The 230,686-nt window shown below is 57.0% G+C and carries 202 protein-coding genes, 1 tRNA gene and 1 other RNA gene (1 of these 204 running past the window's edge); 137 read left to right on the top strand and 67 right to left on the bottom strand.

The features are described 5' to 3' along the window. Positions 1-212 precede the first annotated feature (212 nt). Positions 213-1,445 (top strand): tRNA (adenosine(37)-N6)-threonylcarbamoyltransferase complex dimerization subunit type 1 TsaB, encoded by a 1,233-nt coding sequence (tsaB, locus tag D0C27_RS18470; protein WP_137431428.1) that lies wholly within the window; start codon positions 213-215, stop codon positions 1,443-1,445. Further along, complete coding sequence (locus D0C27_RS18465) at positions 1,442-2,365, top strand: uracil-DNA glycosylase (protein WP_137431427.1); 924 nt, start codon at positions 1,442-1,444, stop codon at positions 2,363-2,365. Before tsaB ends, D0C27_RS18465 begins: the two co-directional genes overlap by 4 nt. A 124-nt stretch (positions 2,366-2,489) precedes the next feature. Here the strand turns inward: D0C27_RS18465 and lplT are convergent, their stop codons facing one another. Continuing rightward, positions 2,490-3,800, bottom strand: coding sequence for a lysophospholipid transporter LplT (gene lplT / locus D0C27_RS18460; protein WP_060186478.1), 1,311 nt, complete (start codon positions 3,798-3,800; stop codon positions 2,490-2,492). Between the two features lie 500 nt (positions 3,801-4,300). Between lplT and smc the strand changes: the two genes are divergently transcribed. From smc to ligA, 3 genes are read left to right on the top strand one after another with little or no spacing between them, the layout of a single operon-like run. Continuing rightward, complete coding sequence (smc, locus tag D0C27_RS18455) at positions 4,301-7,825, top strand: chromosome segregation protein SMC (RefSeq protein WP_137431426.1); 3,525 nt, start codon at positions 4,301-4,303, stop codon at positions 7,823-7,825. Between the two features lie 45 nt (positions 7,826-7,870). Then, positions 7,871-8,893, top strand: a complete 1,023-nt coding sequence (locus D0C27_RS18450) for a cell division protein ZipA C-terminal FtsZ-binding domain-containing protein (RefSeq protein ID WP_035272478.1) — start codon at positions 7,871-7,873, stop codon at positions 8,891-8,893. Then, positions 8,890-10,977: an NAD-dependent DNA ligase LigA gene (gene ligA, locus D0C27_RS18445; RefSeq protein ID WP_035272480.1), complete on the top strand. Its 2,088-nt coding sequence runs from the start codon at positions 8,890-8,892 to the stop codon at positions 10,975-10,977. Before D0C27_RS18450 ends, ligA begins: the two co-directional genes overlap by 4 nt. Before the next feature lie 301 nt (positions 10,978-11,278). Here the strand turns inward: ligA and D0C27_RS18440 are convergent, their stop codons facing one another. The 4 genes from D0C27_RS18440 to msrB are packed head-to-tail and all read right to left on the bottom strand — an operon-like array spanning position 11,279 to position 13,293. Beyond that, the gene (locus D0C27_RS18440; RefSeq protein ID WP_026483124.1) at positions 11,279-12,055 is read right to left on the bottom strand and encodes a peptidylprolyl isomerase; all 777 of its coding nucleotides are present in this window, start codon (positions 12,053-12,055) and stop codon (positions 11,279-11,281) included. 8 nt (positions 12,056-12,063) lie between these two features. After that, positions 12,064-12,327, bottom strand: coding sequence for a BolA family protein (locus tag D0C27_RS18435; RefSeq protein ID WP_009456641.1), 264 nt, complete (start codon positions 12,325-12,327; stop codon positions 12,064-12,066). 7 nt (positions 12,328-12,334) lie between these two features. After that, positions 12,335-12,901: a septation protein A gene (locus tag D0C27_RS18430; protein WP_009456639.1), complete on the bottom strand. Its 567-nt coding sequence runs from the start codon at positions 12,899-12,901 to the stop codon at positions 12,335-12,337. Further along, positions 12,898-13,293: a peptide-methionine (R)-S-oxide reductase MsrB gene (gene msrB / locus D0C27_RS18425; RefSeq protein WP_009456637.1), complete on the bottom strand. Its 396-nt coding sequence runs from the start codon at positions 13,291-13,293 to the stop codon at positions 12,898-12,900. Before msrB ends, D0C27_RS18430 begins: the two co-directional genes overlap by 4 nt. Before the next feature lie 339 nt (positions 13,294-13,632). On the opposite strand from msrB, the gene D0C27_RS18420 reads away from it, so the two are divergent. From D0C27_RS18420 to D0C27_RS18405, 4 genes are all read left to right on the top strand, one after another. Then, entirely contained in the window at positions 13,633-14,802 is a 1,170-nt protein-coding gene (locus D0C27_RS18420) for an ABC transporter substrate-binding protein (protein WP_009456635.1), read from the top strand. Between the two features lie 138 nt (positions 14,803-14,940). Next, positions 14,941-15,978: a branched-chain amino acid ABC transporter permease gene (locus D0C27_RS18415; protein ID WP_035272757.1), complete on the top strand. Its 1,038-nt coding sequence runs from the start codon at positions 14,941-14,943 to the stop codon at positions 15,976-15,978. 5 nt (positions 15,979-15,983) lie between these two features. After that, the gene (locus tag D0C27_RS18410; RefSeq protein WP_137431425.1) at positions 15,984-17,816 is read left to right on the top strand and encodes a branched-chain amino acid ABC transporter ATP-binding protein/permease; all 1,833 of its coding nucleotides are present in this window, start codon (positions 15,984-15,986) and stop codon (positions 17,814-17,816) included. Further along, a complete protein-coding gene (locus D0C27_RS18405) occupies positions 17,813-18,595 on the top strand; it encodes an ABC transporter ATP-binding protein (protein WP_026483121.1) in 783 nt (260 codons plus the stop codon). The genes D0C27_RS18410 and D0C27_RS18405 overlap by 4 nt, the downstream gene beginning before the upstream one ends. Here the strand turns inward: D0C27_RS18405 and D0C27_RS18400 are convergent. The 6 genes from D0C27_RS18400 to fdxA all read right to left on the bottom strand — a co-directional run bounded on the left by D0C27_RS18400 (position 18,592) and on the right by fdxA (position 23,607). Continuing rightward, on the bottom strand, positions 18,592-19,233 hold the full coding sequence (locus D0C27_RS18400; protein WP_009456629.1) for an OmpW/AlkL family protein: 642 nt from the start codon (positions 19,231-19,233) through the stop codon (positions 18,592-18,594). The two genes, D0C27_RS18405 and D0C27_RS18400, sit on opposite strands and share 4 nt — an antisense overlap. Positions 19,234-19,561: 328 nt before the next feature. Beyond that, positions 19,562-20,275, bottom strand: a complete 714-nt coding sequence (locus D0C27_RS18395) for an ATP-binding cassette domain-containing protein (protein ID WP_035272484.1) — start codon at positions 20,273-20,275, stop codon at positions 19,562-19,564. Between the two features lie 244 nt (positions 20,276-20,519). Further along, a complete protein-coding gene (nth, locus tag D0C27_RS18390; protein ID WP_026483118.1) occupies positions 20,520-21,158 on the bottom strand; it encodes an endonuclease III in 639 nt (212 codons plus the stop codon). Beyond that, complete coding sequence (locus D0C27_RS18385; protein ID WP_009456623.1) at positions 21,155-21,796, bottom strand: RnfABCDGE type electron transport complex subunit B; 642 nt, start codon at positions 21,794-21,796, stop codon at positions 21,155-21,157. Before D0C27_RS18385 ends, nth begins: the two co-directional genes overlap by 4 nt. Before the next feature lie 52 nt (positions 21,797-21,848). Next, entirely contained in the window at positions 21,849-23,072 is a 1,224-nt protein-coding gene (locus D0C27_RS18380; protein ID WP_009456621.1) for a polyhydroxyalkanoate depolymerase, read from the bottom strand. Positions 23,073-23,283: 211 nt separating this feature from the next. After that, the gene (fdxA, locus tag D0C27_RS18375; RefSeq protein WP_009456619.1) at positions 23,284-23,607 is read right to left on the bottom strand and encodes a ferredoxin FdxA; all 324 of its coding nucleotides are present in this window, start codon (positions 23,605-23,607) and stop codon (positions 23,284-23,286) included. Positions 23,608-23,847: 240 nt separating this feature from the next. On the opposite strand from fdxA, the gene pncB reads away from it, so the two are divergent. Further along, a complete protein-coding gene (gene pncB / locus D0C27_RS18370) occupies positions 23,848-25,023 on the top strand; it encodes a nicotinate phosphoribosyltransferase (protein WP_035272486.1) in 1,176 nt (391 codons plus the stop codon). A gap of 181 nt (positions 25,024-25,204) precedes the next feature. Here the strand turns inward: pncB and D0C27_RS18365 are convergent, their stop codons facing one another. Next, the gene (locus D0C27_RS18365) at positions 25,205-25,723 is read right to left on the bottom strand and encodes a flavodoxin family protein (protein ID WP_021446876.1); all 519 of its coding nucleotides are present in this window, start codon (positions 25,721-25,723) and stop codon (positions 25,205-25,207) included. A gap of 83 nt (positions 25,724-25,806) precedes the next feature. On the opposite strand from D0C27_RS18365, the gene D0C27_RS18360 reads away from it, so the two are divergent. The 4 genes from D0C27_RS18360 (at position 25,807) to accD (ending at position 31,222) form a co-directional block, all read left to right on the top strand. Beyond that, entirely contained in the window at positions 25,807-28,101 is a 2,295-nt protein-coding gene (locus tag D0C27_RS18360) for a RelA/SpoT family protein (RefSeq protein ID WP_115633918.1), read from the top strand. 75 nt (positions 28,102-28,176) lie between these two features. After that, positions 28,177-29,376: a tryptophan synthase subunit beta gene (trpB, locus tag D0C27_RS18355; RefSeq protein ID WP_009456612.1), complete on the top strand. Its 1,200-nt coding sequence runs from the start codon at positions 28,177-28,179 to the stop codon at positions 29,374-29,376. A 16-nt stretch (positions 29,377-29,392) separates the two neighbouring features. Then, the gene (gene trpA, locus D0C27_RS18350; protein WP_009456611.1) at positions 29,393-30,226 is read left to right on the top strand and encodes a tryptophan synthase subunit alpha; all 834 of its coding nucleotides are present in this window, start codon (positions 29,393-29,395) and stop codon (positions 30,224-30,226) included. A gap of 117 nt (positions 30,227-30,343) precedes the next feature. After that, positions 30,344-31,222 (top strand): acetyl-CoA carboxylase, carboxyltransferase subunit beta, encoded by an 879-nt coding sequence (gene accD, locus D0C27_RS18345; protein ID WP_035272491.1) that lies wholly within the window; start codon positions 30,344-30,346, stop codon positions 31,220-31,222. A 487-nt stretch (positions 31,223-31,709) separates the two neighbouring features. Here the strand turns inward: accD and D0C27_RS18340 are convergent, their stop codons facing one another. Beyond that, a complete protein-coding gene (locus D0C27_RS18340; protein WP_137431424.1) occupies positions 31,710-35,054 on the bottom strand; it encodes an Rne/Rng family ribonuclease in 3,345 nt (1,114 codons plus the stop codon). A 488-nt stretch (positions 35,055-35,542) separates the two neighbouring features. On the opposite strand from D0C27_RS18340, the gene D0C27_RS18335 reads away from it, so the two are divergent. From D0C27_RS18335 to D0C27_RS18320, 4 genes are read left to right on the top strand one after another with little or no spacing between them, the layout of a single operon-like run. After that, a complete protein-coding gene (locus D0C27_RS18335) occupies positions 35,543-36,505 on the top strand; it encodes an RluA family pseudouridine synthase (RefSeq protein WP_264180248.1) in 963 nt (320 codons plus the stop codon). Positions 36,506-36,507: 2 nt separating this feature from the next. Further along, positions 36,508-37,161 carry an HAD family hydrolase gene (locus tag D0C27_RS18330; RefSeq protein WP_009456607.1) on the top strand — a complete coding sequence of 218 codons (654 nt, stop codon included), beginning with the start codon at positions 36,508-36,510 and terminating at the stop codon, positions 37,159-37,161. Positions 37,162-37,215: 54 nt separating this feature from the next. Next, positions 37,216-38,169 (top strand): protein-methionine-sulfoxide reductase catalytic subunit MsrP, encoded by a 954-nt coding sequence (msrP, locus tag D0C27_RS18325; protein WP_026483107.1) that lies wholly within the window; start codon positions 37,216-37,218, stop codon positions 38,167-38,169. Further along, positions 38,169-38,777 carry a sulfite oxidase heme-binding subunit YedZ gene (locus D0C27_RS18320; protein WP_115633916.1) on the top strand — a complete coding sequence of 203 codons (609 nt, stop codon included), beginning with the start codon at positions 38,169-38,171 and terminating at the stop codon, positions 38,775-38,777. Before msrP ends, D0C27_RS18320 begins: the two co-directional genes overlap by 1 nt. 42 nt (positions 38,778-38,819) lie before the next feature. Here D0C27_RS18320 and D0C27_RS18315 read toward each other — a convergent pair whose 3' ends face one another. The 3 genes from D0C27_RS18315 to D0C27_RS18305 are packed head-to-tail and all read right to left on the bottom strand — an operon-like array spanning position 38,820 to position 40,920. Beyond that, the gene (locus D0C27_RS18315) at positions 38,820-39,629 is read right to left on the bottom strand and encodes a peptidoglycan recognition protein family protein (RefSeq protein ID WP_137431423.1); all 810 of its coding nucleotides are present in this window, start codon (positions 39,627-39,629) and stop codon (positions 38,820-38,822) included. 1 nt (position 39,630) lies between these two features. After that, positions 39,631-40,353, bottom strand: a complete 723-nt coding sequence (locus tag D0C27_RS18310; RefSeq protein WP_137431422.1) for an SAM-dependent methyltransferase — start codon at positions 40,351-40,353, stop codon at positions 39,631-39,633. Between the two features lie 12 nt (positions 40,354-40,365). After that, positions 40,366-40,920, bottom strand: coding sequence for a Maf family protein (locus tag D0C27_RS18305; protein WP_240688277.1), 555 nt, complete (start codon positions 40,918-40,920; stop codon positions 40,366-40,368). Between the two features lie 339 nt (positions 40,921-41,259). On the opposite strand from D0C27_RS18305, the gene D0C27_RS18300 reads away from it, so the two are divergent. From D0C27_RS18300 to rarD, 20 genes are all read left to right on the top strand, one after another. Beyond that, complete coding sequence (locus D0C27_RS18300; protein WP_009456592.1) at positions 41,260-41,781, top strand: YceD family protein; 522 nt, start codon at positions 41,260-41,262, stop codon at positions 41,779-41,781. A 74-nt stretch (positions 41,782-41,855) separates the two neighbouring features. After that, complete coding sequence (gene rpmF / locus D0C27_RS18295) at positions 41,856-42,038, top strand: 50S ribosomal protein L32 (RefSeq protein WP_003800968.1); 183 nt, start codon at positions 41,856-41,858, stop codon at positions 42,036-42,038. A gap of 41 nt (positions 42,039-42,079) precedes the next feature. After that, positions 42,080-43,168 carry a phosphate acyltransferase PlsX gene (plsX, locus tag D0C27_RS18290; RefSeq protein WP_009456590.1) on the top strand — a complete coding sequence of 363 codons (1,089 nt, stop codon included), beginning with the start codon at positions 42,080-42,082 and terminating at the stop codon, positions 43,166-43,168. Between the two features lie 25 nt (positions 43,169-43,193). After that, positions 43,194-44,171: a beta-ketoacyl-ACP synthase III gene (locus D0C27_RS18285; protein WP_009456588.1), complete on the top strand. Its 978-nt coding sequence runs from the start codon at positions 43,194-43,196 to the stop codon at positions 44,169-44,171. A gap of 46 nt (positions 44,172-44,217) precedes the next feature. Then, a complete protein-coding gene (gene fabD / locus D0C27_RS18280; RefSeq protein ID WP_109088252.1) occupies positions 44,218-45,156 on the top strand; it encodes an ACP S-malonyltransferase in 939 nt (312 codons plus the stop codon). After that, entirely contained in the window at positions 45,157-45,900 is a 744-nt protein-coding gene (gene fabG, locus D0C27_RS18275; protein ID WP_042482415.1) for a 3-oxoacyl-ACP reductase FabG, read from the top strand. 184 nt (positions 45,901-46,084) lie between these two features. Continuing rightward, positions 46,085-46,324 (top strand): acyl carrier protein, encoded by a 240-nt coding sequence (acpP, locus tag D0C27_RS18270; RefSeq protein WP_003800961.1) that lies wholly within the window; start codon positions 46,085-46,087, stop codon positions 46,322-46,324. Between the two features lie 140 nt (positions 46,325-46,464). Further along, positions 46,465-47,697 carry a beta-ketoacyl-ACP synthase II gene (gene fabF / locus D0C27_RS18265; RefSeq protein WP_021446869.1) on the top strand — a complete coding sequence of 411 codons (1,233 nt, stop codon included), beginning with the start codon at positions 46,465-46,467 and terminating at the stop codon, positions 47,695-47,697. A 274-nt stretch (positions 47,698-47,971) separates the two neighbouring features. Then, the gene (locus D0C27_RS19560) at positions 47,972-48,157 is read left to right on the top strand and encodes a hypothetical protein (protein WP_226349219.1); all 186 of its coding nucleotides are present in this window, start codon (positions 47,972-47,974) and stop codon (positions 48,155-48,157) included. Next, complete coding sequence (gene rpoE / locus D0C27_RS18255; protein ID WP_009456579.1) at positions 48,157-48,759, top strand: RNA polymerase sigma factor RpoE; 603 nt, start codon at positions 48,157-48,159, stop codon at positions 48,757-48,759. Before D0C27_RS19560 ends, rpoE begins: the two co-directional genes overlap by 1 nt. 6 nt (positions 48,760-48,765) lie before the next feature. Beyond that, a complete protein-coding gene (locus D0C27_RS18250; RefSeq protein ID WP_009456577.1) occupies positions 48,766-49,263 on the top strand; it encodes a sigma-E factor negative regulatory protein in 498 nt (165 codons plus the stop codon). Then, complete coding sequence (locus D0C27_RS18245) at positions 49,260-50,285, top strand: MucB/RseB C-terminal domain-containing protein (protein ID WP_230940648.1); 1,026 nt, start codon at positions 49,260-49,262, stop codon at positions 50,283-50,285. The genes D0C27_RS18250 and D0C27_RS18245 overlap by 4 nt, the downstream gene beginning before the upstream one ends. A 24-nt stretch (positions 50,286-50,309) precedes the next feature. Then, positions 50,310-51,818 carry a DegQ family serine endoprotease gene (locus D0C27_RS18240; protein WP_009456573.1) on the top strand — a complete coding sequence of 503 codons (1,509 nt, stop codon included), beginning with the start codon at positions 50,310-50,312 and terminating at the stop codon, positions 51,816-51,818. Positions 51,819-52,061: 243 nt separating this feature from the next. Next, entirely contained in the window at positions 52,062-53,855 is a 1,794-nt protein-coding gene (lepA, locus tag D0C27_RS18235; RefSeq protein WP_026483097.1) for a translation elongation factor 4, read from the top strand. Positions 53,856-53,919: 64 nt separating this feature from the next. After that, a complete protein-coding gene (gene lepB, locus D0C27_RS18230; RefSeq protein ID WP_009456564.1) occupies positions 53,920-54,804 on the top strand; it encodes a signal peptidase I in 885 nt (294 codons plus the stop codon). Continuing rightward, positions 54,804-55,562, top strand: coding sequence for a ribonuclease III (gene rnc / locus D0C27_RS18225; protein ID WP_009456563.1), 759 nt, complete (start codon positions 54,804-54,806; stop codon positions 55,560-55,562). Before lepB ends, rnc begins: the two co-directional genes overlap by 1 nt. Continuing rightward, positions 55,559-56,449 (top strand): GTPase Era, encoded by an 891-nt coding sequence (era, locus tag D0C27_RS18220; RefSeq protein ID WP_026483096.1) that lies wholly within the window; start codon positions 55,559-55,561, stop codon positions 56,447-56,449. The genes rnc and era overlap by 4 nt, the downstream gene beginning before the upstream one ends. Further along, positions 56,442-57,032, top strand: coding sequence for a DNA repair protein RecO (gene recO / locus D0C27_RS18215; RefSeq protein WP_026483095.1), 591 nt, complete (start codon positions 56,442-56,444; stop codon positions 57,030-57,032). The genes era and recO overlap by 8 nt, the downstream gene beginning before the upstream one ends. Position 57,033: 1 nt before the next feature. Continuing rightward, entirely contained in the window at positions 57,034-57,639 is a 606-nt protein-coding gene (locus D0C27_RS18210) for a PIN domain-containing protein (RefSeq protein WP_035272512.1), read from the top strand. After that, positions 57,636-58,541 (top strand): EamA family transporter RarD, encoded by a 906-nt coding sequence (gene rarD, locus D0C27_RS18205; protein ID WP_035272513.1) that lies wholly within the window; start codon positions 57,636-57,638, stop codon positions 58,539-58,541. Before D0C27_RS18210 ends, rarD begins: the two co-directional genes overlap by 4 nt. 245 nt (positions 58,542-58,786) lie before the next feature. On the opposite strand, the gene epsC is transcribed toward rarD, so the two are convergent. The 4 genes from epsC to D0C27_RS18185 form a co-directional block, all read right to left on the bottom strand. Beyond that, positions 58,787-59,716: a serine O-acetyltransferase EpsC gene (gene epsC / locus D0C27_RS18200; RefSeq protein WP_035272518.1), complete on the bottom strand. Its 930-nt coding sequence runs from the start codon at positions 59,714-59,716 to the stop codon at positions 58,787-58,789. Between the two features lie 266 nt (positions 59,717-59,982). After that, complete coding sequence (locus tag D0C27_RS18195) at positions 59,983-60,693, bottom strand: Bax inhibitor-1/YccA family protein (RefSeq protein ID WP_009456559.1); 711 nt, start codon at positions 60,691-60,693, stop codon at positions 59,983-59,985. An 81-nt stretch (positions 60,694-60,774) separates the two neighbouring features. Then, on the bottom strand, positions 60,775-61,197 hold the full coding sequence (locus D0C27_RS18190; RefSeq protein ID WP_009456558.1) for a DNA polymerase III subunit chi: 423 nt from the start codon (positions 61,195-61,197) through the stop codon (positions 60,775-60,777). Positions 61,198-61,199: 2 nt separating this feature from the next. Then, entirely contained in the window at positions 61,200-62,693 is a 1,494-nt protein-coding gene (locus D0C27_RS18185) for a leucyl aminopeptidase (RefSeq protein WP_009456557.1), read from the bottom strand. A 56-nt stretch (positions 62,694-62,749) separates the two neighbouring features. Here D0C27_RS18185 and lptF point away from each other — a divergent pair, with 56 nt between their 5' ends. Continuing rightward, entirely contained in the window at positions 62,750-63,859 is a 1,110-nt protein-coding gene (gene lptF / locus D0C27_RS18180) for an LPS export ABC transporter permease LptF (protein ID WP_035272521.1), read from the top strand. A gap of 61 nt (positions 63,860-63,920) precedes the next feature. On the opposite strand, the gene D0C27_RS18175 is transcribed toward lptF, so the two are convergent. Then, complete coding sequence (locus tag D0C27_RS18175; protein ID WP_035272524.1) at positions 63,921-64,814, bottom strand: LysR family transcriptional regulator; 894 nt, start codon at positions 64,812-64,814, stop codon at positions 63,921-63,923. 165 nt (positions 64,815-64,979) lie between these two features. Here D0C27_RS18175 and D0C27_RS18170 point away from each other — a divergent pair, with 165 nt between their 5' ends. The 3 genes from D0C27_RS18170 (at position 64,980) to D0C27_RS18160 (ending at position 68,052) form a co-directional block, all read left to right on the top strand. Further along, the gene (locus D0C27_RS18170; protein WP_009456555.1) at positions 64,980-66,473 is read left to right on the top strand and encodes a CoA-acylating methylmalonate-semialdehyde dehydrogenase; all 1,494 of its coding nucleotides are present in this window, start codon (positions 64,980-64,982) and stop codon (positions 66,471-66,473) included. Between the two features lie 86 nt (positions 66,474-66,559). Beyond that, positions 66,560-67,510, top strand: a complete 951-nt coding sequence (locus D0C27_RS18165) for a CysB family HTH-type transcriptional regulator (protein ID WP_009456554.1) — start codon at positions 66,560-66,562, stop codon at positions 67,508-67,510. Between the two features lie 206 nt (positions 67,511-67,716). After that, complete coding sequence (locus D0C27_RS18160; protein ID WP_009456553.1) at positions 67,717-68,052, top strand: DUF2325 domain-containing protein; 336 nt, start codon at positions 67,717-67,719, stop codon at positions 68,050-68,052. Positions 68,053-68,164: 112 nt separating this feature from the next. Here the strand turns inward: D0C27_RS18160 and D0C27_RS18155 are convergent, their stop codons facing one another. Further along, complete coding sequence (locus tag D0C27_RS18155; protein WP_374697264.1) at positions 68,165-68,884, bottom strand: C40 family peptidase; 720 nt, start codon at positions 68,882-68,884, stop codon at positions 68,165-68,167. Positions 68,885-69,230: 346 nt separating this feature from the next. Here D0C27_RS18155 and D0C27_RS18150 point away from each other — a divergent pair, with 346 nt between their 5' ends. From D0C27_RS18150 to D0C27_RS18140, 3 genes are all read left to right on the top strand, one after another. Next, positions 69,231-70,535 carry an MFS transporter gene (locus tag D0C27_RS18150; protein ID WP_026483086.1) on the top strand — a complete coding sequence of 435 codons (1,305 nt, stop codon included), beginning with the start codon at positions 69,231-69,233 and terminating at the stop codon, positions 70,533-70,535. 97 nt (positions 70,536-70,632) lie between these two features. Further along, positions 70,633-72,618: an acetate--CoA ligase gene (acs, locus tag D0C27_RS18145; protein WP_026483085.1), complete on the top strand. Its 1,986-nt coding sequence runs from the start codon at positions 70,633-70,635 to the stop codon at positions 72,616-72,618. Positions 72,619-72,782: 164 nt separating this feature from the next. Continuing rightward, on the top strand, positions 72,783-73,670 hold the full coding sequence (locus D0C27_RS18140; protein WP_031232600.1) for a DMT family transporter: 888 nt from the start codon (positions 72,783-72,785) through the stop codon (positions 73,668-73,670). A gap of 85 nt (positions 73,671-73,755) precedes the next feature. Here D0C27_RS18140 and D0C27_RS18135 read toward each other — a convergent pair whose 3' ends face one another. Then, positions 73,756-75,402: an electron transfer flavoprotein-ubiquinone oxidoreductase gene (locus tag D0C27_RS18135; RefSeq protein WP_035272529.1), complete on the bottom strand. Its 1,647-nt coding sequence runs from the start codon at positions 75,400-75,402 to the stop codon at positions 73,756-73,758. Positions 75,403-75,584: 182 nt separating this feature from the next. Between D0C27_RS18135 and D0C27_RS18130 the strand changes: the two genes are divergently transcribed. From D0C27_RS18130 to D0C27_RS18095, 8 genes are all read left to right on the top strand, one after another. After that, complete coding sequence (locus D0C27_RS18130; RefSeq protein ID WP_009456536.1) at positions 75,585-76,007, top strand: acyl-CoA thioesterase; 423 nt, start codon at positions 75,585-75,587, stop codon at positions 76,005-76,007. A gap of 122 nt (positions 76,008-76,129) precedes the next feature. Continuing rightward, positions 76,130-76,828, top strand: a complete 699-nt coding sequence (locus D0C27_RS18125; RefSeq protein WP_009456533.1) for a CoA transferase subunit A — start codon at positions 76,130-76,132, stop codon at positions 76,826-76,828. A gap of 19 nt (positions 76,829-76,847) precedes the next feature. Next, complete coding sequence (locus D0C27_RS18120) at positions 76,848-77,501, top strand: CoA transferase subunit B (RefSeq protein ID WP_009456529.1); 654 nt, start codon at positions 76,848-76,850, stop codon at positions 77,499-77,501. Positions 77,502-77,594: 93 nt separating this feature from the next. Beyond that, positions 77,595-79,373 carry an aminopeptidase P family protein gene (locus D0C27_RS18115; RefSeq protein WP_060186498.1) on the top strand — a complete coding sequence of 593 codons (1,779 nt, stop codon included), beginning with the start codon at positions 77,595-77,597 and terminating at the stop codon, positions 79,371-79,373. Positions 79,374-79,521: 148 nt separating this feature from the next. After that, a complete protein-coding gene (locus D0C27_RS18110) occupies positions 79,522-81,168 on the top strand; it encodes a CTP synthase (RefSeq protein WP_009456525.1) in 1,647 nt (548 codons plus the stop codon). An 88-nt stretch (positions 81,169-81,256) separates the two neighbouring features. Next, entirely contained in the window at positions 81,257-81,637 is a 381-nt protein-coding gene (locus tag D0C27_RS18105; RefSeq protein ID WP_060186499.1) for a VOC family protein, read from the top strand. A 76-nt stretch (positions 81,638-81,713) separates the two neighbouring features. Then, positions 81,714-82,565, top strand: a complete 852-nt coding sequence (gene kdsA, locus D0C27_RS18100; protein ID WP_009456521.1) for a 3-deoxy-8-phosphooctulonate synthase — start codon at positions 81,714-81,716, stop codon at positions 82,563-82,565. Between the two features lie 18 nt (positions 82,566-82,583). Next, positions 82,584-82,868 carry a DUF1330 domain-containing protein gene (locus tag D0C27_RS18095; protein ID WP_009456520.1) on the top strand — a complete coding sequence of 95 codons (285 nt, stop codon included), beginning with the start codon at positions 82,584-82,586 and terminating at the stop codon, positions 82,866-82,868. 124 nt (positions 82,869-82,992) lie between these two features. Here D0C27_RS18095 and D0C27_RS18090 read toward each other — a convergent pair whose 3' ends face one another. Then, on the bottom strand, positions 82,993-83,718 hold the full coding sequence (locus D0C27_RS18090) for an SDR family NAD(P)-dependent oxidoreductase (RefSeq protein ID WP_035272535.1): 726 nt from the start codon (positions 83,716-83,718) through the stop codon (positions 82,993-82,995). 157 nt (positions 83,719-83,875) lie between these two features. Between D0C27_RS18090 and D0C27_RS18085 the strand changes: the two genes are divergently transcribed. The 4 genes from D0C27_RS18085 (at position 83,876) to ftsB (ending at position 87,891) form a co-directional block, all read left to right on the top strand. Further along, entirely contained in the window at positions 83,876-85,450 is a 1,575-nt protein-coding gene (locus D0C27_RS18085; protein WP_137431420.1) for an MFS transporter, read from the top strand. A gap of 2 nt (positions 85,451-85,452) precedes the next feature. Further along, positions 85,453-85,899, top strand: coding sequence for a MarR family winged helix-turn-helix transcriptional regulator (locus D0C27_RS18080; protein ID WP_052159446.1), 447 nt, complete (start codon positions 85,453-85,455; stop codon positions 85,897-85,899). A gap of 354 nt (positions 85,900-86,253) precedes the next feature. Next, positions 86,254-87,540, top strand: coding sequence for a phosphopyruvate hydratase (gene eno, locus D0C27_RS18075; RefSeq protein ID WP_009456510.1), 1,287 nt, complete (start codon positions 86,254-86,256; stop codon positions 87,538-87,540). 45 nt (positions 87,541-87,585) lie between these two features. Next, the gene (gene ftsB, locus D0C27_RS18070; RefSeq protein WP_026483075.1) at positions 87,586-87,891 is read left to right on the top strand and encodes a cell division protein FtsB; all 306 of its coding nucleotides are present in this window, start codon (positions 87,586-87,588) and stop codon (positions 87,889-87,891) included. Between the two features lie 203 nt (positions 87,892-88,094). Here the strand turns inward: ftsB and D0C27_RS18065 are convergent, their stop codons facing one another. The 9 genes from D0C27_RS18065 to queA all read right to left on the bottom strand — a co-directional run bounded on the left by D0C27_RS18065 (position 88,095) and on the right by queA (position 98,598). Continuing rightward, on the bottom strand, positions 88,095-88,922 hold the full coding sequence (locus tag D0C27_RS18065) for a hypothetical protein (protein ID WP_240688276.1): 828 nt from the start codon (positions 88,920-88,922) through the stop codon (positions 88,095-88,097). Between the two features lie 79 nt (positions 88,923-89,001). After that, complete coding sequence (gene hslO / locus D0C27_RS18060) at positions 89,002-89,913, bottom strand: Hsp33 family molecular chaperone HslO (RefSeq protein ID WP_009456504.1); 912 nt, start codon at positions 89,911-89,913, stop codon at positions 89,002-89,004. A gap of 43 nt (positions 89,914-89,956) precedes the next feature. Beyond that, on the bottom strand, positions 89,957-90,475 hold the full coding sequence (locus D0C27_RS18055; RefSeq protein ID WP_026483072.1) for an RDD family protein: 519 nt from the start codon (positions 90,473-90,475) through the stop codon (positions 89,957-89,959). Positions 90,476-90,689: 214 nt separating this feature from the next. Next, positions 90,690-92,039 (bottom strand): THUMP domain-containing class I SAM-dependent RNA methyltransferase, encoded by a 1,350-nt coding sequence (locus tag D0C27_RS19335; RefSeq protein WP_235332513.1) that lies wholly within the window; start codon positions 92,037-92,039, stop codon positions 90,690-90,692. A gap of 1,004 nt (positions 92,040-93,043) precedes the next feature. Continuing rightward, positions 93,044-93,982 (bottom strand): protein translocase subunit SecF, encoded by a 939-nt coding sequence (gene secF, locus D0C27_RS18045; protein ID WP_009463846.1) that lies wholly within the window; start codon positions 93,980-93,982, stop codon positions 93,044-93,046. Positions 93,983-94,034: 52 nt separating this feature from the next. Then, positions 94,035-95,906: a protein translocase subunit SecD gene (secD, locus tag D0C27_RS18040; RefSeq protein WP_022983425.1), complete on the bottom strand. Its 1,872-nt coding sequence runs from the start codon at positions 95,904-95,906 to the stop codon at positions 94,035-94,037. A 60-nt stretch (positions 95,907-95,966) separates the two neighbouring features. Then, positions 95,967-96,311 (bottom strand): preprotein translocase subunit YajC, encoded by a 345-nt coding sequence (yajC, locus tag D0C27_RS18035; RefSeq protein WP_003803689.1) that lies wholly within the window; start codon positions 96,309-96,311, stop codon positions 95,967-95,969. An 89-nt stretch (positions 96,312-96,400) separates the two neighbouring features. After that, positions 96,401-97,537: a tRNA guanosine(34) transglycosylase Tgt gene (gene tgt, locus D0C27_RS18030; protein ID WP_115634229.1), complete on the bottom strand. Its 1,137-nt coding sequence runs from the start codon at positions 97,535-97,537 to the stop codon at positions 96,401-96,403. Then, positions 97,534-98,598 carry a tRNA preQ1(34) S-adenosylmethionine ribosyltransferase-isomerase QueA gene (gene queA, locus D0C27_RS18025; protein WP_137431419.1) on the bottom strand — a complete coding sequence of 355 codons (1,065 nt, stop codon included), beginning with the start codon at positions 98,596-98,598 and terminating at the stop codon, positions 97,534-97,536. The genes tgt and queA overlap by 4 nt, the downstream gene beginning before the upstream one ends. A 158-nt stretch (positions 98,599-98,756) precedes the next feature. Between queA and dacB the strand changes: the two genes are divergently transcribed. The 13 genes from dacB to D0C27_RS17960 all read left to right on the top strand — a co-directional run bounded on the left by dacB (position 98,757) and on the right by D0C27_RS17960 (position 110,955). Beyond that, positions 98,757-100,205, top strand: a complete 1,449-nt coding sequence (dacB, locus tag D0C27_RS18020; protein ID WP_052159346.1) for a D-alanyl-D-alanine carboxypeptidase/D-alanyl-D-alanine endopeptidase — start codon at positions 98,757-98,759, stop codon at positions 100,203-100,205. Positions 100,206-100,275: 70 nt separating this feature from the next. Further along, positions 100,276-100,926, top strand: a complete 651-nt coding sequence (gene upp, locus D0C27_RS18015) for a uracil phosphoribosyltransferase (protein WP_009455167.1) — start codon at positions 100,276-100,278, stop codon at positions 100,924-100,926. A 101-nt stretch (positions 100,927-101,027) separates the two neighbouring features. Continuing rightward, positions 101,028-101,750 (top strand): hypothetical protein, encoded by a 723-nt coding sequence (locus tag D0C27_RS18010; protein WP_009455166.1) that lies wholly within the window; start codon positions 101,028-101,030, stop codon positions 101,748-101,750. 145 nt (positions 101,751-101,895) lie between these two features. After that, the gene (locus tag D0C27_RS18005; RefSeq protein WP_009455165.1) at positions 101,896-102,213 is read left to right on the top strand and encodes a DUF883 family protein; all 318 of its coding nucleotides are present in this window, start codon (positions 101,896-101,898) and stop codon (positions 102,211-102,213) included. A 158-nt stretch (positions 102,214-102,371) separates the two neighbouring features. Then, entirely contained in the window at positions 102,372-102,761 is a 390-nt protein-coding gene (locus D0C27_RS18000; protein WP_009455164.1) for a phage holin family protein, read from the top strand. After that, positions 102,758-103,147 (top strand): hypothetical protein, encoded by a 390-nt coding sequence (locus D0C27_RS17995; protein WP_035271170.1) that lies wholly within the window; start codon positions 102,758-102,760, stop codon positions 103,145-103,147. Before D0C27_RS18000 ends, D0C27_RS17995 begins: the two co-directional genes overlap by 4 nt. Before the next feature lie 158 nt (positions 103,148-103,305). Beyond that, complete coding sequence (locus D0C27_RS17990; RefSeq protein ID WP_137431418.1) at positions 103,306-104,184, top strand: LysR substrate-binding domain-containing protein; 879 nt, start codon at positions 103,306-103,308, stop codon at positions 104,182-104,184. Between the two features lie 541 nt (positions 104,185-104,725). Then, positions 104,726-105,949: an aromatic ring-hydroxylating oxygenase subunit alpha gene (locus D0C27_RS17985; RefSeq protein WP_137431417.1), complete on the top strand. Its 1,224-nt coding sequence runs from the start codon at positions 104,726-104,728 to the stop codon at positions 105,947-105,949. 18 nt (positions 105,950-105,967) lie between these two features. Next, a complete protein-coding gene (locus D0C27_RS17980; RefSeq protein WP_088451094.1) occupies positions 105,968-106,933 on the top strand; it encodes a PDR/VanB family oxidoreductase in 966 nt (321 codons plus the stop codon). Between the two features lie 20 nt (positions 106,934-106,953). Next, the gene (locus tag D0C27_RS17975; protein WP_035271165.1) at positions 106,954-107,826 is read left to right on the top strand and encodes an NAD-dependent epimerase/dehydratase family protein; all 873 of its coding nucleotides are present in this window, start codon (positions 106,954-106,956) and stop codon (positions 107,824-107,826) included. A gap of 47 nt (positions 107,827-107,873) precedes the next feature. Then, positions 107,874-108,488, top strand: coding sequence for an NAD-dependent dehydratase (locus D0C27_RS17970; RefSeq protein ID WP_115634331.1), 615 nt, complete (start codon positions 107,874-107,876; stop codon positions 108,486-108,488). Between the two features lie 9 nt (positions 108,489-108,497). Beyond that, positions 108,498-109,664: a DUF1116 domain-containing protein gene (locus D0C27_RS17965; protein ID WP_035271162.1), complete on the top strand. Its 1,167-nt coding sequence runs from the start codon at positions 108,498-108,500 to the stop codon at positions 109,662-109,664. Continuing rightward, a complete protein-coding gene (locus D0C27_RS17960; protein ID WP_137431416.1) occupies positions 109,645-110,955 on the top strand; it encodes an amidase in 1,311 nt (436 codons plus the stop codon). Before D0C27_RS17965 ends, D0C27_RS17960 begins: the two co-directional genes overlap by 20 nt. A 58-nt stretch (positions 110,956-111,013) precedes the next feature. Here the strand turns inward: D0C27_RS17960 and D0C27_RS17955 are convergent, their stop codons facing one another. Both D0C27_RS17955 and D0C27_RS17950 read right to left on the bottom strand, forming a co-directional pair. Continuing rightward, positions 111,014-111,448 (bottom strand): hypothetical protein, encoded by a 435-nt coding sequence (locus D0C27_RS17955; RefSeq protein ID WP_035271159.1) that lies wholly within the window; start codon positions 111,446-111,448, stop codon positions 111,014-111,016. 246 nt (positions 111,449-111,694) lie between these two features. Continuing rightward, entirely contained in the window at positions 111,695-113,074 is a 1,380-nt protein-coding gene (locus D0C27_RS17950; RefSeq protein WP_137431415.1) for an MFS transporter, read from the bottom strand. Between the two features lie 306 nt (positions 113,075-113,380). Between D0C27_RS17950 and D0C27_RS17945 the strand changes: the two genes are divergently transcribed. Together D0C27_RS17945 and gloA (D0C27_RS17940) are read left to right on the top strand one after the other, a co-directional pair. After that, positions 113,381-114,304, top strand: a complete 924-nt coding sequence (locus D0C27_RS17945; protein ID WP_230940579.1) for a LysR family transcriptional regulator — start codon at positions 113,381-113,383, stop codon at positions 114,302-114,304. A gap of 94 nt (positions 114,305-114,398) precedes the next feature. After that, a complete protein-coding gene (gene gloA, locus D0C27_RS17940; RefSeq protein ID WP_137431414.1) occupies positions 114,399-114,815 on the top strand; it encodes a lactoylglutathione lyase in 417 nt (138 codons plus the stop codon). Between the two features lie 125 nt (positions 114,816-114,940). Here the strand turns inward: gloA (D0C27_RS17940) and D0C27_RS17935 are convergent, their stop codons facing one another. Then, on the bottom strand, positions 114,941-116,485 hold the full coding sequence (locus D0C27_RS17935; protein WP_035271470.1) for a UbiD family decarboxylase: 1,545 nt from the start codon (positions 116,483-116,485) through the stop codon (positions 114,941-114,943). Positions 116,486-116,581: 96 nt separating this feature from the next. On the opposite strand from D0C27_RS17935, the gene D0C27_RS17930 reads away from it, so the two are divergent. Beyond that, a complete protein-coding gene (locus D0C27_RS17930) occupies positions 116,582-117,421 on the top strand; it encodes a lytic transglycosylase domain-containing protein (protein ID WP_035271154.1) in 840 nt (279 codons plus the stop codon). 96 nt (positions 117,422-117,517) lie between these two features. On the opposite strand, the gene D0C27_RS17925 is transcribed toward D0C27_RS17930, so the two are convergent. Then, a complete protein-coding gene (locus D0C27_RS17925; RefSeq protein ID WP_137431413.1) occupies positions 117,518-118,678 on the bottom strand; it encodes a pyridoxal phosphate-dependent aminotransferase in 1,161 nt (386 codons plus the stop codon). A 142-nt stretch (positions 118,679-118,820) separates the two neighbouring features. Between D0C27_RS17925 and D0C27_RS17920 the strand changes: the two genes are divergently transcribed. The 4 genes from D0C27_RS17920 (at position 118,821) to D0C27_RS17905 (ending at position 123,903) form a co-directional block, all read left to right on the top strand. Beyond that, positions 118,821-119,720 (top strand): hypothetical protein, encoded by a 900-nt coding sequence (locus D0C27_RS17920; RefSeq protein WP_137431412.1) that lies wholly within the window; start codon positions 118,821-118,823, stop codon positions 119,718-119,720. A gap of 216 nt (positions 119,721-119,936) precedes the next feature. Continuing rightward, positions 119,937-122,231 carry an NADP-dependent malic enzyme gene (locus tag D0C27_RS17915; protein WP_115634224.1) on the top strand — a complete coding sequence of 765 codons (2,295 nt, stop codon included), beginning with the start codon at positions 119,937-119,939 and terminating at the stop codon, positions 122,229-122,231. An 8-nt stretch (positions 122,232-122,239) separates the two neighbouring features. Continuing rightward, entirely contained in the window at positions 122,240-123,436 is a 1,197-nt protein-coding gene (locus tag D0C27_RS17910) for a patatin-like phospholipase family protein (protein ID WP_035271147.1), read from the top strand. Next, positions 123,436-123,903 (top strand): barstar family protein, encoded by a 468-nt coding sequence (locus D0C27_RS17905; protein WP_009455142.1) that lies wholly within the window; start codon positions 123,436-123,438, stop codon positions 123,901-123,903. Before D0C27_RS17910 ends, D0C27_RS17905 begins: the two co-directional genes overlap by 1 nt. 3 nt (positions 123,904-123,906) lie before the next feature. Here the strand turns inward: D0C27_RS17905 and D0C27_RS17900 are convergent, their stop codons facing one another. Further along, positions 123,907-124,635 carry a 16S rRNA (uracil(1498)-N(3))-methyltransferase gene (locus D0C27_RS17900; RefSeq protein ID WP_137431411.1) on the bottom strand — a complete coding sequence of 243 codons (729 nt, stop codon included), beginning with the start codon at positions 124,633-124,635 and terminating at the stop codon, positions 123,907-123,909. A 194-nt stretch (positions 124,636-124,829) separates the two neighbouring features. Between D0C27_RS17900 and tkt the strand changes: the two genes are divergently transcribed. From tkt to D0C27_RS17885, 3 genes are all read left to right on the top strand, one after another. Beyond that, positions 124,830-126,875 (top strand): transketolase, encoded by a 2,046-nt coding sequence (gene tkt, locus D0C27_RS17895; protein ID WP_088451076.1) that lies wholly within the window; start codon positions 124,830-124,832, stop codon positions 126,873-126,875. A 12-nt stretch (positions 126,876-126,887) separates the two neighbouring features. Then, positions 126,888-127,901, top strand: a complete 1,014-nt coding sequence (gap, locus tag D0C27_RS17890) for a type I glyceraldehyde-3-phosphate dehydrogenase (RefSeq protein ID WP_009455139.1) — start codon at positions 126,888-126,890, stop codon at positions 127,899-127,901. 62 nt (positions 127,902-127,963) lie between these two features. Beyond that, the gene (locus tag D0C27_RS17885) at positions 127,964-129,154 is read left to right on the top strand and encodes a phosphoglycerate kinase (RefSeq protein ID WP_022983435.1); all 1,191 of its coding nucleotides are present in this window, start codon (positions 127,964-127,966) and stop codon (positions 129,152-129,154) included. A 64-nt stretch (positions 129,155-129,218) separates the two neighbouring features. Here D0C27_RS17885 and D0C27_RS17880 read toward each other — a convergent pair whose 3' ends face one another. Then, a complete protein-coding gene (locus D0C27_RS17880) occupies positions 129,219-129,470 on the bottom strand; it encodes a type II toxin-antitoxin system HicB family antitoxin (RefSeq protein ID WP_115634328.1) in 252 nt (83 codons plus the stop codon). Between the two features lie 10 nt (positions 129,471-129,480). Continuing rightward, positions 129,481-130,323: an NAD-dependent epimerase/dehydratase family protein gene (locus D0C27_RS17875; RefSeq protein WP_022983436.1), complete on the bottom strand. Its 843-nt coding sequence runs from the start codon at positions 130,321-130,323 to the stop codon at positions 129,481-129,483. A gap of 75 nt (positions 130,324-130,398) precedes the next feature. Here D0C27_RS17875 and D0C27_RS17870 point away from each other — a divergent pair, with 75 nt between their 5' ends. From D0C27_RS17870 to D0C27_RS17835, 8 genes are all read left to right on the top strand, one after another. Next, positions 130,399-131,841: an aldehyde dehydrogenase family protein gene (locus D0C27_RS17870; RefSeq protein WP_137431410.1), complete on the top strand. Its 1,443-nt coding sequence runs from the start codon at positions 130,399-130,401 to the stop codon at positions 131,839-131,841. Positions 131,842-131,977: 136 nt separating this feature from the next. Next, entirely contained in the window at positions 131,978-132,736 is a 759-nt protein-coding gene (locus D0C27_RS17865) for an SDR family oxidoreductase (RefSeq protein WP_009455130.1), read from the top strand. Between the two features lie 80 nt (positions 132,737-132,816). Next, entirely contained in the window at positions 132,817-133,446 is a 630-nt protein-coding gene (gene mog, locus D0C27_RS17860; protein WP_052159344.1) for a molybdopterin adenylyltransferase, read from the top strand. Between the two features lie 81 nt (positions 133,447-133,527). Beyond that, positions 133,528-134,592, top strand: coding sequence for a class II fructose-bisphosphate aldolase (gene fba, locus D0C27_RS17855; protein WP_009455128.1), 1,065 nt, complete (start codon positions 133,528-133,530; stop codon positions 134,590-134,592). 139 nt (positions 134,593-134,731) lie between these two features. Beyond that, a complete protein-coding gene (locus D0C27_RS17850) occupies positions 134,732-135,613 on the top strand; it encodes a phosphoribosylaminoimidazolesuccinocarboxamide synthase (RefSeq protein ID WP_009455127.1) in 882 nt (293 codons plus the stop codon). A 242-nt stretch (positions 135,614-135,855) separates the two neighbouring features. Then, a complete protein-coding gene (gene purE / locus D0C27_RS17845; RefSeq protein WP_009455126.1) occupies positions 135,856-136,368 on the top strand; it encodes a 5-(carboxyamino)imidazole ribonucleotide mutase in 513 nt (170 codons plus the stop codon). A 15-nt stretch (positions 136,369-136,383) separates the two neighbouring features. After that, positions 136,384-137,565: a 5-(carboxyamino)imidazole ribonucleotide synthase gene (locus D0C27_RS17840; RefSeq protein ID WP_035271464.1), complete on the top strand. Its 1,182-nt coding sequence runs from the start codon at positions 136,384-136,386 to the stop codon at positions 137,563-137,565. Further along, positions 137,558-138,583, top strand: a complete 1,026-nt coding sequence (locus D0C27_RS17835; RefSeq protein WP_060185595.1) for an L-threonylcarbamoyladenylate synthase — start codon at positions 137,558-137,560, stop codon at positions 138,581-138,583. The genes D0C27_RS17840 and D0C27_RS17835 overlap by 8 nt, the downstream gene beginning before the upstream one ends. 65 nt (positions 138,584-138,648) lie before the next feature. On the opposite strand, the gene D0C27_RS17830 is transcribed toward D0C27_RS17835, so the two are convergent. Beyond that, a complete protein-coding gene (locus tag D0C27_RS17830; protein WP_060185596.1) occupies positions 138,649-139,464 on the bottom strand; it encodes an alpha/beta fold hydrolase in 816 nt (271 codons plus the stop codon). Between the two features lie 374 nt (positions 139,465-139,838). Here D0C27_RS17830 and D0C27_RS17825 point away from each other — a divergent pair, with 374 nt between their 5' ends. Further along, on the top strand, positions 139,839-140,285 hold the full coding sequence (locus tag D0C27_RS17825; RefSeq protein WP_035271462.1) for a MaoC family dehydratase: 447 nt from the start codon (positions 139,839-139,841) through the stop codon (positions 140,283-140,285). A gap of 263 nt (positions 140,286-140,548) precedes the next feature. Here the strand turns inward: D0C27_RS17825 and D0C27_RS17820 are convergent, their stop codons facing one another. Then, entirely contained in the window at positions 140,549-141,742 is a 1,194-nt protein-coding gene (locus tag D0C27_RS17820; RefSeq protein WP_022983442.1) for an acyl-CoA dehydrogenase, read from the bottom strand. Positions 141,743-142,032: 290 nt separating this feature from the next. On the opposite strand from D0C27_RS17820, the gene D0C27_RS17815 reads away from it, so the two are divergent. Together D0C27_RS17815 and ggt are read left to right on the top strand one after the other, a co-directional pair. Then, positions 142,033-142,914: a LysR substrate-binding domain-containing protein gene (locus D0C27_RS17815; protein ID WP_088451068.1), complete on the top strand. Its 882-nt coding sequence runs from the start codon at positions 142,033-142,035 to the stop codon at positions 142,912-142,914. Beyond that, the gene (ggt, locus tag D0C27_RS17810) at positions 142,911-144,656 is read left to right on the top strand and encodes a gamma-glutamyltransferase (RefSeq protein WP_137431408.1); all 1,746 of its coding nucleotides are present in this window, start codon (positions 142,911-142,913) and stop codon (positions 144,654-144,656) included. The genes D0C27_RS17815 and ggt overlap by 4 nt, the downstream gene beginning before the upstream one ends. Before the next feature lie 320 nt (positions 144,657-144,976). Here ggt and purU read toward each other — a convergent pair whose 3' ends face one another. The 5 genes from purU to D0C27_RS17785 all read right to left on the bottom strand — a co-directional run bounded on the left by purU (position 144,977) and on the right by D0C27_RS17785 (position 148,926). Beyond that, positions 144,977-145,831, bottom strand: a complete 855-nt coding sequence (purU, locus tag D0C27_RS17805) for a formyltetrahydrofolate deformylase (RefSeq protein WP_164837966.1) — start codon at positions 145,829-145,831, stop codon at positions 144,977-144,979. A gap of 25 nt (positions 145,832-145,856) precedes the next feature. Further along, positions 145,857-146,972 carry an NAD(P)/FAD-dependent oxidoreductase gene (locus D0C27_RS17800; RefSeq protein ID WP_137431407.1) on the bottom strand — a complete coding sequence of 372 codons (1,116 nt, stop codon included), beginning with the start codon at positions 146,970-146,972 and terminating at the stop codon, positions 145,857-145,859. Between the two features lie 88 nt (positions 146,973-147,060). After that, a complete protein-coding gene (locus D0C27_RS17795; protein WP_009455106.1) occupies positions 147,061-147,573 on the bottom strand; it encodes a flavin reductase family protein in 513 nt (170 codons plus the stop codon). 39 nt (positions 147,574-147,612) lie between these two features. After that, a complete protein-coding gene (pdxH, locus tag D0C27_RS17790) occupies positions 147,613-148,245 on the bottom strand; it encodes a pyridoxamine 5'-phosphate oxidase (RefSeq protein ID WP_035271119.1) in 633 nt (210 codons plus the stop codon). A 9-nt stretch (positions 148,246-148,254) separates the two neighbouring features. Further along, entirely contained in the window at positions 148,255-148,926 is a 672-nt protein-coding gene (locus D0C27_RS17785; protein WP_009455103.1) for a gamma-glutamylcyclotransferase, read from the bottom strand. A 252-nt stretch (positions 148,927-149,178) separates the two neighbouring features. Between D0C27_RS17785 and D0C27_RS17780 the strand changes: the two genes are divergently transcribed. Next, complete coding sequence (locus tag D0C27_RS17780; protein ID WP_035271118.1) at positions 149,179-149,979, top strand: tRNA threonylcarbamoyladenosine dehydratase; 801 nt, start codon at positions 149,179-149,181, stop codon at positions 149,977-149,979. On the opposite strand, the gene D0C27_RS17775 is transcribed toward D0C27_RS17780, so the two are convergent. The 3 genes from D0C27_RS17775 to uvrA are packed head-to-tail and all read right to left on the bottom strand — an operon-like array spanning position 149,956 to position 157,404. Further along, positions 149,956-150,606, bottom strand: coding sequence for an aminotransferase class IV (locus D0C27_RS17775; RefSeq protein ID WP_035271115.1), 651 nt, complete (start codon positions 150,604-150,606; stop codon positions 149,956-149,958). The genes D0C27_RS17780 and D0C27_RS17775 overlap by 24 nt on opposite strands. A gap of 10 nt (positions 150,607-150,616) precedes the next feature. Beyond that, on the bottom strand, positions 150,617-151,729 hold the full coding sequence (gene pabB / locus D0C27_RS17770; RefSeq protein ID WP_137431406.1) for an aminodeoxychorismate synthase component I: 1,113 nt from the start codon (positions 151,727-151,729) through the stop codon (positions 150,617-150,619). Further along, positions 151,702-157,404 carry an excinuclease ABC subunit UvrA gene (gene uvrA / locus D0C27_RS17765; protein WP_137431405.1) on the bottom strand — a complete coding sequence of 1,901 codons (5,703 nt, stop codon included), beginning with the start codon at positions 157,402-157,404 and terminating at the stop codon, positions 151,702-151,704. The genes pabB and uvrA overlap by 28 nt, the downstream gene beginning before the upstream one ends. A 225-nt stretch (positions 157,405-157,629) precedes the next feature. On the opposite strand from uvrA, the gene D0C27_RS19635 reads away from it, so the two are divergent. Beyond that, entirely contained in the window at positions 157,630-157,758 is a 129-nt protein-coding gene (locus D0C27_RS19635; protein ID WP_003803595.1) for a hypothetical protein, read from the top strand. Positions 157,759-158,009: 251 nt separating this feature from the next. After that, complete coding sequence (locus tag D0C27_RS17760) at positions 158,010-158,933, top strand: glycosyltransferase family 2 protein (protein ID WP_137431404.1); 924 nt, start codon at positions 158,010-158,012, stop codon at positions 158,931-158,933. A 6-nt stretch (positions 158,934-158,939) separates the two neighbouring features. Here D0C27_RS17760 and D0C27_RS17755 read toward each other — a convergent pair whose 3' ends face one another. Further along, positions 158,940-159,440 carry a hypothetical protein gene (locus tag D0C27_RS17755; RefSeq protein ID WP_088451053.1) on the bottom strand — a complete coding sequence of 167 codons (501 nt, stop codon included), beginning with the start codon at positions 159,438-159,440 and terminating at the stop codon, positions 158,940-158,942. Between the two features lie 162 nt (positions 159,441-159,602). On the opposite strand from D0C27_RS17755, the gene ettA reads away from it, so the two are divergent. The 3 genes from ettA (at position 159,603) to D0C27_RS17740 (ending at position 162,176) form a co-directional block, all read left to right on the top strand. Further along, positions 159,603-161,276, top strand: coding sequence for an energy-dependent translational throttle protein EttA (ettA, locus tag D0C27_RS17750; protein ID WP_009455087.1), 1,674 nt, complete (start codon positions 159,603-159,605; stop codon positions 161,274-161,276). Positions 161,277-161,286: 10 nt separating this feature from the next. Beyond that, positions 161,287-161,823 (top strand): isochorismatase family protein, encoded by a 537-nt coding sequence (locus D0C27_RS17745; RefSeq protein WP_009455085.1) that lies wholly within the window; start codon positions 161,287-161,289, stop codon positions 161,821-161,823. Between the two features lie 125 nt (positions 161,824-161,948). Then, positions 161,949-162,176 carry a glycine zipper 2TM domain-containing protein gene (locus tag D0C27_RS17740; RefSeq protein ID WP_035271107.1) on the top strand — a complete coding sequence of 76 codons (228 nt, stop codon included), beginning with the start codon at positions 161,949-161,951 and terminating at the stop codon, positions 162,174-162,176. A gap of 122 nt (positions 162,177-162,298) precedes the next feature. Here D0C27_RS17740 and D0C27_RS17735 read toward each other — a convergent pair whose 3' ends face one another. From D0C27_RS17735 to D0C27_RS17715, 5 genes are all read right to left on the bottom strand, one after another. Beyond that, positions 162,299-163,447 carry an aromatic ring-hydroxylating oxygenase subunit alpha gene (locus D0C27_RS17735; protein WP_009455081.1) on the bottom strand — a complete coding sequence of 383 codons (1,149 nt, stop codon included), beginning with the start codon at positions 163,445-163,447 and terminating at the stop codon, positions 162,299-162,301. Positions 163,448-163,704: 257 nt separating this feature from the next. After that, a complete protein-coding gene (gene minE / locus D0C27_RS17730) occupies positions 163,705-163,983 on the bottom strand; it encodes a cell division topological specificity factor MinE (protein WP_009455079.1) in 279 nt (92 codons plus the stop codon). A gap of 1 nt (position 163,984) precedes the next feature. Further along, the gene (gene minD / locus D0C27_RS17725; RefSeq protein ID WP_009455077.1) at positions 163,985-164,800 is read right to left on the bottom strand and encodes a septum site-determining protein MinD; all 816 of its coding nucleotides are present in this window, start codon (positions 164,798-164,800) and stop codon (positions 163,985-163,987) included. Between the two features lie 223 nt (positions 164,801-165,023). Further along, positions 165,024-165,794, bottom strand: a complete 771-nt coding sequence (gene minC / locus D0C27_RS17720; RefSeq protein ID WP_026485162.1) for a septum site-determining protein MinC — start codon at positions 165,792-165,794, stop codon at positions 165,024-165,026. A gap of 10 nt (positions 165,795-165,804) precedes the next feature. Beyond that, entirely contained in the window at positions 165,805-167,562 is a 1,758-nt protein-coding gene (locus D0C27_RS17715; RefSeq protein ID WP_035271102.1) for a glutamine--tRNA ligase/YqeY domain fusion protein, read from the bottom strand. Between the two features lie 161 nt (positions 167,563-167,723). Between D0C27_RS17715 and D0C27_RS17710 the strand changes: the two genes are divergently transcribed. The 8 genes from D0C27_RS17710 to yfaE all read left to right on the top strand — a co-directional run bounded on the left by D0C27_RS17710 (position 167,724) and on the right by yfaE (position 178,823). Further along, positions 167,724-169,064, top strand: a complete 1,341-nt coding sequence (locus D0C27_RS17710) for a cytochrome ubiquinol oxidase subunit I (RefSeq protein WP_081055354.1) — start codon at positions 167,724-167,726, stop codon at positions 169,062-169,064. Next, entirely contained in the window at positions 169,061-170,110 is a 1,050-nt protein-coding gene (locus tag D0C27_RS17705) for a cytochrome d ubiquinol oxidase subunit II (RefSeq protein ID WP_137431403.1), read from the top strand. The genes D0C27_RS17710 and D0C27_RS17705 overlap by 4 nt, the downstream gene beginning before the upstream one ends. A gap of 8 nt (positions 170,111-170,118) precedes the next feature. Then, positions 170,119-171,891, top strand: a complete 1,773-nt coding sequence (locus D0C27_RS17700; RefSeq protein WP_083054112.1) for a ClcB-like voltage-gated chloride channel protein — start codon at positions 170,119-170,121, stop codon at positions 171,889-171,891. A 21-nt stretch (positions 171,892-171,912) separates the two neighbouring features. Next, a complete protein-coding gene (locus D0C27_RS17695) occupies positions 171,913-173,049 on the top strand; it encodes a hypothetical protein (protein ID WP_009455065.1) in 1,137 nt (378 codons plus the stop codon). A 9-nt stretch (positions 173,050-173,058) separates the two neighbouring features. Continuing rightward, positions 173,059-174,885, top strand: coding sequence for a DNA helicase RecQ (gene recQ, locus D0C27_RS17690; RefSeq protein WP_137431402.1), 1,827 nt, complete (start codon positions 173,059-173,061; stop codon positions 174,883-174,885). Between the two features lie 198 nt (positions 174,886-175,083). Further along, positions 175,084-177,363, top strand: coding sequence for a class 1a ribonucleoside-diphosphate reductase subunit alpha (gene nrdA, locus D0C27_RS17685; RefSeq protein ID WP_035271093.1), 2,280 nt, complete (start codon positions 175,084-175,086; stop codon positions 177,361-177,363). 18 nt (positions 177,364-177,381) lie between these two features. Beyond that, entirely contained in the window at positions 177,382-178,518 is a 1,137-nt protein-coding gene (nrdB, locus tag D0C27_RS17680) for a class Ia ribonucleoside-diphosphate reductase subunit beta (protein ID WP_026485169.1), read from the top strand. After that, entirely contained in the window at positions 178,515-178,823 is a 309-nt protein-coding gene (gene yfaE, locus D0C27_RS17675; RefSeq protein ID WP_009455057.1) for a class I ribonucleotide reductase maintenance protein YfaE, read from the top strand. Before nrdB ends, yfaE begins: the two co-directional genes overlap by 4 nt. A gap of 15 nt (positions 178,824-178,838) precedes the next feature. Here yfaE and D0C27_RS17670 read toward each other — a convergent pair whose 3' ends face one another. Beyond that, positions 178,839-180,653, bottom strand: coding sequence for an ATP-binding cassette domain-containing protein (locus tag D0C27_RS17670; RefSeq protein ID WP_083054110.1), 1,815 nt, complete (start codon positions 180,651-180,653; stop codon positions 178,839-178,841). Positions 180,654-180,718: 65 nt separating this feature from the next. Here D0C27_RS17670 and rnpB point away from each other — a divergent pair. The 16 genes from rnpB (at position 180,719) to lpxC (ending at position 199,543) form a co-directional block, all read left to right on the top strand. Continuing rightward, positions 180,719-181,125: RNase P RNA component class A (gene rnpB / locus D0C27_RS17665), an RNA gene on the top strand. Positions 181,126-181,414: 289 nt separating this feature from the next. After that, positions 181,415-181,843 carry a division/cell wall cluster transcriptional repressor MraZ gene (gene mraZ, locus D0C27_RS17660; protein ID WP_009455053.1) on the top strand — a complete coding sequence of 143 codons (429 nt, stop codon included), beginning with the start codon at positions 181,415-181,417 and terminating at the stop codon, positions 181,841-181,843. Between the two features lie 7 nt (positions 181,844-181,850). After that, entirely contained in the window at positions 181,851-182,921 is a 1,071-nt protein-coding gene (rsmH, locus tag D0C27_RS17655) for a 16S rRNA (cytosine(1402)-N(4))-methyltransferase RsmH (protein ID WP_009455051.1), read from the top strand. Further along, a complete protein-coding gene (ftsL, locus tag D0C27_RS17650; RefSeq protein ID WP_137431401.1) occupies positions 182,918-183,220 on the top strand; it encodes a cell division protein FtsL in 303 nt (100 codons plus the stop codon). Before rsmH ends, ftsL begins: the two co-directional genes overlap by 4 nt. Next, entirely contained in the window at positions 183,217-184,956 is a 1,740-nt protein-coding gene (locus tag D0C27_RS17645) for a peptidoglycan D,D-transpeptidase FtsI family protein (protein ID WP_035271088.1), read from the top strand. The genes ftsL and D0C27_RS17645 overlap by 4 nt, the downstream gene beginning before the upstream one ends. After that, positions 184,953-187,730 carry a bifunctional UDP-N-acetylmuramoyl-L-alanyl-D-glutamate--2,6-diaminopimelate ligase MurE/UDP-N-acetylmuramoyl-tripeptide--D-alanyl-D-alanine ligase MurF gene (gene murF / locus D0C27_RS17640; protein ID WP_137431400.1) on the top strand — a complete coding sequence of 926 codons (2,778 nt, stop codon included), beginning with the start codon at positions 184,953-184,955 and terminating at the stop codon, positions 187,728-187,730. Before D0C27_RS17645 ends, murF begins: the two co-directional genes overlap by 4 nt. Further along, complete coding sequence (gene mraY, locus D0C27_RS17635; protein ID WP_035271084.1) at positions 187,720-188,892, top strand: phospho-N-acetylmuramoyl-pentapeptide-transferase; 1,173 nt, start codon at positions 187,720-187,722, stop codon at positions 188,890-188,892. The genes murF and mraY overlap by 11 nt, the downstream gene beginning before the upstream one ends. Further along, positions 188,889-190,418: a UDP-N-acetylmuramoyl-L-alanine--D-glutamate ligase gene (murD, locus tag D0C27_RS17630; protein ID WP_137431399.1), complete on the top strand. Its 1,530-nt coding sequence runs from the start codon at positions 188,889-188,891 to the stop codon at positions 190,416-190,418. The genes mraY and murD overlap by 4 nt, the downstream gene beginning before the upstream one ends. Beyond that, positions 190,415-191,608: a putative lipid II flippase FtsW gene (ftsW, locus tag D0C27_RS17625; RefSeq protein WP_022983452.1), complete on the top strand. Its 1,194-nt coding sequence runs from the start codon at positions 190,415-190,417 to the stop codon at positions 191,606-191,608. Before murD ends, ftsW begins: the two co-directional genes overlap by 4 nt. After that, positions 191,605-192,678 (top strand): undecaprenyldiphospho-muramoylpentapeptide beta-N-acetylglucosaminyltransferase, encoded by a 1,074-nt coding sequence (gene murG / locus D0C27_RS17620; protein WP_115634206.1) that lies wholly within the window; start codon positions 191,605-191,607, stop codon positions 192,676-192,678. Before ftsW ends, murG begins: the two co-directional genes overlap by 4 nt. Next, the gene (murC, locus tag D0C27_RS17615) at positions 192,675-194,081 is read left to right on the top strand and encodes a UDP-N-acetylmuramate--L-alanine ligase (protein ID WP_137431398.1); all 1,407 of its coding nucleotides are present in this window, start codon (positions 192,675-192,677) and stop codon (positions 194,079-194,081) included. Before murG ends, murC begins: the two co-directional genes overlap by 4 nt. Further along, on the top strand, positions 194,078-195,028 hold the full coding sequence (locus D0C27_RS17610) for a D-alanine--D-alanine ligase (protein ID WP_035271076.1): 951 nt from the start codon (positions 194,078-194,080) through the stop codon (positions 195,026-195,028). The genes murC and D0C27_RS17610 overlap by 4 nt, the downstream gene beginning before the upstream one ends. A gap of 17 nt (positions 195,029-195,045) precedes the next feature. Then, on the top strand, positions 195,046-195,837 hold the full coding sequence (locus D0C27_RS17605) for a cell division protein FtsQ/DivIB (protein ID WP_009455041.1): 792 nt from the start codon (positions 195,046-195,048) through the stop codon (positions 195,835-195,837). Positions 195,838-195,844: 7 nt separating this feature from the next. Beyond that, positions 195,845-197,071: a cell division protein FtsA gene (gene ftsA / locus D0C27_RS17600; RefSeq protein ID WP_009455039.1), complete on the top strand. Its 1,227-nt coding sequence runs from the start codon at positions 195,845-195,847 to the stop codon at positions 197,069-197,071. Between the two features lie 171 nt (positions 197,072-197,242). Further along, entirely contained in the window at positions 197,243-198,409 is a 1,167-nt protein-coding gene (gene ftsZ, locus D0C27_RS17595) for a cell division protein FtsZ (RefSeq protein WP_035271073.1), read from the top strand. 210 nt (positions 198,410-198,619) lie between these two features. After that, on the top strand, positions 198,620-199,543 hold the full coding sequence (lpxC, locus tag D0C27_RS17590) for a UDP-3-O-acyl-N-acetylglucosamine deacetylase (protein ID WP_026485180.1): 924 nt from the start codon (positions 198,620-198,622) through the stop codon (positions 199,541-199,543). A 33-nt stretch (positions 199,544-199,576) separates the two neighbouring features. On the opposite strand, the gene D0C27_RS17585 is transcribed toward lpxC, so the two are convergent. Next, positions 199,577-200,059: a DciA family protein gene (locus tag D0C27_RS17585; protein ID WP_115634326.1), complete on the bottom strand. Its 483-nt coding sequence runs from the start codon at positions 200,057-200,059 to the stop codon at positions 199,577-199,579. Between the two features lie 18 nt (positions 200,060-200,077). Here D0C27_RS17585 and D0C27_RS17580 point away from each other — a divergent pair, with 18 nt between their 5' ends. From D0C27_RS17580 to D0C27_RS17570, 3 genes are all read left to right on the top strand, one after another. After that, the gene (locus tag D0C27_RS17580) at positions 200,078-201,010 is read left to right on the top strand and encodes a M23 family metallopeptidase (protein WP_009455033.1); all 933 of its coding nucleotides are present in this window, start codon (positions 200,078-200,080) and stop codon (positions 201,008-201,010) included. A 119-nt stretch (positions 201,011-201,129) separates the two neighbouring features. Then, on the top strand, positions 201,130-203,856 hold the full coding sequence (gene secA, locus D0C27_RS17575; protein WP_009455031.1) for a preprotein translocase subunit SecA: 2,727 nt from the start codon (positions 201,130-201,132) through the stop codon (positions 203,854-203,856). 212 nt (positions 203,857-204,068) lie between these two features. Next, positions 204,069-204,962, top strand: a complete 894-nt coding sequence (locus D0C27_RS17570; RefSeq protein ID WP_170978597.1) for a DUF1932 domain-containing protein — start codon at positions 204,069-204,071, stop codon at positions 204,960-204,962. 290 nt (positions 204,963-205,252) lie between these two features. Here the strand turns inward: D0C27_RS17570 and mgtE are convergent, their stop codons facing one another. From mgtE to D0C27_RS17555, 3 genes are all read right to left on the bottom strand, one after another. Further along, positions 205,253-206,734: a magnesium transporter gene (gene mgtE / locus D0C27_RS17565; RefSeq protein WP_109088800.1), complete on the bottom strand. Its 1,482-nt coding sequence runs from the start codon at positions 206,732-206,734 to the stop codon at positions 205,253-205,255. Positions 206,735-206,755: 21 nt separating this feature from the next. Next, entirely contained in the window at positions 206,756-207,100 is a 345-nt protein-coding gene (locus D0C27_RS17560; RefSeq protein ID WP_003803527.1) for an acyl-CoA thioesterase, read from the bottom strand. A 185-nt stretch (positions 207,101-207,285) separates the two neighbouring features. Beyond that, positions 207,286-208,485, bottom strand: coding sequence for a M20 aminoacylase family protein (locus D0C27_RS17555; RefSeq protein ID WP_088451031.1), 1,200 nt, complete (start codon positions 208,483-208,485; stop codon positions 207,286-207,288). A gap of 80 nt (positions 208,486-208,565) precedes the next feature. On the opposite strand from D0C27_RS17555, the gene D0C27_RS17550 reads away from it, so the two are divergent. Continuing rightward, positions 208,566-210,263 carry an AMP-binding protein gene (locus D0C27_RS17550; RefSeq protein ID WP_137431396.1) on the top strand — a complete coding sequence of 566 codons (1,698 nt, stop codon included), beginning with the start codon at positions 208,566-208,568 and terminating at the stop codon, positions 210,261-210,263. Positions 210,264-210,422: 159 nt separating this feature from the next. Here the strand turns inward: D0C27_RS17550 and D0C27_RS17545 are convergent, their stop codons facing one another. Beyond that, positions 210,423-211,286: an inositol monophosphatase family protein gene (locus D0C27_RS17545; protein ID WP_137431395.1), complete on the bottom strand. Its 864-nt coding sequence runs from the start codon at positions 211,284-211,286 to the stop codon at positions 210,423-210,425. A 132-nt stretch (positions 211,287-211,418) separates the two neighbouring features. On the opposite strand from D0C27_RS17545, the gene mnmC reads away from it, so the two are divergent. The 9 genes from mnmC (at position 211,419) to glnQ (ending at position 221,337) form a co-directional block, all read left to right on the top strand. Next, positions 211,419-213,284: an FAD-dependent 5-carboxymethylaminomethyl-2-thiouridine(34) oxidoreductase MnmC gene (gene mnmC, locus D0C27_RS17540; RefSeq protein WP_137431394.1), complete on the top strand. Its 1,866-nt coding sequence runs from the start codon at positions 211,419-211,421 to the stop codon at positions 213,282-213,284. Between the two features lie 151 nt (positions 213,285-213,435). Then, positions 213,436-215,604, top strand: coding sequence for a glycoside hydrolase family 31 protein (locus D0C27_RS17535; RefSeq protein WP_115634325.1), 2,169 nt, complete (start codon positions 213,436-213,438; stop codon positions 215,602-215,604). A gap of 265 nt (positions 215,605-215,869) precedes the next feature. Next, positions 215,870-215,945 (top strand) — tRNA-Lys (locus tag D0C27_RS17530). Between the two features lie 246 nt (positions 215,946-216,191). Then, the gene (locus D0C27_RS17525) at positions 216,192-217,202 is read left to right on the top strand and encodes a methionine ABC transporter ATP-binding protein (protein ID WP_009455014.1); all 1,011 of its coding nucleotides are present in this window, start codon (positions 216,192-216,194) and stop codon (positions 217,200-217,202) included. Next, a complete protein-coding gene (locus D0C27_RS17520) occupies positions 217,199-217,858 on the top strand; it encodes a methionine ABC transporter permease (RefSeq protein ID WP_022983463.1) in 660 nt (219 codons plus the stop codon). Before D0C27_RS17525 ends, D0C27_RS17520 begins: the two co-directional genes overlap by 4 nt. 50 nt (positions 217,859-217,908) lie before the next feature. Further along, on the top strand, positions 217,909-218,700 hold the full coding sequence (locus D0C27_RS17515) for a MetQ/NlpA family ABC transporter substrate-binding protein (protein ID WP_009455007.1): 792 nt from the start codon (positions 217,909-217,911) through the stop codon (positions 218,698-218,700). A gap of 227 nt (positions 218,701-218,927) precedes the next feature. Beyond that, on the top strand, positions 218,928-219,659 hold the full coding sequence (glnH, locus tag D0C27_RS17510) for a glutamine ABC transporter substrate-binding protein GlnH (RefSeq protein ID WP_373568170.1): 732 nt from the start codon (positions 218,928-218,930) through the stop codon (positions 219,657-219,659). 173 nt (positions 219,660-219,832) lie between these two features. Further along, positions 219,833-220,612 carry an ABC transporter permease subunit gene (locus tag D0C27_RS17505; RefSeq protein ID WP_137431393.1) on the top strand — a complete coding sequence of 260 codons (780 nt, stop codon included), beginning with the start codon at positions 219,833-219,835 and terminating at the stop codon, positions 220,610-220,612. After that, on the top strand, positions 220,609-221,337 hold the full coding sequence (gene glnQ, locus D0C27_RS17500; protein WP_009454997.1) for a glutamine ABC transporter ATP-binding protein GlnQ: 729 nt from the start codon (positions 220,609-220,611) through the stop codon (positions 221,335-221,337). The genes D0C27_RS17505 and glnQ overlap by 4 nt, the downstream gene beginning before the upstream one ends. Positions 221,338-221,447: 110 nt before the next feature. Here glnQ and D0C27_RS17495 read toward each other — a convergent pair whose 3' ends face one another. The 3 genes from D0C27_RS17495 to D0C27_RS17485 form a co-directional block, all read right to left on the bottom strand. Beyond that, entirely contained in the window at positions 221,448-222,155 is a 708-nt protein-coding gene (locus tag D0C27_RS17495; RefSeq protein ID WP_009454993.1) for a hypothetical protein, read from the bottom strand. Positions 222,156-222,318: 163 nt separating this feature from the next. Then, positions 222,319-223,029 (bottom strand): N-acetylmuramate alpha-1-phosphate uridylyltransferase MurU, encoded by a 711-nt coding sequence (gene murU, locus D0C27_RS17490; RefSeq protein ID WP_137431392.1) that lies wholly within the window; start codon positions 223,027-223,029, stop codon positions 222,319-222,321. Continuing rightward, positions 223,029-224,075 carry an aminoglycoside phosphotransferase family protein gene (locus tag D0C27_RS17485; protein ID WP_083054100.1) on the bottom strand — a complete coding sequence of 349 codons (1,047 nt, stop codon included), beginning with the start codon at positions 224,073-224,075 and terminating at the stop codon, positions 223,029-223,031. Before D0C27_RS17485 ends, murU begins: the two co-directional genes overlap by 1 nt. A 123-nt stretch (positions 224,076-224,198) precedes the next feature. Between D0C27_RS17485 and D0C27_RS17480 the strand changes: the two genes are divergently transcribed. Genes D0C27_RS17480 through rsmA form a run of 3 tightly spaced genes read left to right on the top strand, consistent with a single transcriptional unit; the run spans position 224,199 to position 228,836 of the window. Continuing rightward, positions 224,199-226,592, top strand: a complete 2,394-nt coding sequence (locus D0C27_RS17480) for an LPS-assembly protein LptD (RefSeq protein WP_238441690.1) — start codon at positions 224,199-224,201, stop codon at positions 226,590-226,592. Continuing rightward, positions 226,585-228,036: a peptidylprolyl isomerase gene (locus D0C27_RS17475; protein WP_083054099.1), complete on the top strand. Its 1,452-nt coding sequence runs from the start codon at positions 226,585-226,587 to the stop codon at positions 228,034-228,036. Before D0C27_RS17480 ends, D0C27_RS17475 begins: the two co-directional genes overlap by 8 nt. Before the next feature lie 8 nt (positions 228,037-228,044). Continuing rightward, positions 228,045-228,836, top strand: coding sequence for a 16S rRNA (adenine(1518)-N(6)/adenine(1519)-N(6))-dimethyltransferase RsmA (gene rsmA, locus D0C27_RS17470; RefSeq protein ID WP_137431391.1), 792 nt, complete (start codon positions 228,045-228,047; stop codon positions 228,834-228,836). 167 nt (positions 228,837-229,003) lie between these two features. On the opposite strand, the gene D0C27_RS17465 is transcribed toward rsmA, so the two are convergent. Then, the gene (locus D0C27_RS17465; protein ID WP_083054098.1) at positions 229,004-230,233 is read right to left on the bottom strand and encodes a nucleoside recognition domain-containing protein; all 1,230 of its coding nucleotides are present in this window, start codon (positions 230,231-230,233) and stop codon (positions 229,004-229,006) included. 192 nt (positions 230,234-230,425) lie between these two features. Further along, a protein-coding gene (gloA, locus tag D0C27_RS17460) for a lactoylglutathione lyase (protein WP_035271035.1) crosses the window boundary here: on the bottom strand, positions 230,426-230,686 show its 3' portion. Its footprint extends 135 nt past the window's final position; the window shows 261 of its 396 coding nt (coding positions 136-396); its start codon lies off the right edge, out of view; it ends in the stop codon at positions 230,426-230,428.

Here is a 230,686-nt window from a genome sequence, read left to right as displayed (position 1 = left end):
CGTTTTGTACTATTTATGCGCCTTGCAGCGGATTTGGACTGGCTTCACAGAAGATTATATGGTGGCAAATAGTTTGACAGCCCGGCTTGAGTCAGGTCAAAAAAAGAGCGGCCAGAGGGCAAATACACCCGAAACTCCATGATGGACTGCTTTGTCCTTGTCCGATCCCAGGGAGCTGCCTATTTTGAGTCTGCTTAAACTAAAATAGCGCGATGGATGCACATATTCTTGCCCTGGAGACTTCCTCCAATCTCTGTGAACTGACCTTGTTGTCTCGCACCCAAGCGGGTATTTCGCTGGTGGAGCTGAGCCACGAGGGGACTGGCGATCATGCCGAACGCCTTTTGCCCATGGCTGAGCAACTGCTGGAGCAGGCCGGTCTGGATAGGCACGCTCTGACGGCGATTGCTTTCGGCCAAGGCCCTGGCGGTTTTACCGGCCTGCGCGTGGCCTGTGGTGTAGCTCAAGGTATGGCTTTTGCCTTGGACTTGCCGGTGCTGCCGGTCTCGTCCTTATTGGCGGCTGCTGCTTGCGGTACGCCTGTAGAGGGCACAGCCTATGTGGTGGCACAGGATGCGCGCATGCAAGAGGTCTACGCGGCTGTGTACTGCTGGACAGCTGAGAAGTCCTGGTCTGTGCTGCAAAGCCCGGTCTTGCTGGATGCCGCGCAGGTCACTACCTGGATCGCCCGTTTGCAGGCTGAGGGTTTGATCGCAGAGCAGCAGCCTATTCAAGTCGTCGGTGACGCATTGGAGCAGTTTCCTGATCTGGCCCCAGCTGTGCTCGCACAGGGTTGGGAAGTGGGCCAGACATGGCGTGCAACAGGTGCCAGCGTGGCGCATTTGGCTCTGCATGATCTGGATGAAGGACGGGGGATCTCCCCGGATCTGGCCATGCCGCTGTATGTGCGCGAGAAAGTCGCCTACACCATCCAGGAGCGTGAGCAGGGCCTGGGCGGAAACCCTGCGGCTCTGGATCAACCTCTGCAAATTGAAGCCATGCAGGCCGGGCATGTGTCCGCTGTGCTGGATATTGAGCGTCGTGTGGAAAGCCATCCCTGGACGGCAGGCAACTTCACGGATGCCCTGGGCAATAGCGCGTACTGCTCCCGAATCATTCACAAACAAGGCCTGGTGCAAGGCTATGCCATCTGGCTGCAAGCCCCCGATATGATCGAACTCTTGCTGATTGGGGTGGCCCCCGAACAGCAGCGGCGCGGTCTGGCTTGGCAATTGCTGGATGACGGCCTGCAGTGGGCTCGTCAGCATCAATTGGAGCGCGTGGTTCTGGAAGTGCGGGCCTCGAATGCGCCAGCTATTGGTCTGTATCAGAAGTACGGTTTCAAGGCGGATGGTCTGCGTAAAAACTACTATCCGCTGGGCGATGGACAGCGTGAAGACGCGGTCTTGATGAGTCTGAACCTGGCCAGCAGGGCTGGGGCATGATCGATTTTCAGCCTATCTCTCCTTTGCAGCGCACCTGGCTTTTGGAGTTGGGGCTGGAGCGTGCTTTTCTGGCGCGTCTGCCGCAGCCACAACCTCTGGTGCAATCCGCCGCCAATACCGCAGCCCCTGCGCAAGAGGCCGCAGCGTCACCGCAGACGGCTCAGTTGGCAGGCCGAAATCTGGATGATGCAGGCAGCCCTGCGCCTGTTTCAGCTCCCGCAGCGGCTACTGATGCCATGTCGGCGCGTGATCAGGCGCTGGCGGTCTTGCGTAAATCCGGCGCTCGACCTGTTGCAGCGGCTCCTGTGGAGGAGGTCGTGCAGCGGCCTGCTGTACTGATTCAGCCCGAAAAAGCCCAGGATATGGCCAGCTTGCTGGAGCAGGTACAGGCTTGTCAGGAATGCGGTTTGCATACGGGCCGCGCTCAAGTGGTATTTGGTTCAGAACTCTTGTCTGAACCGGACTGGATGATTATTGGTGAAGCGCCGGGCACCAGTGATGATCGCAGCGCCCAGCCTTTTGACGGCAAAGCCGGGCTGCTTTTGCAAGCCATGCTCAATAGCGCGATTCCTGATGCTTCGGTCTATAAAACGCATCTGGTGAAATGCCGCCCCTTGGGCAACCGTCCACCTACCCAAGAGGAGCTGGCCGCGTGTCGGGCCTTTCTGGATGCGCAGATTCGCTTGGTACAGCCACGTCGCTTGCTGGCCGTTGGCCATTTGGCGGCGGTGGCATTAAGTGGTCGTGATGAAGATCTGGAGGCTTTGCGGGGCCAGGCCCTGACGTATACCGATGCCCAGGGTCGTAGCCTGCCTTTGGTGGTGACTTACCATCCTGCCTCGCTGTTGCTGCGCCCGCAGCACAAAGCCAATGCCTGGCGGGATTTGTCCTTGCTGCGCGAGTTGCAGGGCCAGTCCTGATCTCAGTTCTTGCAGGTGGCTTTTAGCGCTTAGTTGCCTCGTCAGACGTCATCATGGAAAAACACCCCAAAGATTGGATTCAAGTCCAACTTTTGGGGTGTAGTGCCTTTTTCGGGGCTGTCCCTTACTTGGCCGTCAAGGCCTGTCCATGACCTTCCTGGCCTATGCAGGCTTCCAGCTCGGGGTGCGCGCGCAGATTGGCGTTTTTCCAGATGATGAATACCGTCATCAAGGACGCTACCATCAGGCCAAAGAACACAATGATGTAGTTGATGGGCAAACGCAGCCATAACAGCAGGCTGTACAGCGCCAGCATGAACAGAATGTTCAGCTGTTCATTGAAGTTCTGCACGGCAATGGAATGACCGGCCGACAACATGACGTGCCCGCGATGTTGGAGCAGGGCATTCATGGGAACGACGAAAAAGCCGGACAAGCCGCCAATGCCCATCAGTAGGGTGTAGACCGCCCATTTCTCGTGCACCAAGGGCATGAGCAGAACCACAAAGCCCATTGCCACGCCCACTGGCAGAACGGCCAGTGATTTCTTCAGGGGGACGCGGGCCGCAAAAACGGCGCCAAAGACCGTACCCAATGCGGCTACGCCCATCAGCACCGAGGCCTGGTCCAGACGGTAGCCCAGATGTTGAGCGCCCCATTCGATCACAATGAATTGCAGTGTGGCACCGGCCCCCCAGAATAAAGTGGTTACCGCCAGCGAGATCTGGCCCAGCTTGTCACGCCACAGAATATGTACGTAGGTACGGAATTCCTTGAGCAGCAGAATGGGGTTCTTTTGTTGGGGCGGGTAGTCGATATTGGTGCGGGGAATCAGCAGGTTGCACAGCGCTGCCGACAGGTAGATAAAGGAAATCAGCAAGATAGCGACTTCGGCACGCGTCTGGGCCAAAGGTGCAATCAGGGGGTGTTCGGCCAGCGAACTGGCGATCGACGGGTTGATCAGAATGCCGCCCAGCACGGTGCCGCCGATGATGGACAGAACGGTCAGCCCTTCAATCCAGCTATTGCCCTTGACCAACTGTTCGGGCTTGAGCATTTCGGTGACGATGCCGTATTTGGCGGGAGAGTAGGCAGCAGCACCGATACCTACCAGGGTGTAGGAGACAAAGACCAGAACCAGCTGCTGGGAGTCGTTCATGCCAAAGTACTGGTGGCAGAACATCAACATACAGCCTATCAGCTTGATGGCATTGGTGGCGAACATCACCCGGCCCTTGGGATACGAGTCGGCAAAGGCCCCTACAAAAGCGGCCAATAGCACGTAGGACAGCGCAAACCACCATTTCATCATGGGGACCATCCAGATAGGTCCGTGCAGGTCAGCGATCAGGGCGATGGCGGCAATCAGCAAGGCATTGTCGGCAACTGACGACAATGCCTGCGCGGCCATGACCAGATAAAATCCTTTATTCAAAATACATCCCGAATACGTGTGCCCATAGGTGCAGTCTCGAGACTGCAGAGCACGAATCAAAGCCAGGTGTCAGGCCTGGGGAGCTTTTTCAAGGCGGCTCCTCATGGTTTTTCTGACCAAGCCTGAGCCGGTGTGAAATTTACGAAGAGAGATGGGGAGCAAGAATAACAGGGACTGCGGGGGCAGTGGTATCAGAAATTCATTGCGGCTATCTGTCTGCGCGGATTTTCTGGCCGGGCGGGCGCTGGCAAAGCGCTATTGTAAATGCCCTGTCTGACACTCTTGTCCTGCTTGCCAAGCAGGGTAAACAGGACTTGACGGCAAGGGGGAGTTTACTGCCTTATCATCCCAGCAGCCGTGCCGTGGTTTTCATTTGTTTTTTGGCGTGTTTTGCTGTGGGTGGCAGGTGCTGCGGTATCATACGACTCGCGGTGCCGGGCAGATCAAGATGCGCCTGTGCGCCTGTTCAAATTGGTCTTTTCTGAGCTGACTTCTACCCTGTGCGTCTAACCCAGATCAAACTAGCTGGTTTCAAATCCTTTGTGGACCCGACCTCCATCCCAACTCCCAGTCAGTTGGTTGGCGTTGTCGGGCCCAACGGCTGTGGAAAATCCAACATCATCGATGCGGTGCGCTGGGTGCTGGGCGAGAGCAAAGCCTCCGAGCTGCGTGGCGAGTCCATGCAGGACGTGATTTTCAATGGCTCCTCGCAACGCAAACCGGCGGGCCGCGCATCGGTTGAGCTGGTTTTCGATAATTCTGAAGGGCGGGCCTCGGGTCAGTGGAGCACCTATGCCGAGATCTCGGTACGGCGTGTCCTGAGCCGCGACGGGACCAGCAGCTACTTTCTGAACAATCAGGCTGTTCGCCGGCGTGATATTCACGACATCTTCCTGGGTACGGGCTTGGGGGCGCGGGGTTACGCCATCATCGGGCAGGGCATGATCAACCGCCTGATTGAAGCCAAGCCGGAAGAACTGCGTGTGTTTCTGGAAGAAGCCGCAGGCGTGTCGCGCTACAAGGAGCGTCGTCGCGAAACAGAAAGCCGCTTGCGCGATACCCGTGAAAACCTGCTGCGAGTGGAAGACATTCAAAGAGAACTGGATGCGCAGTTGGAGAAATTGCAGGCGCAGGCCGAAGTGGCACGCCAGTATCGTGACTTGCAGCAAGACGGTGAGCTCAAGCAAAACCTGCTGTGGCTGCTGAAAGAGTCCAATGCACAGAGCGATCAAAAAGCCCGTTTCCTGGCGATTGAACAGGCTCAGACCAAGCTGGAAGAATCCATTGCCGGTTTGCGGCATGCCGAATCCACGTTGGAGTCGCAGCGACAAGCTCATTTACAGGCTGGCGATGCTTTGCATCTGGCGCAAAGCCAGTTGTATGAGGCGGGCTCTCAAGTGTCCAGCCTGGAAGCAGAAATTCGCCACGTGCTGGATTCGCGCAGCCGTATGGCGCAGCGCCGCGAGCAGCTGGAACAACAGCAGCACGACTGGATTGAGCAGCAGGAGCATTGCCAGCTGGAGCTGGAAAACAGCGAACAGCAACGCGAGGAAGCAGCAGTCAAGCTGGAAGAATTACAGATTTTGTTGGAAGAGGCTCAAGGAGCCTTGCCCGATCTGGAGCTGCGTGTACGCGAACAGGCCCAGCGTCGGGACGAAATGCGCATGGCTTTGGCGCGTCTGGAACAGAGCTTGGCCCTGGCTGCGCAATCACAGCGTGATGCCGACCGCCAGATTCAAGGCGTGGAGCAGCGTCAGGAGCGCTTGAAGCAGGAATTGCGCGAACTCAATGCCCCGGACCCGGACAATCTGGAGCGCCTGCAAGGCGATCTGAACATGCTGCAAAATCAGCTGCAGCAAGCTCAGGAACATATGCAGCATCTGGAGGCCCAGCTTCCTCGACTGGAAGAGGAGCGCAAGAAGGCGCAGGAGCAAGCCTTGCAAGGCGGGCAGGATATGGCCCGTCTGGAAGCACGTCATCTGGCCTTGAGTCGTTTGCAGGAGGATGTGGCGCGCAAGGGAACTCTGGAACCCTGGCTGGCCAAGCATGGACTGGAGAACATGAAGCGTCTATGGCAAAGCCTGGACGTGGAAAAAGGCTGGGAAACCGCGCTGGAGGCTGTGCTGCGCGAGCGCATGACGGCCTTGGAGCTGCGCCGCCTGGATATGGCCGCAGCTTTCGCCAGTGATGCACCACCGGCCCGTTTAAGTTTTTATCAGTTGCCCGAGGCGGGAGCGCCGGCCAAGCCTGCCCTGGATTTACCCTTGTTGACTTCGGTGCTGCGTCAGCAAGAGGGCGGCTTGCGCAGCTTGCTGGATAATTGGTTGCACCAGGTTTATGTCTGTCAGGACTTGAAGCAGGCCCTGAGCTTGCGCGATCAACTGACAGATCAAATGGCAATCGTGGTGCGTGACGGCCATTTGGTGGATAAGTACAGCATTCGCTTTTATGCACCCGACTCCGAACAAGCCGGGATGCTGGCACGTCAGCAGGAAATTGCTCATCTGGAGCGCGAGCTGCGCGGCGCTCAACTGATTGTCGATGAACTGGGCCATACCAGCACCCAGGCCGAAATGGCCTTGCAGCAAGTGCGTAACGGCCTGGTTCCGGCCCGGGCCCGCGTGGGCGAGCTGACAGCTCGGATGCACGATGTGCAGCTGGAGCACTCCAAGTTGGCCCAACAGGCGCAGCAGTCGCAAGAGCGTGGTAGTCGCATCAACGAAGAGCTGGAAGAACTGGCAGTACAGCGCGAAGAGCTGCAGGCGAACCGCGAGGAGTTCGAGGCCCGCTTTGAAACGCTGGATGAAGAGCTGGCCGAACATCAGGGCGTGTTTGCCGAAGCGCAGATGGAAGGCGAGAAGGGCGCCGAACAGGCAGAACAGGCCCGTCGTACCGTACACGAGCGTGAGCGCGCGGTGCATGATGCCCAATTTGCCGAGCGTGCTTTGGTGCAGCGCATGGCCGAACTGCAGCGCAATCTGGCCCTGGCGCAGGAGCAGGCACAACGCACGGCCGGTCAGCTGGAAGGTTTGCAAGGCGAACTGCTGGATCTGGATGCTTCTGCTGCACAAGCCGGTTTACAAGATGCCCTGGAGTTGCGTGCCGAACGTGAAGAAGCCGTTCGTCTGGCAAAAATTCAACTCGATACGCTGGCTGCCCAATTGCGTGAGCATGAACAGGCCCGTGCCGAGAACGAAAAGAATCTGGCACCCTTGCGCGAGCAAGTCACTGAATTGCAGTTGCAGGAACAAGCGTCGCGTCTGGCGGTCGAACAGTTTGCTGAACAGCTGGACAGCAGAAAGGTAAACCGTTCCGAACTGTGGAGCTTGTTACAGGAAAAGACACCGGAATGGCAGCGTGTGGGCTGGTTGCAGTCTGAAGTGCAGCGCATCTCGCGCCAGATTGAAGGCCTGGGTCCGGTGAACCTGGCGGCCCTTGAGGAGCTGACTACGGCCCAGGAACGCAAGACCTATCTGGATGCTCAGCATAAAGATTTGAGTGATGCCATCGAGACTCTGGAAGATGCGATTCGCAAGATTGACCGCGAGACCCGCCAGTTGCTCATGGAAACATTCAACATCGTTAATCAGCACTTTGGCGAGCTTTTCCCAAGGCTATTTGGTGGTGGAGAGGCTAAACTGACGATGGTGGGCGATGAAGTGCTGGAAGCTGGGGTGCAGGTCATGGCTCAGCCACCAGGCAAGCGCAATAGCACGATTCATTTGCTCTCTGGTGGTGAAAAGGCATTGACAGCGACAGCGCTGGTTTTTGCCTTCTTCAAGCTCAATCCCGCACCCTTTTGTTTGCTGGACGAGGTGGATGCGCCACTGGATGATGCGAATACCGAACGCTATGCCAATCTGGTGGCCAGCATGAGTGACCAAACCCAGTTTTTATTTATTTCTCACAATAAAATTGCCATGCAGATGGCCAAACAACTGATCGGGGTCACCATGCAAGAGCAAGGTGTATCCCGAATTGTGGCAGTGGACGTAGACGCTGCCATGCAAATGAGCAGTGTGTAAGCCTGTTTTTTTTAATCCGCTAGTGTTGATTCGACGGAACTGACAATGAGTGATTTGCAAATCGCACTGATTTTATTGGGCATTTTGCTCATCTTGCTCGTGGTGGTCTTTAACTGGTGGCAAGACCGCCGAGTGCGCCAGCAGATGCAAAGCCAATTTCCGGATGGGGATACCGATCCCTTGATGAGCCAGCTCACCGAGCTGGAACGCCGCGAGCCCAGCATGACGCGTGGCGGCGATTCTGCGTCTGCTGACGGTGAGCACGATGCGGCCGAGGCCGACTGCACGACCGAGGCCGTTATCGATATCAGTTTCAGCCAGCCCGTGGATGCTCAGGATCTGGCTCAGGCCTTGCAATCGGTATCGCGTACCGGTGCCAAGCCTGTGCGTTATTTCGCGGAATGCGAAGGGGGCGGTCATCGTGCTCGCCTGCGTTCGGGCGAGTCCTACGCCAGCATGCAGATTGCCGTTTTGCTGGCCAACCGTAGTGGCCCCTTGTCGGCGATCGAGTGGTCGCAGGTCTGGATGGCTGCGCAAGCGCTGGCACAGCAGTTTGATGGTTCGGTAGAAGGTCCGGAACAGGATGATGTGCTGCGTCGTGCGGCTGCCCTGGATAATACCTGCGCTGATCTGGATGCCCTGGTGGGCGTGTCGGTGCGCTTGCCTGGCCCCATGCCTGCCTCGTCCGTGATTCAAATGGTCAAGGATGCCGGCTTTCTGCCCTTTGGCCAGCAACTGGCCTGGTTGGCAGATTCGGGACAGCCCCGTTTCACCGCCATGTTCGATGGTGCTCAGCCCAAAGATATTCAGTCGGCCAGCATTGAGCGTATCGACTTGCTGCTGGATTTGCCCAACAGTCCGGCGGACGATCATGCCTTCAGCCGCATGGCAACGGTGGCCCGTGATCTGGCCAGCCGTCTGGACGGCGTGGTGCTGGATGATCAAGGTCGCCCCTTGCCCGAGAGCACCGACCAAAACATTGATGAACAACTAAGTAATCTGTACGAACGCCTGGAGCAGGCTGGCTTTACAGCAGGCCAGGAACGTACAGGCAGGATTTTTTCGTGAGCTTGAAGCGAGTACAGCAGTTACATGAAGAACTGGCCCAGCATAACTGGGCCTATTACGTTCAGGATGCGCCCAGCATTTCGGACGCGCAATACGACGCATTGATGAACGAGCTGCTGGCGCTGGAAGCCGAGCACCCGGAATGGATTACTCCGGACTCGCCCACACAGCGTGTGGGTGCAGCGCCTCTGGACGGTTTTGATACGGTTCAGCACGCTGTCCCCATGCTGTCCTTGGGTAATGCCTTTGATGCTGAAGAAGTTCAGGCCTTTGACAAGCGTGTCGCCGATACCCTGGTCGAGGCAGGTGTGGTGGGACTGGACCGTCGGGTAGATTATCTGGCCGAATACAAGTTTGACGGCCTGGCGATCAGCTTGCGCTATGAGCAAGGTCTGTTGGTACAGGCATCGACTCGCGGTGATGGCACCACGGGCGAGGACGTCACCAGCAATATTCGCACCATCAAGTCCATTCCTCTGCGCTTGCGTGGCGATGCGGCACAATTGCCTGCCGTGCTGGAGGTGCGAGGCGAGGTTCTGATGAACCGGGCGGACTTTGAGCGCCTGAACGAGAACCAGACCAAGCGTGGCGAGAAAGTATTTGTGAATCCGCGCAATGCGGCCGCAGGCAGCTTGCGTCAGCTGGACCCGAAAATAACCGCTAAACGGCCTTTGCGCTTTTTCGCCTATGGTTGGGGTGAAGTCAGCCCCATGCCTGCCGCGAATCAGCCACAAAGTGCCTTGTTTGCGGAACCCGCTGGCGAGGCACTGCCTCGTGATACCCAATCGGGCATGATGGACTGGCTGGAAAGCCTGGGTATGCCGTTGAGCCGCGACCGTAAAGTCGTGAAGGGCGTGCAGGGCCTGCTGGATTTCTATGGTGAAACCCAGCAACGTCGTCCCGGTTTGCCCTTTGAAATTGACGGTGTGGTCTACAAGGTCAACTCCTTGGCTGCGCAGCGTGTTCTGGGCTATGTGGCCCGTGCGCCGCGCTTTGCCGTTGCTCATAAATTCCCCGCCCAAGAAGAAATGACGCGTGTGGAGAGTATCGAGTTTCAAGTGGGCCGTACCGGGGTTGTCACACCCGTCGCGCGTTTGAAGCCGGTGTTTGTGGGCGGTGTCACAGTCACAAATGCCACGCTGCATAACGAAGACGAAGTGCGTCGCAAAGATGTGCGAGCGGGCGATACCGTCGTGGTACGCCGTGCCGGTGATGTGATCCCTGAAGTGGTTGCTGTGGTGTTGGAGCAGCGTCCCGAGAGCAGCGTGCCTTTCGAGATGGTCAAGGAGTGTCCCGCTTGTCAGTCGGCACTGGAGCGTCTGGAAGGAGAGTCTGCCTGGCGTTGTACTGGTGGTCTGATTTGTCCTGCCCAGCGCAAGCAAACCCTGATTCACGCCGCCAGCCGTAAAGCGCTGGATATTGAAGGCTTGGGTGAAAAGCTGGTGGATCAGTTGGTGGAAACCGGGCTGGTGCATACCTTGGCCGATATCTTCAAGCTGCAAGTCGAAAAGTTGGTGCTACTGGAGCGTATGGGACGCAAGTCGGCCGAGAATCTGATCGAGGCGATTGATAAAGTGCGCGAACCGGCCTTGAATCGTCTGATTTACGCCTTGGGCATCCGCCATGTGGGTGAGACCACGGCGCGCGATCTGGCACAGCATTTTGGCTCCTTGCAGGCATTGGAGCAGGCTGATGAAGAAGCGCTGCTGCAAGTCAATGAGGTGGGCCCGGTTGTAGCAGCTTCCGTACGGCACTTTTTCCAGGAGCCGCATAATCGTGAGGCCCTGGATGCGCTGCTGGCGGCTGGGGTGACTCCTCAACAGGCGCAAGCCCGCGCCAATAGCGCTAATCTGCCGCTGGCGGGCAAAACGGTGGTCATTACAGGTACGCTACCCAGCATGAGCCGCGACGAAGCTACACGCCGTGTATTGGAAGCAGGGGGCAAGGCCAGTGGCTCGGTCTCCAAAAAGACGGCCTATGTGCTGGCAGGCGCAGAGGCGGGTTCCAAGCTGACCAAGGCGCAGGAGTTGGGCGTGACTATTCTGGACGAAGCCCAGTTCCTGGCTTTACTGGCGGGTGAATAGCGCAGGGGGAAGAAGTGAAGTTCTGCCACCTTGCAGGCTTAGCTTTTTTGCCAAGAGTCTATGAGTCAGCAGGATATTTGCTCTGGTAGCTATTTTTCGACTTTTAGGCAGTGCGCTAAGCACGCACTGCCTTTTGTTTTAATGCGCGTTGAATAGTCCTGGTGGTGGTTCAGCAGTGATCTGGGCTTTTAATTACCGCATGAACGACCTGCACAACAAACAAATATGGCGCCATTGAGGCGCCATATTTGTTTTTCCTGCAAGCCGCCTTATCGGGATGATAAAGCGGCCTGCAAAGCCATTACTTGATGTTGGCTTCTTTCAGGATTTTCTGCTGGTACTCAGCCAGCTTGCGCTGACGCATCATTTCTTCCAGCTGAGGCTTCACTTCGGCCATGGCGGGGAAGGTCACAGGGCGAGCATCGTCCACCTGGATGATGTGCCAGCCAAACTGCGACTGCACAGGCGCAGCGCTCAGCTCGCCTTTTTTCATCTTCTCTACAGCCTGAGCGAACTCGGGCACGTAGGTGGAGCTAGGAGCCCAGCCCAGATCGCCGCCTTGCTGGCCGCTGCCGGTGTCGATGGAGTCTTTCTTGGCGGCATCAGCAAAGCTGATTTTCTTGGACTTGATCTTGGCCAGCAAATCTTTGGCGGCAGCCTCGTCCTTGACCAGAATGTGGCGCACCTTGTATTCCTGCTGACCTTCTTCCATCGCCTTGATGGTGTTGTATTCCTTGGTCAGGTCGGCGTCGGTGACGGGGTTCTTTTTCAGGTAGTCAGCCATCAGGGCACGGACCAGAATGCTCTGGCGGGCCAGTTCCAGCTCTTGCTGAACCTGGTTGGTCTTGTCGATACCGGCTTTTTCAGCGGCTTGCACCACAGCCAGACGGTTGACCATTTCCTGTTTGACTTGCTCACGCAGCTCGGGCGAGTCCTTGGCGCCTTGCTCGACCAGAACGGCGACGAACTGATCCAAGTCTTTTTGCGTGAGGTTTTTGCCGTTTACGGTGGCAATCGTCTGTGCATAGACGGGAGCAGCCATAGCGCAGGTCAGGGCAAATGCGGCAATACGTTTCATGAGCATCCTTAAGCGGTGGTTTTGGCTTGAATAGCCAATGCGTGAATCGGGAAAGGCATTAGATCGTGGACGCGATCATACACAAGTCTGTGTCGTGCCAGTGTTGAAATTCCATCAAATTGTTTCGAGGCGATGATCACCCGAAAGTGGCTTGCACCACCTTGTGCACCGGCGTGGCCAGCGTGCAGATGGGACTCATTGATGATGTCCAGTTCCGACGGCTCCAGTGCCTGGAGCCGTTCGTGAATCAGGGAAGCAAGTGCGTCTGTCATGGCGAAATCAGGATTTTGGGGGAGTGGAGTTGTCGGAAGAGTCTTGCAGGTAGCGGCCCAGCCACAAGGATTGGGCAACGACAAACACCAGCATCAAACCCAGCAGGCCGAAGGCCTTGAAGTTGACCCATTGGGATTCGGTAAAGTGGCCCGAGAAGGCAACGTACAGATTGACCAGGCCCATGGCGACAAAAAAGCTTGCCCAGACCAGGTTTAATTTGTCCCAGACATGGCCGGGCAAGACCAGATGGGTGCCCATGAATTTTTGCATCAGATTGCGATGCATCAGGTAACGTCCGCCCAGCAGTACCAGAGCAAAGATCCAGTACAGCACCGTGGGTTTCCAGCGGATGAAGACATCATTGTGGAAAAACAGGGTGGCACCGCCAAAGACCACAATGACGGCCAGATTGATCCAGTGCGAGGTCTCGATCGCCTTGCTGGTGAGCTTCAGCCACAGTATCTGCAGGACCGAGGCGGCCATGGCCACGCCGGTGGCGACATAAATGTCGGAGAAGCGAAACGCCAGAAAGAACAGTACGAGCGGGAATAGATCAAATAAGAGTTTCTTCATGCTTCGGGTTCAAAAGTCATGGATAGAGAGTTAATGCAATATCGTAGCCCAGTGGGTGGGGGACCGTCTTCAAAGACGTGCCCCAAATGAGCATCGCAGACATTGCAAAGCACTTCGGTACGGCGCATGCCGTGACTGGTATCCAGCTCCTCGCGCACATTGTCCGGGTTCAGGGGCGTGAAGTAGCTGGGCCAGCCGCAACCGGCATCAAACTTCGTGTCCGAGGCAAACAGGGGCGTGCCGCAGCCGACGCAGCGGTAGATGCCGGGCGTGGTGGTGTCCCAGTAGCGGCCGGTAAAGGGGCGCTCCGTCCCTTTCTGACGGGTGACATAGAATTCTTCGGGGCTGAGCTGGGCGCGCCACTCAGCGTCTGTTTTACGTACTTTTTCCACGTGTGCTGCCTTATGAAAAACAGTTCAATGCCTACAGGAGGTGCAGTCCTACATAGTAATCGACAATTAGAGTGCGTTTGGAACAGAGGGTTCCAAAGTGCAGATCTTCCTGACCTCCAGTGGGCTCTCCAGTAAAGAAAATCGCGGTACAGGGCACTTAATTAGTGAGCTATCACTTTAGTTAGTGCACTATTTAAACTTTTAATATTTAAGGTAAACACCAATATCTGAAATTCTCGTGACTTGATACGTTTCTGGTATGTGCTGGTGATTATCTGTATTACGATTTTTTGACCGTTAAATCGGTCCACAACAATGAACAAAATTTGGGAGAAAAGGATGAACTGCATTACTACTGGTCGCCTGACGACATTGGCTGCAGCCCTGGCCTTGAGCCTGCCCGTGGCCGTGTCCGCGCAGATCAAGGTGGGTGTGACGGTGGCAGCGACAGGACCGGCGGCCTCACTGGGCATTCCTGAGCGCAATACAGTCAGCCTGCTGCCTACTGAAGTGGCCGGCCAGAAAATCGAGTACATCGTTCTGGACGATGCTACCGATACCACCGTGGCCGTACGCAATATGCGCAAGCTGATTACCGACGACAAGGTCGACGTGGTGATCGGTACCTCCGTGACGCCTGGCTCCCTGGCCATGGTGGACGTTGCCGGCGAAACCAAGACTCCCATGATCAGTGTGGCCGCCAACGCCAAGATTGTTGATCCTGTGGAAGGCGCCCGTACCTGGGTGTTCAAGACCCCTCAGAATGACCAGTTGATGGCCGGTGCTCTGGCCGATGCCATGGTCAAGCAGAACGTCAAAACCCTGGGCTTTATCGGCTACAACGACGCCTACGGTGACGGCTGGCTGAACGTGATTACCGAAGCCGCTCAAGCCAAAGGCATCAAAGTGCTGGGCGCCGAGCGCTATGGCCGTAACGACACCAGCGTGACCGGTCAGGTTCTGAAGCTGCTGGGCACCAAGCCTGATGCCGTTCTGATCGCCGGTTCCGGCACCCCTGTTGCCTTGCCCCAGCGCGAACTGAAAGGTCGCGGCTACGCTGGCATCATTTACCAGACACACGGTGCCGCCAACAGCGACGTGCTGCGTGTGTGTGGCAAAGACTGTAACGACATGATCTTGCCAGCCGGTCCATTGCTGGTTGCCGAACAACTGCCTGACAGCAGCTCGGTGAAAAAGACCGCCATGGACTACAAGGAAAAATACGAAGCCAAATACGGCGCTGGCTCCATCAATACCTTTGGTGGTCACATGTGGGATGCCGGTCTGCTCGTGACCGAAGCCATTCCGGAAGCCCTGAAGTCCGGCGCCAAGCCAGGTACCCCCGAGTTCCGCGCAGCCCTGCGTGATGCTCTGGAGCAAACCAAGGAACTGGCTGCTTCCCAAGGTGTGTTCAATATGTCTGCAACGGACCACGCCGGTCTGGACAAGCGTGCCCACGTGATTGTGAAAGTGGTCGACGGTAAATGGACGTATCAGCCTGATCTGTAATATCTGACAGGCAAAAACCGGCTCAAGAGCCGGTTTTTTCCAAGGCGGGTGCTGGCTGATCCTGGCACCCGTTCCCGCTACAGGCCTGCGTTTGCCGTAAGCCCTTTGCCCTTTTTGTTGTACAGGATGTTGTCCGACATGGATACCACCATCGCTTTAATTTTGTTGCAGGATGGCATATTGAATGGCGCCATCTATGCCTTGCTCGGGCTCGCCCTGGTTCTGGTTTTCCTGGTTACCCGCGTTATCTTTATCCCGCAAGGTGAGTTCGTCACCTTTGGCGCCTTGACCCTGGCCTTTGTGGTCAATGGCCGCATGCCGGGAACCGTTATTTTGCTATTGATCGCTGGTGCGCTGGTGTTCTTGCTGGAGTTGCTCTCTGCCTTGCGCAGCCGCAGCCTGGCCGGCATGCCCCGCAAGTTTCTGGTCAATATCGTGATCCCCGTCGCGGTTTACTTTGCCGCTCCCGCCATTGTCAGCTCGGAGCTGCCATTGTGGGTGGCCGTGCTGTTCTCGCTGGCGGTGGTGATTCCTCTGGGCCCTATGGTCTACCGCCTGGTATACCAGCCTATCGCCGAAGCCAGTGTGCTGGTGCTGCTGATTACCTCGGTCGCCGTGCACTTCGCGCTGACGGGTCTGGGCCTGGTGTTCTTCGGTCCGGAAGGCTGGCGCACGCCTCCCTTCATGGAAGGTGAAGTGTCCCTGGGTGCAGTGAGCTGGTCTGCTCAAACCTTCTTTGTGATGGGCGCCTGCGTGGTCCTGATTCTGGCCTTGTGGGGCTTTTTTGGTAAGACTCTTTACGGTCGCGCCCTGCGTGCCACGGCGGTGAACCGTCGTGGTGCCCGTCTGGTGGGTATCAGTACCAATATGTCCGGATCCCTGACCTTCACTCTGGCTGCGGCCATCGGTGCCTTGTCAGGCATGCTGATTGCGCCTGTAACGACCATCTACTACGACACGGGCTTTTTGATTGGTCTTAAAGGCTTTGTGGCTGCAATCTTTGGCGGCCTGATCAGCTACCCCGTCACCCTCTTGGGTGCCTTGTTCCTGGGGGTTCTGGAAGCGTTTTCCTCTTTCTGGGCCAGTGCCTACAAAGAAGTTATTGTATTTACCATGGTGATACCGGTGTTGTTGTGGCGCTCCTTCGGTAGCAAGCACGTGGATGATGAGGAGTAAATCACATGAGACACTGGCTGACGCTATTATTTATTGCGGTTCTATTGGTTTTGCCGCAGCTGGGCGCAACGCCCGAATTCTGGATTACCCAGCTTAACTATATTGGCTTGACCAGCTTGGTCGTGCTGGGTCTGGTGTTGTTGACTGGCGTGGGTGGTCTGACTTCTTTTGGTCAGGCTGCATTTGTGGGCCTGGGTGCATACACTACGGCGTACCTGACGGCTCGCCTGGGCTGGTCGCCCTGGTTCAATCTGCTGATTGGCATGGCCATTACCATGATGGTGGCCTACATTCTGGGCGCGATCACACTACGCTTGTCCGGTCACTTCCTGCCCCTGTGTACCTTGGCCTGGGGCCTGGCCTTGTACTACCTGTTCGGTAACCTGGAGTTCCTGGGGCAGTACGATGGTATTTCCGGTATTGCTCCTTTGGAGTTCTTCGGTATTTCCCTGTCCTCCGGTCGGGATATTTACTACCTGATCTGGGCCTTTGCCTTGCTGGCCATGTGGGGTACGCGTAACTTGCTGAACTCCCGTCCCGGACGTGCTATTCGCGCTCTGAAGCACGGCAGCGGCATGGCCGAGTCCTTTGGTGTGAACATGGCCAATTACAAGGTCATCGTGTTCGTTTACGCCGCTTTGCTGGCTTGTGTGTCCGGTTGGCTCTACGCGCACTACCAGCGCGCCGTCTCGCCCAGCCCCTTCGGTTTGAACTACGGTATTGAATACCTGTTCATGGCCGTGTTGGGCGGAGCAGGCAGTGTCTGGGGTGCCGTTCTGGGTTCGGCCCTGGTGCTGAGCCTGAAAGACCAGTTGCAGAACTGGTTGCCCAAGCTGCTCAATACCGACATCAACTTCGAGCTGATCGTTTTCGGTATCTTGATGGTTCTGATCTTGCAGTACGCGCGCGACGGTTTGTGGCCCATCCTGCACAAGGCCTGGGAACAGGTTTTCGGTGCACAGAAGCGTCGTCAGGCTGCTCCCCCACAAGCCGAGGCTTTGCCTCAGCGTGAGCGTCCGCAGGCCGGTTCGCTGGTTCTGGAAGTGAATAAGATTCGCAAGGAGTTCGGTGGTCTGGTGGCTGTGAATGACATCAGCTTCACCTTGAATGCAGGTCAGATCATGGGCCTGATCGGTCCTAACGGTGCGGGCAAGAGCACGACCTTTAACCTGATTACCGGCGTGCTGTCGGCCACCAGTGGTCAGGTCAGCTTTCTGGGGCAGCGGATTGATGGCAAACCTGCACGCGAGATTTCTCGTCTGGGCGTGGGCCGTACCTTCCAGCACGTGCAATTGCTGCCTACCATGACGGTTCTGGAGAACGTGGCACTGGGCGCTCACTTGCGTCGGAATGTCGGTGTGGTGTCCGCCGTCCTGCATACCGAGCGTCGCAGCGAAGCCGAGCTGTTGCACGAAGCGGCTGTTCAGCTGCAGCGTGTGGGTCTGGGTGACTACCTGTACGAAGAGGCGGGCAATCTGGCCCTGGGCCAACAGCGTATTCTGGAAATTGCCCGTGCTCTGGCTTCTGATCCGCTGCTTTTGCTGCTGGACGAACCGGCTGCCGGCTTGCGCTACAAGGAAAAGCAGGAACTGGCCAAAGTGCTGGATCAGCTGCGTAGCGAAGGCATGAGCATTCTGCTGGTGGAGCATGACATGGACTTTGTCATGAATTTGACGGACAAGCTGGTGGTCATGGACTTTGGCACCAAGCTGGCCGAAGGTTTGCCCAAGGAAATTCAGGAAAATCCAGCCGTGCTGGAAGCCTACCTGGGTGGTATTGATGACGACCTGGATCTGGATCAGGTCAATGAGCCCGCCTCGGCAGGAGCAGCGCTATGAGTTCGGCACAATCGAAAGACATTATTCTGAAGGTAGACAATCTGGCGGCTCAATACGGCAAAGTCAGTGCCGTGATGGGTGCCAGCCTGGACGTGCGTGCCGGCAGCATTGTGACCGTGATTGGTGCCAACGGCGCCGGTAAGTCCACTTTGCTCAATTCCATGATGGGTTCTTTGCCCAGCGTGGGCCGCAGCACAGGCTCGGTGCAGTACGAAGGGCAGGAGATCAGCCATTGGGAAGTGGAGCGTCGTGTTGCGGCCGGTATTTCCCTGGTGCCAGAGCGCCGCGAGCTGTTTGGCAGCATGACGGTAGAAGACAATCTGCTGCTGGGTGGTTTTCGCCTGTATCGTGCCCGCCATCCCGGTTGGCGCGACACCATGGACAAGGTCTACACCTTGTTTCCCCGCTTGAAAGAGCGTCGTACACAGCTGGCAGGGACTTTGTCAGGCGGGGAGCGGCAGATGCTGGCCGTAGGCCGTGCCTTGATGGCGCAACCCAAAGTGCTGATGCTGGATGAACCCAGTCTGGGCCTGGCGCCGCGTGTGGTGCGGGAGATCTTCATGATCATTGCCCGACTGCGCAGTACCGGCGTGGCCATCTTGCTGGTCGAGCAAAATGCGCGTGCCGCTTTGCAAGTGGCTGACTACGGTTATGTTCTGGAGACGGGCGATGTGGTGCTGCAAGGGCCCGCGTCTGACCTGGCTCATAATCCCCGAGTGATAGAAAGCTATCTGGGCTTGGGGCAGGGCAAACGCGAGCAGGAAGAGGCGACAGCTTAGAAGCGGTAGCCGACCCCGATGGTGGCAACCACGGGGTCCAGCTTGGCTTTGCCAATGGACTGGCCGTTCAGCTTCACGTCTGGGCGGATGCTGATGTAACGCACGTCAGCATTCAGGAACCAGTTCTTGTCCAGCTTGTAATCCACACCGACCTGGGCTGCAAAACCCCAGCTGTTTTTCAGCTTCAGGTCGGAACCCGCCAGAGCACCGCGCGACTCGGTGTCAAAGAACATGGTGTAGTTCACACCCACACCCACATAGGGCTGGAAGTCGCTGTCAGGCAGGAAGTGGTATTGCAGGCTCAGGGTTGGGGGCAAGTGCTTGGTCTTGCCGATACGACCCAGATTGCTGTCGATATTGTGCTGGAAGGGGAAAGCGCCCAGCAGCTCAATACCAATATTGCGGGTGGCCATGTAGGTCAGCGAGAAGCTGGGGCGAGCATTATTGCCTACGTCCAGCTTGACGGTGCCGTCAGCCACAGAGCCGTTATTGGATTTTGGGGATACCCAGGTCACGCCACCTTTGAGCAAGAAATCACCCGCTTCGTGTGTTTGGCCTTGAGGCGCGTACAAAACAGCGGCCAGTCCAACAGCAAGCAAGGACAGGTGCAGACCTGGAATCAAGTGGCGGGATTTCATAGGAGCTCCGTAGGTGTGTGTAAAGCCTACAGAGTGCATGAGGGCTGGGCCTGCGGATTTGATCCAAAGCAAGCTTCAGAGGTAGTTGGCCGCCTGACCTTGTTGTAGATCAAGTAAGCAGAATTCATGCGGGGCCAATTTGGCCGCTATGTCTGTTTTTAGCATCACCTGGTAACAGCCCGGAAATGGAAAGCCTTGGAACCCGTCCGGTTATTTCTGGGCATTTTTCCACTTTTTGGGATGCCTGTTTATTGGGATCCTGTACCTGCCTTCCAGGCAAGGACAAGCAGGGGGAAGACGCAGGTTTGGAGCTTGGCGAATCAAGTGCTCATACATTCAGGAGTGCGTGCAGGGCTTCGTATTTATGGCTTAATTCGTTGCGGCTGAATCGCTCGATAATTTGCCCTTGTTCCAGCACATGAAACTGATCGCTGAACTCTGCCGAGAACTGCGGGCATTGTTCGGCCAGCACAATGGTGTAGCCCTCATTGCGCAGCGTGCAGATCAACTTGCTCAGTGTCTGGGCCTGCACCGGGGCCAAGCCCTCGGATACCTTGTCCAGAAGCAGCAGATTCACACCCGTGCGCAGCAAGCGCGCAATCGCCAGTATCTTTTGTTCCCCAGTAGACAGGTGGGTAGCCATATGGTGGCGACGCTGCTCCAGACTGGGCAATAGTTCATAGATTTGTACCAGCGACATTCCACCACCCAGGGCTGTGCCTATGGCAGGTGGCAGCAGGAGATTTTCCTCGCAGCTCAAGCCGGTAAAAATACTTTGTTCGTAGGGGCTGTAGCCCACGCCCAGATCTGCCAGCTGATGCTGGTTCAGGTGAATGGCTTCGGTGCCTTGGATACGGATGGAGCCGCGGCGGCTATCCGTTAAACCCACGATGGCGCGTAGCATGGCGCTGCGGCCGGCCCGGTTGCGGCTCAAGACAGTGCAGATTTCGCCGGAAGCGACCTGCAAATTCAAACCGCGCAAGAGCGGGAACTCTCGGTGCCAGGCGTACAGATTCTCAATATCCAGGGCAGCCCGTGTCATGAGAACGCTCCTTGTCGTGAGTCGTCAATATGGGCCTGTACGTTGGCTGGTCGGCGCAGGAACCCGTTACGCGTCCTTTGCCTCTTACCGCGGTGATTCCATCGCCAGCAAACTATAGGCAGAGTCCTTCATGCGTTTCAGTATGGAAGCGCCGACGAAGCAAAACTATGCGGGTTTGTCATAGGATGGTCCGGTTTAATGCACTGTTTGGTAAACAAATGTTGTTAAACCGGGTATGTGTTACTTAAGTGTTAACGGTTTTCGGTTTGAAGTCGCATAAATCCGAGATGCCGCACTGGGGGCACTTGGGCTTGCGGGCTACACAAATGTAGCGGCCATGCAAAATCAGCCAGTGGTGGGCGTCCAGCAAAAAAGGCTTGGGTATGACTTTCTCCAGCTTCTTTTCCACTTCGACCACGTTCTTGCCGGGCGCAATGCCGGTGCGGTTCGCTACACGGAAAATATGTGTGTCTACCGCAATGGTGGGCAGGCCAAACGCGGTGTTCAAGACCACGTTGGCAGTTTTACGACCTACACCGGGAAGCGCTTCCAGAGCGGCGCGATCACAGGGAACCTTGCCTTGATGCAAGTCCAGCAGCATCTGACAGGTCTTGATGACATTGGCGGCCTTGGTCTTGTACAGACCGATGGTCTTGATGGCCTCGCGCAAGCCTTCTTCACCCATGGCCAGAATTCCTTCGGGCGTGCCATGCTCGGGAAAGAATCGGGCTGTGGCCAGGTTCACGGAGCGATCAGTGGCCTGGGCCGACAAAATCACGGCAATCAGCAGCTGAAAGGTGTCAGCGTATTCCAGTTCGGTGGTGGGTTTGGGGTTGGCAGCCTGAAAACGACTGAAAATCTCGTAGCGCTTGGCAGCGTTCATGGTGTGGTTCCGCTTGCAGTCTTGCTGGCACGGCGGGCACGGGCGCGAGCCAGGGCAGAGGCGATGGATGCCTCGCGTTTATCAGCCTGATCGGCATCATTGGCCAGAACGGGTTTATTGGCCAGGGTACGGGCCGCCAGGTCCGAGCTTTCCTTGTGGCGATTCAGCAGGCGCTCCCGGCGCTGTTCGGTATCCAGGCGTGCTTGAGCGGCCTGTTCGGCGCTCCAGTCGTCGGTGGGCACCATGCTGATGCAGTCCACCGGACAGGGTGGTACACAGAGCTCACAGCCCGTGCAGCGATCGGCCAGCACGGTATGCATCAGCTTGTTGGCGCCAATAATGGCGTCCACCGGACAGGCCTGGATGCACAAGGTGCAACCAATACAGTGTTCTTCGATAATCACCGCCCGACTGGGGCCGGTGAATTCGCCACAGGACGGATCCAGGGGCAGGGCCTCACGACCCAGCAGCTCGGCCAGGGCTTGTACGCCTTCCTGCCCGCCTGGCGGGCAGCGGTTGATGGCCTCGCCCTCAAGCGCGATGGCTTGGGCATAGGGCAGACAGGCGTCGTAACCACAGCGGGTGCACTGGGTTTGAGGGAGCAGGGCGTCAATGCGCCGTATTAAGGTGTCGGACATGAATGCAAAAACGGGGCCATCTGGCCCCGTCAGAAACGGCCTAAGCCAAATATCAGTTGTGCTGACGGATGAAGTCCCTGATTTTAGGACAGATCAGCGTGCGCCAGCGACTTCCGGAGAAAATCCCGTAATGCCCACAGTTGGGTGCGGTGAATTGTTGCTTGAGTTCAGGGGCAATTTTTGCGCACAGCGCTTGAGCCGAATGGGTCTGGCCCTGGCCGGAAATATCGTCCAGTTCGCCTTCAATGGTGAACAAGGCTACGCCATCAATATCTTGTGGACGAACCTGTTCGCCATGCACGTGCCATTGGCCCTTGGGCAGGCGGTGCTCCTGGAACACAATGCGGATCGTGTCCAGATAGAACTCGGCGGGCATATCCAGCACGGCATTGTATTCGTCGTAGAAACGGCGGTGTGCTTGTGCGTCGTCATCATCACCCTTGATCAGGTGCTGATAAAAATCGTAGTGCGAGCTGACGTGACGATCCGGATTCATGGCCACAAAGCCGGCATGCTGCAAAAAGCCGGGGTACACGCGACGGTGAGCACCGGGGTACTTGGTGGGCACGCGATGAATCAGGTTGTTTTCAAACCAGGAGTAGGACTTGGTCGTGGCCAGACGGTTCACTTCCGTAGGCGACTGACGCGTGTCGATGGGACCACCCATCATGATCATGCTGCGCGGCATCACGGCCGAGCGGCGGGTTGCCATTAGCGAGACGGCAGCCAGTACTGGCACTGTGGGTTGGCAAACCGACATGACGTGCACCTTCGAGCCCAGCGCCTGGATGAACTCCTGTACATACAGAACGTAATCGTCCAGATGGAAGGGGCCGGCCGAACGGGGCACCATGCGGGCATCAATCCAGTCGGTGACATAGACGGAGTGATCGGGCAACAGCGCACGTACGGTTTCACGCAGCAAGGTGGCGTGGTGGCCGGACAAAGGGGCTACCAGCAAAATTGTGGGGTCCTGAGCGGCTTTGGGGTGATCACGCTCGAAGTGGATCAACTTGCAGAAGGGCTTGCTCAGGTGTTCGACCTCGCGCACGGCAACGGTCTGGCCGTCGATCCGGGTTTCGTTCAGCCCCCAGGCTGGCTTTTCGTAATCCTTGCCGATACGGTGTACCAGTTCAGAGGCCGCCGCCAGTTGGCGCGACAGGGGCGTGTAGGCCAGTGGACTGTATGGGTTGGAGAACCATTGGGAGCTGGTGCCGGTAAAGGCAGCCAGCGGGGCCAGAAAGGACCGCTGAAGTTCGTGCAGATCGTAAAGCATAATGTGCGCCTTGGTGTTGCCTAATTTGATACAGAGGAATGTATATGCTTATTCCTGTGGGAAACAATACGACGTTTACCGTTCCTCTGTACTTGGGATTTTCCCTTGCTGCAGTGCGGCAAGTTTTTTATCAAAAGGCGAGATTGGGCGCAAGAGTGGCTGGATAGGAACGCAGCCACCGGGTCGGACTTCTATAGAGCGAGCGAAGGGCTTAGCGCTCCAGATACTGTAGTTTGTTCTCCACACCGTTCCAGTCGTCCGCATCTTCCAGCGGTTTCTTGGAGCGGTTGATGCTGGCAAAAATAGGCGTCAGTTCTGCGTTCAGTTCGATGAAGGGAACTTGATCCTGCGGCACATCTTCTTCAGCAAAAATGGCATTGGCCGGGCATTCGGGAATACAGACGGCGCAGTCAATGCACTCGTCCGGGTCAATCACCAGAAAGTTCGGGCCTTCACGAAAACAGTCGACGGGGCACACATCCACACAATCGGTGAATTTGCACTTGATACAGTTTTCGGTGACGACGTGGGTCATTTCAGTAACACTCCTGCGGTATCGCTAAGGCGGTCAGTCACGGCAAAGGGCCGTGGATGGGGTGCGCGACAACGCACAGGGCCTGAACGATAAAAATGGGATTTAAATCGAATCTTTCGATTTTAACGAATATTCAGCTTCTTGCTTATTGAGATGGCGCAATAGCTCACCTGCTAGATAGCTGTACGCAAGAACTGGCGCCCGTGCTATGGTTGCGCAATCAAAATCGGTAGGTTTGTGATGATCATTACCTCTTTACTTGATACTGACCTGTACAAGTTTTCCATGATGCAGGTTGTTTTGCATCATTTCCCGGCTGCGCACGTGGAGTATCGCTATAAGTGCCGTACTCCCAATATTAATTTGAGCCAGTACCTGGACGAGATTCGGGCGGAAATTCACGCACTGTGCCAGTTGCGTTTTTCAGACGCCGAGCTGGATTATTTGCGTAGCCTGCGCTTTATCAAAAGCGACTTCGTCGATTTTCTGGGCCTGTTCCACCTGCCCGAGCGCTGCATTCAGGTGCAGGCCGGTGATGTGCCCGGCGAGATCGAAATTTCGGTTCAGGGGCCCTGGCTGCACACGATCCTGTTCGAGATCCCGGTGCTGGCCATTGTGAACGAGGTTTACTTTCGCAACGAATGTCCGCAGCCGCCATGGGCAGAAGGGCGCGAGCGTCTGCAGTCCAAGATGCGGCTGGTGGTGGATGATCCGGCCCTGAGCGACTTTCGTGTGGCTGACTACGGTACGCGCCGCCGCTTTTCCAAGCAGTGGCACGAAGAAGTGGTCACTACCATGATCGAGCAGATGAAGCCGCACTTTGCGGGCACCAGTAACGTCTGGCTGGCCATGAAGTATGGGGTGACGCCGCTGGGCACGATGGGGCACGAATACTTGCAGGCTTGTCAGGCTCTGGGCCCCCGTTTGCGTGACTCGCAGATTTTTGCTCTGGAAGTGTGGGCCAAAGAGTATCGCGGTGACTTGGGTATTGCCTTGTCGGATGTCTACGGCATGGATGCCTTCCTGCGCGACTTTGACATGTACTTCTGCAAGCTGTTTGACGGTGCTCGCCATGACTCGGGTGACCCATTCATTTGGGGCGAGCGCTTGCTGGCGCACTATCAGGCCAACCGTACCGATCCACGTACCAAGACCTTGGTGTTCTCTGACGGTTTGACCATACCCAAAGCCATTGAGCTGGCCCTGCGTTTTGCAGGCCGCTGCAAGGTGTCTTTCGGGATAGGCACCAACCTGACCAATGACCTGGGCCATGAGCCCTTGCAGATTGTCATGAAGATGGTGCGTTGCAATGGCCAGCCCGTGGCGAAAGTCTCGGATGCGCCTGAAAAGACCATGTGTGATGATCCGGCGTATCTGGCTTACTTGCGGCAGGTTTTTCAGCTGCCTCCGGCTTAGAGCTTGAGGCTTCCCTTCTTGAGGTCCTTGCTGCTTGAGGCAAATGCTGCTTGGGTAGGGGAGCTAAGGGCATCGTAGTCAGTGATGCTCGTGATTTCAGACGGGCGGCATCGTTTTAAAGCGATAAAGCTATAGCACTAAAAGTTTGAATCAAAGCCCTTTGCACACGCAAAGGGCTTTTTCATAGACACAGCAGTGCCGCCAGATGCCCACCGGCTTCCCGAGCCTGGGCAATTTGCTCTTCACTCAAGGTCTTGGGAGCCAGAATGGCTTCTGGCGTCTGGGCGTGAAAATTGAAGATACGGATGGGGGCGGCCAGCTCCAGCCGCCAGCCCGTACAAATCCGCTCCAGTTGCCGTTGCGCACCTTGTCCGTCGCTACCCGCACTGATCAGGGCGGAATAAGGACGCCCGTTGAGTTGATCCAGCACCTCGTAATAGTTCCGGTCCAGACATTCTTTCATGGCACCGCTCAGACTGCCCAGATTCTCGGGCGCGCAGAACAAATAGGCGTGGGAATCGCGCAAATCCTGTGCTTGCACCTGATCACAATGCAAGCGTTTGATACAGACCTGCTCTGTCTCGCCCAGTTCTTTGAGGACCTGCAGCGCGCCTTCCTCGGCCTGTTCGGCCAGTTGACGGGCGGCGCCGGTACGGGAGTGCCAAATCAACAGAAGCTGGCGGCATGTGTTCAGACTCATAAGCTCTTACTCGCGGTGATAGACTAGCGTCTACAGTATAGAGAGCCACTTCAGCGCTGAGTGGCCACATCGACGTAATCCACATGAATCACACCGCTTCTCCCCCTATGGCCGAGTCGGCCTTCAATCCTCAATGGTTCGCGCAAGCCAGCCACGGACTGGATGAAGCAGGGCGTACGCTATTGCAGGCGGCTGCCGACTGGGCGGGGCCTATTTTGCTGGATCTGGCCGGAAGTACCGGCGAACCCTTGGACAGCCATTGCGCTCAGGTCGCGCTTATTTTGGCTGGCTTGGGTGTGGACGCTCAAACCCGTGCCAGCGCCTTGCTGGCCGTCACTCCTGCTCCTGGGCCGGAGGTCAAGCAGGACCCGGTTCAGAAAGCCTTTGGTGCCGAAGTCATGACGCTGGTACGTGGCTCACGCGCCTTGTACCGTCTGGGCTCGTTGACAGGTCAGGCCAAGGAGCAGACAGGCGGGGGCGATCAAAAGGAAATGAAGCGCAAGATGCTGCTGGCGATGGCCGCTGACTTGCGCATTGTGATGATGCGTCTGGCGTCGCGCCTGCAGTCCTTGCGCTGGTATCGGCAGTCCAAGACCGTCTGCCCGGTCGAGTTTGCGCGTGAAACGCTGGAGCTTTATACGCCCTTGGCGAATCGTTTGGGGATTTGGCAGATCAAGTGGGAAATGGAAGATCTGGCCTTTCGCTTTCTGAATCCCGAGGTCTACAAGAATATTGCCAGTAAGCTGGAAGACAAGCGCGTAGAGCGCGAAACCCTGATCAGTCAGGTGCGCGACCAACTGCTGGCAGCCTTGAAACGCGAGCATATCGTGGCTGAGGTTTCAGGCCGGCCCAAGCATATCTTCAGTATCTGGAACAAGATGCGCAACAAGCATCTGGATTTCGATCAGTTGTTTGATCTGCGCGCCTTGCGTGTCATTGTTGATGACGAGCGCAGCTGCTACCACACCCTGGCGGTGGTGCATTCGCTGTGGACGCCGGTGCCCGAGGAGTTTGACGATTACATCTCCCGGCCCAAGCCCAATGGCTACCGCTCCCTGCATACCGTTATTGCGGATGCACAGGGGCGCTGCTATGAAATTCAGATCCGCACGCGCGACATGCACCAGTTCGCGGAATACGGGATGGCTGCCCACTGGCGCTACAAGGAGGCTGGAGCCCAAGGCGGACAGCAGGTGGCCGATGGTGAGGACGATAGAAAGATCGCCTGGATGCGTCAATTGCTGGCCTGGGACAGGGAGGCGTCCACCTCGAACGCTACCGAGCCTGGCCTGCAAGCAGACAGCAGCAAAGATTCGGCTTCCGAAAAGGTAGTAGAGCCCGTTGCCAGCAAGAAACCGGCTGTTGGCAGGCCTTTGAAGGCTCAGGAAGACGAACATATTTATGTGCTGACGCCGCAGGCTCGGGTTATCGAGCTGCCTGTGGGGGCGACGCCGGTGGACTTTGCCTACTACCTGCATACCGATCTGGGCCATCGTTGCCGGGGTGCGCGGGTTGATGGGCAGATGGTGCCTTTGTCCACGCGCTTGTCGACTGGTCAGACGGTAGAGATTGTGGCGGCTAAATCCGGCGGTCCATCGCGTGACTGGCTGAACGTGCAGTTGGGCTTTTTGGCCAGCCCACGCTCGCGCTCCAAGGTGCGCGCCTGGTTCAACGCGATTGAATTGCAGCAGCGCATCTCCCAAGGCCAGAGCATGGTCGAAAAAGAGTTGCAACGGCTGGGTCGTACGGCTGTGAACCTGGAGCAGATGGCGCAACAGCTTGGCTTTGCCAAGGCAGATGACCTGTATGTTGCCGTGGCCAAGGATGAATTCAGCCTGCGCCAGGTGGATGCCTTGTTCCGTGAAGATGTGCAGGAGGAAGAGCCCGTACAGCGTGTGTTTGATGCGGCCCGGGAAAGTGTTTCCAAGACCGGGAAAAGCGGCGTGCTGGTGGTGGGTGTGGATTCGCTAATGACGCAACTGGCCCGTTGCTGCCGTCCCGCACCCCCTGATCTGATCGCCGGTTTTGTGACTCGTGGCCGGGGAGTGTCCATACACCGTGCCGACTGCAAGTCCTACCAGGAACTGGCTGATCGACAACCTGAAAGGGCTATTAGCGTCGATTGGGGCGATACGGGGGATACTCAGTATCCCGTGGATCTGGCCATTGAGGCTCAGGAGCATCCCAGCCTCTTGCGTGATCTCTCTGAGGTGTTTGCCCGCCTGCGTTTGAACGTAACGGGTATCAACACCTTGAGTCGCCGCTCGTTGACGCGCATGATATTTACTATTGAAGTGCGTGATGGCGAGCAAATTCAAAAGGCTTTAGCGGCCTTGAACGAGTTATCGGGCGTCAGCGCCCGCCGCTACTCGTCCTGAACTGCTAAAATCGGTAAACCTAAACCTCGCGGGCGTTGTGCCCGCGATTGTTCTTGTCAATCAAGAGAGCGAGCTTTGAAAACCTATACCTTGCCCGACCCGGATGGACATTTTGGTCAGTTTGGTGGTTCGTTTGTCGCTGAAACGCTGGTCCACGCCCTGGACGAGTTGAAAGCAGCCTACGAACAGTATCGGAACGATCCTGAGTTTCTGCGCGAGTTTCACTACGAACTCAAGCATTTTGTCGGTCGTCCCAGCCCCGTGTACCATGCCCGTCGATGGTCGGAGCAACTAGGTGGAGCTCAGATCTGGTTCAAGCGCGAAGATCTCAATCACACTGGCGCACACAAGATCAACAACTGTATCGGTCAGATTCTGCTGGCTCGCCGCATGGGCAAGCCCCGTATTATTGCTGAAACCGGTGCAGGCCAGCACGGCGTGGCAACGGCTACGGTCGCCGCCCGCTATGGTCTGGAGTGTGTGGTCTACATGGGTAGCGAAGACGTACGCCGTCAGGCTTCCAATGTGTACCGTATGAAGTTGCTGGGTGCGACGGTCGTTCCTGTGGAATCCGGTTCGCGCACGCTGAAAGATGCGCTGAACGAAGCCATGCGCGACTGGGTCACCAATATCAGCAATACCTTCTACATTATTGGTACGGTGGCTGGACCTCATCCTTACCCGATGATGGTGCGCGACTTCCAATGCGTGATCGGTGACGAGTGCGTGGAGCAAATGCCTCAGGACGCCGGTCGTCAGCCGGACTACGTTTTGGCGTCGGTGGGTGGTGGTTCCAATGCCATGGGCATTTTCTACCCCTACATCGAGCACAAGGATGTGGAGCTGATCGGAGTGGAAGCGGCTGGCCGCGGTCTGGATACGCTGGAGCACTCGGCTTCCCTGAACAAGGGCATGGTGGGTGTGCTGCACGGTAACCGTACCTATGTGCTGCAGGACGATGACGGTAACGTCATGCCTACGCACTCGGTGTCGGCTGGCCTGGATTACCCCGGTGTGGGTCCCGAGCACGCCTGGCTGAAAGATTGTGGCCGTGCGCAATACGCCACCTGCACCGATGAAGACGCCCTGAAAGCGTTTCACGATTGCTGCCGCATCGAAGGCATCATGCCCGCGCTGGAGTCCTCGCACGCGCTGGCGCATGCGGCTCGCATTGCCCCGACTTTGCCCAAGGATAAAATCATCCTGGTCAGTTTGTCCGGTCGCGGTGATAAGGACATGCACACGGTCGCCGAGTACGGCGGCTTGACTCTGTAAGCAATCGGGAACGGATATGTCGAGTAATGTGCGTCTGAAAAAGACGTTTGAAGGTTTGAACGGGCGCTGTGCCCTGGTGCCTTATATTACGGCCGGAGACCCTTCGGTGCCCGCTACCGTGGCCTTGATGCATGCCTTGCGTCAGGCCGGGGCAGATGTCATTGAATTGGGTGTACCGTTTTCTGATCCCACTGCCGATGGCCCGGTGATTCAGCAAGCGGCTGAACGTGCCATCAGCCGTGGTGTGGGCTTGCGTAAAGTGCTGGAGATTGTGCAGCAGTTTCGCTTGATCGACGAGGAAACGCCGGTTGTTCTGATGGGTTACGCCAATCCTATTGAGCGTATCGGTCAGGCTGAATTTGCTGTCATGGCAGGCAAGGCGGGTGTGGACGGTGTGCTGACGGTGGACTACCCACCTGAGGAGTCCGAGGATTTCACCCGTTTGCTGACCGAGCAGGGCGTGGATACTATTTTCCTGCTCTCGCCTACGTCCACGGACGAGCGTATTGCCAAGGTAGCCGCTTTGGCGCAGGGCTATGTGTATTATGTGTCCCTGAAAGGTGTGACCGGTTCGGCCCAGATTGATGTGGCTGATGTGGAACACCACTTGCAGCGTATTCGTCAGCACGTCAAAATTCCGGTCGGAGTGGGTTTCGGGATTCGGGACGCGCAAAGCGCCAAAGCTATTTCCCGTAGTGCGGATGCAGTTGTCATTGGCTCCAAGCTGATCCAGACCATGGAACAGGCTGTGCAGGAGAACGCTGGCAAAGAGCAAAAGGATATGGATGCGGCTGCGGTTGCAGCAGCCAGCCAATGGCTCGCACAGATACGTCAGGCACTGGATAATTAGCCTAAATACCTATTCCGCGTATAGAATCATCTGCCTGTTCTTTAGGAACAGGCGCTTTTTTTCAGAATAAAGAGCTTGGTGGGCCGGGTGCCGGCCAGGCGAAAACAGGATCTAACAATGAGCTGGATCGAGAAAATACTCCCGCCGCGAATTAACCGTAACCCCGAAAGCAGCCGTCGCGTTCCCGAAGGGCTGTGGGTGAAATGTCCGTCGTGTGAGTCTGTGCTCTACAAGGAAGATCTCCAGGCCACCTTGAATGTCTGCCCCAAATGCAGCCATCACATGCGCATTGGTGCTCGTGCCCGGATCAAGTCCTTGCTGGACCCCGAAGGCCAGACCGAGATTGGTTCCAACACCCGTCCTATGGACCCCTTGAAGTTCCGCGATTCGCGCAAGTACACCGAGCGCGTTTCCGAGGCGGCCAAGCAGACGGGCGAAACTGAAGCCATGGTGGTCATGAGCGGCACGATTCTGTCTGTGCCTGCCGTAGTGGCCTGCTTCGAGTTTGAATACATGGCCGGTTCCATGGGTTCCGTGGTAGGCGAGCGTTTCACACGTGGTGTGCAGGCGGCTATTGCCAACCGTAGTCCTTTTATTTGCGTGGCCGCTTCGGGTGGTGCGCGTATGCAGGAGAGCTTGTTCTCTCTGATGCAGATGGCCAAGACGACGGCTATTTTGGCTGAATTGTCGGATGCGGGTTTGCCGTTTATCAGCATTTTGACTGACCCCACCATGGGTGGTGTGTCGGCCAGTTTCGCTTTTATGGGCGATGTGGTGATTGCCGAGCCTAATGCCTTGATCGGTTTTGCCGGCCCTCGCGTGATTGAGCAGACTGTGCGCGAAAAGCTGCCTGAAGGCTTCCAGCGTGCCGAGTTCTTGCTGGAGAAGGGCGCTATCGATATGGTGGTTGATCGTCGCGAGCTGCAGCGTGAGCTGGCCGAGTTGCTGGCTTTGCTGACTCGTCAGCCTGCTGAGGCTGTGTCGCGGCATTCTTGATTGCCAAGGAATTGCTAAAGAAGAACGCCACCTGGGTTTAGGTGGCGTTTTTTTTGGGCTGATGTTTTTTTGGGTGGAGAGGTTTGTGCTATTGAAGCATAGGCTTCTGGGTGGAGATCTCAGGGCGAGATTGGCTTGGTTTTCTTGGTGTGGGGAGTACGGCCCTGGGGCGGGGCCTTGGCCCGTGCTGCGCACGGGTACCCTTGGCTATTGAACAATCCAGGCGCCCAGTGAACTCGCCAGGTACTTGGTCCCCCGGACCAAGTACAAGCGTCTGGCTCGAACAGCACTGGGCTTGCACCCTGGATTGTTCAATAGCCCGCGGCCAAGTCCCTGACTCGCCCCAGAGTCGTACTCCCCACACCAACAAAAAAGGAATATCGCAGAGGGCTCAAGAAGAGGGAGAAGGAGCCTAGATGGCTACTCTTTATGGATACGAGAGGAAAAAAAACGCCGCCCCAAAGGGCGGCGTTTCTAGTCTTGCTGTTTACTGCGTTTCGACCTGTTGCAGCGGCTCGCTGTTCTCGGTTTCTGCAGCACGTTGCTTGCGTGGGCGACCCAGGCGCACTGGTGCGGGCTGGTAGTCGTCCTGTGTTGCCGAGCGAACGGTTTCCACTAGTTCGATGCCCGCTGCGTTCAGTACGGCTTCCAGAGGGGCGGCTGCGGGCTTCTGTGCTTGTTCGGCAGCAGGGGCTTTTTCAGCTGCAGTCGTTTGAGTCTCAACGCGAATCTCTACGGCTGTGGTTTCCACTGGAGTGGCTTCAACGGCCGGGGCTTCAACTGCAGGTTGTGCTTCTGCGGGAGTAGCAGTTGTCTCCACGGCTTCAGCTTGAGCTTCGGTGGCTTCTGCTTTGGCTGGTTCGGCAGCAACTTCTGCTTGCGCAGGAGCAACAGCTTCTTCAGCGGCAGGAGCTTCTGGCGCTACCTCGGCCTGAGCGGCTGGAGCAGCAACTTCTTCCTGGGCAGTAGCGGTTTCTACGGCTGCAGTTTCCACTGGAGCGGCTTCAACGGCTGGGGTTTCTGCTGCGGCTTGCGTTTCTGCGGGCGCTGCGGCTGTTTCTACAGCTTCAGCTTGAGCTTCGGTCACTTCTGCTTTGGCAGGTTCGGCGGCAGCTTCTGCTTGCACAGGAGCAACGGTTTCTTCTGCGGCTGGAGCTTCTGGAGCAACTTCGGCCTGAACGGCTGGAGTGGCTACTTCTTCCTGGGCTGGAGCGGTTTCAACAGCGTTTACCGGGGTCGTAGCGACTTCTTCAGCTTGTTGTGCGGCTTGAGCAGCGGCAGGGGCTTCTTCAGAGGCCTCTACGGCGACAGGAGCGGCTTCTTGGGCTGCAGGTGCCTCTACGGCTGCTTGTGGCTGTTCAGGCTCGGCTGCTGCGGTTTGGGCGGCAGCTTGTTCCTGGGCATCCAGGGCAGCGGGGTTGAAGCTAGGTGTTTCGTGAGCAACGTAGGCGCCGGTATTGCCTTCTTCGTTGTTCTCTTCGTTCTCGGCTACGGCGTTGGCGTCGGTGTTGCGACGACCACGACGGCTACGACGACGGCGACGTTTGCGCTCTGGGTCCAGAGCGCCGTTTTCGCTGTTCTCGTCGGTTTCGGCATCCGAGTTGTCGCTGGTATCAGCGCTGTCGGCCTCGGCCAGCTGTTCAGCGCGGTTTTGCGCTTCTTGCTTGGTGGCGGCCACGGCAGCAACTGCGGCCACGCTGGCCGCTGCGGCAGCAGCCTGTTCGGGCTGGGCTTCTGTGCTGGCGACGTCTTTGTTCAGCTCGACGTTTTCTGCGCTGCCTTCTTCACGGCGTTGACGGCCACGGCCACGGCGGTTGCGTGGGTTGCGGCTGTTGCTGCTGCCTTCGTCGGCAGTGGCGGGCGTCGTGTTGGCGCTTTGTGGAGTTTCCAGAGCAGATTCGTTACCTGCTGAGGCGTTACGGCGGCGACCACGGGTATTCCCCCCGGTGCTTTCCGTGCTGGCTTTTTCTTCCTGAGCCGCTTCCGGGCGGTTGGACTGGCGACGGCCACGACCACCTTGGCCACGGCCACTATTGGATTGGCCGGGACGACCTTGGCGGCGGCCAGAGGAGGATTTGCTGCCTTCGGATTTGGTGGTCTCGGCCACGGGTTCGGCAGGTGCGCCGGACAACCAGTTCAGCAGGCGCTTGAGCAGGCCGGGTTTGTTGTCGCTAGCAGCGGCGCTGGCGGCTGCGGCGGCAGCAGCAGGCTTGCTCATGGGAGCTGGCTGGGCCGGTGTGGTGCTCTTGACCAGGGCTTCTGGACGAGGCTTGATTTCGTGGCTGCGGTGCGGCACCAGGCTGTCTTGCTGCTCAGGCTGCTGGACCAGCTCGTAGCTGCTGCGCAGTTCATCCAGGCGTGGGTCGTCGTGGCGCAGGCGCTCGATGATGTGGTGCGGGGTTTCCAGATTCTTGTTCGGAATCAGGATCAGGGCAATGTTCAGGCGCGATTCGATCTTGGTGATGTCAGCGCGTTTTTCGTTCAGCAGGAAGGTAGCCACATCCACCGGCACCTGAGCGTGCAGGGCGGCCGTGCCTTCTTTCATGGCTTCTTCTTGCAGCAGACGCAGTACATGCAGAGCGCTGGATTCGGCATCGCGAATGACGCCAGTGCCGGTGCATCGTGGGCAAGTAATGTGGGAGCCTTCATTCAGGGCAGGGCGCAGGCGCTGACGGGACAGTTCCATCAGACCAAAGCGCGAGATCTTGCCCATCTGGACGCGAGCACGGTCCAGGTGCAGGGCATCGCGCAGGCGTTGTTCGACAGCACGCTGGTTCTTGCTGTCTTCCATATCGATAAAGTCGATAACAATCAGGCCACCCAAGTCACGCAAACGCAACTGGCGGGCCACTTCGTCGGCGGCTTCCTGGTTGGTGCGCAGGGCGGTTTCTTCAATGTCGGCACCACGTGTGGAGCGGGCCGAGTTCACGTCAATGGCAACCAGGGCCTCGGTGTGGTCGATAACGACAGCACCGCCCGAAGGCAATTGCACGGTACGCGAGTAGGCGGTTTCGATCTGGTGTTCGATCTGAAAGCGCGAGAACAGCGGGATGTCATCGCGGTACATCTTTACGCGATGCAGATTGTCGGGCATGACCACGCTCATGAAAGCGGCGGCCTGCTCGTGAATCTCGTCCGTGTCGATCAGGATTTCGCCAATATCGGGCGAGAAGTAATCACGGATTGCCCGGATAACCAGGCTGGATTCCAGATAAATCAGGATGGGGGCTGCATTGTCGCGGGCTGCGCCGTCAATGGCGGTCCACAACTGCATCAGGTAGTTCAGGTCCCACTGCAGCTCTTCGACGCTGCGGCCGATACCTGCGGTGCGGGCGATGATGCTCATGCCCTGCGGGATGTCCAGCTGGTCCATGGCTTCGCGCAGTTCCTGGCGGTCTTCGCCTTCAACGCGGCGCGATACGCCACCCCCACGGGGGTTGTTGGGCATCAGAACCAGATAGCGGCCTGCCAGGGAAATGAAGGTGGTCAGGGCAGCGCCCTTGTTGCCACGCTCTTCTTTTTCAACCTGGATGATCAGTTCCTGGCCTTCAACCAGGGCGTCCTGGATGCGGGCGCTGCGTACATCAACCCCTTCCTTGAAGTAGCTGCGAGCTACTTCCTTGAATGGCAGAAAGCCGTGACGCTCCTCACCGTAGCTGACGAAGCAGGCTTCCAGGCCGGGTTCGATGCGGGTGATGACCCCTTTGTAGATATTGCCTTTGCGCTGTTCGCGCCCGGCTGTTTCGATGTCGAGGTCAATCAGTTTTTGACCGTCGACAATGGCGACGCGTAGTTCTTCTTGATGCGTCGCATTGAACAACATGCGTTTCATGAGTGTGGATCTCCGTTGTCATGGAGCACCGAAATATCGGCGCACGACCGCGGGTCACAGGTGTGTAGCGCTATAGCTGCATCAGTTTGGTGCAGGCAGGCAAAATCGGCCTACCGGCTTATAGTCTGGGAGGCACGAGTCGCGCCAAAGCGCGAAGTTCAATCAGCAGGGGGGTCAGAGTCACGGTGTGTGTTTGACGAATATAAAATTGCTGGGGGAACGGCAGCCGCATAAATCATGCGGCTGGTGCAAAAGAGCGGGACAATCTGTGCAGGAATTCAGCGCCGCACGCGGGAGGAAAACATCTCTTGGAAAGCGGGCCTTCTTGCCACACGACTTTCGCTATTTCGGACTCACCCCGGCGACCTTATGACCCGGAAGCTGGAACTCAAGGATACAATTATCAGTCCTTGGTCATCCAACGGAGACGCACCCTTTGCATCTCTACGCTGGACCCAGTCTCAGCTTCCATAGGCTGAAGCGATTATATGCCCCTTTTTGTTATGTGCAAACCTCATGAATCACAAAGATCAGCCCCTCAAGTGCGAATATTACGCATTGATGAAACGCGGGCAGGTCAGCGTATAGATAATTTTTTGTTACGTGAATGTAAAGGGGTGCCAAAAAGCCACATTTACAAAGCGATCCGTGGCGGTCAGGTGCGCGTGAATAAAGGCCGTATCAGCAGTGACTATCGTTTGCAGGACGGCGATATGGTGCGCATTCCGCCGCTGCGCCTGCCCGAGCCCGAGCAGCCGCGTCATGTTCCCGCTGCCGTTTTCCCGGTGGTGTTCGAGGACGAGCACCTGATGGTCATCGACAAGCCTGCTGGTGTTGCCGTGCATGGTGGCAGTGGTGTGTCTTTTGGTGTCATCGAGCAGTTGCGTGCTGCCCGTCCTCAGGAGCCCTTTCTGGAGCTGGCCCACCGTCTGGACCGGGATACCTCCGGTTTGCTGATTATCGCCAAGCGTCGTGCTGCCCTGGTTGGTTTGCACGATATGTTCCGCGAAATCCGTGCTCGCAAATTTTATTGGGCGCTGGTGCAGGGCGATTGGGTGAACGATCGCCAGCATATCCGTTTCCCCTTGCTGCGCTGGCTGACCGAAAGCGGGGAGCGGCGCGTCAAGGTTGACCCCACAGGCAAGCCTGCGCATACCATCATCACCATGCAGCGCCGTTTTGGTCGCTTTACTTTGGTACAGGCGGAGCTGAAAACCGGCCGCACTCACCAGATCCGGGTTCATTTGGCCCATTCGGGCTTTCCGATTGTGGGCGACGACAAGTATGGCGACGATGCCATTCGCGATCAATTCGCCCGCCAGGGCTTCAAGCGCATGTTCCTGCATTCGGGGCGCCTGGAGTTCAATCATCCTGTCACCGGACAGCCTCTGGTTCTGGAGGCCGCCTTGCCGGCTGCCTGTCAGGCCGTTCTTGAGCGTTTGGAGAAGTAGTTATGACGCGTTACGCCGCCGTTCTGTTTGATTGGGACGGCACAGTTATGGATTCGACGTACTCAATTGCCAGTTCTATTCAGTTGGCCAGTGCGGATCTGCAATTGCCTGTGCCCTCGATTCAGCAAGCCAGCTGGGTTATTGGTTTGTCGCTGGAAAGCGCCTTGTATCGCGCTGTGCCGGATTTGACTGCCGAGCAGATGCCGCTGTTTCTGGAGCGTTATCGTCATCACTTTATGCAGCGTGACCCGCATATCAAGTTATTTGACGGAATTTTGCCTTTCATGGGTGAACTTCGTGGCCGCCAGATTGCCTTAGGAGTGGCAACGGGTAAAAGTCGTCAAGGTTTGGATAGAGTGCTGCAGCAGGTCAATCTCAGCACTTTTTTTGATGCTACCCGTTGTGCAGATGAAACCCGCAGCAAGCCGGACCCGGAAATGCTGCATCAATTGCTGGCCGAATTGATGTTGGAGCCCGAGCAGGTCTTGATGGTGGGCGACACCGTGCACGATATTCATATGGCGGCCAATGCGGGCATGGATAGCGTGGCTGTCACTTACGGCGCGCATGATCCTCAAACCCTGGCAAAGGCTGAGCCCACGGTCATGGTTGATAATGTGGCGCAAATGCGCGATTGGGTATTGGCACGGATTTAATAGGCGGCAAGCCGGTTTGACGACCATCTTGCCAGACAGGTTCAGGAGATGGAGATGTTCAAATCACGTTCGCAGCCCATACGTCCCTCTGAAATTACCGACGAGTCGGTCTGGCGGGCGCGCCGCCGCCTGCTTTTGCAGGCTCCCGGCGCCTTGGCCTTGGCGGCCAGCTTGCCGGGTCGGGCTCAGGCGGTCCCGGTAGGGCAGGACTTGTCGTTCACGCCTTCCCAGCGCTGGAAACTGGACGATATGCCCACCAGCGAGTCCGATGTCACCTCCTACAATAATTTCTACGAGTTTGGCACGGGCAAGGAAGATCCTGCCCGCCATTCGGGGAAATTCAAGACTGAACCCTGGACTTTGCAGATTGACGGTTTGGTGAACAAGCCGCTTACCTTGGATATGGACCAGATATTGAAGCTGGCCCCTTTGGAAGAGCGTATTTATCGTCTGCGTTGTGTTGAAGCTTGGTCCATGGTGGTGCCCTGGGTGGGCTATTCCTTGTCGGCCTTGCTAAAGCAGGCGTCGCCCCAGGGCTCGGCCCGCTTTGTTCGGTTTGAAACAGCGGCGGACCCGGAAACCATGCCGGGTCTACGCTCTCGTATCTTGGCCTGGCCCTATGTGGAGGCGCTACGGTTGGACGAGGCCATGCATCCTTTGACTCTGCTGGCTACCGGTCTGTACGGAAAAAGCCTGCCTGTTCAGAATGGAGCGCCGGTGCGGCTTATCGTGCCGTGGAAGTATGGGTTCAAATCGGCCAAGTCTTTGGTGCGCATCACCTTGACGGACACCATGCCCGAGTCCAGCTGGATGAAGGTGGCTCCGCATGAGTATGGCTTTTACGCCAATGTGAACCCGGAAGTGCCGCATCCCCGCTGGAGCCAGGCCACTGAACGTGTCATCGGTTCGGGATTCTTCGCCACCAAAAAGCCGACTTTGCCTTTTAACGGCTATGCCGAAGACGTGGCAGGTCTGTATGCCGATATGGACTTAAGGCGTTACTACTGATGAGTACCTGGAAGGCTGCGCAGTTGGATAGGCTCAAGCCCTTGGTATTCTTGCTGGGCTTGTTTCCCTTGGGGCGCTGGGTATGGTTGGGTTTCAACAATGGCCTAAGTGCCAATCCAGCTGAATTTTTGACCCGATCCAGTGGGATCTGGGCCTTGGTACTCTTGCTGCTGACCCTGGCTTTAAGTCCTGTAAGGCGTTTGCTGGCTCAGCCCGCCTTGGTGCGTTGGCGCCGCATGTTGGGCTTGTTCAGTTTTTTTTATGCAGCTTTGCATACCTTGGCCTGGGCCTGGTGGGATCGCTCGGGCGACTGGCTGTCCATGTGGCAGGACGTGATGCAGCGGCCCTTGATTGCGATCGGGGTAGTGGCTGTGCTGATTTTATTGGCCCTGACCCTGACCTCCACGCATGGCTGGCAGAAACGTTTGGGTCGTGGTTGGAGCCGCTTGCATCAAACCGTGTATTTGGCGGCGGTCCTTTCCATCCTGCACTTTTACCTGATTCGTACTGGTAAAAATGATGTGGTGGAAGTTTATGTCTATGGTTTGGTTCTGGTGGGCTTGCTGGTTTTGCGCCGCTGGCCCGTATTGAATAAGACAGCGCACTAAGCAAAACAGGTAATGAGCATAAGCCCATTACCTGTTTTTTTATCAATCCAGACTTTGCAGAATGGCGGCTGTTTCGGCATCCAAAGTGCCGTCGTAGCGGGCTGGGCGGTAGTGCATCTGGAAGGCGGCGATCACGTTTTGTGTGGCCTTGTCGAACATGCCGCTGTCAGGCGTTTCGTAGCCTGCTTTGCGCAGCAGGGCCTGGGTTTGAGCGGCAGAGGGCAGGGGACGCGTGGCGTACTGCGCCTGCAGTGCTCGGGCCTGTGATTCCTTGTACCAGCGGCCTATACCTGCTTGGGCCAGTTCCTTCCAGGGGAAATGAGGGCCGGGGTCCAGCTTGCGTTGTGGGGCAACATCGCTGTGGCCAATAATATTGCGGGCAGACACGCCATGGCGCTGAGCCAGGTCTTTCAGCAGTGCTTTGATTGCTTCAATCTGCCCGGACGTATACGGAGCCCAGCGACCATCTGCCAAGCGGCCCATATTAACGATTTCGATGCCGATAGAGCCGGTATTCAGGTCTGTGAAACCGTACCAGGAGCCCAGACCTGCATGCCAGGCGCGGCGTTCCTCTGGAACCAGACGGTAGACAGTGGGACGGCGCTCGTCGCTGACCAGGTAATGGGCGCTGACATCACGCTGCGTCAGCACCTTCAAGGAGGTGGCGTGGTCGCCAGCGGTGTAGTGCATGACCAGATAACGCACTCGGCTGTTCTGGCCCTGAGCGCTATAGCTGTCATCAAGTTTGAAGGGACCGCTACTGCCACAGGCCGCCAATAAGGCCGTCAGGCTAAGTACGCTAATCTGAACGCTGCGCTTCAAGGCGGGTGTAAGAAAAGACAGGGATTTCATCTTAACGACCAGCCAGAAACAGGAAAATGCAGGGGGTTTTGTCCAGGGCAGGCGGCTGGCGCTCGCGCCATTGTTCAATGGTGGCAGTCTGGACCAATTCACGTGTACCTGTCAGGTCACGAGCCAGGCACAAGCGTGTTGTGGGCTTGAGGGACTGCAGCAAGGTGCTGTACATGGCCTGGTTGCGATAAGGTGTTTCGATCAGGATCTGGGTTTGTTTCAGAGCTTGGGACTGGCTTTCCCATTGCTTGAGCTGCTTGGCGCGAGCGGCCCCATCTACAGGCGCATAGCCGTGGAATACAAACTGCTGACCGTCCAGGCCGCTGGCCATCAGGCTCAGCAAAATGGAAGAGGGGCCAACGTGAGGGCGCACGGGGATCTTCATTTCGTGGGCCATGGCAACCACCAGCGCACCGGGGTCGGCGACGGCGGGGCAGCCAGCTTCCGATACCAGACCAATGGCTTGACCTTGCAGGGCTGTTTTCAACCACTCACGCATTTCACCGGGTTTGTTGCCGCGCTTGTCCAGCGTGTGAATAGTGATTTCTTGCAGAGGTACCACGGGCTCAACCAGTTTCAGGAAAGCACGGGCGGTTTTGGCGTTCTCGGCAATAAAGACGGTCAGTTCGCGCGTCAAAGCCTTGACGTCGGCGGGTAGCCAGCCGCTGATCGGGCTCTCACTTAAGCCTACGGGGATCAGGTGCAAAGGGGCGGCTTGGGGCATGGCGTATCAGTCCTAAACGGAAGGGTGCAAAAGGGTGGGGCGCAAGGGGTTCAAGCCAAAGTGACGCAGCATGGTGCACAGCTCGATCAGCGGCAGGCCAATGATAGCGGTTGGGTCGTCCGAGCGCATGGACTCCATCAGGGCAATACCCAGGCTTTCGGCCTTGGCGCTGCCAGCGGTGTCATACGGTTTTTCCTGCAGCAAATAGTGCTCGATTTCTTCATCACTCAATGCGCGAAAACGACAATTGGTAACAATATCGCTGCACAGAAATTCCTGGCCATCTGTCACGCATAAAGCGCTATGGAAATCGATGTCTTGACCGCTCAGGCGACGCAGTTGTTTCTGCGCACCGGCATGGTCGCCAGGCTTGCCAATAGCGTCCTGGCCCGATGTGGCGACCTGATCGGAGCCGATCACGAGCGCGCCTGGGTTCAGCTGGCTGATACGGGCCGCTTTTTCACGCGCCAGACGCAGGCTGAGCTGGGCGGGAGCCTCTGCGGGAAGTGGGGTTTCATCAATGTCAGGAGACTGACAGGTGAAAGGCAAGCCCAAACGCGCTAACATAGCGCGGCGATAGACTGAGCTTGATGCAAGGATGAGACGCATAGTGTGTTTTAGCTGTGCTTTGGTTTGACTGCCTTGTGCTTAGCACGGTATTATCTAATGTTTTCTTCGTTATTGAAATGGTTGTGGGCTAGCTTGGCGGTTTGCCAGCTGCGCTTTACATGCTTCAATACCGAGGGGCAGGAAAAAAGCAGTACAAGAAAAAGTGGTAGAGCCCCCAAGCGATACCAAGGCAGTGAAACAAGCAAGCAGCAAACAAGCGAAAGCGACAAATAAAGCAGAACAAACAAGCGGTTCCAGATCCTGGTAAAACCGTGGTTTGATGCCCTAAGCATACTTATGACGACACAGTATATCGACACCTTGAATCTAGCCCGTGCCCCTCAGGAAATGTCGGGTCAGGTGCTGGTGGAAGATTTGTCTCGTCTGGTATCCGATTTGCCCGATCAAGGCGATTTGCGCATTGACTGGAGTGTGTCGGGTCGGGAAGATTCTGCCCGGCGTCGTTTTGTGCATGTGCAGGCCAAAGGTAGTGTCATTTTGGAATGCCAGCGCTGTGTGAAGCCTTTTGAGTGGCCCATCGATATTTCCAACGAAGTACAGATTGTGGCAACCGAGGACGAACTTGAGCTGGATGATGACGATACGGAAGGTCCTGATCGCATCTTGTGTGAAGGCCAGTTGGATGTCCTGGGACTGGTCGAGGACGAGCTGATTCTTAGCGTGCCTTATGTGCCGCGCCATGAGGTTTGTCCCGACGCGCAGTCGCTGTCCATGGAAGCCAAGTCTGACGACCTGGATGAGTCCGCCTTTGAGCGGCCGTCCCCGTTTGCCGTATTGGGCTCGCTCAAGAAGTCTTGATTGTTTGTTACTAATTCGTTAATTTTTTCGGGCTGCACCCATTTATTCGGGGTTGTCCATCTACAGGAGTCATCATGGCTGTTCAGCAGAATAAAAAGAGCCCGTCCCGGCGTAACATGCGTCGTTCGCACGACGCGCTTACTGGTCCTTCGACGGCTATCGAGCCTACGACTGGCGAACTGCACCTGCGTCACCACATCAGCCCTAACGGCATCTACCGTGGCCGTAAAGTGCTGAAAACAAAGAACGACGAGTAATAGTCTCTTTGTCGTTGCAAGCAACATAGGTTGCATGCTTGATGTCTAACAAAAAAATACGTATTGCCATCGATTGCATGGGCGGCGATATCGGTTTATCCGTCACTGTCCCTGCAGCGCTGCTTTTTGCCAAGCGCTATCCGGATGTGCACTGCTTATTGGTTGGCGAGCCTCAGGCCATCGAGCAAACATTGCGTGCGCAAGGTAATGTCGATACCTCCTGGTACGACATTCTTCCCGCATCCGAAGTTGTCACCATGGCCGATTCGGTCGAGGTGGCCCTGCGCCGCAAAAAAGACTCCTCCATGCGAGTGGCTGCCCAGTCCGTCAAGGATGGGATAGCTGATGCCTGCATTTCTGCGGGCAATACCGGCGCATGGATGGCAATTTCGCGCTACGTACTCAAAACTCTGGATGGGATTGATCGCCCAGCCATTGCCACGTCCATCCCGAACCAAAAGGGCGGGGCCACGATCATGCTGGATCTGGGTGCCAATGTGGATTGCTCCGCAGAACACCTGTTGCAGTTCGCCATTATGGGATCTGCTCTGGCCAGTATTGTGGATCGCCATGAGCGTCCCACCGTGGGTCTGCTCAATATTGGGGAAGAGGTCATCAAAGGCAACGAAGTCGTCAAAAAGGCGGCTGAACTGTTGCGCTCCAGCGGACTGAATTTTTACGGCAACGTAGAAGGTGACGATATCTGCAAAGGTACCGTCAACGTGGTCGTGTGCGACGGTTTCGTGGGCAATGTGGTCCTTAAATCCATTGAAGGGCTGGCCAAGATGGTCGGCAGTATGCTGCGCGACGAATTTACCCGTGACCCATTGAGCAAAGTGTCCGCTTTGCTGGCTCGTCCTGTCTTGAATCGTTTCCGCGACAGGGTGGATAATCGCCGTCATAACGGTGCGGCCCTTTTGGGTTTACGCGGTATTGTTATCAAGAGTCATGGTTCTGCCGATGCCTACGCTTTCGGTTATGCTTTGCAACGGGCCCGCGGTGCGGTGCTCAATGGTCTGCTCAGCGGTACCAGCCAGGCAGTCGAACGCATCATGCAAAGTGTGAACTTGCATGAAGAGCAAAGCGGCGAACCAGATACACGCCATACTTCAGAGCCCTCGTCCTCATAAGAACGGGCTTGATCGGGAACATAAAATGACGATATTTGCCAAGATTATCGGTACAGGCGGCTACCTGCCTCCTCGGATTGTGTCTAACGATGATCTAGCGGTGGAGCTGGCTCAAAAGGGTATCGAAACCTCCGATCAGTGGATTGTCGAGCGTACCGGTATTCACCAGCGTCATCTTGCCGATCCCGGTGTCCGTACCAGCCACTTGGCAACCCAGGCCGCGCGTCAGGCGCTGGAAGATGCGGGCATTGCTGCCCAGGATCTGGACCTGATTGTGGTGGCTACTTCCACTCCCGATTACGTTTTCCCCAGCACCGCGTGTCTGGTGCAGGCCGAATTGGGCAACAAGGGCGCTGCCGCGTACGACGTACAAGCGGTGTGCAGCGGCTTTGTCTATGCACTGACGACTGCCGACGCCATGATCAAGGCCGGCCGTGCGCGCAATGCGCTGGTCATCGGTGCTGAAGTGTTCTCCAGCATCCTGGACTGGAACGACCGCTCTACCTGCGTCCTGTTTGGCGACGGTGCGGGCGCTGTGGTTCTGCAAGCCAGCGATGAACCCGGTGTTCTGGCTGCCCAGCTCAATGCAGATGGCAGTCAAATGGGTATTTTGTGCGCGGCCGGCAATGTCTCGCACGGTCAGGTAGTGGGCGATCCCTTCCTGCGTATGGATGGTCAGGCTGTGTTCAAGCTGGCTGTCACTTCTCTGGCCGCTTCGGCCAATCAAGTCTGCGAACAGGCTGGCGTCTCTCTGGCCGATATCGATTGGCTGGTGCCGCACCAGGCCAACGTTCGTATCATCAATTTTCTAGGTCGTAAGCTGGGTATCCCCTCCGAGAAGGTGGTTATCACGGTTGATCAACATGCCAACACCTCGGCAGCCAGTGTGCCTTTGGCCCTGAATGCCGCTCGCCGGGATGGTCGTATCCGTGCCGGTGATCTGGCGCTGTTGCAAGGCGTGGGTGGCGGCTTTACCTGGGGTTCGGTGCTGGTCCGCTGCTAAGTAGCGCGATCCGGATTACCGCCTCATCTCTTTGGGTTTTTCTACCATGAAAATTGCGTTTGTCTTTCCAGGACAAGGCTCGCAGTCCGTAGGCATGCTCGATGCCTGGGCCGAGTCTGCTGTCGTACAGCAAGCCATTGCACAAGCCAGCCAGTCGCTGGGCCAGGACCTGGCTCAGTTGATGGCACAAGGGCCTGCCGAGGCTCTGAACCTGACTACCAATACTCAACCTGTCATGCTGGCTAGCGCTGTGGCCATGTACCAGGCCTGGATTCAGGCCGGTGGCCCCGCTCCTGCCGTAATGGCCGGTCATAGCCTGGGTGAATACTCGGCCCTGACTGCTGCCGGTGCTCTGAGCCTGGAACAAGCAGTTCCGCTGGTTCGCATTCGTGCCGATGCCATGCAAGCTGCCGTACCTGTGGGTGTCGGTACCATGGCCGCCGTGCTGGGTCTGGATGACGATCAAGTGCGCGATGTGTGTGCTCGTGCCTCTGAGGGACAGCAGATTGTTCAGGCTGTTAACTACAATGCGCCTGCTCAGGTTGTGATAGCCGGGAATGTGGAAGCGGTAGATCGTGCATGTGCGCTGGCTAAAGAAGCCGGTGCCAAGCGTGCCTTGGTGCTGCCTGTATCGGCTCCTTTCCACTCCAGTCTGTTGGAACCGGCAGCTGCTGTGCTGGCCCAGGCTCTGGCCTCGGTTCAAGTGCAAACACCTGCTATTTCCGTGATCAATAACGTGGATGTAGCCGCGCCCACCGACCCCGAACAGATTAAAGATGCGCTGGTCCGTCAGGCCTGGCATCCCGTACGCTGGGTGGAGACCATCCAGGCCATGAAGGCCCAGGGTGTCACCCACGTGGTCGAGTGTGGACCAGGCAAAGTGCTGACAGGTCTGATCAAGCGTATTGATCGCGATCTGGTCGCCTTGTCGATCAGTGACCCTGCATCCTTGCAGGCCACCTTGGAAGCCCTGGAGGGAGCATAAATGCAAGAATTGGATTTAAGCGGCAAGACCGCCCTGGTAACCGGCGCATCGCGCGGTATCGGTCAGGCGATTGCCAAAGAATTGATGGCACGCGGTGCCAAGGTGATTGGTACCGCCACTTCCGAGTCCGGTGCACAGGCGATTTCCGCTGTGCTGGATCAGAACGGCAGCTATGGCCATGTATTGAACGTGGACGACCCGGCTGCTTGCGAAGCACTGATCTCTGCCTTGAGCAAAGAAGACGGTGGCCCGCACATTCTGGTCAATAATGCCGGTATTACGCGTGACAACCTGGCCATGCGCTTGAAAGATGAAGACTGGGATGCCGTTATCCAGACCAATCTAAGTGCCGTGTTCCGCCTGTCGCGTGCCGTTATCCGCCCCATGATGAAAGCCCGCTGGGGCCGTATCATCAGCATCACTTCGGTGGTGGGCGAGAGCGGTAATCCCGGTCAAGCCAACTACGCAGCTGCCAAAGCCGGTGTCGCCGGCATGAGCCGTGCCTTGGCGCGCGAGCTCGGTAGCCGTAACATTACAGTTAATTGTGTCGCTCCGGGCTTTATTGATACGGACATGACACGCTCTCTGACCCCTGAGCAGTCGGCGGCAATTTTGTCGCAAATCCCCTTGGGACGACTGGGCGCTGCTGAAGATATCGCTAATGCGGTAGCCTTCCTGGCCGGGTCGCAAGCGCAATATATTACGGGCAGCACCATCCATGTGAATGGTGGTATGCACATGTAAGGCTTGGCATCGCGCCCGGCTGAGGTAAAATTGCGGGATTATTTGGGGCCTATTGCTTGAGCCGGCGTTGTAAGAATAACGTTGGGCCTCATACAAGAACGCCGTTTTTTGTCATAGCTTATCCCTCTTAGCAGTATGGATTGGCTATAATTTGCGGGAATTTTTCCCAACTTGGAGAATCTGCATGGAAAGCATCGAACAGCGCGTCAAGAAGATCGTCGCTGAACAACTTGGCGTTAACGAAGCCGAGATCAAAAACGAATCTTCTTTTCTCGACGACCTCGGTGCCGACTCGCTCGACATGGTCGAGCTCGTGATGGCGCTCGAAGACGAATTCGAAACCGAAATACCAGACGAAGAAGCTGAGAAAATCACGACGGTCCAGCAAGCTGTGGACTACATCAATTCTCACAGCAAGCAGTAAGTTCAATTAAGAGGGTGGGCGGCATTGTGCACGCCCTCGCTCCAGAGCGGTTTCCAGAGAGTAGCCTGTGCCCGGCGGCTTTAGCTTGCAAGACGCAGTTATTCCCTTTAAACCGCTTTTTTTGTGTTTAGGAGTCATCCGTGAAACGACGTGTCGTGATTACCGGGCTGGGTATTGTTTCCCCGGTCGGCAACGATATTCCTACCGCGTGGGATAACATCGTCAATGGGCGTTCGGGCATCGGGCGTATTACCCGTTTCGATCCTTCGGCCCTAACAGCCCAGATAGCGGGTGAGGTCAAGGATTTTGATTTAACACCATACATTTCGTCCAAAGAAGCCAAGCAGATGGATACCTTTATCCATTACGGCGTGGTCGCAGGTATGCAGGCCTGGAAGGATTGCGGTCTGGATATCAACAGCATCAATGCTGAGCGTGTGGGCGTTATCGTCGGTTCGGGGATTGGTGGTTTGCCCCGCATTGAAGAAACCCAAAAAGATTATCTGGAACGGGGCCCACGTCGGATTTCCCCGTTCTTTGTGCCTGGCTCCCTGGTCAACCTGGTGTCGGGACAGCTGTCCATCGGCCTGGGCCTGAAAGGTCCTAGCTACGCTGTTGTGTCGGCATGTACAACCGGTCTGCACTCCATTGGTGACGCTGCTCGCTTGATCGAGTATGGCGACGCTGATGTGATGATTGCCGGCGGTGCCGAGTCCACCGTGTCCCCTCTGGGCATTGGCGGTTTTGCCGCCATGCGTGCTCTGTCCACCCGTAACGACGATCCTGAAACAGCATCGCGTCCATGGGACATGGACCGTGACGGCTTCGTACTGGGTGAGGGCGCTGGTGTACTGGTGCTGGAAGAGTACGAACATGCCAAGAAACGTGGCGCACGCATTTACGGCGAGTTCTCCGGCTACGGCATGAGCTCTGACGCTCACCACATTACTTCGCCTGACCGTGACGGTCCGCGTCGTGGCGTGATGAATGCCTTACGTAACGGTGGCATCAACGCTGACGAAGTTCAGTACGTCAACGCACACGGTACTTCCACGCCACTGGGCGACGTGAACGAGTCCGAAGCATTGAAACTGGCTTTTGGCGATCACGCTTACAAGCTGGTGGTCAACTCCACCAAGTCCATGACGGGTCACCTGCTGGGTGCGGCCGGTGGTATTGAAGCGGTGTTCACCACCTTGGCGGTGTATAACCAGATCTCGCCTCCAACCATCAACATCTTCAACCAGGACCCTGCCTGCGACTTGGATTACTGCGCCAACCAGGCGCGTGACATGAAGATTGATGTTGCTCTGTCCAACTCTTTCGGGTTTGGCGGCACTAACGGTTCGATGGTGGTTCGTCGTCTTCGCTAAGTTAGACTGCCCCACTCGTAACGCCCAGTCCTGGTCGATCGGAGCTCCGGCTCCGGTGCGCCGACTGGGCGCTTTTGTCTGTGCCTTGCTTGCAGCAGGCCTGGCCTGGACAATGTCTAGCTGGCAATGGCCCTGGGCCCTGGCAATATTGGCAGGTGCTTTGTGGGCTTATTTTTTGTATGCTCGCAGTCGTGGGGCATGGGATGAGCGCGCTACACTAGCGCATCGTGCAGGGCTATACTCCTTGCAGTGCGAGGGGGCAGCAAAGGAGTCCGTGCAAATAGAGCAGATCTGGCGTTGTGCCTGGTTCATGACCTTGCGTTTGCGCCGTGATTGCACCAAGGCTTGCCGTACCGTGACCGTATGGCGCCGCGCCCAGTCGCAGCAGGACTGGTGGGCCTTGTCTCTATGTGCCAACCGACTGTCTCATCAGGTCCGTGCTCAGAATAAGGATTCTTAATGAGTGAACGCGATACCGATGCCGAACTAGTTGCACGTGTTCAGCGTGGGGATAAGCGAGCCTTTGACCTGCTGGTACTGAAGTACCAGCGCAAGATCATGCGTCTGCTCAGCCGCATGGTACGTGACCCGTCTGAAGTCGAGGACGTGGCTCAGGAAACCTTCATCAAAGCGTACCGAGCTCTTCCCCAGTTCCGGGGCGAGAGTGCTTTTTACACCTGGCTGTACCGCATTGCGATCAACACGGCCCGTAACTGGCAGGCCTCGGCCGCCCGACGTCCCAATACTTTGCAGAACGTCGAAACTGAAGAAGGTGAAACTTTTGACCGAATCGACAACCTAAGCGATATAAGCACGCCAGAATCCATGATGGTCAGTCGCCAGATTGCTGAAACGGTAAATACAGCGATCCAGGCACTGCCCGAAGAGTTGCGGACGGCTATCGTGCTACGTGAAATAGAAGGTATGAGCTACGAAGATATTGCTCAGACCATGGACTGCCCTATAGGAACTGTACGCTCACGCATCTTTCGAGCCCGTGACGCCATTGCTGCGCAATTGCGTCCCATACTCGATGGTGAAGATAGTGAACGACGGTGGTAAGGATTGATGATGCAAGCCCTGAAATCCCATTCCGATGATGATCAACTCAATGCCTGGGAGGCCGCCGTGTCTTCCTGGGTGGATGGCGAGGCTGAAATACGCCCCGAGGAACTGGACTCCCCCTACGGGCGTCAAGTCTGGGATACGTACCATTTGATTGGTGACGTCATGCGTACCGATGCGCTGGCGATCCGTACGTCGGATCGCTTTTACGCGCGTCTGTCCAAAGCAATTGACGAAGAGCCTACCGTGCTCGCCCCGAATGCCATGAAACGACCCTTGGTGCAGCGCTATGGTGTCAGCGGCCTGGCCGTGGTGGCTGCCGTGGCTGCCGCCTTGTGGGTAGGCCTGCCGTATATGGGGGTGAACTCCGTGCCAGGCACGCTGGTGGCCAGCGCCCAGGATGATCAGCTCTGGAATGATTACGCGGATTTGCACCGCGACTTTGTTGGTACCGGTCCGGTACGCCATGTTTCCTTTGAAAGTGGAGCCCTGGGTCAATGAGGTCTGTACGTATGCCGTCGCAGATGGGCTTGGCGCGTCTCTATAAGGGCTTGTTTGCCCTTTCTCTGGCGGTGCTGTGCACACCTGTACTGGCTCAGGATGCCAGCGGGCTGGAGCCCCTGGATCTGCCCTGGTTGCAGAAAGTCCATAAAGCGGCGCGTGACCTGGATTATTCCGGGGTCATTATTTACACCCAGGATCAGGCCAGCCAGTCCATGAAACTGGTCCACATTATTGATGGTACCGGCGAGCGCGAGCGTCTGGAGATTCTGGACGGCGAGCCGCGCGAGTTTCTGCGTCAGAACGAAGTCACCCAATGCCTGATTCCCGAAAAGAAAATGGTGGTGATCGAGCGTCGTGAAAACGAACGCTTTCCCAGTTTTCTGGTTGGTGATGTCAGCCAATTACCCAATTTTTACGATATGCGCCGCTTGCCATCGCGCGAGCGCGTGGCCGGTCGCCCTTGCGACCTGATCGAGCTGGTTCCCAAGGATGATCAGCGTTACGGCTACCGCGTGTGTGCCGATACCGATCATCATTTGCTATTGAAAATGCAGACTCTGGACCCACAACAAGAGGTAGTGGATCAGATCGCTTTTGCCTCTGTTGCCTTTGGCGAGCAGGTGGATTTGCAGGAACTGCGTACCAGTTGGAACCCCAGCAAGTGGGAAGTGGTCGAACCCGAAGTACGAAAAATAGATTTGAACGAGCTGGGTTGGCATCTGGCCATGCCTGCCGGTTTTACCTTACGGTCCGAAATGCTCCGGCCCATGCGTGCGGGGCGTCAGGTTACCCATTTGATGTTGTCTGATGGTCTGGCTGCCATTTCCGTGTTTCTGGAGAAGGTAGGGACCCCTGAAGCAGAAGAAAACAGCCTGGGTGCCTTTCACCGTGGCTCCATGAATATGTACCGCAGTCGCATTAATGATTATGTTTTGACCAGCACGGGTGCCGTACCTGTACAGACCTTGCGCGCCTTGCTGGAAGGTACCCAGTTCACCCCTCTATCCCGGACACATTGACTATCGTCCACCAGGAGTCTTTGAATGGAAAAATCGAGTCAAAAAATGCGTATTCCTGTTCTCTCGGCCTTGACGGCGGCCGTGATGCTGGCGGCGGGTGCGCCTATGGCCTACGCGCAGGCTCAGCCTGTCACGACAACCGAGCAAGTCCAGAGCACGACGCTGGGGCTGCCTGACTTTACTGGCGTTGTTGCCAAGACCGAGGATGGAGTAGTCAATATCCGTACCACCGAGGCCGTCCGGGTGCGCTCCCCCGCCATGGGTCCGGGCTCGGATCCTTATGATATGTTCCGCTGGTTCTTTGGGCCCGATTTCATGCCGCCCGGCATGGCGCCGCAGCGCCCTCGTGGCGGTGGCAATGAAGGCCAGCAGCCTCAAGAGCGCACAGTGCCACGTGGTGTGGGTTCGGGTTTCATCATCTCTGCTGACGGCTACATCCTGACCAATAACCATGTGGTGGCCGACTCCAATGGCATTTTCGTCACGCTGAGCAACGGCAAGGAATATCCAGCCAAGATCATCGGGACGGACGAGCGCACCGACGTGGCCCTGATCAAGATCGAAGCCAAAGACCTGAAGCCCATGGTGATCGGTGATTCCAAGCAGCTCAAGAAAGGACAGTGGGTTCTGGCTATTGGCTCGCCCTTCGGTCTGGAATCCACCGTGACTTCCGGGATTGTCAGCGCCATCAACCGTGAAACCGGCGATTACCTGCCTTTCATTCAGACCGACGTGGCTGTGAACCCTGGTAACTCCGGTGGTCCGCTGATCAACCTGAATGGTGAAGTAGTGGGTGTGAACTCCCAGATCATTTCGCGTAGCGGTGGCTTCATGGGTATTTCCCTGGCCATTCCTATCGACGAAGCCATGAATGTGGTCGAGCAGCTCAAGTCTGACGGCAAGGTGACTCGCGGTCGTATCGGTGTGCAGATCACTCCGGTAGCCGATGATGTCGCTACCGCACTGGGTCTGAAAGACAGCAAGGGAGCCTTGGTCAGCAGCGTGGAAGAGGGCGGTCCTGCCGCCAAGGCCGGTATTCAGTCTGGCGACGTGATCCTGAAGTTCAACGGTCGCACCATTGATCAAATGACAGACTTGCCCCGTATTGTGGGAAGCACCAAACCAGGTCAAAGCTCCACACTGGAAATCTGGCGCAAGGGCAAGTTGCAGACCATCAAGATTGATGTCGAAGAAATGCCTTCCAGCAGCCCAACTGCTGCCGCCAAGGACGAGAAAGACAGTTCTGCTGCCAGCACGGCCGATGCCTTTGGCTTGAAAGTGACGGCAGTTCCTGCTGCTGATCTGAAGCGTTTGGGCGTTGAAAGTGCGGTTCAGGTAACAGAGGCCACGGCCCCTGCCAGCGAAGCCGGTCTGCAGCCTGGTGACCTGATTTTGCGTGTCAACGATAAAGACGTAGGGACGCCGGATCAATACGCTAAAATGGTGGCTTCCTTGGATAAATCCAAAGCAGCAGCCTTGCTGGTCCTGCGTGCAGGGCAGTCGCAATGGGTTTTGATTACGCCATCGAAATAAAAATTCTGTAAAACGGCTAAAATGGTAGTCATTGATGAACTCCGGCCAGGGGCCGGAGTTTTTCCGCCGCTATTCGCGGGGGCAGTTTGCCCCGAATGGATACTGGCTCCACGTGCGCCCGTCTGACAGGACGGGTCTTGCGTTTTCGGCGCGTGGACTGAAAAGGGGCGTCATGTGCGCCCCTTTCTTGTGCCGTCTCTCTGGCATTGCGCCTCAACATTTTCTTTGTTTATTAACGGGTTTATGGATCACATCCGCAATTTCTCTATTATTGCCCACATCGATCATGGCAAATCGACCTTGGCTGACCGCCTGATCCAACGCTGTGGTGGCCTGGCCGACCGCGAGATGTCGACCCAGGTTCTGGATTCGATGGACATCGAGAAAGAGCGTGGCATCACGATTAAGGCCCAGACCGCCGCTTTGCACTACAAGGCTCAGGATGGCAAGGTATACAACCTGAACCTGATCGACACCCCCGGCCACGTTGACTTCTCCTATGAAGTCAGCCGTTCCTTGTCGGCCTGTGAAGGTGCCTTGCTGGTCGTGGACGCTTCCCAAGGTGTGGAAGCGCAGACTGTAGCCAACTGCTATACCGCTTTGGATCAGGGCGTGGAAGTGATTCCAGTGCTCAACAAAATGGACTTGCCTTCGGCTGACCCGGATGCAGCTCGCCAGGAAGTGGAAGACGTGATTGGCATTGATGCCAGTGACGCAATTGCCGCCAGTGCGAAAACCGGCCTGGGTATCGACGAGATTCTGGAAACCATCGTGGCGCGTGTTCCGCCGCCAGTGGGTGATCCGACTGCTCCCTTGCAAGCCCTGATCATTGACTCTTGGTTTGACAACTACGTGGGCGTGGTCATGCTGGTGCGCATCGTCAACGGTGTGCTCAAGCCCAAGGAAAAAATTCTGCTGATGGCCACCCGTGCGACGCACCTGGTCGAGCATATCGGTGTCTTTACCCCCAAGTCTGAAAACCGTCCTCATCTGTCTGCAGGCGAGGTGGGTTTCATTATTGCCGGCATTAAAGAGCTGGAACACGCCAAGGTTGGTGACACCATCACTTTGGCCGGCAAACCGGCTGAAAAAGCCTTGCCGGGCTTCAAGGAAGTGAAGCCTCAGGTGTTTGCCGGTTTGTACCCGGTGGAGAGCAGCGAGTACGATCAACTGCGCGATTCCCTGGAAAAGCTCAAGCTGAACGATTCCTCCCTGATGTTTGAGCCCGAAGTGTCTCAGGCGCTGGGCTTCGGTTTCCGTTGCGGTTTCCTGGGCCTGCTTCATATGGAAATCGTCCAGGAGCGTCTGGAGCGCGAATTCGACATGGATATCATCACCACCGCGCCGTCGGTGGTGTACGAGGTCGAGCGTCGTGACGGCGAAGTCTTGATGATTGAAAGCCCTTCCCGCATGCCGGAAGTGTCCCATATCGAAGACGTACGCGAGCCTATTGTTGTGGTTTCGCTGCTAATGCCGCAGGAATACGTGGGCCCGGTCATGACCCTGTGTACAGCCAAGCGCGGTTTGCAGTTAAATATGACCTATCATGGCCGTCAGGTGAACCTGGTCTATGAGATGCCTCTGGCCGAGATCGTGCTGGACTTCTTTGACCGACTCAAATCGGTATCGCGCGGCTACGCTTCCATGGACTACGAGTTCAAGGAATACCGTTCGGCCGATGTGGTCAAGGTTGATATCCTGATCAACGGCGACCGGGTTGATGCCCTGTCCATGATTGTGCACCGTAGCAACGCCCGTTACCGTGGACGCGAAGTGGTCGCCAAGATGCGCTCTCTGATTCCGCGGCAGATGTTTGATATTGCGATTCAGGCTGCCATTGGCGCCGAAGTTATTTCTCGCGAAAACGTCAAGGCATTGCGCAAGAACGTGCTGGCCAAGTGTTATGGCGGCGATATTTCTCGTAAGAAAAAGCTGCTTGAGAAGCAAAAAGCCGGTAAGAAGCGGATGAAGCAAGTTGGGAACGTGGAAATTCCGCAGGAAGCCTTTTTGGCAATTTTGCAGGTCGAGGATAAGTAATGCTCTGGTCGGCAGCTCAAGCCGACCACAGCCAGGACTGCTTTAATTTCTTTAAAGGAAACCGATGAGCTGGGATTTCGCTCTGATTTTGTTTGTACTGCTGATACTGACCGGCGCAATCTGGTTTTTGGATCGTTTCTCCCTGCGCTCGCGCCGTCTGGCGCGTGCGCAGGCCGCGATGCAGGCGGTACCGGAAACGGCAGCTCAAGACCCCGAGCACTTGCAGCAACTGCGCCAGGACGCTTATGACCAGGCCAACCGCATGCCGTGGTGGATTGAGTATGGCGTCAGTTTTTTCCCAGTCATTCTGTTCGTGTTTGTATTGCGCTCTTTTATCATCGAGCCTTTTCGCATTCCGTCGGGCTCCATGTTGCCCACGCTGAAAAATGGCGATTTGATTCTGGTGAACAAATACGAGTACGGCATTCGCCTGCCTGTCAGTGGTACCAAGGTTGTGCCTTTGGGCCATCCCGAGCGTGGCGATGTGATTGTGTTCCGCTATCCCGTTGATACCACTGTGGATTACATCAAGCGTGTGGTTGGTGTGCCGGGTGACCGCGTGGAGTACCGCGACAAGGTATTGTCCGTGAATGGTCAAGTCATTACCCAAGTGCGCAGTGGCGATTACTACGAGCCGGATCGCTCCGCTTACATTGGGCGCTATCTGGAAGAGCTGGGCAAAGTGCAGCACAACATCTTGCTGAACAAGACTCAGCCTCAGGGTTTGATGCCTATCGTGGCGTTCCCCAACCGCGACTCCTGTGAGTACTTCTCCAACGGTATCTCTTGTGTGGTGCCCGAAGGTAATTACTTTGTCATGGGAGATAATCGCGACAATAGTCTGGACAGTCGTTATTGGGGCTTTGTGCCCGATGAGAATATTGTGGGACGCGCCTTCTTTATCTGGATGAATTTCCGCGAACTTAGCCGTATAGGTCGCTTCCATTAATGAAACGTCTTGCTTTGCTTGAAGCCGCTATCGGCTACTCCTTCAAAGACACAGGCCTGCTTGAGCAGGCCTTGACCCATCGTAGCCACAGCGCTCGCCATAACGAGCGGCTGGAGTTCCTGGGGGATTCGGTCTTGAACTTCACGGTTGCGGCCTTGTTGTTCGACCGTTTCCAACGCATTGATGAAGGCGATCTGTCCCGCCTGCGAGCGAATCTGGTCAAACAGGCCGCTCTGGCGGAAATCGCTACCCGTCTGGGTTTGTCGGATTATTTGCGTCTGGGGGAAGGGGAGCTGAAAAGCGGTGGTTTCCGTCGTCCCTCCATTCTGGCAGACGCGCTGGAAGCCATTTTTGGCGCTGTCTTTCTGGACGCGGGCTTTACGCAAGCCCAAACCGTCATCACCCAGCTCTATGAGCCCATGCTGGTAGATGTGGACCCCAAAACCTTGGGGAAAGATCCCAAGACCTTGCTGCAGGAGCTGCTGCAAGGTCGCAAGCTGGATTTGCCGGTGTATACCGTGGTGGCCACCCATGGCGCAGCCCACGATCAGCTCTTCGATATCGAATGCACGATCGCCAAGCTCAACATCCATGTTCGTGCCAGTGGCAGCAGCCGTCGTGCGGCTGAACAAGCCGCCGCGACGCAGGCCATTGCTATTTTAGAAGCTGAATTTCCAGCCAAGACGACGCGCGCCAGTCGCCATCGTCGCCCCTCACAATTGACATTGCCCGTGGCAGTGTCGCAGGAAACAGAATGACAGAGACCCCTTTTCGCTGCGGCTTCGTGGCTATTGTTGGACGACCGAATGTCGGCAAGTCCACGCTGGCCAATGCCCTGATCGGCAGCAAGATTTCGATCGTGTCGCGCAAGGCGCAGACCACGCGTCACCGCATCAACAGTGTGCTGACGCGTGATCACGATCAAATGGTGTTTGTGGACACCCCCGGTTTTCAGACCAAGCACGGCGGGGCCATGAACCGCATGATGAACCGCGTCGTGACCCAGGCTCTGGCCGATGTGGACGTGGTGGTGCATGTGGTTGAAGCCGGCAAGTGGTCCGCTTCGGACGCCGAATTGCTGCCCATGCTGCCTAAAGGCGGCAAGACCATTCTGGTCATCAACAAGGTTGATGCCTTGAAAAGCAAGAATGACTTGCTGCCTTATATCGCCCGCCTGTCGCAGGAGTTCGAGTACGGCGCCGTGATTCCGGTCAGTGCTGCCAAGCGCCTGCAACTGGACCCTTTGCTGAACGAGATCGCCTCCCGCCTGCCTGAAGGTGAGGCCATGTTTGACGCTGACACCATTACCGACCGCTCGGTGCGCTTCATTACCTCGGAGCTGCTGCGCGAGAAGATCTTCCGCCTGGTGGGTGACGAGCTGCCGTACGGGTGTACCGTGGTTATCGAACAATGGGACGAGAACGAGCAGGGCGCGCGTATTTCGGCCTGCGTGGTCGTAGAACGCGAAAGCCACCGTCCGATTCTGTTGGGAGCGGGTGGCATGCACATGAAGCGCATTGCAACCGAGGCTCGCCAAGATATTGCCAAGCTGATCGACAAGCCCGTGTTCCTGGATGTGTACATCAAGGTGCGCAAGGGCTGGTCCGATCGTGAAGCGGTCCTGCGCGACCTGGGGTATGAGTAATCCCCGTCATCGCTTTCAGGACGAAGCGGGCTATATCCTGCACACCAGTGCCTGGCGTGAAACGTCCCTGATCTGTCATGCCTTTACACGTAACCACGGGCTGGTGCCCCTGGTTGCAAAAGGCGCCAAAAGGCCGCATTCCATTTTGCGGCCTGCTTTGTCTGTGTTTCAGCCTTTGTTATTGGCCTGGTCGGGCAAAAATGAAGTCAAAACGCTGACACGGGCGGACTGCGCCGGGATTCGCCCCTTGAAAGGTCGTGCTCTGATGTCGGCCTGGTACATGAACGAATTGTTGATTCGTTTGTTGCCGCGTGAAGACCCACATCCTGTTTTGTTCGATGCCTACGAAGAGGCTCTGGTGCACTTGGCACAGATTCCTCGTCCACCCGTGGCGGGGGCCTTGCGGCGCTTTGAGTGGGTGCTGCTGACCGAAACCGGCTATGGCTTTGATGAAGCCACGCCGGACTTTGACGACCCTGTCGGCGAGCCAGAGTTGCGCATACGCTTGCGCGAACGCCTGAACAGCTTGCTGGGTCGCCCCTTGCATACCCGCTCTGTTCTCATGCAGCTGCAACGCTATTGATATGGCCGTCTCCCTTCCTTCCGTGCTGGTTCTGGATACCTGCGTACTGATCTCCAACGTACTGCGCCGCTTGCTCCTGGCCCTGGCTGACGAGCAGTTGTTCAAGCCTGTCTGGAGTCCGGTGATCGGGGACGAATGGCGGCGTAATGCGGGCAGGTTGTGGAAAGTCATGCCCACCTCTATCGAGGAGCAGTGGGAAGCGCTGCAACAGCGTTACCCCGAAGCCGATTTAGGCGATAGCAGCGAGTTCAAGAAGGACTTACGCTACTCCGATGCCAAGGACTGGCATGTGATCGCCACTGCCCGTTTGGCACAGCAGCGTTATCCCGATCAGCCGGTCGGCATCTTGACCCGTAATCTGAAAGACTTTAATCGTTCCGAGCTGCGTCGCCTGGGGATCAGCTTGTGGGAGCCGGATCAGCTTTTGAGTTTGTACATGGCCGCGCACCCGGATTTGATGCAGCGTTTGCTGGATGGTTTGCCCGCTTTGATGCTGACGCCCGAAGCGCAGGCACTGGATACGCATACCTTGTTAAAGCGTGATCGTTTGTTCAGTGTGGGGCAGGCTTATTTGCGGCGTCAGAAAATGGACGAGGCGCACTCATGAAGCAAGGTGTTTTGCTGTCGGTCCTGGCCTCCGCTTTATTTGCCTGCCTTTACTACTACGCCACCGTCTTGCAGCCACTTAGTGGCGAGCAGGTTTTTGCCTGGCGTATTGTGCTGGGGCTGCCTGCTTTGGCTTTGGTGATCACTCGGGCACGGCGCTGGCGGGAAGTGCGTTGGGTATTGCGTCACTGGCCCGGGAATTGGCGCTATTTTGCCTTGCTCTTGCTGGCTGCAGCCCTGGTCGGGGTACAGCTCTGGATTTTTGTCTGGGCGCCTTTGCACCAGATGGCGCTGGACGTGTCCCTGGGCTACTTCCTCTTGCCGCTGATGATGGTGCTGGTAGGGCGGGTGATCTACAAAGACAGATTGAGCACCATTCAGTGGATTGCTGTGGCATTGGCCGGCGTGGGTGTGCTGCACGAGCTGTTCCGCGTAGGGAGCGTCTCCTGGGCGACAGCGGTGGTGGTTGTGGGTTATCCACCTTATTTCATGCTGCGCCGTTATCTGCGTCTTGGCTCGCTGGCTTCACTCTGGTTTGATCTGAGCTTCTTGTTCCTGCCAGCTTGCTGGCTGCTCTTTGTTCAAGACACGCAGATGTGGGGCCTGTTCGCGGATCAGCCTCGCTTGATCTGGCAGGTCCCGGTTCTGGGCCTGATCAGCTCGGTTGCGTTGGTCAGCTATCTGTCTGCCAGTCGTCAGTTGCCTTTGGCCTTGTTTGGCATTCTGGGCTATGTGGAGCCGGTGCTCTTGTTCTGGGTGGCGTATTTGCTGCTGGACGAGCCCATGAGCGCGAATCAGTGGTGGACCTATATTCCGATCTGGATTGCCATTTCCTTGATGGCTATGGAAGGTTTCATCAAGATGTGGCGACCCGGACCGCCTGTGCCGCCTCCCAAGGCGTAAACTCTGCTTGTTAGTACCAGCCAGTGCCGAAGGGCTGTTAGTGTCTACCCAGACGTTCTGGGGGCTTCCTGAGTGAAGCAGAACCCAATATAAAACGACTCCTGAAAGACCCTCTCCAAAGTTGGATAGCTATCCATGCTTTTGGGAAGGACATGACAGGAGTCGTTTTTTTTACTACGGGGCTCTTCTAGAGGAGATAGTCCGGGCCGTACCAGACTGGGTCCTGCGCGATATAAGCAGGCTGCTTAGCGCAGTTTCTCCGGGCAGTCAGGTTGATTGCGCAACAAATTGGCCTGGGTCACCGAACAACCCGCTGGTACGTCTTCCGTAATCCAGACATTCCCGCCAATCGTGGAGCCGGCACCCAGCGTGACGCGGCCCAGAATCGTGGCGCCAGCGTAGATGACCACATCGTCTTCCACGATGGGGTGACGGGCCTGGCCCTTGAGCAGCAAGCCTTTTTCGTCCTTGCTAAAGCGCTTGGCACCCAGGGTGACGGCCTGATAAATACGAACCCGCTTGCCGATGATGGCGGTCTCGCCAATCACAACGCCGGTGCCGTGGTCGATGAAACAGGAATGGTCAATTTGCGCGCCGGGGTGAATATCAATACCGGTCTGGCTGTGGGCCAGTTCTGCAATAATGCGCGCCGTCAGGGGCAGCCCCAGATTGGTCAGAGCATGGGCGATGCGGTGATGGATCATGGCCAGCAGACCGGGATAGCACAGCAGTACCTCGTCCACATTGCGGGCAGCCGGGTCGCCTTGATAGGCGGCGACCACGTCCAGATCCAGGGTGCGGCGCAAGTCTGGCAGCTTGTTGGCAAAAGCCTGTATGGCCTTGTGTGCCTGCTCTTCAATGGTTTCGCGATCGTATTTGTCACCACGGAGCAGGGCAGCGCGTTGCAGCTCGATACGCGCCTGTTGCAGCAGCGTATTGAGCGCCTGGCCCAGGTGGTGGCCGACAAAGTGATCTTCGTACTCGCGACGCAGCTCCGGGCTGCCCAGGCGCATGGGAAACAGGATGCCTTTGAGCTGCTCGGTCACTTGAATCAAAGCTTGTACCGACGGAAATTCCTGGCCTTCAAGCTCGTTCAAGCGTTGATGCGCCTGTCGCCATTCTTCGCGGGCCCCGCGCAGATTGTCGACGATATGTTGAGTTTCAAAGACTGCCACCAGTGTTCTCCAAAGGGGAAATTTTCTACAAGGTTTACTATACCCGCGCGTCTGAGCAAGGACACGAAAAACAGGGCGCTGCGTCAGGGTGATTCCCTTTGCCATGGCTCAGGCCTGGTCGTGCCGCTTCAAGGCCCCATGAGCTTGGGGCAAGATCAAGCAGATGAGGGGCATGGTCAGGTTTTCAAGCCAGCGTGCTTGAGCGTGCGGATAATAAAAAAAGCCCCCTTCGAAAAGGGGGCTTGGGGAGTGCGGGGTCCGCGATCTTATTCGCGGTTACCGCCCAGCACGCCTAAAAGCACCAGCAGGTTGCTGAAAATGTTGTAGACGTCCAGATAGATCGCCAGGGTGGCCGACACGTAGTTGGTTTCACCACCGTTGATGACGCGCTGCAGATCAACCAGCAAGAAGGCCGAGAAGATACCGATAGCCATCACGGAGATGGTCAGCATCAGCGCAGGCAGTTGCAGGAAGATGTTGGCCAAGGCCGCAACCAGCAAGATAACGGCACCGACAAACAGGAATTTCTGCATGCCGGAGAAATCACGCTTGGTGGTACTGGCAATAGTTGCCATCGCGCCAAAGACCGCAGCGGTACCGCCAAAGGCCAGCATGATCAGTTGTGCGCCATTACCCATGCCCAGGACAAAGCCCAGCAGACGGGACAGCATCACACCCATGAAGAAGGTAAAGGCCATCAGCAGGGCGACACCCAGCGAGCTGTTCTTGTTCTTTTCGATCAGGAACATCAGGCCAAAGGCACCGACCAGGAAAACAATGGCGCTCAGGCCTGGGCTGGCGCCCATAACCCGGTTAATCCCGGAGGACAGGCCCAGCAAGGCTCCCAGCACGGTGGGAATCATGGACAGGGCCAGCAGCCAGTAGGTGTTGCGCAGGACGCGATTGCGAGCAATCAGCGACTGGGCGCCCAGGGTGCCGTTATGCTCAGGCAAGCTTGATTGACGAAATTCGCTCATGATGAGTCCTTAGAATACAGAGAGATCAGTGGTCAAGAATAACTGACAACTACCTGAATAATCAAGAATCTTCTTTATTATTCAAGCACCCAGTTTATGAGCATGCACTTGGCAGCCTTGCGCCTGGTAGACACGCCAGCGTTCGCGAGCCTGGGTACGGTCAGCTTCCCGTTCGGAGACAATTTCCAATATACGCGGGAATTGTTCAAAACCGGGCGGGCATTGGGCATCCAGATTCAACAGCCAGCTTTGCTCACCTGCGGGCACGGGGGCGGCACTGGTCAACAAAACAGGGGTGGTGGCTGCCAAGGGGTCTTCCACACCGACGTGCGGGACAAAAGCTGTGGATTCAAAACCCCAGAGCAGGCGATCGAAACGGGCCAGTTGGCGGGCATCGGAAAGATACACCACCACCTGACGGCCCGCCTCGTAGTGCTTGCGCACGACCTCGCAGGCCATACGCAAGCGATCTGGCGCGCCGAAAGCGAAATCGACGCGGCTCATGCTTAGCGACACTGATTAAGCAGGTACTGAACCAGCAAAGGCACGGGACGGCCTGTGGCGCCCTTGTCCTTGCCGCTGCGCCAGGCAGTACCGGCGATGTCCAGGTGAGCCCAGCGGTACGCTTTGGTGAAGCGGGACAGGAAGCAGGCGGCGGTTACCGAACCGGCTGGTGGGCCACCAATATTGGCCATATCAGCAAAGTTCGAGCGCAGTTGCTCCTGGTAGGCGTCGTCCATGGGCATGCGCCATGCCGTGTCACCCGTTTGCTTGCCAGCTTGCATCAGTTCATCAGCCAGGTCGTCGTCGGTCGAGAACAGGCCGGTGTTGACGTGGCCCAGAGCGACCACGCAAGCGCCGGTCAGGGTGGCCATATCGATCACGGCAGCGGGTTTGAAGCGCTCGACGTAGGTCAGGGCATCGCACAGAACCAGACGGCCTTCGGCGTCCGTGTTCAGGATCTCGATGGTCTGGCCAGACATGCTGGTCACGACGTCGCCCGGTTTATTGGCGCGGCCGCTGGGCATGTTTTCGCAAGAAGCCACCACAGCGATCACTTCACGGTCGATGTTCAGTTCGGCAATGGCGCGCATGGTGCCCAAAACGCTGGCAGCACCGCCCATGTCGTACTTCATTTCGTCCATATTGCCGGCTGGCTTGATGGAGATACCGCCCGAGTCGAAGGTCAGGCCCTTACCCACCAGAACGATAGGACCGTCCTCGTGTTTGGTCTTGGTGTTGGGGGTATGGCGCAGCACGATGAACGCAGGCGGTTCATCCGAGCCCTTGGCCACCGACAGGAACGAACCCATCTTCAAGGCTTCGATCTGCTTGCGCTCCAGCACTTCGGCTTTCAGTGTCTTGAACTCCTTGGCCAACTGCTTGGCGGTTTTGCCCAGGTAGGTAGGAGTGCAGATATTGCCGGGCAGGTCAGCCAGCAAACGGGTCAGGTTCACACCGTTACCAATGGCCTGACCTTGCTCCAGACCCGCCTTGGCTTCGCTGGCTTGGGTGCGGGCCGTCCACAGCAGGAACTGGCTCAGCTGGGGAGCAGGTTCGGGCTTGCTGAACGTGGCGGTGTAGCGGTAACTGGCGCGGCATACGGCCACGGCAGCGTCCTGAGCGCGGCTGCGCAAGGTGGTGCCTTTGCAATCAATGCTGGCCAGGGCCGAAACGGCTTCTTTCAGGTCTGCTTTCAGGCAGTAAGAAGCAAGGCAGGCCTGGGCTTGCGTATGAGTTGCTGCTTTGTATTCCTCTTGAGCGCCTAAGCCGACTAAAATAACGCGTTCGGCCTTAACACCGGGCAGATTGCGCAGCACCAGGTGGGTATTGGGCTTGCCTTTAAACTCGGCTTTGACAGCAGCGCTCACAGCTCCGTTGCTGGCGCGGTCGATAAGTTCCGCTGCGGGGCTTAGAATGCCCTCGGCAAAGACGCCTACGCCTAGTGCGGCCGTCTTAATTTGGTGCAAAGAAGCGGATGTCTGTGTGCTAAATTCCATTCAACTATCCTCAGTGTGTCGCAAATCGTACCTGCGATTATCTCGCAAATTCTCATATGTCTCTATTTAAACGCTCTGCGGTATCCGAAATCTTAAGTCACAGTGGCGTTGTACTGTCCACTTTGCTGATTGTGTGGCTTAGTGTACTTCTGGTGCGTTTGTTAGGCGAAGCGGCCAATGGCACGATTGGCCCTGACGTGGTGCTGGGTCTGGCCGCCTTTTCCAGTATTACCGCCTTGCCGATTATTCTGGCCGTTTCCCTGTTCATTGCCGTGCTCACCACCGTGACGCGCAGCTTTCGGGAATCCGAAATGGTGGTCTGGTTTGCCAGCGGCCTGTCCTTGAAAAACTGGGTAACGCCCGTTTTGCAGTGTGCAGTGCCGGTTGCCATTCTGATTGCCGTTCTGACCTTGCAGGCTTCGCCCTGGGCTTATCGTCAGATTGCCGAGTACCGCCAGCGTTTTGAGCAGCGCTCGGACCTGAGTAAAGTGACCGCCGGGCAGTTCATCGAGTCCGATGATGGTGCCCGTGTGTTTTACGCCGACTCCCCAGAAAAAGAAGGGGATGAGCTGGGTAATGTGATCGCCCGCGTGATCGACCCGCAGTGGCTCAGCATTGTGACTGCGCAAAGTGCTCGCATGGAAGAGCAGCCCAATGGCGATCGCTTTCTGGTCTTGAGCGAAGGCCATCGCTACGACTTGAAGCCCGGTCAGGCCGAATTCCGTATGGTGGACTTCGAAAGTTACGGCATGCGTCTGGAGAGCCGTGATGCAGGCAATACCGCTGAAACGATTCGCGCCCGCGCCGAGCAGCAGATCAAGGCTCGTCAAACCACCTTGTTACTCAGTGATGACGATGCCGAGGCGCGCTCACAGATCATGTGGCGCTTGGCTTTGCCCCTGGCGGCACTGAATCTGGCCTTGCTGGCGATTCCTCTGGGAGCGGTGAATCCCAGGATGGGACGCTCAGGCAATATTCTGGTGGCTGGTCTGGTAGGTCTGCTCTATATGAACCTGATCAACCTCTCGCGCGGCTGGATTCGTAATGGCCAATTGGGTTTTGAAATCGGTTTGTGGCTGGTTCATGCCATCTTCTTGCTGATCATGGTCTTCATGATGTGGCGTAAATTGCGCATCAAGGCACCTAAACCACCAGCGACAAGCTGAAGTAGAAAAGGGGCGTGACGCCCCTTTTTTGTACCTGTTACTTCTAGCTTGATTGAGCGATTCAAGCTCCATCCAGCAAATCTTGTCGCTCCTGAACAGACTGCTTCAGAAAGTGCCAGAGCCGGGTCAGGCTGGGATTTTGACGCTGCTCCTCATGACAGAACATCCAGAAGCGTCGACGCAATTCCACCTGGTCGGGTAGAACACAACGCAGGCGCGGATCGGTTTTTGCCAGAAAGCAGGGCAGAACGGCAATTCCTTGTCCCTGCAAGGTAGCCTGATACTGCGCAATCACGCTGGTGCTGCGAAAGCGCACGGCTGCAGATCTGACGATTTCTTCCAGATAGCGCAGGCTGTCGCTGAACACCAGATCATCCACATAGGCAATAAAGCGATGCTGGGACAAATCCTGCACGCTTTCTATGGGCGGATGGCTGTTCAAATAATCCTGATGGGCATAGAGCCGCAAGCTGTAGTCTGCCAGGCGCGTACACCAGTAAGGGCCGCGTTGGGGGCGCTCCAGTGCAATGGCCAAGTCGGCATCCCGGCGTGACAGACTGATAGGGCGGGGTACAGGCAACAGCTCCAGGGTCAGCTCCGGATACTGGGCCTGGAAAATGCTGAGCAAGGGCGTCAGGACATAACTGCCAAAGGCTTCAGTGCAGCCCAGGCGCAGCTTGCCCGTCAAGGGTCTGGCCTTGCCCGTAATCGCATCGCGAGCCGCCAGCAAGCGGCTTTCTACCGGCTCCATGCGTTGCTGCAGATTCTGCCCTTCGCTGGTCAGGCTATAGCCGCTGACCGTGGACTTGTGGAACAGCCGCAAGCCCAGTTCCTGCTCCAGTGCCTGGATACGGCGTGCCACGGTGCTGTGTTGAACGCCCAGCCGTTGAGCGGCAACGCTGATACGCTGGCAGCGGGCCACTTCCAGAAAGTAACGCAGATTATCCCAGTCCATCGTGATGGGCCCGCCCTGAAAAAGACTTGTGCATAAATGCCCAGCTCCTGTGCATTTTTCAACATGGTAAACGGGTCTTGAGGCTTCTACACTCGATGAGAACCCTCATACAAGTGGGATAACAAATAAGGCTTAGCCGCCTGAGCAATTCATTGGAGACATGCTATGACGGAAGTGGTTCGTGTACCTTTGCTGATCGATGGACAACATGTTCAATCCAAGAGCACCCGTTGGGACGATGTGCTCAATCCAGCCACCCAGGAAGTCGTGGCCCAAGTGCCTTACGCCACGATGGAAGAGCTGGAAACCATTATTGCCAGCTCGGCCAAGGCTTATGAGAGCTGGCGCCATTCCAGCCAGGGCGCGCGCATGCGCGTCATGCTGAATCTGCAGCGTCTGGTGCGTGAAAACAGTGCCAAGCTGGCTGAAGCCATTTCGCGTGAACACGGCAAGACCATGCCTGACGCTGAAGGTGAAGTAGGCCGCGGCCTGGAAGTGATCGAATACGCGTGTTCCATTGCTTCGATGCAATTGGGCGAATACGCAGAAAACGCTGCGGGCGGTATTGATGTCTACACCCTGATCCAGCCCTTGGGCGTGTGTGCCGGTGTGACCGCGTTCAACTTCCCGGTGATGCTGCCCTGCTTCATGTTCCCGCTGGCTGTGGCTTGCGGTAATACCTTCGTGCTCAAGCCTTCCGAGCAGGATCCTAGCGCCAGTCTGATGCTGGCTGAACTGGCTCTGGAAGCTGGCCTGCCTCCAGGCGTGCTGAACGTGGTCCACGGAGGTGCAGATATTGCCAATGCCCTGGTGACCCATCCTGAAGTCAAGGCTGTGTCCTTTATTGGTTCGACAGCTGTTGGCACCGAAATTCACCGTCGTGCCACTGAAGCTGGCAAGCGCTCGCAAGCCATGATGGGCGCCAAGAACCACTGCATTGTGATGCCTGATGCGGATCGTGATGTGGCGATCAACCAATTGCTGGGCGCTGCTTTTGGCGCGGCCGGCCAGCGCTGCATGGCGATCTCGGTAGCCGTGATGGTCGGCGAAACTGGTGAGTGGGTTGATGAACTGGTCAAACGTGCTGCCACCATGAAGGTCAACGTAGGTACGGACCGTCAGGCCGATCTGGGCCCCTTGGTCTCGCCGCGTGCTCGCCAGCGTGTGGAATCCTTGATTGAAGCCGGTGTACAGGAAGGTGCCAGTCTCTTGCTGGATGGCCGTGGCGTGAAAGTGCCTGGCTATGAAAGCGGTAACTTTGTCGGCCCAACCATCTTCAATGATGTGAAAGCCGATATGCGCATTTACGAAGAAGAAATCTTCGGACCCGTGCTGTGCATTGTGCGTGTCAATACGCTGGAAGAGGCGGTGCAGTTCATCAACCGCAACCCCAACGGTAATGGCGTGTCCATCTTCACCCAGGACGGCGGCCATGCGCGCTACTTCCAGAACCGTATCGACGTAGGCCAGATCGGTATCAATATTCCTATCCCTGTGCCGGTGGCCTGGTTCAGCTTTACTGGCTCGCGTGCGTCCAAGTTGGGTGACCTGGGTCCGAACGGCAAACAAGCCGTTCAGTTCTGGACACAGACCAAAACCGTGACGGCCCGTTGGCAAGCTCATGCCAATACGATGAATACAACAATCAGCATGACGTAATTGTTGAATCTATATATATAACTTAATGCAATAAGCGAGCTGTTCCTTATTACATATAATAGCCCTGTACCTGGGGCTATTAACATATGAATATTCAACAATTCCGCTTTGTCCGAGAGACCATCCGACGTAACTTCAATCTGACTGAAGCCGCTCGCTCGCTCTATACCTCCCAGCCGGGGGTGTCCAAAGCGATCATCGAGTTTGAAGATGAACTGGGCATCAAGATTTTTGAACGTCATGGAAAACGCATTAAGGGCTTGACCCGACCGGGCGAAGCTGTCGCCGAGGTGATCGACCGCATCATGCGCGAGATCGACAACCTCAAGCGTGTCAGCGACGACTTCGCCCGCCGTGATGAAGGCACCTTGGTGATCGCTTGTACCCACGCCCAGGCACGATATTTGCTGCCCAAGGTGATCCCTGAATTTCGCCGTCGCTTTCCCAAGGTCCATATGTCCTTGGCTGAGGGCAGCCCGCCTGTGCTGGCCCAGATGGTGATACATGAGCAGGCTGACGTGGCCATCGCTACCGAAACCCTGGCACTGACGCCGGGCCTGGTCGCCTTGCCGGTCTACACCTGGGAGCATACGGTGGTGGTGACGCCGGACCATCCACTGGCTGATCTGCCTGCCAACAAGCAGCTGTCTATTGAAACCCTGGCGCAATACCCCATCGTGACTTACGACCATGCTTTCTCGGGCCGAGGTTCGATCGACGAGGCCTTTGCCAAGCACGGTATCACTCCGGATATTGTGCTGGAAGCTATTGATGCTGACGTGATCAAAACCTACGTTGATGTCGGTCTGGGTATCGGTATCATCGCAGGCATCGCGTTCGATCCGCGTCGTGACAAGGGTCTGGTGGGCTTGCCAGCAGGGCATTTGTTTGGCGCACACCACACCAAGGTGGCGGTGAAAGCCGGGGCTTTCCTGCGTGACTATATTTTTGAACTGCTGGAGATGCTGGCACCGGAATTGACCCGGGATGTGGTGCTGAGCGCTCTGGACGAGAAACAAGCTGGTGGCCCGTTGTAGAGCTAGCCGCTGTTTAGTTGGCAATAAGGGCCACCGTGTAATCACGATGGCCCTTATTGTTTGTGCGGTCGGCGTGGTTTGGCAGGGCAGGTGAGAGCTTATGGTCAAAGGCTATAAGTAAAAATTGAAACAAGCTATCGACTCAATTGACTATGATAATAAGAATGATTATCATTATCCAACTTTCTTAGCCAATGGAGCTTCCTGTGTCTCAATACGTCAGTGCAGTCGTGGTTGGAGCAGACCGTCTGGGGAACATTCCCGACTTGCTCAAGATCCACAATATCTCGATCAAACATCATATTAGCGGGCGTGATCCAGCCCACCAGAAAAAAACCCTGCAGTTGCCTTCCGGCACCGATTTGCTGATTTTGCTGACCGACTTCCTGGGTCACAACGTCATGAAAACCTTCCGGGCTGCTGCCTTGAAGTCCGGTATTCGAGTAGTTGCCTGCCGACGCTCGGTTTGTAGCATGAAGCAAGCCTTAACCCAATGCGGCTATTGTGAATCTTGTCCGCTCGGTAAGTCCAAGAGCCACTAGATTGGCGGCATGACTTACTGGGGCAAAGAAGGAATCTTTACAGATTAAAAAAAAGCCACTGTTATGAAACAGTGGCTTTTTTGTGTGCTGCCGGTTTGGCAGCAGGTCGGTCTTATTTGACGCTACGCAAACGAGCTTCGGACTGCTGCGTATCGGCAGCCGCCAGACGGCGTGCGCCGTTATAGCGTTTTTTCCAGTAACCCACTTCCATGCTCTCGACGCGGACAACAGCGCCAGTGCGAGGGGCGTGGACAAATTTGTCATCACCCAGGTAAATGCCTACGTGAGAGAAACGAGCGCCACGAGTATTGAAGAAGACCAGGTCACCTTTGCGCAGCTCGCTACGGTTAACCGAAGTGCCTTCTTTGGCAATGTCCTTGGATTGGCGGGGCAGTTTCAGACCCAGGGACTTTTCAGCCACGTAGGACACCAAACCGCTGCAATCAAAGCCAGTGCTGGGAGCATCGCCACCAAAACTGTACTTCACGCCCAGGAAGTTCAGGGCGGCGTTGGCAAGGCCGTGGGTAGAGGAAGAAGCTTGGCTACTGCGGCTTTCGACGCGCCCTTGGCGACGATCGCTGCTGTACGCAATATTGATGTCATTGCGAGCGCGGTTAGCTAGATATGTACCCAGCGGGTCGGACTCGGTCTGGAATTCGTAGTCGGCGTAATAGCCGTGATCCAGTTCTGCACGATCTTTGTTCTGGCTGGACTGTTGAGTTCCAGTGGTGGCACACCCTGTCAGAGCGAGCGCGCCGGCTAACAAAAGATACTTGGCGCTGCGATAGGTAATGTGCAAAAGTGCGGGTGGATTCAGGTAATGTGGCGGCATGACCAGGGCTTTTTTAAGGACTTGGTGGGCAGCAGCACAACCTTGATGCCTATTTTTGCTGAAATTAGCAGCAATTGATGGGTATCAGGGCTGTAAGTATGGCTAAAAGCACCATACTTTGCCGGACGTTGCTGTGCGTTGAATGTTTGGCAGTGTACCGGATGATAATTGCACCGTAAAGCATTGTAGGAGTGTATTTTGCGATTGAATCATACTGTTGCAAAGTGCGGCTGACAGCGGTTTTCAGGCCCTGTGCATGGGTCCAGTGCTGTTCTTGCTGACTTGTTGAAAGTTAGCCGAAATAGAGCGAAGTTTTACTGTTTATAGGGATTGAATGATGCGATTTATGGGACAAGCCCTAGGGAAAGCCCTAAACGAAGGAGTACGGCTGCGCGAGTTGTGGGCTTGGGCTATGTATGATTTCGCAAACTCTGGCTACACCACCGTCATTTTGACCAGTGTTTACAGTGCCTATTTTGTTGGTGTCGTCGCCGAAGGCCGCAGCTGGGCTACCTTGGCGTGGACCTTGGCCTTGTCCGCTTCGTATTTGAGCATCATGTTGACCATGCCGGGGCTCGGTGCAAAAGCCGATGCACGTCAAGGCAAAAGGCGACTTTTGTTCAGCAGCACCATAGGCTGTGTGTCGGCAACCGTGATGCTGTATTGGGCCGGTCCCAATGACATTGTCTGGGCCCTGGTTTTTATCGCTTTATCCAATTATTGCTATTGCATAGGCGAGTCCATCATCGGCGCTTTCTTGCCGGAAATTGCCCGGCCTGACGCCTTGGGGCGTGTCTCCGGTTGGGGCTGGGGTTTTGGTTATTTTGGTGGCATGTTGGCCTTGGGCCTTTCCCTGGCTTTTCTGACCTGGGCGACATCGCAAGGATGGACGGCTCAAGAGTATGTGCCCGGTATCGCCCTGATTACGGCTGCCTTGTTTGCCTTGTCAGCCTTGCCTTCTTTTCTGTTTCTGCGCGAACGCAGTGCACCCAGCGGGGCAGAGCAGCAGGGCATGTTGTCGCGCCTGATTGCATCGGCGCGTGATGTGCATCAGCATTTTCCCGATTTCCGCACCTTGTTGTTATGTGGTGCTGCCTATCAAGCCGGGATTGCCGTCATTATTACTTTGTCGGCGGTGTACGCCACCGAGGCCATGGGTTTCACCATGGCGCAAACCATGACGCTGATCTTTACCGTCAATATTGCGGCTGCCGTGGGGGCTTTGTTGTTTGGACATGTGCAGGATCGCATCGGCCATAGACGTGCTCTGGCACTGACGCTGTGCGCGTGGCTGGTCATGGTGGGAATTGCTGTCAGCACGCGTTCCTTGGCCGGGTTCTGGGCGGCGGCAGCCGTCGCCGGGCTATGCATAGGGAGTAGCCAAAGTGCAGGGCGAGCCATGGTTGGACTGCTGGCTCCCAAGAGTCGTCTGGCTGAGTTTTTTGCCTTGTGGACCTTTGCCATTCAACTGGCCGCAGTATGTGGTCCGCTGTCTTACGGTCTGGTGACTTGGCTAAGCGGCGGGAACCACCGCTTGGCTCTGGCCTGCACGGGATTATTCTTTCTGGCGGGCCTGCTGATCCTGTCGCGTTTGAATTTTCAGCGCGGCATTTTGGCCAAGAATCAAGCCGATCTCAGTTGTCAGGATTGAGTAAGTAAGGCGCGTTACGTTTATATAAAATTAAGCTGGGCTGCCCATGCGTGGCCCAAAAAAAACACCAAATCTGGAAAATAAAGGAGCCAACACCATGAGCGGTCCAACGTCTATTGAATCCGTCCTGTCGGAAAGCCGAGTCTTTCCCGTGTTCCCCAAACTGGAACGCGAAGCAAGCATTGCTGGCATGGCGGCCTACCAGGAGCTTTGCCAGAAAGCCGAGCAGGACAACCCCGGTTTCTGGGCGGAGTTGGCCCGCGATCGTCTGGTCTGGACCAAGCCTTTTACCCAGGTTCTGGACGACAGCAAGCCCCCGTTTTACAAGTGGTTCCATGATGGCGAGCTGAACGTCTCGGCCAACTGTCTGGACAAGCACCTTGGCACCCCCACTGAAAACAAAACTGCACTGATCTTTGAAGCCGACGGTGGTGAAGTCACCAAAGTGACCTTCCGCGAACTGTATGAACAGGTTTGCCAGTTTGCCAATGGTTTGAAAGCCCTGGGTTACAAGACGGGCGAACGTGCCCTGATCTACATGCCCATGTCGGTGCAGGCCATTGTGGCCATGCAAGCATGTGCTCGTTTGGGTATTACTCACTCCGTCGTGTTTGGTGGTTTCTCGGCCAAGAGCCTGCACGAACGTGCCGTGGACGTGGGTGCCTCCCTGGTCATTACCGCTGACGAACAGCGTCGTGGTGGCCGTGCCATCCCCCTGAAAAATGCAGTTGACGAAGCCCTGAGCGGCGGTGACTGCGAAGCCGTGCGTCACGTCATTGTGTACAAGCGCACGGGCGGTCCCGTTGCCTGGCATGAAGGTCGCGATCTTTGGTGGGAAGATGCTGTCAAAGGTCAAGGTAGCGAGTGCCCAGCCGTGTCCGTGAATGCAGAGCACCCTCTGTTTGTTCTGTACACCTCCGGCTCTACGGGCAAACCTAAAGGCGTGCAGCACTCCTCGGCAGGTTATCTGCTGGGTGCCATGCTGAGCGTGCAGTGGACCTTCGATGCCAAGGACAGCGATGTGTTCTGGTGTACCGCCGATATCGGTTGGGTAACAGGCCACACCTTCATTACTTACGGCCCTCTGGCTGCCGGCGTGACGCAGGTTGTGTTTGAAGGCGTGCCTACCTATCCGGATGCCGGCCGTTTCTGGAACATGATTGAACGCCACGGCGTGACGGTGTTCTACACCGCACCTACCGCTATTCGCTCCTTGACCAAGGCAGCCGAAGCGGACGAGGCCATTCACCCCAAGCAATACAATCTGGACACCCTGCGCATCATCGGTTCGGTGGGTGAACCCATCAACCCCGAAGCCTGGATGTGGTATTTCAAGAATGTGGGCCGCGAGCGTTGCCCCATTGTGGATACCTGGTGGCAAACGGAGACCGGCGGTCACGTCATTACTCCCTTGCCTGGCGCCACTCCCCTGAAACCCGGTTCCTGCGGCCTGCCGTTCCCCGGCATGGACGTTGCCATTGTGGACGAGGTGGGTGAAGAAGCGGAACGCGGCAATGGCGGTTTCCTGGTCATTCGCAAGCCTTGGCCCAATATGATCCGCACCATCTGGGGCGATCCAGACCGTTTCGTGAAAAGCTACTTCCCACCCGAGCTGAAAGGCTATTACCTGGCCGGTGACGGCGCACAGCGTGATACTGACGGTTACTTCTGGGTCATGGGCCGTATCGACGACGTGCTGAACGTTTCGGGTCACCGCTTGGGCACGATGGAAGTGGAGTCTGCTCTGGTGGCACACCCGCTGGTCGCTGAAGCCGCTGTTGTGGGCAAGCCTGACCCAACGACAGGTGAAGCCATTGTGGCCTTTGTGGTGCTGAATGGCGATCTGCCTTCCGGCGAAGAGGCCGACAAGGTTGCCACTGAGCTGCGCAATTGGGTAGGCAAGGAAATCGGTCCTATCGCCAAGCCTCGTGAGATCCGCTTTGGTGAAAACCTGCCCAAGACACGTTCGGGCAAGATCATGCGTCGTTTGCTGCGCTTTGTTGCCAATAACGAGCCGATCACCCAAGACGTATCCACGCTGGAGAATCCGGCCATTCTGGATCAGTTGTCCGAAGCACACTAATTTTTTTGGTAGTTCCTGTTTGACCCTGGTTTCTTTGCAGAGCCAGGGTTTTTTTATTTCTCCTGATTATTTTGTTACTGAAAACCTGCGCAGTGTGGAATTAGCCTAGCATTGAGTCCGTGGCCAAAACATCGGTCCATGAATTCAAAGAAAAGGGGAAAGGTTTGAGCGGGGAACAGCAGGCAGACAGGGGCGCTTTGGCGCTGATGGGCTTGGTGGTACTGACCTGGGGCATGAGCTGGGTCGTGATGAAGGCGATGACTGTCTACATCGGGCCAGTGGATCTGATTGCAGCACGCTATGCGGTGGCATTTGTTTTTTTATGGCTGGTGCTGCGTCTTAAAGGCGGGCATTTACGGCCTACGCCATGGAAGCTGAGCCTGGGTGTTGCCATTTTCCAGACTACCGGCTTTCAACTGCTTAGCCAGTTTTCCTTGCAAGCCGGTGGGGCAGGCAAGATGGTGGCCCTGGCCTACACCATGCCAATCTGGATTCTGCTGTTGTCCTGGCCCATGTTGGGGCAACGACCTCAGAAACGTCACGTAATGGGTATGGTGCCCGCGATTTTGGGCTTGATGCTTCTGATTGCGCCCTGGGAAGGAATGGGCGGCATACTTGGTTCGGTTCTGGCGACATTGAGTGGCGTGAGCTGGGCCTTGGGGGCGGTTTTCTCCAAACAGCTATTTGAGCGTCATCGAGTGGAGCTGCTCAATGCCACAGTCTGGCAGTGTCTTCTGGGGATTGTGATTGTTCTGCCCTTGAGCTTTCTGATTTCCCAGCGTCCTATCGTGATGGAATGGCAGATGTTCAGTGGCGTTCTGTACCTGGGCGTGATTGCAACTGGGGTAGGTTGGCTGCTGTGGATGGCGGTAGTCAGTCGTGTCAGCGCGACCTTGGCGGGGATGTCCAGTCTGGGCGTGCCTGCACTGACTGTTTTGCTGGCCTGGCTGTTGTTGGACGAATGGCCAACTCAACTGGAGTTAATGGGGACAGGCCTGATTCTATTGGGGCTGTTCGTAGTGAACTGGCCCAGCCGATCTCGCAAGTCATAGAGCAAAAAAAAAGCCACCCTGAGGGGGGGCTTTTTCGACATTAATACTTCTGGCCTTGGCGGTGACACCAAGGCCAGATTTGTTTTTACATGCCGTTGTACACCGGACCTTCGCCGCCTTGCGGGGGAACCCAGACGATATTCTGGGTGGGGTCCTTGATGTCACAGGTTTTGCAGTGCACGCAGTTCTGTGCATTGATCTGCAGCTTGTCGTCGCCGGTTTCAGTCTTGATGAACTCGTATACGCCAGCCGGACAGAAACGGGCTTCGGGGCCACCGTAGCGAGCCAGGTTCACCGCCACAGGAACGGACGGATCTTTCAGCGTCAGGTGGACAGGTTCGTCTTCTTCGTGGTTGGTGTTTGAAATAAACACGGAGCTGAGACGATCGAAGGTGATCTTGCCATCTGGCTTGGGGTAGTCGATACGCGCGCATTCGGCTGCAGGCTGCAAACAGGCGTGGTCAGGCTTGTTGTTGCGCAGTGTCCAAGGCATTTTTCCTTTGAACAGGCCTTGCTCCACAAAGGTCATGACGGATGCAATCGAGCGGCCTTTCTTGAACCATTGCTTGAAGTTGCGGGCCTTGTTCAGCTCCTCATGCAGCCAGGACTGTTTGAACTTTTCGGCAAATTGTGACAGCTCGTCTTGCTTGCGTCCGGCTTGCAAGGCTTCAAAAGCGGCTTCAGCGGCCAGGGAGCCGGATTTGATCGCAGCGTGGCTACCCTTGATGCGTGAAGCATTCAGGAAACCGGCATCACAACCGACCAAAGCACCACCGGGGAAGCTGAGCTTGGGTAATGCCAGCAAACCACCGGCGGTCAGGGAGCGAGCCCCGTAAGCAATGCGCTTGCCACCTTCAAACGTGGCGCGCAGGGCAGGGTGGGTTTTGTAGCGCTGAAATTCTTCAAAGGGAGACAGCCAGGGGTTGGCGTAATCCAGACCGACTACCATCCCGACCATGACCAGATTGTTATCCAGGTGGTACAGGAAAGAGCCGCCGTAGGTGTCCGAATCCAGTGGCCAGCCAGCGGTGTGGATCACCAGGCCGGGCTGCGATTGGGAGGGGTCTACTTCCCACAATTCTTTAATGCCAATGCCGTAGCTTTGGGCATTGCGGGACTCGTCCAGCTTGAAACGCTCGGTCAGCTCACGGCCCAGGTGGCCACGCGAACCTTCGGCAAAAATGGTGTAGGACGCCAGCAGTTCCATGCCGGGTTGATAGTGGGCGGTGTGCGTGCCGTCACGGGCCACACCCATATCGCCCGTCAGGACGCCACGGACCGCGCCGTTGTCGTCATACAGAATGTGGGCAGCGGCAAAGCCGGGGAAAATATCCACGCCCAGGGCCTCGGCCTGTTCACCCATCCATTGCACGACATTGCCCAGGCGAACAATGTAATTGCCATGGTTTTTAAAACAGTCAGGCAGCAACCACATCGGGGTGCTGCGTGCGCCTTTTTCGGTCAGGAAAAGGAATTTGTCTTCAGTCACTTCTACCGAAATAGGAGCGCCTTGCGCTTTCCAGTCTGGCAGCAGCTCGTCCAGGGCGCGCGTGTCCATGACAGCGCCTGACAGGATATGGGCACCCACTTCAGCGCCTTTTTCCAGGACACAGACGCTGATTTCTTGTTCTTTTTCTTGGGCGAGCTGTTTAAGACGTATCGCGGTGGCCAGGCCTGCAGGGCCAGCGCCGACGATAATAACGTCATATTCCATCGATTCACGTTCAGACATTGCTGCTGATCTCCTATTACGGCTTAGCGCTTTGTTCTTGATTGTTGGCGGGTGAAATTCGTGTACTGTGCGTACGGTCGATTGTATTGTAGTCTGAGCAATCCCGTTTTGAGTTCAGAGGCCAGAGGCAGTGCCCCTTGGCTTCCGGCTTCATCAGTAAATATCAGTAAGGAGAGCATGTAATGACACAAGTAGTAGATTCTGGTGCAGGAGCCACTTTTGATATTGCCGTGCGCTGGGGCGATCTGGATGCCATGAATCATGTTAACAATACGGTCTACTTTCGCTACATCGAGGAAGCCCGTGTCCAGTTAATGATGAAGCTGGGCATGGTGCCACCTTCTCCACGTACCGGGGTGCTGGCGCACGCCAGCCTGGATTTCCTGCGTTCGGTCCTGTATCCGGCCACTGTGCGGATTGTGCACAAATTGCTGAAAGTCGGTGGCAGCAGCATTGAGTTGGAAGTCTTTGTATGTGACGCAAATCAAGCTGATGTCATTTATGCACGTGGCCGCTGTGTGCTCGTGTCCATTAACCCCCAAGGCGGCTCACAACCTTGGACCGAAGATGAGCGTAAACAGATACACTCGGTTTTTCAGGGTTAAGCTTTACGTATACGGAAAGCATAGTCAAGTCGTAGAATGCCTGATAGCACTGTATGGTGCATAGCGGCATTATTGGACAAAGTTTGCTGTTTAGGCCAATTAAAGAGTTATTGGAGAGTCAATTGAATAAAGTCTATCCAAGCGCCAAGGAGGCGTTGCAGGGGGTCGTTGCCGACGGACAGACAGTCGCTGTAGGTGGATTCGGCCTGTGCGGAATTCCCGAAGCGCTGATTGCTGCGCTGCGCGATAGCGGAGTCAAAAACCTGACCTGCATTAGCAATAATGCCGGGGTGGATGGCTTTGGTCTGGGTCAGTTGCTGGAAACACGCCAGATCCGCAAGATGATTTCCTCCTATGTGGGCGAAAACAAGGAGTTCGAGCGCCAGTATCTGGCGGGCGAGCTGGAACTGGAGTTCACTCCTCAGGGCACACTGGCTGAAAAGTTGCGTGCCGGTGGCGCAGGCATCCCTGCGTTCTTTACCGCAACGGGTGTGGGTACTATCGTGGCTGACGGTAAGGAAATCCGCGAGTTCAATGGTCAGCAATACGTGATGGAAGAGGCCCTGGTGCCCGATGTATCGCTGGTCAAAGCCTACAAGGCCGACCGCAGCGGCAACCTGGTGTTTCGCAAGACCGCGCGCAACTTCAACCCGAACGTGGCCATGGCTGGAAAAATCACCATTGTCGAGGTCGAGGAAATTGTCGAGACCGGCAGCCTGGACCCGGATGATGTGCATTTGCCCGGCATTTACGTGCACCGTATCGTGCTCAATGCCCAGCCCGAAAAGCGCATTGAACAGCGTACCGTTCGTTCTTCCTGATTAGCGAGGCAAGATAATAATGGCTTGGAATAGAGATCAAATGGCGGCACGCGCCGCTCTGGAGCTTCAGGACGGCTTTTACGTCAACCTGGGTATCGGTTTGCCTACGCTGGTTGCCAACCACGTGCCCGAAGGCATTGAGGTCTGGCTGCAGTCGGAAAACGGTTTGCTGGGTATCGGCCCCTTTCCGACCGAAGACAAGATTGATGCTGACCTGATCAACGCAGGCAAGCAAACCATCACCACCTTGCCCGGTTCGTCCATCTTTTCCTCGGCAGACTCGTTTGCCATGATTCGCGGCGGCAAGATCAATATCGCGATTCTGGGTGCCATGCAGGTGTCGGAAAAGGGTGATCTGGCCAACTGGATGATCCCCGGCAAGATGATCAAGGGTATGGGGGGTGCCATGGACCTGGTCGCAGGCGTTGGCCGTGTCGTGGTTCTGATGGAACACGTGGCCACCAAGAAAGACGGCACAGAAGACCTGAAAATTCTGCCTTCTTGCACCTTGCCCCTGACTGGCGTGGGGGTAGTTGACCTCATCATTACCGATCTGGGGGTGATGGAAGTGACGGAAAATGGTTTAAAGTTGCTTGAGTTGGCACCAGAAGTCAGCCTTGAGTACATTCAGTCCAAGACAGGCGTCCCGCTGGACGTCAGTGCTTTGGCCTGATCGGTCTCTCTGGCTAAAAAAGCTTCGGCGCGAGTCGGAGCTTTTTTTATGCTTGATCGGTGCGTGAACGCTGTTTATGTAAAGGAAGTTGGCATGGCCCATCCCCCCGTTGCCGCACGCTTGCAGGCGCTGCGCGAACAAATGCAATTTCAGTCCGTGCAGGCAAGTATCTGGCCTACATCTGACCCCCATCTGTCTGAATACCTGCCTGATCGCTGGAAAAGCCGTCAGTGGCTAAGCGGATTTGTCGGGTCGGCGGGCTTGCTGGTGGTGACAGCGGATTGGGCCGGTCTGTGGACCGATAGCCGTTATTGGGAACAGGCGGCCAAGGAACTGGAAGGCAGCGGCATTCAATTGCAGCGCGCAGGGGAGGCGGGTGTGCCCGAGCCTGCCAACTGGCTGGCGGAACATTTACCTGCCCAGTCGCGAGTCGCGCTGGATAGCCAGTCGGTGTCGGCACAAAGTCTGCTGGCCTGGCAAAAGGCTACGCCGGAGCTGGAGTGGGTGCTGGAGGCCGACTTGCTCAGCCCGATCTGGACGGAGCGACCTGCTGCACCTGTTGGTCAGGTGGTGGAGCATTTACCCCCGTTTGCCTGCCGCACTCGTCAGGAAAACTTGAGCAGCACGCGGGCGGCCATGCAGGAGCAGGGGGCACATTGGCATTTGCTGAGTGCGCTCGATGATATTGCCTGGACCTTGAATTTACGCGGCAGCGATGTGTCCTATAACCCGGTGTTCCTGTCGTACCTGCTGATAGGCCCGGATCAGGCGTTTCTGTTTGTGGATAGCAACAAGCTGTCAGCAGGCATACAGGAGGCGTTGGCTGCGGATGGCGTGCAAGTTCAAGGCTATACCGAACTGTCCTCCTTCATGCGCGCCTTGCCGGCATCCATGCCCATCTTGCTGGATATGGCTCGGACCACGGCCTGGGCCGCCCAACTGGCTGCGCATTTGAATGTGGTCGAATACATCAACCCGGCTCAATTGCTCAAGTCCTGCAAGACCGATGCCGAGCTGGATCATGTGCGTGAAACCATGGAAAAAGACGGCGCTGCCTTGTGCGAGTTCTTTGCCTGGTTTGAACAGCAAAGCGATGTCAATGAGCTGGATGTGGATGAACATATCTGCGCCGCCCGTGCTCGTCAGGAAGGTTTTGTCAGCCCCAGCTTTGGCACGATTGCCGCCTATAATGCCAATGGTGCCATGCCGCACTATCAGGCTACCCAGCAGTCCCATGCCCGTATTGAGGGCAATGGCTTGTTGCTGATCGACTCGGGTGGGCAGTATCAGGGCGGGACGACCGACATTACCCGTGTCGTGCCGGTAGGTCAGGTATCTGCCGAGCAGATTCGTGACTTCACGTTGGTGCTCAAAGGCATGGTGTCCTTGTCCATGCTGGTGTTCCCGGAAGGCATTGCCGGTCAGCAAATTGATGTACTGGCCCGTCAGCCTTTGTGGGAGCAGGGCCTGGACTTCGGTCATGGCACTGGCCATGGCGTGGGTTACTTCATGAATGTGCATGAAGGCCCGCAGTCCATTTCCTGGCGCGGTCGTATCGGGCCTCATTCCGCCATGCGTGCCGGCATGATTACCTCCAACGAGCCTGGCTTGTATCGTCCCGGCCAATGGGGCATTCGCATCGAGAATCTGGTGGCGGCGGTTCCGGCCCTGCGCAGCGAGTACGGGCAGTTCCTGCGTTTTGAAACCCTGACCCTGTGCCCCATTGATACGCGTTGTATAGATGCCGCACTACTGACGGCTGCCGAGCGTAACTGGCTCAATGAATATCATCAGCAAGTGCGTGAACGTCTCTTGTCTCGTGTTCAGGGGGATGCACGCAAGTGGCTTGAGCAAAGGACGCAGGCGATCTGATCGCCACCCTCTGCTCTTGTCAATAGCTGCAAGGGCTAGTGGTATTTCCGCTGTGAAATGCCACTAGTCGGGTCGCCAAGCATGGGCGCTTGCCGTTATAATCCAAATTTCCCGCTATCGCCTGATTTGACCTCAGGCGCCTTTTATAATGACCACCAAATATGTATTCGTAACGGGAGGCGTTGTGTCCTCCCTGGGCAAAGGTATTGCGGCTGCATCCCTGGCTGCCATCCTGGAGTCCCGCGGTTTGCGCGTGACTATGCTCAAGCTGGATCCCTACATCAACGTAGATCCGGGCACCATGAGCCCCTTCCAGCACGGTGAAGTGTTTGTTACTGAGGATGGTGCGGAAACCGACCTGGACCTGGGCCACTACGAGCGCTTTATTTCCGCTCGCATGCGCAAGGTCAACAACTTCACCACGGGCCAGATTTACGAATCCGTGCTGCGCAAAGAGCGTCGCGGGGACTATCTGGGCAAGACCGTGCAGGTTATCCCGCACATCACCAACGAAATCCAGGATTTCATCATTCGTGGCGCCAAGGCTGCCTACAATGGTGAGGCCGATGTTGCCATCGTCGAGATCGGCGGCACAGTGGGTGATATCGAATCCCAACCTTTCCTGGAAGCTGCCCGCCAGATGAATCTGCGTCTGGGCCGCAACAACACCGCTTTTGTTCACCTGACGCTGGTGCCTTTCATTGCATCGGCAGGCGAGCTGAAAACCAAACCTACCCAGCACTCGGTGCAAAAGCTGCGTGAAATCGGTATTCACCCACACGCTTTGCTGTGCCGTGCGGATCGCGTCATTCCTGACGACGAACTGGCCAAGATTTCGCTGTTCTCCAACGTGCCCATGGACGCCGTGATTTCGGTGTGGGATGCGGATTCCATCTACAAGATTCCAGCCATGCTGCACAAGCAAGGCCTGGACAGCCTGGTGTGCGATGCATTGGCGCTGTCGCCTCCACCGGCTGATCTGTCCATGTGGGATCGTCTGGTACAGGCCCTGGAAAATCCGGAGCACGAAGTGCGTATCGGTATGGTCGGCAAGTACGTAGACCTGACCGAATCCTACAAGTCGCTCAGCGAAGCACTGGTTCACGCCGGTATTCACACCCGTACCCGTATCAATATCGAGTACCTGGATTCCGAAGTCATCGAGAACGAAGGCACCGATTGCCTGAAAGGTCTGGACGCCATTCTGGTGCCAGGCGGCTTTGGCAAACGCGGTACCGAAGGCAAGATTCGCGCCATTCAATACGCTCGTGAAAACGGCGTGCCATTCCTGGGTATCTGCCTGGGCATGCAATTGGCGGTGGTTGAATTTGCTCGTAATGTGGGCAATCTGGTGGGCGCGAACTCGACTGAATTCGATCCATCGGCCGTGCATCCGGTTGTGGCCTTGATTACCGAATGGGCAGACCGCGAAGGCAAGATTGAGCACCGTGATGGTTCCTCCGATTTGGGCGGCACCATGCGCAAGGGCGCACAGCGTTGCCCAGTGAAGCCAGGTTCGCGTGCTGAAGCCATTTACGGTCCGGAAGTAAATGAACGTCACCGCCACCGTTTCGAAGTGAATACCTTATATGTGCCACGTCTGGAAGAAGTGGGCATGGTGATTTCCGCTCGTACTCCTACCGAGAACCTGCCAGAAATCATGGAACTGCCTGATCATCCCTGGTTCATGGGCGTGCAATTCCATCCGGAATTCACTTCCACTCCGCGTGATGGCCATCCGCTGTTTACCAGCTATATCAAAGCTGCTCTGGACCACCAGAAAAAATCAGCCTGATAATTTGGTATGACTGAAAAGGCCCGCGCTACGCGGGCTTTTTCATTCGGGGCGACAGAGTGTGTTGCCCGCTTTCCTGGGAGTAATCATGATCGAACAGCTGGATCATTTGGTGCTGACCTGTACCGACCCGCAAGCCACGACCCATTTCTATACACAAGTGTTGGGCATGAAGCAGGAAGTCTTTGGGCAAGGACGCATTGCCTTCAGCTTTGGCTCGCAAAAGATCAATTTGCATGTGCGTGGGCAGGAGTTCGAGCCCAAGGCGCATTTGCCGGTGCCGGGGGCGCTGGACCTGTGCTTTATTGCCAGCATTCCGCTGGAGCAGGTGATCGTGCATCTGCAGTCACAAGCTTGGCCCATTATTGAAGGGCCGGTGCAGCGTACAGGAGCTACCGGCCCGATTCGCTCAGTCTATGTGCGCGACCCGGACTTGAACCTGATCGAAATCTCCGAACGATTGGGCTGACAGGCTTGCTGCACTGCGGTGCAGCAGCGCCGTCAGGAATGTGGGAGAATGCAGAAATACTGAAACGAGGTCTATTATGGATTTATGCGGTTACGACGTTGGCCTGGATCGGCCCTTTTTTCTGATCGCTGGCCCTTGTGTGATTGAATCGCGTCAAATGGCGTTTGATACAGCGGGCCAGCTTGCCGAGATTACCTCGGCTCTGGGTATCCCCTTTATCTACAAAAGCTCGTTTGACAAGGCCAACCGGAGTTCGGACAAGTCTTATCGTGGCCCCGGCATGGCCGAAGGTCTGCAGATTCTGGCGGATGTGCGCTCGCACTACAAAGTGCCGGTCCTGACCGATGTGCACGACAAGGACCAGGTCGATGATGTGGCGGCCGTCGTGGATGTGCTGCAAACCCCGGCTTTCCTGTGCCGTCAGACCGACTTTATTCAGGCCTGCGCTGCTACCCTGAAACCTGTGAATATCAAGAAGGGCCAGTTCCTGGCTCCTCAGGATATGGTGCAGGTGGTGGCAAAAGCACGTGCGGCAGCGATGGAAATGGGCGGAGATGGCTCCACCATCATGGTCTGTGAGCGTGGTGCTTCATTTGGCTACAACAACCTGGTGTCTGATATGCGGTCCCTGGCGATCATGCGCGCCACGGATTGCCCGGTCGTGTTTGATGCCACGCACTCGGTGCAGTTGCCGGGCGGGCAGGGCACGACATCGGGTGGTCAGCGTGAGTTTGTGCCCGTCCTGGCGCGTGCTGCTGTCGCAGCGGGTGTGTCGGGCGTGTTCATGGAAACTCACCCTAACCCGGACAAGGCCTTGTCTGATGGCCCGAATGCTGTCCCTCTGTCGCAGATGGCAGACTTGCTGCGGACATTGCAGCAGATCGATTCGATTGTTAAAAACAGCGGTGCCTTACAGCACGGCTATTAAAAGTAGTTTGGAGACACTATGTCCGCATTTTTGATTGCTAATGTCGAAGTAACCAACCCCGAGCAGTACAAGCAGTACCAGGAGTTTTCCAGCATTGCCATGAAAACCCACAACGTGAAAGTGTTGGTACGTGGCGGTGAAACGGTCACTCTGGAAGGCAATGCGCCTTTGCGTACCGTGGTTATGGAGTTCGACACACTGGAACAGGCCCAGGCGTTCCACGATTCCGAGGAATACCGCCGTGCTCGTCAAGCACGTGAGGGTGCTGCCAACATGACGATGTACGTGGTGCAGGGTCTGTAAGAAGCGGACTACGCCATGTAGTCAGGCAGGAAAAAGGGAGTGTGAAAACACTCCCTTTTTTGATGCTTGCAGGGACACAGCCCGACCTTCTTGAGCACGATGGCAGGAAGAGTTGTGTGGCTGTTTAGAAACGCGGATCACGCAGGGCTGGTAGGGTCAGCTCACGTATGAAGCTGGCGGGAGATAGTTGCAGCAGGCTACGCACAATCGTGAGCACGTCATGCACTGGAATCGTCTCGCCCTGGTCACGCTCTGCGGCGGCGTGCAGTGGCACATCCAGGCCGTCTTCCGTATTCAGGTAGCCCAGTTGCAGGCAAGTGACGGCCAGGCCTTGATCTCTATAGCCTTCACGCAGACTATCTGCCAAACCATTCAAGGCAAATTTTGTCGCTCCGAAGGCAACTTCTGGGCGACCGCTTTGACGCAGACCCGAGGTGGAACCAGTCAGAATCAGGCGGGGCTGTTTGCTGCGCAGTAAATGAGGCAGCAGATGACGTATGGCCAATAAGGCTCCAGTCAGATTCACATCGACCAGACGACGGATGGCCTGATCGTTTTGCGACAGGAAATCGTAGTCCTCACTGAAGGCAGTGTCTTCCCAAATCCCAAGGTTATAAATCAGCACGTCCAGTGATTGCGGGCAGGCGGCTGCTAATTGGCTGGCGGCGTCAGGCTGGGACAAGTCGGCACTGATCCAGTGTTGATTGATGCCGGGATCGGGACTGAGCGGGCTGGCCGATGGTGCAGGTGTCCGGCGAGCCACGCCATAAAGCGTGTTGCCGTCTTGGGCCAGGCCGTCCATCAAGGCGCGTCCCAGCCCCATGCTGGCACCGACAATCATGATATTCATACTGTTTTCCTGTGGGGAGGATGTGCTTGGAAAGCGGTGCTTTCCGGATGGTCGCTATTGTGTACCGGGATGCCGGGATAAGGGTTGATTCAGGCAGCGCTTGTCAGGTTTTTATCACTCTCGTAAAATTGTTGACTAGGCAATAATTGCATGGTCAATGGAAATGGTAAACGTATCGGAAACAGCACAAAAGACGCCGGGGCGGGTCTTGTCAGTCACAGAGTCCATACTGGCGATGATGGGGCTGTGCTTTGTGGTGATGTTGGTGGCAATTGATCAGACCGTGGTTGGGACAGCCTTGCCCACCATTGTCTCCGAGCTGCATGGTTTTGAACTGTATGCCTGGGTGGCAACGGCGTATTTGCTGACTTCAGTGATTACCGTGCCTATCTTTGGCCGTCTGGGAGATTTTTATGGACGCCGCCGCTTTGTGCTGGTGTCCATCGTTTTGTTTACCCTGGCTTCCGTGCTCTGCGGCATGGCGCAAAGCATGTTGCAGCTGGTACTGGCACGTGCCTTGCAAGGGATTGCGGGGGGCATGCTGGTGGAGACCGCATTTGCCTGTGTGCCTGATCTGTTTCCTGACCCCCGTGTGCGTTTGCGCTGGCAAGTCATGCTGAGCGCTTCCTTTGGGATTGCGAACGGGATAGGGCCCTTTCTGGGCGGAATTCTGACCGAGCACTATGGCTGGCGCTCCGTGTTTTATGTGAATCTGCCCGTGGGTTTGTTAAGCCTGTATTTTGTCTATCGCTATTTGCCGCAGATCCGTCATTTTCGTCAAACCCAGGTCCGCATGGATTACTTGGGTGCTTTCTTGTTGATGGTCGGTTTGGCCTGTATCCAGTTGCTGGTAGAGTTGCTGCCGCAATATGGGGGCAGCTATTTGATGGTTTTGCTTGGCCTGTGCAGTGTGGCCGCTTTTGTTCTGCTGGTGACCTGGGAGCGACGGGTGGCAGAACCTTTGCTGCCCCTGGTCTTGTTCAGTAGCCCAGCCCAATTCTCTTTGCTGGTTCTGTCTGCGGGCTTGGGCTTTATTCTGTTTGGTCTCTTGTTCTATGCGCCCTTGTTGTTGCAAGGGGGGTATGGGCTGCGACCACAAACCGCCGGTTTGTTGATCACACCCTTGGTCGTGTTCATTACGGTGGGCAGTATCATTAATGGCCGTACGATTACACGCCTGCGTCGTCCTACCTTGATGCTGTATCTGGGTCTGGTGCTGTTGACGATCGCCTGCCTGGGTATGGTGTTCATCAAGAAGACCGACCCGCACTGGCATTTTGTGATCTATGCCACTATTGCTGGCACCGGGGTCGGTTGCATCATGCCCAATCTGACGGTATTTGCGCAGGAAATTGTGGAACGCTCCATGCTGGGCATTGCCACGGCCATGCTACAGTCCATGCGCATGGTGGGTGGCATGTTGGGTACTGCTGTGGTCGGAACCCTGATCAATTATCAGTATGGGGAGGCCATCCGCACGCAATTGGCGGCTTTGCCCACAAGCCTGGTCAACTCCCTGCAAGATCCGCAAGTTCTGATGAGTGTGAGTCAGCAGACGCAGTTTCTGGAGCAGGCCGGGCAGGAAGGGCAGGTGTATCTGGGCTTGGCCCGAGACGCCCTGGCACATGCCGTCAATATGGGGATGGCCGTGACCTTGCTGCTGATAGTCTGGTGTTTTTATTGGGTACGCAAAGTGCCACCGATACGTTTTAATCGTCAAGAACAGTCTTGAACATGATGAATGAATTTCCGCAACTTCAAGCGGCTCAGCAGCTGGGGCGCACGTATCGCAGCCTGATGGCGGCATTTGATCAGCAGTTGGGGATGCCCTTGCCACGCTGGCGTATCCTGATTTCCTTGTACCAGGAAGAGGGTAGTCTGTCTCAAAAGCAGTTGGTGCGTCTGCTGCGCATTGATCCGGCTGCGGTGACACGGCAGCTTAAAAGCATCGAGTCCCTGGGGCTGGTCGAGCGTTTCACGGATGAGCAGGACAACCGGCTGACCAATGTGCGTCTAAGCCCCGCTGGCCGCGAGCTGGTGGAAGCCACCTTGCCCCGGCGTCGTCGTCTGGTGGAAGCCATGCTGCAAGACTTCTCTGATCAGGATCTGAATCAGTTGATCACCTTGCTGGGCAACTGGGAAAGCGCCTTGTTGAAAGCGGCCGACAAAGATTTACTTTGAGACGTATCGGTACTTTTTGTATTTACAGAGACGCCGCCTAGTCTCGGAATTTCTGGTGATAATAAACACGTGCCGGTTTCGATCAGGATGAAGGCAGGGTCTTGAATCCAGGCTTTTTTCCAGCTTTCGGGACCAGACATGGCACGGCTGTGTCATGGGCAGGTACAATCCTGTTTTAGCAGGAGGGCAGGGGGCGCTGATTGCACTATAGCTGTCGCGCTTGCTGATCTTTTCAACTTCCAGGCTAGGCGCCTTTTCAAGCTGATTTTCACATCGGCTTACGGCGATATGCCCGGCAGCAGGATTGTTTAACTTATCTAGCTTAATGCTACTTCAGGCAGGACTGTCAAAATCATGAGTGCAATCGTAGATATTATTGGCCGCGAGATTCTGGACTCCCGTGGTAATCCAACGGTGGAGTGTGATGTATTGCTCGAATCGGGCGCTATGGGGCGTGCCTCCGTTCCATCTGGTGCATCCACTGGCGCTCGCGAAGCGTTGGAGCTGCGTGATGGTGACAAGAGCCGTTACCTGGGCAAAGGTGTTTTGCGCGCTGTCGAGAACCTGAACACAGAAATCTCCGAAGCCTTGATGGGCTTGGATGCTCAAGAACAAACCTTTATCGATCGTACCCTGATCGAGCTGGACGGCACCGAAGACAAGAGCCGCCTGGGCGCTAACGCCATGCTGGCTGCCAGTATGGCTGTGGCCCGTGCCGCTGCTGATGATTCGGGTCTGTCCCTGTACCGCTACTTTGGTGGCAGTGGTGCCATGGCCATGCCCGTGCCGATGATGAACGTCATCAACGGTGGCGCACACGCCAACAACACCTTGGATCTGCAAGAATTCATGATCATGCCCGTGGGCGCGAAGAGCTTCCGCGAATCGCTGCGCATGGGTGCAGAAGTGTTCCACACGCTGAAAGGCCTGATCCACGATCAGGGCATGTCCACCGCTGTGGGCGACGAGGGGGGGTTTGCTCCTAACGTGGCCAATCATGAAGCCGCTATCGAACTGATCCTGCGCGCTATCGAACAAGCTGGCTACGAGCCTGGCACCCAGATCGCTCTGGCCCTGGACTGCGCCGCTTCCGAGTTCTACCGCGACGGCAAATACCACCTGGCTGGCGAAGGCGGCGTGTCCCTGAGCTCGCAAGACTTTGCCAATCTGTTGGCCAACTGGTGCGACAAGTACCCCATCATCTCCATCGAAGACGGCATGGCTGAAGACGATTGGGACGGCTGGCGCATTCTGAGCCAGCAACTGGGCGACAAGATCCAGTTGGTTGGTGACGATTTGTTTGTAACCAACACCAAGATCCTGAAGAAGGGCATTGAACTGGGTATCGGTAACTCCATCCTGATCAAGATCAACCAGATCGGCACCCTGACCGAAACCTTTGCTGCCATCGAAATGGCCAAGCGCGCTGGTTACACCGCCGTGATTTCGCACCGCTCGGGTGAAACCGAAGACTCCACGATTGCGGACATCGCTGTGGCAACGAACGCCATGCAGATCAAAACAGGCTCCCTGTCCCGTTCCGATCGCATGTCCAAGTACAACCAGTTGTTGCGTATTGAAGAAGAATTGGCAGAAGTTGCTACCTTCCCTGGTCGCGAAGCGTTCTATAATCTGCGCTAATTCTGTTTGATGAACCGGGTCGGAAGACCCGGTTCTTATATCGCCATGCGCCTTATCGTCCTGCTTCTGCTGTGCCTGACCCTGGTAACCCATTACGCTTTATGGTGGGGCAAAGGCGGTTGGCTGGATGTACGGCAAATGCAGACCAAGCTGGTTGCGCAAAAAGAAACCAACGAAGCCCTGACGGCGCGTAACAACGCCTTGCTGGCCGAGGTTCAGGATTTACGCTCGGGTACCCACGCAGTTGAAGAGCGCGCCCGTAGCGAGTTTGGCATGATGCGTGAAGGCGAGATCTTTGTGCAAATCGTGCCTCCCGGTGGTTCGGCTGCCACGACAAGCAGCCCACGTTAAGAAGTAGCGCGCAAGGTGCTGCTGGAACGGCTGATCAGCCAGTTCCTTTCTGATAATTCTTCTTTTTTCCCTTATTGCTGTCTCGACTACGGCCACAACTGCTGATTGCGGCGACTGTAAGTCTGTTTCCCGCTTGAGTCAGGAATGCGTTTATCGCGTCCTATGCTGCCGCCGCCCGCCGCCCGCTCTGGCTGGCTCGGCGATTAGTAGCAAGCAGGGTTTGGAGGTGAGTAGTCAGCTCCTCCTGAGTCTGGTGTGGGGGCGGCGGGCCCTGGAGAAGGGGAAGCACCACCTGATCCTTGAGCAGGGCTATCCCATGATGGCAGACGGCCATCCCCGTCCGTTGATGGCGGTTCTGCTGGCTCCAGGTCTGTGGACCAGCCTGTTTGGGAAACTGGCAAGGCAAGCTCGTTTTCAGTCTGCTGGGCATAGACGACCCGACCGTCAGCCAAGTCATCCCACTGCACGGCATCAGACTGCATGGGGTGTCTGATTTCCAGGCGGAGCCAGACCGCTGCCGAACCTGAAGGGCCAGGCATGCTGGCAGCAAGCTTGGGTAGCAGGCGAAGCAAGGAAAGAGGGCCCGGCTTATGGGCATAGAGCAGGTACAAGTGCAATGTGTTGGCCTGGTAGATGCTGGGGCCGCCGTGGCTGGCTTGATCCGCTTGTTGCGCCTGCCAGCCCTGGGTAATGCTTGTACGCCCCTCATGAAGCCGGGAAGGCCTGCCATGCAGCATAAAAGCCTGTGGTGAGGGTGATAGGATCTGGATCTGCCACTGATCGTGCAGTGGCACTTTGGCAGCAGCCAGTGTTTGGCTGAATGCCAGGGCAATGGTTTCAGGCCGGGCATGCTGCACACTGGCCTGGCGAGCCGCCTGTAACAGGCCGTGCTGCAGGCGTACGCGCAAGGAGTACAGCGTCAGCACGTCCAGCACCAGCCAGCTCAGCAGGATGATTGCAAGCAGGGCTCCCATGATGTGAGCGCCAGCCAAACCAGATTGAGGATGGGGTGAGGAAAAAGAATCAGCCATGATGTTGCCATCATGGCTGAGTGTCTTTTAGCTTGGTAGAAGGACTTGTGCGGGTGTAGTCCTTCGTAGCGGTTTCTGCTTAGTGCAGGGTATCGTCACCAGGCTGGGTATCGCCCTTGTCGACAAACAGGGACGCGCAGTCAATTGCATCGTACTGGTAGGGCTTGCCGCAGAAGTTGCAGGACACATTGATGGTGTCTTGTTCTGCCAGCATTTGCTCGATTTCTGCCCGACCCAGCATGCGCAGCATATTGCTGACGCGTTGACGGGAACAGGGGCAATGCCAGCGCACGGACTGAGGTTCAAAGACTTGCAGGTCTTCTTCCCAGAACAGGCGATGAATCAAGGTGTCGCTATCGAGTTGCAGCAATTCTTGTGTCTGGACGGTGGAGCCCAGCGCCAGGGCGCGTTCCCAGGTGTCCAGGTTTTGCGCCAGGCTGTGGCCGCCTTGGGGCGGGATACGTTGCAGCAACAGTCCTGCACAACGGTTTTCGTCGGCGGCCAGCCACAGGTGGGTATCCAGTTGCTCGGAGGTGCGCATATAGGTTTGCAGAACCTCGGCAACGGTCTCGCCTTCCAGAGGCACCACGCCTTGGTAGGGGCGGAAATCCTTGCTGCTTTGACGCGGGGCCAGTACTACGGTGAAGCGGCCTTGGCCTTGCGGGTTCAGCAGGGTTTGCAAGGTGCCGGTTTGGGGCACGGGATGGTTCTCACGCAGCGACACCGTTGCGCGTATGTCCATGTCCGATGTGCATTCCACCACCAGCAAGGCGATCGGGCCGTCGCCCTGGATTTGCAAAATCAGGGAGCCGTCAAACTTGAGGTTGCCCGCCAGCAGTACCGAAGCGGCTACCAGCTCGCCCAGCAAGTCGCGGATGCAGGCAGGATAGTGCTGGTGTTCCAGACCCATTTGCCAGGCTTGCTCAAGATGAACAATCTGGGCTCGTGTGCTTTGGTCGGCGAACAAGTATTTTTTTAAAATGTCAGTCATGACTTTGCTGTACTACTAAAAAATGAAGAGGCAGCCTGCCTGCTCAGGTGGCTGCCGAAGTAACACGGGTAGGGCGCGCATCGATCAGGCGAGTCTTGCTAAGACGGTCGTGCAGGAACTGCTGGTCTTTGTCGAACCAGGTCCAGATGAAGTTCAGAAAAGGCGTAAACACGATAAGCAGGTCCGTGGACGCATAGCCTGTGTAGCCAGATAGAAGCTGAACCAGCAAAGCTCCCAGCAAGGGTAGGGGCCATAGCAGAATATAACGCAGCAGCAGGGTACGCAGGGCAGGAATCTGACCTTGCTCGTCTACCAGTCGCATATGCCAGGTTTTCATGGGCAGGGTCTGGCCCACTTTGCGCCAGCAAAGCACGAAATAAATCCCCAGCGCAATAAATAGAACGACCTGACGCACATGACGCAGATCCAGGCCGCTACGGCTTTGGGTCAAGGTGTCAAACAGATAGCCGGTGGTGAAAATAACGCCAAATAGCAGGATGGATTCATACATCATGCAGGCAAAGCGTCGCCAGCGGCCAGGAGTAGTGAAAGTGGGTGTCATGGTGCGTCTTGAGGCAGGGAAGACTGCCATTATCGCGTATATCGCTGCCTAACGGAATGCTGCCGGCTCGGGGCTGGAACAGAAGGCATGGAGTCGGGCGGGCCCCAGAAGGGTAGAAAAGTAATCAAGATATGGGGGGCTTGTCTCAATAAACAAGGGCCAAGCCATTTTCATGGACTTGGCCCTTGTTGCCTTGTACAAGACGGCTTGACGCTTATTCGGCGCTGGCTGAGTCTTCGCTGGCGTCCGAGGCTGTCTCGTTATTGCGATAACTGGCCGGAACCATGTCAAAGCAGAACAGACGGCAATCCAGAGCACCGTTGTACAGCGGGTAACGACGCTTGGGCTTGAGGCGCATATGACGTGGCAGCTCCAGGTCGCTGCTGATCATGTTCACGCTCCAGTTGGCGAAGTTTTGCTTGAGGTTGCTGGCCCAGTTTGGCCAGAAGTCCTCGTCCTGATGTTCCAGGCGCTCGCCGTAAGGAGGATTGGTGACAATCCAGCCGGCTTCCGTTTCTGGACGAATCTTCAGGGCATCGCCTTGCTCGAAGCGAATCGTCTCCAGCGTCAGGTGCGAGCGTTCCAGGTTGGAACGGGCTGCATCCAGAACGGTGGGGTTGATGTCGTAGCCAATCAATGGAGTATCCAGACGAGGAGCGATCATGGAGCGCGCTTCGTCCTTGATGTCACGCCACAAGCGCTGGTCGTGGCAGCGCAGACGCTCGAAGTGGAAGGGGCGCCAGATGCCGGGAGGCGCTCCCAAAGCCATCCAGGCGGCTTCGATCAGAATTGTGCCACTACCGCAGAAGGGGTCGATCAAAGGCTTGCTGGGGTCCCAGCCAGACAGGGCCAGCAGGCCCGCTGCCAGGTTTTCACGCAAAGGCGCATCGCCCTTGTCGTGACGCCAGCCACGCTTGAACAGGGACTCGCCACTGGTATCCAGGTAGAAGGTGGCACTGGTCTCGTCCAGGAACAAATGCACCTTGGCATCCGGGCGTACGGTATCGATGGAAGGACGTGCGCCTTCCAGATCACGCAGGCGGTCACAAATCCCGTCTTTGGCGCGCAGATTGCAGTACTGCAAGCTTTGCATGGGGCTGCGTACGGCCGAGGTGTCGACACGCAGTGTCTGCTCGGGGCCAAACCAGCGTTCCCAGGGAGTCACCCGAGCCAGGGCCAGAATGTCCTCTTCGTTGGTGACAGGAGCGTGCGAGACTTCCAGCAAAATGCGTGTCGCCAGTCGCGAGGACAGGTTGGCACGCATGACACCGATCCAGTCCGCATCAAAATGGCAGCCCGCACGGCCGGTTTGAACGTTCTCGTAGCCTAGTGCTTGCAGTTCCAGCGACAGCGCTTCTTCCAGCCCTTGTGGGCAGGGAGCAAACAGACGGTAGCGTTCCCCTTGCAGAGCCTTGACCTGGACGCGCTCGTTTTGCTCGATATTGCTATCGGGCAGGCGCTGACCGGGCTTGGGGGCCTGGGGGCTGTCTACACGCTGAATAGGCGAGACATATTGAGGAAAGGCATCGGAGTCACCGGCCGGGCTAAACAGCTTGCTGGGCATTTTGCCGGCAGGGGTACGCTCCGAAGATTCCTTGTCGCCCTTGAAGGCTGGACGCTCGCGGCGTTCACCCGAGAAATTGCGGCGCTCGCCCGTTTGAGGGCGGCTGTCGCGGTCACGATTGAATGCAGGGCGTTCACGACGCTCACCGGAGAACTCACGACGTTCGCCCGATTGCGGACGGCTGTCACGGTCACGGTTGAATGCGGGACGCTCACGGCGTTCGCCGGAGAATTCACGACGTTCGCCCGATTGCGGACGGCTGTCTCGGTCACGGTTGAATGCAGGACGTTCACGACGCTCACCGGAGAATTCACGACGTTCGCCCGATTGCGGACGGCTGTCACGGTCACGGTTGAATGCAGGACGTTCGCGGCGCTCGCCGGAGAATTCGCGACGTTCGCCCGATTGCGGACGGCTGTCTCGGTCACGGTTGAATGCGGGACGCTCACGACGCTCACCGGAGAATTCGCGACGTTCGCCCGATTGAGGGCGGCTGTCACGATCACGGTTGAATGCGGGGCGTTCACGACGCTCGCCGGAGAATTCACGACGTTCGCCCGATTGGGGACGGCTGTCACGGTCACGGTTGAATGCAGGACGTTCGCGGCGCTCGCCGGAGAACTCACGACGTTCGCCCGATTGTGGACGGCTGTCGCGGTCACGGTTGAATGCTGGACGTTCGCGGCGCTCACCGGAGAATTCACGACGTTCACCCGATTGCGGACGGCTGTCGCGGTCACGGTTGAAAACTCGGAGCGCGGTTTGTCCCCCGGACAAACCGCAAGCGTGCTCCTCAAACAGCACGACCCTTGCACCCCGCATCCGGCCTCTGCCCGCGGCGAATAACCTGACTCGCCCGCCGACCTGCTCCGGCCCTCAATAAAACAAAAAGAGGCTTACTGCCGCCACTCTATTACTCGTAATCCAGCAGCCCTAGAAACAAAAAAAGCCCGACATTGTTTTAATGTCGGGCTTTTCGTTATAACAGCGAGCCAAGAAGCAACTTAGCCTTCTACAACCTCGCCGCCTTCGTCTTTCTTGATCGGCTTGACCAGATCCTCACGTTTCACGCCCAGCCACATGGAAATGGCGGCGGCCACGAACACGGAGGAGTAAATACCGAACCAGATACCGATGGTCAGCGCCAGCGAGAAGTTGTGCAGCGTTGGGCCACCGAAGAAGAAAATCGACAGCACCATCATCTGGGTAGAACCGTGGGTGATGATGGTACGCGAGATGTTCTGGGTGATGGACAGATCAATAATGTCCGAAACCGACATCTTGCGCTGCTTGCGGAAGTTTTCACGGATACGGTCCATCACCACAACGGATTCGTTCACGGAGTAACCCAGCACCGCCAGGACACCGGCCAGCACCGACAGCGAGAACTCCCATTGGAAGAACGCGAAAAAGCCCAGAATGATGACCACGTCGTGCAAGTTGGCAATCGCACAAGCCAGCGCCAGCTTCCACTCAAAGCGGAAGCCCAGGTACAGCAAGATACCGGCGACCACAAAGGCCAGGGCCATCAAACCGTTATGCAGCAGTTCTTGCCCCACCTGTGGGCCGACGAACTCCACACGGCGCAGCTCCACGTCCGAGTGCTGCTGCTTCAAGGCCTGGAGTACTTGCTCGCTTTGCTGGGTAGAGTCTTGTCCGTCCAGAACGGGCAAGCGGATCATGATGTCCTGCGACGTGCCGAAGTTCTGTACCTGGAAATCGGTATAGCCCAGCGACTGAATCGAGCCGCGCACATCTTCGACCTGCACGGTTTGCTGATAGTGCACTTCCATGACCGTACCACCGGTAAATTCGATGGACAGGTGAAAGCCGCGCACAATAATGAAGACGACCGCTGCAATAAATGTCAGAAAACTGATCAGGTTCAGCACCAACGCATGGCGCATGAACGGGATAGTGCGGTGAATACGAAAAAATTCCATGATGCTTTATGCCTGTAGTTGGGCCTGGCCGGTTTGCACCGGCCCCGGCACTTTACTTCTTGTCCTGTGGTTTCCAGACCTGACCAATGGAAATACCCTGCAGGCGACGACGGTTGCCATACCAGAGGTTGACCAGGGCACGAACCCCAACCACCGAAGAGAACATGGAGGTCAGAATACCGATCACGTGTACGACCGCAAAACCACGGATAGGACCGGAACCGAAGGCCAGCAAAGCGACACCCACAATCAGACTGGTCAGGTTGGAGTCGAAAATAGTGGCCCAGGCACGATCAAAACCCAGGTGAATGGCTTGTTGCGGCGAGGCACCATTGCGTAGCTCCTCGCGGATACGCTCGTTGATCAGCACGTTGGCGTCAATGGCCATACCCAGGGTCAGGGCGATGGCAGCAATACCCGGCAAGGTCAGGGTGGCTTGCAGCATGGACAAGACAGCCAGCAGCAAGAGCACGTTGAAGGTCAGGCCAATGGTGGAGAACAGACCAATCAGGTGGTAGTACAGCATGATGAAGATGGCGATCGCAATAAAGCCGTACAGCGTGGCGTTAAAGCCTTGGCGAATATTGTCGGCACCCAGGCTAGGGCCAATGGTGCGCTCTTCAATGATGCTCATGGGGGCGGCCAGCGAACCGGCACGCAGCAGCAGGGAAATATCGGCGGCTTCCTGGGCATTCATGCTGCCGCTGATCTGTACCTGGCCGTTAGGAATTTCGCTACGGATAACCGGAGCCGTCACCACTTCACCCACGCCATTTTCAAACAGCACAATCGCCATGCGCTTGTTGATGTTGTTGCGGGTAATGTCGCGGAAAATGCGCGAGCCCTTATTGTCCAGCGTCAGGTTGACGGTGGGTTGCTGGGTTTGCGAATCACGACCGGGCTGGGCGTCCTGCAGGTTTTCACCTGTCAGGATGACCTGGCGACGCAGCAGCAGGGGGGCACCACCACGCTCGGTGTAACGCTCCAGACCAAAGGGCACGGTGCCCGAGTTCAAGGCCGCAACGGCAGCAGGCGAGTCTTCCACCATGCGCAGTTCCAGTGTGGCCGTACGACCCAGAATTTCCTTGGCTTTGGCTACATCCTGCACGCCGGGCAGTTGAACCACGATGCGATCGGACCCTTGCTGTTGAATCACAGGCTCGGCTACGCCCAGCTCATTGATTCGGTTATGCAAGGTGGTGATGTTTTGCTTGAGGGCGTTCGATTGCACCTGAATGGTAGCGGCTTCGGTCAAACGGGCTGTCAGACCGCTGTCACCGGCAGGGGTGAAAGCCAGATCAGGCATGGCGCGACGCATTTCCGATTGAGCGCGGTCGCGATCGTCTGCCGAGGCAAAGCTCATGCGCAGCGAGTGACCATCACGCTCGATGCCGCCAACAGGCACTTTGGCTTCGCGCAGCACGCTGCGGGCATCAGCCACCATGGAGTCGTAGCGGGCTTGAAGCGCGCCTTGCATATCCACTTGCAGCAGGAAGTGCACGCCACCGCGCAAGTCCAGGCCCAGGTGCATGGGGTGGGCACCCAGTGCGGTCAGCCAGGCAGGCGACGCAGACACCAGGTTCAGCGCGACGGTGTAGTCGGGGGCGGTAGCTGTGGAGTCCTTGTTCAGTTCGCGCTCGATCAGGTCTTTGGCCTTGAGCTGAACATCGGTGGACTCAAAACGGAAACGCGCAGTGGCGCTAGGTCCGTTTTGTTCAAAATACGAGCCCGTCGTAGGAATATTGTTTTTCTTGAGCAGCTCTTCAACGTGACTGATCAGGTTGGTTTCAAGCCGGACCGTGGATTTGGCGCTGGAAACCTGGACAGCAGGAGACTCACCAAACAGATTGGGCAAGGTATAGATCAGGCCGATCGCCAGCGCGACCAAGACGATGACATATTTCCAGAGAGGATAACGATTCATGGGATATCTACGACGGGTGCAGAAATGGCAACCCCGGACCGAGGTCCGGGGTCGGAGGCATTACAGCGACTTGATCGTGCCTTTGGGCAGAACAGTCGTAACGGCCACGCGTTGGACCAGAACTTCAACAGGCTTGTCGGTCAGGTTGGCCACTTCAACGGTCAGGTAGTTGTCGTGAACTTTGCTGACTTTGCCCAGCAGACCGCCGGAGGTGATTACTTCGTCGCCTTTGGCCAGGTTGGAGACCAGGTTGCGGTGCTCTTTCTGACGCTTCATTTGAGGACGAATCATCAAGAAGTACAGCACAACGAACATCAAGATGATGGGCAGCATGCCCATCAAGGCATTTTCGCCGCCGGCAGCTGCCTGGGCGGGGATGAGAGTCAGAATGTCAACAGCGGACATGTGGGGCTCCTGAGGATTATTTTGTGTGGGTTGTCAAAAACTAACGGTGTATTGTAGCGGCACTTTATTGCGGTATCACAAACAGCGTGTCATTCAATACCGCGCGCCCGATCCTGGTGGAACTGCTCCCGCCAGGCCGCGAAACGCTTTTGCTCGATAGCATCGCGCATCTCTTGCATGATCTGCAAATAGAAATGCAGATTGTGCAAGGTATTCAAACGCGAGCCGGTAATTTCATTGGAACGCTGCAAATGATGCAAGTAGCCACGCGAGAAATGCTTGCAGGTATGGCAGGTGCAGCTGGGATCCAGCGGGCGGGTATCGTCGCGGTATCGGGCATTGCGTATCTTGATGTCGCCGTAACGGGTAAACAGCCAGCCATTTCGCGCATTGCGGGTGGGCATGACGCAGTCAAACATGTCCACGCCCTGGCTGACCCCTTCGACCAGATCTTCCGGTGTACCCACACCCATTAGATAGCGGGGGGCATGCGTGGGCAGTTTTGGAGTGGTGTGCGCCAGAATGCGCATCATGTCTTCTTTGGGCTCGCCTACGGACAGGCCGCCAATGGCATAGCCTTCAAAGCCGATTTCGGTCAGACCAGCCAGGGATTCGTCGCGCAGGTCCTCGTACATGCCGCCTTGCACAATGCCAAACAGGGCATTGGGGTTATTCAGACGCTTGAATTCCTCGCGTGAACGGCGAGCCCAGCGCAAGGACATGCGCATGGATTTAGCCGCTTCGATATGCGTGGCGGGACGGTCGTCAATCAAGTAGGGCGTGCATTCATCGAACACCATGGAAATATCGGAGTTCAGGGAGTACTGGATTTGCATCGACACTTCAGGCGTCAGAAACAGGCGCTCGCCAGTGATGGGGGAGGCAAACTTCACCCCTTCCTCGGTAATCTTGCGCATGCCTTTCAGGCTGAATACCTGAAAACCGCCCGAGTCCGTCAGGATGGGCTTGTCCCATTGCATGAAATTATGCAGGCCCTGGTACTTGTCCATGACATCCGTGCCCGGACGCAGCCACAGGTGAAAGGTGTTGCCCAATATGATCTGCGAGCCAATCTCGTTCAGCTCGTGCGGCATCATGGCCTTGACGCTGCCATAGGTGCCTACCGGCATGAAAATGGGGGTTTGCACCACACCGTGGTTCAGGGTGATCTGGCCACGGCGAGCGGCGCCATCGGTGCTTAAGAGGTCAAACTTCAGTCCACTCATGGGGTAGGAGGCTCAATGAACATAGCATCGCCGTAACTAAAGAAGCGATACCGGGATTGGACGGCGTGCTGGTAGGCACGTTGTATGGGGTCGATCCCCGCCAGGGCCGATACCAGCATCAGCAAGGTGGACTGGGGCAAATGAAAATTGGTGATCAGTGCATCCACCCACTGGTACTGGAAGCCGGGGGTAATGAACAGGCGCGTGTCGCCTTCAATGCTGCCATCGGCGCAGCGCTGGTTCATGCCGGGCTCTTTGCTGGCGGCAGACTCCAGCGAACGCACACTGGTGGTGCCCACGGCAATGACGCGGCCACCGGCAGCGCGGGTGGCTTCGATCTTGGCCAGGGTGGCGGCGGGCACATGGTAACGCTCGGCGTGCATGACGTGTTCGCTGATATTGTCCACACGCACAGGCTGAAACGTGCCTGCACCCACGTGCAAGGTCACAAAGGCCTGGTCCACGCCCTGCTCGCGCAAGGTGTTCAGCATGTCGTCGGTAAAGTGCAGGCCAGCCGTCGGGGCGGCCACGGCACCGGGGTGACGGGCGTAAACAGTCTGGTAGCGCGAGTCGTCTTCCTCGTCCGCTGCGTGGGTAATGTAGGGTGGCAAAGGCGTGGCGCCGTATTGCTCCAGCATGTCCAGCACAGGTTCGTGAAAGCGCAGCGCAAACAGGGCGTCTTCCCGCCCGGTGCAATCGGCCAGTACCTTGCCGTCGGCCAGTTCCAGCAAAGTGCCAGGTTTGGGGGACTTGCTGGCGCGGATATGGGCCAGAGCCGTATCGGGGCCGGTTACGCGCTCGATCAGCACTTCCACCTTGCCGCCGCTGCTTTTCTGGCCATGCAGGCGGGCCTTGATGACGCGCGTATCGTTAAAGACCAGCAGGTCACCCTTGCGCAGTAGGCTGGGCAGGTCGGTGAACTGGCGGTCATGCAATTGGCTGGCACCGTCCAGATGCAGCAGACGGCTGCCCTGGCGCTGGGCCGGCGGGCTTTGAGCGATCAGATCAGGGGGAAGCTCGTAGTCGAACTGGGCGATAGTTAAAGAGGGGTCGATGCTCATGGTTTGTCGTAAAGGGCCACTGGCCAGAAGGCCGGGCCTGATGGGGTAACCGACTATTTTAACGCTTTGCCGCCAGATTGCTGAAACGGCCATATCCGTGGTGTTTTTCTTTCGGTATGCTTGGGTCTTTCCTGAATTGATCTGTTGGAGACGAGGGCATGGGCGTTTTAAAGGCAAAGCCTGTTTTGAGTCGTTGCAAGCACGTGGCTCTGGCCACCTTGCTCATGGTGCAAGGCGCATCACTAGCCCTGGCCCAGGCCTTGCCGCCCGAGCTGGCTTCGGTATGGAACGCCAGCCGCTTGCCGCAATCGTCTCTGTCCATCGTGGTAGACGAGGCGGACGGTCCGCGCCTGATCGGCGTCAATCCCCAGGAGCCCCGTAACCCCGCCTCGGTAATGAAACTGGTCAGTACCTGGGCCGGTTTGTCCGCTCTGGGGCCAGAATATACCTGGCGTACGACGTTAATGGCCCAGGATGGCCTGCAGGTGGACGAACAAGGCACCTTGAAAGGGCCTTTGTACATCAAGGCGGGGGGCGATCCGTTTTTGACCGTGCCGCAGTTATGGGACATGTTGCGCGAGCTCCGCTTGCGTGGGGTGAAGAATCTGACCGAAGTTATTGTGGATCGTTCCATCTTCGGCAACGTCACCATCAATCCGGGTGACTTCGATAATGCGGGTGACCGTCCCTATAACGCCAGCCCGGATGCCATGATGGTGGGGCTAGGCGCTTCCCGGCTGGTGTTCCAGCCAGATACACAGGCGCGCAAATGGATTGCGATTATTGACCCGCCTTTGCCCGGAGTGCGCGTACAGGGTGAAGTCGAGTGGTCGACGGCGACCTGCCCTGGTTCGCCTGTTGTTGGTACCCAGATTCAGCCTGAAGCCGGTGGCATGGTGGTCCGTGTCAGTGGCAAGGCCGCCGCTTCTTGCGGCGAGTTCAGCGTTTACCGTCTGGTTCATTCCCAAACCGAGTTTTTCGACAAGCTGTTCCGCAGCCTGTGGCGCGATCTGGGCGGCACCCTGGCCCGCGACATCAAGGCAGGCCGTGTGCCGGCTCGTGCGCAGGCGATTACCTGGCATGACTCGCAGTCCCTGTCTGACCTGATCCGTCTTATTAATAAGCAAAGCAACAATGTGATGGCCCGTACCATCTTGCTGACCGTGGGCGCAGAAATGAATGGTCCCGGTGCCACGGTGGCCACCGGCGAGCGCGCCGTCATGAACGTGCTCGGTCGCCAGGGGGTCAATACCGCAGGCTGGACCGTGGACAACGGCTCGGGCCTTTCACGCAATGCCCGCGTCACGGCGGGCGGCATGGCTGACATGCTGAAAGTCGCCTGGCGCTCGAACTGGATGCCCGAGTACATTTCGTCCTTTGCGATCTCCGGTGTGGACGGCACGGTGCGTTCGCGCTTGCGCGATGACGAGGTCCAGGGCCGTGCCCACTTGAAAACCGGCACGCTGCGCGATAGCCGTGCCTTGGCCGGTTACGTGCTGGGAGCCAGCGGAAAGCGGTATATTGTCGTCATGATGGTCAATGACGAACGTTCTGCCTCTGCCCGACCCTTTTTTGATGCGGTGGTGAAGTGGCTGGCAGTACGTTGACGATCTCGATAGTGCGGGCTGCTGTGCTGCAGCCCTGTTTTTAGTTAGTCCCTAATTTGATGAAGCAATCATGCCCATACACGAAATACGCCACCCTTTGATCCGCCATAAGCTGGGCTTGATGCGCAAGGCAGATCTGAGCACGAAAAATTTCCGCGAAATGTCCCAGGAAATCGCCTCTTTGCTGACCTACGAGGCGTGCAAGGATCTGCCTCTGGAACCCACCACCATTGAGGGTTGGTGTGGCAATGTGGAAGTGGAAAAGCTGGCTGGCAAGAAAGTGACAGTTGTGCCCATCTTGCGCGCTGGTATTGGCATGCTGGACGGGGTGTTGAGCTTGATTCCTGGCGCCAAAGTCAGCGTGATCGGTATTGCTCGCAACGAAGAAACCTTTGAAGCCCAGACCTATCTGGAGCGTCTGGTCGGCGAGCTGGATCAGCGTTTGGCCCTGATTATCGACCCCATGCTGGCAACAGGTGGTTCCATGGTCGCCACGATTGATCTGCTGAAAAAAGCAGGCTGCAAGAATATTCGCGCTTTGGTGTTGGTGGCGGCTCCGGAAGGCATTGCCACTCTTGAAAAACATCACCCTGATGTCCATATCTATACCGCGTCCATTGATCAGCATCTGGACGAGCATGGTTATATCGTGCCGGGGCTGGGTGATGCGGGCGACCGTATTTTTGGTACTCGCCAGAAGGTTCAGGACGGCGAACTCTAAGTCCAGAACTTGTCGTGCTTTTTTACAATCCCTTGCCAGTACGCCAGAGGGGATAGGCATAATAAAGAGTCGAATCTAAGTTTCACTGAATCAGGATGTACATGAAACTGAATGCTTGGATGGCTGCACCGCTGTTGGTCATGTTGGGCCTGAGCTCGGCTCAGGCTGGTTTGTGTGACGTGCCTTTCATGCGTGACGGTGGGCAGATACAACTGACTGGCTCGGGCTTTCTGGCCTTGGGCGCTGATCTGGCTTTTTCTGACGTGAAAAAGCAGGGCGGTGATCAGTGCCAGGCGCGTGTACAGGGCAAGGCCAGTGTAGCTCTGGCCGGTTTGCCGGCCAGCAAGCCCAATATTGACTACGTGATGACGGTGCGCGATGGCCGCACCCGTTTCCAGCGCGATGATGGCCGTGGTGGTCTGGAAGCCGTTCAAGGTTCGTTTGACCTGCGCCTGCTGGGCCTGTTTTCCTACGAACACGGTGGGCTGCAGGAAGGGCAGACCTTCCCGCGCCAGGATTTCCAGATCAATCTGGACAAGCGCTCCCAGTCCAACGCCAATGTCTTGCGCATTCATACCGGTGCCAAGACGGTTGGAGCTCAACAATCGGTACAGACTGCATTGGGCAATTACCAATGTTGGCCTATTCGTTATCAACGCGAGATCGAGCCTACCCAGGCCAGTTTCAGTGGCATCAGTCTGCCCATACCGGGCATCAACTCCCAAGTTACGGATTGGTATTGCCCGGATGTGCAGATGGTGATGAAGCAAGAAAGTATTCAGAACGGTGTCCCGTCCACGGTGGATGTGACGCAACTGAAGTAAACCTGCGACTGACTGGTCTCAGGTACACCGAGTATCTTTATCCTGAAAACAGCGGGTTAAAGAATTTTGTGCGGCGCTGCTATGGCGCCATTCACTTGGCGATACGTATTTGTCGCGTGTCCCTTTCAACTGCAAGGAGTTATTTATGGCTACCAAGAAAAGTGTGGAAAACAGCGGAGACAAATTCATCGAAGAAGTGAAAGCGAGCTTGGATGAAGCTGAAAAACTGATGCGTGAGGCCGCTGAAGCCACGGGCGACAAGGCCGGTGAGCTGCGTGAGAAAGCGCTGCGCTCTCTGCGTGTGACCCGGGATTCCCTGCATGATGCTCAGGAAGCCGTGGTCGAGCACAGTGTGCGTGCCGCCAAGGCAACCGACAACTATGTCCACGACAAGCCCTGGCAAGCCATCGGCGTGGCCGGTATTGTGGGTCTGATGTTCGGTATGCTGATCAGCCGACGTTAATCTGTCTTTGCTCTGCGCTGCGAGCCCTTTGCTGGGCTGCAGCAGCATAAAAAGCAGCCCTGCCGATCTGGACTTTGCGGTCCAGATCGGCAGCCTCTTAGAAATCAGGCTCTTGTCATTGCATGCAATGGCAGGATGTCGCAGAGCAGGGATAAATCATGGCGCTTAGGCAAACTATCAGTCAGCTTGGTTCTACCTTGATAGGGGCTGTCAGTACCAGGCTGGAGCTGTTCGCTCTGGAAGCCGGTCAGCAAAAGGCAAGCCTGATCACCATCTTCAGCATGGTGTTTGGCGCACTGCTGTTCTCCACTCTGGCGGTGCTGGTTTTCAGCTTGTTGCTGGCGTTGTACTTCTGGCCTACGGATTATCGTTACTGGGCTTTGGGAGTGCTGGTCGTTCTGTATGCCGGTTTGGGAGTGGGTCTTTTCCTGGCCGTACGCCGTCGTCTGACCACAGGCCCGATTCCTTTTTCGGCCACCTTGTCCGAGTTGCGTCGCGATGTCGCATTTATTGAGCGCTTGAGGGATTCCGAGGGAGACGGCAAATGAGCACGAAGCAAGAGAGCATGTCCGCCCAGGAGCGGGCTGTGCGTATTGAACTGTTGCGAGTCCGCGCCTCGTTGGAGCGGCAGACCATGTCGTCCCAGATCCACTCCCTGGGCGAAGATTTAAGCCCCGGCAATTTGTGGAACAGCGTCAAGCCTTCGGGTTTGAGCATGGGCGGTGTGGTCACCAGCGCGCTGTCCTTGTCGCGCCGTTATCCGTTCCTGTTGTCCGGTGCTTCTGCCGTGCTGAGCAGTTTTGGCGGGCGCTGGATGCGTATCGGGGCTTTGGCTCTGGGAGCTTGGAAGCTGTTTGATTCTTCCAAGTCGGCACGCGAGAAAGCACGCAATGTACTGGTTCCGGTACGACGCAAAACCGATGTGGACGAGTAAGTCTGCTTGTCTGTTTGAAAACCGGCCCAGGCCGGTTTTTTTTTGCCTGCCAGAAGTTCCACGTTCTGCCCGACTGGTTTTTGAAGGCGGCAAGGCTTATGCTCCGATAATAAATAATTCCAGAACAAAGCTACCCACATCAGGAGACATAGCCCGTCATGCAGGTGCCATTACTGAATGCCTTAAGAACCTTTACGGTGTCGGCGCAAAGGTTGAACTTCACCAAGGCGGCAGAAGACCTGCTGGTCTCTCCCTCGGCAGTCAGCCACCAGATCAAGGTGCTGGAGGAGTATCTGGGCTGCAAGCTGTTTTTGCGTAAAAACCGTTCGCTGGAGCTGACGGATCAGGGCCAGTTTCTGTTTGACCGTTTGCAACGGCCTTTTTACGAGATCAATCAGGCCTTGAGTGAATTGCGCATGCCTCACGGCAAGAGCCGCATCAATCTGTCCTTGCGGCCCTTTGTGTCCAGCATGTGGTTTACCGGGCAACTGGGGGATTTCTGGCTGAAGCATCCGGATATTGAAATCAACTTGCTGCACAGGTTGCAGGCACCGGATTTTTTCAGGGACAACATCAATTTTGCAATTGTCTGGGGCAAGCAGGGCGACTGGCCGCAGTTGCAGACCTTGCGCATCATTCCCGGCAATTTGACGCCAGTGTGTGCACCGTCTTATTTGCAGGCGCATGGCCAGATCACCTCCCCGGCGGATCTGAACCAGCATGTGCTGATTCACGAAGAAAATCAGCTGTGCTGGGAGCAGTGGTTACGCAAGGCAGCAGGACAGGAGCTGACGGCCAAGAAGAGCTTTCACATTGATGACACCAATGTGCGCATGAATGCGGTCTTGAATGGCCAAGGGGTGATGCTGGGCTGTCCGGCCTTGCTGAAGCCTTTGATCGACAGGAAGGAAATCGTCCAGCTGTTCGATGTGTGCCTGGAAGAGTACGCCTATTTCCTGGCCTACCCCAAGGAGGCAAACCTTAGCCGACAGGAGCAGGAGTTTGTGGATTGGGTGGCGTCGATTGCAATACGCTAGGCGGTAGTTGCTTGATGGCTTCCATGTGTTGTGCTCGGTGACCGGGCTTTCTCCGCTCTTTGCTGATCTTGTCGCTGTCCCTGCGTCTTTAAAAAAACCTGCAAATATGCAGGTTTTTTTATGTATCGGCCTTCCCGAACCAGGCTGGATGCTCATCGCTCATCGCTCATCGCTCATCGCTCATCGCTCATCGCTCATCGCTCATCGCTCATCGCTCATTTCTCGGCGATCAGGGTGTGGAACCCCGATCTGACGCGTGTGACTGGGGGCTTTCTCAAGCTCCGCATAGTTTTCACACCGCTCATACGTGCTTGCCAAATACCTGACACGCAGCCATGAATCGGGTTTCATGACGCTGCGAATTTCCACACTTTGCAGTGCTTGCGACCTACCGCTTTCTCGTTATCCATATTCAGCAACAAAAAAAACTCATCGTTCCGTCAAATTTGCTCAATTTTCAAGTGTCGCTCCCTGTCGCATGATTGGCCTGACCTAATAAAAGCCATTCATGGTGCTTATGCAAACCAGAGGAGATACTGAGATGAATACCGCTCTACGCTCGCCCATTGCGATTGAAGAATTTGACCGCAGCTACTTTCAGCAGGAAACCGACGAGGTTTTCGCCTTGCCCCCCGAGTGCTTTACCTCGGAAGAGTTTTTCCAGTTTGAGCTGAATGCCGTCTGGAAAAAGCAGTGGTTCTGTGTGGGCCGCGCCACTGACATCCCCAACGCCGGTGACTTCTTCACCTTCGATGTAGGCAATGATGCGCTGTTTGCCATCCGCACTCGTGAAGGTGGCATCAATGTACTGTCCAATGTCTGTCGTCACCGCAATATGTTGTTGCTGGAAGGTGCAGGCAATGTACGCCGCATCAGCTGCCCCTTGCACGCCTGGGTCTACAACATGGAGGGCGAGCTGGTTTCCGCCCCAGGTCTGACCGATACCGGTGCCAGCTTTGACCCCAAGAGTGTTTGTCTGCCCAAGATCCGCGCCGAGGTTTGGGAAGGCTTTATCTTCATCAACTACGACGCCATGGCTCCTGCCTTGCACACCCGCTTGGGTAATCTGGGCAAGCAGTTGGCGAACTACCGCATGTCCGAGCTGAAGTCCTCGGAACCGTTGAAGATGGAAAGTTTCGACTGGAACTGGAAGATCTTCAATGACGAGTGCTATCACTGCAGCTTTTTGCACGCCTCCTCCTGGGGCGGCATGTATGAAACCAATCCGGATCGTGTGGACGAAACCGCAGTCTTCAATGACGTGGCCAACGGCATTGTTTCCTACAACCTGATCTCCACCCACAAAGACGCAGCCCCCACGCATACCGGCTCCATCTTGCAGCCGCCCATGAAGGGTTTGACTGACCAGGAGCGAACTCAGCTTTCCTACGTGACGGTAGCGCCCAACCTCTTGCTGGTGGCCATGCCCGACAAGGTGAAGTACTTCATGTGGCTGCCCAAAAGCGCCAAGCAGTCCACCTATGGCGTGTCCTGGATGTACCCGCAGGAAACGTTGGAGCGCGAGGACCACAAAGAGAAGTTCGATCAGGAACACGATGATCTGTACCCCGTGATGATCGAGGACCTGTTTGCCTGGCGTCGTTCGCATCAGGGCATGCAATCCAACTTTGCTTCCCGTGGCCGTCTGACCAATGAAGAGCTGGTCATCAAGCGTTTGCAAAACTGGCTGATTGATCTGTACCGCGCCGAAGAGCGCCGTGTGGACGAGCAAAGCCGGGTATTGCCGATCCGAGCGATTGCCTAAGGGAGCAGGAGCAGCATCATGCAGCAAACTTTGCAAACACGCGTGTTGAAGAAAACCAGGCTGTCAGAGCGAGTCGTAGGCCTGACCCTGGGTTTGCAAAACGGGGACGCGTTCCCTGTCTGGGAGCCGGGTGCGCATATTGAGCTGGAGCTGGCGGTGTCAAAGACCGAGCCGCTTTACCGTCAATATTCCTTGTGTGGCCAGCAGGCCAATACCCGTGAATGGCAAATTGCCGTTCTGAAAGAAGAAGCCGGGCGGGGCGGCTCTGCGTATATCCATGAGGTGTTGCAGGAAGGTGATGCGCTGGCTGTCAGCGTGCCGAAAAATCACTTTCCCTTTGCTGCAAACAAGAAGTGCTTTTTTGTGGCCGGGGGCATAGGCATCACGCCTATCGTGCCCATGGTCCAGGCCGCTGCGGCAGCCGGCCTGGACTGGCACTTGCTGTATCTGGCAAGAAACGCAGCGGATTTTATTTTTCTGCAAGAGCTGCAACAAGTGGATGCTGCGCGTATCACCACGCATGCCTCCAATCAGGACGGGCTGTTTGATCTGCAAGGTGCATTGCAAGCGCTGGATGCGCAGACCGTCGTCTATTCCTGCGGTCCGCAGCCTTTGCTGACCGCCTTGGAAAACTATCAACAGGAACAGGCCGATATTGGCTGGCAACTGGTGCTGGAACGCTTCTCGGTAGAGACCGACCCGGCCATGCTGCAAGGCAAGGGCTTTACCGTGACCTTGCAGAAGTCGGGCAAAAGCATCGCGGTAGCGGGGGATGAAACGATTCTGGCCGCCTTGAAACGGGAGGGCATACGGGTCAAGTGCTCATGCCAGAACGGCACCTGCGGCACCTGCGAAACCGTGGTCATTTCCGGCTTGCCGGAGCATCGAGATTTTGTGCTGTCGCCAGAAGAACGGCAGCTGAATGAAACCATGATGATCTGCGTTTCGCGCGCCTTGTCGGCCGAACTGGTTTTGGATCTATAACAATAAACAGGAGAAACACCATGAAAAAAGTGGTGGTTACAGGCGGCTCGGGCCGTGTGGGCTCGTACGTTGTACAGCAATTGATGCAGACCATGGATGTGGTCGTGGCGGATCTGAAACCCAGCCAGCATCAGGTTTCTTTTATTCAAACGGATGTGATGGATCTGGAGGCCGTGCGTGCGGCCACCAAAGATGCCGATGCCGTGATTCACCTGGCGGCAATTGATTTTGACTGGAAGGCCGCTGAAGAGCAGTACATCAACGTTAATGTGCGTGGCACCTGGCATGTGCTGCAAGCCTGTCGCGAAAACGGCGTCAAGAAAGTGGTGCTGTGTTCCAGTATTTCAGCCTGCGGTCTGTCGGAGATGCGAGCCGATTGGAAACCCCAGTATCTGCCTGTGGACGAGGCCCATGAAAACAAGCCTTATCAGGCCTACAGTGTCAGCAAGATCGTCATGGAGCAAATGGCAAAAAGCTTTAGCGATGCCAGCGATATGGAGGTGATCTGCCTGCGTCCGCTGGCCGTGGTGCTGCCGGAAACCATTGCCGAGTACATCCAGTTTGTCGATAGCCCGCAGCGTAACTGGCTGTTCTATTACATCTGGGCTGCAGATCTGGCGCGTGCTTTTGAGGCCGCCGTGAATCTGCAAGGTTTGCGCTACGGCGTGTTTTTCATTAGCGCAGACGATAGCTCCCACCCCTTGGCAACCACAGACTGGTATCAGCAGATTATTGGCCCTGTGCCTGAAATCAAGAACCCACGCTGGTATCAGAACAATCCTCGTGCCTCCATTTTCAGCAGCCATGCGGCCAAGGAAATTCTGGGCTGGCAACCAAGCACGGACTTCCAGCAACTGCGTCAGGAATACGCGGTGGAAAAAGACCTGGCGTGAAACGTCCAGGCTCCCATGACGACTACATTGAACACGGAGACTTGAGCATGACGGGAATTAAAACCGGCACCTTGGATTGGACGGGTGACAACCCTTTTATTTACTTGAAGACCGACCCTGAACAGGACTGGTCGTCCTTGTCCCTGTACTTTCGCATCGCCAGCTCGGCGTATGGCAGCGGCCAGGCCATCCTGGTGTTGGACAAGCCTTACGAAGACGGGCAGGACAGCGACGCGCGTTTGCTGATCACGGATAACAAGCCCTTGGCCGAGTATCTGGTACGGGACTTCGTGCGCCATTTTGGCCTGTTTCGCAAGGCGGTGGCGCTGGACAAGTTGCAGGTCTTGAGTGACGGCGTTTTCCAGACAGTGAACCGTTTCCCTGATCTGGTCAGCGAATCTGTCACCTCCGCCAGTGCAGGTCTGACGGTGGAATTGCAATGGCATCACATGACGCAGCCAGCGATTTGTGTGGACCTGCCGCAAAGCCAGACCCAAACCCAGAAGCACGAAATGATGTGCGTGTTCCATCCGGCGCAGCAAGCCAGGGTGCTGATCAATGGCACGGCCTTGCCGGGCAACACCATAGAGCGGGACTTTAACGGCTCGCGTGCGCAGTCCGCCAGCCTGGCGAACAGCGAAACCTGGGTGCGCGTGGCGTAAGGAGACGATATGGCTCAGCATGTAGAGACGCAGGCCGTGATGCCAGCCTGGACAGGGGTCCGGCCTCTGCAATCCATTTTGCCCTCGCAAGGCCGTCTGGTCCTGCATGCCGGGCCACCGTTTCGGGATGCACAGGAGCTGCCTGCCGCAATCCGAAATTCGGTTTTGATCGGCATTTTGTATGAGGGCTGGGCAGCTAGCAAACAAGAGGCGCAAGCCTTGCTGGACGCAGGGGGCGTGCAACTGGCGCCCGCGCAGGATTACGGCGTGGTGGTGCCATTGGCCGGAGTGGTCACGCCGTCCATGTATTTGATTGAGGTCAGCGACAGTAATCAGCCCGAAAACAAGAAGTACTCGGTGCTGAATGAAGGCATGCAATGGTGTACCCGCCTGGGTATTTTTGCCGATGAAATGGTGCCGCATCTGCGTTGGCTGCATCAGGATTTGGGTGCGCGGCTGGCTGCACAGTTTCAGGGACCGGTAGATCTGGCTCCCATCGTTCAGGCCTCCTTGTTGAATAGTGATGACGGTCATGCTCGTACCATGCATGGCTCCCGGCAGTTGGCCGACATTATTGTCTCCTGGGGCATTAATGACGACGCCAGCCAAAGCTTTCTATATGGTGCGATGGCTTGGGCCTTGAATTACTGGATGGCCGCCAGCGCCTTGATTCTGGCAAATCAGGCTCCTGCTGATGGCGCGGATGCCATCGTTAAAGTTGGCGGTAATGGCTTGCGCTTTGGTTTGCAATTGGCCAGCTCCACAACTTGGCTGGTTACGGACGCTCCTGTTATTGCTGGCAATAAAGAGCCCGGTAATGAGCAGGCAAAAGCACTGGGTGCCCTGGGCGATAGTGCTGTCGTGGATTTTGTAGGGCTGGGTGGCCAGTGTCTGGATCTGGCGGGAATGAGTGCCAGGAACCTGCACGCCTTTCTACCCTCGGACTACCTGACGCGTCAAAACAAGTTCCTGAAAACCCGCTTGCCCTTTCTGGCTGGGCGCAATGGTATTAGCGATTTTGGGCAAGTGATTGCCAACAATACCGGGCCGTTGGTGCTGCTGGGCATGATTGACGGTGCCGGAGAACGTGGCCGTGTTGGTGGTGGGGTGGCGACGGTGGATGCCTCTTTATTGCAAGCTCTCAAGGAGTGGCAGCATGAAACGACAGTGGTTTAAGCTGCCTTTGCATCAATTGCTGCATGCTCTGCATACGGGCGAAGCCAGTCTGCCGGAGATCGTGGCCTCCTTTTATGAGCGCATTGCCATACGCGATGACAAGATTGGTGCCTGGCAGTATCTGATTGATCAGGACGACTATCTGGCCGAGTACGAAAGCCGCAGTGATTTTTACAAGGCCTCGCCCTTGATGGGTCTGCCCTTTGCGGTCAAGGACGTCATTGATACGGCCGGTATTCCCACCACAATGGGCTCGGCTATTCATCAGGATCGGATTCCGGATATGGATGCCTCCTGCGTTACCGCGATGAAAGCGGCAGGCGGCATTTTGATGGGCAAGACGGTCACGACCGAGTTCGCTTATTTTCAGGCTGGCAAGACGAATAACCCGCATGATGCCGAACGCACCCCCGGCGGCTCCTCCAGCGGCTCTGCTGCCGCCGTGGCTGATTTCATGGTGCCAGTCGCCTTCGGGACCCAGACGGCGGCATCGGTCATACGGCCAGCGTCCTACTGTGGCTGCATTGGCTATGTAGGTAGCAAGAACGAGTTTTCCTTGCGCAATATTCAGCCGCTGGCTCAGTCTCTGGACTCCCTGGGCATACTCAGTAATGACGTGCTCGACACGCTCTTGCTGCGCAATATTCTGCTGCACAAGCCCTTGAGTCTGAGCTCGCCGGGAGCGCAGGCGGCTTGTGTGTTCGGTGTTTTCTCCGGGCAGGCATTGGGTGACGTTCAGGGCAAGATGCTGGAGACCTTGCAGGCGTGCCAGCAGGATTTGTCGGAACAGGGGCATACGCTGGTGGATTTTCCCTTGCAGGACGCCGTTGTTGAATTGACGGCCTTGCATGCTCAGATCATGGCTTATGAAGTGGCCCGGAATCTGGTGTACGAGCAACAGCAGCATGAAACCTTGAGCGCCCATATGCAGTCCTTGATGAGCACGGGTCTGGCTTTTCCCTACAAGGAGTACATCGCTGCCTTGCAAAGAGCGGACACGCTCAAACAGGCAATGCTGCAGTGGTTTGCAGATAGTGGGGCGGATTTCATTCTGGCACCTGCGGCAGCCGGTGTTGCGCCTTATAAAACCGAAGGAACAGGGGCACCTTTCATGAGTCGTGCCTGGCAGTTGCTGGGTTTGCCGGTGGTGTCCCTGCCTTTGGGGTATTTCCAGAAGTTGCCTATGGGTTTGCAGTTGATTGGAAAGCCGCACCAGGATGATGTTTTGCTTTTACAGGCGCGTCAGTTGCAGCAGCGCTTTTTAAACAGCAGCTCAGTTCTTGCGGTGTAGTTTTCTTTTTTCTTTTAAGCGTCCTGTTTTTACAGGACGTTTTTTTTGGGCCGCGTTTTTATAGTTTGGGCAGCAGGTACTTTTCAAAGAGCCATTTCAAACCATACAAAGCCCCGAAAATAATCGCGGCAATGGCCAGAAAATCTGCGCTGAAAACGCTTTGCTGTTTATGGGACAGCTCCATATAAACGTGCTCGTCAGCGGGACGGGCATAGGTCATGGGAATGGAGGTCTTGGGTAAAGTGGCCTGCAAGACGACATAGCTGCCATCGTCAGCCGCTTGCATCAGCAGCTCGTCCACCTGCGTGGGAGCCAGACCGTCGTGATGTCCTGGCTTGCACAACTGCCGGGTTCCCTGAGCCCAGTTGTCATTACTCTCGGGGCAGGAGGCCTGGATGCGGTAGCCATTGCTGAATTGAACCGTCAGCCACCCTTGGGCATGCGAGGCGGCGTCGCTGCTTACGGTTACGTCGGTAAGGCTGATGGTGGTCATGGTGCAAATCCCTTGGGCAGTGCAAGCGCATTCTTCAGTCTGCTTAAGGCAGGAGGTGAGTCTATATTTGACGCGGGCTATAGAAGGCTATTCTATAGAAGCCGGTATGGGAATACTGTTTCTGTATGGGCAGAATCAGCTTTATGTGAATTGCTTTTAATGTAAATCAATGCTCTTTTTCCATAAAAAAACAGCCCTGTAAAACAGGGCTGTTGATTGCGGAAAACCAGCGGGAATAAAGAAGGCTTAACTGGCGCTTGCCTTGCCCATGCTGACGGCCGGTTTGGCATCATGAGCCGGTTCGGTGTGGTAGCGGCGCAAAGGCTTGTTGGCGGTTTCGGGCATCAGCACAGTTACCCAGAAAAAGCACAGAACCGCGACCACCGTGACGTAAAACGCGGGAGCCAGATAGCTGCCTGTTTGCGCCGTCAGCCAGATAGCCAGGTAAGGTGCGGTGCCACCAAAAATTGCGAAGGTGATGTTGTAGCACATGCTCGAAGCGGTATAGCGCATGTCGGTCGGGAACATCTCCGAGAGCAGGGTGACGGCCACCACGCTGGCTGCCACCTGACCAATACCGATAATCAGCATGCCGAAAATGGCGGCCTCCAACGAAGCTCCCTTGCTGACGATCATATAGGCCGGAATGGTGAACAGCGCATGCCAGACAGCGGCAAATTGCATCATGCGACGGCGGCCCACTCGGTCCGAGATCACACCGGCAAGCGGGGTCAGGGCGGTGACAAACAGCAGGGCAACCATGTTCGCAGTCAGGGACTGGACGGAGGACAAGCCAATGACCGTGCGCAGGAAGGTGTTCATGTAGGTGGAGAAAATGTAGAAGGACAGGGCGTACAGCACGATAAAGCCGCCCAGCTTCACAATATTGGAACCCTCTGCCTTGAACACCTGGGACGCGCTGTAGCTGAGCTGGCCTTTTTTCTCCGCACGCATTTGCTGGAACTCGGGCGACTCGGCCAGATGATCCCGAATGAAGAAGGCCACGATGCCCATGGGAACGGCCAGCAGGAAGATGGTGCGCCAGCCCCAATCGCCCATGGCCTCGGTACCGACAATCGCGGCCAGACCGGCGCTGATCCCGGCTGCCAGTGCAAACGCAAAGTATGTAGCACCGGACATGGCCCAGGCGTAGGAGTTGCGTTTGTTCATGGGGCTGTGTTCAACGGTGTAGATGGTGGCGCCCGTATATTCGCCACCGGCCGACAGCCCCTGAATACAGCGGATGATGATCAGCAGAACCGGAGCCCAGATGCCAATGCTTTCATAGGTTGGAATCAGACCGATGGCGGCGGTGGACCCGGACATCAGCAAGACAGTCAGGGCCAGAATCTTCTTGCGGCCAATGCGGTCGCCCAGCCTGCCAAAGTAGATGCCGCCCAGGGGGCGAACAATAAAGGACACCAGAAATACGGCAAAGGTGGCCAGCAGGCCCGCCATCTTGTCTTCCGAGGGGAAGAAGTTTTGTGCGATGTAGACGGCCATATAGCCGAACAAGGCAAAGTCAAACCATTCAACGATCGTACCGGCCGCTGAACCCATCATTACTTTCTTGATGTGACCCGTATCGGTATGTTCCGATTCGGCCACGGTGCTTTCCCTTTGCATACTTATGTCTCCTCAAGTATTGGGACTATCTGTTTTTTGAAATCAAACCCTGTGGGGGTAGCTGGTTTTTTTATTATTTCTACGTGTCTATCTTTTCTTGGTATTGGTTGAAAGCTCGGCTAGAGCATCGGCTGCAACAGGATGAGTTCCTCCTTTCCGTGGGGCTGGGCATCCGGTCCTGGCATGCTTGCAAAGCGCCATCCAGTGCGTGCTAGATAAGCTAATCCTCTGCAAATTGCTTGTCCATTCACTATTCGCGCACTATTATTGATCGCAATGTTATCAATCTAAAATATGAGCAAAACCATGATTCCCGCACGCCTGGATTTGCATCACCTGCGCGCCTTTAAAACGGTGGCCGAACAGTTGCATTTCAAGAAGGCGGCGGAGCTGCTGCACATCACGCAACCGGGCCTGACGCGCATCATCAAAAAGCTGGAAGATGATTTGCAGGTGGACCTGTTTGAACGCAGCACCCGCCAGGTCAAGCTCACAGCGGCAGGTTTTTTATTGCTGCAGGAAATCGAACAGGTTTTTGTGCATCTGGAGCGCGGTATCGAGCTGGCTCAGAAAGCCAAGTTTGGCGATATCGGACACCTGATCATTGCCTATAACGACTATGCGGTGCAGGACGTGCTGCCCAGAACGCTGGAGCACTTCAAGCAGCAGTATTCGAACATCACAACCGATTTGTTATATATGCCCACGCAACAGCAAATACAGGGCTTGCAGCAGGGCAGTCTGGACCTGGGCTTTGGCTTTGCTTTCTCTGATGACCCCGAGGAACTGGGTGTGCTGTGGAAGCCGGTATGCCGTGATGATCCCATCGTTCTTTTACAGAGCGATCATCCTTTGGCAAAAGAAAAATCCATCCCCTTGGTGGAACTGGCCAATGAGCGTTTTGTGGTGGGCAGCAAGACGCATTGGCAGGTCTGGCGGCGCTATTTCTATTCCCTGTGTCGACATGCCGGTTTTCATCCCAATTCCGTACAGGAAGCCAGCACCATTACCGGCATCATGAGCATGGTGGCGGCCAATATCGGCATTGCCGTTTTGTCGCAGTCCTTGCGCAAGTACGTGCACCGTGATCTGGTGGCGATTGATCTGGACTTGTCGGGCCAGCATCCGCAGTCCTTCATCAACATCATGTGGCAGGAAAGCAATGCCAACCCCTGTGTGCCTTTATTCATCCAGACCATCTCGTCGGAGCTGATGGCAGCCAGTGCGTAAGGCTTGAGTATTTCTCATGGACCCTTGATGAGCGGTCATGATGCAAGGAGGGCGGTTTTGCTACATTGCAATTTTCAACCCTCTGCCCCTTGCTATGAGCACTTCCCAAATACAGTTTGGCCTTGATCATGTCATGTTGCGTGTCCTGGATCTGGAGCGGTCCCTGGCGTTCTACCGCGATATTCTGGGCATGCATGTGGTGCGCCACACGGACTATGAGTCCGGCCGCTTTACCAATGTGTTTCTCAGCTTTGACCAGAGCACACAGTCCAGTCTGGAGCTGACCTGGAACTGGGATCAAAAAGAGCCGTATGAAAAGGGCGGGGCCTTTGGTCATCTGGCCTTGATAGTCCAGGACGTGCATCAGGCGGTGCGTTATCTGGAAGAGCAGGGCGTCAGGATCAAGACACCTCCCAAGCAGATGAATCACGGTAAACGCACGATCGCCTTTGTGTTTGACCCGGATGAGTACCTGATTGAACTGGTGGAGCCTTTGGCCTTGCCGACCTGATACTGGCCTTGGGCGTAGCGTTGACTGGCCCGCATTGAAGAGCAGAATAAAACAAAGACCATGCACCGTTGCGGTGATGGTCTTTGTTTGTTTTTGGAACATGCCATATGAGGGCGCGTTCTGGCTCACAGCCCCAGCGAACTCCACATATCGTCCACTTTCTTCTTGGTGGACTCATCCATCTGGATAGGCGTACCCCATTCGCGCTGGGTTTCTCCGGGCCATTTATTGGTGGCATCCATGCCCATCTTGCCGCCCAGTCCCGAAACGGGCGAGGCAAAGTCCAGATAGTCGATAGGCGTGTTTTCCACCAGCACGGTATCGCGTACCGGGTCCATACGGGTGGTCATGGCCCAGATCACTTCTTTCCAGTCGCGCGTGTTCACATCCTCGTCCACCACCACGATGAACTTGGTGTACATGAACTGGCGCAAGATGCTCCAGACACCAAACATCACGCGCTTGGCATGGCCTGCGTATTGCTTGCGAATCGACACCACGGCCAGGCGGTAGCTGCAGCCTTCGGGAGGCAGGTAGAAGTCCACAATTTCAGGCAATTGCTTGCGCAGCAGGGGCACAAAGACTTCGTTCAGCGCAACGCCCAGAACGGCAGGCTCATCGGGCGGCTTGCCGGTGTAGGTGCTGTGGTAAATCGGGTTGCGGCGCATGGTGATGCGTTCGACAGTAAAGACCGGGAACCAGTCCTGCTCGTTGTAGTAGCCGGTGTGGTCGCCGTAAGGGCCTTCCAGTGCCATTTCGTAGCTGCTGTCGGCGGGCGGCTTCATGCCTTCGGGGACTTCGGGAGCCAGAGCATCCGGGTGATTGCTGGGCAGGATATGTCCTTCCAGGACAATCTCGGCCCAGGCGGGTACGGACAAGTCGCTACCCAGGGCTTTGGCCACTTCGGTGCGCGAGCCGCGCAGCAAACCGGCAAACTGGTATTCGGACAGACTATCGGGCACGGGGGTGACCGCACCCAGAATGGTGGCGGGGTCGGTGCCCAGGGCAACGGCAATCGGGAAGGGCTTGCCGGGGTTGGTCAGTGCATGATCGCGGAAGTCCAAGGCACCGCCACGGTGGGACAACCAGCGCATGATGAGCTTGTTACGGCCAATCAGCTGTTGACGGTAGATACCGAGGTTCTGACGCTTGGCGTGGGGGCCTTTGGTAATCACCAAGCCCCAGGTCAGCAAGGGGGCCACGTCGCCGGGCCAGCACAGTTGCAAGGGGATCTGGTTCAGGTCCACATCCTTGCCTTCCAGCACCACTTCCTGACACGCGGGAGAGCGGACATTCTTGGGGCTCATATCCCACAGGGCGGACTTGAGCATGGATACTTTGGACAGCGCATCACGCATCCCGGTGGGGGCTTGCGGCTCTTTCAGATTGGCCAGCAGCTCGCCAGTGTCGCGTAATGCCGACACATCCTGTGCACCCATGCCCCAGGCGACGCGTTGCGGCGTGCCGAACAAATTGGCCAGGACAGGCATGGCGGCTTTGGAGCCTTGATGCTGGGCATTTTCAAACAAAAGCGCCGGCCCACCGGCACGCAGTACCCGGTCACTGATTTCAGTCATTTCCAGCGAGGTGGAAACTGGCTGCGTAATCCGCTTCAGATCGCCCTTGGCTTCCAGCTGGGCAATAAAGTCTCTCAAGTCACGGTATTTCACAGAAGAACGGGGCTCCGCTTGCAGATATTTTTGGTTAAGACCTTGAACAGGTTCTAAGGTTAACATCGGGCAGTTAGCAATACTAAGGATGATCCCATGGGCTTCCAAGATATGGACTATGTACTTAGTCGCTCGGCCCGCACCCTGACGTATCGCATCGGTGAGTTTGTGCACGTGTGTGCCATGTACCTGGGCATTGCCGTACTGGTGACGATTGCAGCCTGTGTGGTTGTGCCGTCGATGCGCGCTCAGTTTAACCAGCTTTATACCGGTCTCGTGCAAACCCTGCGCCCCGAGGCGGTGAAATACGATGCGTACAGCCAGGCGGTCTGGCCAGCGGACAAGACACAGCCCAACCTGTCGGAAGAGGGCGAGGACTTGAGCCAGACAGAACAGCAGCAAGCTGTCTCTACTTATCAGGGCTTTATGAAGAACCTGCGTGCTTCGGTCACCGGGCAGCCCATTGCGGGCGTCACGGCGGCTCAGCAGCAGGCCTTGCGCAGCTATTTGGCGCGCAAGTACAAGATTGCCTATTCGGTGGCGGGGGCCTTGATCCACACCGCTTTTATTGTGGGCAAGGAAAAGAACCTGGACCCGCAACTGATTCTGGCGGTGATCGCCATTGAGTCACGCTACAACCCCTATGCGGAAAGTCATGTAGGTGCGCAGGGCCTGATGCAGGTGATGACCAAAGTCCATAAAGAGAAGTTCGATATTTATATGGAAGGGACGTTGGCCGTGCTGAGCCCCGAGGCAAATATTCGGGTGGGTGCGCAGATTCTGTCGGACTGTATCCGTCGCCGTGGGTCTATTGAAGGCGGCCTGGCCTGTTATGTAGGAGCCACTGGCCCTAGCGATGGCGGCTACGGTGCGAAGGTGCTGGCTGAACGCCGCCGTATCGCTTTGGCCTCGGGCATTCCGGTTCGGGCACGCTAAGCTGGTTTGAATAGAAAAAGAAATCGGGCCTTGCGGCCCGAAATACCTTAATGGGGTTGAGCTTCACGGCCCGACAGACGGAAAGGATGCCTAGGCTTAGCGGCCCAGAAATTGTCCCAGACGACTGATCGCTTCCTGCAAGCGGTCCATGCCAGTGGCGTAGGACAGGCGCAAGGTGTAAGGCGCGTGGGCCGTACCAAAGTCCCGGCCCGGCACAGCGGCCACTCCGGCCTCGTGCAGCAGTTGCTGCGAGAAGGCATCGCTGTCCTGACTGTACTCACGAATATCCGTATAAATATAGAAAGCGCCATCCGGGCGCACGGGTACGCGCAGGCCCAGACGCTCCAGCTCGGGCAGCAGATAATCACGACGCTGTTTGAAGGCCAGCCGACGCTCTTCATAAATCGCCATGGTTTCAGGCTCGAAGCAGGCCAGGGCGGCATGTTGGGCCAGGGAGGGAGCGCAAATTGCCAGACTGGCGGCCATGCGCTCGCAGGCTTCTGTCATCCAGGTGGGCAGGATCAACCAGCCCAGACGCCAGCCCGTCATGTGGAAGTACTTGGAAAAGCTATTGATAACAATAATGTCCTGATCCAGGGTCAGGGCGCTGAGCGGTGCTTCTTCATAAAACAGACCCAGATAAATCTCGTCCATGATGATGAAGCCATCACGGGCGCGCACTTCCTTGATCAGTTCTTGCAGGGCAGGGCGGGAAATCGTTGCGCCGGTGGGATTGTTTGGCGACGCAATCAGAACGCCGCGGGTCTTGGGACCCCAGTGCTCGCGAATATGCTGGGCACTTAGTTGAAAGCGTTCATCTGCCGAGGCCGGGATCAGGCGGGCCGTACCACCGGCTGCCATGATGAAGTTCTGGTTGGCCGGGTAGGACGGATCGGGCATCAGCACTTCGTCACCAGGATTGATCAGAGCCAGCGTAGCCAGAGACAGGGCACCGGATGCGCCGGCCGTGACCACAATACGCGAAGGGTCGACACGGGCCTGGAACTGCTGCTCGTAATACAGGGCGATGCGTTCACGTAAAGCCGTCAGACCGGCAGGGGCGGTGTACTGACTCAAGCCTTGATTACTGGCCTGATGCAGCGCATCGACCACGGCTTGCGGGGCGGTGAAGTCCGGTTCGCCTATGCCCAGGCTGATAATGTCGCGGCCCGTGGCCTTCAGGGTATTAGCCTGTTTGAAGAGTTCAACAGCATGAAAAGGAAGAACATGTTCGGTACGACTGGCGAGGCGGGACATACGGCAAATCTCGGGTAAAAAGTGTATTGTAGGACCTTGCTCAAAAGGGCGTCAGGTGGCTGTGGCATGTGCGTGTGCCCTGTAGGGGTACAAACCGTCGGGCCAGTGAGACTCAAGTTTAGGTTTGTTGCAGGAAAAGTCTATGGTTTCTTCGTCGCGGCGTGCATTTTTGATGGGGCGTCGTCCTCCCCAAACAGCGTGGCAGACATTTTGTTCACGTCTGAAAGCTCGGGTTCAAGGTGAGTGGTCAGAACTCAGTGCGAAACCGGATCACGAGCAGGCTCGTCTGGAGCCTGCCTCCAGCGCGGATGTCCATATGGTGTTGACGCTGGCCGCCGAGTACGGTGTGACGGTGTGTCTGGAAGGTGTGCCGCAGGCCAGTGAAACCGATGGTCCCTTGATTGTTCTGGCACCGGGCCGACAGATGGCCCGCTGCGACCGTCTGGAGCCCAACTCCAATCGCTGGTTTGTTCAGCCCGGCTGTCTGCTGGGTGAAATGGAAGCCAAAGGTTTTCAAGGACTGGCCAATGCGCCTGCCGGGATGACCGTGGCCGCCTGGCTGGCGGATCGACGCCAGCATGATTGGCCCACAGGTCGCACTGCCTTGTCGGGCGTGTTGCATTGCTCGGTCATTCTGGCTGACAACACGCAGGCAGCCTTGGGTCCCTTTGGTCAGGAAAACCGCAACCCGCTTGATAGCCTGCGCATGCAGCAGTTGATTCCGGCCCTGTTCCAATTGATGGGCGAATCCGAAACGCAGGCCTTGAGACAGGAACAATGGCCTTGCCGATATAGGCTGGATGCACTGGAGCCGGTTGAGGGCGAGGGCATTAATCTGGCTCATCTGATGCTGGGCCACGGCGGTGATTTGGCCTGGGTGGAATGGCTGGTGCTGGATGATGCCGTTTTAAGCGGCTCGGACCCGCAAGATTGGTCCTGGCCGAATCAGGAGCAGTCCTGGCAAGCTCAGGATGTGGATAGCCGCATCAAAGCGCTGTTTGATCCAGCGGACCGATTTTCCTATCCGGGCCAGACGCTGTAAGTTTGTCCAGGCCTGTGCTTGACCCATGTTGTAACTCAAGGGCTAGAATGGTCCTTGCTTTGGCCTTGAGGGCCAGGCAAGGCGACTGGGGTTTCGGAGACAAGAACAGCATTCAGCGTATCAAGCCACGCGCTTGTTTGAATTCACGCTGACAGGCAATGGCAGCGCTCTGGCGATCCCGGTCCGTTTTGAATGGATTTTTGGGTAGGTATAAGCATGGACGCCAATTTTCGGAAAGCAGCCCTGGAATATCACGAGCAGGGCAGACCCGGAAAGTTATCGGTCACGCCGACCAAGCAACTCTCCAACCAGCGCGATCTGGCACTGGCCTATTCGCCTGGGGTTGCGGCCGCTTGCGAGGAGATCGTCAACGACCCGCAAAATGCCTTTCGCTACACCGGTCGGGGCAATCTGGTTGGGGTGATTTCCAACGGCACCGCTGTGTTGGGCCTGGGCAATATTGGCGCGCTGGCTTCCAAGCCGGTCATGGAAGGCAAGGCCGTGCTGTTCAAGAGTTTTGCGGGTCTGGATGTCTTTGATATCGAGATCAATGAAACCGACCCAGACAAGCTGGTGGACATTATTGCGGGTCTGGAGCCGACCTTTGGCGGCATCAATCTGGAAGACATCAAAGCACCCGAGTGTTTCGAGGTGGAGCGCAAGCTGCGCCAGCGCATGAGCATTCCTGTTTTCCACGACGACCAGCATGGCACCGCCATTTGTGTGACGGCCGCTTTTCTGAATGGCCTGAGCGTGGTGGAAAAAGACATCAAGCAGGTCAAGGTGGTGACTTCGGGGGCTGGTGCGGCCGCGCTGGCTTGCCTGGACCTGATGATTGATATGGGACTGCCGCTGGAAAATGTCTGGGTTACGGATATTGATGGCGTGCTGTATGAAGGTCGTCCCGGCAATCCCGTGCCCGAGCTGGCCCGCTTTGCCAAGCAGACCGACGCCCGCAGCCTGAGTGATGTGATTGAGGGGGCCGATGTGTTTCTGGGCTTGTCCGCCGGTGGCGTGCTCAAGCCCGAGATGTTGAAGAAAATGGCTCCCCGGCCCCTGATTCTGGCCTTGGCCAATCCCAATCCCGAGATCCTGCCTGAAGATGCCCACGCTGTGCGTGATGATGTAGTCATGGCAACCGGCCGTTCGGATTACCCGAACCAGGTCAATAATGTGCTGTGCTTCCCTTATATCTTCCGTGGTGCGCTGGATGTGGGAGCCACCACGATCACGCGCGGCATGGAGAAAGCCGCTGTGCTGGCTATTTGTCAGCTGGCGCGTGAAGAGCAGGATGAAGGCGTAGCCGCTGCTTATGGTCTGGAAGAGGTTTCTTTTGGCCCATCCTTCTTTATTCCCCGTCCGTTCGATTCACGCCTGATCGTGCGCATTGCGCCTGCCGTTGCCAAGGCGGCGATGGACGAGGGCGTGGCGACGCGTCCGATAGCGGACTTGAAAAGCTATATCTATCAGCTGCGTCAGTTCGTCTACAAGTCCGGCTCCTTCATGAAGCCCATCTATTCGCTGGCCCGTGGCCTGGTGCAGGACGGCGCCAAGTCCCGTGTGGTCTTTACCGAGGGCGAGGACGAGCGTGTATTGCGCGCCGTGCAGATTATTGTGGATGAAGGTTTGGCCAGCCCGATTCTGGTGGGGCGTCCGGCTGTCCTGCAGCAGCGTATTGAACGCTATGGCCTGCGCCTGCGTTTGGGCATTGATGTGGAAGTGACCAACCCCGAACAGGATGATCGCTTTCACCGTTACTGGACCAGCTATTGGGAAATCATGTCCCGTCGCGGTATCAGTAAAGAGATGGCGCGTGTGGAAATGCGTCGTCGCCCAACCTTGATCGGCGCCATGATGCTGCATCTGGGTGATGCTGATGGCATGATTTGCGGTACGGTGGGCCGTTACGAGAACCATCTGGAGCTGGTCGATCAGGTGATTGGCAAAGCCCCCGGCGTGGAAACGTATGCGGCCATGAATATTCTGCTGCTTAGCGAGCGTACCGTGGCCTTGACGGACACGCACGTGAACCACGATCCCGATTCGGATCAGGTAGCCGAGATCACCTTGGCGGCAGCTCGCAAGATGCGTCAGTTCAATATCGAACCCAAGGTGGCCTTGCTGTCCAGCTCAAACTTCGGCACCAATGATTCGCCTGCCGCCGTCACCATGCGGGGTGCGCTGGAGCGTGTGCGCAAGCTGGACCCCAGTCTGGAGGTGGACGGGGAAATGCACGGCGATTGCGCGCTGGATGAAAAGGCCCGCCATCAAATCCTGCCCACCTCGGCCCTGACTGGCGAGGCGAACTTGCTGGTGTGCCCGAACGTGGAGGCAGGCAATATTGCCTACAACCTGCTCAAGACGGCTGCCGGTGGTAACGTGGCAATCGGCCCCTTCCTGTTGGGGGCACGAGCACCGGTTCACATCATGACGTCCACTTCTTCGGTGCGCCGTATCGTCAATATGACGGCGGTCACGGTAGTGGATGCCAACGTCGCTACTGAAGGCTGATACCGATCATGATCCAGCGCTCTCCCGCTCCTGTGGCATTGGTCCTGAATGGGGGCGGGGCGCGCGGTGCGTATCAGGCCGGGGTGCTGGCCGGTTTGCTGGAGCTGCTGGACCCTGATCGCAACCCTCAGTTTCGCAATCCCTTCGATATTATTTGTGGCTCTTCGGCAGGCTCCATCAACGCGGCCGGATTGGCGTGCCGCGCCGACAGGCCTCATGAGGCTGTAGACCATATACAACAGCTGTGGGGCTCGTTGCGCACCAACGATATTTTTCATGCTGACCCTTTGCAGTTGCTGGCGACCAGTGTGCACTGGGTGGCCACGCTGGCCTTGGGCTGGCTGGCGCCGCGTCTGCGTGACCATGTGCCGCACTCCATGCTGGATAATTCGCCCCTGCGCGACCTGCTGGAAGAGAGCCTGGACTTCGACCGTTTGCAGCGCAATCTGGCCCAGCAGCATGTGGGCGCGCTGGCGATTACGGCAGCGGCCTACACCACTGGTGAGCACCTGACTTTCTATCAGTCTGACGAGCGTATTCGCCCCTGGACGCGCAATCTGCGCCGTGCCATCCCCGGTGTCATCGGGGTGGACCACCTGATGGCTTCCAGCGCCATTCCCTTCATGTTTCCGGCTCAGTCTCTGCAAGTGGGCAAGCAAACCCAGTGGTGCGGGGACGGGACGATGCGTCAGTTGGCACCCATCAGTCCGGCCATTCATCTGGGAGCGCACAAGGTGCTGATTGTGGGTACCGGATACGCCGACAACACCTATCACGAACAGGAATCCAAGGATCCGCCATACCCCTCTTTGGCGCAGATCAGTGGCTATGCTTTATCCAACATATTCCTCGATAGTGTGTCAACGGATATTGAGCGTATGGAACGCATCAATACATTGCTTGCCTATATGCCTGCAAATGTATTACAAAGCCAATCGCTGCGTCCTGTCAGCACGTTTGCCATCACCCCCAGCCGCTCGCTGGATGAAATTGCCACTCGGCATATTCATCAGATGCCAACTGCTGCACGTACCCTATTTCGAGTACTTGGTGTATCTTCAAAGTCCGGTCCGACCACAGGCGGTGCATTAATTTCATATTTGTTATTCGAGTCCGGCTACACCCAAGAGCTGATCGAGTTAGGAAAGACCGATACCATGAGTCGTCGTGAAGAAGTGTTAGCGTTTTTTAAGGAAGCGTCCTGATGAGCCAATCCCTGACTTTGCAAGAAGCTTTGCAACAAGGCGGTGTGCTCGACGCAACGGGCCTGACGGCTGCTGATTTTCTGGAGCAGGCACAGGACCAGGGGCTTACCGCCCTGGAAGTAAGTTGCGATCGTGCGCGCAATCGTTCCGCTGTGCTGCGAGCAGTCGCCAAGGCTGTCGATTACCCTGAATTTTTTGGTGGCAATCTGGATGCGCTCTACGATTGCCTGTGTGACACCGTGCTGGATCAGAAAGCAGGCCTGGCCCTGTGGCTGGACAATCTGCACAGTGGTGATCCTGCGTTGGAAAAAGACGCCCAGGCTATTTTGGGCGTGTGTGAAGATGTGCATGCCTGGGCCTCGAATAACGAGCGCCGTTTTGTATGTGTCGTTCTGCACGCCGGCAAGCATCCTGACCCTGAACCGGGTGAGACCCCTGCTTCCTACTCCAGCCAGGACGAAGAATAAGCCTTATTCCCAGCCTTGCAAGGCGCTGATCGCTGCTGTCAGCGCCAAGGCGGCGGTTTCGGTTCGCAGCACGCGGAGCCCGAAACGAATCGCCTGAGCCTGGGCACCCAGTGCCACCTTCTGCTCTTCGGGCGACCACCCGCCTTCGGGGCCAATCAAGATAGTCATGGCCTGATCTTGCGGTCCGATGGCCTGCGCCAATTGCTGGGGCGCATCGGGATCACAGAACAGATGCAGGCCAGTTTCCGCCTCGCGGAAATATTCGGCCAATGTCAGCGGCGCTGACAGTTCCATCAAGCGGTTGCGACCACACTGCTCGCTGGCCGACTCAATCACTCTTTGCCAATGGCCCATACGCTTGGCCTGTCGCTCCGCGTTCAGTTGCAGCACGCTACGTTGCGCGCGAATCGGCACAAACCGGCTGACGCCCATTTCCACGGCTTTTTCAATAATCCAGTCCATCTTGTCGCTGGAGGCAATGCCTTGCAGCACCGTTATGCGACCGGCCAGCTCGCGGACAGGTGTTTGGGCATCGCCCAGGCTGGCAAAGCCCTTTTTGCCATCAATGCGCAAGGTGGCGGGATACTGGGTTCCGCGCCCGTCAAACAGGACAATGTCCTGACCGTCCTTCAAACGCAGCACCCGGATAGCGTGATGCGCCAGAGCCTCGGGCAGGGCGATCTCGGTCTGGGCCGTCAAGTCCAGGGGGTGGTAGAAACGGGGAGCTGCCATATCAAGACACCATCAAGCATAAAAAACCGCACAAGCATACCGTACCCAGGCTTCGGGGAGAAAGCGCAAGGCCCCAGCTCAAGTGGGGGCGATTTAGCGCCAGCAATGCTAAAATAGCGCGTTTTATAAACTAATCAGGGCCGTGAGCCGTCCGCCTGTCGGAATTGTCGCGCCGCCGCCCCAATGAGCTTCTAATGGATATTGCGTCAGCCTCTGATAAAACCCTAGCCAATGCCGTCCGTGCCTTGTCTATGGATGCCGTGCAACAAGCTAATTCGGGCCACCCCGGTGCGCCCATGGGCATGGCCGATATCGCCCAGGTTCTCTGGTCCCGGCACCTGAAACACAACCCTGCCGACCCTGCCTGGTTTGATCGCGACCGTTTTGTGTTGTCAAACGGCCACGGTTCCATGCTGATCTACGCTTTGTTGCACCTTAGTGGCTACGACCTGCCCATGGACGAGCTGCGCAACTTCCGTCAGATGCATTCACGCACTCCCGGCCACCCTGAAGTGGGTATTACCGCGGGCGTGGAAACCACCACAGGTCCTTTGGGCCAGGGTTTGGGCAATGCTGTTGGCTTCGCATTGGCTGAAGCCTTGTTGGCGCGCGAGTTCAACCGCGAAGGCCACGATGTGGTCGACCACCTGACCTGGGTTTTCGCTGGCGACGGCTGTTTGATGGAAGGTATCTCGCACGAGGCTTGCTCCTTGGCCGGTACCTGGAAACTGTCCAAGCTGGTCGTGATGTACGACGACAACGGCATCTCCATCGACGGTAAGGTCGAGAACTGGTTTGGTGACGATACGCCCGCCCGTTTTGAAAGCTACGGCTGGAACGTGATACGCGCGGTTGACGGCCACGATGCCGCTTCGATCAATAGCGCGATTGAACAGGCTCGCCGCAACGCGAAAGAGGGCACGGGTCCTACCCTGATTTGCTGCCGTACCGTGATCGGCAAGGGTGCTCCTAACGCCGCCGGTTCCGAGAAGGTTCACGGTGCCCCACTGGGCGCTGATGAAATTGCCGCCACCCGTGCAGCACTGGACTGGAACCACGGACCGTTTGAAATTCCTCAGGAAGTCTACCAAGGTTGGGATTGCCGCGAAAAAGGCGGCGCCCAGCAAGCGGAATGGCAAAAGCGCTTTGACGCTTACAGCCAGGCTTACCCTGAACTGGCCGCAGAACTGGCTCGCCGTCTGAAAGGCGAGCTGCCTGCCGACTACAGCGCCAAAGTACAGGCCTTTATTGAAGAAACCGCTCAGAAGGCCGAAACCATTGCGTCGCGTAAAGCCTCGCAATTGGCCATTAGCGCTTTGGTCAATGTGCTGCCAGAAATGCTGGGTGGCTCGGCTGACCTGACCGGCTCGAACTTCACCGACTGGAAGGGTGCCGAAGCGGTTCGCGCCCACGCCGACGGTGTGCATTTCGGTCGCCACATCAACTACGGTGTACGTGAATTCGGTATGGCCGCCATTATGAATGGTCTGGCTCTGCACGGTGGTTACCTGCCTTTTGGCGGCACCTTCCTGACTTTCTCCGACTACTCGCGCAACGCCATCCGTATGGCTGCCTTGATGAAGCAGCGTGTTGTGCACGTATTCACCCACGACTCCATCGGTCTGGGCGAAGACGGTCCGACACACCAGTCCATCGAGCACGCCAACAGCCTGCGTTTGATCCCCAACCTGCATGTCTGGCGTCCTTGCGACACCACGGAAACGGCGGTGGCCTGGGCTTGCTCGGTCGAGCGTCCTACCAGCATCGGTATGGACGTACAGGACGGTGGTCCTAGCGCCTTGCTCTTGTCGCGCCAGAATCTGCCTTTCGTCGAGCGCGATGCGCAAACCATCCAGAACATCCGTCGTGGTGGCTACGTGCTGCGTGATGCGCAAGATGCGCGCGCCATCATCATGGCAACTGGCTCGGAAGTGGGTTTGGCGCTGCAAGCACAGGAGCAGTTGGCTCAGCAAGGTATTGCGACCCGTGTGGTGTCCATGCCTTGTACCAACCTGTTCGACGCGCAGGACAAGCAGTGGCGTGATCAGGTCCTGACACCCGGCATCCCGCGTGTTGCGGTTGAAGCCGGTACCACAGGTCTGTGGTTCAAGTACGTGGGCCTGGAAGGCGCTGTAGTGGGTATCGATACTTACGGCGAATCCGCCCCGGCTGGCGTCCTGTTCAAGCATTTTGGTCTGACAGCAGAGAAGGTCGCTGCGGCCGTTCAAGAAATTTTGTAATTGGAGTCTGACATGACGATTCGCGTCGCAATCAATGGTTATGGTCGTATCGGCCGCATGATCTTGCGTGCCCACTACGAGTACGGCAAAAAACACGATATCGAGATCGTGGCCATCAACGCCTCGGGCGGTGCCGAGATCAACGAACACCTGACTCGCTATGACTCCGTGCATGGCCGTTTCAACGCTGATGTGTCGCTGGATGGCGATCATCTGGTGGTCAACGGCGACCGTATCCGCCTGCTGAGCCAGCGCGATGCGCTGACCCTGCCTTGGGCTGAGCTGGGTGTGGACGTAGTGCTGGAATGTACCGGCGCTTTCACCACCAAGGAAAAGGCTGGTGAGCACATTCAAGCCGGTGCCAAGAAAGTCATCATCTCGGCCCCCGGTGGCAAGGATGTGGACGCCACCATCGTGTACGGCGTGAACCACGACATTCTGAAGAGCACCGATACCGTTATCTCCAACGCATCGTGCACCACCAACTGTTTGGCTCCCCTGGTTGCTCCTTTGCACAAGGAACTGGGTGTGGTCAGCGGTCTGATGACCACCATCCACGCTTACACCAACGACCAGGTTCTGACCGACGTGCGTCACAAGGACATGCGCCGTGCCCGTTCGGCCACCAGCAGCATGATCCCCACCAAGACCGGCGCAGCGGCTGCCGTGGGTCTGGTGCTGCCAGAACTGAATGGCAAGCTGGACGGTTACGCCGTGCGCGTTCCCACCATCAACGTGTCCATGGTTGACCTGACTTTCGTGGCCAGCCGCAACACCAGCGTTGAAGAAGTGAACGGTATTCTGAAAGCCGCTTCGGAAGGCGCCATGAAGGGCATTCTGGACTACTGCACCGAGCCTCTGGTTTCCATCGACTTCAACCACACTACCGCCTCCAGCACGGTTGACTCCCTGCTGACCAAGGTGACCGGCGGCAATATGGTTAAAGTGGCTGCCTGGTACGACAACGAATGGGCCTTCTCCATTCGCATGCTCGACAGCACCATCGCACTGATGTCGGCCAAGTAAGATCTGAATAGCAGGGGCGGGATTTCCCGCCCCTGTCACGTTAATTCCCAGAACAAAAAATCATGTCTACAAGCATCAAGACCTTGTCTGCGTTGGCCGAAACGGACGCGCTGCGAGGCAAGCGGGTATTTATCCGCTCTGATCTGAATGTCCCCCTGCAAGACGGACGTATCACCGAAGATACGCGCGTGCGTGCCTCGGTGCCTGCCATTCGCATGGCGCTGGATGCCGGCGCTGCGGTGATGGTCACGTCTCACCTGGGTCGCCCTAAAGAAGGCGAGTGCCAGCCTGTGGATTCGCTGGAGCCCGTGGTGCAACGTTTGTCCGAGTTGCTGGGCATGCCCGTTGAGCTGCGTCGCAATTGGCTGGATGGCGTGCAAGTGTCGCCCGGTCAAGTGGTCTTGCTGGAGAACTGCCGCTGCAATGTGGGGGAAAAGAAGAACGATCCCGAGTTGGCTCGCAAAATGGCAGCCTTGTGTGACGTTTACGTAAACGACGCCTTTGGTACGGCTCACCGTGCTGAAGCGACTACCGAAGGTATCGCCCGCTTTGCTCCCGTGGCTTGTGCCGGTCCTTTGCTGGAAGCCGAGTTGAAGGCCTTGGGCCGTGCCCTGAACCAGCCTGCCCGTCCTCTGGTCGCGATTGTGGGTGGTGCCAAGGTGTCCACCAAACTGTCCATCCTGCGCGCTTTGGCTGAAAAGGTTGACCAACTGGTGGTCGGTGGCGGCATTGCCAATACCTTCATGATGGCTAGTGGCCTGTCCGTGGGCAAATCCCTGGTGGAAGAAAGCCAGTTGGAAGAAGCCCGTGAAGTGATCCGCATCATGAAAGAGCGCGGTGCCGAGGTGCCTATCCCTGTGGATGTGGTGTGCGCCAAGTCCTTTGCCGCTGATGCAGCGGCTGAAATCAAGGCTGCTGATCAGGTTCAGGACGATGACATGATTCTGGACGTGGGCCCGCAAACGGCTCAGCAGATCGCTGACATCATTGCCAAGGCTGGCACCGTGGTCTGGAACGGCCCTCTGGGCGTGTTCGAGTTCCCGGCTTTCGCACAAGGCACCGAAACCCTGTCGCGCGCGATTGCAGGCTCCAAGGCCTTCTCGATTGCGGGCGGTGGCGACACTCTGGCAGCGATTGCCCAGTTCAATATCGGCGAAGATGTGGACTACATCTCCACCGGCGGCGGTGCCTTCCTGGAATTCCTGGAAGGCAAGCGCTTGCCAGCCGTGGCTGCGTTGGAAGACAAGGCTTAAGCCAGTCTTTGCTTCGTCAGAAAAAGCCAGTCAACGAAAGTTGGCTGGCTTTTTTGTTTTTTGCCTACTTGGATAGATCAATATCGACCATCATCCAAAATCCCTCTTTATAGCCCTCGTGCTCTAACCAGTCTTCAGGTGTGGTCGGTGAGGGGAGGGGGGAGCTATCACCGAAGCAGTGTGCCTTAACCGCTTCTTGGGCAGCCCGAGCAAGATTCTGTAATTCATCAGTTGCTGTAAAACAGCCTGGGAAGTCGGGGAAGCGCCCGCCATAGGCGCTATGTTCATCCTTGTGCACGTGGAGTGGATAGAGCATGGGCTGCGCTTTACGCCCCATCTTTAATCAACTGTGCATACCCCTGTAGGGCGTCGGGCCAGTCCAGCTGAAAGCCGCTGTCCAGCAGTCGCTGGTTGCTCAGGCGCTTGCCACCTTCGTTGGACTGACGCCGTTCGGGGTGGGCTACTTCCAGCAGATCCGCCAGTCCGTCGTAAAGCTCAGTAATCCGGTAAGGGCGGCTGTCCGTACCTATGTAGCAAGGGAAGGGCGCGGGAGTGCGCAGCAGGTGCCAGCAGGCGCGCGCGGCGTCTTCAATATGCAGGCGGTTGGCCCAGTGCTCCGGGTCGTCCGGCACGGTGGCACGGCCTTCACGCAGGCGGTCCAGTAATTGAGTACGCCCTGGCCCGTACAGGCCGCTGGGGCGGATGACGACGGCTTGGGCCGGGATGCGGTGGTGCAGCAGCTGCTCGGCCTCCAGCAGTACTCGGCCATTGAATTGCGTAGGCTCTGTGGGCGAGTTCTCGTCCACCCATTCAGTGCTCGGCCCGTAGACGGCGCTGGACGATACAAAGACAAAGCGTTTCAGGGCTTTCAGGTCCAGCTCGTTGAGCAGGTTTTCCAGACCGTGCAGAAATACCCGCTCATAAGCAGCCTGGCTACGCTGGTCGGGAGAGACGGCGTAAAGTACGTGGGTGATTTTACGGTGCTTCAGGCGCAGGGAGGTGGGCTCGCTCAGATCAGCTTCCACCCATTCGATCCCGCTGTGATCGTCCAGGGGAACATGACGGCGCAGGCCGATCACCGGCCATTCGTGATGGCGGGCCAGCATCCCGGTGCGGGTGCCCAGATCGCCAGCGCCCGCTAAGAGCAAAGTACGTTGTCGAGAGTCCAAAGCAGCAGGTCCTTGAGTAGAATGATCTCGAGCAAAGCTCGATTGGCTGAGATAACAATAGCATTGGAGGCGGTCATGGAGTGTCGCAATTGGATTGACGGACAGCAACTTGGCGCGGAGGGCGGTGGTTTGCTACCGGTTATCGACCCCTCCACAGGCGAGACCTTCGCCCGCTTGGCGCAATCGTCCGAGGTGGATGTTGATTGGGCCGTACAGGCCGCCCGACGTGCCAGCCAGGGGCCGTGGAGCCGTCTGACGGCCGCCCAACGCAGCCAGTTATTGTTGCGTTGCGCTCGAACTCTGTCTGATGCCCGAGAGGAGCTGGCGCGGCTGGAGTCTCGCGATACCGGCAAGCCTTTGCGTCAGGCCCAGTCCGATGCTGCTGCCATTGTCCGCTATTTTGAGTTCTATGCGGGCGCTGTGGACAAGCTGCATGGTCAAACCATCCCGCTGGGCTGGGAGATGACGGCGTTCACCTTGCGTGAACCCTTGGGAGTGACCGCGCACATCATCCCCTGGAACTACCCCTTGCAGATCTTCGGGCGCAGCGTAGCCGCGTCCCTGGCTGCGGGTAATACCTGCGTGGTGAAACCGGCCGAGGATGCCAGCCTGTCCTTGCTGCGCGTGGCCGAGTTGTTGCACGAAGCAGGTTTGCCGGCGGGTGTGCTCAACATCTGCACGGGGCTGGGTAGTGAAGCCGGGCAGGCTCTGTCTGCTCATCCGGATATCAATCACATTTCCTTTACTGGCTCTCCCGGCACAGGCCGTCAGGTGGCCTTGCAAGCAGCGCAGAATTTTGTGCCGGTCACCTTGGAGCTGGGCGGCAAGTCTCCACAAGTCGTGTTCTCGGATGCGGATCTGGATGCTGCTTTGCCGGTCGTGGTCAATGCGATTGTGCAGAACGCAGGGCAGACTTGCTCGGCAGGGAGTCGAGTGTTGATTCAGCGCGCTATTTATGGCGACTTTACCGAGCGTCTGGCCGAAGCCTTCAAGGCGCTGCTGACCGGGGCGGCCAGCGACAATCTGGATTGCGGTCCCCTGATCAGCGCGCAGCAGCAAGCGCGGGTGCGTTCCTATCTGGAAAATCTGGACCAGGACGGCATTGTGGTGCTGGCGCAAGGCAAGCTGGACTCCAAGGCCCCCGCAGGCGGTTTTTACCAAGTGCCTGTTTTATTGGGCCATGTGCCTGTTGAACATCGTCTGGCGCAGGAGGAAATCTTCGGTCCTGTTCTGGTGGCCCAGCCCTTCGGTACAGAGGAAGAAGCCATCGCCATGGCCAATGGCACGCCTTACAGTTTGGTGGCCGGGGTCTGGACCCGCGACGGGGCTCGTCAAGTGCGTATGGCCCGGCAACTGCGAGCCGGGCAGGTCTTTGTGAATAATTACGGTGCGGCAGGCGGGGTGGAACTGCCTTTTGGTGGAACCGGCCAGTCCGGCATAGGCCGCGAGAAGGGCTTTGAAGCCTTGTACGCCCTGACTTCCCTGAAAACGGTTGCGCTACGTCATGCGGCCAGCTGATCGTAGGGGTATTTAGGGGTTAGCGCGGCTGTGGCGGTTCCGGTTTTCTGGCAGCATGGCAGCTGAACGCTAAACAGGTTTCACCAATGGCGGCGCAAAGCCGCCATTTCTATATAAAAAGCAGAAGGAGACAAACATGCGATTGCAAGACAAAGTGGCTATCGTGACGGGCGGTGCATCGGGTTTTGGCCTGGGCATTGCACAGCGCTTTGCACGCGAAGGAGCGCGTGTACTGATTGCCGACCTGAATGCAGAGCAAGGGCAGGCCGCAGCGGCCCAGATTCAGGCACAGGGTGGTCAGGCCATTTTTGCCGCTTGCGATGTCTCGCAAGGGGACGAAGTTCATGCCCTGTTGGATATTGCCCTGCGCGAATGCGGTGGGCTGCATATTGTGGTGAACAATGCGGGCACCACGCATCGCAATAAACCGTTGCTGGAGGTCAGCGAAAGCGAGTTCGATCTGGTCTATGCCGTCAACGTGAAAAGCATTTACTGGACCGCCAAACACTTTGTGCCGTATCTGCGCGCCCAGGGCTCGGGCTCTTTCATCAATATTGCGTCTACCGCCGCCTTGCGTCCGCGCCCCGGACTGGTCTGGTACAACGGCACCAAAGGTGCGGTCGTGACCATCAGCAAGGGCATGGCGGCAGAGTTGGGGCCGGATAATATCCGGGTGAACTGCATTAATCCGGTGATTGGTGACACGGCGTTGCTGGAACAGTTCATGGGCATGCCCGATACGCCGGAAAACCGCAGCCGTTTCTTGGCGGGAATTCCGCTGGGACGTTTTTGCACACCCAAGGACGTGGCAGCGGCAGCGCTGTATCTGGCCTCGGACGAGGCCGAGTTCATTACAGGCACTTGCATCGAAGTAGACGGCGGCCGTTGTATTTAAGCCCCACTGCGATTCGTTACAATCGTGCTATTGGCAGGCCCGTTCAGGGCCTGTAGTTTATTTCGCTTCCAAGGAAAAGCATGACATTCAATCGACAGTCTCCCCGCGAGCATCCGGATCAATTGCGTATCGGCTTGGTGTCGGTTTCAGATCGCGCCTCCAGCGGACAGTACCAGGATCAAGGCATACCGGCGCTGCGCAGCTGGCTGGACTCCGCCTTGACGGTAGCGCCTGCCTATCTGGAACGGCTGATTCCCGACGAGCGTGCCCAGATTACCGACACCCTGGTCGACTTGGTGGAAGCGGGTTGCGACCTGATTTTGACTACCGGTGGCACTGGTCCGGCGCGTCGCGACGTGACGCCGGAGGCCACTCTGGACGCTGGAACGCGCGAAATGCCCGGTTTCGGTGAACAGATGCGTCAAATCAGTTTAAAATTCGTACCAACAGCGATTTTGTCGCGGCAAGTTGCGGTCATCCGAGAAATTCAGGACCACGCTGCTCTGATTATCAATCTGCCTGGGCAGCCCAAAGCCATTCAGGAAACTCTGGAAGGATTACGGGATTCAGAAACCGGACAAGTATTGGTGCCGGGTATTTTTGCAGCAGTCCCGTATTGCATCGACCTGATTGGTGGACCTTACGCACAAACTCACGAGCATGTGGTCAATGCGTTCCGCCCCAAGTCGGCGCGTCGGACCGCCAGTTAATACGCTTACAAACAATCGGCTGTGCACGGAACCGTGCCCGGCCAAGTTTTTCAATTATTTTAGTCTTCAGGAGGTCTTCTCATGGCCCTAGTTTCCATGCGCCAGCTGCTCGATCACGCGGCCGAGCACGGTTATGGTATTCCAGCGTTCAACGTCAATAACCTGGAGCAGGTCCAGGCCATTATGGAAGCCGCCTCGGAGACGGATAGCCCCGTCATCATGCAGGCATCGGCCGGTGCCCGTAAATACGCAGGCGAAGCGTTTCTGCGTCACCTGATCGAAGCTGCTGTCGAGTCCTACCCCAACATCCCTGTGGTGATGCACCAGGACCACGGCCAGTCCCCCGAGATTTGCAAAGGCGCCATCGAGCTGGGTTTCTCCAGCGTGATGATGGACGGCTCCCTGTTGCCCGACGGCAAGACCATTGCCGACTTTGAGTACAACGTGGAAGTCACCCGCAAAGTGGTCGAAATGGCTCACAAGCTGGGCGTGACCGTTGAAGGCGAACTGGGCTGCCTGGGTTCCCTGGAAACCATGCAGGGTGATAAGGAAGACGGTCACGGTGCTGACGGCGTTCTGACTCTGGATCAGTTGTTGACCGACCCCGAGCAGGCCGCTGAGTTTGTGACACGCACTCAACTGGACGCACTGGCCATCGCCATCGGTACCAGCCACGGTGCTTACAAGTTCACCCGCAAGCCTACCGGCGACATTTTGTCCATCGAGCGCGTGAAAGAAATTCACCGTCGTTTGCCCAATACTCACCTGGTCATGCACGGCAGCTCCAGTGTGCCTCAGGAACTGCTGGCTGAAATCCGCCAGTTCGGTGGCAACATGAAAGAAACCTACGGCGTGCCTGTGGAAGAAATTCAGGAAGCCATCAAGTACGGTGTGCGCAAGGTCAATATCGACACCGATATCCGTTTGGCCATGACCGCTGCCATCCGTCGTTTCCTGTTCGAAAACCCGGAGAAATTCGACCCACGCGAATACCTGAAACCTGCTCGCGAAGCCGCCAAGAAAGTGTGCGTGGCCCGCTACCAGCAGTTTGGTGCCGCCGGTCAGGCCTCCAAGATCAAGGCCATTCCTTTGCAGGAAATCGCCCGCCAGTACAGCACCGGCGAGTTGTCCCAGATCGTTCAGTAATTTTGTCAGGCGGAGCAGGAGTGGGCAGCACGACTGCCCGCCCCGGTCTCCGCGTCTTTGCCCGGTGCCGCAGGCGCCGGGATTGTCGTCCCGCCTGCATCCATAGTCAGCGGGATGTTTTCGTTTTAAGGATGAAATCGTGCAAGAGCCCTTACATCAATCCAGCCTGAGCTCCCTGCCGCTACTCGCGCGCGGCAAAGTTCGGGACATGTATGCGGTGGGTGAGGACAAGTTGTTGATTGTGGCCAGTGATCGCATTTCGGCATTCGATGTGATTCTGGACGACCCCATTCCCGGCAAGGGCGCTGTCTTGACGCAGATGACCGAGTTCTGGCTGAACAAGCTGGCGCACATCATCCCTAATCACACCACTGGCGTGAACCCGGTTGATGTGGTGGCGCCTGAAGAGCGCGCCCAAGTGGAAGGCCGCTCCATGGTGGTCAAGCGCTTGAAGCCCATCATGGTGGAAGCCGTGGCTCGTGGTTATCTGATCGGTTCGGGCTGGAAAGACTACCAGGCTACCGGCGCGGTATGTGGCATCACCTTGCCGGCTGGCCTGAAGCAAGCGGCCAAGCTGCCTCATGTGCTGTTTACGCCGGCTGCCAAAGCCGAAATGGGCTCGCATGACGAGAACGTGGATTTCGCCCACGTGGTCAAGGAAGTCGGTCAGGAGCTGGCCGAGCAAATCCGTGATGTGACCTTGCGTTTGTACACCGAAGCTGCTGACTACGCGGCCAGCCGTGGCATTCTGATTGCCGATACCAAATTTGAGTTTGGCCTGGACGATCAAGGCCAGTTGCATTTGATGGATGAAGTGCTGACCCCGGATTCCTCGCGTTTCTGGCCAGCCGACAGCTATGCCGAAGGCATCAGCCCACCGTCTTACGACAAGCAATTTGTGCGCGATTGGTTGGAAACCCAGGTTTGGGACAAGACGCCACCCGCTCCTCGCTTGCCTGCTGAGGTGGCCGAGCGTACGGCTGACAAATACCGTGAAGCCCTGGAACGCCTGACAGCGTGAACGGTTTACAGCCCGGACAGGCGCTCGCCGTAAACGAGCTGCCTGCTCGTCCTTCGCAGGGTGCCAAGCGGCTGCATGTCCTTGGACGACTTTGCCACAGCGAGCCGGGCTTTGGGGGAGGGCGATGGGCAGAGCAAAGTCTGCCTCGCCGGAAAACCCATCATTGGATGGACCCTGCTGTTTTTCTATTTACCAAGGCGCCCGGCAGCATGGCGCCTTCTTCCTTTTAGGGCGTATCTCTAATGAGCGTACAAACTCCTGCGGCCCCCACAGTGGGCATTGTGATGGGTTCCTCCAGCGACTGGGATGTCATGAGCCAGGCTGTGGCCATTCTGGACGAATTTGGCGTGTCCTATGAGTGCCGTGTGGTCTCTGCCCACCGCATGCCGATTGATATGGTGGACTATGGTGCCCAGGCTCCGGCCCGTGGCCTGAAAGCCATTATTGCCGGTGCAGGCGGCGCGGCTCACTTGCCCGGCATGCTGGCTGCCCTGACGCACTTGCCCGTGTTTGGCGTACCTGTACCTTCGCGCTACCTGCGTGGTGAAGATTCCCTGCTGTCGATTGTGCAAATGCCCAAGGGCGTGCCGGTTGCCACCTTTGCCATTGGCGAGGCCGGTGCCGCCAATGCCGCGCTGCACGTGATTGCCAATCTGGCGGTCAACGATGCTGTGCTGACTGAAAAACTGATTGCGTACCGTGCCCGCCAGACTGAGGCCGCCCGAGCTATGCGTGTTCCTCCTGCTACTGCCTGATTTTATTTTGTGATGATGACCCCCATGACTGATGTTGCCCTTCTGGTCCCTGGCTCCTGGCTGGGCATGATTGGAGGCGGCCAACTGGGCCGCATGTTCTGCCATAGCGCCCAAAGCCTGGGCTACAAGGTGGCCGTGCTGGACCCGGACACCCATAGCCCTGCAGGCGCAGTGGCGGATCTGCATATCTGTGCGGCCTACGATGACGCCCAAGCGCTTTCCCGTCTGGGGGACTTGTGCCAAGCCGTCAGTACCGAGTTCGAGAACGTCCCGGCGCAGTCCTTGCTGACCTTGGCCAAGCACACACGAGTCACACCGTCTGGTGATGCCGTAGGCATTGTGCAGGATCGTATTCGTGAAAAAGCCTTTATCGCGCAGGCCGGTGTGCCGGTGGCTCCTTATGCGGCCATCGAAAGCCTGGACGATTTGCAGGCCGCTGACAGCGCCTTGTTTCCCGGCATTCTGAAGACAGCGCGCTTTGGTTACGACGGCAAGGGTCAGGCACGTGTGGCAGACCGTGAACAGGCGCTGGCTGCCTTCAAGGAGTTCGGTTCCCAGGCCTGTGTGCTGGAAGCCCTGCAACCCTTGAAGTCCGAAATTTCGGTTGTCCTGGCCCGTGGCCTGGACGATCAGGTCAAAACCTTCCCATGTGCCCGTAATGAGCACCGTGATGGCATTTTGGCCGTGTCCACCATCAGCGCCCAGTTTCAGGATGATGCCTTGTCCGAGCAGGCCCGTCAGGCGGCTGCCGCTATCGCCCGTACGCTGGACTACGTGGGTGTCTTGTGTGTGGAGTTCTTCATTCTGGAAGATGGCCGTTTGTTAGCCAATGAGGTGGCTCCCCGTCCGCACAATAGCGGTCACTACACCATGAACGCCTGCGTCACCAGCCAGTTTGAACAGCAAGCCCGCGTGATGGCGGCCTTGCCTTTGGGTGATACCAGCGCTTTGTGTCCTTCCATGATGCTCAACATCCTGGGCGATATCTGGTTTGATGAACAGGGCCAGATGCGTGAACCTGATTGGGCTGCCTTGCTGGCTGTGCCTGGCGTGTCCTTGCACCTGTACGGCAAGGCCGAGGCCCGTGTTGGCCGCAAGATGGGTCACGTCAATATTGTGGGCGAGTCGGATCAGCAAGTGCGTGAACGCACTGCCCGAGCCGCCGCTGCCTTGCGTATCGCGTTTGATCATGAGTGATTCCACCCGTAGCCCTTCCGAGCAGCAGATAGAGCAAGCCGCCCGTGTGCTGGCACAAGGGGGGCTGGTGGCCTTTCCAACCGAGACAGTCTACGGTCTGGGCGCGGATGCAGAAAACCCGGCGGCGGTGCAACTGATTTACAAGGCCAAGGGCCGCCCTGCGAATCATCCCTTGATTGTGCATGTGGCCCCCGGTGCTGACTTGCGCTATTGGGTGACGGATATTCCGCCCGTGGCGCAGCAATTGATTGATGCCTTCTGGCCGGGTCCTTTGACGCTGATCTTGCCGCGCAATCCGGCTATTCCGGATACGGTCAGTGGCGGGCAAAGCAGCATTGGTATTCGTTGCCCTTCCCATCCGGTGGCACAGGCTTTGCTCAAGCGCATGGCAGAACTCAAGCCCAGCGGACAGGCAGGAGTAGCAGCACCTTCGGCCAACAAGTTCGGTCAGGTATCGCCCACGGCGGCCAGCCATGTACGCGATGAATTCGCGGACATGAGTGCAGAGGAACTGCTGATTGTGGAAGCGGGCCCGTCGGAAGTGGGCATCGAGTCCACCATTGTGGACGTGTCGCGTACTCATCAAGGTGTGGGTGCCGTGCTTTTGCGGCCTGGCCACATTAGCGCCGCCATGATTGCCGAGGTTATCGGCTACGAACCCGCCAGCCCGGATCAACAAGCCCCACAGGTTTCGGGCAGCTTGAAAGCGCACTATGCGCCGCGTACCCCTTTATCTTTGTTTGATGAAGACAGCGCGGCTGCTGTGCAGGCTGCTTTGAGCCAGGGGGGCAAGCAGGCCATTGTCGCTTTTGCCTCCTTGCCGCCATTTTCGGCGGAGGTGCACGACTGGTATGTGTGCAGTCCGGATGCGCAGCTTTATGCCCAGGACTTGTACGCCATGTTGCGTCGTCTGGACCAAGGCCAGTACCAACATATTTGGGTGCAGCGTTGCCCGGATACGCCGGACTGGCAGGCGGTCAATGACCGCCTGGGCCGAGCAGCAGCAGCCTTTGAATAAGTCTGCTGTTTAGTAGTGCGTGTGTGCTTTAAGGGCTGAGCTTAGGGACTGAGTGAGTTCGCTACTTAGCGGGCTGTTCGTTTCAGAAAGTCCACAATCGCCTGGTTCACCTGCGCTTCCTTATCCCGGTAGGGCAGGTGACCGCATTGCTCCAGTTCCAGCAGCTCGGTGTGGGGCACCAGCTCCTTGATGCGGCGGATCTGTTCCAGCGTGCCGTATTCATCATCCACGCCCTGAATCGCCAGAATCGGGCAGGTGATACGGCTGACCTCTTGTTCAATATTCCAGTCGCGGAATCGGGGATCGGTCCAGGTGGCGTTCCAGCCCCAGAAAGCGGATTCCACATCATCGTGATAGCGGCCCAGACGTTCGCGTAAAAAGCCTTGCTCGTAGGCTTCGCGGGCAACCAGAATGCCGCGCAGGGAAATGTCTTCCACGAACAGGTGCGGGGCCATCACTACAATGCCTTGCAGCTTGTCGCTAAAGCCACTGGCCGCCAGCAGGGCAATCGAGCCACCATCGCTGTGGCCGACCAGCACAATCGGGCGCTTCTTGCCGTCTTCGCCCAGTTGCTCCAGCAGTTGAGGCAGCACGTCCAGCGACTGCTCATGCAGGTAGTCGGGCTCTTTGGGGCGATTGTCCGGGCGCGGGGTGCTGCGGCCATAGCCATAGCGGGAATACATCAGGCCGCTACAGCCGGTTTGTTCGCACAGTTGTGCCGGCCAGTCTTTCCACATGGCAATCGAGCCCAGACCTTCGTGCAGGAACACCAGCAAAGGGGCGGTTTCCCGTTCGGGGGCAATGCGTTGATATTCCAGCTGGATGGCTTGTGAGCCCTGAGTCAGGCTCGCAAATTGCAAAGATGAATCGAGTGTTGTCATAGCCTTGGTTGTGCATAGCCCCGAACAAACCGGGCGCTCAGGTAATTAGTAATCAGGAAACTCTCTTTATGCCATAGATTGGTATAAGACGCACAGGCTGGCTTCTCCTGATACCGGATGTGGACAGTTTGCTGCGGTTTGTGGCGCAGTAGGGGCAGGGGCTGCAAATTCTGGCAGAGATGGTAGAGTGGCGATCTCGATCTTTTTTGCCGCCGGGCCGTCCCAAGGTGAAAGCTCCCCCTTGGAGGGGCAGCAAGCCGAAGGTGTAGCGTGGGGGCTTTTTTTGTCGCCGGGCCGCCCCAAGGCAAAACCTCCCCCTCGGGGGGCAGCAAGCCGAAGGCGCAGCGTGGGGGCTTTTTTCGTTGTACAACAACATGAAATTTGCTGAATTTGAAGTGGGTATGGTCATCAAGCACCCACTTGTCCCTGTGACTCGCGAAGAAATGCTGGAATTTGCCCAGAAATACGATCCGCAGTCCTTTCATATTGACGACAAGCAGGCCGAAGAGGGCCATTGGGGCGGTTTGATCGCCAGCGGTTGGCTCACTTGCGGCAAAACCATGCGCATGGCCGTGGATTCTGCCTTGCACGATTCCGAGTCCTTTGGTTCGCCCGGTCTGGAGCGTCTGCGCTGGGTCTTGCCTGTGCGGGCCGGTGATTCAATCCGTCTGGAGGCCACGGTGGCGTCCAAGCGTGTGTCCAGCAGCCGTTCAGATCTGGGTATCATTCGCTGGAATTGGAATGTGTTCAATCAGCGTGATGAGCTGGTGCTGGAAATGGAATCGACCAGCATGTTTGAGTTGAAGTCCGAACAAGAATAAAAAGACCGCCACCGCATAGTTTTGGTTTACCAACTTTCCAGCGGCCATTTTGATCTTGAGACGGCCCTGCGACTGGAAAGAACCTTCATTCCAGGCTTTTTGCCCGCTGCTTATGAAGGGATACTGTTTACCTCGAGTCTCTCGGCAGTAAAAACCGTAAATGCAGACGGGAGAGAAGTCCCCTTACGGCATGTAATTCACCAGTTTGTTCCGGTTGAAACGGACAAGGGCAAAGCCTTTGGCTTTGCCCTGTTTGGTTTGCTTTAGAAGAAAGCCTGAATCCCGGTTTGTGCGCGTCCCAGAATCAGGGCATGTACGTCGTGGGTGCCTTCGTAGGTGTTCACCACTTCCAGATTGACCAGGTGGCGAGCAATACCGAACTCGTCAGAGATACCATTACCTCCCAGCATGTCGCGTGCCAGTCGGGCAATATCCAGTGCCTTGCCGCAGGAGTTGCGCTTCATGATGGAGGTGATTTCGACCGCCGCTGTGCCTTCGTCTTTCATGCGTCCCAGACGCAGGCAGCCTTGCAGCGCCAGTGTAATTTCGGTCTGCATATCAGCCAGTTTTTTCTGGATCAGTTGATTGGCCGCCAAGGGGCGACCAAACTGCTTGCGGTCCAGGGTGTACTGGCGGGCGGTATGCCAGCAGGATTCGGCGGCGCCCAAGGCACCCCAGGCAATCCCGAAGCGGGCCGAGTTCAGGCAGGTGAAAGGGCCACGCAAACCCGAGACATGGGGCAGCATCTGGCTGTCTGCAATCTCCACATCGGCCATGACGATTTCGCCGGTCAGGGAAGCACGCAAGCCTACTTTGCCGTGAATGGCCGGGGTGGACAGACCTTTCATGCCTTTTTCCAGAATGAAGCCGCGGATCTTGCCGTCGTCGTCACCACCCACGACTTTGGCCCAGACCACCAGCACATCGGCGATGGGGGAGTTGGTAATCCAGGTCTTGTTGCCGCTCAGACGATAGCCACCGTCCACTTTTACAGCGCGGCTTTCCATGGCGCCGGGGTCCGAGCCATGATTGGGTTCAGTCAGGCCAAAGCAGCCAATCCATTGGCCGCTGGCCAGCTTGGGCAGATATTTCTGTTTTTGTTCTTCGCTGCCAAATTCAAAAATCGGCACCATGACCAGAGAGGATTGCACGCTCATCATGGAGCGGTAGCCTGAATCCACACGCTCCACTTCGCGGGCGATCAAACCATAGCTGACATAGTTCAGACCAGCGCCACCGTAGGCTTCGGGAATGGTGGCCCCCAACAGGCCCAGCGAGCCCATCTCGGCAAAGATGGCGGGGTCAGTCTGTTCGTGGCGAAAGGCCTCCAGTACGCGTGGCAGCAGCTTTTCCTGTGCATAGGCGTGGGCGGCATCGCGCACCATGCGCTCTTCATCGCTCAACTGCTGATTCAACAGCAGGGGGTCGTCCCAATGGAAAGAGGGATTGGCAGACATAGAGGTACTCCGGGAAGATCAAAGAGGGTCAGTCAGGTGGAGCCTGGATGGGCGCCACCAATCTGGAAAATAGAAAAGAGCTGCTTAAGTATCGCTGACAGTCGCCACTATGAGCAGCAAGCGCATCATCAGGTGGCTGTGGATCAGCGAGATCAATATAAAGTCTCAGCATAGTGTGCATAAAGCGCACAAGGCAATTGATAAAATTGCACAATGTCGTGTTCTGGCGTAACGATCCGGCTCTGCACTGAATGAGGAGGGCTGAGGCGGCATGATTAAGAGGAAGACCTATGAGACAAGGCGTACCCAGTTTGGGCGCATTACAGGCCTTTGAGGCCACGGCCCGTTTGGGGACTTTTTCCCGTGCGGCCGAGGAATTGTCCTTGACGCATAGCGCGGTGTACCGGCAGGTAAGCGGCCTGGAGCAGCGGCTGGGTGTCACCTTGCTGACACGGGTGCGGCGGCGTCTGGTGTTGACTCCGGCAGGGCGCGATTATGCTGCTCGCATCCGTCACCATCTGGAGCAAATCGGCAAGGATACTTTCAGCCTGATTGCACGCGCCGGTGTGGGCCGCAGCATCCATCTGGCCGTGCTTCCTACCTTGTCGACCGTGTGGTTGATGCCGCGTCTGGCCCGTTTCTCCCAGCGCTATCCGGATATCACCGTCAGCCTGTCCGTGCGTACCACTCCGTTTCAGTTTGGCGACCACCCCTTTGATGCTGCCATTTATCATGGACGGCAGTTGTGGCCGCAAACTGAAGGGATCAAGCTGTTTGACGAAGGCGAACTGGTGCCGGTCTGCTCGCCCGAGCTGGCCGCCAGTGACGACTGGCAAAAGCTGGTTCACCTGCATATGTCCACGCGCCCCGATAGCTGGTCGGACTGGTATCGATCTGCCGGTCTGGAGCCTGATTTGCGTGTCAGTTCCGGCCCGCGTTACGAGCTGTTCAGCCTGGTGATGGCGGCATTGCATGCTGACATGGGCGTGGCCTTGATGCCGCGTTTTCTGGTGCAACAGGCGCTGGAGCAGGGCGAGCTGATCATGCCGCTGGATCATGCCATGCCTGTCAGTGAGGCCTATTTTTTTAGTTATCCTACGGCCAATGAGCCCAGCGAAGCGGTGCTTTTGCTGGAACAATGGCTGCTTGAGGACCAAAAGGAGAACACATGAGATTGCACTGGAAACCGGCTCTGATGTCGGCTGCCTTGACCTTGGCGCTGGCGCTACCTGCGCACGCTCGGGAAGCAGCCAGCCAGCATTTGAACCCGGAAACCGCCAGCAGTGTCATGCAGCGTGACAAGCTTGTCACCCAGAAAAGCATGGTGGTGACGGCACATCCTTTGGCGACACAAGCGGGTTTGCGCATCCTGGATCAGGGAGGCAGTGCGGTGGATGCAGCCATTGCGGCTCAGTTGGTTCTGGGGCTGGTGGAACCACAGTCTTCCGGCATAGGCGGTGGCGGCTTCTTGCTGATGTTCCAGCCCAAGACCGGCCTGATGAGCTATGACGGACGGGAAACGGTGCCCGCAGCCAGCAGTCTGGATCGCTTCGAGCTGGACGGTAAAACCATGTCCTTCAAGCAGGCGGTCAATAGTGGTCGCTCGGTAGGCGTACCGGGTTTGCTGCGTGCCCTGGAGTTGATGCATAAAGACGGTGGCGTGCTGCCGTGGGCGAATTTGTTTGACCCGGCGATTGAGCTTGCTGAGGTCGGTTTTGAAGTCAGCCCACGCTTGAATACCTTGATTGCCGATAATCCTGAACTGGCTGACAAGGCGGCTACACGTGCCTATTTTCTGGACGAGCAAGGCAAGCCCTGGCCTGTTGGTCATCGTTTGCAGAACAAGGAATACGCGCGAGTGCTGCGCCTTTTGGCCAGACAGGGCGCACAGGCTTTTTATCAAGGTGAACTTGCCCAGGATATGGTGGCTGCCGTTGCCGCCGACCCCATTGCGGGTGATCTGGCTGTGTCTGACTTGACGCAGTACCGCGCCTTGCGTCGTGAACCCCTCTGTATGGACTGGCAGCAAGTGGCTCTCTGTGGCATGGCACCGCCCAGTTCCGGGGCTATCAGTGTGATGCAGATGCTGGGTATCTTGCAGCACACGCCCATTGCTGCGGCGAAGCCGCAATCTGTGGAAGCGATTCACTATTTCTCTGAAGCGGGGCGTTTGGCCTTCGCGGATCGGGATGCCTGGGTGGCCGATCCGGCATTTGTGTCTGTCCCTCAGCAGGCTTTGCTGGCTCCGGAGTATCTGAAATCCCGCGCTGCCTTGATTCAGCCAGACCGATCCATGGGACACGCTCAACCGGGTAAGCCCTTGGCCGACTCACAAGCTGCCAGCGATAACACGCCCGAGCTGCCTTCCACGACGCATTTGTCCGTGGCGGATGCCAAGGGGCAAGTGGTGTCCATGACCACTTCGGTCGAGTCAGCTTTTGGTAGCAAGATCATGGTGCATGGTTTCTTGATGAACAATCAGCTGACTGACTTTGCCTTGAGCCCCAAAGACGAAATGGGACGCCTGTCCGTGAATCGGGTGGAACCCGGCAAGCGTCCACGCAGTTCCATGGCACCGATGATGGTGATGCAGGATGGCCGCCCTGTCATTGCCCTGGGTTCACCCGGTGGCAGTGCCATTATTCCTTACGTGGCTCAAGCCCTGACCGGCATGTTGATGTGGAACCTGGATGCTCAACAGGCAGTCAGCCTGCCCCACTACGGCAGCCGCAATTGGGCGACTGAGCTGGAAGCTGGGACTACGGTGACGGAACAGGCGCAGGCCTTGAGGGCAATGGGGCACGAGGTGCGTGAGCAGCCTTTTCCTAGCGGTACGCATGTGATTCGCTGGACTCAGGAGGGGCTGGAAGCGGGGGTAGACCCTCGGCGTGAAGGGTTGGCGTTAGGGCAATAAGCAGAGCTTGTAGCCGTGTACCCGAGGTAAACATGGGTCTTGCCGACGAGACATGCTGCAAGCGTATGGTCGACTTGAGGAAGCAGTCAGTATGCGGGAGAGGCTGTTGGCGATTTGAAGCAGATACTCGTCAGAGATTGGCAGAGACAGCAGTCGATCGTTGCCTGAGGCTGGTAGAGCTAATTGCCAAGTAGCGAGCAGGCTCATGTCATCTGGCTTCTGAAAAAATGGGTGACCAGTAAAAAACCCTCAATGCGTGGATCTATATCCATAGCATTGAGGGCTTTTTTTCAGTCTTAAGGCCGGTCTGACCTCACTGCTTAGCGGAATACCACCGTGCGCTGATCGTTCAGCAAGATGCGGTGCTCCACGTGGGCGCGCACAGCACGGGCCAGAACCAGAGACTCCACATCGCTACCGATCTGGGTCAGCTCAGCTGGGCTGACCGAGTGGGTGACGTGTTCCACGTCCTGTTCGATGATCGGGCCTTCGTCCAGATCAGCCGTCACGTAGTGGGCGGTAGCACCAATAATCTTCACACCACGAGCATGTGCTTGGTGGTAGGGGCGTGCGCCCTTGAAGCTGGGCAGGAAGCTGTGGTGAATATTGATGGCGCGGCCAGACAGGGATTGGCACAGATTGGTGGACAGAATCTGCATGTAGCGGGCCAGCACAACCAGATCAATCTTCAGGTCACGAGCCAGGTCGATGATTTGCTGCTCTTGCTCGGGGCGGGTTTCCGGTGTCACGGGCAGGTGATGGAAAGGGATGCCATAAGAAGAAGCCAGACCGGCGTGGTCGGTATGGTTGGAGGCAACGGCAGCAATTTCCACCGGCAGTTGGCCGCTATGGGCGCGGAACAGCAGATCGTTCAGGCAGTGGCCTTGGCGGCTGACCAGGATCAGCAGGCGGGCTTTACGCTGGGCGTCATAAATATTGGCGTCCATGCTGAATTTTTCAGCAATGGGTGCGAAGCTGGTTTGCAGCGCATTGACGTCCTGCTTTTCGGGCAGGGAAAACTGGATGCGCAGGAAAAAGCGGTTGGTGGCGGCGTCGCCGAACTGCTGTGCCTCAAGAATGTTGCCGTTCTGCTCAAGCAGCCAGCCCGATACGCTGTGGACAATGCCGGTACGATCCGGGCAGGATAGGGTCAAGATGTAATCGTTCATCGACAGTATTGTAAAGATTTCAGAAAAGTTTTTAAGCTGCCTGGGCCAGGGTTTCTTGGCTGTGTTGTGCAATCGCTAAACACGCGGTCAGGCCGGGGGATTCGATGCCGAACAGATTCAGCAGTCCGGGTATGCCGTGCTCGGCGGGACCCGAAAAGACAAAGTCGGCTGCCGCATGGCCTGCGGGCACAATTTTAGGCCGGATACCGCTATAGGCGGGGTTCAGGCTGTTATCAGGCAAAGCGGGCCAGTACTCGCGCACGGCCGCGTAAAAAGATTGGCCCCGCTGCGGGTCCATATCGTAGTTCTCGTCCTGTACCCATTCGGTGTCCGGGCCAAAGCGGGCTTGACCGGCCAGATCCAGCGTCAGATGCACACCCAGCCCGGCTTTATTGGGCATGGGGTAGATCAGGTGCTTGAAGGGCGAGCGACCCGCCAAAGAGAAATAGCTGCCTTTGCACAGATAGGCATTCGGGATATGGCTGGCATCCAGCCCCTCGATCTGGCGTGCGGCGGCGACCGCGCCCAAACCAGCCGCATTGATCAGATGGGTGCTTGTCAGGCTGAACGCTTCTGCGCCACCCACATGCACTTCAAAACCTTGTCCGGGCAGGACACGCGCACTGACAAAAGGCGTATTGAAGACCAGTTGGGCACCGTGGTTTTCTGCATCGCCTTGCAGGGCCAGCATCAAGGCATGGGTATCTACAATGCCGGTGGAAGGAGAGAGCAGGGCGGCGCTGCAATTCAAGGCCGGCTCCAGAGCCTGGGCCTGGGCGGCATTTAGCCACTGCAAATCGTCCACACCACAAGCGCGCGCCTGGGCCTGCAGCTTGAGCAGATCGGCTTCCTGTTCGGGCGTGGTCGCCACAATCAGCTTGCCGCAACGGGCGTGGGCTATATGGTGTTCCTGGCAGTAGTCATACAGCCGGGCTTTGCCTTCTACACACAGGCGGGCCTTCAGGCTGCCCGGCGTGTAGTAAATGCCCGCGTGTATGACCTCTGAATTGCGGGAACTGACGCCATTGCCAATGCTGGCGGTTTGCTCGATCAGCAGAACCTCCATGCCTTGCTGGGCCATTTGTCGGGCGCAGGCCAAACCTACGACCCCCGCTCCCAGCACTATGCAATCGACATCGTTTGCCATGAATCAGGACCTTATTGGCGCGTTGGAGCAAAAGGCGTAGTGTACTCCCGCCATGCTGTCGTCGTCAGGGCTGCGTTGCAACACCCCGTCACGCCAGGGAAGGAGTCAGGTCAAAGTCGCCCGCATGGTAGATCAGGGGCTGATGGGCGCTGCGTTCGCAGTGGGTGACTTCACCGATAAAGATCAGGTGGTCGCCTGCCTCATGCACGGCATAAGGCTTGCACTCGAACCAGGCACTGCAGCGCTCGTCGTCCAACATGAGCAAGCCGTGCGGGGAACGCTTGATGGGGTGATCGCGAAAACGCTCGGCCTGATCGCCCCAGGCAAAGCGCTTGGCCAGCGATAGCTGACTGGCTCCCAAAACGTGAATCACGTAGCCCTGGCCGTCCACAAAGTGTGGCAGGGACTGGGAGCGCTTGGCCAGCGACCACAGCACCAGAGGTGGGTCCAGGGAAACAGAGTTAAAGGAGCTGACGGTCAGGCCAATGGCCTGATCCGGGTGGTCTTTGTTGGCACCGGTCACGACCGTCACGCCAGTGGCGAAACGGCCCAGTGCCGAACGGAAGAAGTCGCTATCGAAGGTAGAAGAAAAAACAGTCATTGCATCAATGCTGAGGGCAGGCGTCCCCAAGGGAACGGCTTAAGGAGCCAGTCGGCTCACCTGCCAGTCAGATGTGTCCTTGCGGTCGAACACCAGCCTGTCGTGCAGGCGCGAGGCACGGCCTTGCCAGAATTCGACATGGTCTGGAGTCAGTCGGAAGCCACCCCAGTGTTCAGGGCGGGCGGGATGTTCACCTAAGCTTTCAGTGTACTGCTTGGCACGGGCATCCAGCTCTGTGCGGCTGATGGGTTGGCTTTGCGGCGAGGCCCAGGCCCCAATGCGAGAGCCCAGAGGACGGCTGTGAAAGTATTCGTCGGATTCGGCTGCGCTGATGCGGCTGATGCGGCCTTCAAAGCGCACCTGGCGCTGCATGGAGGCCCAGAAAAAGGACAGGCTGGCCCAAGGGTTATGGTCCAGGTCCGTACCCTTGCGAGATTGGTAATTCGTAAAGAACACCAGGCCTTGTTCGTCGTAACCCTTGAGCAGAACAATGCGCGCCGATGGGCGGCCTTCCGGGTTCACGGTGGCCAGCGTCATCGCCGTGGGTTCGACTTCCTTTAGCTCAATCGCCTGATCCAGCCAGCGTTGAAATTGCTGGCGAGGATCGGCACAGAGTTCGTTTTCGCTCAGGGAAAAGCGTTCGTATTCGTTACGCAAATCGGCAAGGGACATGGGGCGCTCTTAGGCTTGTTGAGGATTAAGCAGTGCAGTCTGGCTCTGTAGTAATTGAACCACTGATTGCAGGCGTTTATCCAGAATTTTAGAGCGTTGCAGCGCCGAGGCGGTTTCCATGACGTATTCGATGCAAGGGCCGTTGGTTCCCTGGGCCGAGTACACCACTTGTCGCAACTGTTCGTCCGGCATACGGGGGACGTAGGCGTCGGTCTTGCGGTTCATGGTAAAGACCAGGGCACGAATATCGCCCTGGCTGGTGCGGCAGCGCAACCAGCGAGGAATATAGGCACCGCTGGGCATTTCGCGCAGCCATAGGGCATCGAATACCTTGGGGACGCTTTCGGCGGGAATGCGAAAGGCCATGCCCCGGCAAGAACCGCCTACATCCAGCCCGAAAACCAGACCGGGCTGCTCGGGCGTACCGCGGTTGATACGTGACCACAAGCACAGCGCCCGATGGTAACCGCGCAGCAAGGCTTGGCGCTGCTCGGCAAATTCAAAATCGGGACGCCAGATCAGAGAGCCGTAACCATAGACCCACAGGTCCTGTTTTTCACACCACTGCACCTCTTCCAGGGATTGACGCAAAGAGGCGTTGCGCTCTTCGTCAGTCAGGACACGAAAGCTGCACGGTGTGGGTACGGCGGAAGGCGAGGCGGAAATAGAATCGATGTTCACGGCAAAAAGGGGTGGTAAGCCAAAATCACAGATGCTTGAAACCTATGACAATTGTAGAGCAAGCACAGTCCACTGTAGCGGGCTTTCTTGCTGATAACTAAGGAAAAATACTAATTTGCTTATACGAGTGTTGCTATTTGGCAGGGCCCAGTCAAGCCACCAGGGCATAAGGCCCGTTTCACAGGCTGGTCAGGGGCAATTAGACGTAGAATTAACGGGTTTGGCCGCATGGGCCGGTGATGGACAGATTGCATGACAGAGCAGCACAACATGGATGCCGAACGCCGTTTCGGCGGTTTGGATCGTTTGTATGGAGCCGGAGCGCGAGAGCGTCTGGCGGCCGCCCATGTGATGGTGGCGGGTATCGGGGGCGTGGGAACCTGGGCGGTGGAAGCGCTGGCCCGTTCGGCCGTAGGCCGAATTACCCTGATTGATCTGGATAATATTGCCGAATCGAATATCAACCGCCAACTGCCTGCTCTGGACAGCACCTTGGGCATGGCCAAGATTGAAGCCATGGCCCAGCGCATTGCGCAGATCAATCCTCAGTGCCAGCTGCAGCTGATTGAAGATTTTGTCACCGAGGATAATGCGGCCAGCCTGATGGAGCAGCGTCCCGACGTGTTTCTGGATTGCACTGACCAGGCTAGTGCCAAGATTGCTCTGATCTTGCAGGCCAGGCGCTGCAAGGTGCCCCTGCTGAGCTGCGGCGGGGCAGGAGGCAAAACCGATCCGCTGACGTTGCGCCGGGGAGACTTGTCGGTAGCACGCCATGATGCCTTGTTGGGCAAGCTGCGCCAGATCCTGCGCAAGCAGCATGGCTTTGCGCGTGGCAGCGATGCTCAGGGCCGCGCCTTGAAGCGTGTGCCTCGCATGGGAGTGGATTGCCTGTGGTTCGAGCAGGAAACGCGTCTGCCACAGAACTGGACCCAGGCCGAAGACGGTGCGCTGCAAGGACTGGCCTGCGCGGGTTATGGCTCCGGGGTCACTGTGACGGCCAGCATGGGCATGCAGGCCGCCGACTACGCCTTAAACCGGATACTGAACCAGTAAGGCGTCCTGCCAGCCACGCAAGGCATTCGAGACTCGGATTGCCTTGGCGTTCAGTAAATCCTCCAGGGAAATCTCGGTTTCACGAACCAGCTTGCTATTGAGAAGCGCCTGCCGTTGCACGCCGGGCAAGAGCCAGCCTTGGGCGGGCGGTGTCCACCACTGGCCCTGTTCGTCCTGAATATAAATATTGCTGCGGCTGCCTTCACAAACCCGGTTCTGTGTATCCAGATAGATCACATCAAAGATTTGGGGATGCTTTTCCAGCAGGGCGCTGGCCTCTTGATACCAGGGGCGATGCGTCGTCTTGTGCGAGAGCAGCGGGTCCTGAGCGGGCAGGGGTATGCGGGACAGGCATAGCTGTAAGGGGCCTTCCAGTGCTGGCAGTGCGTTCGCCTGTGCCTGGGCGCTGGCGTCGGCACCCCACAAGATACGCAGTCGCAAGGGTGTGTTGACCGGGGCCTGGCCCAACGCGGTATGCATGGCCTGCAACCAGGTTTGTGCATCCCAGTCGTAGCCCAGTTCCGTGCAGCTGCGTGCCACGCGCTCCAGATGCAGTTCCAGCAGGGGGATCTGGCCGTCTGCATCTACCCGCAAGGTTTCTATCAATTCAGGTTTGCTTTGGCTCATGATGCTGCCTTTAAGTCAGTGTTACAGGGGTCTGCAAGACACGTGCTTTCCACAAACACTCCAACCATTCCTGGTCCGGGTCCGAGTCCAGCACAATGCCACCGCCCACGCCAAATGTTCCTTGACCATGATTGTTCAGCTCCAGACTGCGGATGCTGACATTCAGGGACAAGTCGCCCTGGGGGCTGAGATACCCCACCGAGCCGCAGTAAATACCGCGTCGCTGCGTTTCCAGTTGGCGTATGCATTGCATGGCGGCCAGCTTGGGGGCGCCGGTAATCGAACCACAGGGAAACAGGGCGCGTAGCAGGGTCTGCAGGCTCCAGTCCGGGTCTACCTCGGCCTGGATGCTGGAAGTCATGGTCCAGACGGAAGCGTATTGCTCTACATCGAACAGACTGGTGGTTTGCACGGTGCCGGTGCGGGCCACCTGGCCCAGATCGTTGCGTAGCAAATCCACAATCATCAGGTTTTCGGCCCGGTCTTTCAGGCTGCTTTGCAGCTCCTGGGCGTTTTTCTGATCTTGAACAGGGTCGGTATCGCGCGGGCGGGTGCCTTTCATGGGGCGGGTCCGCACAGTGTTGCCACGTTTTTCCAGAAACAGCTCGGGTGACAGCGACAGGATATGACGATCACCCAGATCCAGATAAGCACCGTAGGCTACAGGGTGGCGGCTGGCCAGTGCGGTATAGAGATCACGCGGTGCCATGCCGGATTGAATGCACAGGGGCATGGTGTAGTTGATCTGGTAGAAATCTCCGGCCTGCAAACCTTGCTGAACCTGGGCCAGCGCATCCCGATAGTCTTTCTGACTGATTTGAAGGCTGACCTTCAATTCGGGCTTTGCCTGACTATCCCATAAAGCCACTTCCTGAGCCTGCTCAAACACCAGCGCATTCAGGGGCGCATGGGGCGCTGCATCACGCGCAGACAGACGGGGTTCGAACAGCTCGGCCAGTTCGTAGTCCAGTGCCAGGGCCACCCAGTGGCCGGCTTGGCGAGCCTGTTCGATTTTTTCAAAAGCAGTACTTAAGTCTTCCGGGCTACGAGCCTGGATATGGCCCAGGTAGCCCTGCATTTCCAGCGCATAGCCTTTTAGTCTGTCTTCAAATCGGCCATACATGCGCCGTGTTCCTTTAAAAATTCCGCCAGGGCCATGCCGGTATGCGAGGCATGGTTGGCTTGTACTTGATCCGGCGTGCCTTGCACCACCAGCCTGCCGCCGCCCGAGCCGCCTTCGGGGCCCAGATCGACAATCCAGTCTGCTTCGGCAATCAAATCCAGATTATGTTCAATCACCAGCACAGTATGGCCGGCATCGACCAGTCGGTGCAGCACCACAATCAGCTTTTCCACATCCGCCATGGATAGGCCTACGCTGGGTTCGTCCAGCACGTACAAGGTGTGCGGAGCCTTGTAGGCGCGGCCTGTGCGAGTCAGACCTTCGTCCAGACGAGCCTTGACCAGTTCGCTGACCAGCTTGACGCGCTGCGCCTCGCCACCGGACAGGGTGGGGGAGGGTTGGCCCAGGGTCAGATAACCCAGGCCTACGCTTTGCATCAGCTGCAGGGGGCGCAATATTTTAGGATGTGCGGCAAAGTATTCAACCGCCTCATCCACATCCATTTGCAAAAGCTGACCGGCGGAGACGTCGCGCCAGGTCACCGCCAGTGTTTCGGGGTTGAAGCGCTGGCCGTGGCAGGCGTCACAAGGCACCTTCACGTCCGGCAGGAAGCTCATTTCCAGGGTGCGCATGCCTTGGCCTTCGCACAAGGGGCAACGGCCATCGCCGGTATTAAAGGAGAAGCGTGAGGCGCTCCAGCCGCGCAGACGGGCATCGCTGGTGTTGGCAAACAGTTTGCGCACCTCGTCCCAGAAGCCGATATAGGTGGCGGGGCAGGAGCGGGGTGTCTTGCCAATGGGGGTCTGGTCCACTTCCAGCACGCGGTCCAGGCTTTCCCAGCCGCTGATGCTGGAACAACCCTGCCACACCGGTTTTTCTTTGCTGCCGACCACGCGCTGCAAATTATCCAGCAGCACATCGCGGGCAAAGGTGGATTTGCCGGAGCCTGACACGCCCGTCACCAGACTGAGCTTGCCCAGCGGAATACCGGCCTGGACCTTGTTCAGGTTATGCAGGCTGGCATCGTGCACCGTCAGCATGGGTGCATCGGCCTGGACGGGACGGCGTGCCTGCATGGGGTGCTTGAGCGGCTCGCGCAGATAGCGGCCAGTCAGCGAATTGGGGTTGGCCTCGATTTCTGCCAGTGTGCCCTGCGCGATGACTTCACCGCCGCGTTTGCCCGCACCGGGGCCCATATCAATAATGTGCTGGGCACGGCGTATGGTGTCTTCATCGTGCTCGACAACCACCAGCGTATTGCCGTTGCCTTCCAGACGCGCCATGGCGTTCAGCAGAATCTGGTTGTCGCGCGGGTGCAGACCGATCGTGGGTTCATCCAGCACATAGCACACGCCCTGCAGGTTTGAGCCTAACTGGGCCGCCAGACGGATACGCTGGGCTTCCCCACCCGACAAGGTGGGGGCGGCACGATCCAGCGCCAGATATCCCAGGCCCACTTCGTGCATGAAGTCCAGACGGCTGCGGATTTCGTTCAGAATGTCGCGCGCAATATCGGCCTCGCGGCCACTCATGTTCAGGCTGCCAAAAAAGGTCTGCGCTTCATCCACGGGCAAACCGGCCAGCTTGGCAATGGATTGGTCGCGCCATTCAAAAGCCAGAGAGACCGGGTTCAAGCGTTGGCCGTGACAGCTTGGGCATTCCACAGCTTCGCCTTCGTAGCCGTTATTCCAGCTGTTTTCTTCGCCCGTTTGTTCCTGGTCGAAGCCGGTCAGCTTCAAGCCCGTACCAAAGCAGTCCTTGCACCAGCCGTGCTTGGAGTTGTAGGAGAACATGCGCGGGTCCGGCTCGGGGAAGCTGGTGCCGCAGCAAGGGCAAGCCCGCTTGACGGAGAAGTGTTGCTGGCTGGCCGTGGACAGCGGTTGACCTTGTCGGCGTTGCTCCAGCGACATGGAACCCGATGGCGTCAGGGGAGCCAGCACACTGAAGGAGCCGTGACCCAGCTCCAGCGCCTCGCGTATGGCTTGGCGCAGTTGCAGTTCGTGGCGAGGGTCAATAATCAGGTCGGCCACCGGCAGTTCCAGCGTGTGTTCGCTGTAACGGTCCAGGCGCGGCCAAGGGTTGACGGGGATGAACTCGCCATCCACGCGCAAATGGGTATAGCCCTTGCCCTGCGCCCATTTGGCCAGGTCGGTGTAGTAGCCCTTGCGAGCGGTGACCAGGGGAGCCAGCAAACCAATATGTTCACCCTTGTGATCACGCAGCAATTGCGCGGCGATTTGCTCGGCCGTTTGCGGGGCCACAGGCACATGGCAGTCCGGGCAGTATTGGGTGGCCAGCTTCACATACAGCAAGCGCAGGAAATGGTGGATTTCCGTCATGGTGGCCACGGTGGATTTGCGACCCCCACGGCTGGTGCGCTGCTCAATGGCAACGGTAGGTGGAATACCGTAGATTGCGTCCACATCGGGCTGACCGGCGGGCTGCACAATCGCGCGGGCGTAGGCGTTCAGGGATTCCAGGTAACGGCGTTGACCTTCGTTAAACAGAATGTCGAAGGCCAGGGTGGATTTGCCCGAACCGGAGACACCCGTCACGACGGTGAAGGTGTTGTGCGGAATGTGCACCGAGATGTTCTTCAGGTTGTGTTCGCGTGCATTCAGGATGGCGATCTGGCCATCGTTGCTGCCGCCCGAGCTGGCCTTGTAATCTACCTCGGGTTCCTGGAACAGAGCCGAGCCTTTACCCAGAATGGCTTGTTCGTATTCTTTCAGGGCATGGCCGGTGTGCGATTGCTCCAGCGCCATGATGTCGCCAGGCGTACCCGTGCCCAGCAATTGGCCGCCATGTTCGCCGCCTTCGGGGCCCAGATCAATAATCCAGTCCGCCGCGCGGATCAGGTCCAGATTGTGCTCAATAATCAGCAGGCTGTGACCAGCGGCCAGCAGCTTGCGGAAGGCGCGCATCAGGCGGGCAATATCGTCAAAGTGCAGGCCGGTGGTGGGCTCGTCGAACAGGAACAGATTGCCTTTCTTGGCGACCTTCACCTGGCTTAGACGGGTGCGCGAAGCCTGGGCCAGATAAGCCGCCAGTTTCAAGCGTTGTGCCTCACCGCCCGAGAGCGTAGGCACAGGTTGGCCCAGTTTCAGGTAATCCAGGCCCACATCGGCCAGGGGTGCCAGGCCGGTTTGCACATCGCGCAGGCCTTCAAAGAACTCCATGGCCTGATGCACGGTCATGTCCAGCACCTCGTCAATCGAGGCGCTGCGACCAAAGTGTTCGATACGCACTTCCAGCACTTCGGGGCGGAAGCGCTTGCCATCGCAATCCGGGCAGCGCAGGTACACGTCCGACAGGAACTGCATTTCGATATGCTCAAAGCCCGTACCGCCGCAAGTCGGGCAGCGGCCATCGCCACTATTGAAGCTGAAGGTGCCGGGCGTGTAACTGCGTTCTTTGGATAGCGGGGCCTGGGCAAACAGCTTGCGGATAGGGTCAAAGGCACCGACATAACTGGCCGGGTTGGAGCGGGCCGTTTTGCCGATAGGCGTCTGGTCCACCATCACTACTTCGGCAATTTGCTCGGCGCCCAGCAAGGCACCGTAAGGGCCAGGGGCTTCCGTCGGCTTGCCTTGCTGTTTCAGGATGGCTGGGTAGAGCACGTCCTGGATCAGCGTGGATTTGCCCGAGCCGGAAACACCGGTCACGCAGACCAGACGGCCCAGCGGAATGGACACGGAGATATGACGCAGATTGTGTGCGCTTACGTCTTCCAGCAGCAGGCGAGGGGTGTTATCGGCCACAGGCATAGGGCGGGGTGATTCGATGCTCAGCTCGCCACTCAGGTAGCGGCCTGTCAGCGTTTCTGCACCGCGCAAGGCTTGGGGTGAACCATCAAACAGAATCTGACCGCCACGCTCGCCAGGGCCGGGGCCCATGTCCAGAATACGGTCGGCGGCCACCATCACTTGCGGGTCGTGCTCGACCACCACCAGGGTGTTGCCATTGCCGCGCAGACGATGCATTACTTCAATAATGCGGTGCATATCGCGTGGGTGCAGGCCAATCGAGGGCTCGTCCAGCACGAACAGGGTGTTTACCAGCGAGGTACCCAGTGCCGTGGTCAGGTTGATACGCTGCACTTCACCGCCAGACAGGGTGCGGCTTTGGCGGTCCAGCGACAAATAGGACAGGCCCACATCGCACAGATAATCCAGGCGGGACAGGGTTTCTTTCAAGAGCAGATCAATGGCCGCATCGCGTGCATCGCCAAAGTGCAGGCCACGGAAAAATGTGCGTACGTGCTCGATAGGCAAACGCATCAGGTCCGGGACGCTCAGGCCGGGCATGGCATCCAGTTGCTCGCGCAGCCAGTTTGAATGCACGGGCATGAAACGTGGGTAGCGGGAATCGGCGGGGGCCGCCTGATCGCCTGCACGCCACAAGCTGGCTTCGGGTTTCAGACGCGAGCCGGCGCAGGCCGGGCAGGTGTTGTAGCTGCGGTATTTGGACAGCAGCACACGCACGTGCATCTTGTAGGCGCGCGACTCCAGCCAGTCGAAAAAGCGTTGCGCGCCGTACCACTGGGTTTTCCAGGCCTGATTGCCGCCTTTCCAGTCCGGGGTGCCGTTAATCACCCAGTCGCGCTCTTCCTGGCTCAAGTCTTTCCAGGGCACGCTCAGGCGTACACCGGCTGCCGGAGCGTAGCGCTCCATCTCGACCTGACATTCTTTGTAGCTGGCTGTCTGCCAAGGGCGGATCGCACCTTCCAGCAGGCTTTTGCTGGGATCGGGAACGACCAGGCCGTAATCAATACCCATCACGCGGCCAAAGCCACGGCAGGATTCACACGCGCCCAGGGGCGAGTTGAAGGAGAAGGTGCTGGCTACGGGGGGGCTGTATTCAATATCGCACTGGGCACAGTGCAGACCCTGGCTGAAACGCCAGGCGGTTTCCGGGCCATCGGCACTGGCCGAGGCATACACCGTCAACTTGCCTTGTCCGTGGCGCAAGGCCGCTTCGATCGCTTCCATGAAACGTTCCGGCTCTACCGTGCTGGCACGGAAGCGGTCCTGAATCACATAGAGAAGCTTTTGCTCCGTGGGGGCGGCTTTGCTGCTTTTACCCTTTTTCGTGCTGCTGCTGGCCGTGACGGTCTGTGTTTCCTCGTGGTGCAGGCGGGTGTAGCCCTGCTGATGCAGCAAGGTTTCAATTTCTTGCTGCGTGAAGTTGGCCGGAACCTTGACGGCAAAGGTCAGAACCAGGCGTGGGTCATCGTGGTCCTCTGCCAGCTTGCGAATCTGCTTGGCGATGCTGTCGGCATTGTCGCGGCGCACAGGCTGGGCGCACTGGCGGCAATACAACTCGCCCAAGCGGGCGTACAGCAGCTTGATGTAATCGTTCAGCTCCGTCATGGTGCCCACGGTGCTGCGCGAGTTGCGTACCGGGTTCACCTGGTCAATGGCAATGGCGGGCAGAATGCCTTCAATGCGATCGACCTGGGGCTTGTCCATGCGGTCCAGGAACTGGCGCGCATAAGGGGAGAAGGTTTCTACATAGCGTCGTTGGCCTTCTGCATACAGAGTGTCAAAGGCCAGCGAACTTTTGCCTGAACCTGAAACGCCGGTAATAACCAGTAACTCGCCCGTTTTGATACGTACATTCAGGTTTTTCAGAGTGTTCTGGCGGGCGCCAAAAATGCGAATTTCTGAGCTCATGGCAAGGTCGGCTTTCTGGAGAGGGCAGAGTAGGGAAGCGGCAGCGAAAAGGCCTGTCAAACAGGCCCCATGCGCCAGTGAGAGCGGTACACGCCAGCAAGGTGTTGCCAGGGATGCACACTCTAGCCTTTGTATCTTAACGCGGATTACGGTAGAATTTCTGGTTAGCTATTGCGCTTTTGTCGGGATCATCCGGCAGGGCTTACATTAAGATCGGAGATCACCATGGCGGAAATCAAACGCACTCGCCGCAACACGCTGGAGCGTCGTTGCCTGGGTAAAGCATTCAAACGTCTGTTTGTGCGCGCACCCAAGGGCGTTTTCAAAATGCTGGAAAAGGTCAAGCGCGTCTAAGTGCCTGGCTTGAGCGGTGTACAAGCAGAAACCTGATTTTTCAGCTTGAAATCACACCCAGCAGCAAAAAAACCACAGGCTTGCCTGTGGTTTTTTTGTGCGCGTTTGATTTTGCTTCGGGTTTGTCTGGAGCCCTGCAGATAGTGCGCTGCACAGCGCCGTGCTTGCTTTATGATGATGTCATTCTGATGCAGATGTAAGTAGCTGCCCGTAACAATAATCAAAACAGTGGTTTATGGGGACACCCGCGTATGGAATGGCGCCATTTGTTCACCGTCCTGACACCTAGCTATAACCGCGCTCACACCTTGGAGCGCGTTTATCGTTCCTTGTGCGAGCAAACCTGTCAGGACTTTGAATGGGTGGTCATTGACGATGGTTCCACAGATGGGACATGGGAACTGGTGCAAGGCTGGCAACAGCAAGCCTCCTTTCCGATTCATTATGCCTGGCAGGAAAATCGTCACAAGAAGGCGGCGTTCAATCACGGCGTGGCTCTGGCCCAGGGTGAACTGGTCGTTGCTTTGGACAGTGATGACACCCTGCTGGTGAATGCGCTCTACGATATGGCGCAGATCTGGGCCGACATCCCTGTATCAGAGCGGGCAGCTTATGCAGGCATTACGGGTCTGTGTGTGCGACCGGATGGCAAGGTCGTCGGGGATATGTTTCCCCAGGATATTTTTGATGCCAGCTCTTTGGACATGAGTTTTCGCTACCACGTGCGGGGCGAGAAGTTCGGCTGTTTGAGTACCGCCGTACTGCGCAAGTTTCCCTTTCCCGATCAGATCGACGGCTTTGTGCCTGAAAGCCTGGTGTGGCGGGCGATTGCCCGTGCGGGCTACAAGAACCGATTTGTGAACACCGTATTCCGTGTCTACCACGACAGCCCGGACTCCTTGTCGGTGCAAGGCAAAACCAGCCAGCAACATGCACTGGGCTTGTGGTTGCTGGCGCAGGATACGGTGGTGAAGTGTCTGCCCTGGTTCCGCTACGAACCCAAGGCGTTCTTGATGGCTGCCGCGCGTTACACCCGCTTTGGGCTGCACCTGCGTGCCAGTGGGCGCAAGCCACCAGCAGGTTATGGCTTGAAAGGCCTGGCCTCTTATCTGCTGGTGGGTTTGATGTGGCCGGTGGGTGTCGCTTTATATCTGCGGGACAAGCGACGGGCCTGAACGCGATTAGTGCAGGGTGTGGCCGTGCGCGCCCGGTTCCGGGCTGTCATCATCGTCGTCCTCGTCGTCTTCATCCGTCTCATCCTCGACGGCGAAGGCATCTTCGCTCAGGGCGAAGGGCAGCAATTCTTCCAGGGTCTCGGTCCAGGCGACTTCCTCGCCTTCTTCGTCCACTTTGATAAAGCGCACAGGCTCGGCATCACTTAACTGGATGGCCCACAGGTAACGGCAGGCGTAGACCGCCGTGTCCTTGGGGTCCAAGCCGCCGCGGTTGCCCACGATGCGGGCCTGTTCGCCGCCTACCTGCACAATCGTGAATTCGCTTTCGTCTTCATTCTTGTCCAGGGGCATGGCAAAGATGACCCATTCAAAGCCGGTTTCTTCCGCTCCCACGATCTCGGCCAGGACGGCACGACCCAGGTAGGCACTCAGCGCATCGGCGGTGCGGCCCAGGGTTTCGATCTCTTCGGTGGTAAATACAAGTTCAGGGGCGTCAGGTGTGGGCATGGCGTTTTTGGATTGTCAGCAAAAGTGAGTATATTACCTGAGACAGGCCTGCACTCAGGCCGGGTGTTTTGTTCTGAACCTGACAGAAGCGCACCTTTCGGGCGCCAAACGCCTACAATCCCAGTTTTCCGAACACGACCTGTTTTTCCTTTTTAGGTTTATATGGCTCAATACGTTTATTCGATGAACCGCGTGGGCAAGATTGTGCCGCCCAAGCGGCAGATTCTGCGCAATATCTCCTTGTCTTTTTTTCCAGGTGCCAAGATTGGTGTGCTGGGCCTGAACGGCTCGGGTAAATCCACCTTGCTCAAGATCATGGCCGGGGTAGATACCGAGATCGAGGGCGAAGCCGTCCCCATGGCGGGGATCAAGATCGGTTACCTGCCACAAGAACCTCAGCTGAACCCCGAACACAGCGTGCGCGAAGCCGTGCAGGCCGGTTTGGGTCAGGTGTTCGAGGCGCGTCAGCGTCTGGAACAGGTCTACGCCGAATACGCCGAGCCCGACGCAGATTTTGACGCTCTGGCCGCCGAACAGGCCGAACTGGAATCCATTATTGCCGCCGCCGCGACCAGTGGTGCGGACGACATCGAAACCCAAATGGAAATCGCGGCCGATGCGCTGCGTCTGCCACCTTGGGATGCCTCCATTGCAAACCTGTCCGGTGGTGAAAAGCGCCGCGTGGCCCTGTGCCAGTTGCTGCTGTCCAAGCCTGATATGTTGCTGCTGGATGAGCCCACCAACCACCTGGACGCGGAAAGTGTTGATTGGCTGGAAGTGTTCCTGCGCCAGTTCCCCGGCACTGTAGTAGCAGTCACTCACGACCGTTACTTTCTGGACAACGCCGCCGAGTGGATTCTGGAACTGGACCGTGGCCACGGTATTCCCTGGAAGGGCAACTACAGCTCCTGGCTGGAGCAGAAAGACGACCGTCTGAAGCAGGAAGAGGCGTCGGAAAGTGCTCGTCAGCGCACCATCAAGAAAGAGCTGGAGTGGGTGCGCCAGAACCCCAAGGGACGTCAGGCCAAAGCCAAGGCCCGTCTGGCCCGTTTCGAGGAACTGTCCTCGCACGAATACCAGAAGCGCAACGAGACCCAGGAAATCTTCATTCCTGTGGCCGAACGTCTGGGTAATGAAGTTATTGAATTTGAAAACGTCAGCAAGGGCTATGGCGATCGTCTGCTGATCGACAACTTGAGCTTCAAGGTGCCAGCTGGTGCCATCGTCGGGATTATTGGTCCTAACGGTGCCGGTAAGTCCACCTTGTTCCGCATGCTGGCCGGTAAAGAGCAGCCTGATTCCGGTACGGTCAAACTGGGCCAAACCGTCAAGCTGGCTTATGTGGACCAGTCGCGCGATGCCCTGGCTAATGAAAAGACCGTCTTTGACGCGATTGCCGATGGCGCAGACCTGCTGACCGTGGGCCGCTTTGAAATGCCATCGCGTGCGTACCTGGGCCGCTTCAACTTCAAGGGCGCGGATCAGAACAAGATCGTGGGCAATCTGTCTGGCGGGGAGCGTGGTCGTCTGCACCTGGCCAAGACCCTGATCGCCGGCGGCAACGTCTTGCTGCTGGACGAACCATCCAACGACCTGGACGTGGAAACCCTGCGTGCCCTGGAAGATGCCCTGCTGGAGTTTGCCGGCTCAGTCATGGTGATCAGTCACGATCGCTGGTTCCTGGACCGTATCGCCACCCACATACTGGCTTTTGAGGGTGATTCGCAGGTCGTATTCTTTGATGGCAACTATCAGGAATACGAAGCAGACAAGAAGAAACGTCTGGGCGAAGATGCTGCCAAACCTCGTCGTATCCGCTACAAGTCCCTGAAATAAGGAAAGTGCCATGCCTGTGCTCAATGCTCACCAGTCTTTCGTCCTGATTGTGGATATGCAAACGGGGCTCCTGCCCGCCATTGCAGACCACCAAGCCTTGGTCGAACGGGCCGGGAAGCTGGCACAGGCGGCGCGTCTTTTAGGGGTGCCGGTGCTGGCAACCGAGCATTGGGCCGAGAAAATCGGCCCAACCGATGCTTCTTTGTTGCCACATATTGATAAAGTGCTGCATAAAACCCACTTCGATGCCACGCGCGAAGCCGATTTTTTGCCTGCCTTGCCGGTAGGGCGCACACGAGTCTTGTTACTGGGTACAGAGTCTCACGTGTGTGTGTTACAAACTGGCCTGGGTTTGATGGAGCGCGGTTATGAACCTGTGCTGGTCGGGGACTGCGTAGGCTCACGCCATCCCGAGTCCCGACAAGCCGCCTGGGATCGCTGGGCGATGCATGGATTGGAGCGCGTTAGCGCCGAAATGGCCATGTTTGAATGGCTGGAAACGCCGGCTAACCCTGTATTCAAGCAGGTTCTGGCTTTGATCAAATAAACTGAACAAAAGCTGAATTACATCTGTTGCGTTGCCTAACAATAGGGTCTGGACTAATTGGCTCCGTAGGGTGAAGATAGACTTTAATGCCGTGTTAAGCACGGATACTTCACGGAGGTTTACGGATGAAAATGACGACTATCACTAAAGTGGGTATGGCCACGGTTCTGGCCGTCGTGATGGCGGGCTGCTCTTCCTGGGATGGTATGAGCAAACGTCAAAAGGGTGCCGTAACCGGCGCGGGTCTGGGTGGTGTTGCCGGTGCAGTGATTACTGACGGCGGCATTCTGGGTACGGTCGGTGGCGCAGCGATTGGTGGCGTGATCGGCGATCAGATCGGCAAGAACCGCTAAATTCAAATTCTCTGATTGAGCTGAAACGCTCATCGGATTAAAAGCCTCTTAGCCTGGGAGATCCCTCCCGGCTTTGAGGCTTTTTTCTTGCTTAGGGCAGTAAGCAGGCTTGCGGTGATGTCTTACGGGTGGTGCCGCTCGTCCATCATGGAGCGATACCATTCGTGAAAGTGCTTCATGCCGTCTTCCAGCGGTGACTGGTAGGGGCCTACCTCGCAGACCCCACGCTCCATCAAGGCGCGGCGGCCGGCATCCATACGTTCGGCAATCTCATCATCTTCTATGGCCGTTTCCATATAGGCGGCGCGTTGTGCTTGCACAAAGTCACGCTCGAAGGCCACGATGTCTTCCGGGTAGTAGAACTCCACCACATTCATGGTTTCCTGCGGCCCCTTGGGGTACAGCGTAGAGAGCACCAGCACATGCGGATAGATCTCGATCATGTGGGTGGGGAAGTAGGTTACCCAGACGGCACCGAAATCCGGTGCTTCGCCCTGGCGGTAGGCCAGCAGATTGTCATGCCATTGGCGATAGGTAGGTGAGCCTGGATTGGCCAGGGCCTGATGCACGCCGACTCGTTGCAGGCTATACCAGTCGCTGAACTCCCACTCCAGGTCATCACAGGTCACGAACTGACCCAGACCGGGGTGGAAGGGGGCGACGTGATAGTCCTCCAGATAGACCTCGATAAAGGTCTTCCAGTTGTAGTTGCACTGGTGGATTTCGACGTGATCCAGCACATAGTCCTGAAAGTCGAATTCAGGGCGGCTGAACAAGGCGGCCATATCCTGGGCTGGATCGCGCGGGCCTTCAAACAGCAGGCCATGGCAATCGCGCAAGGGGTAGCGTTCCAGGTTCAGACAGGGCTTGTCCTTGAAACGGGGAGCCGCCAGCAAGTCGCCTTGCGCGTTATAAGTCCAGTTGTGCAGGGGGCAGACAATATTGCCGCCTGTGCTGCTCAGGGAGCCGTGGTTGGCCTGATTGGGCTGGCCGGGCATGCCACCAAGCATCAGGGCCTGACGATGCCTGCAGACGTTCGAGAGCAGTTCTACGCCGTGTTGGCTGCGTATCAGAGTACGGGCAGCGTTTTCCTGGATCAAGGTGCGCCAGTCGCCGGGTTCGGGAACAAGTTTTTCATTGCCGACGTACAAGGCCGACTGCTGAAAAATACGCTCTTGTTCGCGCTCGAACAGAGCGTGGTCGAAATAGGCGCTAACAGGAAGCTGGGGGTGAGCGGGCACAAGACGTGCCATCTGACCGAGCTCGGTCATGATTCCCTCCGCATGGGTCAATAAGCCAGGCCTCAGGGGACATCGATGGCACTACTTGCCATCTCTGGCGCGAAGAAAAATCGGAACGGGCCGATTACCAAGGGAAAATTGTACCTGATCTATTAGCCGCCTAGCCGCATTGCGCTGCTCGTTGCAGGTGTTTTGCGGCTCGCTTTTGGTATAGGGAGCAGCCATGAAAATGGCCATCCGCAAGGGATGGCCATTTCAAGCAGCAAAGTTTTTCTGTCAGCGACGCTTTACTTGTTTTCCAGCGTGCTGGCATCAATTTGCGGCATTTCGATTTTGACTTCCAGCACTTCCAGCGAGTCCTGGCGATCAAGGTTCACCTTGATGTCATCGGGATTAATCTTCACGTAGCGCGAGATCACTTCGACCAGCTCTTTTTGCAAGCGGGGCAAGTAGTCCGGGGCAACACCCCCTTGGCCACGTTCGTTAATAAGGATCAGTTGCAGACGGTCCTTGGCAACTGTTGCCGACGTTTTCTTGTGACCGAGCAGGAAGGACAGGAAAGACATATTACTTTCCTCCGAACAGGCGCTTGAACAGACCTGGCTTTTCGTAATCCACAAAACGCAATGGTTTTTCGCCACCCAGGTAACGATCTACGATGTCCTGATAGGCCTGGGACACATCACTTTCCTTGATATGGATAACGGGTACTCCTTGGTTGGATGCTTGCAGCACGGTTTCCGACTCGGGGGTGACACCAATCAGCTTGATGCGCAAGATATCTTCAACGTCTTGCAAGGACAGCATCTCGCCGTCCGACACGCGTTTGGGGCTATAACGGGTCAACAACAAATATTCTTTGATGGGCTCTTTGCCCTGTTCACCACGTCGCGATTTGGCGGCCAGAATGCCCAGGATGCGGTCCGAGTCACGAACCGAGGACACTTCGGGGTTGGTCACAACCAGCGCATCATCTGCGAAGTAGGAGGCCATCAAGGCGCCGGTTTCGATACCTGCGGGCGAGTCGCACACAATGTATTCAAAACCCATGCCCTTGAGCTCTTCCAGTACTTTTTCCACACCTTCGCGGGTCAGCGCGTCTTTGTCACGCGTCTGGGAAGCGGGCAGGATGAATAGATTTTCCAGCTGCTTGTCACGGATCAGGGCCTGGTTCAATGTGGCTTCGCCCTGGATCACGTTGACGAAGTCATACACCACGCGTCGCTCGCAACCCATGATCAAGTCCAGGTTGCGCAAGCCGACGTCAAAGTCGATGACCACGGTCTTGTGACCGCGCATCGCAAGACCAGATGCAAAACTGGCACTGGTGGTGGTTTTGCCCACGCCACCCTTGCCGGAGGTCACTACAACTATACGCGCCATGACAATCGGATTCCTTTGTTTTTCAAGTCACATAATCGTAAAGCATAACGGGCCTAATTTTGACATCCGTTCTGCCACTTAGCCTACTGCTTAGAAACAAAACATATCAATTGCTTTGTTCCGTGTCAGCTTACACGGTTGCGCTTGCACTTGCTTGCTCTCATGCGGGCTCTCAGTGCAAGCCTCTATAAAAAGCGCCGGCAAAAGCCGGCGCCTTGTACTGCTAGGAGCTCAGAGGATCAAATCTGAGCGTATCTTCTTCCAGCGTGACGACAACGGGCTTGTTGCGTAGCTGTGCATCCAGTCGCGTTTCAATAATGCGATACACACCGGCAATGGCAATCAGTTCCGGGTCCAGCTCGGTGGTGAAGATGCGTGCTTTTGCATCGCCACGGGCACCAGCCATGGCCTTGCCGCGCAGTGGTCCGTAGACGTGGATATTGCCATCGGCTACCACTTCTGCACCCTGACTGACCGCCCCGATCACGATCAGATCCGTGTGGCGCGCGTAGATGCGCTGGCCGGAACGCAGCTGACGGTTGATGATGAGCGCCGCCGGCGCAATAGCGGGCGGTGGCGGGGCGACCGCCGCGGGTGCTTCTTGCTGGGCGGCTTGCGACAACACGGGCACTTCCTTGTCCGGTGCGGCCTGGGTTTGGGGGCGGGCTGGCGGATTGGACAACTCCACATGCGGCAAGCCGCTGTCGATGGCGTTATCGGCATGGTCAGGGTGGGCAATGATACCCACCGGGTGCAGCTTGTGCTCACGCAAAGCGGCAACCAGGGTGGCCCAATCCACCGGCGCATCAATAGCGCTGGCATCAATGACGACGGGTTCGTCCTCAAAGAAGGAGCCAGCGTCTTTCATGCGTTGAGACAGAGCGGCTAACTGCTCGGCCGTGTCAGCCGAACGCAGCACCACCCGCACGGCGTACAGCGTGGCGCTTTTGAAATCCAGGGCCTGCGGCCCTTTGGCATGAGTCTGATCGTTCACGTCAATAGCCTTAGACCCAAGTGTCTTTCAGAGTCGTAGTACGGTTAAGAACGGGTTTTTCTGGCGTGGAGTCTACACGGTCCGCCACAAAGTAGCCCAGGCGTTCAAACTGCCAGCGGGCATCGGGCGTAGCCTTGGTGCCGGGTTCCAGCCACCCCTGAATCACGCGCAGCGAGTTCGGGTTGATGTGCTCCAGGAAGTCCTGGTCGGCTGCATCAGGCTGAGGGTGGGCAAAGAGACGGTCGTACAGACGAATCTCGGCGGCAATCGCGTGCTCGGCGCTGATCCAGGTGATATTGCCCTTGACCTTGACCGAGTCCGCGCCGGGCGTGCCGCTCTTGGTGTCGGGCAGGTATTCCGCCAAAACCTGGGTGACATTGCCTTGCTCGTCCTTGACGCAGCCGGTGCAACGCACGACATAGCCGTACTTCAGACGCACGGTATTGCCGGGGAACAGACGGAAGTACTTTTTAGGCGGCTCTTCCTTGAAGTCCTCGCGTTCAATGTACAGGCGCCCGGAGAAGGGGAACTCGCGTTGGCCGGCTTCCGGATTGTGCGGATTGCGCGGTGCGTGACACAGCTCGCTTTGGCCTTCCGGGTAATTGGTAATGATCAGTTCGATCGGGTCCAGAATGGCAACGCTACGGTCAGCCACCGGGTCCAGATCATCGCGCAGGGCTTGTTCCAGCAGGCTGTAGTCCACATGTTGGGCTGCCTTGGACACACCCAGGCGGTCGGTGAACAGGCGGATGGCACCGGCGCTGTAACCACGGCGGCGCAAACCGGCCAGGGTAGGCATGCGCGGATCGTCCCAGCCCGATACGTGATTTTCCTGAACCAGCTGGCGCAACTTGCGCTTGCTGGTGACCACGTAGGACAGGTTCAGACGCGAGAACTCGTACTGCTTGGGCAGCGGGTCGGACAACTGACCCAGTTCGACCAGGCGTTCCAGAATCCAGTTATAGAAGGGACGCTGGTCTTCAAATTCCAGGGTACACAGACTGTGGGTGATGCGCTCGAGCGCGTCTTCCACAGGGTGCGCCCAGCTGTACATGGGGTAGATACACCATTTGTCGCCTGTGCGATGGTGTTCGGCATGGCGGATACGGTACATGACCGGGTCGCGCATATTGATATTGGGCGAGCCCATATCGATCTTGGCGCGCAGGGCCATGCTGCCATCGGGGTGCTTGCCGTCGCGCATTTCGCGCAGCAGCTTGATGGACTCCTGGGCAGGGCGGTCGCGCCAGGGCGAGTTCACGCCTTTTTCAGTCAGGGTGCCACGGTTGGCACGCATTTCTTCGGCGCTTTGCTCGTCAACGTAGGCATGGCCCGCGTTCACCAGGGCTTCGGCGAACTGGTACATATAGTCGAAGTAGTCGCTGGCAAAGTACAGGTTCTCTTCTTTATTGAAGGTCCAGTCAAAGCCCAGCCATTTCACCATGTCGATAATGGCGTCCACGTACTCCTGTTCTTCTTTTTCAGGATTGGTGTCGTCAAAGCGCAGGTGGCAGGCACCTTGGTAGTCGCTGGCCAGTCCGAAGTTCAAACAGATACTTTTAGCGTGCCCAATGTGCAGATAGCCGTTGGGCTCGGGGGGAAAGCGCGTACGGATACGCGCGGCATCAACAGCCGCCCCTTCCTGGGTACTGGCCGGGCCTGGCTGACCGGCCCAGGATTTTTGTGCGTAACGGCCAGCGCTCAGATCCTGGTCGATGATCGTGCGCAGAAAATTAGATACGGGAGCGGGAGTGGTGTCAGAGGTCATACACGTTTGAAATAAAGAAGCCGACAGACTAATCGGCCATTTTGCCACGTTCTTGTTTTAGAGGGGTATTTACCCCATGAACGGGTTCTAAAAAATCAGGGAAGAACTTGGGGTAGTATGGTGGCGTTTGCAGGCCAATTCACCCTACACTAGCGCTCATTATGACGCACTCCGCCCTTTCTCTGTCTCATGCCCAGTTTTTCCTTAGCCTGGGCTTCATGCTGCTGTTTCTGGCCCTGGAGCTGGGACTGGCCTGGGTGTTGCTGTATTTCAAGATCAGAACCTTTGGCAACAAGGCCGCGGCCTGGATGGGGGCGTACCGTTTTTGGGTGCGTCTGTTTGCGCTGGCGTTTATTTTAAGCTTTGCGGCGTCCATGCCCGTGCTGCTTCAGTTTGGCAGTGTCTGGCCGGGCCTGATGGAGCAGGTGGGTGATGTTATCGGTCCCATGCTGGCCGCCTCCATGCTGTCCTTGTTCATTTTCAAATCCTGCTTTTTGGGTGTGATGCTGTTTGCCCAGCGCATGCTGTCCAATCTGGTTCATACCGTGGTGGTGCTGATGGTGGCTTTGGGCGTTACCGTCACGGCGTTCTGGCTGGTGGCGATTGTGGCCTGGATGCAGGTGCCAACGGGTGTCGATGTGATTGAAGGCCATTATGTGGTGATGGAATGGCTGGATGTGCTCAGCACGCCCGCCTTGCCCTGGTATGCCGGTCTTTTGTTTGCAGGCAGTTTGCTGACGGTGGCCTTTTTCATGTTGGGTGTAACCTGCGCCCAGACCATGCAAAAGCCGGTTACCGACCAGGAGCGTCTGGCCTTTCGCAGTGCCTTGTTTCTGGGCGGGGTGGCTTGGCTGGCCCTGATCCTCGCTGTGATAGGCAATGGTTTCATGACTGCGGAGCATCAGCCTGCCAAGGCAGCGGCTGCGGCGGCGTACTGGGAAAGCGGCTCGCAGCCTGATTTGATTCTGGTGGCGGCGCCCTCCGCCATGCAGGACAGTGTTCTGGGTGTGCTGCGCTGGTCTCATGCAGGTGGACGCTGGTTGGGGCGTAATGACAGTGGCATTTTGATGGGTCTGGATCAGTTTTCCGACGCCATGCCGCCCGTCACCCTGACCTTCTGGTCCTTCCGTGTAGCCGTGCTGGCAGGAGCCTTGATGCTGTTCCTGCTGCTGTGGGTCTTGTTGCGCACTCGCCGTTATGGCCTGGACCCGCACTCTCTTTCTTATAGAGAACGTCAGCTCATGGTGGTCGCCTCGGTGTTGGGCTGGATCATGTTGCTGGGTGGCGCAGCCTACGTCTTGTTGGGCTTTTTGCCTTATCTGGTCGGTAACGATATTCAGGCCGTGCAAGTGCAAAGCACCGAGAGCGTCTTTACCGTCGGGCTGGGTTTGCTGAGTTACGGCCTGGTCTACATCTTGTGCATGATTGGTTTTTTCCAGAAGTTGCGACATGCCGTTCGTTTTGGTGTGGTACCGATCGCGCGTCATCGGGGGCGGGCATGATTGACTCTTTTGCAAATGCGTTGGGCCTGGGCGCCCATGATCCGGCGTTTTGGATGCCGCTGGCGTTTCTGGCCCTGTTCTTTTTGATTATTGTGGCCGGGACGGTTCTGGACGGCTTCGATATTGGCGTGGGCTGTCTGTCCTTGCTGGCACCGGACTCCTTGCGTCCCCGCATGCTGTCATTGCTGAGCCCCTGGCGCGATGCCAACGAGTTCTGGCTGTTTCTTGGCCTGGGTTTGTTTGTCTGCGCTTTCCCCAAAGCCTGGGGGGCGGTGATGGGCGGCCTGTACGGACCGTTATGTGCGCTGGGCGTGGGCGTTTTTGCCCGTTCCGTCTCTTTCGAATTCCGACTGCGCGCGCCGGTAGAGCGTCAGTCCCGCTGGCAAATGGGTTTTGCCCTGGGGTCCTGGTTGACGGCGTTCTCCCATGGTGTGTTGCTGGCGCAGGTCGTAGTGGGCTTTCAGAGCGATGCCGGTTATATCTGGTTCTCTGTCTTCATGGGCTTTTGCGCTATTGCCGCGTACTGCTTGCTAGGTGCTAGCTGGCTCATCATGCGTGAAGCAGGCGAGCTGCGTGCCCGAGCAGTCAATTGGGGCCGTCGTTCGGTACGCTGGTTTGCGGCCGGTGCCGTGGGTGTGTCCGTCGTGTTGGCCTTTGTGAATGCCGGCGTGCTGCTTAAATGGAGCGACGGGCCGTATTGGGGCTTGGTCTTGTTCCTGTGGGCCTTGATTCTCAGCTGCTTTGTGTCGATTGAAATGAGCCTGCAGCGCATGATCAACAGCAGCTATCGCACCACGACCTTGCCCTTTTTGCTGACCCTGTTCGTGATGGTGTCCATCATGGCCGGGCTGGCGTTCAGCTTCTTCCCCTATCTGATCCTGGACGAGATGACGATCTGGGACGCCGCTGCCGGGGTGCCAGCCCTGAGCCTGATCCTGTCGGCGATTGTGATTACCTTGCCCATCGTGCTGATTTTCAACGTGTGGGTGTACTGGCGCATGTTTGGATTGTCCCGCCCACCTTTGCCGCCCAGCTTTAAAGGCTGACCTTTTTTATGATTGCCCATTCCGTGCTGTCGATGCGCAAGCGTCTGCAGGGTTTCAAGTGGTTGTCTGATATGCCCGCCATGCTGGCCTGGGCGGTCTTGGCTGGTATTTTGGGTGCCTTGGCGACTTTGGCCTTTCATCAGGGCATGCGCTTTGTGCAGCAAGTTGTCACGGGTCAGCACGGGGGGATCGTCGCAGTCACGGAAAGTCTGCCCTGGTACATGCGCCTCCTGTTTCCCACCTTGGGCGGTTTGTGTGCCGGTATCCTGCTATGGCTGGCAGGGCGTCTGCCGTCGGGAAGCAATTCTGACTATATGGAAGCTGTGGCCATTGGCGATGGCCGCTTGTCCATTCGCCAGGGGCTGCTGCGATCCTTGTCGTCCTTGATGACGGTGGCCTCGGGTGGTTCGATTGGCCGCGAAGGGGCGATGGTGCATCTGGCCTCCTTGTCCGCTTCCGCGATTGGCCGTTTCACCTTGTTTGGTGAAGCCCGTCTGCGCCTGCTGGTGGCCTGTGGTGCCGCAGCCGGTGTAGCTGCCGCTTATGGCGCTCCGATCGCCGGTGCCGTGTTTGTGGCCGAGATTGTGCTGGGCACCATGACCATGAGCAGCTTTGGCCCCCTGTTGATGGCGGCTGTCAGTGCTCACCTGACCATGCGTATGCTGGGTGGTTATCACGCCCCTTACGAAATGACGAACGTTCAGGCCGTTGCAGGTTGGGACATCTTGCCCTTTCTGGTCCTGGGGGTGCTGATTGGTCTGGCTGCACCCGCTTTCCTGAAGTTGTTGAATCTGTTCCGTACCCTGTTCAAGCGTACTGGCCTGGGTTTGCCTTTGCGCTTGGCTTTGGGTGGTTTGCTGCTGGGACTTTTGCTGATTGTCATGCCGCGCGTGGCCGGTAATGGCTTTAGCGTAGTGTCCTCCATGCTGCACAGCGACTGGGCCTGGTACAGCGTGCTGCTTATCCTGGCGTTCAAGGTTCTGGCCACAGGGCTGACAGTTGGTTCGGGCGCTGTCGGCGGTGTGTTTACCCCCGCCATCTTTGTGGGCGCGGCCTTTGGCACCTTGTTTGGTCAACTGACTTTGCTGATCTTGCCGGGTCTGGATTTACCGTTGTACTTGTTCACCCTGGTGGGCATGGGCGCGTTTCTGGGGGCCGCCACCAGCGCTCCCTTCATGGCCATACTGATGTTGTTTGAAATGACATTGAGCTATCAGTTGGTGCTGCCCTTGATTGTGGCCTGTGTCATGGCTTATTTTGTGTCCCGTGGTGTGGCCGAGGTCGCCATGTATGAAGTCACCCTGGTGCGCGAGCGCGATGCCTTGCTGCGCCACAAGTTGCGTCACACCACCTTGGCCGAGCTGGTACGTCCAGCTGATACCGTCGTCAGCACCACTACTCAAATGCGCGATGCCTTGCAGATGTTTCTGGACTACCCCGTGCGCTATTTGTATGTGGTGAACGAGGAGCAGGTTTATCAAGGTGTGATTGCTCAGCCTGACCTGACTCGAATGTTGTTGGACGACAACGCTGCCCAGGAGCGTGTGGTGGGCGATATTCTGCGCATGGATTTCGTCAAGACGCTCTACCCGAACATGAGTCTGGACGAGGCTCAGGAACACTTTGTGAGCTTTGCTGGAGAGCGTCTGCCCGTATTGAATGGTGACGGCTCGGGTCGTCTGATTGGTGTAGTCTATAAGTCTGCTGTGCTGGAAAAATACTCCGCCATCAAACGCTCCCTGGATGCGAGCGGCGAAGTGATGCTGGATGCCCGGCGCTAAACTCTTTTTGTGACATAAATCATGCGTACAAAAGCTTGCCAGCGAGGCTTGGCAGGCGGGCTGTTGGTCGGTCTTGCCATGCTGTTCGCTGTTCCATTGGCCACCGCTCAAAATCGTGTTGGGCTGGAGAATTTGTCTGCTACCCGCGTGTATGGCGTGGATGAGGCACAGGCCATTCCGGCCCAGGAGCTCCCGCCTGTGGAGCCATTTTTTGATGCTACGCAGTGGCATCGCCAAGGAGATCAGGACTTGCTCAGTCCAGCGGCCTCCATGGATTACACATTTTCCGATTTCAGTCTGAGCGGTGCCAGCACCGCCAGTCTGGCGCGCTCCATCCAATATAGTCAGCAGTCCTCTCCAATTTGGAGTGCCCGCTGGTTGAGCAGTGCGCCCGACCAGGTCTGGCAGTTTGGCGAGCGCAACTGGCGCTATGTGAATGAAGACGGGCTGCAGCTGACCCTGGGCAATGACACGGTTACCGCACCGGACTGGGCGCGGCCCGTGGAACTGGGCGGTATCAATATCACTCAGCAGTTCGAGCAGGGCCCGGCCGGGCCATGGCGTTATGCCCTGGCTGTTGGCGCGCTGGATATGACGGGCAAGCAGGATAACGGGGATCTGGTGTATGGCTCTTCGGCCGGCAGCTTGATGCTCAGCACCGATGTCACCAGTCGTACCAGTATTGATACTCAGATGGAAAGCGCTCGTGATTTTGGGCTGACCGGTCTGGGTGCAACCTATCGATCGCCGGACTTTGGCGTGTGGCAGGCCAGCGTGGCCAAAGCTTCCCATGCGGTGGGGCAAGGTTGGCGTTATCAGGCAGCCTATGGCCTGGATGTGCTGGAGGATTTGCACCTGCAGTGGCAGGGTGAACGCTACCAGGACAATTTTCTGGATTTGAGCCGTTACCAGGGCATGAAGGTGGATGCGGCCAGCAGTCGGCAGATTGTCGGTCTGTCCGTGCCCCTGCGCCGCTGGGGTGAAGTGAAGACTCAGTACGAGGTGCAGCAGGTAGTTGCCGGGGGGGAGAACCGCTACCTTGGGGTCACGCAGCAGTTCTGGTACAGTCCCCACCTTAGGGTGGGTTTGCAAGCTCGCCGTCATCTGGAAAGTCGTCAGTCGAACATCGCGCTGCGTTTTTCTATTCCGATTTTTTAAGCAGGCGGCATGGCCCAGTCAGCACTTGAGGTTCTTCAGGAAGTTTTTGGTTATGACAGTTTTCGTGGTTCTCAGCACGAGATTATCGAGACCCTGATCCAAGGCGGCGACGCCCTGGTCTTGATGCCCACCGGCGGCGGCAAGTCGCTCTGTTACCAGATTCCTGCTTTGGTGAGACCCGGCACCGGTGTGGTGGTGTCTCCCCTGATTGCCTTGATGCAGGATCAGGTGGACGCCCTCAACGAGTTGGGCGTTAACGCGGCGTATCTGAATTCCACCCAGGATTGGCAAACCGCCCGCGAGGTCGAGCGCGAATTTCTGACGGGGCAGTTGGATCTGCTCTATGTGGCTCCCGAACGTTTGCTGACAGACCGCTGCCTGGATTTGCTGGCACGCGGCCAGATTTCCCTGTTTGCCATTGACGAAGCCCACTGCGTATCGCAATGGGGGCACGATTTTCGCCCTGAATATCTGGGGTTGGATTTGCTGGCCCAGCGTTGGCCAGGTGTGCCACGGGTTGCCTTGACGGCTACCGCCACTCAGTTGACGCGGGTAGAAATTGCCCAGCGCCTGAAGCTGGAAGAGGCCCGGCATTTTGTTGCCAGTTTTGATCGTCCCAATATTTGCTACCGCATCATTGAAAAGAACGAGGTGCGCAAGCAGCTCTTGAGCTTCATTCAGGAAGAGCACTCCGGAGATGCGGGGATTGTGTATTGTCTGTCGCGCTCGCGCGTGGAAGACACGGCCGAGTTTCTGTGCAAGAACGGTATTCATGCCTTGCCCTACCATGCAGGGTTGGATGCGCAGCAGCGCGCCATCAATCAGGCCCGCTTTCTGCGCGAGGAAGGAGTAGTCATGGTGGCGACCATTGCTTTTGGCATGGGCGTCAATAAGCCGGATGTGCGTTTTGTGGCCCACATTGACCTGCCCAAATCGGTGGAAGGGTATTACCAGGAAACCGGGCGGGCAGGGCGCGATGGCGAAGTGGCCACGGCCTGGCTGGCCTATGGCCTGCAGGACGTGGTGCAATTGCACCGCATGATTAACCAGTCGCAAGGCGATGCGGCACACCGACGCCAGCAGGGTCACGCGCTGGATGCCATGTTGGGCCTGTGCGAAACCATTTCCTGCCGTCGTCAGCGTTTGTTAGCGTATTTCGATCAGCAGATCGAACCTTGCGGTAACTGTGACACCTGCCTGGAAGCGCCAGAAGCCTGGGATGGCACAGTGGCGGCGCAGAAAATGCTCTCCACCATCTATAGATTGTGGCGTGAGCGCGGTCAGCGCTTCGGGGCCGGGCACCTGATCGACATTTTGCTGGGCAAGCTGACGGATCGTGTCAAAGAGCATGAGCACGACAAGCTGACCGTCTTTGGTGTGGGCAAGGATTTGACCGATCAAGCCTGGCGCGGGGTGCTGCGCCAGTTGCTGGCACACAGTCTGGTTACCGTTGATCCGGAAGGCTACGGCACCTTGTTGCTGACCGAGGCCAGCCGTGAAGTGCTCAAAGGGGAGCGGACCTTGATGTTGCGGCGCGAAACCGTAACACGCGGACCGGCTGCTCACCGAGTAAAAGGTCAGGCGCCTGCCGGACCTGCTCTGGAACCCGACCAGCAGAGGCGGTTCGAGGCTTTGCGCGCCTGGCGTGCGGCTACCGCACGCGAACATGGTGTGCCGGCCTATGTCATTTTCCATGATGCCACTTTGCGCGAAGTGGCTATTCGTTGCCCTAGTTCAGAGGCTGATCTGGAGCCAATTACAGGCATAGGCGTACGCAAAAGAGAGGCCTATGGCGAGGCTTTGCTGCGCTGCGTGCAAGAGTTCCAGGCGCAATAGGAAATTGTTAGCAGAGCAAAGTTTGGTTGCATTTTTATGTGCCGAATCTGCTCTGCAGTCCAAAAACCGCTATTCGCTCAATCCGCTATATGTAGTAGAATGACGTCAATATCACACTATATATGGTGTGCATCAACTGACGCTGGCGGCTGCAAAAGCCGCGTCTTCCGTCAATCTTCACCGATTTCCGAGACTGAAATGCAATCAACCGAACAGTTAATGGTCACTAAAAGAGATGGCCGTACAGAACCTATTAACCTCGACAAGATTCACCGAGTGGTTGATTGGGCCGCTGAAGGTCTGAGTAATGTGTCCGTCTCTCAAGTAGAGCTGCGCTCTCACATTCAGTTCTATAACGGCATTCGCACTAGCGACATCCACGAAACGATCATCAAGTCGGCTGCGGATCTGATTTCCGAAGATACGCCTGACTACCAATATCTGGCTGCCCGTCTGGCGATTTTCCATCTGCGCAAAATCGCTTTTGGTCAGTTTGAACCTCCAAGCCTGTTCGATCACGTAACCTTGCAAACCAAGGAAGGTCGCTACGATCCGCATCTGCTGCAAGACTACACGCGCGCCGAGTTCGATGAGCTGGATGCTCATCTGGATCACTGGCGTGACATGAACTTCTCCTACGGTGCCGTCAAGCAGCTGGAAGGCAAGTACCTGATTCAAAACCGCGTGACCAAGCGCATTTACGAAAGCCCCCAGTTCCTGTACATGCTGGTGGCCATGTGCCTGTTCGCCCGTTACCCTGCCGACACTCGCCTGGGCTTTATCAAGCGCTTTTACGACGCGGTATCGCAATTCAAGATTTCCTTGCCCACGCCCATCATGGCTGGTGTGCGCACACCCACCCGTCAGTTCAGCTCTTGCGTGCTGATCGAATGTGACGACAGCCTGGACAGCATCAATGCCACGACCAGCGCCATTGTCCGTTACGTATCGCAGCGCGCCGGTATCGGTATCAACGGTGGTCGCATTCGCGCCGTCGGTAGCGAAATTCGCGGTGGTGAGGCTCAGCACACCGGCTGCCTGCCTTTCTTCAAGATGTTCCAGGCCGCTGTGAAGTCCTGCTCGCAAGGCGGCGTGCGTGGTGGTGCGGCAACCTTGTTCTACCCCATGTGGCACCTGGAAGTGGAAACACTGCTGGTTCTGAAGAACAACCGTGGTGTGGAAGAAAACCGTATCCGTCACCTGGACTACGGTGTTCAGATCAACCGCTTGCTGTACCAACGCTTGATCAAGGGCAGCCACATCACGCTGTTCTCGCCTCATGACGTGCCCGGTCTGTACGAAGCCTTCTTTGCCGACCAGGACGAGTTCGAGCGTCTGTACGAGATGTACGAACAAGATCCCGCCATCCGCAAGCGCAGCCTGCCTGCTGTGGAGCTGTTCTCCCTGCTGATGCAAGAGCGTGCCAGCACTGGCCGTATCTACATTCAGAACGTGGACCACTGCAACACGCACAGCCCATTCCAGGCTGACCGCGCTCCCGTGCGCCAGTCCAACCTGTGCATGGAAATTGCCCTGCCCACCAAGCCTTTGAACGATCTGAACGATCCCGAAGGTGAAATCGCGCTGTGCACGCTGTCGGCTTTCAATCTGGGTGCTCTGGAGTCCCTGGACGAGCTGGACGGTCTGGCTGAACTGATTGTTCGCGCTCTGGATGCTTTGCTGGACTATCAGGACTACCCGGTCAAGGCTGCACTGAACGCAACCAACAAGCGTCGCTCCCTGGGCGTTGGCGTCATCAACTACGCTTACTACCTGGCCAAGAACGGCACCCGTTACTCCGACCCGGCAGCGTTGGGCCTGACCCACCGTACCTTTGAAGCCATCCAGTACTACCTGTTGAAGGCTTCGGTACAGTTGTCGCGTGAATACGGTCCTTGCGACGCCTTTGACGAAACAACCTATGCCAAGGGACTGCTGCCTACCGACACCTACAAGAAAGATGTAGACGGTATTTGCAACGAGCCGCTGCACCTGGATTGGGAAGCCCTGCGTGCTGACATCGTCAAGCACGGTCTGCGCAACTCCACCCTGACCGCCTTGATGCCTTCGGAAACCTCCAGCCAGATTGCCAATGCCACCAATGGTATTGAGCCTCCGCGTGGCCTGGTGTCCGTCAAGCAGTCCAAGGACGGCATCTTGCGTCAGGTGGTGCCTGAATTTGAAAAATATAAGGATCAGTACGAGTTGCTGTGGCAAATGCCTGGAAACGACGACTACCTGAAGTTGGTTGGCGTGATGCAGAAGTTCGTTGACCAGTCGATCTCTGCGAACACCAACTATGACCCACAGCGGTTCGAGGGTGGTCGCGTACCGATGAAGCAACTGCTCAAGGACTTGCTGCTGGCCTACAAATACGGTGTGAAGACCTTGTACTACCACAACACCCGCGACGGTGCCGATGATTCGCATGGCGAAGTAGAGGATGACGGTTGCGCAGGCGGCGCGTGCAAGATCTAAGCAAGGGTAAATAGCATCATGACTACCTATAGTACTTTTTCTAAAACGGATAACGACCAGCTCAAAGAACCCATGTTCTTTGGGCAGCCGGTGAACGTGGCTCGCTACGACCAGCAAAAATATCCGATTTTTGAAAAGCTGATTGAAAAGCAGTTGTCCTTCTTCTGGCGTCCGGAAGAAGTGGACATCACCCAGGACCGGATCGACTACCAGAACCTGCCTGACCACGAAAAGCATATTTTCATCAGCAACCTGAAATATCAGACCTTGCTGGATTCCATTCAGGGCCGCAGCCCCAACGTGGCCTTCCTGCCTCTGGTATCGATTCCGGAGCTGGAAACCTGGATTGAAACCTGGGCTTTCTCCGAGACGATTCACTCGCGCTCGTATACGCACATCATTCGCAATATTGCCAATGATCCGTCCGTTATTTTTGACGACATCGTGCGTAACGAAAACATTCAGCTGCGTGCGGCCGATATTTCTTCGTACTACGACGATCTGATCAGCGACACCATGCTGTATGCCCAACTGGGCGCGGGCGAGCATGAGATCAACGGTGAAACCCGCACGCTAAGCGTCTACGAGCTGAAGAAGAAGCTGTACCTGTGCATGATGAGCGTCAATATTCTTGAGGCCATCCGCTTTTACGTCAGCTTTGCCTGCTCCTTCGCTTTTGCCGAGCGCAAGTTGATGGAAGGTAATGCCAAGATCATTCGCTTGATTGCGCGTGATGAAGCGTTGCACCTGACTGGTACGCAACACATCATCAATATCCTGCGTTCCGGTAGCGATGATCCCGAGTTCGCTCAGATTGCCCGCGAACTGGAGCCGGTCTGCTTTGATATGTTCAAAGACGCGGCCGAGCAGGAGAAACAGTGGGCGGATTACCTGTTCCGCGACGGTTCCATGATTGGTCTGAACAAGGACATTCTGGGACAGTACGTGGAATACATCACCAATATCCGTATGGGTGCTGTGGGCCTGAAGCCTGCGTTTGAGTCCGTCAAACACAACCCCATTCCCTGGATCAACACCTGGCTGTCCTCGGACACCGTGCAGGTGGCACCTCAAGAGGTGGAACTGAGCTCTTACCTGGTCGGTCAGATCGACTCGGCCGTGTCGGCTGGCGACTTCGACGGTATCGAGTTATGAGTCAAGTCCGGACAACTGATCATGACTTTCAGTTGCGGGACGGCGAAACTTTGTTGGAAGGTTTGGAACGAACCGGCCATCAGGTTGAGTATCAATGCAGGAGCGGCTATTGCGGCTCCTGCCGTATTCCTCTTGTGTATGGAAAGGTTGCTTATAAAGAGCAGCCTTTAGCGTATGTCGGCCCAGGCGAGGTTCTGCCGTGTTGTTGCACGGTACTCGAACCGATCATGGTCGACTGTCAGCGCATTGCCCGGATTGAGGAGGAACCGGAGGATCAGTTCGGCTTTACCGGGCTGAATCCCTGATTCCTCTGTCTCCCTTTAGCTGGCCAAGCGCTTTTCTTCCAACTTTTCCCAACGCTCAAATAACTGCTCCAGGTCAGTGTTGAGCTGATCCAGTTGTTGGTTGATCTCGTCGGCTCGAGCAGAGCCATCTTTATACAGATCCGGTGCGCTCAGCTGTTCTGCCAGTTCGGCTTGCTGGCTTTCTATAGCCGCAATCTTCTCGGGCAACGCGTCCAGTTCCTTTTCTTCCCACGGGGCCAGACGGCCAGGCTTGTTAGCCTTATTGTTGCGCTCTGCAGCAGGCTTTTCAGTGGCGGCGGGAGTTGGAGTGCTGGCTGCCGGTGTCTCGGCTTTGGCTTGCGGGCGTTGTGCCAGCCACTCGTCGTAGCCACCCACATACTCGCCCCAATGGCCGTCGCCTTCGGCCGCAATCACCTGGGTGACCACGTTGTCCAGGAAGGTACGGTCGTGGCTGACCAGCAGCACGGTGCCCGTGTAATCCTGAATCAGGTCTTCCAGCAGCTCCAGAGTTTCGATATCCAGGTCGTTGGTCGGTTCGTCCAGTACTAATACATTAGTAGGTTGGGCAAACATGCGGGCCAGCGCCAGTCGGGCACGTTCACCGCCAGACAGACTGCGTACCGGGGAGTGAGCGCGGGCTGCCGGGAACAGGAAGTCTTCCAGGTAGCTCATGATGTGCTTGCGCTGATTGCCAATTTCCACCCACTCACTGCCGGGGCTGATGGTGTCCGCCAGAGTGGCGTTTTCGTCCAGGCGACTGCGCATCTGGTCAAAGTAGCCAATGTTCAGTTTGGTACCGTGGCGTACAGTGCCAGAATTAGGCTCTTGCAAACCCAGCATGATGCGTAGCAGTGTGGTTTTGCCGGCGCCGTTGTGGCCGATCAGGCCAATACGGTCTCCGCGCATCAGCACGGTGGAGAAATCCTTGATCAGGATGCGGTCGTCGTAGCCGTGTGTGACATCTTGCAGTTCAGCGACCAGCTTGCCGGAGCGCTGGCCTTCGGAAATGGCGAATTTGACGTCGCCCGAGCGCTCGCGTCGCTCGGCACGATCACGGCGCAATTGTTCCAGGCGGCGAACACGACCTTCATCTCGGGTGCGGCGGGCTTGCACGCCTTTGCGAATCCAGACTTCTTCCTGGGCCAGAAATTTGTCGAATTTGGCATTTTGTTGCTTCTCTGCTTCCAGGTATTCAGCCTTGCGTTCCTGCCATTGGCTGAAGTTACCGGGGAAACTGAACAACTTGCCACGATCCAGCTCGACAATCCGCGTTGCCACCACATCCAGGAAACGGCGGTCGTGGGTAATGATGACCGCGCTGCCACGGAAATCCAGCAGCAATTGTTCCAGCCAAAGAATGCCGTCAAAGTCCAGGTGGTTGGTGGGTTCGTCCAGCAAGAGCAGGTCGGGTTCGTTCACCAGGGCATTGGCCAGAGCGACGCGTTTACGCTGTCCGCCCGACAGGCTGCCAGCCAGTGCATCCGGATTCAAGCCCAGCTTGTCGATCAGGGCGTTGACGCGGGCAGGGCGTTGCCAGTCTTCGGCTTCGGTGAAATCGCCACACAGCAAATCGTAAATGCTCAGATTCGGATCCAGCTCCGGTTCTTGTTCGACGGTGGCTACTTTCAGCCCGCCCAGTCGTTTGACCTGACCATCGTCGGGAGCTTGACGTTGATCCAGAATTTTCAAAAGCGACGATTTGCCAGCACCATTGCGCCCGATCAGACCGATACGTTCGTTGCTTTGAATGACCAGATCGGCATGGTCCAGCAAAGCATGGTGGCCGAATGCCAATTGGGCATCGGTCAGGGAAATCAGATTGGTGGACATAAGACTCCAGATAAATCAGCGCGTCCTGCGAATTTCTCTATTGTCGCAGGTTACAATGCATCTGTGAGGCAGGCTGGGCAGTCGCGGTACGCAAGTATCGAGGAAGGTCCGGACTCCATAGAGCAGGGTAGCGGCTAACAGCCGTCCGGCAAGTGTGGCATCACGCCAGACGAGCCGAGGACCAGGGCCACAGAGACGAGACCACAGCAAGGGCTTGCGCAAGCAGGCACAGATACGGCGACTTCCGTGTTTTCTTGTACTTCGGTGCAAAGTGCTGTGGGGTGAAACGCGGTAACCTCTACCCGGAGCAATACCAAATAGGCATACGCAGGCTTTTAGCCCGAGAGGCGGCTCGTCTCAGTATGCGGGTAGGTAGCTAGAACCGGCCAGTAATGGTCGGTCCAGAGGAATGATTGCCGGCCAGCGGGTTCCCGCTGGCATACAGAATCCGGCCTATAGGCCTGTCTCACACTTCTCCCGGCGTTCGCCATCAATTGCACCGATTTCGTACATTTGAAAGCAATTGTTAAGGATGTTGAATCCTTGGCAAGAGTCGCTTGCGCGCATTTTTATAACAATTCACTTTTAATGCGCCCTGCAATTTCTTGATTTCACACAGTATTTTTTTTTAGCCACTTCTAGGATAGTGCGCTAAGTGCTTGTTGTGATTGAAAAAATTGCAACCACTGCCTTGACCGCAAAGGCTTTCCCCCGTAGAGTGGGGAAAAGTAGGAAATAGTGTAAAAAAGTGGGGGAAAATAGTGTTCCAAGGCAGCAGCGCACTCACACTGGATGCTAAGGGTCGGATGTCCATTCCGACTCGGCACCGTGACGCGCTTTTGCAGCAGGAACAAGGCCGCTTGACCCTCACTCGCCATCCCGACGGCTGTTTGCTGGTGTATCCGCGCAGTGTGTGGGAAGAAAAGCGCGAACAAATTGCCCGCTTCCCCATGAGTGCCCGTTTCTTGCAACGCCTGCTGCTGGGTAGTGCTCAGGACGTTGATCTGGACTCCGCTGGTCGGATATTGATCGCTCCCGAACTGCGCACCGCAGTGGGGTTGGAGCGCGACGCCATGCTGCTGGGTATGGCCACCCATTTTGAGTTGTGGAATGCGCAGGAACTGGAACGCCGACAGGCCCAGGATCTGGCTGAAAACTCCACAGACGTATTCGACACTTTTTCTTTCTGAGTAAGTCATGACGCTGGTACATCGATCCGTGCTGCTGGAGCCTACGGTGGCGGCCCTCGTGGATCCGTCCTTTGAGGCCCGGCGCTGGGCGCAAAACCCCGAAATCCAGGGTTTGGCCGATGGTGTGTACGTCGATTGCACTTTTGGTCGTGGCGGTCACAGCCGTCTGTTGTTGTCGCACTTGAGTCCCCAGGGGCGCCTGATCGTGATCGACAAGGATCCGCAAGCGATCGCCGTGGCCCAGGAGCTGGCAGCACAAGATAGCCGTGTGACGGTTGTACATAGTGGTTTTGGTGATTTGGCCCAGGCTCTGGACGAGCTGGATGTGGGGCCATTGCAAGGCGTCATGATGGATTTGGGCATTTCCTCGCCACAAATCGACGACGCAGAACGAGGTTTCTCTTTTATGCGCGAAGGTCCGTTGGACATGCGCATGGATACCAGCGGTGGTTTGACCGCTGAACAGTGGCTGGCTGAGGTCAGCGTAGAAGTTTTAAAGGAGGTCATTGCAGAATATGGCGAAGAACGGTTTGCTTTCCAGATTGCAAAGGCGATTGTTGATCGCCGCCAATCCCGCCCGCTACATACAACGCGTGATCTCGCCGAGCTCGTCGCCGGTGTCGTCCGCACGCGCGAAAAGGGTCAACATCCGGCAACCAGGACCTTCCAGGCTATACGGATTTACCTCAATCGTGAGCTCGAAGAGCTCGCGCACGCGCTTCCGTCAATTCTGAGTCGATTGGCGACTCGGGGCAGGCTTGCGGTGATTGCATTTCATTCACTGGAGGACCGCATGGTCAAACAGTTCATGAACGCAGCTGCGCGTCCCGCGCAGGAACAGTCACGTCTACCTATCCTAGAAAAAGACTTGCCCCAGCCTCTGGTGCAGTCTTTGGGCAGAATCTTGCCCACCGACGAGGAGTCCAGCGACAACCCCCGAGCCCGCTCGGCGGTATTACGTGTGGTGCAACGCACCGACACCCCCATCCCCCAGGACTGGATGCGCAGCGCCAGCGAGCGTCTGCTGCAACAGGCCGCCTATAGCCGACAGCCCGCCGGCAAGCGAGGCCGCCGATGATGCGCCTGGTCATCACCCTCTCTTTGGTGTTGATGCTTTCGGCCATCTCTTTGGTGACGGCGCGCTATCAGGCGCGCGAGCTGTTTGTGCAAACCGATCGTCTGGCCACCAAAGCCGGTGAACTGGATACGGACTGGCGTCGTCTGCAACTGGAACGGGCCGAGCTGGCCCGTAACGCTCGCGTGGACGATATTGGTCGCAACGAATTGGGCCTGGTGTTGAGCTCTCCCGAGCGCACTCTCTATTTGCAAGGGGGTGAGCTGAGCTCGACCCAGGTGCAGTCCGGAGGGCGGCCATGAAACGATTCGGCTATCACGAAAATCCCGTCCTGAGCGTCCAGATTCCATTCTGGCGCTCGCGTTTGGTGCTGGTTCTTTTATTTCTGGGCTTTGGTGCCCTGATCGTCAAGGCCTTGTACTTGCAAGGCCTGTCTACCGAATTCTTGCAGCAGCAGGGCGAGCGCCGTTACGAGCGCACCCAGGTGCTGCCGCCCATGCGTGGCAAGGTTTTTGATCGTACGGGTTCTGTGGTGCTGGCCTCCAGTGTGCCTGTCAAAGCCATCTGGGCTATTCCTGATGATGCTCGGAATGCCAAACCCGAGCAGATCGGTCAGTTGGCCAAGCTCCTTGGTATGGGGCAGTCCGATATCGAGCGTCGTCTGTCCGTTGAAGATCGTAACTTCGTCTACATCAAGCGTCAGGTGGATGTGGATGTGGCGGCTCAAATCGCTGAACTGAAAATCCCTGGTATCCACCAACAAGAAGAAATGCGTCGTTTCTATCCCGAAGGGGATGTCATGGCGCACATTGTGGGCTTTACGAATATTGAAGACCAGGGCATCGAGGGCATTGAGCTTGCCTTCAACTCTGCCTTGTCCGGCACGCCCGGTTCACGTCGCGTAATTCGTGACCGTCTGGGACGTGTGGTGGAGGACGTACGCGCCATCATCCCGCCTACCCACGGTCAGGATTTACACTTGTCCATTGATGCCGGCTTGCAGTTCGACGCGTACACCGCCTTGAAAAAAGGCATGGAAGACGTCAAGGCCAATGCCGCTGCGGCCGTGGTGATGGACGTGAAAACCGGGGAGATTCTGGCCCTGGTGAACTTGCCTACCTACAACCCCAACGACCGGGATGATCGCAAGGGTCCGGCCCTGCGTAACCGTGCCTTGACCGACACCTTTGAGCCCGGTTCCATCATGAAGCCGTTTACCGTGGCTCTGGCGCTGGATATCAACCGCATTACCACCGCCACCCAGTTCAACACGGGCAATGGTCAGTACCGCTACCAAGGTAGCGTGATCAGTGACGTTAGTCGCAACAATGGCATGCTGGATGCTGCCGGTATTTTGCGTCGGTCCAGCAATATTGGCATGACCATGATTTCCGAGCGCCTGACTTCGCAGGAAATGTGGAACAAGTTTACCGAGCTGGGTTTTGGCCGTTCTCCGCAGGCCGATTTTCCCGGTATTGCCAGTGGGAGACTGCGCCCCTGGGAGCGTTGGCGTCCCATCGAGCGCGCCACCATGTCGTATGGCTATGGCCTGTCGGTTTCCCTGCTGCAAATTGCCCACGCCTACACGGCGTTTGCGCGTAATGGCGACATGGTTTCCATGACTTTGCTCAAGCGCGAAGGCAAGCCCGCCAGCGTTCAGGTTTACACCCCTAAAGTGGCCGCGGAAGTTCGCGCCATGCTGGAAGCCGCGGCGGGTCCCGCCGGTGCCCGTCTGGCTCAGGTGCAAGGCTATCGCGTCGCTGGCAAGAGCGGTACGGCCCGCAAGATTGTGGATGGTCGCTACAGCAAGTCCTTGTATCGCGGCTCTTTTGTCGGCTTCGCGCCTGTCTCCGACCCTCGCATTGTGGTGGCCGTCACGATCGACGAACCACATAGTTCCAATTATTACGGCGGGCGTATTGCCGCGCCGATTTTTTCAGAAATTGTGGCCCGGAGCTTGCGACGCCTAGGTGTCCAGCCTGATGCGCCCATAGATTCGCTGGTGGCCGTTGGCCCCGGTGCGGAGAATGTACGATGAACGCCGCAGCAATATTGGAGTGGCTGGCGCAGCATGTAGCGCCCACGGCTAATCTGTGTTTGGATTCCCGCCAGATCAAGGCGGGTGACGCGTTTTTTGCCTGCCGCGGCCATCAGGGTGATGGTCGTGAGTACGAAGTTCAGGCTGTGCAGCAAGGTGCAGTGGCCATTGTGCGCGAGCAGGGCGATCAGGCGGTTGATCCCGGTGTGCCTGTCTTGCAAGTTCCCAATCTGGGTGCCTTGCTGGGTGAAGTAGCTCACGAATGGTGGGGCCGTCCTTCCGAAGCCATGACTGTCGTGGCGGTGACTGGCACGAATGGCAAGACCTCCACTGTGCAGTGGGTGGCGTCGGCCTTGAATCATTCCCAAGTGCCTTGCGGCACGATCGGTACGCTGGGCGTGACCTTGCCCGATGGCTCCAATCTGGGTGGCGTCCTGACCACGCCGGACGTGCTGACCGTACACCGTAGCCTGGCTGCTATTCGCGCCCAGGGCGGCAATGCCGTGGCCCTGGAAGCGTCGTCGATTGGTCTGGAACAGGGCCGTCTGGATGGTGTCCGTATTGATATTGCCGGGTTCACCAATCTGACGCATGATCATCTGGACTATCACCACAGCATGGAAGAATACAAACAGGCCAAGCTGCGCCTGTTTAGCTGGCCTGGTCTGCGTAGCGCCGTCGTGAATGCAGACGATGAAACGGGCCGTGAATTGATGCAGGCCGGTCTGGCTGCCCGTGTGATTTCCTACTCCATGAGCCAGCCCGAAGTGGACTTGTTGGCCCAGGACGTACACACCGGTGCCGATGGTCAGGTATTCAATCTGGTGACTGCTCACGGCACCGCCCAAATTCTGACTCACCTGCTGGGTGAGCATAACGTGGCCAACCTCTTGCTGGTGGCCGGTGTGCTGCAAGAAGTAGGCTGGCCCGTGTCCAAGATCGCGCGCATCATGGACAAGCTGGAGTCCGTGCCTGGCCGTTTGCAAATTGTGACGCCCAAGAGCACCGCAGGTCGTCAGCCCTTGCCTTTGGTCGTGGTGGATTACGCTCATACTGCCGATGCGCTGGAACGCGCCCTGCAAGCCTTGCGTGAAGTGGCCAGCGTACGTGGCGGCAAGCTGATTTGCGTATTTGGTTGCGGCGGTAACCGCGACACGGCCAAGCGCCCCATTATGGGTGAAGTGGCGGCCCGTCTGGCTGACAGCGTTCTGGTCACGACCGACAACCCGCGTTTTGAAGATCCTGCCGAAATCATTCGTCAGATCGTGGCTGGTATGCCTGAGGCGCCGGCCGTGCAGATGGATCGGGCTCGCGCCATCCTGTCTTCGATCTGGGCTGCCAGCCCTGAAGATATTGTTTTGCTGGCCGGTAAGGGGCACGAAACCTATCAGGAAGTGCAGGGCGAGCGCTCTGTGTTTGATGATTCCGACTGGGCCAAAGCCGCCTTGCTGTGGTTGCGTGGCGTGCGTTTGAGCACCGATTCCCGCAGCCTGAGCAAAGGTGATGTGTTCCTGGCCCTGAGCGGCGAGCAGTTCGATGGTCATCGCTATCTGGAAAAAGCGAAAGAGCAGGGTGCTGTGGCGGCCCTCGTGGCTCAGCGTGATGCCGAAGTCGAGTTGCCTCAGATTGTGTTGGGCGATACGCGTCGTGCGCTGATGACCTTGGCGACCGAGTGGCGCTCGCGCTTTGACATCCCTGTCATCGGCGTGACCGGCAGCAATGGCAAGACCACGACCAAGGAAATGATTGCCGCGATCTTGCGCGCCTGGTTGGGCGAAGCAGAAAGCCTGGCAACTCGCGGTAATTTGAACAACGATCTGGGCGTACCCCTGTCCATCCTGCGTTTGAGCTCCGAGCACAAAGCCGCCGTTCTGGAAATGGGCATGAACCACCCCGGTGAGATTGCCGTGCTGGCGTCCATGGCTCGCCCCACGATTGCCCTGATCAATAACGCACAGCGTGAACACCAGGAGTTCATGCACAGTGTGGAAGCAGTGGCTCGTGAAAACGGTGCCGTGATTGACGCGCTGCCACAAGATGGTGCGCTGGTGATTCCTGATGATGATGCCTTCAGCGCCATGTGGGCTGAGCAGGCTGGTCAGCGTCCCGTATTGCGTTTTGGCCTGAGCGGTCAGGAAACGGTCTTTGCGGCCGATATGTTTGTCGAGCCAGCTCAAACCCGTTTTGTGTTGCATGTGGCAGGCCAGTCTGCTGCCCTGACCTTGAACAGCCCCGGTATCCACAACCTGCGCAATGCCTTGGCCGCTGCCGCTTGCGCTCATGCCGCCGGTGCGCCGTTGAGCGCGATTGTGCAGGGTCTGGAAAGCTTCCGTCCTGTCACGGGCCGTATGCAGCCCAAGCAGCTGTCTTCCGGTTACCAGTTGATTGACGACACCTACAACGCCAACCCGGATTCGGTACGTGCTGCCATTGATGTGCTGGCACAGCTGAAAGGCCGCAAGGTGCTGGTGCTGGGCAATATGGCCGAGATCGGTGATAACAGCTCCGAATTGCACGCTGAAGTGGGTGCTTACGCCAAAGAGCGTGGCATGGATGAATTGCTGACCTTGGGTGGCGATGCCAGCCATGCTGCCCAGGCTTTTGGTGCGCGTGCGCATCAATTCGAGACTTTGGAAGACATGGTGGCTTATCTGCTGGCCCTGGAGCCATCCCATGTGTTGATCAAGGGTTCGCGCAGCGCCCGTATGGAGCGTGTGGTTGCCGCCCTGGAAAACCACTTCTCTCATAACGAAGGGGCCACTCATGCTTCTTGAACTGGCACGTTGGCTATCGGACGATCATATTCGCGCCTTTGGGGTGTTTGAGTACATCACCCTGCGTGCTATTTTGGCCAGCGCCACTGCGCTGGCAATTGGCTTGTTGGCAGGACCCTGGGTGATTCGCAAGCTGACCGAACTGAAGATTGGTCAGGCGGTACGCGCTTACGGCCCGGAATCGCATTTGCAAAAGAACGGCACCCCCACCATGGGCGGTGTCCTGATCCTGATTTCTATCGGTATCAGTACCTTGTTGTGGGCAGACTGGACCAACCGTTTTGTGTGGGTCGTTCTGCTGGTAACTTTTGGTTTTGGCTGGATTGGTTGGGCAGACGACTACAAGAAAGTCGTCAATCGTGACCCCGAAGGCATGTCCTCGCGTCAGAAGTTTTTCTGGCAAGCCTTGATCGGTATCGTTGCGGCCGTGTACCTGAGCTTTGCCGTTTCGGTGCCTGCCAATACTGAGCTGTGGCCCTTGTTCAAAGAGTGGGTCTTGAGCGGCTTCACCATGCCCCTGCCTACGCAGGCTGACCTGATCGTGCCGTTCTTCAAGTCCGTCAGCTACCCGCTGGGTGTGCTGGGCTTTGTGGTATTGACCTGGGCAGTGATTGTTGGCTCCAGCAACGCCGTCAACCTGACGGACGGCCTGGACGGTCTGGCCATCATGCCTACCGTGCTGGTGGGCGCTGCCCTGGGTATTTTTGCCTACGTGGTTGGCCGGGTCGACTACTCCAAATATCTCTTGTTTCCCTATATCCCCGGCGCGGGTGAGTTGATGGTGATCTGTGCGGCCATAGCCGGTGCGGGTCTAGCCTTTTTGTGGTTCAACGCCTATCCCGCCCAAGTGTTCATGGGTGATGTGGGTGCGCTGGCCCTGGGCGGTGCGCTGGGCACGATCGCGGTGATCGTTCGCCAGGAAATCGTGCTGTTCATTATGGGTGGCGTGTTTGTGGTGGAAACCTTGTCGGTGATGCTGCAGGTGACCTGGTTCAAGTACACCAAGAAACGCTACGGGCAGGGCAGACGAATGTTCCGTATGGCGCCGCTGCACCATCATTTTGAAGTTGGCGGCTGGAAAGAAACACAGGTGGTGGTTCGCTTCTGGATCATCACCATGATGCTGGTCATGGTCGGTCTGTCTACATTGAAATTGCGATGAATGCGTTGAGTTTTCCTTCGATCCGTAAAGACGGTCTCATGCTTATCCTGGGGTTAGGCGAGACAGGCTTTGCTGCGGCTCGCTGGTCTTTGGCCCAGGGGGCCAGCATTCGTTTGGCGGATACGCGCGAAAACGTGCAGGGTCTGGACAAGCTTCAGGCCCTGAGCAGCTCGGCTCTGGATACGCGTCTGGGGCAAAACGCCCTGCAGGCCGATAGCCTGAACGACGTGCAGACCCTGGTGATCAGCCCCGGCTTGTCGCCCCTGGATCCTGCTCTGGCCGCCTTTTTAGCCCAGGCACGAGATCGTGGAATCGAAGTCATTGGCGAGATCGAGCTATTTGCCCGTGCCTTGAAAGATCTGGCTGATCAAGGCCATGAAAGCCGTGTGGTGGCCATTACCGGCACCAATGGCAAGACTACCGTCACGGCCATGACGCGCCACTTGCTGGAGCAGGCAGGTGTTTCTGCACTGGCCGTGGGCAATATCAGCCCTGCTGCGCTGACCGCCCTGTGCGACGCTCTGGAAAACAATGCCTTGCCTCAGGTCTGGGTGCTGGAGTTGTCCAGCTTCCAGCTGGATAGCACTTTTAGCTTGCAGGCGGATGCTGGCGTTGTACTGAATATTTCGCAGGATCATCTGGACTGGCACGGCGGTATGGACGCTTACGTCGAGTCCAAGCAGCGCATGTACAGCATGTGTGATGTGGCCTTGGTCAATCGTGATGATCCAGCCGTTATGGCCATGATTCCCGATGCCAGCCAAGAGTCGGTGCGCAGCTTCGGTTTGGACCAGCCCGCTTTGCTGGGCGATATGGGCTTGCTGACGGATGGCGGCATGCAGTGGTTGGTGACCAATGAGCCTACCGATTTTGAGCTGCCGGCCACAGGCCTGAAAAAACGTAATGCACCGGCTGAGCCTGCCGTGCGCGGTAAAGGTGGCTTGAAACGCTTGATGCCGGTTGAGGCTTTGCAGATCAAGGGGCGTCACAACGCCTTGAATGCCCAAGCAGCCTTGTTGCTGGCTCGTTGTCTTGGTCTGGGTTGGGCTGAGTTGCTCAATGGTCTGCGCACCTATCAAGGGGAGCCGCACCGTGTCGAACTGGTGCGTGTGCTGGACGGTGTTCAATATCTGGATGACAGCAAAGGTACTAATGTCGGCGCGACTGTTGCCGCCTTGCGCGGGTTTGATCAGCGTGTCTGGCTGATTGCCGGTGGTTTGGGCAAAGGCCAGGATTTTGAGCCGCTGGCCGTTGCGGCTGCCTCGAATGTGGCCGAAGTGTTTTTGATTGGGCAGGACGCCAAGCTGATTGCCTCTGTTCTGGACGCTCATGATGTCCGTTATCGTTTCTGCGAGGGTCTGGAAGCTGCTGTGCAAGCTGCTGCCGAGCAGGCGCGTTCGGGGGATGTGGTCTTGCTGTCTCCGGCCTGCGCCAGCATGGATATGTTCAAAAGCTATCACCATCGCGGCATGTGTTTTGTCGCCGCCGTGACCGAGATGGCACTGGATAGAGGAGAGCCGGCATGAGTCTGTTTGCTGAGCTGACCTCGGGTGTCAATGCCGTACGTCCCGGACGCACGGCATTGCCTGCGTTTGATCGCCCCTTGCTGGCCGCCACACTGATGCTGACCCTGTTTGGTTTGCTGATGGTGTATTCGGCCTCGATCGCTTTGGCAGACGGACCGCGCTATGAAAGCTACGGTCGTTACTACTTTGTAATTCGCCACGCCTTGTTCATTGTGGTGGGTGTGGTGCTGGCCATGTTTACCGCAACCGTGCCGCTGCGTGTGTGGCAGAAGTTGGCCGTGCCTCTGTTTGCTCTGGCTATTTTCTTGCTGCTGGTGGTGCTGGTTCCCGGCATTGGCCGTGAAGTAAACGGTGCACGTCGCTGGTTGCCTTTGGGCATCATCAACTTCCAGCCTTCGGAGCTGATGAAAGTAGCCATGGTTCTGTATGCCGCTGATTACACCGTGCGCAAGCAGCAGCATCTGCATACCTTTATTCGGGGTTTCCTGCCTATGGCGGTGGCCCTGGGTCTGGTTGGTGTGTTGCTGTTGATGGAGCCTGACTTGGGCGCCTTCATGGTCATTGTGGCCATTGCGGTGGGCATTTTGTTCATTGGCGGAATTAACGGCAAGTTGTTCTCTGCCTTGCTGGGCATTATGGTCAGCAGCTTCCTTTTGCTGATCTGGCTCTCGCCTTGGCGTCGTGAACGTTTGTTCGTGTATCTGGACCCCTGGAATCCTGACAATGCTTATGGCAGTGCCTATCAGTTGTCGCACTCGCTGATTGCTTTGGGCCGAGGCGAATGGTTTGGCGTGGGTCTGGGTTCCAGCGTGGAAAAACTGCATTACCTGCCTGAAGCCCACACCGACTTCATCGTCGCGGTAATTGGTGAAGAGCTGGGCTTTGTTGGCGTGGCCGCCCTGATCCTGACCTTTGGCTTTGTCGTATGGCGCAGCTTCAATATTGGTCGTCAGGCCTGCGCCATGGATCGCTTGTTCAGCGGTGTCGTCGCTCAAGGTGTGGCGCTGTGGTTCGGCGTGCAGGCTTTTATCAATATTGGTGTGGTGCTGGGTTTGTTGCCTACCAAGGGTCTGACCTTGCCTTTGGTCAGTTACGGTGGTTCGGGCATTGTGATGAATCTGGTGGCTTTTGCCTTGTTGCTGCGGGTGGATTTTGAGAATCGGCAAATGATGCGAGGTAAGCGCACATGAGCACTCCAACCATCCTGATCATGGCAGGCGGTACAGGTGGGCACATCATGCCCGGGTTGGCCGTGGCTGAAGCCATGCAGCAACGCGGCTGGCAAGTGTTGTGGCTGGGTCATCCCGAGCGCATGGAAGGTAGCTTGGTCCCACAGCATGGGATTAAAATACTGCCTCTGCGATTTTCCGGGCTACGAGGCAAAGGCGTGAAGGCATTGCTCTCTTTACCCTTTACTTTGATCCGTGCCTGCTGGCAGGCGCATCGCTGCCTGCAGGAAGCCAAGCCGGATGTGGTACTGGGTATGGGCGGCTACGTGGCTTTCCCCGGTGGCCTGATGTCTTTTGTGTCGCGCCGCCCGCTGGTAGTGCACGAGCAAAATGCGGTCGCCGGTACGGCGAATCGCTACCTGGCCAAAATGGCGACCAGTGTGTTGACCGGCTTCCCCGGTGCCTTGCCTGGTGCAGTAACTGTGGGCAACCCGGTGCGCGATGCCTTCGTAGGCCAAGGTCCGGCTGCCGAGCGTTATGCCAAACGCAGCGGACCGCTACGCATTCTGGTGGTGGGCGGCAGCCTGGGGGCCGCCGCGCTGAACAAAGTGGTGCCTGAGGCCATGGCGCTGATCCCTGCCGAGCAGCGTCCGCATCTAACCCATCAGTCCGGCCAGCAGCATCTGGAAAGCTTGCAGCAAAGCTACGCAGACAATCAGGTGCAGGCCGACTGCAAGGCCTTTATTGGCGATATGGCGCAGGCCATGAAAGAGGCCGATGTGCTGATTTGTCGCGCCGGTGCCATGACGGTAGCTGAAGTGGCTGCAATCGGCGTAGCGGCTCTGTTCGTGCCTCTGCCACACGCGATTGACGATCACCAGACAGCCAACGCCCGCTACCTGAGCGAATGCTCGGGTGCGTGGCTCAAGAAACAATCGGAGTTGACGGCTCAGTGGCTTGCGCAGTGGTTGCAAGGACTGAACCGTGAAGAGTTAAGTCGTGTGGCCAGCCACGCGCAAGAACATGCACAGTTGAATGCCACGCAGCAGATTGCCGAAGCATGTCAGCAGGCGGCAAGGAGGGTGGGATGAAACACCGCATTCAACATATTCATTTTGTAGGGATTGGCGGCTCGGGCATGAGCGGCATTGCCGAAGTCATGCTGAACCTGGGCTTTGCCATCAGTGGCTCGGATATTCAGGAAACGGCGGTGACTCGACGCCTGGAGCAGCTGGGTGCTCGTATCGTGATCGGTCATAAAGCCGAAAACGTCGCTGGCATGGGCGCTATCGTCACCTCCACCGCCATTGCGGGTGACAACCCCGAAGTGCTGGCCGCGCGTGCCGCCCGCATTCCGGTGGTGCCACGTGCCCTGATGCTGGCCGAGCTGATGCGCTTGAAGCGCGGCATTGCCGTGGCTGGTACGCACGGCAAGACCACCACCACCAGCCTGGTAGCGAGCCTGCTGGGCGCGGCTGATCTGGACCCCACCTTTGTGATCGGTGGTCGCCTGAATTCGGCCGGTGCCAATGCCCGCTTGGGGCAGGGCGATTACATCGTGGTGGAAGCGGATGAGTCCGATGCTTCTTTCCTGAACCTGTTGCCGGTGATGGCCATCATCACCAATATCGACGTCGACCATATGGACACCTACGGTCATGACGTTGCCCGACTGAAAAGCGCCTTCATCGACTTCACGCACCGCCTGCCGTTTTACGGTAGCGCCATCGTGTGCAACGACGATGCGAATGTGCGCGAAATCATTCCTTTTGTATCGCGTCCTGTCACGACTTACGGCATTGATACAGATGCCCAGGTCCGCGCGATCAACATCGAAAGCCGTGGCGCCACCATGTGTTTTGATGTGCAGCGCAAAGGGGCCACAGGCGATCTTCCCCTGCTGTCCGTGTGCCTGAATCTGCCCGGAAAGCACAATGTACTCAATGCCTTGGCTGCCATTGCGGTTGCCACTGAGCTGGGTGTCAGTGACGAGGTCATAGCCCGTGGCCTGAAAGAGTTCACCGGCGTGGGGCGCCGCTTCTCCATGGTGGGTGACTTCCCGGTTTCCCAAGCGCAAGGTGGTGGCACGTTTACTGTTGTTGACGATTATGGTCACCATCCTGTCGAGATGGCTGCTACCTTGGCGGCCGCACGTGGTGCTTGGCCTGATCGCCGCATCGTGCTGGCATTCCAGCCGCACCGCTACACACGCACCCGTGATTGCTTTGAAGATTTCGTGCAGGTACTTAGCCAGGCCGATGCGGTCCTCCTTGGAGAGGTCTATCCCGCCGGTGAGGCTCCCCTTGTGGCCGCCGATGGCCGTGCCTTGAGTCGCGCAGTGCGTGTGCTCGGCAAGGTCGAACCCATTTTCGTGGCCGAAATCAGCGATATGGCACAAGCCGTTCTGGACTTTGTCCGTGACGGCGATGTGGTGTTGGTAATGGGTGCAGGGTCCATCAGCCGGATCCCTGCTCAATTGGGAGAAATGGCATGACAGCGGATTTTGGTCGGGTCGGCGTGTTGTACGGCGGCAAGTCCGCCGAACGTGAAGTGTCCTTGATGTCTGGCGCAGGCGTGCATGAAGCGCTGTGCAGCATGGGCGTGGATGCGCATTTGTTCGATATGGGCGAGAAAGGACTGACCGAACTGGCTCAGGCCGGTTTTGACCGCGTGTTTATTGCTTTGCATGGTCGTTATGGCGAAGACGGCACCTTGCAGGGGGCTTTGGAGTGGATGGGCATTCCTTACACCGGCAGCGGTGTGATGGCCTCCGGCCTGGCCATGGACAAGATCATGACCAAGCACATCTGGCAGCACCTGGGTTTGCCCACTCCCGGTTTTGCGCAGCTGGATCATGTCAGCCAGGTTGCCGCTGCGGTTGAACGTCTGGGTGTGCCCCTGATCATGAAGCCGCCCCATGAAGGTTCCACCGTGGGGGTGGTGCGTGTGGATCGCGCCGAGGAGGCTGTTGCCGCCTTTGAAACCGCCATGCATTACGACACGGTCGTGCTGGCTGAGCAATTCATTCGTGGTCGCGAATTGACTGTACCCATCATCGGCGTGGGTGCCCAGGCACGTGCCTTGCCCGTGATCGATATTGTGGCCCCACAAGGCAATTACGACTTCGAACACAAGTATTACTCGGACGAAACCCAGTACTTCTGTCCTGCAGATCTGTCGCCTGAGTTGACGGCACATATCCAGGATCTGTCCGTCCGTGCGTTCAATGCACTGGGCTGCGAAGGCTGGGGCCGTGCCGATTTCATGCTGGACGAGCAAAACCGCCCCTGGCTGCTGGAGATGAATACCTCTCCGGGCATGACCAGCCACTCTTTGGTGCCCATGGCAGCCAAAGCAGAGGGCACCAGCTACGCCCAGTTGTGCGTGAATATTTTGGCAACGGCGCGCTGCAAGGTGCAGGCCATTGCTCGCAGCCTATAGAACGGGGAGCCTGACTCATGTTTTCCGATGCACGTCTGACCAACCTGATCGCCAATACGCTGGCTTTGCTAGCGGTATCGGCATTGGTGATCAGTGTTGTGGTTTGGGCTGTGCGTCGTCCGTACTTCAATATCGAACGCATTCAGATCGAGTCCTCGCAAGGCGAACGTCTGGCCTATGTGACTCCTGAAGGGGTGAAAGCCACGATTGCCGGTCGCCTGCAAGGCAACTTCTTCACAGTAGATCTGGACAAGTCCCGCGCTCTGATTGAAACGGCTCCTTGGGTACGTCGCGCGCAGATCCGCCGCGTTTGGCCCAATAGCTTGTCGGTACGGATTGAAGAACAGCAGCCGCTGGCCTATTGGAACGAAGACGAAATGATCAACACCTGGGGTGAATCATTTTCGGCCAATAAAGCCGTGGTGCCTGATGATGTGGATTTACCCCAGCTAAGCGGTCCTCCCAATTCGGAGCGTCTGGTGGTGCAACGGTATGCCGAGCTGGCACGCTGGTTTGGGCCGCTGGATGTACAGGTCAGTGAAGTGACGCTGAGCCCGCGCTACGCCTGGGATGTAGTGTTGTCCAACGGCATGCAGCTAAGCCTGGGGCGTGACCCGGCTGCTGATATTGCCGACCCGCACGGTCGTAAAGGTGCATTGCCCTTTGCGGTACGTGTTGAACGATTTGTGCAGGCTTGGCCTGCCTTGATGCAACGGCTTGGCGACCGTGCTTTGCAAAGTGCCGACTTACGTTACCCGAATGGCTTTGCGATAACGCTGGCTCCGGTTTCATCTACCCCTGTGAAGTAAAGAACATATGACTCGTGACATCAAAGACCTGATCGTTGCATTGGACATCGGCACCAGCAAAGTGGTTGCGGTGGTGGCCGAAGTGCTGCCGGAAGGCCGGTTTGAAGTGCTTGGTCTGGGACAGCATGAATCCCAGGGCATGCGCAAAGGGGTGGTCGTCAATATCGAGACGACAGTCAATTCCATCCAGCGCGCTTTGGAAGAGGCGGAGTTGATGGCCGATTGCAAGATCCGTGAGGTCTACACCGGAATTGCAGGCAGCCACATCACCAGCTTCAACTCCAGCGGCATGGTGGCGGTGAAAGACAAGGAAGTCACGGCGACCGATGTGGCACGCGTGATTGAAACGGCCAAGGCCGTGAATATCCCCACCGACCAGCAAGTGCTGCACGTGCTCACGCAGGAGTTCATCGTGGATTCGCAAGAAGATATTCGCGAACCCATAGGCATGAGCGGTTTGCGTCTGGAAGTGCGGGTACACATTGTGACCGGTGCCGTCAGCGCGGCGCAGAACATCGTCAAGTGTGTGCGTCGTTGTGGCCTGGAAGTACAGGACCTGATTTTGCAGCCTCTGGCCTCCAGCCTGTCTTGCCTGACGGCGGACGAGAAAGAGCTGGGCGTGGTGCTGGTGGACATCGGTGGCGGTACGACCGATATCGCCATCTACACCGGCGGTGCGATTCGTCATACCGACGTGATCCCGATCGCGGGCGACCAGATCACCAGCGACATTGCCGCCATGTTGCGCACCCCTACGCCGGATGCGGAAGAGATCAAGCTGCGTTTTGGTGTGGCCAAGCAATCGCTGGCCCATCCGGAAGAAATGATTGAAGTGCCCGGTCTGGGTGATCGTCCCAACCGACAGGTCAAGCGCCAGGCCCTGGGTGCCGTGATCGAGCCGCGTGTGGAAGAGCTGTTTACCTTTGTGCAGCAAAGCCTGCGCGAATCGGGCTACGAAGACTTGCTGTCCTCGGGCGTGGTGTTGACTGGTGGTACGGCCATGTTGCCGGGCATCGTGGAGCTGGCCGAGGACGTGTTCCTGAAACCTGTGCGTATTGCTGTGCCCAGCTATGAAGGTAGCTTGGCTGATGTCATGCGCAACCCACGTTTTTCGACCGTGATGGGCTTGTTGACCGAAGCACGCCTGCAAAGCGCTCGTGGCCGCAAGGTGGCTCAGCAAAAAGGCAGCGTCAAAGGTCTGATGGCCCGTATGAAGGAATGGTTCATGAATTAAGGGCGTTGCAAGACGCTCAGGTCGGGCAGCCTGAAAGGGCGGTCCAGGAGGCAGTTCAAACCGGGTGCGAACCCCTTGGTTGGCAGATGTTTTGAGCTGATTCCAAATTTCAGTTGTATCGGGGAAGTACGTAGAAACTTGACTAATTAAGTGTTTGAGTGGGAGTCAATCATGATGAACTTTGAAATGTTAGATACCAGCGGTAGCGGCACGGTCATCAAGGTCGTGGGCGTGGGCGGCGCAGGCGGTAACGCTGTGACGCATATGATCAACTCTGGTGTTCAGGGCGTTGATTTCATTTGCGCCAATACCGATTCGCAGGCGCTGGCCAGCAGCGATGCACCTATCCAGATTCGTCTGGGCCGCAGCGGCTTGGGCGCCGGTGCCAAGCCTGACCAAGGCCGTGCAGCCGCTGAAACCGCTCGCGAAGAAATTCGCGCAGCATTGAACGGCGCCAACATGGTGTTTATTACAGCCGGTATGGGCGGTGGCACCGGTACGGGTGCCAGCCCCGTTGTGGCTGAAGTGGCCAAGGAATTGGGCATTTTGACCGTGGGTGTCGTCACCAAACCTTTCTCCTTTGAAGGCAATCGCCGTCTGCGCATGGCCGAAGAAGGGATCGAGGAGCTGAGCAAGCACGTTCACTCCCTGATCGTTGTATTGAATGAAAACCTGTACGACTTGATGGATGAGGACGCAACACAGTCCGATTGCTTCAAGGCAGCTGACGATGTCTTGCACAATGCCTGCGCCGGTATTGCCGAGATCATCAATGTTGAAGGTAACGTGAACGTCGACTTCGAAGACGTGAAAACCATCATGGGCGAGCAAGGCCAGGCCATGATGGGTACCGCTGTGGCTTCCGGCTCGAACCGCGCTCGTGAAGCGGCTGAGCGTGCCATCGCTTGCCCATTGCTGGAAGGTGTGGACCTGCACGGTGCCCGCGGCATGCTGGTGAACATCACCTCCTCGTCGTCCCTGAAGATGCGCGAAACGCGCGAAATCATGGACACCATCCGTGGCTACGCTGCAGAAGACGCCACCGTTATCTTTGGTACCGCTTACGATGAGTCCATGGGCGACAGCCTGCGCGTGACCGTTGTGGCTACCGGCCTGGGTCGCAAGCAAGCGCGCCCACAGTTGGTACAAAACAACGAAGAAGTGTTACGTACAGGTACGGACAACATGCCTGTCATCGGTGCGGATTACGCCAACGCCGACGTGCCTGCCGTCATCCGCAATCCACGCAGCCAGGCTTCGGCTCAGGTGCGTGCACTGGAGACTGCCGGTATGGATCACTTCGACATTCCGGCGTTCTTGCGCAAGCAGGCTGATTAAAAATCAGGTTCGGCGATTACCCGAGTCGCCAATTTGATTTCTCCCACGACTCCCCCTGGGCGTTCGCGCTCAGGGGGCGTAAGTGCTTTGTTGTGTCGTGGTGTTTGACGCTTGACAATTGCTTATGTTTTTAGAAAGCGTATAGTGGATAACCCGTATTACGGTTACAATAGTCTTTGCGAACAACACTTTACAAATACAAGAACAGCCATGCTTCGTCAGCGCACCATCAAGAATGTCATCAGTACCAAAGGAGTCGGCTTGCACTCTGGTCGTCGTGTCGAACTGACACTGCGCCCTGCTGCGCCTGACACGGGTATTGTGTTTCACCGTATCGATCTGCCCGAAATCGTGGATTTGCCCGCACAGGCAGACAAGGTCGGTGGTACGCGTATGGCTTCGGTGCTGATCAAGGATAATGTTCGGGTTTCAACCGTCGAGCATTTGATGTCGGCCATCGCTGGCCTGGGCATTGATAATCTGCACGTGGACCTGACGGCTGAAGAAGTGCCCATCATGGATGGCAGCGCTGGCACATTTGTGTATTTGTTGCGTTCGGCGGGCTTGCAGGAGCAGGAAGCCGCCAAGAAGTTTTTGCGTGTCCTCAAACCCATCGAAGTCTCTGAAGGCGAGGGGCAGGACATCAAGTGGGCCCGTCTGGAGCCCTACGAAGGCTTTGCCCTTCAGTTTTCTATCGATTTTCACCACCCGGCCATTGATGCAACGGCCAATTTTGCCGAGGTGGATTTTGCGCATGACTCGTACGTGAAGACTATTTCACGTGCGCGCACCTTCGGGTTCGCCAGCGAAGTGGAAGCTTTGCGTGCGGCCGGTCTGGCCCGTGGCGGCAGTTTGGACAATGCCATCGTCATGGACGAGTACCGCGTCCTGAACAGCGACGGTCTGCGTTATGAGGACGAGTTCGTCAAGCACAAGATTCTCGATGCTATTGGCGACTTGTACCTGATTGGCCACCCCCTGATTGCACGCTATGTGGCGTGCAAATCCGGCCATGGTTTGAATAACCAGCTGGCGCGTGCCTTGCTGGCCGCCCAGGATAGTTGGGAGCTGGTGACTTTCGAGTCGGCTGCCAGTGCACCCCACGCTTTTTCCAGCGAGTGGAAATTCGCTTGATACTTGCTTAGGGGCCCGATCCTGGTGCTTTGCTTAGCCGCGATGATGACGCAACAAGCGTTCGATGGCTTGCGCCAAGGGACCTTGCGGCAATGAGTCATGCAGCTTTTCAAATGATTCCAAGGCCCGTTCGTCCAGGACTTGTACCTGGCGTGCGGGCTTTTCTGTCACAGCTGCAAACAAATGGGCTTGCACGTGCACCAGCGCCTCGCTAATGTTCCAGCCAGCGGCATTCATCTGCCGTGTGACAGTGGGCAACAGCTGACGCAGCTTGGCCGCATGTGCGGCGCTGGGAACTGCCAGCGTCAATTGCTGTCTGTCTATACGGGCTACTTTACAAGCCTTGCCCAAAGCAGGTGGCAAGGCTTTGCTTACATGGGTCTGCGCCGCCATCAGCTGCCGGGCCATTTCCAGTACCTGGGAACCTTGCTGGTCGCTGGCCAGCCAACCCAAAGCGTGGCTTTGCCCGCTACTGCGTTTTGGCGCGGATGAGGAAAAAGGGGGCTTCCAGGTCATGTTCGAGGTTATACGATAGTGGATCAACATAAAGACTATACGTCCTTAGATGCCAAAGCCAAAGGGGTGCGCCGTACGGTGATCGCCCTGGTGGCTCTGGTATCGCTGGGCGTTTCCGCAGCGGCGGGAGCTCTGGTGCAGTCGCACTGGGGTGAACGCGGTGGCGTGTCGCTGGACGCGGATATGGCCCAGAGCCAGGCCGCTGCCATGCAGGACAACGTGACCCGCCTGGCCGAAAAAGTCGGCGGTTTGCAGGCCAAACTGATCGAGATGGACGGTGTCAGCAAGCGCGTGGCCAAGGCGGCCGGCATTGAGTACACCGATCCGGAGCTGGCCGGTGCCATGCCCGTGCAGGATCTGGCCGTCATGGACAGCATGGATGGAGCCGACCTGGTCTGGAACGCCGACCGCCTGGGCGAGCAGCTGGATAATCTGGCCAAACAGATGTCCGAGCAACAGGACTGGTTTCAGATGCTGGATTCCGTGCTGACCGAGCGTACCGGCAACGAAGCCCGTCTGCCCAATTACCGTCCGGTGGATTATGACGAGGTGGCTTCCTCCTTTGGCTGGCGTCGTCACCCGATTTCGGGCCGTCATGCCTTGCACGAAGGTTTGGACTTTCCAGCACCCAAGGGGACGCCTATCTATGCCGCATCCGGTGGGGTGGTATCGGAAGCCCGCTATATGACAGGCTACGGCAAGCTGGTGGAAATCAATCACGGCAATGGCATGAGCACGCGATACGCCCATGCCTCATCAATCGTTGTTAAATTAGGCGACGTAGTAGAAAAAGGGCAGTTGATCGCCCGTGTCGGATCTACCGGGCAGTCCACAGGCTCGCACCTGCACTTTGAAGTGCGCATGGCCGGACATGCCCTGGATCCCAAGCTTTTTCTGCCGGCGCGTGAGTATGTAGAACAGCAGATCGCGCAATTGGATTCGGACAAGTAGTTCCGTCTTGCAGCATGTGCGTTAAACTGATTGTTTGCTTGCGCATCCCTTTTAACCAGAGATAGGCTCGAGGCACAGATTCAAGCCCTTGCGGCCTCGCCTACATTGACGACACAAGAATGGTTTCATTGCTGAAAAAGCTTATTGGCAGTCGTAACGACCGATTGCTCAAACAGTACCGTAAGCAGGTCGCCCAGATTAATGCTCTTGAGCCTACTATTCAGGGCCTGAGTGACGAGGCCTTGGCAGCCAAGACGCAGGAGCTGCGCCAACGTGTTCAGGATGGCGCCTCGCTTAACTCGCTCCTGCCCGAGGCTTTTGCTGTAGTGCGCGAGGCGGGTGTCCGTGTATTTGGCATGCGCCACTTTGACGTGCAGATGCTCGGTGCCATTGCCTTGCACAACGGCAAGATTTCCGAAATGCGTACGGGTGAGGGTAAAACCCTGACTGCGACCTTGGCCGTGTACTTGAATGCACTGTCCGGCAAAGGCGTGCACGTGGTGACCGTCAACGATTACCTGGCTCGACGCGATGCGAACTGGATGGGGCGTCTGTACAACTTCCTGGGCCTGAGCGTGGGCGTCGTAGTTCCCCAGCAAGACAATGCCGAGAAGATTGCTGCCTATCAGGCTGACATTACCTACGGTACCAACAACGAATTTGGTTTTGACTACCTGCGCGACAATATGGAATACCGCGCCGAGGATCGCCGCCAGCGCGGTTTGTCCTACGCGATTGTCGACGAAGTTGACTCCATCCTGATCGACGAAGCCCGTACACCGCTGATCATCTCCGGCCAGGCCGAAGATAATACCGAGCTGTACGTGCGCATGAACGTGGTTCCGCCCATGCTGACCCGCATGACGCAAGAGCCTCGTCCACACGAGCCCGAGCCCGAAGGCGACTTCTGGGTCGATGAAAAGGGCCAGCAGGTTCATATTTCCGAAGCCGGTCACGAACGTGCCGAGCAGATCCTGACCGAAATCGGTCTGCTTCCCGAAGGCGAGTCGCTGTACGAACCGCGCCACATTTCCCTGATGCACCACCTGATGGTCGCCCTGCGCGCCCACAACCTGTTCTTCCGCGATCAGCAATACGTGGTCCAGGACGGCGAAGTGGTGATTGTGGACGAATTTACCGGCCGTTTGATGGCTGGTCGCCGCTGGTCGGATGGCTTGCACCAGGCTGTGGAAGCCAAGGAAGGCGTTCGCATTCAGAACGAAAACCAGACGCTGGCGTCGATTACTTTCCAGAACTACTTCCGTATGTACGACAAGCTGTCGGGCATGACGGGTACGGCCGATACCGAAGCCTATGAGTTCCAGGAAATCTATAGTCTTGAAACCGTCATCATTCCACCGAATCGTCCGCTGGCCCGTAAGGACCAAAACGACCAGGTCTTCAAAACCGATGACGAGAAGTTCAATGCCATTCTGAAAGACATTCAGGACTGCCACGAGCGTGGTCAGCCTGTACTGGTGGGTACCACCAGCATTGAAAACTCCGAGCTGATCTCCACACGCTTGAATGCCGCTGGCGTCAAGCACGAGGTGCTGAACGCCAAGCAACACGCCCGTGAAGCCGACATCGTGGCTGAAGCTGGTATGCCCGGTCACGTGACCATCGCCACCAATATGGCCGGTCGTGGTACGGACATTGTCTTGGGTGGCAGCATCGAACGTGCAATTTCTCAGGTGCGTGAAGACGAGTCCCTGAGTGCCGAGCAAAAAGAAGCCAAGATCCAGGCTATTCGTGCTGCTTGGGAACCCCTGAACCAGCAGGTCAAACAGGCTGGTGGTTTGCGCATTATTGGTACCGAGCGTCACGAATCCCGCCGTATTGACAACCAGCTGCGTGGTCGTGCCGGTCGTCAGGGTGACCCAGGTTCCTCGCGTTTCTACCTGTCGCTGGAAGATTCGCTGATGCGCATCTTCGCTGGTGATCGTGTGCGCGCCATCATGGAGCGTCTGCGTTTGCCTGAAGGCGAGCCTATCGAAGCCCGCATGGTGACTCGTTCCATCGAATCCGCTCAGCGCAAGGTCGAGGCCCGCAACTTCGATATTCGTAAACAGCTGCTGCAGTATGACGACGTGGCCAACGATCAGCGCAAGGTGATCTACGCCCAGCGTAATGAAGTGCTGGAGTCGGCTGATATTTCCGACACCATCAGCAGCCTGCGCGAAGCCGCCGTCAGCCGTCTGTTCCGTGAATACGTGCCGCAAGACACCATGGAAGAGCAATGGGATATTCCCGGCCTGACCACCGCTTTGCAGAGCACCTTCCAGATTGAGCTGCCTTTGGCTGAAATGCTGGAGAAAGAATCCAATCTGACCGACGATGACTTGCATGATCGCGTTATCGAAGAATCCCAGCGCCTGCTGCAAGCCAAGATTGATCTGGTTGGTCAGCCTAACTGGGGCAATTTCGAGCGTTCTGTACTCTTGCAGTCCATTGATACGCAATGGCGTGGCCATTTGCAGGCCCTGGATCACCTGCGTCAGGGGATTCATCTGCGCGGTTATGCCCAGAAAGACCCCAAACAGGAATACAAGCGCGAAGCTTTCGAGCTGTTCTCCGACATGCTGGACCGTGTGCGTGATGAAGTGGTCAAAGTGCTGATGACCGTGCGTATTCAGACTCCGGAGCAGGTCGAGGAAGCCGCGGTTGAGGTTCCTGCCAACTCCAATGTCCGTTTCCATCATTCGGACTACGATGCTGCCTTGAGCGGTGAAGATCCCGGTCTGGACGAAGCGGCCAAGGGCGAAGTGCCACGCGTGGGCCGTAACGATCCTTGCCCATGCGGCAGCGGCAAGAAATACAAGCAGTGCCATGGGCGCTTGAACTGATTCTGACTCAAGCTGCCCAGCCTGCAGGCTGCGAGATCAAACCCCATGAGCCCCTGGCGCATGGGGTTTTTTCTTGGATGCCAGCTTTGTTGCTGCGAACTGATCTGTGAATGGTTATATCCCGCTCATGCAGGGCCGTTTTTCCCTGTAAGCTACAGGACGCAGCTTGGTGCTACCGGCTGCGGCTGATCGTTTCTTCTGTGTGTTTTTCTATGACAACATCTCCCTTATTACATCGTATTGCCCTGATCGGGGCGGGCGAAGTCGCGCGTTTTTATGGTGCTGCCTTGAAGTCGGCTGGTGTGCAGGTGCCGTTTATCCTAGTGCGCCGGGAAAGTGCCGCAGCCAGCGAACTGGCGCAGCAATTGGGAGCGCAACTGTGCTTGCAGGCGGATACGGATTGGCGGAGTCTTGACGGCGTGTTGTCGGCAGTGACGGGAACACAGGCATACATAGTGGCCAAGGCCGTCATGCCGCATTTGTCTGTGAGAGCGCTGTACATGGATTTGTGTACGGCCGAGCCCCAGGACATGGAGAGCATGGACGTTTTGGCGCAACAGCACGGAATCGAGCTGGCTGACCTGGCGATTATGGGCTCTGTGCCCTCTACAGGCGCTCAGACGGCTTTGTTGGCGGCAGGGCAAGGGGCAGGCAGGGCTGCGGCGTTTTGGCAGGCTCAGGGCGCTTCTGTGCGTATCTTGCCGGGACAGGCGGGGGATGCAATGCGCTTGAAGCTGCTGCGCAGTTTGATGACCAAGGGGCTGGAGGCCTTGGGAATTGAAAACTTGATGCTGGCCGAGCGCATGGGTTTGCGGGCCGAGCTGTATGAAGTCCTGGAGGATTTGAATCAGCGGGGCTTGCAGGACTTTATGGAGTCCTGCCTGCGCAGCCATCTGGTGCACGGCGTGCGCCGCCGTGACGAGGTTCTGCAAGTGCGTCGTCAGCTGGAGTTGGCAGGCATTGCGCCGCGAGTGACCAATGGCGTACTGGATTTTTTTGAGCACACAGCGCAGACCGAGTCTTTGCAAAGAGCTCAGGCCGTGGGGACACAGGAGAGTTTGGAAGTGTTCTTGGAAGAGGCCCGACTGTCGTCCTCACGATCTTAGTTGTTTGGAAGGACAGTTTGGTGCGCGTGTTTGAGTTTGCAGCAACTTCTGAGATTGGCTACCACGTTTTTCCCCGGGAAAAGGTAGAGAGCTTGTGCTTAACAAGATAAGGCAAACATACTGAAATCCAACGGATCAACGGGCCAACGCCCCGATATTTAGGTGTTCCAGTGTTCGGATTTTCAGGTTCCCTGGGGCCAAAAGATTAAAAGAGGCGATTTACTCCTTTTGATGCAGAAATCAAAAAACCGGCCAGAAGCCGGTTTTTTTTAATCATACCCGCAGGCGATTTACAGCAAGAACACCGTCGCCAGTCCCAGGAACAGCAAGAAACCTAGCGAGTCCGTCGCAAAGGTCAGCAATACCGAGGAGCCCACAGCCGGGTCATTGCCAAAGCGATCACGCAGAATCGGGATCATCACGCCCAGCGCCGCGCCAATCAACATATTGCCGATCATGGCGGCCATCATCACGGCAGCAATGGCGATCGAGCCGGAGATAAACCAGGCAAAGAATGCCGTTACCGCGCTGCCACAAACACCAACCAGAAAGGTCACCAGCAGTTCGCGCTTGATCAATGGCAGGACGTTGGAACCTGTGACTCGGCCGGTGGCAATGGCACGAATGATCATGGTCATGGTCTGGTTGCCGGAGTTGCCACCAATACCGGCCACAATCGACATCAGGAAAGCCAGGATCACGATGTGGCTGACGGTATCCTCAAAGCGCGAGGCAATGAAGGAAGCCGTTGCTGCCGTACAGAGATTGATCAGCAGCCAGGGGGCCCGGTTGCGGATAGCCGTACGGATGGGCGAGAAAATATCGTCCTCTTGCAGACCGGCACGAGACAGGGCCTGTTCTTCCGAGTCCTCTTGCAGCACGTCCACTACTTCGTCAATGGTGACTCGGCCAATCAGGCGGCCAATATCGTCCACCACGGGAGCAGACACCAAGTCATAACGCTCAAAGGCCCCGGCTGCATCCGAGTCCGAATCCAGTGGATTCAGAGTCAGATAATCGGTGGACATGACGGAGGACACCAGGGTTTCAGGCTCGCTGACCAGCATGCGGGTCAGCGACAGCGTGCCTTGCAGTTTGTCGGCACGATCCACCACAAAGATCTGGTCAGTGTGGTCGGGCAGTTCCTGCAAACGTCGCAGGTAACGCAGGACCACTTCCAGGGTGACGTCCTCGCGCACGCGCACCATGTCAAAGTCCATGATGGCGCCCACGGTGTCTTCGGGGTAGCCCATGGCTTCGATCAGCTGTGCACGCTCCTCGTCCGTCAGGCCGCGCTGCACGGCTGCCACCACATCGGGCGGCAGGTCAGGGACCAGATCGGCAATTTCGTCGGCATCCATATTGCCGGCGGCCGCGATCAGGTCCGCGGCGTCCATGGAACGAATCAGCGATTCACGTGCCCAGTCCGCTACTTCCAGCAGCACGTCGGCGTCGTGCTCGGCATCCACCAATTGCCAGATGGCCTGACGCTCCAGCTCGGGCAAGGACTCCAGAATGAAGGCAATGTCAGCTGGGTGCAGATCGTTCAGGATGGACTTGATCTCGCTCTCATGCTGGCGATGGATCAAGCCCTCAAGCAGGTTGGAGCGGTCGTCGTCCTCGAACTGGCGCTGGGCCAGCGATTCCACCACTTCCTGGCGCTTGAGGATGTTTTTCAGGCGATAAAGTGCCTGCTGCGCATCCTCGGGCTCCAGACGGCGCGGCTTGGGAGTGTCACTGGGCGAAGTAGGGGGTACCAGGTTTTCCTGCATAGGCCTGCCTGTCACGAATACTTAGAGAGGGGGCAGCGGGCGGCTGCGGCGCTCGTCATCGGTAGCCACATAGGTAAGCGTGGCTTCCGTTACCTTGACCGTTTCAAGTTGCAGGCGTTTGCGTTCTGCATACACTTCCACCGAAACCGTAATGGAGGTGCGGCCTGTTTTGATGATTTCTGTGTAGAAACTAAGCAAATCACCCACAAACACGGGCTGCTTGAAGGTGAAGGCATTCACGGAAATGGTGGCAACCCGGCCTTGGGCGCGTCGTGTTGCAGGAATCGCTCCGGCAATGTCCACCTGGGACATGATCCAGCCACCAAACACGTCACCGTGAATATTGGCGTCTGTGGGCATGGGCATGACGCGCAGGGTGGGGGCTCCGTCCGGGAGCGAAGAGATGTTGCTTGAAGTAGTCACAAATACTCCCGTATTGGAAGAAAGGGTGGTGGGACAGATGCCCGTCGCGCGGAGCGCACGCCGTCAACAATAGAACCTGCCATTGTAACGGCAAGCTTTGGCCCCGCTATGAAACATTTGTTAAAGCATCAACGGTGTTGTGCCAGCCAGTCCAGAGCCAATTTGGCCCAATAGCTGGCACCAATAGGAATCAGGGCGTCGTTGAAGTCGTAGCTGCCGTTGTGCAGCATGCACGGACCCATGCCGTGGCCCTGGCTGCGGTGGTCGCCATCGCCATTGCCTAGCCAGACATAGCAGCCGGGGACTTCTTGCAACATGAAGGAGAAATCTTCGGCGCCCATGGAAGGGCGGATGTCCTGACGCAGCTTGTCGGGGCCAACTAGCTCCTTGATGACTTGCGCGCAAAAGGCCGCTTGCTCGGGATTATTGATGGTGGGAGGGTAGCGGCGGTCAAAGTCGAACTCGGCCTTGCAACCCTGGGCGGCACAGCTTTGCTCGCACAGTTCGCGCATGCGGGTCTCGACCAGGTCCAGGGCTTCGGTGGAGAAGGTGCGTACCGTGCCGCGCATGACTGCTTCGTTGGGAATAACGTTATCGGCAGAGCCGGCATGAATCTGGGTAATGCTCAGCACCACGGGTTCGAGGGGGTCCACATTGCGGCTGACAATGGTTTGCAGACTTTGCGCCAGTTGCACGGCCGCCATGATGGGGTCCACGCCCAGATGAGGCATGCCTCCATGGGCGCCTTTGCCTTCAATGCGAATTTCAAAGGTATTGCTGGAGGCCATCATGCCGCCTGGCAAAACCCCGAAGGTGCCGGCAGGCATGCCGGGCCAGTTATGCAGGCCAAAAACAGCTTGCATGGGGAATAGCGTGAACAAGCCATCCTTGATCATTTCGCGTGCGCCGCCAAAACCTTCTTCGGCAGGCTGAAAAATCAGATAGATGGTGCCCGCAAAATCACGGTGCTCGGACAGGTAGCGCGCTGCACCCAGCAGCATGGCGGTATGTCCATCGTGTCCACAGGCATGCATCTTGCCGTCGTGACGGCTTTTGTGTTCGAACTCGTTCAGCTCCTGCATGGGCAGGGCGTCCATATCGGCGCGTAGCCCCACGGATGGACCTTCGCCGCCCGTACCCTTCAGGATACCGACAACGCCTGTCACGCCCAGGCCACGATGTACCGGAATATCCCATTTCTCCAGCCAGGATGCGACTTGATCGGCCGTCCGGGTTTCCTCGAAAGCCAGTTCGGGGTAGGTGTGGAGATCGCGCCGGATAGCCGCAATTTCATGCGACCAGGCGGAAATGGGTTCAAACAGCTTCATGATGCGGGCTTGTCCTTGGGTTTGAACAATAAAGTAGAGTAGAGTTAACCATAAATAAACACGTATTAGGTGACAAGCCCTTGGATACTCAGCAAAAACCTTGGCTCGAGCATTATCCGGCCTCCGTGCCCCATGAGATTCAGTTAGGTGCCGAGCAGACCTTGATCGATTGTCTGGATGCCGCCATGAAAAAGCATAAGGACAGGACTGCGCTGACCTTTATGGGGCATGACATTTCCTATGAACATCTGGACCGTAGCGCGGATGCCTTCGCGGCCTGGTTACAGGCACAGGGGCTGGAGCGTGGCAGCCGTGTGATGCTGATGCTGCCCAATGGTTTGCCCTTCCTGATTTGCCTGCTGGGCACCATGCGGGCGGGCATGGTGGGCGTCAATACCAACCCGCAATACACCGAACGCGAACTAGAGTTCCAACTGGCCGATAGCCAGGCCCAGGTGATTGTGATTCTGGAAACCTTTGCGCATGTGCTGCAGCAAGTTCCTGACAATGTGAAGCCTGCCCACGTGGTGTTGAGTACCGTGGGTGATCTGATGGGGCTCAAGGGCAGCGTGGTGAATTTCGCCGTGCGTTATTTGAAACGCATGGTGCCGTCTTATTCCTTGCCGGGTTCGCACAGTCTGGAGGCCGTGCTGGAGCAGGGCAGCAAATTGAGCCTGAGCCGTCAGCCCGCCAAACCGGATGATCTGGCGCTGTTGCAATACACGGGCGGCACAACGGGCCGTCCTAAAGGCGCCATGCTTAGCCAGCGCAATTTGATGGCAAACGTCTTGCAGGTGGAGGCCGTGGGCTTTCCCGCTTTGGGCGACTTTAAAGGCCCGGCTTACACCATGATGGTGGCCTTGCCGCTGTATCACATCTTTGCGCTGACGGTTTGCGGTCTGTTTGCCATGTATGCAGGTATGCATATGGTGCTGGTGATGAATCCGCGCGATCTCAATTCGGTTTACAAGGCCTGGAAACGCAATCCGCCTGAAGTCGTTCCAGCGGTGAATACCTTGTTCAATGCGCTGGCGAATCACGAAAAATTCCGTACCTTGCCGTTTGCGCAGCTCAAACTGTGTCTGGCCGGTGGTGCCGCCTTGCAAAAAGCCGTGGCCGAGCGTTGGCTGGCTGTGACGGGCTGCCCTTTGATTGAAGGCTATGGTCTGTCGGAAACCTCCCCGGTGGTGGCGGTGAACTCGACGGATTCACGCGATTACAGTGGCACGATTGGATTTCCCTTGCCTTCAACCGATGTGCTCTTGCTGGACGAACAGGGGCAACCGGTTGCCATGGGCGAACAAGGCGAGCTGGCCGTCAAAGGGCCGCAGGTTATGTCGGCTTACTGGAGTCAGCCAGAGGAAACCGCCAATGTCTTTACGCCCAATGGTTTCTTGAAGACGGGTGATATTGGTGTCATGGATCAGCAGGGACGTATTCGTCTGGTGGATCGCAAGAAAGACATGATTCTGGTGTCGGGCTTTAACGTCTATCCGAACGAAATTGAAGACGTGGTGGCGGCGCATCCTGATGTGCTGGAAGTGGCGGCGGTGGGGGTGCCCAGCGAGCACAGTGGTGAAAGCATCAAGCTGTTCGTCGTCAAACGTAATCCGTCCTTGACTGAAGCCGATATCAAGCAATGGTGCAAAGAGCGTCTGACGGCGTACAAGCGTCCCCGCATTATTGAGTTCCGTGATGAACTGCCCAAGAGCAATGTGGGCAAGATCTTGCGCCGCGTCCTGCGGGATGAGCAAGCCAAGCCTGAAGCGCAGGCTTGATTTGGAGGTTTGGAGGACGGGGCGACTATTCAGCAAATTGCTAAACCTGGCCTGCAACCTGATCTGTATGAAAAAAGCGAGCCGTTTTAAATGGCTCGCTTTTTTATCGGGCGATGAAGATCGGAGCAGGAAGTTTGGCAACTGGCCCCGAATAAGGCGTTAAGGCTTGGGTTTGGTCGGACGCTGTGTCAGCGACGGACGCACCATGCCCAGCAACTCATCGGCAATGTGGGCATTGCCTGCGTAGACGTGACCGCTGACGGGCCAGGGCTCTTCCTGATACAGGTCCTGACACACACCCTTGGCTTCACGCACCAGCAAGGTGCCAGCGGCAACGTCCCAAGGGGCCAGGCCCATTTCCCAGTAACCGTCGTAACGGCCACAAGCCACCCAGGCTAGATCCAGCGCGGCGGCACCCATGCGGCGCACACCACGGCTGCCTGTAATGGAGGCGTTCAGGCTGGGCATGTATTGGTCGGAAAAAGAGAAGTCGCGGAAGGGAAAGCCTGTGGCCAATACCGAGTCCGCCAGTTTTTTCGATGAGGATGTCTGAATACGGCTGCCATTTAACCAGGCGCCCACACCGTACATGGCGGTAAACAGCTCTTCGCGATTGGGGTCGTAGACCACGGCAATGACCGGCGTGTCCTGAGCCAGAACGCCGTTATCCATTTGCGTGCCGGCCGGGGCAATCAGGGCAACTGAGACGGCATAGTGAGGAATGCCGTGCAGGAAGTTGGTCGTGCCATCCAGCGGGTCGATATACCAGGTGGGACGGCCTGTATTCACGCCGCCGCTTTCCTCGGCCACGATATCAATGTCCGGGGTGCGCTCCATCAGCACACTGATGCAGGCCTGCTCGGCTTCATGATCGGCTTGCGACACCAGATCGTTGTGCATTTTGTTTCTGATCACCAGAGAGCTACGGTCCGACGCATAGGCTTGTAAAATAGCGGCGGCGGCATGGGCTGCGGTAACAGCAGCGTCCAGGCAGGCGCTGAGCGGTAAACGTGACAATGGCATGGCAATCCGGTTTTAAAAAAGAAAAGTCTGAAGCTGAGACTTTTCATTGTACGTGTTTGTTGGTGTCAGTTTGATTAAGGCCAGTTTAAGGGGTTAGAGCGTGTGTGAGTGTTGTTATGGGCAGGAAAATTAATGGCTGCCTCTGCGTTTGAGCCCCTGGTCCCGGCCGTTCTGGAGTTCAACGAGCATGGCGTGCCCGTCAGCGCGGTGTATCAGGATAGCTATCACCCGGCAGATGGCCCTTTGGGGCAGGCACGACGGGTGTTTCTGCACGGTAATGGTCTGCCCGAGCGTTGGCGGGGGCGATCCCAGTTTACGATTTGTGAAACCGGCTTTGGACTGGGGGCCAGCTTTCTGGCTACCTGGCAGGCCTGGCGTCAGGACCCGGAGCGCAGCCAGCGGCTGCATTTCGTGTCGGTTGAGGCCCATCCTTTCCGCCAGTCAGATTTGGCGATTCTGTACGCCCGCTTGCCCGAGGAGTTGCAGACCCAAGCCCAGGAACTGCTGGCAGCCTGGCCCATACTGGTGCCGGGCATACACAGGCTGGAGCTGGATAGGGGACAAGTCACACTGACCTTGGCCTTTGGGCAAGCCGAAACCATGATGCGCGAGCTGCACTGCCATGCGGACGCGTTTTACCTGGATGGCTTTGCGCCCCGTGGCAATCCTTCCATGTGGTCGAGGTCGGTCCTGGGGCAACTGGTGCGTCTGGCTGCGCCGGGGGCGACAGCGGCTTCCTGGTGCTGTGCCGGGCAGGTGCGACGTGATCTGGCCTCGGTAGGTTTTGAAGTGGAAAAAGTCCCCGGTGCCGGGGGTAAGTGGTGCACCATTCGCGCTCGCTTGCGTCCCCACCTGGGACGACGCAGCAATTTGCCACCACAGCAAGGGCGGGCGGTAGTGATTGGTGCCGGTTTGGCGGGGGCGGCCTGTGCCTGGGAGTTGGCCCGCAAAGGTGTGCCCGTTCTGGTTTGTGATCCGGCACTGAGCCAGGGCCTGGATGCAACGCATCAAGGTCACCGTCTGGCTGCCATCTCCCCCGTGTTCGCCCTGGATGATGCCCCCTTGGCCCGCTTGAGCCGTAATGCTGTTCTGCATGCCTGGCAGGGCTGGAAAGACTTGCCGGAAGCGGCTCGCCCGCGTCGAGTTGGAACCTTGGTGTTTGGGCAGGCGGGCAATAGTGATGCCGAAATTCAGCAGGCGCTGGAGCGTTTGGCCTTGGACCAGGATTGGGTGCAATGGCTGGATCGTGAGCAGGGCTCGGCCTTGGCTGGGGTGCCGCTGCAAGGCGGTGGCCTGTATTTTCCGCAAGGCATGGTGGTGAATCCCGGCGCACTGGTTGCCTATCTGCTGGATCACCCCTTGATTCAATGCCTGCCAGAGCAGGTGTCCTTGCGAGCCGGCCCGGAGCCGGAAGTGTGGGAGGTCTGCAATCAGCAGGGGGAGTGCCTCGAAAGCAGCAATCGTGTAGTGATAGCTGCGGCAGCCCAAAGCCTGAGTTTGCTGCCCGACGAGTTCTTGGCCCAGCATCCCCTGCCACGGCTGGCGGCCATGCAGCGTCTGGCCGGGCAGGTGACATACTTGCCTGCCGAACAGGCTTTGACTCGTGGCGAAGTGACTTTAAGCGGTCAGGGCTATATCCTGCCTGTAGGCCCGCAGGGGCAAGTCATTGGTAGCACCTACGAACGTTTTGGTGAGTCTGCCCAGGTCAGCCGCCAGGGTCATCAGCAAAATATAGAAAAAGTTTCTGCCATGCTGGCTCATCCCGCTGTGGCGGTGGCAACACCCGAACAAGGATGGGCCGGTTGGCGCTGTGCTTTAAGTGATCATTTGCCCGTGATGGGTTTTGTGCCGGGCCCGCCCGGTTTGTTTATGGCTGCGGCTTACGGCTCACGTGGTTTGAGTTGGAGCCTGCTGGCAGCCAGTTTGTTTGCCGCTTATTGTCTGGAGGAACCCATTCCTTTGGAGCGGCGTTTGGAGCAAGCTTTAATACCTCGCTAAGGCCCTTTTTTCGAATTATTTCGGCGAAATTTGAAGCAACATTTTCCTTTGTAGCGCAAATACGTCAAAATAGTGGCCTTGTTAAGTAATCTTGAGCGTGACCCTGCGATCAGCATCGTGCCGTTCGCTCCACTCTGACGACGTGACACAATTGTTTAATCATCTGAGTTTGTTGACGACGAAACCGGCCCAGGCCGATTTCGCTTTTGTCGAAACCGATTTTGCGCTGCGCATCGAAGCTCATGCGCCGGGTGTTTTTCGTTTCCGCTGTATGCCGGCTACCCGGCTCGATAATGAAAAGCTCAGTACCCGTGCCAAAGCTTTGGGCGATATGCTGCTGGCCCGCCATGAGGCGGTCAGCGAATTTCAACTGGAAGCAGCCGATTCGGGCTGGCGGATTGAGCAGGGCGAGCTTGCCCTGCACATTCAGGCCAATCCGTGGCGCTTTGAAGTCCGGCGTGGCGAGCAACTGCTCTTGAGCAGTGGCGATCAGCCATTGACACTCGAGCAAGAGCCCAACAGTTGCTGGCAGCTGGCTCTGGCCCTGGCCGAGGAAGATGCCCTGTATGGTTTGGGCGAAACCCTGGGCGAGCTGGACCGCCGCGAGGAAACAGTCGACACCGATCGCCCGGACGACCGCAGCCTGCCTTTGCTCTGGAGCACCCAAGGCTGGGGTTTATACATCAATACCTTCGAGCGGGTTGAACATGATCTGGGTCAGCAAGACCTGGATGCGTACCGCGCTCGTGTACACGCTGCCGACCTGGATTTCTTCCTGTTCCTGGGTGATCCCAGCGAAATCATCAACCAGTACTCCGCCTTGACGGGCCGTGCTGGTCAGCCCGGTGTCACGCCTATGGGCTTGTGGCTGGATGGCGCTCAGGCGCAGGATGTAACGTCCTTGCGTGAGCTGGCCAATCAGTGCCGCGAGCAGGGCATTGCGCTGGATGTGGCCGTCTTGCCGCCACCGGAGCCTTACGATTTTCAGCAGGACAAGCCTACGCTGGAGTGGGATGCCGCCCGCATGGCTGACCCTCGCGACGCTTTCTCTGCCTTGCAGAATGATCAGTTGCAGCTGGCCGCCTGGACTCGTCCTTGCGTACTGGCGGGCACCAGCTTGTTCGAAGAGTGGGAAGATCGCGGTTGGTTGCTTATCAATGATGACGACGGCTGCGCCTATGTCTTCCCTGGCGACGAGCTAAGCGGTGGACGCGACTACGGTTTGCTGGACCTGACCCACAAAGACGTGTTCCGCATGTGGACCGAGCGCCAGCGTCAGATGGTCGACGATGGTCTGGGTGCCGTGTTGTGCAATGCCCGTTTTGATATTCCGGATGCCATCACCAGCCGTGGTGGCGAGTCTGGCGCCCTGTTGCGTGCAATTTACCCTGTGCTGGCACGTCAGGCCCTGTTTGATGCTGTTGCCGGTCACAAGACACCGCAAGAAGGCGTGGTTGCCAGCCGCGACCTGAGCCCATCTTCCCAGCGCTTTGCCTGGCAGTTGGGCCCGCAGGTGGAAAATACCTGGGCAGGTCTGACGCAATCCTTGAAGTCCGCCTTGGCTACCGGTAATAGCGGCGTGCCTATCCAGATTCATGGCTGGGGCAATGCGGCTGCATCGACTAGCGAAATGACGCCAGAGTTGTACCTGCGCTGGTTGGCCATGTCGGTTTTCTCGGCAAACTTCAGTCTGCAAGGTATTCCTGCCTTGCGTCCTGATGCGTTTGATGAAGAAACCCAGGCTCAGGTTGCTCATTGGCTGGAGTGGCGTTTCCGTCTGGTGCCTTATGTATTGGGCATTATTGAAGACGCCGTGCGTACTGGCTTGCCGGTACAGCGCTCCATGGCTCAAAGCTTCCCGGCAGATGCCCAGGCTCGCTTGTGGGATACCCAGTATTTGTTGGGTCCTGCCTTGCTGGTGGCTCCTGTCTTGCAGCCCGGCCAGGATATCGAGGTCTACCTGCCTGAAGGCGATGCCTGGTGGGATCTGAGCACGGGCTGGCGCTATGAAGGCGGCACCATCCTGAAAATGACTGTGGGTCTGGACCGCTTGCCGGTCTTTGGCCGCGAAGGCCATATGCTGTGTCTGGGACCGGTGGTCAAGCATACATCCGAGTTCAACTCGGCTCGTTTGCTGGATGAGGTCTGGATGTTTGGCATGCCCGAGCACAGCCCGGTTGTGATGCGCAACAAGATTCGCGTCATGCAGATGCAGGGTTCCAGCTACATCAAGGGTCTGGAAGGATTGAAGATCCTGCCGTCCGAAGGGCTGGAGGTCAAACGCCGTGGTGCCGAGGTTCGTATTTCTCGTGCCCGTTAAGCGCTAGACGAGCCTGATCGTCTTTGAATGCCTCCCGGCATTGGGGTCTGTCCTCAGTCTCGGGAGGCATTTTCTATTTTCAGCAGTAAATGCTCCTGGATAGATGTTCCGATTTTGTTTCTGAAACAGGGAAAAGGGCAGGGGCGGGGCCTTAGCAAGACGCTGTTTTCAGGTTTTTTAAAGAAAAACGCCTTTTTTCCAATTATTTTGCATTTAGTGCTTGACGGCTCCTTCGAATCAGGCCATAATTTCATCTTTCAGTCGGGGGTCGTTAGCTCAGTCGGTAGAGCAGCGGACTTTTAATCCGTTGGTCGCGCGTTCGAGTCGCGCACGACCCACCACTAAACTGAAACGTAGAAACAAGGCCGCTCTTAGCGGCCTTTTTCTTTGGGCGCTTGCCTTGCACAGCCAAGGTCACATCCGCGCATTGGCCGGTCGGAAATCTTGCTATACAGTGCAGCCCTCAGTATGGTTTCAATATTTCCTTGGGTTATATCTATCTGGTCATAGTCAAATTTGCTTTATGGTAAATTTCGCTTACAGCTCAGGCTTTTATAACTCGACTGACTAACTAGGCTGAGTTCATCTTGATTCGTCTTGAACACATCTCAAAAACCTATTCCCTGGCAGGCAAGACCGTTCATGCTTTGAACGACGTTTCCTTGCAGATTCACCAAGGAGAGGTCTTCGGTATTATTGGTCGCTCGGGTGCTGGGAAAAGTACGCTGATCCGCATGCTCAATCTGCTTGAGCAACCCAGTTCAGGTCAGGTCTGGGTACAGGATCAGGACATCACACGCTTTTCGGGTGCGCAGTTGCGCGCGTTCCGACAAGGCGTGGGCATGGTGTTCCAGCATTTCAACCTGCTCCATTCCCGCACGGTTCTGGATAATGTCTGTTTTCCTCTGCGCCTGGCAGGGGTGGATCGCGCCCAACGTCACGCTCGCGCTCTGGAAGTGCTGGAGCTGGTGGGCTTGAAGGACCATGCCAATAAGTATCCCCGTCAGTTGTCGGGCGGACAGCAGCAGCGCGTCGGTATTGCCCGTGCCCTGGCTAATCGGCCACAGCTTTTGCTGTGCGACGAAGCGACCTCGGCGCTGGATCCGGAAACCACCCAGTCGATCTTGCGTTTGCTGCGCGAGATCAATCAGGAGCTGGGGCTGACGATTGTCCTGATTACGCACGGCATGGACGTGATTCGCTCTGTCTGTGATCGGGTTGCCGTGATTGATGCCGGCAAGATCGTGGAGTGTGGTGAAGTGCTGGATGTGTTCCTGCACCCGCATCATCCCACTACGCAGTCCTTGCTCAGTGAAAGCGGCGTGAACGCTGACGACTGGCATGCCTTGGCAGAAGGTGTGCCCGGTAGTGTCATGCGCTTGAGCGTGCGCGGTGTGGCGACAACGGAGCCTTTGATCAGCCGCATTACCAGCCAGCTGGGGCTGAATGTCAGCATCTTGCAGGGAGCCATTGGCCGCATCAAAACCGAGCCCTACGGACAACTGGTCGTGGCCGTGCAAGGGGATGCGCAGGCTAAAGCAGGGCTGGATGCCTTGCTGACTGAATTGAATGTCCAATTTGAGGTATTGCGACCATGAACTTTAGCAACCTGGATTGGGCGCTGATTGGTGAAGCCACGATTGATACCTTGTTGATGACGGGTATTTCGCTGGGCTTTACCGCAATTATTGGTTTGCCATTAGGCGTGCTGCTGTTTCTGACCAGCCGCAAGCAGATGCTGGACAATGCCTGGATCTACCAGAGCTTGTCCCTGATCGTGAATATTTTGCGGTCCGTGCCGTTCCTGATTCTCCTGATCGTCATTATTCCTTTGACACGCATTCTGGCCGGTACGTCTTTGGGGGTGCAGGGTGCGATTCCGCCTCTGGTCTTGAGTGCCGCGCCGTTTTTTGCCCGTTTGGTCGAGAACGTTCTGCGTGAACTGGACCCCGGTGTGAATGAGGCCTGCCGTGCCATGGGAGCGAACTCCCGTCAGACCGTTTTGCTGGCTTTGCTGCCTGAGGCGACGACCGGCATTGTGGCGGCCCTGATTGTGACCGCCATTGCCCTGGTGGGGTATTCGGCCATGTCCGGTGTGATCGGCGGTGGTGGCCTGGGTGACCTGGCCTTGCGCTTTGGTTATCAACGATATCAAACGGATGTCATGGTGGTGACCGTGACTATCCTGGTGGTGCTGGTGCAACTCCTGCAGGTGTTTGGAGACGCCATGGTGGCTCGCTTGAGCCGAAAATAAGTCCTGGCAGCTATCGTCATAGTCTTGCCTTTCTGAAACTGGAGTCGCTCATGTCTTTGAAGAAATTTGTTCCCGTTCTGGCCTTGTCCGTGTCGGCTCTGCTGGCCAGCGTGGCCCAAGCTGCCGAGACCCTGTCGGTTGCTGCTACCCCCGTGCCGCATGCCGAGCTGCTGGAGTTTGTGAAGCCTGCTTTGGCCAAGGAAGGTGTGAACCTGGATATCAAGGTGTTCACCGATTACGTGCAGCCCAACCAGCAAGTGGCTGACGGCCATATCGATGCCAACTTCTTCCAGCACAAACCTTACCTGGATACCTTCAATAAAGAACACAAAACCGATCTGGTGTCGGTGGCTGTGGTTCACGTTGAGCCCTTCGGTGCTTACTCCACCAAGATCAAGAGCCTGGATGAGCTGAAAGAAGGCGCGCTGGTGGCGATCCCTAACGATCCTTCCAACGGTGCCCGTGCCTTGTTGCTGCTGCAAAAAGCCGGTGTTCTGACTCTGAAAGATCCCTCCAACATTCTGGCAACCTCGCGTGATGTGGACCAGAACCCCAAGAAGCTGAAGTTCAAGGAGCTGGAAGCCGCTACCTTGCCTCGCGTTCTGGCTGATGTGGATATCGCCCTGATCAACACCAACTACGCGCTGGAAGCCGGTCTGAACCCCACCAAGGATGCTTTGGCTATCGAAGGTGCAGACTCCCCTTACGCCAACTTGATCGCTGTAGCTGCCAAGTCCAAGGATGACCCACGCGTGGCCAAGCTGATCCAGGCCCTGCATAGCGAAGACGTGAAGAAATTCATCGCCGACAAGTACAAAGGTTCTATTGTTCCTGCGTTCTGAATTGAGTGTTGATACGACTCGCTGTATGAAAAAACCTCGGGATTTCCCGAGGTTTTTCTTTTTTTAAAACTATTAAATACAAACAGTTGTGCTGCTTCGGGTAGGATAGATCAACGCTGGGGCAGGTCATGAGCCTGCGCTGACTTGGGTAAAACATCGAACTGGCTGGTTTTGGGTCAGTCCCTACAGAGGAGTAACGGATGTTCAATAAGAAAATGAAAACCCTGATGGCCGGTTTGGCCTTGGCTTTGGCTTTGCCCGCTGGGCAGGCTCTGGCACAACAAGGCAAAGAGCTGGTGGTCGCAACTGATACGGCGTTTGTGCCTTTTGAGTTCAAGCAAAACGGTAAATACACCGGTTTTGACATCGACCTGTGGGATGCGGTCGCCAAGAAGGCCAATCTGAATTACCGCTTCCAGCCCATGGACTTCAACGGCATTATTCCGGGCCTGCAAACTCGCAATCTGGATGCTGCGCTGGCCGGGATCACCATTCGTGATGACCGCAAGCAAGTGATCGATTTCTCCGATCCTTACTACGAAAGCGGTCTGGCCATTCTGGTCAACACCGATAACTCGGCCATCAAGACTGCCTCCGATCTGGAAGGCAAGACTGTGGCGGTGAAGATCGGTACCGCCACGGTGGACTTCATGCAGCGCTCGGTACCTACTGCCAAGCTCAAGCTGTTCCCCAATATCGACAATGCCTTCCTGGAGCTGGCAACAGGCCGTGTGGACGCGGTGGTGCACGATACGCCTAACGTGCAGTACTACGCCCAGACTGGCGGTAAGGATCGTGTGAAGGTCACTGGTGCCGTGAAAAGTGGTGACTTCTACGGTATTGCCTTTCCCAAGGACAGCGAACTGGTTCCGGTCGTGAACCAGGCTTTGAAAGATATTCGTGCTGATGGCACCTACGACAAAATCTACCAGAAATGGTTTGGCAAGCAGCCTGAATAAACAGGCGTAAAGCCAAGCGCATGCCAAGCGGTGATCGCGTGTCGTAACGGGATCACCGCTTTTATTTTTTGACGCTCTGTTGTGGGCGTTTATTCAAAGACAAAGGTAGCACTGTGACTTTTGAATGGGACGCTATCTGGGGGGCTTTACCCAGCCTTCTGGAAGGTACAAAAATGACGCTGCTCATTACCCTTTTGGGGTTGGTGGGTGGCGCTATATTGGGTTTTCTGACCGGGGTGATTACCACCTATATTCGGGTACCGGTCACCTGGCGCCGAGCCGCCTTGTTCGTGTTGGGCATGTTTGCACTGGGCTTTGCGCTCAAGGGCCTGTCCTGGCTGATGAGCAATTGGCTAAGCTTTGTGCCAGCCTGGATCTGGAGCTCCATACAGGCGCTGATCGCTCTGTCGCTATTGGGTTTTTTCAGACGCTATCTGCTGTATGTACTCTCTTTCCTGTGCCAGCTTTACGTGCTGTTCATCCGCGGCACGCCTATCGTGGTGCAGGTGATGTTCATCTACTTCGCGCTGCCCATGCTGGCCAGTATCCGAATTGACGGGCTGACCGCAGCGATCTTCACCTTGATGATCAACTCCGGGGCCTATATTTCCGAGATTGTGCGTGGTGCCTTGCAATCCGTGCCCAAGGGCCTGAAAGAGGCCGGAGAAGCCATGGGCCTGCCATTTCACAAGATCTTGCGCCACATTATTGGACCGGTGGCGTTTCGCCGCATGATTCCCGCCATGGGTAATCAGTGCATCATCAGCTTGAAGGATTCTTCGCTGTTTATTGTGATTGGGGTTGCCGAGCTGACCCGTCAGGGCCAGGAAATTATTGCGAATAACTTCCGTTCGGTGGAGATTTGGGGAGCGGTGGCGGTGATCTATCTGATCCTGACCAGCCTGATTGCCCTGACTCTGAAGTTTATTGAACACCGCATGAGGATTGTATGAGTATTGTCGAGTTCAAGAAGGTAACCAAGCGCTTTGGCGACAATATCGTGCTCGACGATATCAGTCTGAATATTGATAAAGGCGAAGTGGTTGTGGTGGTTGGCCCGTCCGGGTCGGGAAAATCCACCTTCCTGCGCTGCATCAACAAGCTGGAAGACATTCAGGCTGGCGATATCGTGGTCAATGGTTTGAGCGTCAATGGCACGCCCGCTCAGGTGCGCGACTTGCGCCGGGAAGCAGGGATGGTGTTCCAGCAGTTCAATCTGTTTCCACAGATGAGCGCTTTGGAAAACGTCATGTTCGGGCCTATCCATACGCGTGGCACCAGCCGCTCTCAGGCGCGTGAGGAAGCGACGGAGTTGCTGGCCAAGGTCGGCCTGGCCGAGCGTATGAATCATTATCCTAACGAGCTGTCCGGTGGCCAGCAGCAGCGGGTCGCCATTGCTCGTGCCTTGGCGATCAAACCCAAGCTGATGCTGTTTGATGAGCCTACCTCCGCACTGGACCCGGAACTGCGTCAGGAAGTGCTCAAGGTCATGCAGTTGCTGGCTGAGGAGGGCATGACCATGGTGGTGGTGACACACGAGATGGATTTTGCGCGTCGTGTGGGTAGCCGTCTGATCTTTATTGATCAGGGCAGGGTGGCACACGATGGCCCACCTGCGGAGTTGCTGAGCAATCCACCTAGCCAACGTTTGAAAGACTTTTTGCAGCACGTGGCTTAAGAGTCTGGCTGGATCGTCGGCTAAAAAAAGCCCTTCAGGATTTTGGCGATGAAGCCAAGGGCCTGAAGGGCTTTCTTGTGACTATCAGCCTGTGCGTGACAGGTCAGCGCTTATCGGGAGGGCGTCACGTAGATGGTGCGCGTGGCAACGACGCGGTTCGCGCCATCCGGCTTGATGCGGATCGTGACCTGACGGGGCGTAAAGCCGGCGGGCAGCTCTGCGGAGCCATTGATGTAGGCGTAACGGCCTACGCTGACAGGCTGGCTGGGCAGGTCCACATTGCCGCTGCGACCATTGCTGTAGCGGCCAGCAGCAACCAACTCCATGGTGCCGGTGAATTCGGCGTCCTTGCCCTTGTCCTGCATTAGCAGCACGAAGTGGTTCAGTTGGCCGTCCGTAACCGAGAACTCGGCAGCGCGAATGCCAGGGGAGGTGCCGCGCGGGTCAGGAGGCATGGCATCGGCAAATAGCGCGATATCCTTTTCCAGCTTGGTGACCATGGCCTGCAGATCGCTGGTCTGTTTGCCCAGCTTGTCTTCCTTCTGGCTGACATCTTCAAGATCGCGACTGGTCTGGTTCAACTGAGCTTGCAGACGTTGCTTGTCAGCATTGGCGCTGTTGAGGTCATAGTGCAGTTGTTCCGACTGCTCCACGGTCAGGCGCGTAGGGCCATAACTTTTTTGCAAGAACAGCAGGCCACCAGCACCTAGGGCAATACCTGTCAAAAGCAGGACAAACCAGCGTGGAATACGGCGTTTTCGACGGCTGGAGCCGTAGGCGGTGGGTTTGAATACGGTGCGTTTGGAGGAACCAAGCATGAGAACAGACGTTCCTGTCAGACAAGGGACTCAAAGCAAATCAAGTCCCGATTACAAAACCCATTAGCATAGACGTCATTGGGGCTACGGAGGCGGGATGGCTGGCTTTGTTGCCCTTTGTTGTGCTTGGAAACGTCTGCCAGCTAGCCTGGAAAATATCAGTTTACTGTGAGGGTGCTAACGATTCCAAGTGTTGGTTTAACTGGGCTAATCGTTCGGGGGTACCGACATCCATCCAGAAACCTTCATGCAGACTGCCCAGCACCTGCCGGCGCTCGATGGCGGCATGCAGCAGGGGGGCGGCTTTGGCAGGCTGATCTTTGGGCAGATGGGCAAAGAGTTCGGGTTTGTAGACCCCTATGCCGCTCAAGGTGGCGCTGCGGGCACCCGCAAGGGTTTTGGCACATAGGTGCAATTGTCCTTCTTGCATGCCAAAGTCGCCTTCGGGGTGGTGGGGCGGGTTGGGGGTCAGGATCAACCAGGCCTGCTCCGGGCCAGCTTGCAAACGTTCGGCCATGGCAAAGGCTTGGGCAGGGTCCCAGTCGGACCAGATATCGCCATTCATTAACAGGAAAGGCTGGCCCTGGAAAAAATCCATTGCCTTGGCAATGCCACCGGCAGTTTCCAGGGCAGATGATTCAGGCGAGTAGCTCAGGCGCAGGCCCCATTGGCTGCCATCACCCAGAGTGGATTCAATCTGCTCGCCCAGCCAGGCGTGGTTGATGATGACTTCTTGAAAGCCGGCTTTGGCCAGCGCGCGCAAGTGCCAGACGATGAGAGGCCGACCACCTGCTGGAATCAGGGGTTTGGGGCAGGTGTCGGTCAAGGGGCGCATGCGCTCACCTCGACCGGCCGCCAGAATCATGGCGCGCATCAGACCGTCATGCCCAAAACAGTTTGGCGACCTTCCAGGCGGTTCAGCAGGCGCAGCAAACCGTTAAAACACTCGTAGCGGCTGGCCACCTGATGTACATAGCCCAGCAGGCGGGGCATATGGTCCAGATAATGATGTTTGCCGTCACGCAGAGAGAGGCGGGCAAACACACCCAGAATGCGCAGATTGCGTTGCAGGCCCATCCATTCGTATTGCTGGTGGAACACGGCAAAGTCGGCAGGCACATCCAGGCCGGCTTCCATGGCGGCTTGCCAGTAGCGAATTGCCCAGTCCAGTTGCTGCTCTTCCGTCCAGGTAACACGCGCGTCCATCACCAGGGAGGCAATGTCATAGGTGATGGGGCCAGCCAGGGCGTCCTGGTAGTCGATAACACCGGGCTCGCTTTGGCCGGGCAGGGGCATCATCAAATTAGGGCTGTGGAAATCCCGGTGCACGAGTACAGTAGCGCTTTGCACATTGGCCTGAACCAGCTCGGCAAAGGTTTTGCGCAACATCTCCTGATCTTTTTCGCTCAGTTCGAACTGGCGATGTTTTTGGATGTACCACTCGGGGAACACCTGCAGCTCTTCCAGCAAACGCTGTTCGTTGTAGGGAGGCAAGCCCGTGGTGTCGGCTTGTTGCAATTTCACCAAGGTCAACAGCGTACTGCGGTACAGTTTGTCCAGCTCGCTTTGCGGCATGGGGTTTTTCAGCGCGGTCTGAAAATTGTCCTGACCCAGATCGCTGAGCAGCAAAAAGCCTTGTTCAGTGTCTGCTGCCAGGATTTCGGGCACGTGGATGCCCGTCGGTGCCAGCAGTTCGGTAACGTGCACAAAGGGCTTGCAGTCTTCCGTGGCCGGAGGCGCATCCATCAAAACGACGGTTCGATCCTGGGCTTGCAGGCGAAAGTAACGGCGAAAGCTGGCGTCGCTGGAGGCCGTTTGCAGGCTGTCCAGATCCAGTCCAAACCGGGACTTCAGGGTGTTCAGCCAGGTAATTGCTTGCTGCAAACGAGGGTCGGTAGCGGCAGAAATAGAAGCAGACATAAATAAAGGGAAGCAGAAGATCGTAACGGATTAGTGTTTAGCAGTGCCGCTAAACGGCAGGCTTAACTATAATACCGGGTCGCCAGGGTTTTTCGTCTCTGGTGGAACAAATGCAGGACATAAATGCAGGACACAACTGGAGGCGCAGTCTTAGTGCGAGTTGCGGCGTGGTATATCGTGTTGATGATGACAGGCATGGGGGTCGCCCAGGCTCAGTCGTCCGTGCGTCCGTCTTTAAAGACGTCCCCCGGTTTGCAAGTGCGCAAGCTCCAGGAAGAGGATATGGCCGTCTATCTGATAGGCGACCAGATGAAAACACTGGAAGATGGCACCTTGCGTCTGGAAGGTGGTGCTCAGGTCCGGCGCATTGATTCTGTCGTCAAAGGCGACCGGATCGACTATCAGGAAAAAACCGGCCAGGTGGAAGTACGTGGCAACGGCCTGATCATGCGTGATGGGGCTCTGGTGCGCAGCCCGGAGTTTGATTACAACCTGGACGCGGATACAGGGCGCATGTCGTCCCCGGAGTTCTGGCTGGGAGCCACCGGCGGTAGCGGTACCGCGACGCAGGCTGATATTCTCAGTTCCAACCATATGCGGCTATCCGATGTGAATTACTCGGGTTGTCCATGTCCTGAACCTGCCTGGTATATCCAGTCGCCCAAGGTTGATCTGTATTCCAAGGAAAACGAAGGGGTGGCGCGTAATGGCGTCTTGTACTTCAAGGGTATGCCCCTGTTGTATTCCCCTTACCTGACCTTTCCGCTCCGTAAAGAGCGCAAGTCCGGTTTCCTTTTGCCTACTTACGGCATGACGACGCGGGGTGGTGTAGACCTGAGCGTGCCGTATTACCTGAATCTGGCCCCTAATTACGACGCCACCCTGACGCCCCGCTTCATGGCTAAACGCGGCGCCATGTTGGGGGGGGAATTCCGTTATCTGGGTGACAGCTTCTCCGGAGAGTTGACCGGTAACTATCTGCCTGATGACAAGGAGCTGGGTTATAAACGCTGGCTGTTCATGGGGCAGTATCGTCAGAGCCTGCCTGCCAGTTTCTATTTGAATGCGGATATCCGCCGTGTCTCGGATGATGATTATTTCCGTGACTTCAGCAGCTTTGGATTGAACGATTCCACCATTCAGGATCTGGCCAGTACGGTGACTCTGGGTTGGGGCGGTTCCAAGTATTTCCGCTCTCACGTCAGTGCGACGCGCTATCAGACCCTGCAGGATTCTTCTACTGGATATCGTCAGCCACAGTACGACAAATTGCCTGAGTGGTATTTGGGTGCATCCCGTTATAACTGGGGTGGCTTTGATGTAGTCAGCGATAACTATGCAACCCGTTTCCGTTTGCCTTTCTACAGTGGCAATCTAAGCGAATTTGACGGTATGCGCAGTACCCGTCTGGCTCCAGATGGTACGCGTTTCTCGTCCTATACAACGGTGGCTTATCCTGTCATTCGCCCAGGTTGGTACATCACGCCCAAAGCAGGCTTGCACATGAGCCAATACCAGACAGACTGGTATGTGGGTGATCCTAGCCCTTATATGGCCAAGTACGCTGGGCGTTCCCGCACTCAGAGCCGTGTCTTGCCCATCCTGTCCGTGGATACGGGCATGACCTTCGAGCGTGACACCACCTTGTTTGGCAACGACTCCATTCAAACCCTGGAGCCGCGTGTTTACTATCTGTACGTGCCTTATCGCGACCAATCCTCGCTGCCCTTGTACGACACCAGTCTGGCCAGCTTCAACTTTGCCCAGGCTTTCAGCGAAAATATCTTCTCCGGTGGTTGGGACCGTATTTCCAATGCAAACCAGGTCACCGTGGGTCTGACGTCCCGCTGGCTGGATGCCGACACGGGCTTCGAGCGTCTGGTTCTGCAGGCCGCTCAGCGCTTGTATTTTGATAAGCAAACCGTAACACTGGGCGATGAAAAAGCGCGTACCAGCACCCGCTCAGACTATCTGGTCGGTGCCAGTGCGGCTTTGACCAATACGTTCTCGGTCAACTTCGATGCGCAGTTCAATCCAGACGAGAAGCGTCGTAACCGTCTGGCCTCCGGCATTCGTTGGCGTCCTAAACGCCTGGCAACACTGGGTGTGAACTATCGTTATGAGCGTGATCCCCGTCAGGTCGTTGACCCCAACTTCACGCCGACTGACGAAGATCATCGTGGTAAGGAATACGTCTCCATGACGGGCCAATGGCCTTTGAGCAACAAGGTGTACGCTGTGGGACGTTACGATTATTCCATCCAGGAAAGCCGTGGCACGCAAACGGTGCTGGGGCTGGAGTATAAAGGCGACTGTTGTTGGGCGGCTCGTGTGGTGATGCAACGCTATGCGGTTTCGGCCAGGGAAACCAATAAGGCCCTGTTCTTCCAGCTGGAGCTATCCGGTTTGGGCGGAATTGGCAACGACCCTATCAAAATGCTGCGTGACCGTGTGATTGGCTATGAACCCGTCACCAATCCCGTACAGGAAAAAATGATTCATGAGAGGTATGAATAATATGCGTTTCAGCTTGAAAAACCGTACCCTGTCATTGGCTTTGATGGCCGTCATGGGGCTGGGCACGGCTCAAATGGCTCAGGCGCAGTCCAAGCCCGCTGCAGCCAAGGCGGCACCCGCTGCTTCCTCCCAATTTGTGGATGGCATTGCTGCCGTGGTCAATGACGAGGTGATTACCCTGCGTCAGGTTGATCTGGAAGCCGCACAGGTGCTGGAACAGTTAAAGCAGCAGAAAATTCCTGCTCCTGATCATGACATCTTGCGCAAACAGGTTTTGCAACGGTTGATCAATGAGCGCCTGGAGCAGCAGGAAGCTCGCGCCATGGGGATTTCAGTCGGTCCACAGCAAGTGGATGAAGGTGTGCGCATGATTGCTTCGCGCAACAATATGACCGAGGCCCAGTTGCGAGCCGAGATTGAAAAGAATGGCATTAGCTGGGAGCAGTACCGTGCCAATCTGAAGCAGGAAATCCTGCTGGATCAGTTGCGCATGCGTGCGGTCGACAGCAGCATCAATATTACGGACGCCGACATTGATATTTACCTGCGCTCTCAAGGTGGCGCAGGTTTGGGCAATTTGGGGCAATCGGCGGCACAGGCGCAAAATGCACCTGTCAGTCTGGCGCAGATCCTGGTGCGAGTGCCTGAAGGCGCGAACTCCAGCGAAGAAGCGCGTTTGCGGACCAAAGCAGAAGGCCTGCTGGCCCAGGTTCGTTCCGGCGCAGACTTTGCCGGTTTGGCTGCTTCCAACTCGGATGGTCAAGAGGCCCTGAGCGGTGGTGCGTTGGGAACTCGTTCCTTGTCCGACTGGCCTGACTTATTTGCACAAGCTGTCCATAACCTGGCCCCCGGCCAGGTTTCCGACCTGATTCGCAGTGGTCAAGGCTTCCATATTCTGAAGGTGCTGGAGCGTGGCGGTGCTGCGCCAAGCAATACTTCGCCTGTCGCCAGTGCGGCATCGGCGCAGTCCGGTCCCATGATGGTGACCCAGACTCATGCTCGCCATATTCTGGTCAAGCTGTCCAAGGTTATGACTTCCGAGCAGGCTCGTCAGCGCATTGAGCAACTGCAAGTGCGTTTGCGCAATGGCGAGTCCTTCCAGGATCTGGCCAAGCGTTACTCGGAAGACAGCAGCGCACCACAAGGTGGTGATTTGGGTTGGCTCTCGCCTGGCGAGACTGTGCCTCCGTTTGAGCAAGCCATGGACAAGCTGCAACCCGGCAACGATACCGCCGTGGTGGAGTCCCAGTTTGGCTGGCACCTGATCCAGGTGATCGAGCGCCGTACCCGCAATATGGAAGGCGAGTACAAGCGCATGCAGGCCCGTCAGGCTCTGTTCCAGCAGCGTGCCGAGCCTGCCTTTGAAGATTGGCTGAACAGCCTGCGCGGCCGCGCTTACATTGATAACCGTTTGGACCCCGAGTCCAGCACCCGCCGTCGCTAAGGATAAGTATGGCCCAGCATCAGGCGCGCAAGCGCTTTGGACAGAACTTTCTGGAAGATGAGGCCATCATCGACCAGATCATCCGTGCGATTGGCCCTCGGCCTGTCGATAATATGGTGGAAATTGGTCCGGGCCTCTCGGCCCTGACCCGACCGCTGACGCAGGCGCTGGAGCGTTTGCGTGTGGTCGAGATTGACCGTGATCTGGCAGCCCGTCTGCGTAATCACTATTCGCCCAGCAAGCTGGAAATTATTGAGGCCGATGCCTTGAGCGTGGACTTCGGTGCTTTAGGCCCGAATCTGCGTATTGTGGGTAATCTGCCGTACAACATCTCCAGCCCCTTGCTCTTTCATTTGCTGGACTATGCCGATGCCGTGGTGGATCAGCACTTCATGCTGCAACGCGAAGTGATTGATCGCATGGTCGCCAAGCCCGGCTCTTCAGACTACAGCCGCCTGTCGGTGATGTTGCAGTCGCGCTATCGCATGGTGAAGTTGTTTGAAGTGCCGCCCGAGGCATTCAACCCACCACCGCGTGTTGTGTCGGCAGTCGTGCGTATGGTGCCCCTGGCGGCAGATCGTCCCCAGGCGCGTGACGCGCGTGTGTTCAGCCAGGTTGTGGCGCGGGCCTTCTCGCAAAAACGCAAGATGTTGCGCGGTGGTCTGGGTGACTGGACGGCTCATATCGACTGGGAGGCGCTGGAAATTGCACCTACCAGCCGACCGGCTGATTTGTCCCTGGAACAGTACATTGCCCTGGCCGATCACCTGATGGATAAGGGCGTTATTCAAGCCGTCTGATAGACAAAACCCCGTAAAGAAAAACACCCCAAAATTGGATATCGATTCCGTTTTGGGGTGTTTTTTATGGTGGGTCGTGTAAGGCTACTCGTCCTTGGAATGATCTGTTATGCCAGCTTGAGTCTGCTGGGGAAAAAGGTCTTGCCCCCACGCTGAGTCCTGGGCTCCTAGCCAAAGAACCAATAACAAACTGCAATCGAGGCCAGCACGCCTGCCAGATCAGCAATCAAGGCGCATGAAACCGCGTGGCGGGCACGTTGGATGCCGACCGCACCAAAGTAAACCGCCAGCACATAGAAAGTTGTCTCTGTGCTGCCCTGCACGGTCGCACCCAGCAGGGCCGGGAAGCTGTCCACGCCGTGATGCTGCATGGTTTCAATCAACAGGGCACGAGCGGCACCGGCTGAAAAGGGTTTGACCAGAGCGGTAGGCAAGGCATCAATAAAACGCGTATCCAGTCCGGTCAGGTTCACCAGCCAGCGGATTACGTCCAGCACGATATCCAGAGCACCAGAGCTGCGTAGCACGCCCACAGCGCACAGCATGGCAACCAGATAGGGCAACAGATCCCTGGCAACACTAAAGCCTTCTTTCGCGCCTTCTACAAAGGCTTCATACAGAGGAATCTTGCGCCGCCAGCCCATCAGCAGGAAAAGCCAGATGATGGACAGCAAGGTCAGGTTGCCCATCAGAGAGGACAGCGACTGGATGGCTGCTGCACTGAGCGTAGCCAGCAAGGCCATGAAAGAGCCCAGGATCAGCGCAAACACCCCGAACCACAGCATCAGAACGGGATCAAATAAACGCAGGCGCTGAACCAGGGCAACACTGAGCAAGCCCGCCAGGGAGGAGGCGGTGGTGGCCAGCAGAATGGGCAGAAACACCATCGTAGGATCGGGCGCACCTTGTTGAGCCCGGTACATGAAGATGCTGATGGGTATCAGCGTCAGAGACGAGGCATTCAGCACCAGAAACAGGATCTGGGCGTTGGTGGCCGTGTCCGGATGCGGGTTCAGCGTTTGCAGGGACTTCATGGCTCGCAAGCCGATGGGCGTGGCGGCATTGTCCAGACCCAGGCCATTGGCCGCGAAGTTCAGCGTGATCAGCCCCAGAGCAGGGTGACCGGCAGGCACACCCGGCATCAAGCGGCTAAATAGTGGGCCCAGCCAGCGAGCCAGGATATCGATCAGCCCGGCCTTCTCGGCAATTTTCAAGAAACCCAACCACAGGGTGAGCGTGCCAAAAAGTAGCAGCATCAGTTGCACGGACAGGGCGGCCATATCGAACAGGCTGCGCACCATCTGCGCAAAAATTTCGCTATTTCCCCCGACCAGCCACTGGTAAAACCCGCTGACGGCGGCAATCAGGAAGAAAAACAGCCAAAGAGTATTGAGCATAGTGTTGGCAGAAAACAGGGCAGGGAAAAGCCAAGCTAGATTGTCGCAGAATACAGGCGGGTTTTAGCGGCTACGGTATGTAAGGGTAGCGGCACAAATAGTCGCAAAATATGATTCAGGCACCTTTGTGCCAAGTTGAATAATTAGGGGTGCATAAAAAAAACCGGCCAATTAAGGCCGGTTCTGTTTGCTTTAATCCACGCGTCCTTTGGCCTGGATCAGTTCAATCTTGTAGCCGTCCGGATCTTCTACAAAAGCAATCACGGTGGTGCCGTGCTTCATCGGGCCTGCTTCGCGTACGACTTTGCCACCACGAGCCTTGATGTCCTCACAGGCTTTGTAGGCATCAGGCACTTCCAGTGCAATGTGGCCATAGCCGTCGCCCAGATCGTAGGAGGGGGTGTCCCAGTTGTGGGTCAGCTCCAATACGGCGGCTTCGGACTCGTCCTGATA

This window comes from Alcaligenes faecalis, assembly GCF_005311025.1.
GTDB lineage: Bacteria > Pseudomonadota > Gammaproteobacteria > Burkholderiales > Burkholderiaceae_B > Alcaligenes > Alcaligenes phenolicus.
The sequence above is the reverse complement of the archived record's forward strand: the minus strand, read 5'-3'. Positions and strand labels throughout refer to the sequence as shown.

Excerpts from the sequence above, each read along its gene's own strand:
- D0C27_RS17745 (WP_009455085.1), top strand. The coding sequence starts at position 161,287 with ATGCCTGTGCTCAATGCTCACCAGTCTTTCGTCCTGATTGTGGATATG.
- D0C27_RS18415 (WP_035272757.1), top strand. The coding sequence starts at position 14,941 with ATGGATACCACCATCGCTTTAATTTTGTTGCAGGATGGCATATTGAAT.
- D0C27_RS17710 (WP_081055354.1), top strand. The coding sequence starts at position 167,724 with ATGACGCACTCCGCCCTTTCTCTGTCTCATGCCCAGTTTTTCCTTAGC.
- pncB (WP_035272486.1), top strand. The coding sequence starts at position 23,848 with ATGATCATTACCTCTTTACTTGATACTGACCTGTACAAGTTTTCCATG.
- D0C27_RS17945 (WP_230940579.1), top strand. The coding sequence starts at position 113,381 with ATGATTCCCGCACGCCTGGATTTGCATCACCTGCGCGCCTTTAAAACG.
- D0C27_RS17815 (WP_088451068.1), top strand. The coding sequence starts at position 142,033 with ATGAGACAAGGCGTACCCAGTTTGGGCGCATTACAGGCCTTTGAGGCC.
- D0C27_RS18310 (WP_137431422.1), bottom strand. The coding sequence starts at position 40,353 with ATGCCCCAAGCCGCCCCTTTGCACCTGATCCCCGTAGGCTTAAGTGAG.
- D0C27_RS17715 (WP_035271102.1), bottom strand. The coding sequence starts at position 167,562 with ATGACCTCTGACACCACTCCCGCTCCCGTATCTAATTTTCTGCGCACG.
- D0C27_RS18065 (WP_240688276.1), bottom strand. The coding sequence starts at position 88,922 with ATGGCTGATTCTTTTTCCTCACCCCATCCTCAATCTGGTTTGGCTGGC.
- ftsW (WP_022983452.1), top strand. The coding sequence starts at position 190,415 with ATGAGTCTGTTTGCTGAGCTGACCTCGGGTGTCAATGCCGTACGTCCC.
- D0C27_RS17735 (WP_009455081.1), bottom strand. The coding sequence starts at position 163,447 with ATGACCGAGCTCGGTCAGATGGCACGTCTTGTGCCCGCTCACCCCCAG.
- D0C27_RS18330 (WP_009456607.1), top strand. The coding sequence starts at position 36,508 with ATGACGCGTTACGCCGCCGTTCTGTTTGATTGGGACGGCACAGTTATG.
- D0C27_RS17570 (WP_170978597.1), top strand. The coding sequence starts at position 204,069 with ATGACAACATCTCCCTTATTACATCGTATTGCCCTGATCGGGGCGGGC.
- pdxH (WP_035271119.1), bottom strand. The coding sequence starts at position 148,245 with ATGTCCCTTGCCGATTTGCGTAACGAATACGAACGCTTTTCCCTGAGC.
- D0C27_RS18440 (WP_026483124.1), bottom strand. The coding sequence starts at position 12,055 with ATGAAACGTATTGCCGCATTTGCCCTGACCTGCGCTATGGCTGCTCCC.
- D0C27_RS17980 (WP_088451094.1), top strand. The coding sequence starts at position 105,968 with ATGCAGCAAACTTTGCAAACACGCGTGTTGAAGAAAACCAGGCTGTCA.
- D0C27_RS18195 (WP_009456559.1), bottom strand. The coding sequence starts at position 60,693 with ATGAGCGAATTTCGTCAATCAAGCTTGCCTGAGCATAACGGCACCCTG.
- D0C27_RS18435 (WP_009456641.1), bottom strand. The coding sequence starts at position 12,327 with ATGACAGACGCACTTGCTTCCCTGATTCACGAACGGCTCCAGGCACTG.
- D0C27_RS17585 (WP_115634326.1), bottom strand. The coding sequence starts at position 200,059 with ATGACCTGGAAGCCCCCTTTTTCCTCATCCGCGCCAAAACGCAGTAGC.
- recO (WP_026483095.1), top strand. The coding sequence starts at position 56,442 with ATGAGTAATCCCCGTCATCGCTTTCAGGACGAAGCGGGCTATATCCTG.
- rnc (WP_009456563.1), top strand. The coding sequence starts at position 54,804 with ATGAAACGTCTTGCTTTGCTTGAAGCCGCTATCGGCTACTCCTTCAAA.
- D0C27_RS18240 (WP_009456573.1), top strand. The coding sequence starts at position 50,310 with ATGGAAAAATCGAGTCAAAAAATGCGTATTCCTGTTCTCTCGGCCTTG.
- secD (WP_022983425.1), bottom strand. The coding sequence starts at position 95,906 with ATGAATCGTTATCCTCTCTGGAAATATGTCATCGTCTTGGTCGCGCTG.
- murC (WP_137431398.1), top strand. The coding sequence starts at position 192,675 with ATGAAACACCGCATTCAACATATTCATTTTGTAGGGATTGGCGGCTCG.
- D0C27_RS17970 (WP_115634331.1), top strand. The coding sequence starts at position 107,874 with ATGACGGGAATTAAAACCGGCACCTTGGATTGGACGGGTGACAACCCT.
- D0C27_RS18185 (WP_009456557.1), bottom strand. The coding sequence starts at position 62,693 with ATGGAATTTAGCACACAGACATCCGCTTCTTTGCACCAAATTAAGACG.
- D0C27_RS18245 (WP_230940648.1), top strand. The coding sequence starts at position 49,260 with ATGAGGTCTGTACGTATGCCGTCGCAGATGGGCTTGGCGCGTCTCTAT.
- D0C27_RS17800 (WP_137431407.1), bottom strand. The coding sequence starts at position 146,972 with ATGGCAAACGATGTCGATTGCATAGTGCTGGGAGCGGGGGTCGTAGGT.
- D0C27_RS17930 (WP_035271154.1), top strand. The coding sequence starts at position 116,582 with ATGGGCTTCCAAGATATGGACTATGTACTTAGTCGCTCGGCCCGCACC.
- ggt (WP_137431408.1), top strand. The coding sequence starts at position 142,911 with ATGAGATTGCACTGGAAACCGGCTCTGATGTCGGCTGCCTTGACCTTG.
- D0C27_RS17555 (WP_088451031.1), bottom strand. The coding sequence starts at position 208,485 with ATGAAGCTGTTTGAACCCATTTCCGCCTGGTCGCATGAAATTGCGGCT.
- murG (WP_115634206.1), top strand. The coding sequence starts at position 191,605 with ATGAGCACTCCAACCATCCTGATCATGGCAGGCGGTACAGGTGGGCAC.
- ftsL (WP_137431401.1), top strand. The coding sequence starts at position 182,918 with ATGATGCGCCTGGTCATCACCCTCTCTTTGGTGTTGATGCTTTCGGCC.
- D0C27_RS18170 (WP_009456555.1), top strand. The coding sequence starts at position 64,980 with ATGACGGAAGTGGTTCGTGTACCTTTGCTGATCGATGGACAACATGTT.
- D0C27_RS18120 (WP_009456529.1), top strand. The coding sequence starts at position 76,848 with ATGGCTTGGAATAGAGATCAAATGGCGGCACGCGCCGCTCTGGAGCTT.
- D0C27_RS17820 (WP_022983442.1), bottom strand. The coding sequence starts at position 141,742 with ATGTCTGCCAATCCCTCTTTCCATTGGGACGACCCCCTGCTGTTGAAT.
- D0C27_RS17610 (WP_035271076.1), top strand. The coding sequence starts at position 194,078 with ATGACAGCGGATTTTGGTCGGGTCGGCGTGTTGTACGGCGGCAAGTCC.
- rpmF (WP_003800968.1), top strand. The coding sequence starts at position 41,856 with ATGGCTGTTCAGCAGAATAAAAAGAGCCCGTCCCGGCGTAACATGCGT.
- pabB (WP_137431406.1), bottom strand. The coding sequence starts at position 151,729 with ATGTATGGCCGATTTGAAGACAGACTAAAAGGCTATGCGCTGGAAATG.
- D0C27_RS17975 (WP_035271165.1), top strand. The coding sequence starts at position 106,954 with ATGAAAAAAGTGGTGGTTACAGGCGGCTCGGGCCGTGTGGGCTCGTAC.
- D0C27_RS17920 (WP_137431412.1), top strand. The coding sequence starts at position 118,821 with ATGGTTTCTTCGTCGCGGCGTGCATTTTTGATGGGGCGTCGTCCTCCC.
- lepB (WP_009456564.1), top strand. The coding sequence starts at position 53,920 with ATGAGCTGGGATTTCGCTCTGATTTTGTTTGTACTGCTGATACTGACC.
- D0C27_RS18380 (WP_009456621.1), bottom strand. The coding sequence starts at position 23,072 with ATGCTTTACGATCTGCACGAACTTCAGCGGTCCTTTCTGGCCCCGCTG.
- yfaE (WP_009455057.1), top strand. The coding sequence starts at position 178,515 with ATGAGTCAAGTCCGGACAACTGATCATGACTTTCAGTTGCGGGACGGC.
- mgtE (WP_109088800.1), bottom strand. The coding sequence starts at position 206,734 with ATGCAGGAAAACCTGGTACCCCCTACTTCGCCCAGTGACACTCCCAAG.
- mog (WP_052159344.1), top strand. The coding sequence starts at position 132,817 with ATGACATTCAATCGACAGTCTCCCCGCGAGCATCCGGATCAATTGCGT.
- D0C27_RS18335 (WP_264180248.1), top strand. The coding sequence starts at position 35,543 with ATGCCCCTTTTTGTTATGTGCAAACCTCATGAATCACAAAGATCAGCC.
- D0C27_RS18305 (WP_240688277.1), bottom strand. The coding sequence starts at position 40,920 with ATGTTAGCGCGTTTGGGCTTGCCTTTCACCTGTCAGTCTCCTGACATT.
- tkt (WP_088451076.1), top strand. The coding sequence starts at position 124,830 with ATGGATATTGCGTCAGCCTCTGATAAAACCCTAGCCAATGCCGTCCGT.
- gloA (WP_137431414.1), top strand. The coding sequence starts at position 114,399 with ATGAGCACTTCCCAAATACAGTTTGGCCTTGATCATGTCATGTTGCGT.
- nrdA (WP_035271093.1), top strand. The coding sequence starts at position 175,084 with ATGCAATCAACCGAACAGTTAATGGTCACTAAAAGAGATGGCCGTACA.
- D0C27_RS18365 (WP_021446876.1), bottom strand. The coding sequence starts at position 25,723 with ATGAGTCTGAACACATGCCGCCAGCTTCTGTTGATTTGGCACTCCCGT.
- uvrA (WP_137431405.1), bottom strand. The coding sequence starts at position 157,404 with ATGAGCTCAGAAATTCGCATTTTTGGCGCCCGCCAGAACACTCTGAAA.
- purE (WP_009455126.1), top strand. The coding sequence starts at position 135,856 with ATGAGCGTACAAACTCCTGCGGCCCCCACAGTGGGCATTGTGATGGGT.
- ftsB (WP_026483075.1), top strand. The coding sequence starts at position 87,586 with ATGCGCCTTATCGTCCTGCTTCTGCTGTGCCTGACCCTGGTAACCCAT.
- D0C27_RS18155 (WP_374697264.1), bottom strand. The coding sequence starts at position 68,884 with ATGCCGCCACATTACCTGAATCCACCCGCACTTTTGCACATTACCTAT.
- fabD (WP_109088252.1), top strand. The coding sequence starts at position 44,218 with ATGAAAATTGCGTTTGTCTTTCCAGGACAAGGCTCGCAGTCCGTAGGC.
- D0C27_RS18000 (WP_009455164.1), top strand. The coding sequence starts at position 102,372 with ATGGCGCTTAGGCAAACTATCAGTCAGCTTGGTTCTACCTTGATAGGG.
- D0C27_RS18410 (WP_137431425.1), top strand. The coding sequence starts at position 15,984 with ATGAGACACTGGCTGACGCTATTATTTATTGCGGTTCTATTGGTTTTG.
- yajC (WP_003803689.1), bottom strand. The coding sequence starts at position 96,311 with ATGTCCGCTGTTGACATTCTGACTCTCATCCCCGCCCAGGCAGCTGCC.
- kdsA (WP_009456521.1), top strand. The coding sequence starts at position 81,714 with ATGGATTTATGCGGTTACGACGTTGGCCTGGATCGGCCCTTTTTTCTG.
- rsmA (WP_137431391.1), top strand. The coding sequence starts at position 228,045 with ATGGCCCAGCATCAGGCGCGCAAGCGCTTTGGACAGAACTTTCTGGAA.
- D0C27_RS17705 (WP_137431403.1), top strand. The coding sequence starts at position 169,061 with ATGATTGACTCTTTTGCAAATGCGTTGGGCCTGGGCGCCCATGATCCG.
- plsX (WP_009456590.1), top strand. The coding sequence starts at position 42,080 with ATGTCTAACAAAAAAATACGTATTGCCATCGATTGCATGGGCGGCGAT.
- rsmH (WP_009455051.1), top strand. The coding sequence starts at position 181,851 with ATGACGCTGGTACATCGATCCGTGCTGCTGGAGCCTACGGTGGCGGCC.
- D0C27_RS18175 (WP_035272524.1), bottom strand. The coding sequence starts at position 64,814 with ATGGACTGGGATAATCTGCGTTACTTTCTGGAAGTGGCCCGCTGCCAG.
- D0C27_RS18095 (WP_009456520.1), top strand. The coding sequence starts at position 82,584 with ATGTCCGCATTTTTGATTGCTAATGTCGAAGTAACCAACCCCGAGCAG.
- D0C27_RS18340 (WP_137431424.1), bottom strand. The coding sequence starts at position 35,054 with ATGAAACGCATGTTGTTCAATGCGACGCATCAAGAAGAACTACGCGTC.
- D0C27_RS17520 (WP_022983463.1), top strand. The coding sequence starts at position 217,199 with ATGAACTTTAGCAACCTGGATTGGGCGCTGATTGGTGAAGCCACGATT.
- D0C27_RS17870 (WP_137431410.1), top strand. The coding sequence starts at position 130,399 with ATGGAGTGTCGCAATTGGATTGACGGACAGCAACTTGGCGCGGAGGGC.
- D0C27_RS17965 (WP_035271162.1), top strand. The coding sequence starts at position 108,498 with ATGGCTCAGCATGTAGAGACGCAGGCCGTGATGCCAGCCTGGACAGGG.
- D0C27_RS18250 (WP_009456577.1), top strand. The coding sequence starts at position 48,766 with ATGATGCAAGCCCTGAAATCCCATTCCGATGATGATCAACTCAATGCC.
- D0C27_RS17695 (WP_009455065.1), top strand. The coding sequence starts at position 171,913 with ATGCGTACAAAAGCTTGCCAGCGAGGCTTGGCAGGCGGGCTGTTGGTC.
- dacB (WP_052159346.1), top strand. The coding sequence starts at position 98,757 with ATGGGCGTTTTAAAGGCAAAGCCTGTTTTGAGTCGTTGCAAGCACGTG.
- D0C27_RS18135 (WP_035272529.1), bottom strand. The coding sequence starts at position 75,402 with ATGTCTGAACGTGAATCGATGGAATATGACGTTATTATCGTCGGCGCT.
- murU (WP_137431392.1), bottom strand. The coding sequence starts at position 223,029 with ATGCGCGCCATGATTCTGGCGGCCGGTCGAGGTGAGCGCATGCGCCCC.
- minE (WP_009455079.1), bottom strand. The coding sequence starts at position 163,983 with ATGTCTTTCCTGTCCTTCCTGCTCGGTCACAAGAAAACGTCGGCAACA.
- D0C27_RS18360 (WP_115633918.1), top strand. The coding sequence starts at position 25,807 with ATGAATCACACCGCTTCTCCCCCTATGGCCGAGTCGGCCTTCAATCCT.
- ftsZ (WP_035271073.1), top strand. The coding sequence starts at position 197,243 with ATGATGAACTTTGAAATGTTAGATACCAGCGGTAGCGGCACGGTCATC.
- D0C27_RS18210 (WP_035272512.1), top strand. The coding sequence starts at position 57,034 with ATGGCCGTCTCCCTTCCTTCCGTGCTGGTTCTGGATACCTGCGTACTG.
- D0C27_RS18430 (WP_009456639.1), bottom strand. The coding sequence starts at position 12,901 with ATGAAGAAACTCTTATTTGATCTATTCCCGCTCGTACTGTTCTTTCTG.
- minD (WP_009455077.1), bottom strand. The coding sequence starts at position 164,800 with ATGGCGCGTATAGTTGTAGTGACCTCCGGCAAGGGTGGCGTGGGCAAA.
- D0C27_RS17740 (WP_035271107.1), top strand. The coding sequence starts at position 161,949 with ATGAAAATGACGACTATCACTAAAGTGGGTATGGCCACGGTTCTGGCC.
- D0C27_RS17605 (WP_009455041.1), top strand. The coding sequence starts at position 195,046 with ATGTTTTCCGATGCACGTCTGACCAACCTGATCGCCAATACGCTGGCT.
- D0C27_RS17465 (WP_083054098.1), bottom strand. The coding sequence starts at position 230,233 with ATGCTCAATACTCTTTGGCTGTTTTTCTTCCTGATTGCCGCCGTCAGC.
- D0C27_RS18450 (WP_035272478.1), top strand. The coding sequence starts at position 7,871 with ATGAGTGATTTGCAAATCGCACTGATTTTATTGGGCATTTTGCTCATC.
- D0C27_RS17485 (WP_083054100.1), bottom strand. The coding sequence starts at position 224,075 with ATGTCTGCTTCTATTTCTGCCGCTACCGACCCTCGTTTGCAGCAAGCA.
- D0C27_RS18285 (WP_009456588.1), top strand. The coding sequence starts at position 43,194 with ATGACGATATTTGCCAAGATTATCGGTACAGGCGGCTACCTGCCTCCT.
- D0C27_RS17645 (WP_035271088.1), top strand. The coding sequence starts at position 183,217 with ATGAAACGATTCGGCTATCACGAAAATCCCGTCCTGAGCGTCCAGATT.
- D0C27_RS17495 (WP_009454993.1), bottom strand. The coding sequence starts at position 222,155 with ATGCTTGGTTCCTCCAAACGCACCGTATTCAAACCCACCGCCTACGGC.
- D0C27_RS18400 (WP_009456629.1), bottom strand. The coding sequence starts at position 19,233 with ATGAAATCCCGCCACTTGATTCCAGGTCTGCACCTGTCCTTGCTTGCT.
- D0C27_RS18315 (WP_137431423.1), bottom strand. The coding sequence starts at position 39,629 with ATGAAATCCCTGTCTTTTCTTACACCCGCCTTGAAGCGCAGCGTTCAG.
- acs (WP_026483085.1), top strand. The coding sequence starts at position 70,633 with ATGAGCGGTCCAACGTCTATTGAATCCGTCCTGTCGGAAAGCCGAGTC.
- D0C27_RS17960 (WP_137431416.1), top strand. The coding sequence starts at position 109,645 with ATGAAACGACAGTGGTTTAAGCTGCCTTTGCATCAATTGCTGCATGCT.
- lptF (WP_035272521.1), top strand. The coding sequence starts at position 62,750 with ATGTCTCTATTTAAACGCTCTGCGGTATCCGAAATCTTAAGTCACAGT.
- lpxC (WP_026485180.1), top strand. The coding sequence starts at position 198,620 with ATGCTTCGTCAGCGCACCATCAAGAATGTCATCAGTACCAAAGGAGTC.
- D0C27_RS18080 (WP_052159446.1), top strand. The coding sequence starts at position 85,453 with ATGATGAATGAATTTCCGCAACTTCAAGCGGCTCAGCAGCTGGGGCGC.
- D0C27_RS17760 (WP_137431404.1), top strand. The coding sequence starts at position 158,010 with ATGGAATGGCGCCATTTGTTCACCGTCCTGACACCTAGCTATAACCGC.
- mraY (WP_035271084.1), top strand. The coding sequence starts at position 187,720 with ATGCTTCTTGAACTGGCACGTTGGCTATCGGACGATCATATTCGCGCC.
- D0C27_RS19335 (WP_235332513.1), bottom strand. The coding sequence starts at position 92,039 with ATGCCCAGCAAGCTGTTTAGCCCGGCCGGTGACTCCGATGCCTTTCCT.
- D0C27_RS18405 (WP_026483121.1), top strand. The coding sequence starts at position 17,813 with ATGAGTTCGGCACAATCGAAAGACATTATTCTGAAGGTAGACAATCTG.
- secF (WP_009463846.1), bottom strand. The coding sequence starts at position 93,982 with ATGGAATTTTTTCGTATTCACCGCACTATCCCGTTCATGCGCCATGCG.
- ftsA (WP_009455039.1), top strand. The coding sequence starts at position 195,845 with ATGACTCGTGACATCAAAGACCTGATCGTTGCATTGGACATCGGCACC.
- glnQ (WP_009454997.1), top strand. The coding sequence starts at position 220,609 with ATGAGTATTGTCGAGTTCAAGAAGGTAACCAAGCGCTTTGGCGACAAT.
- hslO (WP_009456504.1), bottom strand. The coding sequence starts at position 89,913 with ATGACTGACATTTTAAAAAAATACTTGTTCGCCGACCAAAGCACACGA.
- D0C27_RS17670 (WP_083054110.1), bottom strand. The coding sequence starts at position 180,653 with ATGTCCACCAATCTGATTTCCCTGACCGATGCCCAATTGGCATTCGGC.
- gap (WP_009455139.1), top strand. The coding sequence starts at position 126,888 with ATGACGATTCGCGTCGCAATCAATGGTTATGGTCGTATCGGCCGCATG.
- queA (WP_137431419.1), bottom strand. The coding sequence starts at position 98,598 with ATGAGCATCGACCCCTCTTTAACTATCGCCCAGTTCGACTACGAGCTT.
- D0C27_RS17905 (WP_009455142.1), top strand. The coding sequence starts at position 123,436 with ATGAGCCAATCCCTGACTTTGCAAGAAGCTTTGCAACAAGGCGGTGTG.
- D0C27_RS17925 (WP_137431413.1), bottom strand. The coding sequence starts at position 118,678 with ATGTCCCGCCTCGCCAGTCGTACCGAACATGTTCTTCCTTTTCATGCT.
- upp (WP_009455167.1), top strand. The coding sequence starts at position 100,276 with ATGCCCATACACGAAATACGCCACCCTTTGATCCGCCATAAGCTGGGC.
- ettA (WP_009455087.1), top strand. The coding sequence starts at position 159,603 with ATGGCTCAATACGTTTATTCGATGAACCGCGTGGGCAAGATTGTGCCG.
- D0C27_RS17825 (WP_035271462.1), top strand. The coding sequence starts at position 139,839 with ATGAAATTTGCTGAATTTGAAGTGGGTATGGTCATCAAGCACCCACTT.
- D0C27_RS17515 (WP_009455007.1), top strand. The coding sequence starts at position 217,909 with ATGTCTTTGAAGAAATTTGTTCCCGTTCTGGCCTTGTCCGTGTCGGCT.
- D0C27_RS19635 (WP_003803595.1), top strand. The coding sequence starts at position 157,630 with ATGGCGGAAATCAAACGCACTCGCCGCAACACGCTGGAGCGTCGTTGC.
- trpA (WP_009456611.1), top strand. The coding sequence starts at position 29,393 with ATGTCGAGTAATGTGCGTCTGAAAAAGACGTTTGAAGGTTTGAACGGG.
- D0C27_RS17475 (WP_083054099.1), top strand. The coding sequence starts at position 226,585 with ATGAATAATATGCGTTTCAGCTTGAAAAACCGTACCCTGTCATTGGCT.
- D0C27_RS18395 (WP_035272484.1), bottom strand. The coding sequence starts at position 20,275 with ATGACACGGGCTGCCCTGGATATTGAGAATCTGTACGCCTGGCACCGA.
- D0C27_RS17985 (WP_137431417.1), top strand. The coding sequence starts at position 104,726 with ATGAATACCGCTCTACGCTCGCCCATTGCGATTGAAGAATTTGACCGC.
- D0C27_RS18465 (WP_137431427.1), top strand. The coding sequence starts at position 1,442 with ATGATCGATTTTCAGCCTATCTCTCCTTTGCAGCGCACCTGGCTTTTG.
- nrdB (WP_026485169.1), top strand. The coding sequence starts at position 177,382 with ATGACTACCTATAGTACTTTTTCTAAAACGGATAACGACCAGCTCAAA.
- D0C27_RS17885 (WP_022983435.1), top strand. The coding sequence starts at position 127,964 with ATGTCTACAAGCATCAAGACCTTGTCTGCGTTGGCCGAAACGGACGCG.
- D0C27_RS18300 (WP_009456592.1), top strand. The coding sequence starts at position 41,260 with ATGACGACACAGTATATCGACACCTTGAATCTAGCCCGTGCCCCTCAG.
- msrP (WP_026483107.1), top strand. The coding sequence starts at position 37,216 with ATGTTCAAATCACGTTCGCAGCCCATACGTCCCTCTGAAATTACCGAC.
- D0C27_RS17480 (WP_238441690.1), top strand. The coding sequence starts at position 224,199 with ATGCAGGACACAACTGGAGGCGCAGTCTTAGTGCGAGTTGCGGCGTGG.
- murD (WP_137431399.1), top strand. The coding sequence starts at position 188,889 with ATGAATGCGTTGAGTTTTCCTTCGATCCGTAAAGACGGTCTCATGCTT.
- murF (WP_137431400.1), top strand. The coding sequence starts at position 184,953 with ATGAACGCCGCAGCAATATTGGAGTGGCTGGCGCAGCATGTAGCGCCC.
- D0C27_RS18115 (WP_060186498.1), top strand. The coding sequence starts at position 77,595 with ATGGCCCATCCCCCCGTTGCCGCACGCTTGCAGGCGCTGCGCGAACAA.
- D0C27_RS17700 (WP_083054112.1), top strand. The coding sequence starts at position 170,119 with ATGATTGCCCATTCCGTGCTGTCGATGCGCAAGCGTCTGCAGGGTTTC.
- D0C27_RS18165 (WP_009456554.1), top strand. The coding sequence starts at position 66,560 with ATGAATATTCAACAATTCCGCTTTGTCCGAGAGACCATCCGACGTAAC.
- rpoE (WP_009456579.1), top strand. The coding sequence starts at position 48,157 with ATGAGTGAACGCGATACCGATGCCGAACTAGTTGCACGTGTTCAGCGT.
- D0C27_RS17910 (WP_035271147.1), top strand. The coding sequence starts at position 122,240 with ATGATCCAGCGCTCTCCCGCTCCTGTGGCATTGGTCCTGAATGGGGGC.
- D0C27_RS18130 (WP_009456536.1), top strand. The coding sequence starts at position 75,585 with ATGACACAAGTAGTAGATTCTGGTGCAGGAGCCACTTTTGATATTGCC.
- D0C27_RS18110 (WP_009456525.1), top strand. The coding sequence starts at position 79,522 with ATGACCACCAAATATGTATTCGTAACGGGAGGCGTTGTGTCCTCCCTG.
- glnH (WP_373568170.1), top strand. The coding sequence starts at position 218,928 with ATGGCCGGTTTGGCCTTGGCTTTGGCTTTGCCCGCTGGGCAGGCTCTG.
- secA (WP_009455031.1), top strand. The coding sequence starts at position 201,130 with ATGGTTTCATTGCTGAAAAAGCTTATTGGCAGTCGTAACGACCGATTG.
- fba (WP_009455128.1), top strand. The coding sequence starts at position 133,528 with ATGGCCCTAGTTTCCATGCGCCAGCTGCTCGATCACGCGGCCGAGCAC.
- D0C27_RS18055 (WP_026483072.1), bottom strand. The coding sequence starts at position 90,475 with ATGACACCCACTTTCACTACTCCTGGCCGCTGGCGACGCTTTGCCTGC.
- eno (WP_009456510.1), top strand. The coding sequence starts at position 86,254 with ATGAGTGCAATCGTAGATATTATTGGCCGCGAGATTCTGGACTCCCGT.
- D0C27_RS17880 (WP_115634328.1), bottom strand. The coding sequence starts at position 129,470 with ATGCTCTATCCACTCCACGTGCACAAGGATGAACATAGCGCCTATGGC.
- tgt (WP_115634229.1), bottom strand. The coding sequence starts at position 97,537 with ATGAGTGGACTGAAGTTTGACCTCTTAAGCACCGATGGCGCCGCTCGC.
- D0C27_RS18420 (WP_009456635.1), top strand. The coding sequence starts at position 13,633 with ATGAACTGCATTACTACTGGTCGCCTGACGACATTGGCTGCAGCCCTG.
- nth (WP_026483118.1), bottom strand. The coding sequence starts at position 21,158 with ATGAACGCTGCCAAGCGCTACGAGATTTTCAGTCGTTTTCAGGCTGCC.
- D0C27_RS17755 (WP_088451053.1), bottom strand. The coding sequence starts at position 159,440 with ATGCCCACACCTGACGCCCCTGAACTTGTATTTACCACCGAAGAGATC.
- D0C27_RS17950 (WP_137431415.1), bottom strand. The coding sequence starts at position 113,074 with ATGCAAAGGGAAAGCACCGTGGCCGAATCGGAACATACCGATACGGGT.
- D0C27_RS17505 (WP_137431393.1), top strand. The coding sequence starts at position 219,833 with ATGACGCTGCTCATTACCCTTTTGGGGTTGGTGGGTGGCGCTATATTG.
- D0C27_RS17865 (WP_009455130.1), top strand. The coding sequence starts at position 131,978 with ATGCGATTGCAAGACAAAGTGGCTATCGTGACGGGCGGTGCATCGGGT.
- rarD (WP_035272513.1), top strand. The coding sequence starts at position 57,636 with ATGAAGCAAGGTGTTTTGCTGTCGGTCCTGGCCTCCGCTTTATTTGCC.
- D0C27_RS17795 (WP_009455106.1), bottom strand. The coding sequence starts at position 147,573 with ATGACTGTTTTTTCTTCTACCTTCGATAGCGACTTCTTCCGTTCGGCA.
- D0C27_RS17780 (WP_035271118.1), top strand. The coding sequence starts at position 149,179 with ATGACAGAGCAGCACAACATGGATGCCGAACGCCGTTTCGGCGGTTTG.
- D0C27_RS18085 (WP_137431420.1), top strand. The coding sequence starts at position 83,876 with ATGGAAATGGTAAACGTATCGGAAACAGCACAAAAGACGCCGGGGCGG.
- D0C27_RS18320 (WP_115633916.1), top strand. The coding sequence starts at position 38,169 with ATGAGTACCTGGAAGGCTGCGCAGTTGGATAGGCTCAAGCCCTTGGTA.
- era (WP_026483096.1), top strand. The coding sequence starts at position 55,559 with ATGACAGAGACCCCTTTTCGCTGCGGCTTCGTGGCTATTGTTGGACGA.
- D0C27_RS18005 (WP_009455165.1), top strand. The coding sequence starts at position 101,896 with ATGGCTACCAAGAAAAGTGTGGAAAACAGCGGAGACAAATTCATCGAA.
- fabG (WP_042482415.1), top strand. The coding sequence starts at position 45,157 with ATGCAAGAATTGGATTTAAGCGGCAAGACCGCCCTGGTAACCGGCGCA.
- tsaB (WP_137431428.1), top strand. The coding sequence starts at position 213 with ATGGATGCACATATTCTTGCCCTGGAGACTTCCTCCAATCTCTGTGAA.
- D0C27_RS17995 (WP_035271170.1), top strand. The coding sequence starts at position 102,758 with ATGAGCACGAAGCAAGAGAGCATGTCCGCCCAGGAGCGGGCTGTGCGT.
- recQ (WP_137431402.1), top strand. The coding sequence starts at position 173,059 with ATGGCCCAGTCAGCACTTGAGGTTCTTCAGGAAGTTTTTGGTTATGAC.
- D0C27_RS18150 (WP_026483086.1), top strand. The coding sequence starts at position 69,231 with ATGGGACAAGCCCTAGGGAAAGCCCTAAACGAAGGAGTACGGCTGCGC.
- accD (WP_035272491.1), top strand. The coding sequence starts at position 30,344 with ATGAGCTGGATCGAGAAAATACTCCCGCCGCGAATTAACCGTAACCCC.
- D0C27_RS17835 (WP_060185595.1), top strand. The coding sequence starts at position 137,558 with ATGAGTGATTCCACCCGTAGCCCTTCCGAGCAGCAGATAGAGCAAGCC.
- D0C27_RS17560 (WP_003803527.1), bottom strand. The coding sequence starts at position 207,100 with ATGCCCATGCCCACAGACGCCAATATTCACGGTGACGTGTTTGGTGGC.
- acpP (WP_003800961.1), top strand. The coding sequence starts at position 46,085 with ATGGAAAGCATCGAACAGCGCGTCAAGAAGATCGTCGCTGAACAACTT.
- D0C27_RS17545 (WP_137431395.1), bottom strand. The coding sequence starts at position 211,286 with ATGCCATTGTCACGTTTACCGCTCAGCGCCTGCCTGGACGCTGCTGTT.
- D0C27_RS17840 (WP_035271464.1), top strand. The coding sequence starts at position 136,384 with ATGACCCCCATGACTGATGTTGCCCTTCTGGTCCCTGGCTCCTGGCTG.
- mnmC (WP_137431394.1), top strand. The coding sequence starts at position 211,419 with ATGGCTGCCTCTGCGTTTGAGCCCCTGGTCCCGGCCGTTCTGGAGTTC.
- D0C27_RS18010 (WP_009455166.1), top strand. The coding sequence starts at position 101,028 with ATGAAACTGAATGCTTGGATGGCTGCACCGCTGTTGGTCATGTTGGGC.
- D0C27_RS17775 (WP_035271115.1), bottom strand. The coding sequence starts at position 150,606 with ATGAGCCAAAGCAAACCTGAATTGATAGAAACCTTGCGGGTAGATGCA.
- D0C27_RS17915 (WP_115634224.1), top strand. The coding sequence starts at position 119,937 with ATGGACGCCAATTTTCGGAAAGCAGCCCTGGAATATCACGAGCAGGGC.
- D0C27_RS18190 (WP_009456558.1), bottom strand. The coding sequence starts at position 61,197 with ATGAGCCGCGTCGATTTCGCTTTCGGCGCGCCAGATCGCTTGCGTATG.
- D0C27_RS17900 (WP_137431411.1), bottom strand. The coding sequence starts at position 124,635 with ATGGCAGCTCCCCGTTTCTACCACCCCCTGGACTTGACGGCCCAGACC.
- D0C27_RS18385 (WP_009456623.1), bottom strand. The coding sequence starts at position 21,796 with ATGTCCGACACCTTAATACGGCGCATTGACGCCCTGCTCCCTCAAACC.
- D0C27_RS17830 (WP_060185596.1), bottom strand. The coding sequence starts at position 139,464 with ATGACAACACTCGATTCATCTTTGCAATTTGCGAGCCTGACTCAGGGC.
- D0C27_RS17990 (WP_137431418.1), top strand. The coding sequence starts at position 103,306 with ATGCAGGTGCCATTACTGAATGCCTTAAGAACCTTTACGGTGTCGGCG.
- D0C27_RS18105 (WP_060186499.1), top strand. The coding sequence starts at position 81,257 with ATGATCGAACAGCTGGATCATTTGGTGCTGACCTGTACCGACCCGCAA.
- D0C27_RS17955 (WP_035271159.1), bottom strand. The coding sequence starts at position 111,448 with ATGACCACCATCAGCCTTACCGACGTAACCGTAAGCAGCGACGCCGCC.
- lepA (WP_026483097.1), top strand. The coding sequence starts at position 52,062 with ATGGATCACATCCGCAATTTCTCTATTATTGCCCACATCGATCATGGC.
- D0C27_RS18090 (WP_035272535.1), bottom strand. The coding sequence starts at position 83,718 with ATGAATATCATGATTGTCGGTGCCAGCATGGGGCTGGGACGCGCCTTG.
- fdxA (WP_009456619.1), bottom strand. The coding sequence starts at position 23,607 with ATGACCCACGTCGTCACCGAAAACTGTATCAAGTGCAAATTCACCGAT.